At 72.0% G+C, this 224853-nt stretch carries 207 protein-coding genes and 4 pseudogenes (2 of these 211 only partly in view); 99 read left to right on the top strand and 112 right to left on the bottom strand.

Annotated features, from left to right (window positions below; genetic code table 11):
• From AC5L3C_RS00365 to AC5L3C_RS00380, 4 genes and pseudogenes are all read right to left on the bottom strand, one after another.
• A protein-coding gene (locus AC5L3C_RS00365; RefSeq protein WP_493646235.1) for a TetR/AcrR family transcriptional regulator crosses the window boundary here: on the bottom strand, nt 1-405 show its 5' portion. It extends 159 nt beyond the left edge of the window; only the first 405 of its 564 coding nucleotides appear in the window; its start codon is at nt 403-405; its stop codon lies beyond the left edge, outside the window.
• Nucleotides 406-614: 209 nt separating this feature from the next.
• Nucleotides 615-713: pseudogene (locus tag AC5L3C_RS00370) on the bottom strand (NADP-dependent oxidoreductase); the annotation flags it as partial.
• Between the two features lie 13 nt (nt 714-726).
• A complete protein-coding gene (locus tag AC5L3C_RS00375) occupies nt 727-2316 on the bottom strand; it encodes an alpha/beta hydrolase (RefSeq protein ID WP_493646236.1) in 1590 nt (529 codons plus the stop codon).
• Nucleotides 2317-2467: 151 nt separating this feature from the next.
• Entirely contained in the window at nt 2468-3031 is a 564-nt protein-coding gene (locus AC5L3C_RS00380) for a hypothetical protein (protein ID WP_493646237.1), read from the bottom strand.
• Nucleotides 3032-3276: 245 nt separating this feature from the next.
• Between AC5L3C_RS00380 and AC5L3C_RS00385 the strand changes: the two genes are divergently transcribed.
• Nucleotides 3277-3543: a hypothetical protein gene (locus tag AC5L3C_RS00385; RefSeq protein ID WP_493646238.1), complete on the top strand. Its 267-nt coding sequence runs from the start codon at nt 3277-3279 to the stop codon at nt 3541-3543.
• Between the two features lie 89 nt (nt 3544-3632).
• Here AC5L3C_RS00385 and AC5L3C_RS00390 read toward each other — a convergent pair whose 3' ends face one another.
• Nucleotides 3633-4193 carry a peptidoglycan-binding domain-containing protein gene (locus AC5L3C_RS00390; protein ID WP_493646239.1) on the bottom strand — a complete coding sequence of 187 codons (561 nt, stop codon included), beginning with the start codon at nt 4191-4193 and terminating at the stop codon, nt 3633-3635.
• Between the two features lie 47 nt (nt 4194-4240).
• A complete protein-coding gene (locus tag AC5L3C_RS00395; protein ID WP_493646240.1) occupies nt 4241-4687 on the bottom strand; it encodes a hypothetical protein in 447 nt (148 codons plus the stop codon).
• Between the two features lie 235 nt (nt 4688-4922).
• Here AC5L3C_RS00395 and AC5L3C_RS00400 point away from each other — a divergent pair, with 235 nt between their 5' ends.
• Nucleotides 4923-5462, top strand: coding sequence for a hypothetical protein (locus AC5L3C_RS00400; RefSeq protein WP_493646241.1), 540 nt, complete (start codon nt 4923-4925; stop codon nt 5460-5462).
• Between the two features lie 28 nt (nt 5463-5490).
• Here the strand turns inward: AC5L3C_RS00400 and AC5L3C_RS00405 are convergent, their stop codons facing one another.
• On the bottom strand, nt 5491-6387 hold the full coding sequence (locus tag AC5L3C_RS00405; protein ID WP_493646242.1) for an aminoglycoside phosphotransferase family protein: 897 nt from the start codon (nt 6385-6387) through the stop codon (nt 5491-5493).
• A 175-nt stretch (nt 6388-6562) separates the two neighbouring features.
• Between AC5L3C_RS00405 and AC5L3C_RS00410 the strand changes: the two genes are divergently transcribed.
• A complete protein-coding gene (locus tag AC5L3C_RS00410; RefSeq protein WP_493646243.1) occupies nt 6563-7168 on the top strand; it encodes a dihydrofolate reductase family protein in 606 nt (201 codons plus the stop codon).
• 69 nt (nt 7169-7237) lie between these two features.
• Here AC5L3C_RS00410 and AC5L3C_RS00415 read toward each other — a convergent pair whose 3' ends face one another.
• Nucleotides 7238-7789 (bottom strand): CGNR zinc finger domain-containing protein, encoded by a 552-nt coding sequence (locus AC5L3C_RS00415; RefSeq protein ID WP_493646244.1) that lies wholly within the window; start codon nt 7787-7789, stop codon nt 7238-7240.
• 140 nt (nt 7790-7929) lie between these two features.
• Here AC5L3C_RS00415 and AC5L3C_RS00420 point away from each other — a divergent pair, with 140 nt between their 5' ends.
• Nucleotides 7930-9195, top strand: coding sequence for an MFS transporter (locus tag AC5L3C_RS00420; protein ID WP_493646245.1), 1266 nt, complete (start codon nt 7930-7932; stop codon nt 9193-9195).
• 110 nt (nt 9196-9305) lie between these two features.
• Here the strand turns inward: AC5L3C_RS00420 and AC5L3C_RS00425 are convergent, their stop codons facing one another.
• Complete coding sequence (locus tag AC5L3C_RS00425; RefSeq protein ID WP_493646246.1) at nt 9306-9515, bottom strand: WHG domain-containing protein; 210 nt, start codon at nt 9513-9515, stop codon at nt 9306-9308.
• Here AC5L3C_RS00425 and AC5L3C_RS00430 point away from each other — a divergent pair.
• Both AC5L3C_RS00430 and AC5L3C_RS00435 read left to right on the top strand, forming a co-directional pair.
• The gene (locus AC5L3C_RS00430; protein WP_493646247.1) at nt 9514-9717 is read left to right on the top strand and encodes a DoxX family protein; all 204 of its coding nucleotides are present in this window, start codon (nt 9514-9516) and stop codon (nt 9715-9717) included. The genes AC5L3C_RS00425 and AC5L3C_RS00430 overlap by 2 nt on opposite strands.
• A 457-nt stretch (nt 9718-10174) precedes the next feature.
• Nucleotides 10175-10849: a DJ-1/PfpI family protein gene (locus tag AC5L3C_RS00435; protein WP_493646248.1), complete on the top strand. Its 675-nt coding sequence runs from the start codon at nt 10175-10177 to the stop codon at nt 10847-10849.
• Nucleotides 10850-10861: 12 nt separating this feature from the next.
• Here the strand turns inward: AC5L3C_RS00435 and AC5L3C_RS00440 are convergent, their stop codons facing one another.
• The 8 genes from AC5L3C_RS00440 to AC5L3C_RS00475 form a co-directional block, all read right to left on the bottom strand.
• Nucleotides 10862-11626 (bottom strand): SDR family oxidoreductase, encoded by a 765-nt coding sequence (locus AC5L3C_RS00440; protein ID WP_125501342.1) that lies wholly within the window; start codon nt 11624-11626, stop codon nt 10862-10864.
• A gap of 31 nt (nt 11627-11657) precedes the next feature.
• Nucleotides 11658-12641 (bottom strand): cyclase family protein, encoded by a 984-nt coding sequence (locus AC5L3C_RS00445; protein WP_125501344.1) that lies wholly within the window; start codon nt 12639-12641, stop codon nt 11658-11660.
• Entirely contained in the window at nt 12638-13393 is a 756-nt protein-coding gene (locus AC5L3C_RS00450) for an IclR family transcriptional regulator (protein WP_164555530.1), read from the bottom strand. The genes AC5L3C_RS00445 and AC5L3C_RS00450 overlap by 4 nt, the downstream gene beginning before the upstream one ends.
• A 62-nt stretch (nt 13394-13455) precedes the next feature.
• Nucleotides 13456-14520: an extracellular solute-binding protein gene (locus AC5L3C_RS00455; protein WP_125501349.1), complete on the bottom strand. Its 1065-nt coding sequence runs from the start codon at nt 14518-14520 to the stop codon at nt 13456-13458.
• Between the two features lie 156 nt (nt 14521-14676).
• Entirely contained in the window at nt 14677-15831 is a 1155-nt protein-coding gene (locus AC5L3C_RS00460; protein WP_493646249.1) for an ABC transporter ATP-binding protein, read from the bottom strand.
• Between the two features lie 8 nt (nt 15832-15839).
• On the bottom strand, nt 15840-16730 hold the full coding sequence (locus tag AC5L3C_RS00465) for an ABC transporter permease (RefSeq protein WP_493646250.1): 891 nt from the start codon (nt 16728-16730) through the stop codon (nt 15840-15842).
• The gene (locus tag AC5L3C_RS00470) at nt 16727-17578 is read right to left on the bottom strand and encodes an ABC transporter permease (RefSeq protein ID WP_493646251.1); all 852 of its coding nucleotides are present in this window, start codon (nt 17576-17578) and stop codon (nt 16727-16729) included. The genes AC5L3C_RS00465 and AC5L3C_RS00470 overlap by 4 nt, the downstream gene beginning before the upstream one ends.
• Nucleotides 17579-17598: 20 nt before the next feature.
• Complete coding sequence (locus tag AC5L3C_RS00475; protein ID WP_493646252.1) at nt 17599-18381, bottom strand: IclR family transcriptional regulator; 783 nt, start codon at nt 18379-18381, stop codon at nt 17599-17601.
• Nucleotides 18382-18570: 189 nt separating this feature from the next.
• On the opposite strand from AC5L3C_RS00475, the gene AC5L3C_RS00480 reads away from it, so the two are divergent.
• Genes AC5L3C_RS00480 through AC5L3C_RS00505 form a run of 6 tightly spaced genes read left to right on the top strand, consistent with a single transcriptional unit; the run spans nt 18571 to nt 24846 of the window.
• Nucleotides 18571-19482 (top strand): DUF6282 family protein, encoded by a 912-nt coding sequence (locus AC5L3C_RS00480; RefSeq protein WP_493646253.1) that lies wholly within the window; start codon nt 18571-18573, stop codon nt 19480-19482.
• Nucleotides 19482-20426, top strand: a complete 945-nt coding sequence (kce, locus tag AC5L3C_RS00485; RefSeq protein WP_493646254.1) for a 3,5-dioxohexanoate:acetyl-CoA acetone transferase — start codon at nt 19482-19484, stop codon at nt 20424-20426. The genes AC5L3C_RS00480 and kce overlap by 1 nt, the downstream gene beginning before the upstream one ends.
• Nucleotides 20423-21334 carry a cupin domain-containing protein gene (locus AC5L3C_RS00490; RefSeq protein WP_493646255.1) on the top strand — a complete coding sequence of 304 codons (912 nt, stop codon included), beginning with the start codon at nt 20423-20425 and terminating at the stop codon, nt 21332-21334. Before kce ends, AC5L3C_RS00490 begins: the two co-directional genes overlap by 4 nt.
• Nucleotides 21331-22167, top strand: coding sequence for an HpcH/HpaI aldolase family protein (locus AC5L3C_RS00495; protein ID WP_493646256.1), 837 nt, complete (start codon nt 21331-21333; stop codon nt 22165-22167). Before AC5L3C_RS00490 ends, AC5L3C_RS00495 begins: the two co-directional genes overlap by 4 nt.
• Nucleotides 22160-23386: an iron-containing alcohol dehydrogenase gene (locus AC5L3C_RS00500; protein WP_493646257.1), complete on the top strand. Its 1227-nt coding sequence runs from the start codon at nt 22160-22162 to the stop codon at nt 23384-23386. The genes AC5L3C_RS00495 and AC5L3C_RS00500 overlap by 8 nt, the downstream gene beginning before the upstream one ends.
• Nucleotides 23383-24846, top strand: coding sequence for an NAD-dependent succinate-semialdehyde dehydrogenase (locus tag AC5L3C_RS00505; RefSeq protein WP_125501368.1), 1464 nt, complete (start codon nt 23383-23385; stop codon nt 24844-24846). The genes AC5L3C_RS00500 and AC5L3C_RS00505 overlap by 4 nt, the downstream gene beginning before the upstream one ends.
• A 68-nt stretch (nt 24847-24914) precedes the next feature.
• Here AC5L3C_RS00505 and AC5L3C_RS00510 read toward each other — a convergent pair whose 3' ends face one another.
• The 12 genes from AC5L3C_RS00510 to AC5L3C_RS00565 all read right to left on the bottom strand — a co-directional run bounded on the left by AC5L3C_RS00510 (nt 24915) and on the right by AC5L3C_RS00565 (nt 38449).
• Nucleotides 24915-25745: a PaaX family transcriptional regulator gene (locus AC5L3C_RS00510; RefSeq protein ID WP_125501370.1), complete on the bottom strand. Its 831-nt coding sequence runs from the start codon at nt 25743-25745 to the stop codon at nt 24915-24917.
• 6 nt (nt 25746-25751) lie between these two features.
• Complete coding sequence (locus AC5L3C_RS00515; RefSeq protein ID WP_493646258.1) at nt 25752-27002, bottom strand: kynureninase; 1251 nt, start codon at nt 27000-27002, stop codon at nt 25752-25754.
• A gap of 53 nt (nt 27003-27055) precedes the next feature.
• Entirely contained in the window at nt 27056-27910 is an 855-nt protein-coding gene (locus AC5L3C_RS00520; protein WP_493646259.1) for a tryptophan 2,3-dioxygenase, read from the bottom strand.
• Nucleotides 27911-27913: 3 nt separating this feature from the next.
• Nucleotides 27914-29032 carry a pyridoxal phosphate-dependent aminotransferase gene (locus AC5L3C_RS00525; protein ID WP_493646260.1) on the bottom strand — a complete coding sequence of 373 codons (1119 nt, stop codon included), beginning with the start codon at nt 29030-29032 and terminating at the stop codon, nt 27914-27916.
• A gap of 4 nt (nt 29033-29036) precedes the next feature.
• Nucleotides 29037-30500: an amino acid permease gene (locus AC5L3C_RS00530; protein WP_493646261.1), complete on the bottom strand. Its 1464-nt coding sequence runs from the start codon at nt 30498-30500 to the stop codon at nt 29037-29039.
• Nucleotides 30501-30743: 243 nt separating this feature from the next.
• Nucleotides 30744-31613 carry a PaaX family transcriptional regulator gene (locus AC5L3C_RS00535; RefSeq protein ID WP_493646262.1) on the bottom strand — a complete coding sequence of 290 codons (870 nt, stop codon included), beginning with the start codon at nt 31611-31613 and terminating at the stop codon, nt 30744-30746.
• Nucleotides 31614-31635: 22 nt separating this feature from the next.
• Nucleotides 31636-32073: an acyl-CoA thioesterase gene (locus tag AC5L3C_RS00540; RefSeq protein WP_493646263.1), complete on the bottom strand. Its 438-nt coding sequence runs from the start codon at nt 32071-32073 to the stop codon at nt 31636-31638.
• Nucleotides 32070-34478 carry a bifunctional salicylyl-CoA 5-hydroxylase/oxidoreductase gene (locus AC5L3C_RS00545; protein ID WP_493646264.1) on the bottom strand — a complete coding sequence of 803 codons (2409 nt, stop codon included), beginning with the start codon at nt 34476-34478 and terminating at the stop codon, nt 32070-32072. Before AC5L3C_RS00545 ends, AC5L3C_RS00540 begins: the two co-directional genes overlap by 4 nt.
• Complete coding sequence (locus tag AC5L3C_RS00550; RefSeq protein ID WP_493646265.1) at nt 34475-36154, bottom strand: AMP-binding protein; 1680 nt, start codon at nt 36152-36154, stop codon at nt 34475-34477. The genes AC5L3C_RS00545 and AC5L3C_RS00550 overlap by 4 nt, the downstream gene beginning before the upstream one ends.
• A complete protein-coding gene (locus AC5L3C_RS00555; RefSeq protein WP_493646266.1) occupies nt 36151-37101 on the bottom strand; it encodes an acyl-CoA thioesterase in 951 nt (316 codons plus the stop codon). The genes AC5L3C_RS00550 and AC5L3C_RS00555 overlap by 4 nt, the downstream gene beginning before the upstream one ends.
• Complete coding sequence (locus AC5L3C_RS00560; RefSeq protein WP_493646267.1) at nt 37098-37598, bottom strand: cupin domain-containing protein; 501 nt, start codon at nt 37596-37598, stop codon at nt 37098-37100. The genes AC5L3C_RS00555 and AC5L3C_RS00560 overlap by 4 nt, the downstream gene beginning before the upstream one ends.
• Nucleotides 37595-38449, bottom strand: coding sequence for a fumarylacetoacetate hydrolase family protein (locus AC5L3C_RS00565; protein ID WP_493646268.1), 855 nt, complete (start codon nt 38447-38449; stop codon nt 37595-37597). The genes AC5L3C_RS00560 and AC5L3C_RS00565 overlap by 4 nt, the downstream gene beginning before the upstream one ends.
• 88 nt (nt 38450-38537) lie before the next feature.
• Here AC5L3C_RS00565 and AC5L3C_RS00570 point away from each other — a divergent pair, with 88 nt between their 5' ends.
• The 5 genes from AC5L3C_RS00570 to tpg all read left to right on the top strand — a co-directional run bounded on the left by AC5L3C_RS00570 (nt 38538) and on the right by tpg (nt 43055).
• Nucleotides 38538-38969: a RidA family protein gene (locus AC5L3C_RS00570; protein WP_125501388.1), complete on the top strand. Its 432-nt coding sequence runs from the start codon at nt 38538-38540 to the stop codon at nt 38967-38969.
• Between the two features lie 69 nt (nt 38970-39038).
• On the top strand, nt 39039-39728 hold the full coding sequence (locus AC5L3C_RS00575; RefSeq protein WP_125501390.1) for an alanyl-tRNA editing protein: 690 nt from the start codon (nt 39039-39041) through the stop codon (nt 39726-39728).
• Nucleotides 39728-40303 (top strand): helix-turn-helix domain-containing protein, encoded by a 576-nt coding sequence (locus AC5L3C_RS00580; protein ID WP_493646269.1) that lies wholly within the window; start codon nt 39728-39730, stop codon nt 40301-40303. Before AC5L3C_RS00575 ends, AC5L3C_RS00580 begins: the two co-directional genes overlap by 1 nt.
• A gap of 91 nt (nt 40304-40394) precedes the next feature.
• Nucleotides 40395-42485: a telomere-associated protein Tap gene (gene tap / locus AC5L3C_RS00585; RefSeq protein WP_493646270.1), complete on the top strand. Its 2091-nt coding sequence runs from the start codon at nt 40395-40397 to the stop codon at nt 42483-42485.
• A gap of 12 nt (nt 42486-42497) precedes the next feature.
• Nucleotides 42498-43055, top strand: a complete 558-nt coding sequence (gene tpg / locus AC5L3C_RS00590) for a telomere-protecting terminal protein Tpg (RefSeq protein WP_493646271.1) — start codon at nt 42498-42500, stop codon at nt 43053-43055.
• Nucleotides 43056-43077: 22 nt separating this feature from the next.
• Here the strand turns inward: tpg and AC5L3C_RS00595 are convergent, their stop codons facing one another.
• On the bottom strand, nt 43078-43821 hold the full coding sequence (locus AC5L3C_RS00595; protein ID WP_493646272.1) for an SDR family oxidoreductase: 744 nt from the start codon (nt 43819-43821) through the stop codon (nt 43078-43080).
• 148 nt (nt 43822-43969) lie between these two features.
• Here AC5L3C_RS00595 and AC5L3C_RS00600 point away from each other — a divergent pair, with 148 nt between their 5' ends.
• Complete coding sequence (locus tag AC5L3C_RS00600; protein ID WP_493646273.1) at nt 43970-44836, top strand: helix-turn-helix transcriptional regulator; 867 nt, start codon at nt 43970-43972, stop codon at nt 44834-44836.
• A gap of 46 nt (nt 44837-44882) precedes the next feature.
• Here the strand turns inward: AC5L3C_RS00600 and AC5L3C_RS00605 are convergent, their stop codons facing one another.
• On the bottom strand, nt 44883-45800 hold the full coding sequence (locus AC5L3C_RS00605; protein ID WP_493646274.1) for a helix-turn-helix transcriptional regulator: 918 nt from the start codon (nt 45798-45800) through the stop codon (nt 44883-44885).
• Nucleotides 45801-45944: 144 nt separating this feature from the next.
• On the opposite strand from AC5L3C_RS00605, the gene AC5L3C_RS00610 reads away from it, so the two are divergent.
• Complete coding sequence (locus tag AC5L3C_RS00610; RefSeq protein WP_493646275.1) at nt 45945-46634, top strand: SDR family oxidoreductase; 690 nt, start codon at nt 45945-45947, stop codon at nt 46632-46634.
• 65 nt (nt 46635-46699) lie between these two features.
• Here AC5L3C_RS00610 and AC5L3C_RS00615 read toward each other — a convergent pair whose 3' ends face one another.
• The 4 genes from AC5L3C_RS00615 to AC5L3C_RS00630 all read right to left on the bottom strand — a co-directional run bounded on the left by AC5L3C_RS00615 (nt 46700) and on the right by AC5L3C_RS00630 (nt 50486).
• Nucleotides 46700-47497: an SAM-dependent methyltransferase gene (locus tag AC5L3C_RS00615; protein ID WP_493646276.1), complete on the bottom strand. Its 798-nt coding sequence runs from the start codon at nt 47495-47497 to the stop codon at nt 46700-46702.
• Between the two features lie 155 nt (nt 47498-47652).
• A complete protein-coding gene (locus AC5L3C_RS00620; protein WP_493646277.1) occupies nt 47653-48834 on the bottom strand; it encodes a PQQ-dependent sugar dehydrogenase in 1182 nt (393 codons plus the stop codon).
• A complete protein-coding gene (locus AC5L3C_RS00625; RefSeq protein WP_493646278.1) occupies nt 48831-49718 on the bottom strand; it encodes an SDR family NAD(P)-dependent oxidoreductase in 888 nt (295 codons plus the stop codon). Before AC5L3C_RS00625 ends, AC5L3C_RS00620 begins: the two co-directional genes overlap by 4 nt.
• 30 nt (nt 49719-49748) lie before the next feature.
• On the bottom strand, nt 49749-50486 hold the full coding sequence (locus AC5L3C_RS00630) for an SDR family oxidoreductase (protein WP_493646279.1): 738 nt from the start codon (nt 50484-50486) through the stop codon (nt 49749-49751).
• An 85-nt stretch (nt 50487-50571) separates the two neighbouring features.
• On the opposite strand from AC5L3C_RS00630, the gene AC5L3C_RS00635 reads away from it, so the two are divergent.
• Complete coding sequence (locus AC5L3C_RS00635) at nt 50572-51168, top strand: TetR/AcrR family transcriptional regulator (RefSeq protein ID WP_125501413.1); 597 nt, start codon at nt 50572-50574, stop codon at nt 51166-51168.
• 74 nt (nt 51169-51242) lie between these two features.
• On the opposite strand, the gene AC5L3C_RS00640 is transcribed toward AC5L3C_RS00635, so the two are convergent.
• Complete coding sequence (locus tag AC5L3C_RS00640; RefSeq protein ID WP_493646280.1) at nt 51243-52019, bottom strand: SDR family NAD(P)-dependent oxidoreductase; 777 nt, start codon at nt 52017-52019, stop codon at nt 51243-51245.
• A 309-nt stretch (nt 52020-52328) separates the two neighbouring features.
• On the opposite strand from AC5L3C_RS00640, the gene AC5L3C_RS00645 reads away from it, so the two are divergent.
• Both AC5L3C_RS00645 and AC5L3C_RS00650 read left to right on the top strand, forming a co-directional pair.
• Nucleotides 52329-53159 carry a helix-turn-helix transcriptional regulator gene (locus AC5L3C_RS00645; RefSeq protein ID WP_493646281.1) on the top strand — a complete coding sequence of 277 codons (831 nt, stop codon included), beginning with the start codon at nt 52329-52331 and terminating at the stop codon, nt 53157-53159.
• Between the two features lie 137 nt (nt 53160-53296).
• Nucleotides 53297-54076, top strand: coding sequence for a TIGR03084 family metal-binding protein (locus tag AC5L3C_RS00650; RefSeq protein ID WP_493646282.1), 780 nt, complete (start codon nt 53297-53299; stop codon nt 54074-54076).
• A 112-nt stretch (nt 54077-54188) separates the two neighbouring features.
• Here AC5L3C_RS00650 and AC5L3C_RS00655 read toward each other — a convergent pair whose 3' ends face one another.
• The 3 genes from AC5L3C_RS00655 to AC5L3C_RS00665 all read right to left on the bottom strand — a co-directional run bounded on the left by AC5L3C_RS00655 (nt 54189) and on the right by AC5L3C_RS00665 (nt 56112).
• Nucleotides 54189-55058: an AraC family transcriptional regulator gene (locus tag AC5L3C_RS00655; protein ID WP_493646283.1), complete on the bottom strand. Its 870-nt coding sequence runs from the start codon at nt 55056-55058 to the stop codon at nt 54189-54191.
• Nucleotides 55059-55129: 71 nt separating this feature from the next.
• Nucleotides 55130-55576: a DUF6069 family protein gene (locus tag AC5L3C_RS00660; protein WP_493646284.1), complete on the bottom strand. Its 447-nt coding sequence runs from the start codon at nt 55574-55576 to the stop codon at nt 55130-55132.
• Nucleotides 55573-56112 carry a TetR/AcrR family transcriptional regulator gene (locus tag AC5L3C_RS00665; protein WP_493653706.1) on the bottom strand — a complete coding sequence of 180 codons (540 nt, stop codon included), beginning with the start codon at nt 56110-56112 and terminating at the stop codon, nt 55573-55575. Before AC5L3C_RS00665 ends, AC5L3C_RS00660 begins: the two co-directional genes overlap by 4 nt.
• Before the next feature lie 285 nt (nt 56113-56397).
• Here AC5L3C_RS00665 and AC5L3C_RS00670 point away from each other — a divergent pair, with 285 nt between their 5' ends.
• Complete coding sequence (locus AC5L3C_RS00670) at nt 56398-57093, top strand: glycerophosphodiester phosphodiesterase (RefSeq protein ID WP_493646285.1); 696 nt, start codon at nt 56398-56400, stop codon at nt 57091-57093.
• Between the two features lie 43 nt (nt 57094-57136).
• Here the strand turns inward: AC5L3C_RS00670 and AC5L3C_RS00675 are convergent, their stop codons facing one another.
• On the bottom strand, nt 57137-57715 hold the full coding sequence (locus AC5L3C_RS00675) for a TetR/AcrR family transcriptional regulator (RefSeq protein ID WP_493646286.1): 579 nt from the start codon (nt 57713-57715) through the stop codon (nt 57137-57139).
• A gap of 93 nt (nt 57716-57808) precedes the next feature.
• Here AC5L3C_RS00675 and AC5L3C_RS00680 point away from each other — a divergent pair, with 93 nt between their 5' ends.
• The gene (locus tag AC5L3C_RS00680) at nt 57809-58258 is read left to right on the top strand and encodes an anthrone oxygenase family protein (protein ID WP_493646287.1); all 450 of its coding nucleotides are present in this window, start codon (nt 57809-57811) and stop codon (nt 58256-58258) included.
• Nucleotides 58259-58273: 15 nt separating this feature from the next.
• On the opposite strand, the gene AC5L3C_RS00685 is transcribed toward AC5L3C_RS00680, so the two are convergent.
• Nucleotides 58274-59110 (bottom strand): universal stress protein, encoded by an 837-nt coding sequence (locus AC5L3C_RS00685; RefSeq protein WP_125501430.1) that lies wholly within the window; start codon nt 59108-59110, stop codon nt 58274-58276.
• Between the two features lie 95 nt (nt 59111-59205).
• Complete coding sequence (locus AC5L3C_RS00690) at nt 59206-60177, bottom strand: helix-turn-helix domain-containing protein (protein ID WP_493646288.1); 972 nt, start codon at nt 60175-60177, stop codon at nt 59206-59208.
• A 116-nt stretch (nt 60178-60293) separates the two neighbouring features.
• Here AC5L3C_RS00690 and AC5L3C_RS00695 point away from each other — a divergent pair, with 116 nt between their 5' ends.
• The 3 genes and pseudogenes from AC5L3C_RS00695 to AC5L3C_RS00705 all read left to right on the top strand — a co-directional run bounded on the left by AC5L3C_RS00695 (nt 60294) and on the right by AC5L3C_RS00705 (nt 62105).
• Nucleotides 60294-61328: a saccharopine dehydrogenase family protein gene (locus AC5L3C_RS00695; protein ID WP_125501434.1), complete on the top strand. Its 1035-nt coding sequence runs from the start codon at nt 60294-60296 to the stop codon at nt 61326-61328.
• 160 nt (nt 61329-61488) lie between these two features.
• Nucleotides 61489-61836, top strand: a pseudogene (locus tag AC5L3C_RS00700) (DUF7019 family protein); the annotation flags it as partial.
• A gap of 146 nt (nt 61837-61982) precedes the next feature.
• A complete protein-coding gene (locus tag AC5L3C_RS00705; RefSeq protein WP_493646289.1) occupies nt 61983-62105 on the top strand; it encodes a DUF7019 family protein in 123 nt (40 codons plus the stop codon).
• Nucleotides 62106-62266: 161 nt separating this feature from the next.
• Here AC5L3C_RS00705 and AC5L3C_RS00710 read toward each other — a convergent pair whose 3' ends face one another.
• Nucleotides 62267-63220, bottom strand: coding sequence for an IS481 family transposase (locus AC5L3C_RS00710; RefSeq protein ID WP_493646290.1), 954 nt, complete (start codon nt 63218-63220; stop codon nt 62267-62269).
• 313 nt (nt 63221-63533) lie between these two features.
• Here AC5L3C_RS00710 and cseB point away from each other — a divergent pair, with 313 nt between their 5' ends.
• The 4 genes and pseudogenes from cseB to AC5L3C_RS00730 form a co-directional block, all read left to right on the top strand.
• Nucleotides 63534-64214, top strand: coding sequence for a two-component system response regulator CseB (cseB, locus tag AC5L3C_RS00715; RefSeq protein ID WP_493646291.1), 681 nt, complete (start codon nt 63534-63536; stop codon nt 64212-64214).
• 14 nt (nt 64215-64228) lie between these two features.
• Nucleotides 64229-65482, top strand: coding sequence for an ATP-binding protein (locus AC5L3C_RS00720; RefSeq protein WP_493646292.1), 1254 nt, complete (start codon nt 64229-64231; stop codon nt 65480-65482).
• Nucleotides 65483-65662: 180 nt separating this feature from the next.
• Nucleotides 65663-66643 carry a D-alanyl-D-alanine carboxypeptidase family protein gene (locus AC5L3C_RS00725; protein WP_493646293.1) on the top strand — a complete coding sequence of 327 codons (981 nt, stop codon included), beginning with the start codon at nt 65663-65665 and terminating at the stop codon, nt 66641-66643.
• A 6-nt stretch (nt 66644-66649) separates the two neighbouring features.
• Nucleotides 66650-67573 (top strand): annotated as a pseudogene (locus AC5L3C_RS00730) (endonuclease/exonuclease/phosphatase family protein); the annotation flags it as partial.
• Nucleotides 67574-67659: 86 nt separating this feature from the next.
• On the opposite strand, the gene AC5L3C_RS00735 reads toward AC5L3C_RS00730, so the two are convergent.
• The 6 genes from AC5L3C_RS00735 to AC5L3C_RS00760 all read right to left on the bottom strand — a co-directional run bounded on the left by AC5L3C_RS00735 (nt 67660) and on the right by AC5L3C_RS00760 (nt 74110).
• On the bottom strand, nt 67660-68406 hold the full coding sequence (locus AC5L3C_RS00735; RefSeq protein ID WP_125501450.1) for a DJ-1/PfpI family protein: 747 nt from the start codon (nt 68404-68406) through the stop codon (nt 67660-67662).
• Between the two features lie 73 nt (nt 68407-68479).
• Nucleotides 68480-69181 carry an ABC transporter ATP-binding protein gene (locus tag AC5L3C_RS00740; protein WP_493646294.1) on the bottom strand — a complete coding sequence of 234 codons (702 nt, stop codon included), beginning with the start codon at nt 69179-69181 and terminating at the stop codon, nt 68480-68482.
• Nucleotides 69182-69185: 4 nt separating this feature from the next.
• Nucleotides 69186-70559: an ABC transporter permease gene (locus tag AC5L3C_RS00745; RefSeq protein ID WP_493646295.1), complete on the bottom strand. Its 1374-nt coding sequence runs from the start codon at nt 70557-70559 to the stop codon at nt 69186-69188.
• A 35-nt stretch (nt 70560-70594) separates the two neighbouring features.
• Complete coding sequence (locus AC5L3C_RS00750) at nt 70595-71866, bottom strand: ABC transporter permease (RefSeq protein ID WP_493646296.1); 1272 nt, start codon at nt 71864-71866, stop codon at nt 70595-70597.
• A gap of 107 nt (nt 71867-71973) precedes the next feature.
• Nucleotides 71974-72663: an ABC transporter ATP-binding protein gene (locus AC5L3C_RS00755; protein ID WP_493646297.1), complete on the bottom strand. Its 690-nt coding sequence runs from the start codon at nt 72661-72663 to the stop codon at nt 71974-71976.
• Between the two features lies 1 nt (nt 72664).
• Nucleotides 72665-74110 (bottom strand): ABC transporter permease, encoded by a 1446-nt coding sequence (locus AC5L3C_RS00760; protein WP_125501458.1) that lies wholly within the window; start codon nt 74108-74110, stop codon nt 72665-72667.
• A gap of 198 nt (nt 74111-74308) precedes the next feature.
• On the opposite strand from AC5L3C_RS00760, the gene AC5L3C_RS00765 reads away from it, so the two are divergent.
• Entirely contained in the window at nt 74309-74971 is a 663-nt protein-coding gene (locus tag AC5L3C_RS00765) for a response regulator transcription factor (RefSeq protein WP_125501460.1), read from the top strand.
• Nucleotides 74968-76197 (top strand): sensor histidine kinase, encoded by a 1230-nt coding sequence (locus AC5L3C_RS00770; RefSeq protein WP_493646298.1) that lies wholly within the window; start codon nt 74968-74970, stop codon nt 76195-76197. Before AC5L3C_RS00765 ends, AC5L3C_RS00770 begins: the two co-directional genes overlap by 4 nt.
• A 259-nt stretch (nt 76198-76456) precedes the next feature.
• On the opposite strand, the gene AC5L3C_RS00775 is transcribed toward AC5L3C_RS00770, so the two are convergent.
• Nucleotides 76457-77434, bottom strand: a complete 978-nt coding sequence (locus AC5L3C_RS00775) for a LysR family transcriptional regulator (RefSeq protein WP_164555533.1) — start codon at nt 77432-77434, stop codon at nt 76457-76459.
• 170 nt (nt 77435-77604) lie between these two features.
• Here AC5L3C_RS00775 and AC5L3C_RS00780 point away from each other — a divergent pair, with 170 nt between their 5' ends.
• The 5 genes from AC5L3C_RS00780 to AC5L3C_RS00800 all read left to right on the top strand — a co-directional run bounded on the left by AC5L3C_RS00780 (nt 77605) and on the right by AC5L3C_RS00800 (nt 84214).
• Complete coding sequence (locus AC5L3C_RS00780; protein WP_493646299.1) at nt 77605-78210, top strand: (2Fe-2S)-binding protein; 606 nt, start codon at nt 77605-77607, stop codon at nt 78208-78210.
• Nucleotides 78207-79193 carry an FAD binding domain-containing protein gene (locus AC5L3C_RS00785; protein ID WP_493646300.1) on the top strand — a complete coding sequence of 329 codons (987 nt, stop codon included), beginning with the start codon at nt 78207-78209 and terminating at the stop codon, nt 79191-79193. Before AC5L3C_RS00780 ends, AC5L3C_RS00785 begins: the two co-directional genes overlap by 4 nt.
• Nucleotides 79190-81370 carry a xanthine dehydrogenase family protein molybdopterin-binding subunit gene (locus AC5L3C_RS00790; protein WP_493646301.1) on the top strand — a complete coding sequence of 727 codons (2181 nt, stop codon included), beginning with the start codon at nt 79190-79192 and terminating at the stop codon, nt 81368-81370. Before AC5L3C_RS00785 ends, AC5L3C_RS00790 begins: the two co-directional genes overlap by 4 nt.
• Nucleotides 81367-82494, top strand: coding sequence for an XdhC family protein (locus tag AC5L3C_RS00795; protein WP_125501469.1), 1128 nt, complete (start codon nt 81367-81369; stop codon nt 82492-82494). The genes AC5L3C_RS00790 and AC5L3C_RS00795 overlap by 4 nt, the downstream gene beginning before the upstream one ends.
• 277 nt (nt 82495-82771) lie before the next feature.
• The gene (locus AC5L3C_RS00800) at nt 82772-84214 is read left to right on the top strand and encodes an NAD(P)/FAD-dependent oxidoreductase (protein ID WP_125501471.1); all 1443 of its coding nucleotides are present in this window, start codon (nt 82772-82774) and stop codon (nt 84212-84214) included.
• A 21-nt stretch (nt 84215-84235) separates the two neighbouring features.
• On the opposite strand, the gene AC5L3C_RS00805 is transcribed toward AC5L3C_RS00800, so the two are convergent.
• Nucleotides 84236-85036: a helix-turn-helix transcriptional regulator gene (locus AC5L3C_RS00805; RefSeq protein WP_493646302.1), complete on the bottom strand. Its 801-nt coding sequence runs from the start codon at nt 85034-85036 to the stop codon at nt 84236-84238.
• Nucleotides 85037-85189: 153 nt separating this feature from the next.
• On the opposite strand from AC5L3C_RS00805, the gene AC5L3C_RS00810 reads away from it, so the two are divergent.
• Nucleotides 85190-85600, top strand: a complete 411-nt coding sequence (locus AC5L3C_RS00810) for an isomerase (protein WP_125501475.1) — start codon at nt 85190-85192, stop codon at nt 85598-85600.
• Nucleotides 85601-85634: 34 nt separating this feature from the next.
• On the opposite strand, the gene AC5L3C_RS00815 is transcribed toward AC5L3C_RS00810, so the two are convergent.
• On the bottom strand, nt 85635-86066 hold the full coding sequence (locus tag AC5L3C_RS00815) for a VOC family protein (protein WP_125501477.1): 432 nt from the start codon (nt 86064-86066) through the stop codon (nt 85635-85637).
• A gap of 175 nt (nt 86067-86241) precedes the next feature.
• On the opposite strand from AC5L3C_RS00815, the gene AC5L3C_RS00820 reads away from it, so the two are divergent.
• Nucleotides 86242-89526 carry a GH92 family glycosyl hydrolase gene (locus tag AC5L3C_RS00820; RefSeq protein ID WP_493646303.1) on the top strand — a complete coding sequence of 1095 codons (3285 nt, stop codon included), beginning with the start codon at nt 86242-86244 and terminating at the stop codon, nt 89524-89526.
• A gap of 102 nt (nt 89527-89628) precedes the next feature.
• Nucleotides 89629-90015, top strand: a complete 387-nt coding sequence (locus AC5L3C_RS00825) for a cupin domain-containing protein (protein ID WP_493646304.1) — start codon at nt 89629-89631, stop codon at nt 90013-90015.
• A gap of 64 nt (nt 90016-90079) precedes the next feature.
• On the opposite strand, the gene AC5L3C_RS00830 is transcribed toward AC5L3C_RS00825, so the two are convergent.
• Nucleotides 90080-90553: an SRPBCC family protein gene (locus AC5L3C_RS00830; RefSeq protein WP_493646305.1), complete on the bottom strand. Its 474-nt coding sequence runs from the start codon at nt 90551-90553 to the stop codon at nt 90080-90082.
• A gap of 226 nt (nt 90554-90779) precedes the next feature.
• On the opposite strand from AC5L3C_RS00830, the gene AC5L3C_RS00835 reads away from it, so the two are divergent.
• The 3 genes from AC5L3C_RS00835 (at nt 90780) to AC5L3C_RS00845 (ending at nt 94606) form a co-directional block, all read left to right on the top strand.
• Nucleotides 90780-92315, top strand: coding sequence for a fused MFS/spermidine synthase (locus tag AC5L3C_RS00835; protein ID WP_493646306.1), 1536 nt, complete (start codon nt 90780-90782; stop codon nt 92313-92315).
• Between the two features lie 121 nt (nt 92316-92436).
• The gene (locus tag AC5L3C_RS00840; RefSeq protein ID WP_493646307.1) at nt 92437-93015 is read left to right on the top strand and encodes a dihydrofolate reductase family protein; all 579 of its coding nucleotides are present in this window, start codon (nt 92437-92439) and stop codon (nt 93013-93015) included.
• Nucleotides 93016-93091: 76 nt separating this feature from the next.
• Nucleotides 93092-94606, top strand: a complete 1515-nt coding sequence (locus tag AC5L3C_RS00845; RefSeq protein WP_493646308.1) for an MFS transporter — start codon at nt 93092-93094, stop codon at nt 94604-94606.
• A gap of 53 nt (nt 94607-94659) precedes the next feature.
• Here the strand turns inward: AC5L3C_RS00845 and AC5L3C_RS00850 are convergent, their stop codons facing one another.
• The 6 genes from AC5L3C_RS00850 to AC5L3C_RS00875 all read right to left on the bottom strand — a co-directional run bounded on the left by AC5L3C_RS00850 (nt 94660) and on the right by AC5L3C_RS00875 (nt 98642).
• Nucleotides 94660-95208: a DUF1062 domain-containing protein gene (locus AC5L3C_RS00850; protein WP_493646309.1), complete on the bottom strand. Its 549-nt coding sequence runs from the start codon at nt 95206-95208 to the stop codon at nt 94660-94662.
• Between the two features lie 205 nt (nt 95209-95413).
• On the bottom strand, nt 95414-95761 hold the full coding sequence (locus AC5L3C_RS00855) for an alpha/beta fold hydrolase (protein ID WP_493646310.1): 348 nt from the start codon (nt 95759-95761) through the stop codon (nt 95414-95416).
• A gap of 94 nt (nt 95762-95855) precedes the next feature.
• Nucleotides 95856-96269 (bottom strand): cytidine/deoxycytidylate deaminase family protein, encoded by a 414-nt coding sequence (locus AC5L3C_RS00860; protein ID WP_493646311.1) that lies wholly within the window; start codon nt 96267-96269, stop codon nt 95856-95858.
• Nucleotides 96270-96387: 118 nt separating this feature from the next.
• The gene (locus AC5L3C_RS00865) at nt 96388-96702 is read right to left on the bottom strand and encodes a transglycosylase family protein (RefSeq protein WP_411573135.1); all 315 of its coding nucleotides are present in this window, start codon (nt 96700-96702) and stop codon (nt 96388-96390) included.
• A 364-nt stretch (nt 96703-97066) separates the two neighbouring features.
• A complete protein-coding gene (locus tag AC5L3C_RS00870) occupies nt 97067-97645 on the bottom strand; it encodes an ester cyclase (RefSeq protein WP_240661075.1) in 579 nt (192 codons plus the stop codon).
• Nucleotides 97646-97655: 10 nt separating this feature from the next.
• Nucleotides 97656-98642, bottom strand: coding sequence for a helix-turn-helix transcriptional regulator (locus AC5L3C_RS00875; protein ID WP_493646312.1), 987 nt, complete (start codon nt 98640-98642; stop codon nt 97656-97658).
• 92 nt (nt 98643-98734) lie between these two features.
• Here AC5L3C_RS00875 and AC5L3C_RS00880 point away from each other — a divergent pair, with 92 nt between their 5' ends.
• From AC5L3C_RS00880 to AC5L3C_RS00890, 3 genes are all read left to right on the top strand, one after another.
• Nucleotides 98735-99130: a RidA family protein gene (locus AC5L3C_RS00880; RefSeq protein ID WP_493653708.1), complete on the top strand. Its 396-nt coding sequence runs from the start codon at nt 98735-98737 to the stop codon at nt 99128-99130.
• A 114-nt stretch (nt 99131-99244) separates the two neighbouring features.
• Nucleotides 99245-100288 (top strand): helix-turn-helix domain-containing protein, encoded by a 1044-nt coding sequence (locus AC5L3C_RS00885; RefSeq protein WP_493646313.1) that lies wholly within the window; start codon nt 99245-99247, stop codon nt 100286-100288.
• Between the two features lie 54 nt (nt 100289-100342).
• A complete protein-coding gene (locus tag AC5L3C_RS00890) occupies nt 100343-101254 on the top strand; it encodes a MerR family transcriptional regulator (RefSeq protein ID WP_493646314.1) in 912 nt (303 codons plus the stop codon).
• A gap of 37 nt (nt 101255-101291) precedes the next feature.
• Here the strand turns inward: AC5L3C_RS00890 and pntB are convergent, their stop codons facing one another.
• From pntB to AC5L3C_RS00915, 5 genes are all read right to left on the bottom strand, one after another.
• On the bottom strand, nt 101292-102743 hold the full coding sequence (gene pntB, locus AC5L3C_RS00895; protein WP_493646315.1) for a Re/Si-specific NAD(P)(+) transhydrogenase subunit beta: 1452 nt from the start codon (nt 102741-102743) through the stop codon (nt 101292-101294).
• Nucleotides 102744-102746: 3 nt separating this feature from the next.
• Complete coding sequence (locus AC5L3C_RS00900) at nt 102747-104315, bottom strand: Re/Si-specific NAD(P)(+) transhydrogenase subunit alpha (RefSeq protein WP_493646316.1); 1569 nt, start codon at nt 104313-104315, stop codon at nt 102747-102749.
• A 143-nt stretch (nt 104316-104458) separates the two neighbouring features.
• Complete coding sequence (locus AC5L3C_RS00905; protein ID WP_493646317.1) at nt 104459-105031, bottom strand: TetR/AcrR family transcriptional regulator; 573 nt, start codon at nt 105029-105031, stop codon at nt 104459-104461.
• Between the two features lie 61 nt (nt 105032-105092).
• Nucleotides 105093-105800 carry an iron-dependent transcriptional repressor DtxR gene (locus AC5L3C_RS00910; RefSeq protein ID WP_493646318.1) on the bottom strand — a complete coding sequence of 236 codons (708 nt, stop codon included), beginning with the start codon at nt 105798-105800 and terminating at the stop codon, nt 105093-105095.
• Nucleotides 105801-105808: 8 nt separating this feature from the next.
• A complete protein-coding gene (locus tag AC5L3C_RS00915) occupies nt 105809-106345 on the bottom strand; it encodes a YbhB/YbcL family Raf kinase inhibitor-like protein (RefSeq protein ID WP_493646319.1) in 537 nt (178 codons plus the stop codon).
• A 170-nt stretch (nt 106346-106515) separates the two neighbouring features.
• Here AC5L3C_RS00915 and AC5L3C_RS00920 point away from each other — a divergent pair, with 170 nt between their 5' ends.
• Together AC5L3C_RS00920 and AC5L3C_RS00925 are read left to right on the top strand one after the other, a co-directional pair.
• A complete protein-coding gene (locus tag AC5L3C_RS00920; protein ID WP_493646320.1) occupies nt 106516-107190 on the top strand; it encodes a GntR family transcriptional regulator in 675 nt (224 codons plus the stop codon).
• A gap of 1013 nt (nt 107191-108203) precedes the next feature.
• Nucleotides 108204-110081 (top strand): LamG-like jellyroll fold domain-containing protein, encoded by a 1878-nt coding sequence (locus tag AC5L3C_RS00925; protein ID WP_493646321.1) that lies wholly within the window; start codon nt 108204-108206, stop codon nt 110079-110081.
• Nucleotides 110082-110115: 34 nt separating this feature from the next.
• Here AC5L3C_RS00925 and AC5L3C_RS00930 read toward each other — a convergent pair whose 3' ends face one another.
• Nucleotides 110116-110352 (bottom strand): hypothetical protein, encoded by a 237-nt coding sequence (locus AC5L3C_RS00930; RefSeq protein WP_493646322.1) that lies wholly within the window; start codon nt 110350-110352, stop codon nt 110116-110118.
• 241 nt (nt 110353-110593) lie between these two features.
• Here AC5L3C_RS00930 and AC5L3C_RS00935 point away from each other — a divergent pair, with 241 nt between their 5' ends.
• The 4 genes from AC5L3C_RS00935 to AC5L3C_RS00950 all read left to right on the top strand — a co-directional run bounded on the left by AC5L3C_RS00935 (nt 110594) and on the right by AC5L3C_RS00950 (nt 114040).
• Nucleotides 110594-111886 (top strand): sensor histidine kinase, encoded by a 1293-nt coding sequence (locus AC5L3C_RS00935; RefSeq protein WP_493646323.1) that lies wholly within the window; start codon nt 110594-110596, stop codon nt 111884-111886.
• On the top strand, nt 111874-112530 hold the full coding sequence (locus tag AC5L3C_RS00940) for a response regulator (protein WP_493646324.1): 657 nt from the start codon (nt 111874-111876) through the stop codon (nt 112528-112530). The genes AC5L3C_RS00935 and AC5L3C_RS00940 overlap by 13 nt, the downstream gene beginning before the upstream one ends.
• Nucleotides 112531-112636: 106 nt before the next feature.
• Nucleotides 112637-113845, top strand: coding sequence for a T6SS phospholipase effector Tle1-like catalytic domain-containing protein (locus AC5L3C_RS00945; RefSeq protein WP_493646325.1), 1209 nt, complete (start codon nt 112637-112639; stop codon nt 113843-113845).
• Between the two features lie 117 nt (nt 113846-113962).
• Nucleotides 113963-114040 carry a 50S ribosomal protein bL37 gene (locus tag AC5L3C_RS00950; protein ID WP_375256634.1) on the top strand — a complete coding sequence of 26 codons (78 nt, stop codon included), beginning with the start codon at nt 113963-113965 and terminating at the stop codon, nt 114038-114040.
• 24 nt (nt 114041-114064) lie between these two features.
• Here AC5L3C_RS00950 and AC5L3C_RS00955 read toward each other — a convergent pair whose 3' ends face one another.
• Entirely contained in the window at nt 114065-114931 is an 867-nt protein-coding gene (locus tag AC5L3C_RS00955) for an endonuclease/exonuclease/phosphatase family protein (RefSeq protein WP_493646326.1), read from the bottom strand.
• A 243-nt stretch (nt 114932-115174) separates the two neighbouring features.
• On the opposite strand from AC5L3C_RS00955, the gene AC5L3C_RS00960 reads away from it, so the two are divergent.
• Both AC5L3C_RS00960 and AC5L3C_RS00965 read left to right on the top strand, forming a co-directional pair.
• A complete protein-coding gene (locus AC5L3C_RS00960) occupies nt 115175-116149 on the top strand; it encodes an alpha/beta fold hydrolase (RefSeq protein WP_493646327.1) in 975 nt (324 codons plus the stop codon).
• A gap of 37 nt (nt 116150-116186) precedes the next feature.
• Nucleotides 116187-116564, top strand: coding sequence for a nuclear transport factor 2 family protein (locus AC5L3C_RS00965; RefSeq protein WP_493646328.1), 378 nt, complete (start codon nt 116187-116189; stop codon nt 116562-116564).
• A gap of 15 nt (nt 116565-116579) precedes the next feature.
• Here the strand turns inward: AC5L3C_RS00965 and AC5L3C_RS00970 are convergent, their stop codons facing one another.
• Nucleotides 116580-117197 (bottom strand): NUDIX domain-containing protein, encoded by a 618-nt coding sequence (locus AC5L3C_RS00970; protein ID WP_125501527.1) that lies wholly within the window; start codon nt 117195-117197, stop codon nt 116580-116582.
• A 113-nt stretch (nt 117198-117310) separates the two neighbouring features.
• Between AC5L3C_RS00970 and AC5L3C_RS00975 the strand changes: the two genes are divergently transcribed.
• From AC5L3C_RS00975 to AC5L3C_RS00985, 3 genes are all read left to right on the top strand, one after another.
• Nucleotides 117311-118210, top strand: a complete 900-nt coding sequence (locus AC5L3C_RS00975; protein ID WP_125501529.1) for an NAD-dependent protein deacetylase — start codon at nt 117311-117313, stop codon at nt 118208-118210.
• A gap of 618 nt (nt 118211-118828) precedes the next feature.
• A complete protein-coding gene (locus AC5L3C_RS00980; RefSeq protein ID WP_493646329.1) occupies nt 118829-120250 on the top strand; it encodes an NAD(P)/FAD-dependent oxidoreductase in 1422 nt (473 codons plus the stop codon).
• Nucleotides 120251-120390: 140 nt separating this feature from the next.
• The gene (locus tag AC5L3C_RS00985) at nt 120391-121470 is read left to right on the top strand and encodes an alkene reductase (RefSeq protein WP_493646330.1); all 1080 of its coding nucleotides are present in this window, start codon (nt 120391-120393) and stop codon (nt 121468-121470) included.
• 14 nt (nt 121471-121484) lie between these two features.
• Here the strand turns inward: AC5L3C_RS00985 and AC5L3C_RS00990 are convergent, their stop codons facing one another.
• Entirely contained in the window at nt 121485-121856 is a 372-nt protein-coding gene (locus tag AC5L3C_RS00990; RefSeq protein ID WP_493646331.1) for a winged helix-turn-helix transcriptional regulator, read from the bottom strand.
• 79 nt (nt 121857-121935) lie between these two features.
• On the opposite strand from AC5L3C_RS00990, the gene AC5L3C_RS00995 reads away from it, so the two are divergent.
• The 5 genes from AC5L3C_RS00995 to AC5L3C_RS01015 all read left to right on the top strand — a co-directional run bounded on the left by AC5L3C_RS00995 (nt 121936) and on the right by AC5L3C_RS01015 (nt 124496).
• The gene (locus AC5L3C_RS00995; protein WP_493646332.1) at nt 121936-122346 is read left to right on the top strand and encodes a RidA family protein; all 411 of its coding nucleotides are present in this window, start codon (nt 121936-121938) and stop codon (nt 122344-122346) included.
• 122 nt (nt 122347-122468) lie between these two features.
• Nucleotides 122469-122825, top strand: a complete 357-nt coding sequence (locus AC5L3C_RS01000; RefSeq protein WP_493646333.1) for a sortase-dependent protein — start codon at nt 122469-122471, stop codon at nt 122823-122825.
• A complete protein-coding gene (locus tag AC5L3C_RS01005; protein ID WP_493646334.1) occupies nt 122822-123436 on the top strand; it encodes a class F sortase in 615 nt (204 codons plus the stop codon). The genes AC5L3C_RS01000 and AC5L3C_RS01005 overlap by 4 nt, the downstream gene beginning before the upstream one ends.
• Before the next feature lie 102 nt (nt 123437-123538).
• Nucleotides 123539-124030, top strand: a complete 492-nt coding sequence (locus tag AC5L3C_RS01010) for an RNA polymerase sigma factor (protein WP_493646335.1) — start codon at nt 123539-123541, stop codon at nt 124028-124030.
• Nucleotides 124014-124496, top strand: coding sequence for a hypothetical protein (locus AC5L3C_RS01015; RefSeq protein ID WP_493646336.1), 483 nt, complete (start codon nt 124014-124016; stop codon nt 124494-124496). The genes AC5L3C_RS01010 and AC5L3C_RS01015 overlap by 17 nt, the downstream gene beginning before the upstream one ends.
• Before the next feature lie 50 nt (nt 124497-124546).
• On the opposite strand, the gene AC5L3C_RS01020 is transcribed toward AC5L3C_RS01015, so the two are convergent.
• From AC5L3C_RS01020 to AC5L3C_RS01035, 4 genes are all read right to left on the bottom strand, one after another.
• Nucleotides 124547-125983 carry a GH1 family beta-glucosidase gene (locus AC5L3C_RS01020; RefSeq protein ID WP_493646337.1) on the bottom strand — a complete coding sequence of 479 codons (1437 nt, stop codon included), beginning with the start codon at nt 125981-125983 and terminating at the stop codon, nt 124547-124549.
• A gap of 71 nt (nt 125984-126054) precedes the next feature.
• Nucleotides 126055-126978 carry a carbohydrate ABC transporter permease gene (locus tag AC5L3C_RS01025; protein WP_125501547.1) on the bottom strand — a complete coding sequence of 308 codons (924 nt, stop codon included), beginning with the start codon at nt 126976-126978 and terminating at the stop codon, nt 126055-126057.
• Nucleotides 126979-126990: 12 nt separating this feature from the next.
• Nucleotides 126991-127986, bottom strand: a complete 996-nt coding sequence (locus AC5L3C_RS01030; protein WP_493646338.1) for a carbohydrate ABC transporter permease — start codon at nt 127984-127986, stop codon at nt 126991-126993.
• A gap of 91 nt (nt 127987-128077) precedes the next feature.
• The gene (locus AC5L3C_RS01035; RefSeq protein ID WP_493646339.1) at nt 128078-129385 is read right to left on the bottom strand and encodes an ABC transporter substrate-binding protein; all 1308 of its coding nucleotides are present in this window, start codon (nt 129383-129385) and stop codon (nt 128078-128080) included.
• A gap of 302 nt (nt 129386-129687) precedes the next feature.
• On the opposite strand from AC5L3C_RS01035, the gene AC5L3C_RS01040 reads away from it, so the two are divergent.
• The 14 genes from AC5L3C_RS01040 (at nt 129688) to AC5L3C_RS01105 (ending at nt 145308) form a co-directional block, all read left to right on the top strand.
• Complete coding sequence (locus AC5L3C_RS01040; protein ID WP_125501553.1) at nt 129688-130701, top strand: LacI family DNA-binding transcriptional regulator; 1014 nt, start codon at nt 129688-129690, stop codon at nt 130699-130701.
• Between the two features lie 325 nt (nt 130702-131026).
• Complete coding sequence (gene rgt, locus AC5L3C_RS01045) at nt 131027-132262, top strand: rifamycin-inactivating glycosyltransferase Rgt (RefSeq protein ID WP_493646340.1); 1236 nt, start codon at nt 131027-131029, stop codon at nt 132260-132262.
• Nucleotides 132263-133597: 1335 nt separating this feature from the next.
• On the top strand, nt 133598-133804 hold the full coding sequence (locus AC5L3C_RS01050; protein ID WP_493646341.1) for a hypothetical protein: 207 nt from the start codon (nt 133598-133600) through the stop codon (nt 133802-133804).
• A 100-nt stretch (nt 133805-133904) separates the two neighbouring features.
• Nucleotides 133905-135146 (top strand): PP2C family protein-serine/threonine phosphatase, encoded by a 1242-nt coding sequence (locus AC5L3C_RS01055; RefSeq protein WP_493646342.1) that lies wholly within the window; start codon nt 133905-133907, stop codon nt 135144-135146.
• Between the two features lie 106 nt (nt 135147-135252).
• The gene (locus AC5L3C_RS01060) at nt 135253-135420 is read left to right on the top strand and encodes an aromatic-ring hydroxylase C-terminal domain-containing protein (RefSeq protein WP_493646343.1); all 168 of its coding nucleotides are present in this window, start codon (nt 135253-135255) and stop codon (nt 135418-135420) included.
• A 195-nt stretch (nt 135421-135615) separates the two neighbouring features.
• Nucleotides 135616-136338 carry a S1 family peptidase gene (locus tag AC5L3C_RS01065; RefSeq protein WP_493646344.1) on the top strand — a complete coding sequence of 241 codons (723 nt, stop codon included), beginning with the start codon at nt 135616-135618 and terminating at the stop codon, nt 136336-136338.
• A 117-nt stretch (nt 136339-136455) separates the two neighbouring features.
• Nucleotides 136456-136758, top strand: a complete 303-nt coding sequence (locus AC5L3C_RS01070) for an ArsR/SmtB family transcription factor (protein ID WP_493646345.1) — start codon at nt 136456-136458, stop codon at nt 136756-136758.
• Nucleotides 136755-137147: a VOC family protein gene (locus tag AC5L3C_RS01075; RefSeq protein WP_493646346.1), complete on the top strand. Its 393-nt coding sequence runs from the start codon at nt 136755-136757 to the stop codon at nt 137145-137147. Before AC5L3C_RS01070 ends, AC5L3C_RS01075 begins: the two co-directional genes overlap by 4 nt.
• Nucleotides 137148-137284: 137 nt before the next feature.
• Nucleotides 137285-137482 (top strand): terpene synthase family protein, encoded by a 198-nt coding sequence (locus tag AC5L3C_RS01080; protein WP_493646347.1) that lies wholly within the window; start codon nt 137285-137287, stop codon nt 137480-137482.
• Between the two features lie 271 nt (nt 137483-137753).
• The gene (locus AC5L3C_RS01085; protein WP_493646348.1) at nt 137754-138776 is read left to right on the top strand and encodes a LacI family DNA-binding transcriptional regulator; all 1023 of its coding nucleotides are present in this window, start codon (nt 137754-137756) and stop codon (nt 138774-138776) included.
• A gap of 284 nt (nt 138777-139060) precedes the next feature.
• Nucleotides 139061-140197 (top strand): glycoside hydrolase family 12 protein, encoded by a 1137-nt coding sequence (locus tag AC5L3C_RS01090; RefSeq protein WP_493646349.1) that lies wholly within the window; start codon nt 139061-139063, stop codon nt 140195-140197.
• Nucleotides 140198-140383: 186 nt separating this feature from the next.
• The gene (locus AC5L3C_RS01095; RefSeq protein WP_493646350.1) at nt 140384-141457 is read left to right on the top strand and encodes a lytic polysaccharide monooxygenase auxiliary activity family 9 protein; all 1074 of its coding nucleotides are present in this window, start codon (nt 140384-140386) and stop codon (nt 141455-141457) included.
• Between the two features lie 274 nt (nt 141458-141731).
• Entirely contained in the window at nt 141732-143291 is a 1560-nt protein-coding gene (locus tag AC5L3C_RS01100; protein ID WP_493646351.1) for a vWA domain-containing protein, read from the top strand.
• A gap of 100 nt (nt 143292-143391) precedes the next feature.
• Complete coding sequence (locus AC5L3C_RS01105; protein WP_493646352.1) at nt 143392-145308, top strand: AMP-dependent synthetase/ligase; 1917 nt, start codon at nt 143392-143394, stop codon at nt 145306-145308.
• An 18-nt stretch (nt 145309-145326) separates the two neighbouring features.
• Here AC5L3C_RS01105 and AC5L3C_RS01110 read toward each other — a convergent pair whose 3' ends face one another.
• From AC5L3C_RS01110 to AC5L3C_RS01130, 5 genes are all read right to left on the bottom strand, one after another.
• On the bottom strand, nt 145327-145899 hold the full coding sequence (locus AC5L3C_RS01110) for a GNAT family N-acetyltransferase (RefSeq protein WP_493646353.1): 573 nt from the start codon (nt 145897-145899) through the stop codon (nt 145327-145329).
• 456 nt (nt 145900-146355) lie between these two features.
• The gene (locus tag AC5L3C_RS01115; RefSeq protein ID WP_493646354.1) at nt 146356-147588 is read right to left on the bottom strand and encodes a cysteine desulfurase-like protein; all 1233 of its coding nucleotides are present in this window, start codon (nt 147586-147588) and stop codon (nt 146356-146358) included.
• Between the two features lie 44 nt (nt 147589-147632).
• A complete protein-coding gene (locus tag AC5L3C_RS01120; protein ID WP_493646355.1) occupies nt 147633-148730 on the bottom strand; it encodes an AI-2E family transporter in 1098 nt (365 codons plus the stop codon).
• Nucleotides 148731-148904: 174 nt separating this feature from the next.
• Complete coding sequence (locus AC5L3C_RS01125; protein WP_493646356.1) at nt 148905-150110, bottom strand: glycoside hydrolase family 64 protein; 1206 nt, start codon at nt 150108-150110, stop codon at nt 148905-148907.
• 176 nt (nt 150111-150286) lie between these two features.
• The gene (locus tag AC5L3C_RS01130; protein WP_493646357.1) at nt 150287-151135 is read right to left on the bottom strand and encodes a GntR family transcriptional regulator; all 849 of its coding nucleotides are present in this window, start codon (nt 151133-151135) and stop codon (nt 150287-150289) included.
• A 304-nt stretch (nt 151136-151439) separates the two neighbouring features.
• Between AC5L3C_RS01130 and AC5L3C_RS01135 the strand changes: the two genes are divergently transcribed.
• The 4 genes from AC5L3C_RS01135 (at nt 151440) to AC5L3C_RS01150 (ending at nt 159553) form a co-directional block, all read left to right on the top strand.
• A complete protein-coding gene (locus AC5L3C_RS01135) occupies nt 151440-152867 on the top strand; it encodes a cellulose binding domain-containing protein (RefSeq protein ID WP_493646358.1) in 1428 nt (475 codons plus the stop codon).
• Between the two features lie 222 nt (nt 152868-153089).
• On the top strand, nt 153090-157397 hold the full coding sequence (locus AC5L3C_RS01140) for a GH92 family glycosyl hydrolase (RefSeq protein ID WP_493646359.1): 4308 nt from the start codon (nt 153090-153092) through the stop codon (nt 157395-157397).
• 83 nt (nt 157398-157480) lie between these two features.
• Nucleotides 157481-158233: an IclR family transcriptional regulator gene (locus AC5L3C_RS01145; RefSeq protein WP_493646360.1), complete on the top strand. Its 753-nt coding sequence runs from the start codon at nt 157481-157483 to the stop codon at nt 158231-158233.
• A 102-nt stretch (nt 158234-158335) separates the two neighbouring features.
• The gene (locus AC5L3C_RS01150; protein WP_493646361.1) at nt 158336-159553 is read left to right on the top strand and encodes a PP2C family protein-serine/threonine phosphatase; all 1218 of its coding nucleotides are present in this window, start codon (nt 158336-158338) and stop codon (nt 159551-159553) included.
• 33 nt (nt 159554-159586) lie between these two features.
• Here AC5L3C_RS01150 and ppk2 read toward each other — a convergent pair whose 3' ends face one another.
• A complete protein-coding gene (ppk2, locus tag AC5L3C_RS01155) occupies nt 159587-160594 on the bottom strand; it encodes a polyphosphate kinase 2 (RefSeq protein WP_493646362.1) in 1008 nt (335 codons plus the stop codon).
• Between the two features lie 159 nt (nt 160595-160753).
• On the opposite strand from ppk2, the gene AC5L3C_RS01160 reads away from it, so the two are divergent.
• A complete protein-coding gene (locus tag AC5L3C_RS01160) occupies nt 160754-161323 on the top strand; it encodes an SDR family NAD(P)-dependent oxidoreductase (protein WP_493646363.1) in 570 nt (189 codons plus the stop codon).
• A gap of 77 nt (nt 161324-161400) precedes the next feature.
• Here AC5L3C_RS01160 and AC5L3C_RS01165 read toward each other — a convergent pair whose 3' ends face one another.
• The 6 genes from AC5L3C_RS01165 to AC5L3C_RS01190 all read right to left on the bottom strand — a co-directional run bounded on the left by AC5L3C_RS01165 (nt 161401) and on the right by AC5L3C_RS01190 (nt 169510).
• Nucleotides 161401-162153, bottom strand: a complete 753-nt coding sequence (locus tag AC5L3C_RS01165; protein ID WP_493653710.1) for a sulfite exporter TauE/SafE family protein — start codon at nt 162151-162153, stop codon at nt 161401-161403.
• Nucleotides 162154-162366: 213 nt separating this feature from the next.
• Complete coding sequence (locus AC5L3C_RS01170; RefSeq protein WP_493646364.1) at nt 162367-163917, bottom strand: DEAD/DEAH box helicase; 1551 nt, start codon at nt 163915-163917, stop codon at nt 162367-162369.
• A 411-nt stretch (nt 163918-164328) separates the two neighbouring features.
• Complete coding sequence (locus AC5L3C_RS01175) at nt 164329-165117, bottom strand: SAM-dependent methyltransferase (RefSeq protein WP_493646365.1); 789 nt, start codon at nt 165115-165117, stop codon at nt 164329-164331.
• 130 nt (nt 165118-165247) lie between these two features.
• On the bottom strand, nt 165248-166525 hold the full coding sequence (locus AC5L3C_RS01180; protein WP_493646366.1) for a vWA domain-containing protein: 1278 nt from the start codon (nt 166523-166525) through the stop codon (nt 165248-165250).
• A 257-nt stretch (nt 166526-166782) separates the two neighbouring features.
• Nucleotides 166783-168006: an AAA family ATPase gene (locus AC5L3C_RS01185; protein WP_493646367.1), complete on the bottom strand. Its 1224-nt coding sequence runs from the start codon at nt 168004-168006 to the stop codon at nt 166783-166785.
• Between the two features lie 64 nt (nt 168007-168070).
• The gene (locus AC5L3C_RS01190; protein ID WP_493646368.1) at nt 168071-169510 is read right to left on the bottom strand and encodes a hypothetical protein; all 1440 of its coding nucleotides are present in this window, start codon (nt 169508-169510) and stop codon (nt 168071-168073) included.
• Between the two features lie 151 nt (nt 169511-169661).
• Here AC5L3C_RS01190 and AC5L3C_RS01195 point away from each other — a divergent pair, with 151 nt between their 5' ends.
• Complete coding sequence (locus AC5L3C_RS01195; RefSeq protein ID WP_493646369.1) at nt 169662-169799, top strand: hypothetical protein; 138 nt, start codon at nt 169662-169664, stop codon at nt 169797-169799.
• Between the two features lie 24 nt (nt 169800-169823).
• Here the strand turns inward: AC5L3C_RS01195 and AC5L3C_RS01200 are convergent, their stop codons facing one another.
• From AC5L3C_RS01200 to AC5L3C_RS01230, 7 genes are all read right to left on the bottom strand, one after another.
• Entirely contained in the window at nt 169824-171890 is a 2067-nt protein-coding gene (locus AC5L3C_RS01200) for an iron ABC transporter permease (RefSeq protein WP_493646370.1), read from the bottom strand.
• Between the two features lie 4 nt (nt 171891-171894).
• Entirely contained in the window at nt 171895-172872 is a 978-nt protein-coding gene (locus tag AC5L3C_RS01205) for an ABC transporter substrate-binding protein (RefSeq protein ID WP_493646371.1), read from the bottom strand.
• A complete protein-coding gene (locus tag AC5L3C_RS01210) occupies nt 172869-173723 on the bottom strand; it encodes an ABC transporter ATP-binding protein (protein ID WP_493646372.1) in 855 nt (284 codons plus the stop codon). The genes AC5L3C_RS01205 and AC5L3C_RS01210 overlap by 4 nt, the downstream gene beginning before the upstream one ends.
• Before the next feature lie 78 nt (nt 173724-173801).
• Nucleotides 173802-174986 (bottom strand): spore photoproduct lyase family protein, encoded by a 1185-nt coding sequence (locus AC5L3C_RS01215; protein ID WP_493646373.1) that lies wholly within the window; start codon nt 174984-174986, stop codon nt 173802-173804.
• A 421-nt stretch (nt 174987-175407) separates the two neighbouring features.
• Nucleotides 175408-176463 (bottom strand): LacI family DNA-binding transcriptional regulator, encoded by a 1056-nt coding sequence (locus AC5L3C_RS01220; protein ID WP_493646374.1) that lies wholly within the window; start codon nt 176461-176463, stop codon nt 175408-175410.
• Nucleotides 176464-176506: 43 nt separating this feature from the next.
• On the bottom strand, nt 176507-177445 hold the full coding sequence (locus tag AC5L3C_RS01225; protein WP_493646375.1) for an ROK family protein: 939 nt from the start codon (nt 177443-177445) through the stop codon (nt 176507-176509).
• Entirely contained in the window at nt 177442-179160 is a 1719-nt protein-coding gene (locus tag AC5L3C_RS01230) for a class I mannose-6-phosphate isomerase (RefSeq protein ID WP_493646376.1), read from the bottom strand. Before AC5L3C_RS01230 ends, AC5L3C_RS01225 begins: the two co-directional genes overlap by 4 nt.
• Nucleotides 179161-179453: 293 nt before the next feature.
• On the opposite strand from AC5L3C_RS01230, the gene AC5L3C_RS01235 reads away from it, so the two are divergent.
• The 5 genes from AC5L3C_RS01235 to AC5L3C_RS01255 are packed head-to-tail and all read left to right on the top strand — an operon-like array spanning nt 179454 to nt 186979.
• On the top strand, nt 179454-180767 hold the full coding sequence (locus AC5L3C_RS01235; RefSeq protein ID WP_493646377.1) for an ABC transporter substrate-binding protein: 1314 nt from the start codon (nt 179454-179456) through the stop codon (nt 180765-180767).
• Nucleotides 180764-181723 (top strand): carbohydrate ABC transporter permease, encoded by a 960-nt coding sequence (locus AC5L3C_RS01240; RefSeq protein WP_493646378.1) that lies wholly within the window; start codon nt 180764-180766, stop codon nt 181721-181723. Before AC5L3C_RS01235 ends, AC5L3C_RS01240 begins: the two co-directional genes overlap by 4 nt.
• A complete protein-coding gene (locus tag AC5L3C_RS01245; protein WP_493646379.1) occupies nt 181720-182541 on the top strand; it encodes a carbohydrate ABC transporter permease in 822 nt (273 codons plus the stop codon). Before AC5L3C_RS01240 ends, AC5L3C_RS01245 begins: the two co-directional genes overlap by 4 nt.
• A 29-nt stretch (nt 182542-182570) precedes the next feature.
• Nucleotides 182571-183785: a glycoside hydrolase family 76 protein gene (locus tag AC5L3C_RS01250; RefSeq protein ID WP_493646380.1), complete on the top strand. Its 1215-nt coding sequence runs from the start codon at nt 182571-182573 to the stop codon at nt 183783-183785.
• A gap of 47 nt (nt 183786-183832) precedes the next feature.
• Nucleotides 183833-186979, top strand: coding sequence for a glycoside hydrolase family 38 N-terminal domain-containing protein (locus AC5L3C_RS01255; RefSeq protein ID WP_493646381.1), 3147 nt, complete (start codon nt 183833-183835; stop codon nt 186977-186979).
• A gap of 23 nt (nt 186980-187002) precedes the next feature.
• On the opposite strand, the gene AC5L3C_RS01260 is transcribed toward AC5L3C_RS01255, so the two are convergent.
• Nucleotides 187003-189279: a catalase gene (locus AC5L3C_RS01260; RefSeq protein ID WP_493646382.1), complete on the bottom strand. Its 2277-nt coding sequence runs from the start codon at nt 189277-189279 to the stop codon at nt 187003-187005.
• Between the two features lie 272 nt (nt 189280-189551).
• Nucleotides 189552-189776, bottom strand: a complete 225-nt coding sequence (locus tag AC5L3C_RS01265; RefSeq protein WP_493646383.1) for a hypothetical protein — start codon at nt 189774-189776, stop codon at nt 189552-189554.
• Nucleotides 189777-189953: 177 nt separating this feature from the next.
• Between AC5L3C_RS01265 and AC5L3C_RS01270 the strand changes: the two genes are divergently transcribed.
• Nucleotides 189954-190427, top strand: a complete 474-nt coding sequence (locus AC5L3C_RS01270) for a carboxymuconolactone decarboxylase family protein (RefSeq protein WP_493646384.1) — start codon at nt 189954-189956, stop codon at nt 190425-190427.
• Nucleotides 190428-190476: 49 nt separating this feature from the next.
• Here the strand turns inward: AC5L3C_RS01270 and msrA are convergent, their stop codons facing one another.
• Complete coding sequence (msrA, locus tag AC5L3C_RS01275; RefSeq protein ID WP_493646385.1) at nt 190477-190989, bottom strand: peptide-methionine (S)-S-oxide reductase MsrA; 513 nt, start codon at nt 190987-190989, stop codon at nt 190477-190479.
• A 117-nt stretch (nt 190990-191106) separates the two neighbouring features.
• Here msrA and AC5L3C_RS01280 point away from each other — a divergent pair, with 117 nt between their 5' ends.
• Both AC5L3C_RS01280 and AC5L3C_RS01285 read left to right on the top strand, forming a co-directional pair.
• On the top strand, nt 191107-192063 hold the full coding sequence (locus AC5L3C_RS01280; RefSeq protein WP_493646386.1) for a phosphotransferase family protein: 957 nt from the start codon (nt 191107-191109) through the stop codon (nt 192061-192063).
• 111 nt (nt 192064-192174) lie between these two features.
• Nucleotides 192175-193563 (top strand): annotated as a pseudogene (locus AC5L3C_RS01285) (PAS domain-containing protein); the annotation flags it as partial.
• A 119-nt stretch (nt 193564-193682) separates the two neighbouring features.
• Here AC5L3C_RS01285 and AC5L3C_RS01290 read toward each other — a convergent pair.
• From AC5L3C_RS01290 to AC5L3C_RS01310, 5 genes are all read right to left on the bottom strand, one after another.
• Complete coding sequence (locus AC5L3C_RS01290) at nt 193683-194126, bottom strand: ATP-binding protein (protein ID WP_493646387.1); 444 nt, start codon at nt 194124-194126, stop codon at nt 193683-193685.
• A gap of 90 nt (nt 194127-194216) precedes the next feature.
• Nucleotides 194217-196316, bottom strand: a complete 2100-nt coding sequence (locus AC5L3C_RS01295) for a prolyl oligopeptidase family serine peptidase (RefSeq protein ID WP_493653711.1) — start codon at nt 196314-196316, stop codon at nt 194217-194219.
• A gap of 5 nt (nt 196317-196321) precedes the next feature.
• Entirely contained in the window at nt 196322-198106 is a 1785-nt protein-coding gene (locus tag AC5L3C_RS01300; RefSeq protein WP_493646388.1) for an N-acetylglutaminylglutamine amidotransferase, read from the bottom strand.
• Nucleotides 198107-198363: 257 nt separating this feature from the next.
• Entirely contained in the window at nt 198364-199557 is a 1194-nt protein-coding gene (locus AC5L3C_RS01305; protein ID WP_493646389.1) for a carboxylate-amine ligase, read from the bottom strand.
• 112 nt (nt 199558-199669) lie between these two features.
• Nucleotides 199670-200563 (bottom strand): NAD(P)-dependent oxidoreductase, encoded by an 894-nt coding sequence (locus AC5L3C_RS01310; protein WP_493646390.1) that lies wholly within the window; start codon nt 200561-200563, stop codon nt 199670-199672.
• 140 nt (nt 200564-200703) lie between these two features.
• Here AC5L3C_RS01310 and AC5L3C_RS01315 point away from each other — a divergent pair, with 140 nt between their 5' ends.
• Nucleotides 200704-201345 (top strand): TetR/AcrR family transcriptional regulator, encoded by a 642-nt coding sequence (locus AC5L3C_RS01315; RefSeq protein WP_493646391.1) that lies wholly within the window; start codon nt 200704-200706, stop codon nt 201343-201345.
• Nucleotides 201346-201410: 65 nt separating this feature from the next.
• Entirely contained in the window at nt 201411-203300 is a 1890-nt protein-coding gene (gene htpG, locus AC5L3C_RS01320; RefSeq protein WP_493646392.1) for a molecular chaperone HtpG, read from the top strand.
• Nucleotides 203301-203336: 36 nt separating this feature from the next.
• Here htpG and AC5L3C_RS01325 read toward each other — a convergent pair whose 3' ends face one another.
• Nucleotides 203337-203903 carry a DUF2269 family protein gene (locus AC5L3C_RS01325; RefSeq protein WP_493653712.1) on the bottom strand — a complete coding sequence of 189 codons (567 nt, stop codon included), beginning with the start codon at nt 203901-203903 and terminating at the stop codon, nt 203337-203339.
• A gap of 111 nt (nt 203904-204014) precedes the next feature.
• On the opposite strand from AC5L3C_RS01325, the gene AC5L3C_RS01330 reads away from it, so the two are divergent.
• Nucleotides 204015-205328, top strand: a complete 1314-nt coding sequence (locus tag AC5L3C_RS01330) for a cation:proton antiporter (protein ID WP_493646393.1) — start codon at nt 204015-204017, stop codon at nt 205326-205328.
• Nucleotides 205329-205348: 20 nt separating this feature from the next.
• On the opposite strand, the gene AC5L3C_RS01335 is transcribed toward AC5L3C_RS01330, so the two are convergent.
• Entirely contained in the window at nt 205349-206434 is a 1086-nt protein-coding gene (locus AC5L3C_RS01335) for a hypothetical protein (protein WP_493646394.1), read from the bottom strand.
• Nucleotides 206431-206850, bottom strand: coding sequence for a hypothetical protein (locus AC5L3C_RS01340; RefSeq protein WP_493646395.1), 420 nt, complete (start codon nt 206848-206850; stop codon nt 206431-206433). The genes AC5L3C_RS01335 and AC5L3C_RS01340 overlap by 4 nt, the downstream gene beginning before the upstream one ends.
• 144 nt (nt 206851-206994) lie before the next feature.
• Here AC5L3C_RS01340 and AC5L3C_RS01345 point away from each other — a divergent pair, with 144 nt between their 5' ends.
• The 3 genes from AC5L3C_RS01345 (at nt 206995) to AC5L3C_RS01355 (ending at nt 210820) form a co-directional block, all read left to right on the top strand.
• Nucleotides 206995-207963, top strand: a complete 969-nt coding sequence (locus tag AC5L3C_RS01345) for a hypothetical protein (RefSeq protein ID WP_493646396.1) — start codon at nt 206995-206997, stop codon at nt 207961-207963.
• 183 nt (nt 207964-208146) lie between these two features.
• Nucleotides 208147-209322: an alpha-lytic protease prodomain-containing protein gene (locus tag AC5L3C_RS01350; RefSeq protein WP_493646397.1), complete on the top strand. Its 1176-nt coding sequence runs from the start codon at nt 208147-208149 to the stop codon at nt 209320-209322.
• Nucleotides 209323-209497: 175 nt separating this feature from the next.
• Complete coding sequence (locus AC5L3C_RS01355; RefSeq protein ID WP_493646398.1) at nt 209498-210820, top strand: lipase family protein; 1323 nt, start codon at nt 209498-209500, stop codon at nt 210818-210820.
• Between the two features lie 202 nt (nt 210821-211022).
• Here AC5L3C_RS01355 and AC5L3C_RS01360 read toward each other — a convergent pair whose 3' ends face one another.
• Nucleotides 211023-211583: a snapalysin family zinc-dependent metalloprotease gene (locus AC5L3C_RS01360; protein WP_493646399.1), complete on the bottom strand. Its 561-nt coding sequence runs from the start codon at nt 211581-211583 to the stop codon at nt 211023-211025.
• Nucleotides 211584-211729: 146 nt separating this feature from the next.
• On the opposite strand from AC5L3C_RS01360, the gene mgrA reads away from it, so the two are divergent.
• Nucleotides 211730-212773 (top strand): L-glyceraldehyde 3-phosphate reductase, encoded by a 1044-nt coding sequence (mgrA, locus tag AC5L3C_RS01365; protein WP_493646400.1) that lies wholly within the window; start codon nt 211730-211732, stop codon nt 212771-212773.
• A gap of 105 nt (nt 212774-212878) precedes the next feature.
• Nucleotides 212879-213361 (top strand): MSMEG_6728 family protein, encoded by a 483-nt coding sequence (locus tag AC5L3C_RS01370; RefSeq protein WP_493646401.1) that lies wholly within the window; start codon nt 212879-212881, stop codon nt 213359-213361.
• A 24-nt stretch (nt 213362-213385) separates the two neighbouring features.
• Here AC5L3C_RS01370 and AC5L3C_RS01375 read toward each other — a convergent pair whose 3' ends face one another.
• From AC5L3C_RS01375 to AC5L3C_RS01415, 9 genes are all read right to left on the bottom strand, one after another.
• The gene (locus tag AC5L3C_RS01375; RefSeq protein WP_493646402.1) at nt 213386-214663 is read right to left on the bottom strand and encodes an ABC transporter substrate-binding protein; all 1278 of its coding nucleotides are present in this window, start codon (nt 214661-214663) and stop codon (nt 213386-213388) included.
• On the bottom strand, nt 214660-215805 hold the full coding sequence (locus tag AC5L3C_RS01380) for a branched-chain amino acid ABC transporter permease (protein ID WP_493646403.1): 1146 nt from the start codon (nt 215803-215805) through the stop codon (nt 214660-214662). The genes AC5L3C_RS01375 and AC5L3C_RS01380 overlap by 4 nt, the downstream gene beginning before the upstream one ends.
• Nucleotides 215798-216694, bottom strand: a complete 897-nt coding sequence (locus AC5L3C_RS01385; RefSeq protein WP_493646404.1) for a branched-chain amino acid ABC transporter permease — start codon at nt 216692-216694, stop codon at nt 215798-215800. Before AC5L3C_RS01385 ends, AC5L3C_RS01380 begins: the two co-directional genes overlap by 8 nt.
• On the bottom strand, nt 216691-217494 hold the full coding sequence (locus AC5L3C_RS01390; RefSeq protein ID WP_493646405.1) for an ABC transporter ATP-binding protein: 804 nt from the start codon (nt 217492-217494) through the stop codon (nt 216691-216693). Before AC5L3C_RS01390 ends, AC5L3C_RS01385 begins: the two co-directional genes overlap by 4 nt.
• A complete protein-coding gene (locus AC5L3C_RS01395) occupies nt 217491-218273 on the bottom strand; it encodes an ABC transporter ATP-binding protein (protein WP_493646406.1) in 783 nt (260 codons plus the stop codon). Before AC5L3C_RS01395 ends, AC5L3C_RS01390 begins: the two co-directional genes overlap by 4 nt.
• Nucleotides 218274-218596: 323 nt before the next feature.
• Nucleotides 218597-219886, bottom strand: a complete 1290-nt coding sequence (locus AC5L3C_RS01400) for an RsbRD N-terminal domain-containing protein (RefSeq protein WP_493646407.1) — start codon at nt 219884-219886, stop codon at nt 218597-218599.
• A 142-nt stretch (nt 219887-220028) separates the two neighbouring features.
• Nucleotides 220029-223397: a LuxR C-terminal-related transcriptional regulator gene (locus AC5L3C_RS01405; protein ID WP_493646408.1), complete on the bottom strand. Its 3369-nt coding sequence runs from the start codon at nt 223395-223397 to the stop codon at nt 220029-220031.
• Between the two features lie 224 nt (nt 223398-223621).
• Nucleotides 223622-224524, bottom strand: a complete 903-nt coding sequence (gene bdeA, locus AC5L3C_RS01410; RefSeq protein ID WP_493646409.1) for a bis(hydroxyethyl) terephthalate hydrolase — start codon at nt 224522-224524, stop codon at nt 223622-223624.
• A gap of 309 nt (nt 224525-224833) precedes the next feature.
• On the bottom strand, nt 224834-224853 hold the 3' end of the coding sequence (locus tag AC5L3C_RS01415) for a hypothetical protein (RefSeq protein WP_185931116.1). The gene runs 193 nt beyond the window's last position; the window shows 20 of its 213 coding nt (coding positions 194-213); its start codon lies beyond the right edge, outside the window; its stop codon occupies nt 224834-224836.

Consider the following 224853-nt stretch of genomic DNA (forward strand, 5'->3'; position numbering starts at 1 on the left):
GAGGGGCTGGGCCGCCGCGATCACGCGCGACCGGCTCTCACTGAGCACCTGGCTGTCGCCACCGGAGTCCTGGAGCAGCAGCGCGGCCAGCGGCCCCTTCCGGGCTCCGGCGGCATGGAAACTCCACAGCCAGGAGAACAGCGCCTCGCCCGGCGTCCTCCCTCCGATCGTGCCCGCCGACGCGCAGATGTCGTCGACCTGGGCGCGGTACAGCTCCTCGACCAGTTCCGTCCTGCCCGGGAAATTCCGGTACAGGGTCGCCATGCCGACTCCGGCACGGCGGGAGATCTCCGCCATCGACGGGAGATCACCGGTCTCCGCGAGCGCCTGGCGTGCCGCCTCGATGATCTTGGAGCGGTTGCGCCTGGCGTCGGCCCTCTTGCCGGGCCCCGGCTCGTCGGCCATGAACACACCTCTTCTGAAGCCTCCGGTACAGACCACCCAGCTTAGTGGACAGGGTGTTCGTTTCAGTCCGGGCGCGGAGGTGCGGGCCCGCGATGGTGGTCAGGGCGGGGTCGTCCGGCTCCACCAGGAGGGGGCTGGAGTCCGCCGGGTCGTGTCACCGACACCGAGGGCACGGTCTTGTCGGCGTGGCAGGCGTGCCGGGGTTCGCGCGCGGTGTCCGCCAGGGCCTGCCAGGCGGTGAGTGCCGCGAGGGGCAGGGCCGCGGCCTCGACGTGACCGACCGAGGCCGGCTTGCGGGCGGGTGCACGGTGTTCCGATCGCTCAGCCGGCCGGCCGGCCGCAGGTGATGTCCCGGGCGGGCAGACGGCCGGTGGCCAGGTAGGTGTTGACCGCCCCGTCGACGCAGGGGCTGCCGAAGACTCCGTACACGGCGTGCTGGTCGGCGCCGCGGAGGGTGAGCAGGCGGGAGGAGGGCCACATGCGTCGCAGTGTCCGTGCGCTGTGGTAGGTCGTCCGCGGGTCGCCCGTCGCGTTGACCAGGAGGGCCGGGAGGTCGTCGCGGATGGTGGTCGGGTGCTCCCGCGGCGGGTCCCAGAAGGCGCAGGGGCTGATGTTGTTGGTCACGGGGCCGAACAGGGGGTACGGGCCGCGGGAGCGCTGGATGTCGCGCCAATAGGTCTCGGGAGTACGGGGCGCGGGTACGTCGCCGCACAGAATCGCCGTCTGGACGCTGCCGTACGCGGATTCGGCCCCGCTCAGCAGGAAACCGAGCGTGCCGGCCAGCCACGGTGAGGGGGTGACCGGCCGGCCCCGGGCGGCGCGGTGCATGTCCCGTACGGCGTGGGCGAGGTCGGCGTAGGCGGCGTCGTTGTCCTGCGAGAGGCCGGTGAGGATGATGACGGGCACCATCCGGTCGTCCACCCGGTGGCTGCCCAGCGGCAGGGGTGTGCGTCCGGCGGCGGTCTGGATGCGGTGCACGGTGGCGAGGATCCGGCCGGGGTCGCGGCCCAGGCCGTAGGTGGTGTGGCGGGCGGCCGCCCAGGTGGCCCAGCCGGTGAGGGCGTGCCGGTTGGCCGCCTCCGTGCCGCGCAGCAGACGGGGGCCGTAGCGGTCGGGGGCGATGACGCCGTCGAGGACGACCCGGTCGGTGCGGTGGGGGAACAGAGTGGCGTACACCTGGCCGAGGTAGGTGCCGTAGGAGTATCCGAGGTAGGAGATCTTCCGCTCGCCGAGTGCGGCTCGGACGATGTCCAGGTCGCGGGCGGTGTTCCGGGTGGTGACATACGGCAGGACGTCGCCGGCGGAGGTCCTGCAGCGGTCGGCGAGAGCGCGGGCCAGGGTCGTGGAGTGATCGAAGCCCGCGCGGTCGTTGCCCGCGCCGCGTAGGAAGGAGCCGGTGGGCCAGCGGCAGTCCAGAGGGGCGCTGCGGCCGACGAAGCGGGGGTCGACGCCGACGATGTCGTAGCGCCGGCCGGTGTGTTGCATCGCCGTGCGTATCCAGGGCGGGTCGCCGATGGTCTGTCCGCCGGGGCCGCCGCCGTTGAGCACCAGTGTTCCGGTGCGGTGGGCGGGGTCGGATGCCTTGATGCGTGAGATGGCGACGGTGAGGGTGCGCCCGTCCGGTTCGTCGTAGTTCAGGGGAACGGTGACGTCGGCACAGCGGGCTCCGGCCTGCTGGAGTTCTCTGCCCGTTTCGTCGTCGGGTGAGCGCAGGCAGCTGGTCCAGTGGAGGGGCTGGTGGTGGTAGCGGGCGAGGGGATGGGGGGTCTTGGGTGCGGGCCCGGCCGCCGCGGCGGGCGGTGCGGGTGAGGCGATGGTGGTGAGGAGGCCGGCGAGGCAGGAGGCGAGTGCGGTGGCGGTACGGGTGCCGGGACGCCTGCCGGTCCGTGAGGCCGATAAGAAGGTGGGCATGCCACGCCACCGTAGGCGCGGGCGACTGCGTGGTCGCTCCGGCAGGCAGGTGCTTCGCGGGTGGGGCCTGCCCGAGCACGGACGAGGGAAGCGCCCCATGGACAGCCGGCGGCTTGTGCTGGTAGCGGGGTCTTCTCGCGGTGCTTGGAGATCAGGCGGTCTGCTCCGAGGGGTCGCGCGTGATGCGCAACTGGTGATGGGCGAGCTGAGCCGTGAGAAGTTGAGCCAGGACGGCGGCCTGGTCATCCGGACGCAGCAGACGTCCGGCCTCCGGGTCCTCCGAGGAGAACGGGAACGGGTGACGTCCGGGGGCGACGACGGCTCGGGTGAAGAAGTCGCACAGAATCTCGAAGGTCTCGTCGTCCGAGCGGTCCGCGCGGTCCGGAGCGGGCTTCCCGAGGGCTGACAGGCCCGTCTCGATGATGGTGTTGAGGTGGCGACGGCGCGCGTTCTTCTGGTGCAGGGCTTCGGCCGCGGGACTCACCTCGGAGACCTCCACCACACGGAACGTGCTGAAGTCGGTGTTCGGTCCGTTGCTCGGCCATGTGTCCCTTCCCCGGGACTTCTCCAGGGCTTCGTCCACGGACGCCGCGTGGACGACGTCCGCCCACCGGATCCCTTCCTGCGCGCCCTCCCACTCGACCCGGTAGCGCAGCCCGGGCTCTTCCGGGGCCCTGTGCCCGTTCGTCCGGTCGGATGCTGATGAGTCGGCCATGCGTTCTCCTCGGCTGTGAACCGTGTGTCGTCCCTTTCTCTTCTGACAGACGGCGTCCGCCGTTGTGACGTTGCAGTCGGGCGGTGGGCCCCCGCGGGACGTCAACGTCACGTGGGACGGCGGCGGTCACACGCCTGCGGATTCACGCCGACCACGGCCGGCCTCCTCGCCCTCTGACTCCGCGGCCGGCCCGTCCCCGGCCGTACCATACGGCCCTACCTACAGGGAGGTGTCGTGAAGCGACGATGGAAAAGGATGCTGGTCTGCAGCGTTCCCGCGCTCGGTTCTCGGGGCTCGCCGTCGCGGCGCTCGTGGCGTTCGTCGCCGACGGCCCGACGGCCGAGTTCTGGTTCCCCGCCAAGGGCTCGGACAGCATGGTGAGCGCCCGGGGCGCGTCCCTCTCCTATGCTCTCGTGGCGGCCCTCGGCTTCGCGATCGCGTGGTCCTTGTCGAAGGGCGCCGACCGGACCGGGCCGGTGGACGGCGAGGACCCGCCCACCGACGCCCGCTGACACCGCCGACGTCGGCTCCGCTCACTGGCAGGCCGCGCGCGAGCGGGCCCCGGACCGGGTCGGTCCGGGGCCCGTGGCGCGTGCGTGGATCAGGGACATACGTTGAAGGTGGCGCGGTTGTAGTACAGGGCCCGGCCGTCGCTGCCGATCCACATGCCCCAGCGTCCGTCGTCCTGGCGGGTCATGGTGATGTAGCAGTCGTCGTAACGGCCGTTGTAGTAGATGCGGTTGCCGGTGCCTGCCGTCCCGCTCAGGTGCAGTGCGGCGCGGTTCAGGGTGTTCGGGCCCACGATTCCGTCCGCGCCGCCCGGGACGTCGTACTTGGTCTGCCAGGCCTTGGTGGCGGCCGTGGTGATGGGCCCGAACTCGCAGTCGATGTCGGACCAGGACAACAGGCCGTCGGCCCACAGGATCTGCTGCCACATCGCGGTCACGTTGCTGGTGGCGTAGGACGTGGAGGAGATCGGGCCTTCGTCGCCCCAGTCGTCCCACGGAATGTCGACGCCCGAAATGACCCCCTGGCTCGGGCTCGCGGAGGCGGGCGTGCCGGAGAGCACGAGTCCGCTGAAGAGTCCCGCCGTCATGACGAGCACAGCGGCCTTCTTGCGGAGACCCGCTCTGGACGTGCGTTCTGTCGGCTTGTCCGTCACCTCGGTTTTCCCTTCACAGTCGTCCGCTACGGGCATGGGTGAGCCTCTCAGTGGGCGCTCCCCTCGCAGATCGTCTCCGCGGAGTTCCACATGCAGGTGCGCAGCCAGACGTTGCGAACCTTGACCGTGGCGTGCTTGCCGTAGTTCCAGCTCTCGGTGCCCTTGCCGCCGCTGGTCTTCGCCAGGGTCCTCGTCGTGTGCACCCATCGCGACCCGTTCCAGTAGTCGTACATCACCTGCGCCAGGGCGCCGTATCCGTCGCCCTTGGTGTCCCGCGCATAGCCGTACACCGACGCCTTGCCGCTGGAGTTCCAGGAGACCTCCAAGTAGCTCCGTGCTCCCTTCCAGTCGGAAGAGGTGTACCGGTAGCTCGCATAGGCCTTCCACGGGCTCTCCCAGTGACCCGCGGCCGAGGCCTGGGGGGTCACTCCCACCACCATGGCCGCCGTCGCCGCGAAAACCCCGCACAACGTGGACACACGTGCGATCCGCACAGGACTCCCCCGTCCTCTCATGGCCCCCCATGGGAGGGCGCTGATGTCAGCCGCAATGCTGGCGTGAGCATGCCCCTGAGGTCGTCAAACCGGTGGTTGAGCCGGAGTCAACCTGTGACGTACCGCGAAAGGATGACGAGCGGTCATCAGTAGCCGCGGACGCCCGGATCCTGGTGTTCCGCGGCCGGTTGGGCTCACCATCGTTGAGGCAGCCTTCGAACGGAAGTGGGGACCCTTGAGCGACGAGGCACAGGCGAAGGTACCGGCGCGTGATCCGAGCACGTGGACGTTCGGCGAGTTGCAGACGTTCGTCGACGGCGCCCGCGGCCAGGACCTCGAGGCCGCACGTCTCGTCGCACAGCAGCGGGCACTCCATGACTGCCATGCGCCGGAACTCCGTCGTCAGTGGGCGAAACTGTCGCTGCTGGCGAACCGCCGTATGCTCGACGACACGCCGTCGTCCGCTGCGCGCGTGGCCTCTCAGGACTTCATGCTGCGCACCTGGGTGATCGACCGTCTTGGCCCCGGCGGAACGGACCCCGACTGGAGTCCGGAAGCGTTGGCGTCCGACACCCTCGCCGCGCTGAGCCTCACGCCCACGCAGGCCGCCGGTCTCGCCGCGCATTGGCGCGGTCTCCCTCTCGAGCGGATCCGCGAGCTGCGGCGCCACAAGAACCTGACAGCCCATCTGGTGAGCCTGGTCCGCCACCTGGCTCCCGGCCCCGTCCGTGAGCGGCTGGTCACCTGGACCGAGACACGGACGCTCCTGCCGTGACCGTCCTCGGCGCTCCGCCGGGTTCGTGTCAGACGCCCTTCAGGACCCGGGCGAGTGCCGCCCGCCCCGCCGGCCCCCAGTGCGGCTTGCCGCCGGGGAGGCCGCGGTCTCCGTTCTGCCCCATGAGCATCAGGAAGAGGCTCTTCAAGGCCGCCAGCCCACGGGCGCGCCGGATCGCCGCGTCGTCCGCGCGGGCGTAGGTGTCGAAGAACCGTGGGGCCGTGCCCTCGGGCAGCAGGACCCATGCGGCGGCGAGGTCCCACGCCGGGTCCCCGGCACACATGTCGCCGAAATCGACGATGCCCGAGAGGGTTCCGTGCGAGACGACGACGTTGGCGGGATGGAGGTCGCCGTGCACCCACACCGGCGGGCCGTCCCACTCAGGTGCTGCCACCGCGTCCTCCCAGACGGCCCGGACCTCGTCGGCGATGTCGCTGGGGGCCACGGCTCGGAAGAGGTCGGCGAAGCCGTCCGTGCAGTTCCTGGGATGAGTTCCGCGGTCCGAAGCGGTCGGCGCCTCGGCGGGAGCCTCCTCGTGGAGCGCCCGGAGGAAACCCGCCAACGCGTCGGCCGCGTGGCAGCCCCGGCTGATCGAGCCGTGGTCCAGCGGTTCGCCGGGCACCCACGTCATCACGGTCCAGTGCTTGGGGAAGCGCTCGGAGGGGGCGCCGAACCGCACCGGAGTCGGCACGGGAAGCGGCAGGCGCGGCGCCAGCACGGGCAGCCACCGCCGTTCCTTGAGCTGGAGTCCCGGTGTGGGGTCCATGCGCTGCATCCGTACGGCCAACTCGTCTCCGAGCCGCCACATTTGATTGCCCCAGCCGCCCTCCACCTCACGAATGGCCAGCCCCGCGAGGTCGGGGTGCTGCTCCTGCAGCAGGTCGCGCACCAGGTCCGCGGTGATCTCGATGCCGGTGTCCGTCATGCGACGTCACAGTACCCAGGCGGCCGCGGCCAGGTCCCACGTTGCCGTCGTCGTCGAAGGCCAGGAGCAAGGCTTCGCTGCCGATGCCGACCATCATGGCCGTTCGCGGCGCGGCCGATGAGTCTGCGGCTCCCGGGCTGTCCAAGCTTGTGACACCCAAGGAAAGGACAGCGCCATGTCGGAGCTTCTCGTCGACTTCATCACCTCGCTCGACGGCTACGCGTCGGGAGAGGGATGGCCCGGGTTCTGGGGGCTGGAGGGGCCGGAGTACCTCGCATGGCTGGGAGAGCAGCCCGAGGTCACCTACCTGATGGGGGCGAAGACCTACCGCCTGATGTCGGGCTTCGCCGCGGGCGAGGTCCCGGCGGGGCAGGACGAGTTCAGGCCCGAGGAGGAGGAGTCCGTCGACGGGCTCACGCGAGCGTCCAAGGTGGTGTTCTCCTCCTCGCTCGAGGAGCCACTGACGTGGGCCAACTCCACGCTCGTCCGTGACGACGCCGTCGAGACCGTCCGCGCCATGAAGGCGAACGGCTCACAGCTGCTCAGTACGATCGGCAGCCTCAGCCTGTGCCGGTCCCTGCTGCGAGCCGGGCTCGTCGACCGCTTCCGGGTCGTGATGTTCCCGGTGATCACCGGGGCCACGGGTGCGGAGCGCATCTACGACGGCTATCCGGACGTTGCCCTCGAGATGATCGAAAGCCGCACCTTCGACGGACGCACTCAGCTGGTCGAGTACAAGCCCCGCGTGCTCGAGCACCCACCGCTCGCCCGCCCCGCGTGACGCCCGCCCTCGCGGCAGACGGTCCTTACGGCCGTTGCGTCATGCCGGTGTACCCGCGGGGCCGGACGGTCACTGGTCCGCGGGGCGCCGGCGGCGCTGCCGGGCGGCGTATGCGCGCGACTTGTTCCGGTTGCCGCACACGCGCATGGAGCACCAGCGGCGGCTGCGGTTCTTGGAGACGTCCCAGAAGACCCAGCCGCAGGTGTGCTCGGCGCATCGTTTGAGACGGTCCGCGCTGCCGCTCATGACCAGTTCGTTCCAGGCGATGGCCAGGGCCACCAGCGGTCGGCGCGTGGCGGGGACGTCCGGCGCCGCGGTCAGGGTGCCGCCGATGGTGACGTGGACCGCGTGCGAGCTCAGCACGTCGCCGGCGGCTGCCGTCAGCTCCGGCTGCGGTGCGTCCCCCACGTGCGTGCCGAGCTGCTCACGGATGCCGGACCGAAGAGCCAGGTACATGGCGTGCACCGCCGGGGTGATGGGGCAGTCGCTGCCAGGCATCCCCTGGTCGGCCAGCCAGCGGGCCAGGCCCTGCGGGGTGGCGATCTCATCGGACTGTTCCTCGACGTCCACCGTGTTGGCGAACGCCTCCACCAGGCGGGCCGAGGGGGGTGGTTCCAGCATGCGCACTGCCTCCAGCGGTACCGGTCGGTCCCGGCTAGTCTCACCGTCTATCCATTTTACCGGTTGCCGCGGCACGCGACTCCGTGCCATCATCCCTCTAACCAGTAAACGGCTTAGCCGGTTAGAGATGCGTGGGGCGGATGACTGCGACTCCAGTACGGGACGACACCGGCGGCGCAACGGGCCACCGGACCTCGCCGGGCGGCAGGAACACCGCCGTGCTGGTGGTCTTCACCGCCGCCTCCAACCTCGCCGACGGCGTCATCAAGATGACGCTGCCGCTGCTGGCCACGCAGCTGACCCGCTCCCCCGCCCAGGTCACCGCGGTCTCGCTGGCGCTGATGCTGCCCTGGCTGCTCACGGCCCTGCACATCGGAGTGCTGGTCGACCGCCTGGACCGGCGCCGACTGCTGTGGGCCGCGAGTGCCCTGCGTCTGGCGGCGGTGGCCTGGCTGACCTCCGGCGGACGGCTGAGCCTCACCGGTCTGATCGCCGCCGGAGTGGTCCTCGGCGTGGCCGATGTGCTCGCCGGCACCGCCGGGTCCGCTCTCGTCGTGGCCGCCGTCCCGCCGGCCGGCCGGGAGCAGGCCAACACCTGGATGGCGGGAGCGGAAACGGTGTGCCAGGAGTTCACCGGGCCGTTCCTCGGCGGCCTGCTGCTCGCCGCCGGTACCGGCTTCGCCCTGGGGGCCACCTGGGTCACCTATGCCCTGAGTGCCCTGTGCCTGCTCCTGCTCGCCGGCCGCTTCAAAGCCGCACACCCTGAACCTGCGGCGGCCGGGGCCGCCTCGGTCCACGCACAGATCGCCGAAGGTCTGCGGCACCTCTGGCAGCAGACCCTGCTGCGCACGATGGCTCTGATCCTCACGGTGCTGTGCACCGTATGGGGCGGCTGGCTGGCCCTGATCCCGCTCCACGCGCAGCAGGACATGGGCCTGGACGCACGGGGCTACGGCATCCTGCTGAGCGCACTGGGCGTCGGCGGCCTCGTCGGCGCGCTCACCGTGACCTGGATCAACCGGCTGATCGGTGTCCGCTGGGCGCTGCTGCTCGACCTCGTCGGCACGGCCGCGATGGCCGGAGCGCCCGCGCTCACCGTGAACGTGTGGGCCGTCGCCGCCGGGGCGTTCCTCGGCGGCATGGGCGGCACCCTGTGGACCGTCAACGCCCGCACGCTCGCCCAGCGGCTGGTCCCCGACCGCCTGCAGGGCCGCTACAACGCGGCCGGCCGGCTGCTGAGCTGGGGTGCGATGCCGCTCGGTGCGGCACTGGTGGGGCTGCTCGCACAGGTCGCGGGGTCGCGCACGGCATTCGGTGTCCTGGCCGTGGCGACGCTGGTGTCACTCATCCCCTTCCTGCGCGTCGTCACACCGGCGGCGCTGCGCAACCCGTCGACCCAATCCTGAGGGTTTCTTCAGGCGGACCGGGTGTGGTGGTGCGTCGCCGTCCGTCACTCGTCGCCCGGCGAGGCGGACGTGGGGCGGAAGAGGAGCCGCGCCACGGAGCGGGCGGATCCCTACAGGTCCTCGCTGAGCTCCTCGGGCAGGGCCCCGGCGAGCCCCAGGGTGGCGAAACCGTGCACCGGTGACCACGCTGCGACGGAGGCCACTTCCGTCCGGGGGCCCGGAGCGGGGTGGGCGGCAGCGACGACGGCACGGGTGAGCAGGTCCCCGGCACGGTCACGCGCGGCCGTGAGGGCCCGGTCGTCCGGGTTGTGCTTCGGCATGCGCGACGTGATCATCGAGATGGTCCCGCCCGACATACCCGCGCCCGGACTGCGGGTCACCGTCACCGGAGTGCTGGAACTGGCCGGCGCGGCGGGACTGCTGTGGAAGCGCACGGCGCCGTGGGCCGCCGGCTGCCTGAGTCTCATGCTGGTTGCGATGTTCCCGGCCAACGTCCACGCCGCCCGTGCGGGGGGGTGCTGACGGCATGGGACGACCAGCTTCTGCCCGGAAGCATCCTGCAAGTCGTCTTCCTGGCTGCCTCCCTCAGTGTCCTGGTGCACCACGTCAGGTCCGGGCGTGCGGCGAGGGGGCAGCCTGACCGCGTGAGCGGATCATGACGGAAACATATGCCGACTGCGCGTGACCTGGCTGGTGCCGTCTCGTTGGGCCGGGCAGCACGCAATACCTCCTCCGTACCCCCTCGGAGGGCGTCATCGCGTGCGAGGGCCCGGGATCCCAGCCGCAAGCACCCGGGCCCTCACCTCTTGCATCCGGCTGTCCGAACGGCCTTGCCCTCACGTGTAGTTGAGGAACTTTTCCGCGGCTCCGCACGACAACGTAGGGGAACGGACAGAACCGTGTCGTGAAGAGATCACCGACTGACCCGGGAGATGGACCAGTGCGGAGAAGGAATCTGCTGCAGGCATCGGCTGCCGGCGTGGCGGCCACGGCGGTGGGGGCGGCGGCCTCCCCGGCCGCCGCGCACGGCGCTTCGACGAAGAACCGACCGACGCGCGTCCACATTCTCGTGTACGACGGTGCCGAGGAACAGGACTTCATCGGCCCACGGGACGTGTTCGGGCATGCCGCGCACGCCGGGGGTGCCCTGGAGACCTCCTTGGTGCGCCCCGGAGGGCCGGGTGAGGTGACCGGCGCCTTCGGCACGAGGATCCTCGTGGACCAGGGGTGGGAGCCCACGGAAGCCGACATCCTCGTTGTTCCGGGCGGCGGCTGGGGAAATCCGGACGGGCCCGGCATACACCGTTTACGTGAGGACCCGTCGGTGCTGCGGGGTCTTCGGCGTGCACGCCGGTCGGGTGTGGTGCTGGCCGGTGTCTGCACGGGCGTGCTGGCGCTGTCGGCGGCCGGTCTGGTCAAGGGACGGCCCTGCACGACCCACCACCTCACCAAGGACGTCCTGGAGCAGGAGGGCGGTGACGTGGTGGCCGCGCGGGTGGTCGACGACAGAGACCTGGTCACGGCCGGCGGCGTCACCAGTGGCCTGGACCTGGCCCTGTGGATGGTCACCAGGGAGTGCGGATCCGCCGTCGCGGCCAGGGTCGAGGCCGTGATGGAGTACGAGCGGCGCGGAGTGGTCTGGCGCCAGGACTGACGGGCCGGGCCGTCAGCGTTGCGCGCCCATGACGTCCAGTGCCGCGCCGGTCACGAGCGAGGACTTCTCGGAGAGCAGCCACACGATGGCTTCGGCGACTTCCTCCGGGAGACCGGCGCGGCCCAGGGGGTTCTGGGCGGCGAACTTCGCGACCCGGTCGGCCTGGCCGGTCTTGGCGTGGATGGGGGTGTCGACCATCCCGGGCCGGACCGAGTTGATCCGGATGCCGTCGCGGGCGACCTCGACGGCGAGTCCCTTGGTCATGGTGTCGACGGCGGCCTTCGAGCCGGCGTAGTGGATGAACCGGCCGGGCGAGCCGGTCAGGGCGCCGATGGAGGAGACGTTGACGATGGTGCCGCCCTTGCCGCCGCGCTTGGTCGACATCCGCTTGATGGCCTCCCGGCAGGCGATCAGCACACCCACCGTGTTGACCGCCAGCAGGTCCATCGTCTCCTGCCACTCGTACTCGTGGGCGGCGCGGTGCTGCGGCCCGTTCACGCCCGCGTTGTTGACCAGGCCGGTGACCGGACCGAATGCCTCGTCGGTGGTCTCGAAGAGCCGGAGGATGTCGGCCTCCGAGCCCATGTCGGCCTGGACGGCGATGGCGTCGCCGCCGGCCTCCCTGACCTCCCTGACCACGTCCTCGGCGTGGTCCTTCGAACGGTTGTAGTTCACCACCACCCGCGCTCCGGAGGAGCCCAGCAGCCGGGCGGTCGCGGCGCCTATCCCGGTGCTCGCGCCGGTGACGATGACGATGTCGTTCTCGTGCTCGTTCATATCTCTCTCTCGACTGCGTTCGACGGGTGATTCAGGCGATCGCCAGTGCGTTGGGCGGGGACCCGACCCCGCCGATGATGTTGAGCGGCTTGCAGGTCAGGAAGAACTCGTAGCGCCGCTCGCGGGAGCAGTACTCGGCGAGCTCGTCGAGCTTCCACAACTCCCCCATCGCCATGCCCAGCAGGGCGATGAGCGGCCGGTGCAGCATCCCGCTGTGGTCCACGCCGCGCTCCGGCGGACGCTCTCCGGGCACCCGGAAGTCGGACTCGACGACCGGGTCCGCCTCGACCGCGGGGGTGTCGCTCGCGACGAGCGCGATCTCGTGGTCCCACAGCCAGCGCAGCGTCGCTTCGCGCTGGGCCAGACCGGGGGACCTGTTGCGGGCGTTGAACTCGACGCGTTCCTCGGCCGACTTCGCGACGTAGTTCTCCGCCCAGCCGGTGCGCAGCAGCAACAGGTCGCCGCCGCGCCACTCGACGCCCTGGTACGCCGCGATGGCGTCGAGGGTGCCGGCGTCGATCAGCACGGTCGACTCGACGTCGTACTCCAGGCCCTCGGCGGCGAAGTAGCGCGGCACGTCCAGCAGCACGCCCCGGCCCGCGATACCGGCCTGTGCCCAGCGGTGGATGCCCAGCCGGGCGCTGTCCCCGGTGTTCTCCTGCGCCGGCAGTCCGTTGTAGAAGCCGTGCTGCGGGTGCCCGATGTGGCGCAGCGCGTCGATCTGCGAGGTGGACTGCAGATAGAAGGAGTCCAGCCAGTCGTCGCGGTGGAACTCGTTGTTGGCGAACACGTGGTGCCGGGTGGCGGGCCGCGTGCCGGTGGGGTACGGCTCGAAGGCGTTCACGGGGTGGTCGAGGCTGAACCTCTCCCCGGTGCGGACCAGCCGGGCCGCCGCGGCGACGCGGTCGGGGGTCAGCCAGTTGACGGTGCCCAGTTCGTCGTCCGGTCCGAAGACCTCCCAGGCCGAGTACGGCGGCCGGGCGCCGGCGAGTTCGTCGTACGTCGGCTTGTTCATGGGCCGGCCTCCGCCTGTGCTCCGAGCGCCCCGCCGATCTCGCCGGCCGTCCTGCGCAGCTCCTCGATCGCGGGAGCCAGGTCGGCGTCGCCCACTCCGAGGAACGCCACCGTGGCCCGCAGCCGGGTCTCGTCGAAGACCGGCGCCGCCGCGACGAACGGCAGGTTCTTCGGCCGTACGACGCTGTAGCCGTGGCGGCGCACCTTGGCCACATCGGCGTCGAGGCGGGCCCGGTCCGCGGGTGACAGGCCCTCGGTCAGCACCCGCAGGGACGGGTCGTCGCCGAAGGCCAGGAACACCCTGCTCTGGGCCGCACTCGCGTCGAGCGTGGTACCGACCCGCACGGTCACCAGGACCTGCCGGTCGGTCTCCTCCGCGACCAGGGCGACGACCGGGCCGTGCGTGCCCGGGATGCTGAGCACTGCGGTCATGCCGACCGCGGTGCTCAGCTCGCGCAGGTACGGCCGGGCGACCTCGAGGACGCGTTCCCGGCCCAGTGCGCCGAGCCCCAGTTCGAGCATCAGCGCACCGAGAGCGAAGGTTCCCCGGCGGCTCCCCGGCTGGAGGATGCCGGCCGCTACCATCGAGGCGCAGTAGCGATAGGCCGTGGTCCGGTTCAGACCGGTGCGCTCCGCGACCTCGGCCGCGGTGAGCTCGACCACCCGCGGCCCGAAGAGCGCACAGATCTGACCCACGCGGGCGACGGAACGGATGTCCGAGGCAGACGCCCTCTCCTGATCATTGTTCACCATGTAGGGATTGTAGTTCGCATGGAGAACACTGGGACCGGGCGCCTGCTGCGCGACGAGGAATGTCATCCGGCCAGCCAGTTCTGGAGTTCCGTGGTCACCTCATTGAAATTCTTGGCGTACCAGTCAATGTTCTGCAGGACTGTCTCGCCGGTGTTCACGGGGCCGTAGACCTCTACCTTCTTCGCCTCTTCGGAAAGGTTCGGCTTTGCGACCTTACTGATCGGCGCGGTGCCGTGCGCTTCGGAAATGTTGGCCGACGCCTCCGGGCCGAGTACCCATGCCATGAATTCCTCGGCGTTCTTCTTTTCCGGTGAACCCTTCGGCACGGCGAATCCGTTGATGGAGGTGACCGTCACGTCCCAGACCACGGTGATGTCGACACCGTCCTCCAGGAGCGGTTTGATGCGGGAGTCGGACAGCGTGAAGATGTCGACCTGGCCGGACCCGACCGCCTGCTGGAGGGCGCCGACGTTGGGCGCGAAGGTGGTCACGTCGCGAATGGTCTCGAGCTTTTCCAGCGTCCGGTCCATGTCGAGCGGGTAGAGGTCGTCGGGTGCCACCCCGTCGGCCAGCAGGGGGTATTCGAGGATGCCGTTCTGCAGGTTGGTGATCATCCCGCGGTTGCCGGGGAACTTCTCCAGGTCGAAGAAGTCCTCGATGGTCTTGGGCGCCTTGTCGGGGTCGGGGAAGGCCTCGGTGCGGTACGCCATCGGCGTGGCGTTGATGAAGTTGCCGGTGTAGCACTTGCCGATCGCCTGGTCGACGACGTCCTCGGGGTCGACGCCGGTGATCTCGAGCGGCTCGAACAGCGTCCCGCAGTTCTGCTCGGCGGCGGCCGGCGCGGTGGCGATGATGTCCCACTTCACCTGGCCGGCTTCGACCTGCGCCTTGACCTGTGCGACGTCGGTCGGCGAGGTGTTGACGAAGCTGATGTCGGAGTTCTTCTCCATGTAAGGCTTCTGCCATACCTCTTCCATCGTCTTCTGGCCGTCACCGCCGTATGCGACGAAGGTGAGCTGTCCGTCGGCCTTGGTGTTGTCGGAGCCCCCGGATCCGCCGCCACAGGCGGCCAGCAATGAGGCGGAGACGATTGTGCTGATAATCCCGAGCGTTCTCTTGGTTGCCATCGGGGGCACTTCCTTCTGTTTGCGGCTCGCACGGCTCAGAATGCGTATTCTGGCTTGTGGACATTAGGGCTGTGACAGCGGTTGCGACAAGAGGTTGAAAGGCCTTTTTTTGCGTCATGCGCACGGCCGGTTCGGATCGTGAACGTACGGGGGCCGTCAGACGGCCACGACGCGCTGCCGGCCGACATGCCACCAGGCCGTCACCGCCTGACCCACCCGCAGGTCGTCCTCCTGGGGCGCGAGGCGGGCGCGCCCCACCGTCCCGCCGCCTCCCAGGGCCAGTACGGCGGTGCGGTAGGAACCCAGGTAGTCGAGCTGGCGCACGGTCGCTGAGACATGGTTGGCGCCGGCCGGCACCGCGTCCGGCGTGGTGGCGATCCGCACGTCCTCCGGGCGCACCACGAGCGCGGCCGACGCCCCGGCGGCGACCCGCGGCGAGACCGTGCCGGCCTCGACCGCCAGGGTGCGGTCCTCCCAGGCCACCGCGCTCCCCGACGTGGCGCCGCCGGAGTCCGCGATGTCGAAGACGTTGGAGTCGCCCAGGAACCGGGCGGTGAACAGCGTCTCGGGTGCCGCGTAGAGCGCCTCGGGGGTTCCCACCTGTTCGAGCCGCCCCTTGTTGAACAGGGCGATCCGATCGGAGAGGTGCATCGCCTCCTCCTGGTCGTGCGTGACGAACACGAACGTCGACCCGAGTTCACGGTGGATGCGCTGGATCTCCTGCTGCAGGGTGCCGCGCAGGTTGCGGTCCAGCGCGCCGAGCGGTTCGTCGAGGAGCAGCGCGTTGGGGTCGAAGACGATCGCGCGGGCGAGCGCCACACGCTGCTGCTGTCCGCCGGAGAGCTGGGAGGGGTAGTGGCTGTCGCGCCCGGTGAGCTGCACCAGTTCGAGCACCTGGCCGACCTTCTTGGCGATCTCCGCCTTGGGCAGCTTGCGTTCGCGCAGGGGGTAGGCGACGTTCTGCGCCACGGTCAGGTGGGGGAAGAGCGCGTAGTTCTGGAACAGCATGCCCAGATTGCGCTTGTGGGGCGGCAGTGAGCTCACGTCGCCGCCGTTGAACAGGATCGACCCCGTGGTGAGGGTCTCGAACCCCGCGATGAGGTTGAGCGTGGTCGTCTTGCCGGAGCCGCTGGGCCCCAGCAGTGTCATGAACTCGCCCGGCTCGATCGTCAGCGAGATGTTGTCGACCGCGGGCTCGGGGAGTCCGAAGTCCTTGCTGACGTCGGTGAGCCGGATCTGGGTTCCCGACCGGGTACTGACCGCGCCGGCGGCTGCCTTGGCGGCCGGCGTGGTGGCGTGGGTGGTGGGCATGTGACCTCCTATCGCTTCTTGGTTCGGCTGCCCAGCAGCTGCAGGCCGAGGCAGACGACGGTCACCACGACCACCACGAGGCTGGATGCCGCGGCCATGGTGGGGTCGATCTCATAGGTGACGCTGTTGTACATCTGCACCGGCATGGTCTGGAATGTCGGATCACGCAGGAACAGGGCGATGACGACCTCGTCGAAGGACGTCACGAAGGCGAAGACGGCGCCGCTGAGGATGCCTTTGCCGATCAGTGGCATCGTGACCCGCCGGAACGTCCTGGACGGAGAGGCCCCCAGCGAGGCGGAGGCGCGCAGGAGGTTGGAGTCGAAGTTGCTGAGGGCACTGGTCACCGCCACCAGGACGAAGGGGACGGCGATGGCGGCGTGGGCGAGCACATAGCCCTGCAGGGTTCCGACGAGGTGCCACTTGAGGAACGAGATGTAGACCGCGACCGCGATGACGATGGCGGGTGCCACCAGGGGGACCATGAGCAACGCCCGGATGATCTGCGCCGGCTTGCCCCTGAGATGGTGCAGGCCCACGGCCGCGGCGGTGCCGACGACGGTCGCGATGAGAGCGGCCAGCAGTCCGACCACCACGGAGTTCTGCAGGGAGGTCAGCCAGCGCTCGTCGGAGAAGAAGTTGCGGTAGAGATCGAAGGTGAGGTTCTTCGGCGGGAACGCGAACGAACGGGTCGAGCCGAAGCTCATCGGGATGACGAACACCGTCGGCAGGATCAGGTACACCGCGACGAGGGCGACGAAGAGCTTGAGCCACCAGGGGATCGGGTCGACCCCCCGGGTACGCCTGCGGATGCGCCGTGTCACCGGCGGGGACTTCGACGGCGGAGCGGTCACCGGCCTTTCGCCGACCGGAGAGGACTGGGTGGGATGCAGTGTCATTCCTCCTCCTTGGCGGAGGTGGTCGGGACGATGCCGAGGGACGAGACCTTGCCCCCGACCCGGTTGGCCCAGGCCACGAGCACGAGGGTGACCACGAGGACGATCATCCCCAGCGCACCGGCACCGGCGAAGTCGAGGAGCTGGGTCGTGCGCTGCGCGAGCAGCTGGGCGACCAGCGACTGCTGGGGCGAGCCGAGCAGCGCCGGGGTGACGTAGAAGCCGAGGGCCAGGGTGAACACCAGGATCACGCCGGCCACCACGCCGCCGCGTGACAGCGGCCAGTACACCTTCCAGAACGCCTTGACCGGGTGCGAGCCGAGTCCGCGGGCGGCCAGCAGCAGCCGCCGGTCGATCCCGCTCAGGGCGCTGTAGAGGGGCAGCACCATGAACGGCAGCAGGACCTGGCTCATCGCGATGGTGACGCCGGTGGCCGTTCCGTAGAAGACGACGCCGAAGAAGTCGTCCACCGGCCCGTCGCGCTGAAGGATGAGAATCCACGCGAAGTTGCGGGCCATCACGGAGGTCCAGAACGGGATCAGCACCAGGACCAGCAACAGCCCGCGCATCCGGGGGCCGACGCGGGTCATCAGGTAGGCATAGGGGTAGCCGCAGGCCAGCGTCACCACCGTCACCACCGCGGAGATCCATGCCGTACGCCAGAGCACGGTCAGGGTGACACCGTCGGTGAACAGGTTCTCGTAGTGCTGAGAGGTCCAGGCGGATTCGCCGATACTACGGACGAAGCTCTGCGCCAGAGGAATCAGCAGGATGGCCGTGAGCAGGCCGAGGGCCGGCAGCAGCAGGAGCCAGAGCGGGCTCAGGCGTTGTCGTTTTATCCACGCAGTCATCGGCTGGTCGTCTCCTGTTCCTAGCCCGAAACCATGGCTCCGAGCGTCTGCGCTGCTTCTTCGAGTTGCTGCACGCGCGGCGCGGACCGCTCCAGAGGCTGGAGCATGGTGCTCGTCCCTATCAGTGCCATCGCGGCGGACGCGTTGTTGCCCACGAACACCGGCACCGCCACGGAGGCCAGCCCGTCGTGGTGGAGGTCGGCCCAGGCGATGCGGTGCCGGCGTACCGCCGTCAGCGCCTCGCGCTCCTTGGCCGCCTCGGCCGGACTGAGTCCGGCGTGCGCGCGGGTCACGGCCGTCGGGTCGGTCGCGAACGCGAGCAGCACCCGGGTCTGGGCCGCCTTCGCCTCGAGCACGGTGCCCACCCGCACGGTGAGGATGATCGTGCCGCGGTGTGCCTCCTCGACCAGCGTCACCACCGCCCCGGTGCGTCCGAGGAAGCTGAGCACCGTCGTCAGGTCGGTGTCGTCGGAGAGCTCACGCAGGACCGTGGGCGCGAGGGTCAGAATCTGCTGGCGCTCCGACACCAGCGACGACAGCTGGTCGAGCAGCGGTCCCGGACCGTAGCTCGCGCTGAGGAAGCCGGCGCTCTGGAGCGACTGCAGGTAGCGGTGCGCCGTGGTCCGGTTGAGCCCGAGCCGTTCGGCCACCAGCGTCGGAGTGAGGCTGCGGGTGTCCTGGTCGAGCAGCGCGAGCACGTTCGCCGCGCGGTCGATCGACTGGATCCCGCCTCGCTCCGTCTCACCGGTCGGCGCCTCTTTTGACTGACGCACCTCGATGCTCACCTTGTCCTTTCCGGTCATGGGGGCCGCGCTCGGCGCCCCCCGGCCCACTACGCGTTCGCAATGCAAGCACACCACTCGCAATGTGAACAGACCTTGGTTGCAAACGATCTGATGACCCTCTCTTGCAGCGAAGTCATGTCGTTGACACCCGGATCAGCGCGTGCGTAATCTGAACATCGATTACGCATGCTGAACAAAGGAGAGGGAATGACCGTCACGGTGGAGCCGACTCCCGCACTGCTCAAGGTCCTGGACGGGGTGGTGGACCTGCACTGTCACTCCGGCCCGAGCCCCTTCCCGCGCCGCTTCGACCACGTGGAGGCGTCCCACGACGCGGCGCGCATCAACGCCCGGGCGATCCTGTGCAAGTCCCATCACCACAACACGGTGATGGACCTGCTGGCGATGCGGAACCAGCTGGCCGAAGCGCCCACGCCGATGTACGGCGGGGTGGCGCTCAACTCCGAGGTCGGAGGGATCAACCCTTCCGCGGTGGCCGTCGCCATCAACATGGGCGGCCGCTGCGTGTGGGGGCCGACGGTCTCCGCGGCCCAGCACATCGACGCCCACAGCCACGACGACGGATTCCCCTCCGCGGCGGGCAACCTCTACGAGGAGGAGGTCTCGGTCTTCGACGACTCCGGTGAGGTGTCGCAGCAGACCCGCCTCGTCACCCAGCTGGTCGCGGAGGCCGGCATCATGCTCACCGGCGGACATCTGGACGCCACGTCGATGAAGGCCTTCTTCAGGACCGCCCGCGACAGCGGGGTGCGCCGGATCCTGCTGCACCACCCCGACTTCATCGTCAACGCCTCGGACGCCGACATCGAGGAGATGGTGGGGTACGGCGCCTACGTGGAGCACGAGCTCTCGATGTACCACCCGGACGTCCCGGCCCCCGACTTCAAGATCCAGCAGCTCGTCAACTGGATCGAGAAGGTCGGCCCCGAGCACACGGTCATCAACTCCGACCTCGGCCAGAAGGGCAACCCGCTGCCCGTGGACGCCTATCTGTACATCGTCCAGCAGCTGCTCGACCACGGTGTCTCCGCGGCAGACGTGCGGCAGATGATCTGCCGCAACACCGCCTTCCTGCTGGGCCTGGAAGAGACCCCCTGATGAAGGCCGCCGAGAAGGTCATCATCACGACGGCGGTCACCGGCTCCGTGAACGTGCCCTCGCAGAGCCCCCATCTCCCGCTGTCCGCGAAGGAGGTGGCGGACAGCGCGATCGGTGCGGTCGAGGCCGGCTCGGCCATCGTGCACCTGCACGCACGCCACCCCGACGGCCGCCCGGCGTACGAGCCCGAGATCTTCGAGGAGATCGTCGGGCGCATCACCGACCGGACCGACGCGGTCATCAACATCACCACCGGCGGCTCGTCGGCGATGACGATGGAGCAGCGCCTGGCCGGCGCCCGCCGGGTCCGGCCCGAGCTCGCCTCGATGAACATGGGCTCGATGAACTTCGTCTACTCCGGGATCGCCGACCGGGTCACGCAGTGGCGGCACGACTGGGAGAAGCCCTACGTCCTGAACACCTACAGCCTGCCGTTCGTGAACACCTTCGACAAGATCGAGGAGACGCTGCGCACCCTCGGCGAACTCGGCACCCGCTTCGAGTACGAGTGCTACGACATCGGGCACCTCTACTCGCTCGCCCACTTCGTCGACAAGGGGCTGGCCAGGCCGCCCCTGCTGATCCAGGGAGTGTTCGGCATCCTCGGCGGGATCGGCGCCGACCACGACAACCTCGAGCACATGGTGCGGGTGGCCGACCGGCTGTTCGGCGACGACTACTCGTTCTCCGCGTTCGCCGCCGGACGGGAACAGATCCAGTTCGCCACCCACAGCGCCTGGCTGGGCGGTCATGTCCGGGTCGGTCTCGAGGACAGCCTGTGGATCGGCAAGGGCCGGCTCGCCAAGAGCAACGCCCAGCAGGTCGAGAAGATCCGCGCCGTGATCGAGGACCTCGGCAAACAGGTGGCCACCCCGGCCGAGGCGCGCGCCCTGCTCGCGCTCCGCGGCCACGGAGCCTCCACCGAAAGGAGCACCCACATATGAGTACGTACGCCGCCGACGACATCCGGTCCCAGCTGTCCACGGCCACCCCGGCCAGAACGGTGGAACCGAACACGCCGATCCGGCCCGCGCAGCGGGTCGAGTTCCGGTCCCACCCGCCCGTCGAGACCGGTCCGAACGGCAGCCGGACCTGGGTCGCCCGGGCGGCGAACCTCGTCATCGCCTGGACGGACGCCCGGGCCGGCGACGTCTTCACCCGGTCCGGTCAGCCCGACGAGTACGCCGTACTGATGTACTCCGACAGCGCCCCGGTCACCGTGACCGGCGGGGGGACGTCCGCGACGGTCGACGAGGAGGCCTTCGTGGTGGTGCCCCCCGGCGACAGCGAGATCCGGGTCGAGGGCGACGGCGCGCTCATCCGGCTGTTCTCCCACCGGGCCGAGGACCTCGCCGGACAGGCGGTGAACGCCGAGGCCTACACCGAGCCCGATCCCCGGGTCACTCCCCTCTCCCCCTGGCCCGACCCGGTCGGCGGGTTCGCACTGCGCGTCTACCGGCTGGCCGAGACGCCGATCGCCGAGGGCCGGTTCGGCCGGATCTTCCGTACCACGAACATGATGGTCAACTTCCTCGCCGAGGAACCGCAGCCACGCAACGTGCGGAAGCTGTCGCCGCACCACCACGACGACTTCGAGCAGATCTCACTGGCGGTCAAGGGCCGGTTCGTCCATCACATCCGCTACCCGTGGGGACCGGACTCGACCCAGTGGCGGGCCGACGAGAGCCATGAGGTCGGCAACCCGTCGATCTGCGTGATCCCGCCGCCGACCGTCCACACCACCCAGGGGGTAGGTTCCCACCAGCAGCTCATCGACATCTTCTCGCCACCCCGTGAGGACTTCTCCGCCTCGGGCTGGGTGCTCAACGCCGACGACTATCCGATGCAATGAGCGCATCCCAGCAGCGAAGGAGCCTGTTCCGCGCGGCCCTCGCCGAACGCCGCACACCGGCGCTCGGGACGTGGGTCAAGCTGCCCGCGACGGAGGTCGTGGAGATCCTCGCCCACGCCGGCTTCGACTTCGTCGTGATCGACCTGGAGCACTCCCCCCTCGACCTGGAGTCGGTGTTCCGGCTCATCGGGACGGGGTTGCACACGGGCGTCTCCCCCATCGTGCGGGTGCCGGGCCTCGACCCGGGGCTGATCGCCCGGGTGCTCGACGCGGGCGCGGAGGGCGTCATGGTGCCCCACGTCGACACCGTGGCGGAGGCCCGCACGGCGGTCGCCGCGGCCCGCTTCTCCCCGCTCGGGAGCCGGGGCGTGGGGGCGACCTCCCGCGCGGGGCTCTGGGGAGCGCTCCCCCGCGAGGAGTATCTCCGCTTCGGCCAGGACGAGGTCGTGGTCATCGCCCAGATCGAGAGCGCGGCCGGCGTGGCGAACTCCGGTGCCGTCGCGGCCGTCGAGGGCGTCGACGCCCTCCTCGTCGGCACCGCCGACCTGTCGGTCGGCGAGCAGCTGGCCGAGGACGACCCGGCCCTCGCCGAGCTGGTCGGCCGGGTCGTACGCGAGGCCAAAGCGGCCGGAAGACCGGTCGGCAACGCCGGCGGCGCGAGCGCGGAGGCCGTCCGTTCGGCCGTCGCCGCCGGCTTCGACTTCACCTTGATGAGCAACGACGCAGGCCTGCTCAGCGGCGCCGCCCGGTCGGCGGTGGCAGCGGCGGCCGACGGTTCGGCCGCCGCGGCATCCGGTGCAGGCGGCGCAGAAGGAGGGCGGGTCCATGCCTGAACCAACCGGAACTCTCCGCCTCCCCGCACGCGTGCACTTCGGTTACGGCACCCGTGCCCAGCTGCCCGAGGTCGTCGCCGTCCACGGCCGACGGGTGCTCGCCGTCGTCGACCCCTTCCTCCAGGGGTCGCCGCACCTGGCCGAGGTCGTCACCGGGCTGGAGCGCGCGGGCCTCGACGTGCGGGTGTACTCCGACATCACCCCCGAGCTCCCGGTCGCCACGCTCGACGGCGCGGCCGGGCTCGCCCGTACGTACGGCGCGGACGTCGTCCTCGCGATCGGCGGCGGCAGTGCCCTGGACGCCGCCAAGCTGGTGGCGCTTCTCGCCACCCACGGCGGCCCGTTGAGCCGCTACTACGGGGAGAACATCGTCCCCGGTCCCGTCCTGCCGATCGTGGCGGTCCCGACCACGGCGGGCACCGGATCGGAGGTGACGCCCGTCGCCGTCGTGTCCGACCCGGAACGCGAACTCAAGGTGGGCGTCTCCAGCCCGTTCCTGGTGCCGGCCGCGGCCGTCGTCGACCCCGAGTTCACCCTCGGGGCGCCCGCCACCGTGACGGCGTACTCGGGTATCGACGCCCTGGTGCACGCGGTGGAGTCGTTCACCGCCCGCTCCCTCGACCTCGACTGGACGTCCACGGCACCGGTGTTCACCGGCCGCAACGCCCTGGCGGGACCGGTGGCCCTGGAGGCCGCGGCGCACCTGGGGCCGTGGCTGCCGTCCGCGGTGCACGCGCCCTCGGACCGTCGGGCGCGCGAACAGGTCGCCCGCGGCGCGCTCCTCGCCGGCATCGCCTTCGGCTCGACCGGCACCCACCTGTGCCATGCCCTGCAGTACCCGATCGGGGCCATGACCGGCACCCCGCACGGCCTCGGCACCGGGCTGCTCCTCCCCTACGCCCTGGACGTGATGCGGACCGAGCCGGACATCGCCGGCCGGATCGCCCGCCTCGGCACCGCGCTGGAAGGGCTGACGGCCCAGGAGGCGTCCGCCGAGCGGACCATCCACCGGATCGTCGAGATCAACCACGCCATCGGGGTGCCCGGTTCACTCGCCGAGATCGGCATCGCGCGCGACCAGCTGCCGCAGATCGCCCGGCTCGCCCAGAAGTCGCAGCGGCTGCTGGCGATCGCTCCGGTCGAGCCGACCCACGAGCTGCTGCTCGATCTCCTCGAACGCGCCCTGGCCGGAACCCTGAAGAAGGAGACCGTCGCATGACCGTGCCCAGCCCCTCTCCACCCGGTCTCACCCCGGAGGTGCATCCCGACCTGTTCATCGACGGTACCTGGCGGGCCGGCTCCGGCGGCGAACGGTTCGACGTCGTCGACCCCTCCGACCTCTCCCCGATCGCCGCGTTCGCCGTCGCGACCGAGCGGGACTGCCACGACGCCGTCGACGCGGCGGCCGCCGCGCTGGACGACTGGGCGGCGACCGCACCGCGGGAGCGCGGTGAGATCCTCCGCACGGCATACGAGCTGCTCACCGCGGAGGAGGAGCACCTCGCGACCCTGATCGTGCGGGAGAACGGCAAGGCCTGGGCCGACGCCGTCGGCGAGGCGCGCTACGCCACCGAGTTCTTCCGGTGGTTCGCGGAGGAGGCGGTACGCGTCCCGGGCGACTACCGGCGCTCGCCGTCCGGCGACAAGCGGATCGTCGTCGACCGGCAGCCGGTCGGGGTCTCGCTGCTGATCACCCCGTGGAACTTCCCCGCCGCGATGGCGACGCGCAAGCTCGGTCCGGCCCTGGCCGCCGGCTGCACGACGATCCTCAAACCCGCCCGCGAAACACCCCTGACGGCGGCGTACGTCGTCGAGGTGCTGCGCCGCGCGGGGGTCCCGCGCGGGGTGGTCAACCTGGTCACCCCGATGCCGACGGGGCCGCTGGTGAAGCAGATGATCGACCGTGAAGAGGTGCGGAAGGTCTCGTTCACCGGGTCGACGGAAGTGGGCCGGACCCTGCTGCACGCCTGCGCCGACTCCGTCGTCAGCACGTCGATGGAGCTCGGCGGCAACGCCCCGGTCATCGTCCTGCCCGGCGCGGACCTCGACCTCACGGTCGCCGGGGCCCTGCAGGCGAAGATGCGCAACGGCGGCTCGGCCTGTACGGCCGCCAACCGGTTCTACGTCCACGGCTCGCTCCACGACGAGTTCGTCGCGCGGATGGACGCGGCCCTGGCCGAGATGCCGGTCGGTCCGGGTCTGGACCGGTCCAACCAGCTCGGCGCCCTGGTCTCGGTCGCCGAGCGCGACAAGGTCGCCGTCCTCGTCGACGACGCGGTCGCGGGCGGCGCCACCCTCGTACGCGGCGGAAAGCCCTCCGCCACGGGCGCCTTCTACGACGCGACCCTCCTCACCGATGTCGAGCACGGGTCACAGATCAACGTCACCGAGATCTTCGGGCCGGTCACGGCGGTGGTCCGCTATGACGACATCGACGACGCCGTACGCATGGCCAACGACACGATCTACGGCCTGATGGCGTACGTCTTCGGCGAGGAGCGGGCCGCCATGACGGTCGCCCGGCGGCTCGAGGCCGGTATGGTCGCCGTCAACCGGGGCGTGGTGAGCGACCCGGCCGCGCCGTTCGGAGGTGTCAAGCAGAGCGGCATCGGCCGCGAGGGCAGCTCCGAGGGGATCCTGGAGTTCCTCGAGGAGAAGTACATCGCGCTGACCGAGTGAGAGCGGCATTCCCGACCGCCCGGCGTTCCGGCCGCCGGGCGGTCGCTCCCGGCGCGGCAGCGGGGGGCTCAGCCGATCGATGAGGCGATGAATTCAGCGACCGGTCGCTGGACGCTGTCGCGGAAGTCGAGGAAGAGCGGGATGCTCCGGCGGCCGGGCCAGTCCTGCGGGAGTACCGAGTAGGGCAGGCCCGGATCGAGGTACGGGATGGGGCGCCAAGCGTCGAGGAGGGTGACCCACGCCCGGAACGCGGCTCGTGGCGTGGGATCGGCGCGGTAGGCGTCGACCGCTTGCGTACCGTGGGTGAGGAACGCGTCGTGCAGCGCCCTGATCGAGTCGATGTCCCACCATTCCTGGACCGCCGCGCTCAGGTCGCTCACCCCGCGGACCTCGTCGGAGATGAAGAGGGGCACACGGTCCGTCAGCCCCAGGTCGGCGACGATCTCCTCGACTTCGCCGCAGAGGTAGGCCGGACAGATCCACAGGGCGTTCGCCACGGTTCCGCAGCCGATCCAGGTGAGCCGACGCCTCAGCTGATGGCGTGTCTCCCGGTTGTTCTCAGGAATGGAGAAGGAGATCAGGCACCAGGGGTCGCCCTCCTCCATGAACCGTGGATGGTAGATGCGCCGGTCGCCCCGGGCGAGCATCGGCCACGCCTCGGGTGCCAGGGCGTAGCCGGGGAGCCCGTTGTGCTTCCGGGAGAGCAGCAGGCCGCGGGCCTTCACCCGCGCGAGGGCGTTGCGGGTCCGGGCCGGCGGCGAGTCGACCACCTTCATGAGTTCGACCAGGTCGGCCGACGAAAGCCAGCCGCCCTGGTCCCGCATCGTGCAGCCGATGACCGTGCGCAGGAGGGAGGTGGCGCTCCCCGGGCGTGAATCGAGGTCATCCAGCGTGGTCATGTTCTCTCAATCGTTGACGGCCTCGGCGAGCAGCCGGCGAACGTGGGCCAGGCCGGTGGCGAGTTCGGTGAAGCCGGTGCTCAGGGGGGAGAGTCCGACGCGCAGACCGTGCGGCGGGCGGAAGTCGGGGATGACGCCCCGCTTCCAGAGTCCGGCGGTGATCTCCTCGAATCGGGGGTGTTCCAGGGTCACATGACCGCCCCGTACGGCCGCGTCCCGCGGGGACACGACCCGTACTCCGTGCGGGGCGAGTGCCTCGTCGGCGATCTCGAGCGCGAACTCGGTGAGTTGAACGGACTTGGCCCGCACGGCGGCGATGCCGGCTTCCTCGATCAGTGCGATCATGTCCCGCAGGGCCAGCATTCCGGCGATCGGCGGGGTGCCGCTGATGAAGCGCCGCATGCCGGGTGCTGGCTGGTAGCCCGCCGCCATGGCGAACGGGTCGGCGTGTCCCATCCAGCCCTGGACGGGCTGGCGCAGTTCGCTCTGCAGAGCGCTCGCGACGTAACCGAATGCCGGAGAGCCCGGACCGCCGTTGAGGTACTTGTAGGTGCAGCCGACGGCGAGGTCCGCGCCCGCCCGGTCCAGGGCCACCTCGACCGAGCCGGCCGAGTGGCATACGTCCCAGAGCACCAGCGCGCCCGCCCGGTGGGCGGCGGCCGTGATCGCGGACATGTCGGCAGTGTAGCCGGACTTGTAGGCCACATGGCTGAGCAGCGTGAGAGCCGTACGGTCGCAGAGACGGGCCTCGACCTGGTCGAGCGTGACGCCCGCAGCGGGGTCCGGTGTGATCCACCGGATCGTCAGACCCCGTTCGGCGGCGATGCCTTCCAGGACGAAGCGGTCGGTCGGGAAGTTGTCGGTGTCGGCCACCACCTCGTCGCGCCCGGGGCGGGCATCGACCGCGGCGCGGGCCAGCTTGTAGAGCATCACCGTCGTCGAGTCCGCCACCACGGTCTGTCCGGGGGCGGCGCCGAGTACGGCACGGCCGATACGGTCGCCCAGTTCGGTCGGCGCGTCCATCCACTGTTCGTCCCAGGCCCGGATCAGGCGTGTGCCCCAGGCGCCGTCCACGAAGGTGACAAGGCTCTCCCGGGTGGCCTTCAGCGGACGCCCGAGGGAGTTGCCGTCCAGGTAGGCGACGAGTCCGTCGGCCTCGACGAACCTCGACCGGTAGGAGGCGAGCGGGTCGGCGAGGTCCAGGGAGTGGGCCTTGGTGATCAGATGGCCGGGGAGGGCTGCGAGTGTGTCGTTCATGAGTGCTTTCGCTTCTCGGTGCCGTCTTCGGCAGCGGGACGGGGAAGGGAGGTTCAGTCGCCGATCGATGTGCGCACGGTGTAGAGCTCGGGGAAGAACGTCAGGCCGAGGGCCCGTTCCAGGAAGGCGACTCCCGACGAGCCACCGGTGCCCGTCTTGTATCCGATCGTGCGCTGGACCGTCCGCAGGTGCCGGAAGCGCCAGAACTGGAAGGCATCCTCGAGGTCGACCAGGTCCTCGCTGATGGCGTAGGCGCTCCAGTGGGCGTTCACGTCTCCGTAGACCCTTTCGAAGGCCGGGATCAGCTCGGGCCGTGCGACCCACGGCTGTGTCACGTCGCGTTCGAGCACCTCCTTCGGGATGTCGTGGCCGTACCGGGCCAGGTGGTGCAGGAATGCGTCGTAGACGGTCGGGGTTTCGAGCAGTTCGCGGAGCATGGCCTGTTCGTCGGGACGTGAGGCGAAGACGGCGAGCATGTCCGCGTTCTTGTTGCCGAGGATGAATTCCACCGCTCGGTACTGGTAGCTCTGGAACCCCGAGGAGGAGCCGAGTTCCCCTCGGAATTCGGCGTACTCGCTCGGAGTCAGCGTCGCCAGCACCGACCACTGCTCGGTGAGCGTGCGGAAGATGTGCTTGACCCGGGCCAGCCCCTTGCGGGCCCGGGCCACGTCGTCGGCTGCGAAGTGCTGCCGCACACCGCGCAGCTCGTGCAGAACCAGCTTGAACCACAATTCGGTGGTCTGGTGCTGGATGATGAACAGCAGTTCGTCGGGGTGCGGGCCCTTGCTGACCGGATGCTGCGAGGAGAGCAGCGTGTCCAGGGAAAGGTAGCTCCCGTAGTCCATCGTGGAGCTGAAGTCTGTCCGTACGCCCTCTTCAAGGGGGCGGATTCCCTTGTTTTCCGACATGGGCTACCGTACTCCGTTTTCTGTGTTCTCGATGTCCTGTATCGCTTCCGTGAGCGCGTCCGTCTCCCGGGGCAGGCGGATGCGTACGGCGTTCGGACCCAGGCCGGCGAAATGGTGTCCTGGTGTGGTGAGGACGTTCCGGTGCAGGAACTCTTTCCGCAGATCCAGCTTCTCGTCGGGATGTATCAGCGTGAGGATGGGAACGGTGTCCGCTGTCGCGGGCACGCTCATGCGGCGGCAGGCGCCGAGGACGTGCCGCTTGCCGATACGGACCCGGCGCACGCACGTCTGGAGGAAGTCGGTGAAGCCGAGGGCCTGGCGGGCCAGGTCCAGGCCGAGGGCGCCGACCGGGAACGGATGGGAGATCTTCTGCCAGGCCGGAAGCAGCGCGGGAGACATCACCGCGTACCCGACGCGCAGCCCGGCCAGGCCCCAGCCCTTGCTGAAAGACCTGGCCACGAACAGGTTGTCGTAGTGGGGGACGAGGGTGACGGCGGAGTTCCGCGGTGGCATGAAGTCGCCGTAGGCCTCGTCGACCAGAACGGCCACGCGCAGTTCCCGGGCCGCGGCCACCACCTTCTCGATCTCGGGCAACGGGATGATCTGGCCCGTCGGGTTGTTCGGGTTGTCGAGGTAGACGAGGCGGTGATGCCCGCAGAGGCGGTCGATGAGGTCCGGGGCGGAGAAGCGGTGGGTGTCCTCCGCGCGGAGTGGCACGGCGTCGAACGTTGCGCCACGCTGGATGACGTCCTGTGCGAAGTCGGAGAACTGGGGCACGTAACCGAGCACCTGGGTGCCGGGCTGGACCAGCAGTTTGTTCAGCCGCTCGATGACCCCGAAGGTGCCGGCCTCGACCTGGATGTTCTCCCGTGTCAGCGCGGCCGATTCGGCCCAGTGGGCCACGATCGCGTCACGGAACGCCGCGTCGGGCGCCGGGTAGGCGCTGAGTCCGGCGCCGTGCCCGGGGAGGTGCGGCGCCACGGGTGGCGCTCCGTAGGGGTTGGTTCCGAGGGCGCAGTCGAGGAGGGGCCGCGCCCCGCCGGGCAGGGGCCGCCCGGGGGTCGTGTAGGTGTCACGTCGGTAGTCGACCAGGTGAGTGTTCACCTGTACGGGTGTCGCCATGGACTCAGACCATCCATTCTCTGGACGGTGCGCTGTCCTTCGGCGGGGCCGGCTCGGGGACGACGGCCTGCCGGCGCCGTTTCACGGCGTACGCGATCAGCAATCCGGCCAGCCATGCGGGTCCCGCGACGACTGCCGTGCGGTAGGTGTCCGACATCGCCATCTGGACGATCACCAGGGCCATGAACAGCAGAACGCCCCATGCGCTGAACCTGCCGCCCGGCAGCCGGAAGGGGGACGCGGCGGTCTCCTCGGCGCCGAGACGCCGACGGAACTTGCCGTGCGTCACCACGATCATCGTCCAGTTGACGATGCCCGCGATCAGGGCGATCGACAGCAGGTAGTTGAACGCGAACTCCGGCCAGAGGAACACGACCAGGACCGCGAGCGAGGTGACCCCGGTGGAGGTCAGCACACCGGCCAGCGGAATGCCGTTGCCACTGATCCGGGAGAGGTATTTCGGGGCGTTCCCCTGCTCGGACAGCGAGTGCAGCATGCGGGCGTTGGAGTAGAGCGCCGAGTTGTACGCGGACATCGCGGCCGTGAGGACGACGAAATTGAGGACGTGCGGAGCTCCGGAGAGCCCGATGCCCTGGAAAATCTGTACGAACGGGCTCAGTTGGCCGTCGATCCGGTCCCAGGGGATGACCGCCAGGATCACCGTCATGGAGCCGATGTAGAAGATCAGGAAGCGGATGATGAGCTGGTTGATGGCCTGTGGAATCGTGCGGTGCGGATTCTCCGCCTCGCCGGCCGTGATGCCGATCAGTTCGGTGCCGCCGTATGAAAAGAGCACGACGACCAGGACCATCAGGAACCCGGACATGCCTCCTGGCATGAATCCGCCGAGATCCCACAGGTGCGCGAGGCTCGGATCGGGGAGTGTGCCGGGGCTCTTGTTGATCCCGAGTGCGATGATGACGGCGCCGAGAACGATCATCCCGACGATCGCGGCGACCTTGATCATCGCGAACCAGTACTCGAACTCGCCGAATGCCTTGACGCCGAGAAGGTTGACGGCGGTGATCGCCGCCACGAAGAAGGCGGCGGACAGCCAGGGCGGGACGCCGGGCAGCCAGTAGTTCACATAGGCGCCGACCACCGCCAGTTCGACCATCGACACCGCGATGTAGTTGAACCAGTAGTTCCATCCGGAGACGAAGCCCGCGCGCGGACTCCAGTACTTGTATGCGAAGTGGCTGAACGCGCCGGCCACCGGCTCTCGCACCGTCATCTCGCCGAGGGCACGCACGATCAGGAACATCACCACGCCACAGAGGGCATATCCAAGGACGATCGCCGGTCCGCTCAGTGCTATCCCCTGTGCGGACCCGTAGAAGAGCCCGGTACCGATGGAGCCGCCGATGGCGATCATCTGCACGTGCCGGCTCTTGAGCCCTCGTTTGAAGACCTGGGGGTCTTCCGCTGATCCGGCAGGCTCGGCCGAATGATGTTGCGACGTAGGCATGGAGGGGGTGCTCCTCGTCAGATGTCGCCGGCGGCGGGACTCCCGATCGATACCTCGGGGACGGTCCGTGCGATGCGCGCCGGCTGAGGAAGGAATGCCTCAAGGGTGTATCACTTTCGGTACGGTCGTCAAGAGTCAGCGATATCCGATGTGGAGAACGACCGAACACGAGGATCATCCGCGCATGCGGAACGGGCGCTGCTCGCCAGGAGAGGCGAACAGCGCCAGGCAGCGCCGCCGGTGTCAGCGGTGCTTGGGGGAAAGGGGAAAGCCGACGCCGAGGGCGCGGTAGACGTCGGCCGCGTGGGCGAGAGCGGGATCCTCCAGCGTGGCGACGAGCCGCTCGAACAGTGTCTTCGCCGCCGCTCCGCTCCAGTGGCCGGGAAGGACCTCCACGGGCAGTCCGGGGTCCCGGTAGGGCAGCTTGCGCCAGTGATCGACCATGTGCAGATACCGGACGAACGCGGCCCGGCCGCTCGGGGGCTCGCCGGGGAGGTGCTCCGCCCGGTCGGCGTAGGAGTCCAGGAACTGGCGGTACCTGCCGTCGATCTCCTCGAGGTCCCAGGCATCGCCGACGAGCACCTTCAGGTCCTTGCCGCCGGCGTAGTCACCGACGAACATGGCGCACTGGTCGGTGAGCCCCTGCTGGGCGATGGTCCGCGCGGCCTCGTCCCGCATGCGGGCCGGCGCGATCCACACGGCGGCGCCGATGTTGCCGAAGCCGAGGGCTGTGAGGTCCTGGCGGAGCTGGTGCCGCTTGTCGCGCCGGGACTCAGGGACCGAGAAGTTCACCACGCACCAGCCCTCGGCGAGGTCGGCCGGTGGGCGGGAGTGCCAGATGATCCTGTCGCCGGCGGCCAGTTCGGCGATCGCCGTCCCGGTGAGGGCGTAGCCGCGTACGCCCTCACGGGTCTCGGAGTCGAGCCAGCCGCGCTTCTTGAGCCGGGACACCGCCGTACGGACGCTGGCCGGGTCGAGTCCCGCCTCGCCGAGCAGCTCCACCGCGCCCCCGATGGGCATCCAGTCGCCGGTTCGGTGCACCACGGAACCCAGATAGGTGACCAGCAGGGTGCGCAGACGTTGTGCTGAGGGGCGGGCTTCGTCGGTCGTCATGAAGGAGTCGTGTGCCTGGGCTCTACCGGGGACTGGGCGGAGCCAGTCTACCCACCCAGTCGGCAGGCCAGGGTGTGCCGCGTGCCCCCTCCCGGTGATCGCGGTCGATGTGCACGGTGACGTAGCGGCCGCGGGCGGCACACGTGCGGGGCCGGCCCTGGAAGGCCTCGCCCCAGACCTCGAAGTCGAACGTCATCGAGGTGGTCCCCACATGGACGAGCTCCACCGTGGCGGTGACCCGCTGCCCGAAGAAGAGCGGTGCGGCGAAGTCCACCTCGTAGCGCACGCGCGGCGCCGCCGCGAAGTAGTCGTGGAGGCCGTGCCCGGCCATGAGCCGCGCCTCGGCGGCCTCGACGAACCGCACGACGGTGCTGTTGTGGTAGATCCCCGCCGCGTCGGTGTCGATCCATTCGACCTGCGTACGGAAGACACCGACGCGGCGCCGAGGGGTGCCGCTCACTCGGCCGCGGTGAACGGCGCCGGGGCGGTGCCGCCACGGCCGGGTGTCCAGCGCAGGTGCGTGCTCTCGGCTCCTGCTTCCCGCAGCAGGCTCAGCCGCGGAGGGATCCTGTCGGTCCGCGTGGCCGGGGGTTTGCGCCTGCCCGCCCGGAAGGGGGCCGGCCAGTCGGCGCCGGCTCCGCCGTAGTCCTGTTCGGCCGCGGCCTGGAGGGTCCACTGCGGGTTGTACAGGTGCGTGCGGCCCAGGGCGCAGAGGTCCGAACGCCCCGCGAGGAGGATGGAGTTGACGTCGTCGTAGGAGGAGATGGCGCCGACGGCGATCACCTTGGCGGCGGTCCTCCCGGTCACCTTGGCGCGGATCTTGTCCGCGAACGGGGTCTGGTAGGAGCGGCCGAACGCCGGCCGTTCCTCCTGGGCGACCTGGCCGGAGGAGACGTGCACGGCTTGGGCGCCGTGTGCCACGAATGCCTCGGCGATCAGGACGGCGTCGTCGTCGGTGTTGCCGTCGTCGGTCCAGTCGTGCGCGGAGATGCGCACCGTGACGGGGAAGCCGTCGGGAACCGCGGTGCGTACCGCGTCGAAGACCTCCAGGGGGAGGCGCAGGCGGTTCTCGAGCGGTCCGCCGTAGTCGTCGGTGCGCCGGTTGGCCGTCGGTGAGAGGAAGGAGCTGAGCAGGTAGCCGTGGGCGGCGTGGACCTCGATCAGGTCGAAGCCGGCGGCCACCGCCCGGCGGGCGGCGGCGGTGAAGTCGGCGACGACCTTGTCCAGGTCGTCGCGGGTGGCCTGCCGGGGGATGTGGCATCCGGGGCCGTACGGCACGGGTGAGGGCCCGATGACCTCCCAGTTGCCCGTGTCCAGCGGACGGTCCATGCCTTCCCACATGACCTTGGTGGAGCCCTTGCGGCCGGAGTGGCCGAGCTGGGCACCGATCTTCGCGGTGGAGTGCGCGTGGACGAAGTCGACGACCGCGCGGTAAGCCTCGCCCTGTGCGTCGGTCCAGAGCCCGGTGCAGCCGGGGGTGATCCTGCCCTCGGGCGAGACACAGATCATCTCGGTCAGGACGAGTCCGGCCCCGCCGAGCGCCTTGGAGCCGAGATGGACGAGATGGAACCGGTCCGCCAGACCGTCGACGGCGCTGTACATGTCCATCGGCGCGACCACGATCCGGTTCTTGATCTCCAGGTCGCCGATCCTGACGGGCTGGAACATGGCCGGGCGCCGCGTCGTGCCGTTGCGGGCGGCGAACCCGGCCTCGATCCGGCCGGCGAACTCCGGGTCGCGCTCGGCGAGGCCGGCGTAGGTGATCCGCCGGGACCGGGTCAGGAGGTTGAAGCAGAACTCGTCGGGGTCCTGGTCGGCGTACATGCCGATGTTCTCGAACCACTCCAGCGATGCCTGGGCGGCGCGCTGGGTGGACTCGACCACCGGTCTGCGCTCGCTCTGGTACGCCTCGAGGGCGGCGCCGACATCGGTGTGCTCGTGCAGACAGGCGGCCAGCGCGAGGGCGTCCTCCATGGCGAGCTTGGTGCCCGACCCGATGGAGAAGTGAGCCGTGTGAGCGGCGTCGCCGAGCAGCACCACGTTGCCGTGGTGCCAGCGTTCGTTGCGCACGGTGTGGAAGGTGAGCCACTTGGAGTTGTTGCCGAGGATCCGGTGTCCGCGCAGCTCATCGGCCCAGATCTCCCGCATCCGCTCGACGGCGTACGCGTCGGAGACACCGGGCGGCAGGTCCTCGGCCTTCGTCCGGTCCAGGCCGGCGGCGCGCCATACGTCCTCGTGCATCTCGACGATGAAGGTGGAACCCTGGTCGGAGTAGGGGTACCCGTGGATCTGCATGGTGCCCCACCGGGTCTGCTTCACGAAGAACTGGAAGGCCTCGAAGACCAGGTCGGTACCGAACCAGATGTACTTGTTCCGGCGCCGGTCGAGGTCCGGCCGGAAGACATCGGCGTACTTGGTGCGGATGGCGGAGCTGACGCCGTCGGCGGCGATCACCAGGTCGTGGGTGGCGCGGAGTTCGTCGGCGTCGGGCGCCGGTGTGCGGTAGTGGACGGTGACGCCCAGGTCACCGGCCCGCTGTTGCAGGACGGACAGCAGTTCCCTGCGGCTCATCGCGGCGAAGCCCTGGCCGCCGACGGTGCGGGTATGGCGGCCGTCGCGCCGGCCGGACAGGGTGATGTCGATGTCGGTCCAGCGCGCGAACCGGCTTTCCATCGCGTCGTGGACGACCGGGTCGGCCCGCTCGATCCCGCCGAGGGTCTCGTCGGAGAAGACCACCCCGAAGCCGAAGGTGTCGTCGGGAGCGTTGCGCTCCCAGACGGTGACCTCGTGTGCCGGGTCCAGCCCCTTCATGAGCGCGGCGAAGTACAGACCACCGGGGCCCGCACCGGCAATGGCGATCCTCATCGTCCCGTCCCGTCCTTGGTTTCCTGGGCTTCCTCGGCCGACCTGGCCGCTTCTTCCTCCACCAGCCTGCGCAGCACGTAGTGCTGCAGCTTGCCGCTGGCGTTGCGGGGCAGCGAGTCCGTGAAGCGCACCTCCCGCGGGTACTTGTACGGCGCCAGGGTGCTCTTGACGAAGTCCTGGAGTTCCTCGGCCTTCGCCTCGCCGCCGGCCACGCCGTCGCGCAGGACCACGAACGCGCACACCAGCGCCCCGCGCAGCGGATCGGGCTTGCCGACGACGAGCGACGCCTGCACGTCCGGGTGGTCGTCGAGGGCGGCCTCCACTTCCGGTGCGGCGATGTTGTAGCCAGAAGAAACGATCATGCTGTCGGCGCGGGCAGTGAAGTGGAAGTAGCCGTCCTCGTCCCGGGTGAAGGTGTCGCCGGTGAGGTTCCATCCACCCTGGACGTAGTCGCCTTGACGTTCGTCCGCCAGGTAGCGGCAGCCGACGGGCCCGCGCACGGCCAGCCTGCCCGCGACACCGGGCCCGGCCTCGTTGCCGTCCGCGTCGAGGATCGTGGCGCGGTAGCCGGGCAGCGGCTTGCCCGTGGCCCCGGGGCGTATGTCCTCGCCGGCGGCCGAGAGGTAGATGTGCAGCATCTCGGTACCGCCGATGCCGTCGACGATGCTCAGTCCGGTCGCCTCGTTGATCTGGCGCCAGACCTGGACGGGGAGGTGTTCGCCCGCGCTGACGGCGGTGCGCAGTCCCGCGAGCCGGTGGGCCTTGCCGGCGTCGAGTATCTGCTTGTACCCGGTCGGCGCGGTGGCCAGCACCGTCACACCGTGGTCGGGGAGCAGATCCGCGAGCCGGGCCGGTGCGGCGGACTCGGTCAGGAAGCCGCACGCCCCGGCGCGCAGCGGGAAGACCACCAGCATGCCGAGGCCGAAGGTGAAGGCCAGGGGCGCGGTGCAGGAGACGACGTCGTCGGGCCGGAGCTTGAGGACATGCTTCCCGAAGGTGTTGTCGACCGACAGGATGTCACGGTGGAAGTGGGTGCAGATCTTCGGCGTGCCCGTGCTTCCCGAGGTGGGACAGAACAGGGCGACGTCGTCGGCGGCGGTGTCGACGGCGGTGAACCTGCCGCTCTTCGCCTCCGCCCGGCGGATCAGGTCGCCGTCGTCCGGACCGCCGGTCACGACGACGCGCAGCGACGGTGCGACCGTGGCCCGGAGCGTCTCGACGTCCTCGACGTGCCGGTGGTCGACCAGCGCGAAGCCCGGCTGAGTCTTCCGCACGATCGGGGCCAGCTCATGGGCGCGCAGAGCCGAGAAGGCCACGACGGCCACACCGCCGGCCTTGAGCACACCGAGCCAGGCGGCCACGGCCCAGGGGGTGTTGGGTGAGCGCAGCAGCACACGGTTGCCCGGTACGAGCCCCAGGTCCTCGGTGAGCACCTGCGCCACCTGGTTGGCCCTGACGAGGAGTTCGGAGTAGGTCCAGGGCGGTCCGTCGGGGGTGCTCAGGGCGACGCGGTCGGGGAAGCGGGCTGCCGGTACGTCGATCAGTTCCGTCGCCGCGTTCAGCCGCTCGGGATAGCGCAGCAGGTCGGTCCCGAACTCCAGGGCCGGCCACTGCTCGAAGGGCGGCAGGTTGTCGCGGGCGAAGGTGTCGGTGTGTCCGGAGGGTGAGAGCTTCACCGGTTCCCTCCCGTCGCCGGGCGGATGAGCCCCTCCTGGACCACGGTGGCCAGATGGGTGCCGTCGGGGGCGTGGAAGCGCCCGGTACTGGTCCCCCGTCCGCCGGCGGCGGCGACCGCGTGCTGGGAGTACAGCAGCCAGCCGTTCATCACCCCGGGTGCGGGCGGCCGGTGGAACCACATCGCGTGGTCGAGGCTGGCGGTCATCAGTCCCGGCTGTGTCCAGGGCAGGCCGAGCACGCGCAGGAGCGGTTCGAGGATGGTGAAGTCGCAGACGTAGGCGAGCGCCGCCAGGTCGCGTTGTGCGGCGGTCGTCCCGGGGACGGGGCGCAGCGGATCGAAGGGCCGTACCCAGACCGCCTGATGGGATTCCGTTGCGCCCTCCACGGTGAGGTAGACCGGGCCGGGGACATGACGCATGTCGAAGGAGCGCCCACCGGACCAGTACACCCGTGTGCGTTCGTCGATCCGGCCCGTGAGGTCGGCTCGCGGGTCGGCAAGGTACTGCGCGGAGCTCGGCAGTTCATCAGGTCCGGGCACGGCGTCGACCTCTCCCCCGCCGTCGGCGTACTCGCCCCCCGCCTCGCCCGCGGCGAAGTCGGCCAGGCACACGAAGACGGGCTTGCCGCTTTGGAAGGCGCGGACCTGCCGGGTGCTGTAGCCGCGGCCGTCCCGGAGCACTTCCACTTCGTAGCGGATCTCGGAACCGATCTCGGCGGGACGCATGAAGTACGAGTGCGTCGAGTGCAGCGTCTTGCCGTCGGTGACGGAGCGCATCGCGGCGGTGGCGGCCTGGGCCACCAGGTCACCGCCGTACGCCTTCGGCCAGGGGCAGGGCTGGGTGGTCGCGGTGTACGCCAGGTCGAAGTGCTGTGGTTCCGCGGGCTTCAGCGTCACCGTGTCGGTGAAGGGCCGGGAGGTGGGAGTGCCGCTCACAATGCCGCTCACGGGCGCGTGCTCCAATCGCGCAGTTCACCGTCGTCCACGTCGGGGAGGTTGACGACGAGGTTGTCGGGCGTGCGGCAGGTCATCCAGGTCAGGGGGTTGTTGCGATCGAGGTTGCATTCGATGTGCGGCATGTACGGCGGCACGAAGACCCAGTCGCCCTCGGCCAGGTCGTAGTAGTCCTCGAACTTCTCGCCGAAGTAGATCCGGGCGCGGCCGGCCAGCACGAAGCCGCCGGTCTCGGCCTCCGCGTGGTGGTGGGGCTGGGACCGGTATCCGGCGAGGTTCTTCACCTGGCCGAACCAGAGCCTGGTGGCCGGGGTGTGCTGAGGGCTCACTCCGGAGACCCGGGTCGCGCCGGCGCTCTGGCCCGTGTCGCCGGGTTCGTGGCCGCTGCGGGTGACGACCGGGACGAGCAGCCCGTGGTCGTGCGCCGGGGCGTGATGGCCACCCTCGACGGGGTGGCCGCTGGAGTTGGGGTCCACAAGAGCTCCTGTCATGACGTTGACGGGGAAGGGGTGGGGGTGCCGGAGGGCCGGCCCAGACGGACGGGGTTGCGCAGGGTGCCGATGCCGGGAATCTCCGTCTCGACGACGTCTTGGTCGCGGAGGAAGCGCTGGGGTGTGCGCGCGACGCCGACTCCGCCGGGTGTCCCGGTCAGCACGAGGTCGCCCGGGCGGAGCGTGGTGAAGGCGGAGATGTAGGCCAGCAGGCCGGCGGCGTCGAAGACGAGCGTGCGGGTGTTGTCCCGCTGGGTCTGTTCACCGTTGACCCGGCAGATCACCTCGACGCCGTCGAACGGGTCGATCTCGTCGGGGGTGACGACGACGGGCCCGATCGGAGTGGAGCGGTCCCATGCCTTGCCCTGGAACCATTCCGCCGTGCGGTACTGCCAGTCGCGCAGCGAGATGTCGTTCGCCACGGTGTAACCGGCGATCGCGGTACGGGCGGTGTCCGCGTCGGCCGAGCGCAGGGGTGCGCCCACGACGACGGCGAGTTCGGCCTCCCAGTCCGCCTGGACCTGGTCCGGCAGCTCGATCTGCTCGTACGGGCCGAGCAGGGTGTCGGCGTGTTTCGGGAACAGCGTGGGATACGCGGGCAGGTCCCGGCCGGTCTCCTTGATGTGGTCGGCGTAGTTCAGACCGCAGCAGATCACCTTGCCGGGGGCCGGAAGGGGCAGGACGTGGCGCGGGTCCGCCACCGCCTCCCCGGCCAGGTCCGCAGCGGCCTCCCGGGAGAAGCCCGAGGCCAGGAGGGTCGAGAGGTCGGGGGCGGGCAGGGTTCGCCAGCTTCCGTCGAGCTGGACGGCTGCCGTGGTGCCGCGGTCGGTCATGAGAGTGGCCAGACGCATCGAGGACTCCTTCGGGGTTCCCTCCGCACGATGTATGCGATTATCGTGACGACCGTCAGGCAAATGTCAATACTCGTGGAGGCACCCCGTGACTCACCTCGCCCTGGCCGCCGTCAACCCCGTCCAGCTGCCGGCCCCCAGGGGCTACTCGCACGGCACGCTCAGCGGCAACACACTCCACCTCGGCGGACAGACCGCCCTCGACCAGGACATGCGCATCGTCGCGGGGGGCATCGTCGAGCAGTTCCGTCAGGCGTTCTCGAACGTGCTGACCACACTGCGCGCGGCGGGTGGACTTCCGGAGGATCTGGTGAGCATCACGCTCTACCTCACCGACATCCCCGACTACCAGGCGCACGGCAAGGAGATCGGCGCCGTGTGGCGCGAGTTGGCCGGACCCGTGTACCCGGCCATGGCGGGCATCGGCACGACCGGCCTGTGGCAGCCCGAGGCGCTGATCGAGATCGTCGGTGTCGCCGTCATCCCCGAGCACCGGCTCAGGCACCCCACCGCGGGCTGAACCCGGACTCTCACCGCACGGCATCGTTCGTTATAGTGAACGCAGAGTTCATCATTTCGGGAGGGTGTCATGCAGGTCGCCGCCTATCACGCGGACACGTACGAGGAGTGGGCCCGGACCCGGGTCGCGGCCGTGGGCGAGCGTGACGGCGCGCCCTGGGTGGCGGTCGAGCACTGTCTGTTCCACCCCCAGGGCGGTGGCCAGCCGGCCGACCGCGGCTGGGTGGACGGCCATGAGATCGTCCCGGTGCGGGACCGTGAATCCGGGCTCGTCGTGGCGGTGGCCGGCGGGGGGACCGCGCTGCCGGGCTTCTCGGTCGGGCAGCCGGTCGAGGTCCGTGTCGACCTGCCCACGCGGCTCGCGCACGCCGCTCTGCACACCGCCGGCCACCTGATCGAGGCGGCCGGAAGGGCGCAGGGCTGGGTGCTGGCCGCCAACAACCACTTCCCCGGCCAGGCCAGGATCGAGTTCACCGCGCCGGAGCCCGACGCCCGCCTGGCCACTCCGGAGGGCAGGGAGGAGGCCACCGAGGCCCTGCGGATGATGGTCGCCCGGGCCATCGCCGAGGATCTGCCCGTGACCTGGGCGAACGACGCAGAGGGACGGCGCATCGTCCACCTGGCCCACGTGCACGCGGCTCCGTGCGGGGGCACCCATGTGCGCAGCCTCGGTGACCTCGAGGACGTCGTACTGCCGACGCTGAAGGTCAAGAGGGGCCGCGTCCGCGTCTCCTACGACGCCGCCCACCGGGAGCGGTGATGACGCCGCCGCCGGCGGAGCGCCGGCCCGCCAGCAGCACCGCGATCGCGGTGGGTGCGCAGATCCGCCAACGCCGCGAGCAGCGGGGGATGAGCAGTGCCGAGCTGGCCCGCAGGGCCGGGCTGGGCAAGGCCACACTGTCGAAGCTGGAGGCCGGGCGGGGAAACCCGACGATCGAGACCCTCGACGCGCTCGCGATCGCCCTGCGGATCCCCCTGACGGACCTTCTGGCCCGCGACACCGACCCGGGACCGGTGTTCATCCCCGGCACCGAACTGGCCGACGGCGAAGTGGGACGCGAACTGCTGCGCCGTATCAGCAGCGGCAACAGCCTGGAGATCTGGCGACTGCGCATGCCGCCCGGAACGCATCTGGACGGCGTGCCGCACGCGACCGGCACCATCGAGCACCTGCTCGTCTCCTCCGGCCACCTCACCGCCGGGCCCGCCGGTTCCCCCGCCGAGCTGCGTCCCGGCGATCTGCTCGCCTTCGCGGGAGACGCCCCGCACGTCTACCGCACCGGCTCCGAGGGGGCGGACGTCACCGTCGTCATCGCCTCCCCGATCATCACCTAGCCCCGTCGAAATCGCTTGCGTACGCGATGCGTACGGTGGCCGTACGGCATCCTTACGGTCCGTGGATAAGGTGTCGGCCGGGAGGTGTTCCATGTCCGAGTTGTTCGACGCGGTCGACGCGCTGGTCGCGTCCCGTTCCCCGCTGCCGTCGGCGGAGGAGCGCAAGCGGCTGCGCACCGCGCACGGTCTCACGCTGGACGAGGTCGCCGCCGCGCTGAAGGTGCGGCGGGCCACGGTGTCCGGCTGGGAGTCGGTGAAGAGGACGACCGAACCGCGCGGCCCGGAGCGTGAGGCCTACGCCCGGTTGCTGCGGCAGCTCGCGGAGCTCTACCCCGCCGACCCCCAGGCGCAGGCGGCGGCGTCCTCGGAGGACACGGCCGTTGCCGAGACGCTCGAGAGCGAGCCCGTCCCGGAGCCCGCCGCCATGGAGCCCGCTCCGGCGGGCGGCGCCGAACCGCGTTTCGAGAACGGGCCGTTGGCCGTCGTCGACGTCGAGGACGGCCAGGTGCTGGCGTACTGCGCCGGCGGTGTGGTCCTGGACGTGCCGGCCACCAGCCTCCCGGCCCTGGTGGACTGGACGCTGCGCGAGGCAGGGCTGGGACAGCCGCGGCTCACCGGGCCCGGCAAGGACGGCGATCCCCTGCTCGTGCTCACCGGGGGCGCGCTGAAGCGCTACGGCCTGCCGACAGCGCTCACGGACGAGGAGCGGCTCGCGGGCCGGCTACCGGCCGGCCACAAGGTCGTCAAGCAGCTGACGCGCGCGAAGTGGCAGCTGACCAAGCGCGGCTTCGGACCGTGGGCGCGGATCTACCGCCCCGCGACCGGTTCGGAACGGGCCTGCGTGCAACTGTGCATCCCCTCCTGGCACGCCCTTGACGCCCGCCACTGGGGCCACGCCGCACAGCTTCCGCCGGCCGAACTCGCCCGCGTGCTGGGGGTGTACGCCTCGAGGGTGTTGACGCCGCGCGGCTCGACCGCCGTGACCGGCCTGGAGCTGATGACCGCGCTGCACCCGCCGACCCGCGCGTCCGTGCGCGACGCCGACGGCAAGCGGCACCCGGAGCACAATCCCGGCAGCCTGGGCAGGGACCCGGTGGACTGCGCGCCGTGCGAGGCGCCGGACGGCCACCCGCTGCTCAAGGACGTGCCCCGCTTCCATGTCCGGGGGCCGGCGGAGAAGCTGTTCGAGGAGGCGTACGACTGGGCGCGGCCGATGACCGACGCCGAGTGCACCGTGCGCCACCTCGTCGGCATCGACGTGAACATGGCCTTCGCGGCGGGGGCCAACGGCCTGGTCGTCGGCCTCGGAGCGCCCACGCACGTCAGGAACCCCGCGTTCGACCCCAAGCTGCCGGGCTCCTGGCTGGTGGACCTGTCCCACGTCGACCTGTCGAGGGTGAAGGTGGGCAAGGACCGGTGGGTGCGGCTCGACGCGAATCTGCTGCCCTCTCCGTTCACGCCGAAGGGCGAGCGTCCACAGGGGACGGCCTGGTACGCGACGCCCACCGTCGCCTATGCGGTGGAGCTCGGCTACGAGGTGCGCCCGGCCGAGGCGTACGTCCGGTACGAGAACGGGCGCTACCTGGACGCCTGGTACCAGCGGCTGCGCGACGCCTACCTCGCCACGATGGCCGACCTCGGCGTCCATGCCGACCTCTCCCCGCCCGACTTCCTCGCCGCGATGGACGGCTACCGGGACCGGGACCCGGAGCTGGGCCTCGTCGTCTCGGCGATCAAGGCGACGGTCAAGGGCGGTCTGGGCAAGCTCCGCGAGCGGCCCAGGGGCGAGGGCTGGAGGCCCGGGCAGCCGTGGCGTGCCCTGGCCCGTCCCACGTGGCGGCCGGACATCCGCGCGGCGGTCATCTCCCGCACCCGCGTCAACCTGCACCGCAAGATCGTCAAGCATGCGGCGTTCACCGGGCAGTACCCCGTGGCCATTCTGTCCGACTGCGTCGTCTACGCGGCCGGCGGGCCCTCGCCGCTGGACTTCCTCCCCTACCGGGACGGCAAGCCGCTGCCCGGCGGCTTCAAGCTGGGCGTCAACCCCGGACTGGTCAAGCACGAGGGCACGCAGAGCGTGCTGTGGGGCGAGGAGGTCCGCGAGCGGTTCGACGCGCCGGACCTCAACCTCGCCCGGTACATCAAGGACGGCACCGTCACCGACGTCGACGGCGGAGAGTAGGGGAAGGCGACGATGAGCCTGTTCGGGGACGGCCTGGACGCCGCGGTGCAGAAGGCGTTCACCCGCCCGGCGCCCAAGAGCGCGCCCGCGCAGATGCGGTACCTGGTCCGGCAGATGAAGGGCACCCGCGCGGTCGCCCAGATGCTGCGGATCTCCCAGCGCACGGTCGAACGGTATGTGAAGAACCAGATCAGGAAGCCCCGCCCGGACCTCGCCGCCCGCCTGGAGCGTGAGGTGAAGAAGCGGTGGCAGCCGCAGATCCGGGCCCGTGCCCGGCAGCGGGCGGCCACCACCGACGGCATCGTCATCGACACCCGCGCCCGCCTGGGTTACACCGCCCCGATCGGATCGACGGACGAGGCCCGCGTCCGGCACCTGACCGTCGCCCTGCCCCCGCAGCACGCCGCCCGCCTGTTCGACGCCCAGGAGGCCGGCGCGGGCGACCAGCAGCTCCGGCAGATCGCGGCCGACGCGCTGCGCGAGGTGTACTTCCAGGACGGCGGCCGCCGCGCGGGGCAGCTGGAGGAGGTCCGCCTCACGGACATCGAGCACGTCGAGTTCGAGCTGTAGCAGCCGTAAGGGGGGTGGCGGGTCAGTACGCGCTGAGCGTGGCGAGGACGTCGTCGTAGGTGCCCTCGGCCGTGGCGTGGCGCAGGAACTTGACGTTGTCGACGAGGATCTCCGTGGCGTCGGGCTGGGTGCGCAGGAGGGACATGGTCTGGGTGAGGAAGTCGTCCACCGGCATGGCGTGCTCGCTGTCCTGCTGTCCCATCAGGGTGGTGCGCACGGCGGGCGGGACCAGCTCGATCACCTGGACGGATGTGCCGGCGAGCTGGACCCGCAGGCTTTCGGTGAACGAGTGGACGGCGGCCTTGGTGGCGTTGTAGGTGGGCGTGATCGGCAGGGGCACGAAGGCCAGACCGGAGCTGACATTGATGACGGCCGCGTCCTCCCGCGCCGTCAGATGCGGCAGGAAGGCGTGGAGCATCCGGACCGGGCCGAGCAGGTTCGTGGTGACCGTGTCCTCGGCGACGCGCAGCCAGTCCTCGTCGAGGAGGTTCTCGCGCAGCATGATGCCCGCGTTGTTGACCAGGACGTTCAGGCCGGGGTGGGTGCGGGTCACCGTCTCGCGGGCCCGGTCGACCGACGCGGGGTCGGCGACGTCGAGGACGAGCGTGTCGATGCCCGGGTGATCGGCCCGGATCCGGTCGAGCAGTTCCTTGCGCCGGCCCGCGACGATCACGCTGTTGCCGCTCTCGAGGAACCGCAGAGCCAGCCCGAGACCGATGCCCGACGTACCGCCCGTGATCAGAATCGTGTTTCCCGTGGTCCTCATGGGAGGGTCTCCTTCGTTCTTCGGCGCGGAAGCGGGATTGCCCCGCGCCTCCACAGTGGGGTCGTGGGCGGGCGGCGGAAAAGCGGAGCGTTCATCCATGGATCGGCGGTCCCTGGATGGCCGGGCGGGCGGCGGCCATCATGGGAGCATGGACAGAGCGGAACTGGCGGACTTCCTGCGGCGGCGGCGTGAAACTTTGCGCCCCGAGGACGTCGGTCTGGCCGGCGGTCCACGCCGGCGCACCCCGGGACTGCGCCGCGAAGAGGTCGCCGGGCTCGCCGGCATGTCCACCGACTACTACGCGCGCCTTGAACAACGGCGCAGCCCTCAGCCCTCCGAGCAGATGACCGCCGCGCTCGCCCGCGCGCTGCGTCTCACCCTGGACGAGCGGGACCATCTCTTCCGTCTGGCGGGCCACAGCACTCCGGCCCGCTTCCAACGGTCCGACCACGTCAGCCCGGCCTTGATGCGTGTGCTGGACAGTGTGGACTCCCCGGCTCTGGTGGTGTCCGACGTCGGTGACACCTTGGCCCAGAACGCGCTCGCGGTGGCCCTGCTCGGCGACCAGACCCGCTACGAGGGTCTGGCGCGGAGCGCCTACTACCGCTGGTTCACCGACCCGACGGAGCGGACGCACTACCCGGAAGAGGACCATCCGAAGCAGAGCCGGATCCAGGCAGCCGCGCTCAGGGCCGCGCTGACCGCCGACGGCAGTCAGCGCAGGGCGGCGCGCATCGTCGCCGAACTGCGCGAACACAGCCCGGAGTTCGTGCGCGTGTGGGCGCGGCACGAGGTCACCCAGCGCTTCGAGGACCGCAAGACGCTGCTCCACCCGGCGCTCGGCCGCATCGAGGTCGACTGTCAGGTCCTGTTCTCCGACAACCGCGCACAGGCCCTGCTGGTGATGACCACGCGCCCCGGTACGGAGAGCCACGGCAAGCTCGACCTGCTGTCGGTCATAGGGCACCAGCGGTTCGCCGCCGACTCGGGATCCGGCCGGCCCACATCGACGTGATCCCCGCGCATGTGTCCGCCCGTGCCGGCCCGCGTCCGCGGCGTGCCTAGCGGGGCTGCCCGGTGTGCTCCGTGGCGGGCGTGCGGGTGGCCGCCCAGCTGGCGAGGAGCTTGAGCCGCTCCTCCGAGGTGGTGCCCGGCTCGGCGGTGTAGACGATCACGTCGTGCACCACCCGGTCGGAGACGGGCAGACTCAGCGAGCGGTAGGTGAACTCCAGGTCACCGGCCTCGGGGTGCCGCAGCCGCTTGACGCCGTCGTGGCGCACGCGGACGTCGTGCTGAGCCCACAGCGTGCGGAACATGGGGCTGAGCGTGGACAATTCACCGATCAGCTCGCGCAGGGCCCGGTCGTGGGGCGCACGCCCCGCCTCGGCGCGCAGCAGCGCGACGGAGGTCTTCGCGCCGGCCTCCCAGTCGACGAAGAAGTCCGGCGCGGCCGGGTCGAGGAAGAAGTAGCGGGGGAAGTTGGGCCGGCCCCGCTCACCGCAGGTGGGACTGTCGAACATCGGCGCACACACGACCCGGAACAGCGCGTTACTGGCGATGATGTCCGAGCGGCCGTTGCGCACGAAGGCGGCGGACATCGTCATGGAGTCGAGCATCCACTGGACGGAGGGCTGGACCTCGGCGTCCTTGCGGCGGGGCGGACCACTGCGGGCGGGACGGGCCGCCCTGGCAAGATCGAACAGGTAGGTGCGTTCGTCCTCATCGAGGTCCAGTGCCTGGGCGACCGCGTCCAGCACCTCCTCGGAAACCCCGCCGATATGGCCCTTCTCCAGCCGCGTGTACCACTCGGTGCTCACGCCGGCGAGAACGGCGACCTCCTCACGCCGCAGCCCCGGAACCCGGCGCCGACCGCTGCTGGGCAGCCCGACCCGCTCAGGAGTGAGCCGGGCACGCCGGCTCACCAGGAAGTCCCGGATGTCGAAACGGTTGCCGGCGCGGTCACCGGATCGGGAGGTCATGCCTCCCCATGCTAGCCAGCAGCCGCCACGGAGGGAGGTCGAGCTTGTACCCCCCACAGACGCGGGCTTCCTCACCCGCGGCGCCGGCGGTTCGGTGGAGTCGACCACTCAACCCATCGTTCACAGAACCCGGGAAAGACAACCATGACCAGCAAGACCGTAATGATCACCGGCGGGACCAGCGGCGTCGGCGCCCACACCGCGCGCTCGCTCCTCGGCCGCGGCCACCGCGTGGCGGTCACCGGACGCGACGAGACGAAGCTGAAGACCTTTCTCGACGCGTCCGGCCCCTCCGACCGGCTGCTGGGTCTCGTCGCGGACGCGGCGGACTGGCAGGCCACCCAGTCGGCGGTGTCCCGCACCGTGGAGCACTTCGGTGGGCTCGACGCGGCGGTGGCCAATGCCGGATTCGCCTCCGGCGGCCTCGTCGGGGCGGGCGACCCGGCGCAGTGGCCGTCCATGGTCCTCACCAACGTCCTCGGCCCCGCCCTGCTGGCCCACGCGGCGCTGCCCCACCTCGAGTCCTCCGGCGGGCGACTGGTCCTCATCGGCAGCGTCGTCGGGCTGAAGAACCCTCCGGCCAACCTCTACTCGGCCACCAAGTGGGCCGTCACCGGACTCGCCGAGAACCTGCGGGCCCACGCCACGACCCGCGGTGTCGGTGTCACGCTCGTCAATCCGGGCGTGGTCGACACCGCCTTCTGGCAGGGCGACGTGCCCCCCACCGCCCTGTCGCCCCAGCCCGTCGCCGAGGCCGTCTGCTTCGCCCTCGACCAGCCGGCGGGCGTCGACCTCAACACGCTGACCATCCGCCCCGTCGGTCAGGCCATCTGACCAGCGGTACGGCGATGTCACATCACGGCCGAGCCGGGGTCCTCCCGGCTCGGCCGGTCGTGCGCTCAGCCGTTCCGGCGGGCCACTCCCCCGTAGAAGCCGATCTCGGCCGATCCCTCCGGCGGTGTGCCGTCCGGGCGCCAGAACGGGACCTGGACCAGGCCGGGTTCGACCAGTTCGAAGCCGCCGAAGAACTGCTCGACCTGGGCACGGGAACGCAGGTTCAACGACGCGGTGGCTCTGTTGTAGACGGCCTCGGCCTCACTGCGGACGGCGAAGTCCCCCGTGGCGTGCGAGAGCACCAGGAAGCTGCCCGGGGGCAAGGCCTCACGCAGGTCGGCCACCAGCTGCCCGGGCTTCTCCGCGTCGGTGAGGAAGTGCAGGACGGCGACCAGCAGAAGCGCGACCGGCCGGTTCAAGTCGATGACCTGGCGGACGTCCGGGTGGTCGACGACGCTCCGCGGGTCGCGCAGATCGGCGAGCGCCACACTGGTCTCGCCGGAGCCGGTCAGCAGCGCGTCGGCGTGCACCTTCACGATCGGGTCGTTGTCGACATACGCGACGCGCACGTCCGGTGCCGCCTCGTGGGCGGTCTCGTGCACGTTCGGTGAGGTGGGCAGGCCGGTGCCGATGTCCAGGATCTGGCGGACGCCGCTGCCGACGACGTACCGCACGGCGCGCTGCAGGAAGGCCCGGTTGGCCCGTACGCCGATGCGTGCCTCGGGGGCGACCGCGACGAGGGCGTCGCCCGCCTGCTGGTCCACCTCGTAGTTGTCCTTGCCGCCCAGCAGGTAGTCGTAGATCCGCGCGGGGTGGGGCCTGGTGGTGTCGATACCGCCGACGCCGATGTCGTTCTGTGCCATCGCTTGCTCCTCCTCGGCGACCGCCGCCTCCGCCCGGCGCCCTCGACCGGCTGATCACAGCTTGCCACACCAACTCCCCCGAAACCGAACACAGTTGCACGCGCAGGCGGGCGCGGCCGCCCGCCGCTCCGGCGGGCGGCCGGGCCCCGGCCTGCTCAGCGGCCTTCGATCTCGACGCGGAGGATGCGGTCGTCGCCGGCGCGTGGCTCGGTGCCGCCCCAGGTGGCACGGTCGGTGTTGGACGTGACGAGCCACAGGGCCCCGTCCGGGGCGACCTCGACCGTGCGGATACGGCCGTAGTCGCCCTCGAAGTGGGCGATCGGGTCGGCGGTGGCGGACCCGCCGTCGACGGGGAGCTGCCAGAGCCGCTGTCCGCCGAGGGCGCCGATCCACAGCGATCCCCCGGCGTGGGCGACGCCGGAAGGGCTGGCGTCGTCCGGGTGGATCACCGCGATGGGTTCCTCGCCGGTGGACCCGGAGGTGCCCTCGGTCTCCGGCCACCCGTAGTCGGCACCGGCCCGCAGGACGTTCACCTCGTCCCAGGTGCGGTGCCCCAGTTCGGAGGCGTACGCGGTGCCGTCCGGCCCGAACGCGATGCCCTGCACATTGCGGTGCCCGCTGGAGTAGACCGGCGAGTCCCCCGGATTGTCCTCGGGTACGGAGCCGTCCACCGCGATGCGCAGGATCTTGCCGTTGAGGGAGGTGTCGTCCGCGGCGTTCTCGGGCTCGAAGGCGTCGCCGGTGCCGATCCAGAGGTGGCCGTCCGGCCCGATCTCGATCCGTCCGCCGTGATGACGGTCGGCGGTCCGGATGCCGTCGAGCAGGACCCGGTCGACGGTGAGGGAGTCGTACTCCTGAGCGATCGTCAGCGCGACGATGCGGTTCTCCCGCGCACCGGACACCGAGGCGTAGACGGTGCGGTCGTCGGCGAAGCCGGGTGAGGCGACGATGCCGAGCAGTCCGCCCTCCGAGGTGGCGTTGACGTCCGGGACGACGCCGACCGCCTGCGCCTGCCCTCCGCCGGCGGGTATGCGCAGGATCTCGCCGGTGATCCGTTCCGACACCAGGGCCGAGCCGTCGGGCAGGAAGGTCAGTCCCCACGGCGCGTCGAGTCCCGTGGTCAGCTCGGTGGGAGTGCCGAGCGTGGCGACGTCGCCGCCCGACCGCGGGGTCGCGGTCGTGGGCAGCTGTGCCCTCGGCCGGTCCGGCTCCCCGGACGAGCCGGAGCAGCCGCTCAGCAGCAGCCCGAGGGACAGAACACCGCCCGACAGCGCGCCAACCGCCGCGCGCAGTGGCCGTCGGGGGTGTCCGGTGCGGTTGCGCGACCCGGCGTTCATCGCTTGACCTCCAGTGTCCCGGCGAAGCCGAGGCGTCGTACGTAGGCCTCGCGGGTCAGATCGCTGAAGGCCATGACATGGTCCACGCCGGCCTCGGCCGCATCCACCACGGAACGGAAGGGCCTGGTGCCGGCCGGGAGGGCGAGGATGCGCTCGATCTCGTCGGCGACGCCCTGCGGGTGGGGTTCCCTGCCCGGCGCGAAGAGCTTCTCGTGCGCGTCGTGGGTGCGGGCGACGAGCGGGTCCAGTTCGGTGTACCGGGCGGTCACCTGCTCGTCGCTCGCTCGGCCGGCTCCCGGGAAGTGGTTCGTCCCGCGGGGGATGGCTCCGGGCATCACGATCGCTGTCTCGATGCCGAACTGCGACACCTCGTAGGAGGTGACCACGGCGAGCGCGTCGAACGCGGCCTTCGATGCCACATAGGGGCCGAGGAACGGCGGGGCGGTCACCAGGATGGTGCTGCCGACGTAGAGCAGCGTGCCGGACCCGCGCTCCCGCAGGTGGGGCAGCACCGCGCGGTTCACCCGGTGTGCGCCGACGGTGTTGATGTCGAGCAGATGACTCACGTCGTCGTCGGTGAACGCCTCGACATATCCGATGAGGAGGTGTCCCGCGTTGTGCACGACGGTGTCGAGCCCGTCGGTCGTGTCGAGTACGCGGCGGACCGCGGCGTCCGCCGACGCCTGCGACGTCACGTCCAGTTCGGTGACCCGCAGCTTCCAGCCGTGGTGGCGGGCCAGGGACTCGAGTTCGGACGCGGCGTCGGCATCGCGGCGGCCGGGGTCGCGCATCGTCGCGTACACGGTGTGTCCGGCGGCGGCGAGCGTCTCCGCGGTCCGGCGGCCGATGCCGGTGGAAGATCCCGTGATCAGTACGGTCGACATGGTCGTCCCCCTCTTCTCCGCGGCCGCCCCTCAGGCCATTCCGCCGTTGGTGTGGATCACCTGGCCGTTCACCCAGCGGGCGGGGCCGGCGAGGAAGGCCACCGTCTCGGCGATGTCCTCGGGAGAGCCCAACCGCTCCATCGGGTTCGCGCCGGCGATCTGATTGACCTGCTCCTCGCTCTTGCCCTCGAGGAACAGGGGCGTCGCGGTCGGGCCGGGGGCCACGGCGTTGACCGTGATGTCCCTGCCCCTCAGCTCCCGGGCGAGGATGAGGGTCATCGCCTCGACCGCGCCCTTGGACGCCGCGTAGGCTCCGTAGCCGGGGAACTGAAGGCGGGTCACGGACGTGGAGAAGTTGATGATCGCTCCGCCTTCGCGCAGGCGCTGCGCGGCGAGCTGGTCGACGACGAACGTGCCTCGCACGTTGGTGCGCTGGACCCGGTCGAAGGTGTCCAGGTCCATCTGCGCCAGAGGGGCGAGGGGCATGATGCCCGCCGTGTGGACGACCACGTCGACTCCGCCGAACTCGCGTTCCGCGATGTCGAAGAGTTCCGTCATCGCCTCCTTGTCCGCGACGTCGCCGCCCGCGGCGACGGCTCGCACACCGGCGCGGGTCAGGGCGTTCACCGTCTCCTCCGCGCGCTCCTTGGAGCCCGCGTAGTGCACGACGACGGAGAACCCGTCGGCGGCCAGGCGCTCGACGCTCGCCCTGCCGATACCGCCGGATCCACCGGTGACGATCGCGACGCGTCCCGTGTTGCTTGTCATGATCCGAACCTCCGTATGATATGGACTAACTGTCCACTAATTACGGTACACGGAAATGTACAAGCAGTCCACAAAGGAGTCGCCCATGTCCGAGAAGCCGACCGCGCGCCGGGGACGAGGCCGTCGGCCCGCGGCGGAGGTGCGGGCCGGGGTGCTGGAGGCCGCCGGGCGCATCCTGCTGAACGAGGGGCTGCGAGCCGTCACGTTCGACCGCGTCGCCACGGAGGCCGGATCGAGCAAGATGACCCTCTACAAGTGGTGGCCGTCGCCGGGCGCCCTCGCCGCCGAGGCCTACTTCGCGACGAGCAGCCCGGTGCTGGGCTTTCCCGACACCGGTGATCTGCGCGCGGATCTGATCACCCAGCTCGGATCGTTCATCCGCTATCTGACGGACGAGGGTGCGGGCAAGCCCGTGCTCGAGCTCATCGGCGCCGCCCAGATGGATCCCGACCTCGCCCGCGCCTGGTCGGAGAGCTATTCGCTGCCCCGCCGCGAACTCGCCCGGGTACGCCTGCGCACCGCTCAGCGGCAGGGCCAGCTGCGCGAGGACGCCGACCTCGACATCATCGTCGACCAGCTGTGGGGGGCCTGTTACCACCGGTTGCTCGTGCTGAAGGTGCCGCTCGACGCGTCGCTCGCCGAGCGCCTGGTCGACCAGGCGCTGCGCGGCGTGGCGATATGACACACCGGCCGCCCGGCCCCGGGGCAGGCCGTACCGCCACGGGCCCGCGGCCGGCCCGCTCGGCGGCCGGGCGGTCAGCCGCGGTAGCGGGAGGCGAGTTCGGGGCTCTGGCCGCCGAAGGCCGCCAGATCGGCCTCGAAGACCGCGTCGAGCAGTCCCCGGTCCTCGACACCCGGCGCACAGACCACTTCGCCCAGTTCGAGGCCCCGCAGGCCCGCGGTGACGACGTCCGCGGCCGTCATGCGGGGTACGGCGCTGAGGTCCATGCCCTGACGCTCGTGGAACTCGGTGGCGACGACGCCCGGGCACAGCACCTCGACCTGCACTCCGGTCCCCTCCAGCTCGGCGCTGAGCGTCTGCGACATGGCGACGAGGTGGGCCAGGGTGCCGGCGTAGACGGCGCGGCGCGGCATCACCGACGCGGGGGCGGGACCGCTGAACGCGATCATGCCGGCCACGTTGACGATCTGTCCGTGGCCGCGCTCCTGCATACCGGCGACGGCGGCGCGGGTCAGCAGGGTCGGGGCGACGACCTTCACATGCAGGAGTTCGCGGGCCTTGTCCGCCGGCAGGTCGGCGAGCGGCATGTAGTGGGCCACGCCCGCGTTGTTGACCAGCATGGTCAGCGGTTCGGCGGCACAGAGGCCGGCGACGGTGTCGACGCCCTCGCCGGTGGCCAGATCGGCGGCGACCGTGCGCACCGCCACATCGGGGTGGCTCTCGGCGAACTCCTTCAGACGGTCCTCACGGCGGCCGACGAGTATCAGGTCGTAGCCGTCCGCGGCGAGACGTTCGGCGAACGCCTTGCCGATGCCCGAGGTGGCACCGGTGACCAGAGCGAGCTTGCGCATGCGTGATGTTCCTTTCGGCTGACCCGGACGCGGGGTTCCCGCACGGCCGGTCTGCGGATGCGGTGTGCGCCGCGGCGACGTGACGGATGCGGAGGGGCCGGCGCGCCCCGGCCGTCACGACGGGCGGCGCAGGCGGGACGGTGCGGCGGAGCGCCGGCCCACGGGCACGGGCCCGCGGCCGGCCCCGGTGGGCGGGCTCCGTCCCGTCCCGTGTTCCAGCATCGGCGCGACGCGCGTCGTCAGCCAGCACAAGCAGTTTCCTAGGACCGTCGGTACCAGGGAAAACCGGCTCGTGCCAGACTCGTCGCCATGGCGACCACAGCACTCGGCACCGCTCTGCGCCACTGGCGGGACCGTGTCTCCCCGCAGGCCGTCGGGCTGCCGTCGGGCGGACGACGACGAGCGGCGGGGCTGCGGCGCGAGGAACTGTCCCAGCTGGCCGGTGTCTCCGCCGACTACATCACCCGCCTGGAACAGGGGCGCGCCGCGCACCCCTCGCCGCACATCGTCGAAGCCCTGGCCCGGGCGCTGCGGCTCACCCCGGACGAACGCGCCCACCTCTTCGACCTCGCCGGGCTGGCCGACCGGGGGCCAGGCCGAGTGCCGGGAGACATCCCGCCGAGCGTGCACCGCATGCTGGACCGCCTCACCGGCACACCCGTCGCCGTCTTCGACGCGGCGTGGACCCAGTTGCTGGCCAATCCGCTCTACGTGGCACTGATGGGGGATTGGGAGGGGCAGGACCTCAACGCCGTGTGGCGCGGCTTCCTCAACCCCCACCACCGCGTGCGTCACACACCCGAATCCAGCAGGTCGCTGCAGGAGTCCCTGGTCGCCGACCTACGACGCACAGCGGGGCGGTATCCCGACGACACGCACCTGCACTCCCTCATCGCCGAGCTGCGCCGCCGCAGCCGGCTCTTCGACGAGCTGTGGGTGTCGGGCCCCCCGGGCACCCATCAGGCCGGCCGCAAGATCATCGACCACCCCGGGGTCGGCGCCCTGACGCTCGACTGCGACGTCCTCAGCGTCGCCGGCAGCGATCTGCGCCTCATGGTCTACACCGCCGAACCCGGCAGCGAGGACGCCGACCGGCTCGCCCTGCTGGCCATGGAAGGCGCCCCCGCACTGGCGAACTGAAAGTCCGACGCGCCGGCCGCCCGTGGAGCACTCGGGGGGCGTCCTCGTGCCCGGAGGGCAGACGCGTGGGCAGACTCCGGCGGCATCGGGGCCCACCTGCACGTCTGCCGCCCCCGACGCTCGCGGAAGAGCGCAGCATGGCGCACATGGTGAACTACAACCTCGCCGTCCCCGATACGGACGACGGCGTCCTGGACGCGCTGCTGGCCGAGGGCGACGATCTCGACGCCCTGGTCACGGCACTGGACGACTGGTCTCTCCCCACGCCGGCACCGGGGTGGACGGTCGCCCACCAGATGGCCCACCTCGCATGGTCGGACGCCAACGCGCTCAGGGCCTTGCGCACTCCGGACGCGTTCGGCGCCGAACTCGTACGCGCGGAAGCCGAAGGCAGCCGGTACGCCGACAAGGCCGCCGCCGAGGGAGCGGCCAAACCCCGCTCGGCCCTCCTGGACGAATGGCGGACCGGCCGAGCGGAGCTCGCCGCGGCACTGCGTGACACGCCGTGGGACCACGCATCCCCCTGGTACATGTCGGAGATCACCCCGGCCCTCATGGCACCCCTGCGTCTGATGGAGACCTGGGCCCACGGACAGGATGTCTTCGATGCCATGGGCGCGGCGCGCCCCCCGACCGACCGGCTGCGGCACGTCGCCCTCCTGGGGGTGCTGGGACGGGCGCTGTCGTTCGCCGCCGTCGGCCTGCCCGAGCCGTCGGCCCCCTTCCGCGTCGAGCTGACAGCACCTGACGGGCAGATCTGGGCGTGGGGTCCCGAGGCCGCCGCCCAACGGGTACGGGGCAGTGCCATGGACTTCTGCCTCTGTGTCACCCGGCGCCGCCCTTGGTTCGAGACCGATCTGACGGCGACGGGCGAGGACGCGCAGAAGTGGCTGGAGCTGGCGCGCGTCTTCCTCTGAGCGCGTGGCGGACGGCTGCTCACGCGATGCGCCGTCCGCCTCCTCGAGGCTCTCCCCCACGGCTCTTCCTCAAGGCTCTGCCTCAAAAGAACTTCTCAAGGACCGCCGTGCGTCACGCCGGTTCCACGGGCAGCCAGAGTTCGCACGTCGCGGTGCTGAAGTCGTCCGCGTGCTCGAGGACGGCGACCATCGAAGGGCCCGGCCGCAGGCGCCACGGGTTGGACGGGAACCACTCGCTCGCGGTCGCGGCCCAGGTCGACTGCAAGGCCTGGGGATGCGGTCCGGAGGTGCGGAAGACCGCCCACTTGCCGGCCGTCACCTCGATGGCGTCGAGGCCGTCGGCGGCGGGCGTGTCCCCGGAGACGGCGACCCCGTGCAGGTAGGTCAGTTCGCTGCCCTCGGTGCCGTCGGGGTCGACGTCGTCGCTCACCTGCAGCAGTCCCGCCGGTTCGGTGTCGCAGAGGGCCTTGAGCCGGGCATGCTCCTCATGCGGCAGTGCGGCGATGTGCTGCTGGATGTGCGGGTTGACGCCCCGGTGGATGAGCGGAACCCGGGTCGCGTGTCCGACGAGCCGGAACGCGGGGCGCTCGATGAGGCGGGTGTCCATGGGGATGCTCCCTTCGACGGTCAGGTGGAACCTGAGCTGTGGCTGTGTACGCAGGGGGCCTCCGTCGCGGCGCACGTCACCGGGGCCGGCGCCGTGGACGGCACGGAACGCGCGCCCGAACGCCTCGGCCGAGCCGTATCCGTGCCGGACGGCGGTGCTCAGCAGATCGTCCTCGCCCCGGACCACGTCGGCGGCGGCGACGGTCATACGGCGCCGCCGCACGTACTCCGACAGCGGCATGCCCGCCAGCGAGGAGAACATCCGGCGCAGGTGGTACTCGGTCGTACCGACGTCCGCGGCCAGCCTGCGGATGTCGGGCTCCTCGGCGAGGTGCTTCTCGACGAGATCGACGAGCCGGTTCAGTGCCGAGATCATGAGGCCTCCTTTCGACGACAACCCTGCCGGGCCGGACCCCTTCCCGACCCGACCGCAGCGATCCGGTTCGATCACCCGGCGGGAGCGCTGTCCGACGTCACGGGGCGGCCGGCGCGCAGACCGGGGATCAGTACCGCCGCCACCGCCAGGTGCATCAGGGCGAGGGCGACCCGGGTGCCGGCGTCCATGTCGTCGCCGGTGAGCGGCAGAAAGGACGCGGCCAGTACGGCACCGGCCGTCACGGCCCAGACCGCTCGGGCGTGGCGCGGACCGAAGCGTTCCAGTGCCGCCAGCAGGGCCCAGCCGGCCAGCGACGCCAGCAGCGCGACGACCGCCACGGGCACGGCGGTGATGTCGAGCGTCTCCTCGCCGTCGTCGATGGTGAGCCGGTGTCCCAGCAGGGGGTCCGTGACCAGCCACACCAGGACGGGGGCCAGGACGGACAGGACGGTGACCCGCAGGCGCCGGGTGCACGTGCTCAGCCGTGCGGGCGTGCTCGTCCGTGTGGGCGTGCTCATGCGGCGCCTCCCGAGAGTGCCCCGTGAAGGAAGACCTCCACCAGCTCCTGTGAGGTGAGGTCGGGCTCGTCGTCCGTACGCGGCTGGACGAAGAGCAGCCCGAAGAAGAGGGCCGCGATCTGCTCCGGCGGCCGGCGCAGGGCCGCCTTGTCGGGTTCCAGCAGTTCCACGAGGGCGCCGCGGATCCGGGTCGTCGACTCGTGGCGGCCGGCGCCGCGCACCGTGCCGGGGTGCTTGCCGCCGCGGTGCCCAAGGGCACCGACGATCGCGCCCATCCGCGCCATGTGCGCCTGCAGTGCCTCGGCTGCTTCCGTCAGCCGGCCGGCCAGCGGCTGGGACACGTCGATGGCGTCCAGCTCGCGGACCGCGTCGTCCGGGGAGAGCGCCTTGGCCACGCAGGCCTGCAGCAGCTCGTCCTTGTCGGCGAAGACCCGGAAGATCGTTCCCTCGCCGATACCGGCGGCGCGGGCGATCTTCGCCGTCGTCACCGCGGCACCGTACTCGGCGATCAGGGGAATCGCGGTCTGGATGATCATTTCGCGGCGCCGCTCCGGTGACATGCCGGGGGCGCGGCGGCGGATGGCCCGGCTCTCCCGGGGCTCTGTCGTGGGCTCTGCCGTCGGTTGTGCCTTGGGATCCGTCATGCGATGCAGGGTACGGAGTGAGTACTCACTCCGTCAATGAGTGAGTACTCACTCCGTTCGTTGGTCCGGTGGGCCGAGGGCGCGGGCGTGCGGGCCCGTTAGGCTTGATCGCTTCAGCGACGGGGCACGGCCCTCGTGGGGCCGCCCCGGACCACCCCACTCAAGGACGGCAACCGAGTGTCTTTCTTCACCATCGGCCACCGCGGTGTCATGGCCGCCGAGCCGGAGAACACGCTGCGCTCCTTCCTGCGGGCCGAGCGCGAAGGGCTGGACGGCATCGAACTGGACCTGCACCTGAGCAGGGACGGCGAGCTGGTCGTCATGCACGACGACACCCTGGACCGTACGACGGACGGCTCCGGCCCGATCGCGGACCAGGAGCTGAAGCAGCTCAAGGAGCTCGACGCCGGCCTCGGCGAGCGCATCCCCACGTTCGGGGAGGTGCTGGACGCGATCGGGCCGGCCCTGCCGATCCAGGCCGAGATCAAGGACGTGGCGGCCGCACGGTCGCTCGCCAAGGTCCTCACCGAGCGCGACCTGCTGGGCCGCGTGTCCGTACTGTCCTTCCACGAGTCGGCGCTCATCGAGATCCGCGCCCTGCTGCCGCAGGCCCGCACCGTGCTGGTCGCCGGCGCCTCCGCGCACCGCGACACGTTCGTCGACCGTGCGCAGCAGTCCGGTGCGCGCCTCGTCAGCGTGGACCTGCGGCAGCTGAACCGCGCCATCGTGGACAAATGCACCGCGGCCGGCATCGAGGTCATGGCCTGGACCGTCAACGACGACCGCGACCTGGCGCTCGCCCGGGCCCTCGGCCTGGTGGGCTGTGTGACCGACGAGCCCGGCATAAAGCGGCTGGTCGAAGCCACCGCCTGAGGCCGCGACGCACCCGAGTGAAGTGCGCCCCGAGTGCGGTGCGTCAGACCGTGGTGAGGCGGTCCACCAGTAGTTCCACCCTGCGCTCGGTGTGTTCCGGCGGCAGTCGCCGCGCCCGGGTGAGGGTGGCCAGTCCGTGCAGCGCCGCCCAGAAGGTCTCGGTGAACAGACCCAGGTCCACGCCGTCCCCGGCGACCTCGCCGAGGCTGTCCAGCAGGGCCGCGAAGCCCTCCTTCAGCGGCTCCGGGGTGGCCTCGTCCGCGAACGCCAGACCGCCGTCGAGCCGGAACAGGGCGTCGTAGACCGCCGGGTTGCGTTCGGCGAAGTCGAGGTAGGTGCGGGCGAGGGCGGTGACCCGCTCGCGCGGGCCGTCCGCGGCGCCGGCCGCCGCCCGCAGCGCCGCGGCCATCTCGGCGGCACCCTCGAGGGCGACGGCTCCGATGATCTCGCGTTTGCCGCGGAAATGACTGTAGAGCACGGGCTGGCTGTATTCGATGCGCTCGGCGAGCCGGCGGGTGGTGACCGCCTCCCAGCCGTGCCGCTCCGCGAGTTCACGTGCCGTCGCCACGATGAGGCGTTCACGTTCCGCCCGTTCGCGCTGCTTGCGCTCCTGTACCGACATGGCGCGATTCTAGCACTGCTAGACAATCGAGCGGCAGCAGTACTAGCGTTGCCTCATCTGCTAGCAGCGCTAGATTCCAGGAGGGGGATCATCATGCTCAACACGCTCCAGGTGTTCACCACCGTGGTCGTCGGGGTGATGGTGGGGGTGGAGTTCTCCGTCGCCTTCGTCATGAACCGCATCCTCGGCGCACTCCCCGAGGACAGTGGCCAGCTCGGCCGCGCCCACGGGGGCCGGATGCTCGGCGCCGTGATGCCGGTCTGGTACATCACCTCGGTCGTCCTCGTCGCGGTCTGGGCCGTCGTCGGAGGCAGCGACGAGCAGGGCACCGGTCTCGTCGTCACCGCCGGCGCGCTGCTGGTCCTCAGCGTGATCATGTCGCTGGTGCTGCTCGTCCCGATCAACAACCGCGGCAGGACATGGACCCCGGAGAACCGGCCCGCCGACTGGAAGGAGCAGATGCGGCGCTGGGACCGCTATCACTACGTCCGTGTCGCCGTCATCGTCGCGGCCTTCGCCGTACTGGTCGCCGCGCTGGTCTGAGCCGGGGCGCCGGCGTCAGGAACCGGCGTGGGCGCCCCTGACCACCGCGACGGGGCAGTGCGCGTGATGCAGCATGGCCTGGCTGACCGAGCCGAGCAGCATGCCGGTGAACCCGCCGCGTCCCCGGGCACCCACCACCAGCAACCGGGCCTCGCGGCTCGCCTCGATCAGCGTCTCGCGGGCCCCGCCCCGGACGACCTCGCGCCGCACCCGCACGCCCGGGTACTGCTCCTGCCGGCCGGCGACGGCCTCCGCCGGCAGGCTCTCCTCGTGCGGCGCGGGCGGCGGCGCGTCCCGCACGGACCGGCAGTGCACGGCGACGATGTCGGCGCCCCGCAGCGCCGCCTCGGCGAAGGCGAAGCCGACCGCCCCGGCACTCGCCGAGGAGCCGTCGACGCCCAGCAGCACCGGTCCCGTGGCCTCCTCCCGGCCCCGCACGACGAGTACGGGGCACCGGGCGTGCGCCGACAGGTGCACCCCCGTCGAGCCCACCAGCAGCCCGACGAAGCCGCCCCGGCCCCGCGATCCGACGACCACGAGTGCCGCGTCGTGCGACTGGGCCTCCAGCACGGCCATGGGATCTCCCGTCACCACGGTGCGCGAGACGTCCACGCCCGGGACCGCCGCTTTCGCCCGCTCCTCCGCCTCGGTCAGCAAGGGCTCGCCCACGTCGCGCAGCGCCCTCTCGGTCGGGCCGAGCGACAGCGGGCCGAGGGGGTGCAGCTCGCTCCAGGCGATGGCGTGCACCAGCCGCAACCGCGTCCCGCGCCAGTGCGCCTCCCAGGCGGCCGCCCGCACCGCGGCAAGGCTCGACGCCGAGCCGTCCACTCCCACCACGACCGGACCGCCCATCGCACCTCCCGTTGCGCTCCCTCCCACCTTCTCCCCCGCGCCCGTGACCCGCCACGAGAGAAGCCGAGTCCCGCCGCCCGTGGTCCTGCGGACGTCTACGCGCGGACGCCGGCGTCGCGGCGCGAGCCGTTCCGGGTGCGGAAGGTGCGGCGGTAGGTGTGCGGGGGCAGACCGACCACGCGGTTGAAGTGCCGGCGCAGCGTGGTGGCGGTGCCCATGCCGGTGGCGGCGGCGACGGCGTCCACGCTCGCATCGGTGGTTTCCAGCAACTCCTGGGCACGCCGGATGCGTTGGGTGAGCAGCCACTGCAGCGGGGTGGTTCCGGTGGCGGCCTTGAAGTGGCGGCCCAGCTGGCGCGAGCTCATCCGTGCGCGGCGGGCCAGGTCCTCCACCGTCAGCGGCTGGTCGAGCCGTTCGAGCGCCCAGGGCAGCAGTTCGGCGAGGGGGTGACGGTCCGGGGCGGGCATGGGGGCCGTGATGAACTGGGCCTGGCCGCCGTCCCGGTGCGGTGGCACGACCAGGCGACGGGCGGCGGCGTTGGCGGTGACCGAGCCCCGGTCGAGGCGGATGAGGTGCAGGCACAGGTCCATGGCGGCGGCCTTGCCCGCGGAGGTGAGCACGCTGCCGTTGTCCACGTAGAGGACGTCCGGGTCCACCTCGACCGTCGGATGGCGGTCGGCCAGGGCCCGCGCATGGGCCCAGTGCGTCGTCGCGCGCAGCCCGTCCAGCAGACCGGCGGCGGCCAGCACGAAGGCGCCGGTGCACAGGGAGACGAGGCGTGCGCCCGCCTCGTGGGCCGCGCGCACCGCCTCGAGCAGCTCGGCGGACGGGACCTCGTCGATGTCGGCCCAGCCCGGGATGATCACGGTGTCGGCACGGGCGAGCCCGTCGAGTCCCTGGTCGGGTTCGAGCAGGAACCGGCCGGCTCGCACCGGGCCCGGCCCGCAGACCGTGAGCCGGTACCAAGGACCCGCCACGCCGTCCGGGGCGGAGCCGAAGACCTCGTACGCCATGCCCAGCTCGAAGTGCAGCATCCCGTCCGTGACGGCCAGCGCGACAGTGTCCACGTCCGGAAGTGTACGGGGCATGTCGTTCCGGACACTCGTACGGGGCGGCGGCACCCGGCCACGATGGTCGCGACAGGGCGGAACGGATCACGAGAGCGACGGCGAGGGAAGCACCTATGACATCGGGGACCAGGATCGCGGTGTACGGAGCGTACGGACACACCGGACGGTTCGTCGTGGCGGAGCTGCACAAGCGGGGGTACCTCCCGGTGCTGTCGGGTCGCGATGCCGACAAGTTGAAGGCGTCGGCCGGCGCGACCGGGCCGGCCGCCCGCCCCGCCTCGGTCGACGACCCCGCCGCGCTCGACGAGGCGGTGGCCGGTGCGGCGGCCGTGATCAACTGTGCCGGGCCCTTCGCCGCGACGGCCGCCCCGCTGATCGAGACGGCCCTGCGGGCCGGGATCCCGTATGTGGACGTGGCGGCGGAGATCGAGGCGGTCGCCGACACCTTCACCCGCTTCGCCGACCGGGCGCGGGAGGCCGGAGCGTTGATCGTTCCGGCGATGGCCTTCTTCGGCGGCCTCGGCGACCTGCTGATCACCACGGCGATGGGTGACTGGACGGCAGCCGACTCGGCGCACATCGCCTACGGGCTGAGCAGGTGGCACCCCACCGCCGGGACGCGCGCGGCGGGCGCGGTCTCCCGGGAGCGTCGGGAGGGCCGCAACGTCCGGTTCAGGGACGGGCGGCTGGAGTACCACCAGGACGATCTGCCCACGCTGGACTGGCCGTTCCCCGCACCGACGGGTCCCCGGACCGTCATCGGGGAGTTCACGATGGCCGATGTCGTCACCGTCCCCAGCCATCTGTCCATCCCCGACGTGCGCACCTACATGGCGGCCGAGGCGGCCCGGGACATCGCGGCCCCCGACACCCCGGCACCGGTCGCGGCCGACGCGTCCGGACGGTCCGCGCAGACCTTCCTCGTCGACGCGGTCGTCCGTGCGGGCACGCGGGAACGGCGTGCGGTGGCGAGCGGCCGGGACATCTACGCCGTCACGGCACCGCTCGCGGTGGAGGCAGTCGACCGCATACTGACGGGCCGCACCCGTGCGATGGGTGTCGCCTCCGCCGGTGACATCTTCGACGCACCCGACTTCCTCCGCGCGCTGTCCCCGCACATCACCGAGGTGATCACCCAAGGGTTCTGAACCCGCGTCAGGGCCGCCGCCGCGCCGGGTGCTGATCGCACGGTTGTCGGTAAGCCGGGGTCGTGCCGCGATAATGGGCGCGTCGTGCAGGGCCGTGGGGAGGCGGGAGCAGTCGGTGTCGTTGCGCTACTACCTGTATGTGAGTGACAGCAAGGTCGACATGCTGCTGGCGCAGATCGATCCGGCCCCCCGCCGGAAGCGCACCACCGAGGTGAACGTCAGCCTCAAGGTCGTGGGCGGCAAGCGCGTCGTCGAGGATGCCGGGGAGGAGGAGCGCGGCCCGCGGCTCGAGCGGCTGGTGCGCTTCCTCGAGGAGCAGGAGGAACTCGGGACGGTGGACGATCCCAAGCGGTTCTTCCGCGGGGTGCTGCGGCTGCGGTGGGGCCCGTTCCCCGCGGACGCGAGCCTGGTGTGGTTCGGCGGGTCGAGCGTCCGTACGGTGGTGGGGCTGGGCGGTTCCTCCCATCACGTACTGGGAGCACCGCCGGCGTCGGAGAGGGGGCCGTCCCGCTCCCTGACTCCCTCGCTGCTCGCCGGACTCGCCCGTGACCCGCAGATCCAGGCGCTGGTCGGGATGATCTCCGCCGAGGAGGACGGCCCGCCCGGACGGGAACGCCGGCGGCCGCGCGGGCCGTGCACCGGGCCCACGAGCTCATGCCCGGCCCCGCCCAGCGGGTGGAGTTCGTCGCGAAGCGCCTGTGGCACGTGCCCGGTGCCCCGGACGCCGGGCCCGCCGTCCTGCTCGGCACGCCCCTGTACGCCGCCCTGGTGGACTAGTGCCGCGGCAGGCAACGTTTGCCCGTCAAGGAGCGGCGTCCGGTGCGTGCTCTCGGCGTGTCGGCCGGAAGTCCTCGTACTGGACGTACTTGGGCTTTCGGCCGGTGCGGCGAGAGTGCGTGCCGGGCGTCGCGACGGGGCGAACGTTGCCTGTCGGGGCACTAGCTGTATTGCCCTGTGAGGTTGGGGACGCGGCTGGCGGGTGGTTGGCCCTTCAGCGCGGTGTGTCCGCGATGATGATTGTAGGTGTGCAGCCAGCCGGGGAACGCTTCGCGTCGTTCGGTCTCCGACCGGTAGGGACGGGCGTAGGCCCATTCGTCGAGGAGGGTGCGGTTGAAGCGTTCGACCTTGCCGTTGGTCTGCGGCCGGTAGGGACGGGTGCGCTTGTGGGCGATCCCGGCCGCGGTAAGCAGGTCGCGCCAGTCGCGTGAGCGGTAGCAGGAGCCGTTGTCGGTCAGGACACGTTCGACGGTAATGCCGGCTCGGGTGAAGAACGCCTGGGCACGGGTCCAGAAGCCGGTGGCGGTCTCCTTCTTCTCATCTGCGTGGATCTCGCTGTAGGCGAGGCGGGAGTGGTCGTCGACGGCGGTGTGCAGGTAGCTGTAGCCGGCGCCTGCGCGGGTCTTGCGCCCGGCCTGGCGGCCCAGCACCTTGTGTCCGCCGCCGTCGGGGATGTTGCCGAGCTTCTTGATGTCCACGTGGACCAGCTCGCCGGGGCGTTCACGTTCGTAGCGGCGTATGACGCGGCCGGTGGCCCGGTCCAGGTGCGTGAGGCGGGCCAGGCCGAAGCGGGTCAGCACCCGGTGCACGGTCGAGGGCACCAGGTGCAGCAGGTGTGCGATGCGGGCCGGTCCCCAGCGGCGCAGGACGCGGACCTTGATGATCCGGCGTTCGGTGCGGGTCGGGGTGCGGCGAGGACTGGTACGCGGGCGGGAGGAGCGGTCGCTCATGCCGGCCTCGCCGAACTGCCGGTAGCGGTCGGCCCAGCGCTGGGCGGTGGTCGGCGAGACCTGGAAGCGTTCCGCGGCGCGGCGCAGGGGCCAGTTGTCCTCGACCACGCAGCGGGCCAGGCGCAGCCGTCCGGTCTCGGTCAGGGGTGCATTACGGTGGGGCACGAGGGCCTTTCGGTCAGGTGTAGACGTCGCAATCCACACCGAACCTGAAGGCCCTCACCCGTTCAAGATCCCTCAGCCGAGACCTGACTCACCCGTCCACAACCTCCCAGGACAGAACAACTAGCGCACCGGGCCCGGCCGTGTGTCCGGGGGCGCTCAGTTGTGTATCGGCCCTGTATCGGACCAGCTCGGACGTGCGGACGCGGTCGTGCCGAGGGCTTCCGGGGCCCACGAGCGGTGCGCGGGACAGGCATGATGGGAGGCCGACCGGTACCACGTTCCATGGATGCACATGTCTGACTCCGCTCCTGTCATGATCCTTTTCGTCGAGGACGACGAGGTGATCCGCACGTCCGTGGCGATGGCCCTGGAGCGCTACGGCTATCGGGTGGACGTGGCGGAGGACGGGCTGACGGGACTCGAACGGTTCCGGCGGGGCGGCTACGACCTGCTGCTGCTCGACGTGATGCTGCCCGGTCTGGACGGCATCGGCCTGTGCCGCCGGATCAGGGAGACCAGCCTGGACCCGATCCTGATGATGTCGGCACGCGGCGACTCCCTCGACGTGGTGTCCGGCCTCGAGGCGGGGGCCGACGACTACGTGACCAAGCCCGTCGACACCCCCGTCCTGGTCGCGCGGATCCGCTCGCTGCTGCGCCGGGCCACCTTCGCGTCGGCCGCCCGGGCCGACGACCCTCCGCAGACGGGCGACCGGCTGGTCTTCGGCGACGTGACCATCGACCCGGCGGCCCTCGAGGTCCAGCGGGGCGGCGTGCACGTGTCCCTGGCGCCGACCGAACTGCGGCTGCTGCTGGAGTTCGCCGCGCACCCCGGTGTCGTTCTGAACCGCCGGACGCTGCTGCGCAACGTGTGGGACTACGGCTGGGACGGCGATTCCCGGGTGGTGGATCTGTGTGTGCAGCGACTGCGCAAGAAGATCGGCAGCGAGCGCATCGAGACCGTCCGCGGTTTCGGCTACAAGCTGCGGCGCTGAACGGAGCACGTGCGATGGCGATCGTCCGCGCCCTGCTGAACCTGCGCTCGATGCACTGGAAGGTCATCTGCGTGGTGGCCTCGGCCTGCGTTGCCATGGCGCTCACCGTCGGCCTGCTGGTGCACGAGTCGACGCTCGAGCGGTCGATGAACGAAGGCGCGGGCAAGGCCGTCGTCGCGCTGGACGAGGCGGTCCGCAGCGCCCGGAGCTCCGGCGTGGAACCGCCGCGGGCCGTCCCCGGGGAAACACCGGAGCCGTTGCTGCAAGAGGCCGAACGGCACGGCGAGGCGACGTTCTACGAGGACAGGACTCCGGCACCCCGCTTCTGGGCGGCCCGCGAGGAGAACGGGCAGGTGTACGCGGTCTGGGTCGACATGACGTCCGACCACCTCACCAGGCGGGCCCTGGACCGCCATCTGTGGCAGTACTCCCTGCTCACCCTCGCCGTCGTGGTCCCGCTCACCGCTCTGGTGACCGAACTGCCGACGAGGAGGCTGCGCCGGGTGGCCCGTACGGCGCGCCGCATCACTGCCGGTGACCTGGGCGCGCGGACCGGGATGGGACGGTCGGGCGGTGACGAGATCACCGAGATCTCGGCCACGGTCGATTCGATGGCCGACAGTCTGCGGGAACGGATCACCCGCGAGCAGCGCTTCACCGCGGACGTCGCACACGAGCTGCGCACTCCGCTGATGGGGCTGGTCACCTCGGCCGGTCTGCTCCCCGAGGGAGAGGCGACGGATCTGGTGCGGGACCGGGTCCGCGTACTGCGCGACCTGGTCGAGGACCTGCTGGAGATCTCCCGTCTCGACGCCGGCGCCGAACAGTCCCGGCCCCAGGAGGTGCCCTTGGCCGAACTGGTCGAGGAGTCGGTGGCCAGGAGCGGTCTGCCCGCCACGGTCACGGCCGACGCCGCCCCGGTGGTGGAGACCGACCCGCGCCGGCTGGACCGTATCGTCTCCAACCTCGTCGTCAACGCCCACCGGCACGGTGCCGGGCCCGTGGAGGTCACCGTGTCGGGCCGGAACGTGCGGGTGCGTGATCACGGGCCGGGGTTCCCGCCCGGGCTGCTCGCGCACGGTCCGCAGCGCTTCCACACGGGCGCGGCGGAACGGGGCCGTGGGCACGGGCTGGGGCTGACGATCGCTCTGGGCCAGGCCCGGGTGATCGGAGCGGCCCTGCAGTTCGGCAACGACGCCGTGGACGGCGGCGCCGTGGCGGTGCTGCGCCTGCCGCCGTCGCAACCGCCGGCCGGGCCGGGCCACTAGCGGGCTCGTGCACGGTGATCGGTGAGGATCGCCTCCCGTCCGCGTGAGTGACACGCACCTGATACACGGCGGAGGCGGTATCGCGGGCCTGCGGCGTCCCGGGCTCCGCGGGCCGGACACATCGGGACCGCAGCCTGGTCGGCGTATCCGTCGTTCACGCCGATCCCGGAGGCATGTGCCGTGCCCCTCTCCCCCACACACCGCAGGCGCCCCGCGGTCACCGCACTCGTTCTGCTCACCCTCGCGATCCTGGCCGCCGCCGTGGCCCTGACCCTGGGCGGCCCCGGCTCCGTCCGTGATCAGGGCGGTCGCGGTACGTCGTCCGCCGAGGACGGCAGTCTCGCGGAGGACCTGGCGGATGCCGCCGTCCCCTGGCCGGAGGAAGGCCAGACGGCCGTGGCCCTGGGAGGCGAGGGGACCCTGGGGGTGCGGGGCGACCGGCGGCCGGTTCCGATCGCGAGCCTGACCAAGGTGATGACCGCGCACGTCATCCTCAGCGAGCACCCGCTGCGGCCGGGCGAGCCGGGGCCGCTGATCGAGGTGGACCGGCAGACCGCGTACGAGGTGGGCGTCGGTGGTGAGTCGACCGTCGCGGTGCGGGCCGGTGACACGTACTCCGAACGGCAGCTGCTGGAGATGCTGTTGATCCCGTCCGGCAACAACATCGCCCGTCTGCTGGCCCGTTGGGACTCGGGGAGCCAGGAGGCGTTCGTCCGAAAGATGCAGCGCGCCGCCGGGGAACTGGGGATGGACGACACGGCCTACACCGGGGCCAGCGGTATCGAGGACACGACGACGAGCACGGCGGTGGACCAACTGAGGCTGGCCCACGCGGTGATGAGGAACCCCGTGTTCCGTGACATCGTGGCGAGCCGGACGGTGTCGGTCCCCGGCGTGGGTGAGCTGGACAACACCAACGGCCTGCTGGGCACCGCGGGCGTCGTCGGTCTCAAGACCGGCTCGAGCACCCCGGCGGGCGGCAACCTGCTGTGGGCCTCCGAGGTGCGCGTCGGTGACAGGAGCCGCCTGATGCTCGGCGCCGTCCTGCACCAGCGCGCGAACACGACGGCCCCCGAGGGGATGCGGGCCGCACTGGACAACAGCCGGGCATTGATCGAGGGGCTCCGCAGCCGGCTCGCCAGCTCCGCAACGGAGGCCTGAGCGAGGATGACGAGGACACCCGCCGGCCACGGCAGGACCGCGCTGAGGACCGTTTGCACCGCCCTGCTGCCCCTGGTCATCCTGGCCCCGCGTCTCGTTCCCAACGGCCCCGGACGGGTGGGCAGCCTGGTCGACACCATGCCCTGGACGGCACTCGCGGTCCTGGCATGGGGCGCCGTCGCGGTGCTGCGCGGCTCCCGGACGGCGGCACTGCTGACGGTCCTTCCCGTGACCGCGTGGCTCGTGGTCTTCGGCGGCACGCTCGCCGACAAGTCGTCACCCGGGGGAGACCTCACCTTGGTGACCCACAACGTCAACCAGCACAACCCCGACCCCGAGCGCACGATACGAGGCCTGCTGGCCGCCGAGGCGGACGTCCTGGCGCTGGAGGAGTTGAGCCCCGACACGGCGCGGACCTACGAGCGGGCGCTGGCAGGGTTCTACCCCCACCACTTCTACGCGGGCACGGTCGGCCTCTGGAGCGTCCACCCCCTGCGTGACGCGCGGGTGGTGCCCGTCATGCCGTGGACCCGCGCCGTGCGCGCCACGGTGGAGAGTCCCTCAGGCCCGTTGGCCGTCCACGCCGTTCACCTGCCGTCGGTCCGGGTCACCCCGTCCGGGTTCACCACGCGCGCACGCGATGAGGCGCTCGGCCGGCTGATGCGGGAGGTGCGGGCCGAGAGGAGCCACGACGTGGTGGTCCTGGGCGACTTCAACGGCTCCGCCGACGACCGCGCGCTGCGTCCGCTCACCCGGCGCTTCGCCTCCGCCCAGTCCGCGGCCGGGGAGGGTTTCGGTTTCACCTGGCCGTCGCGTTTCCCCGTGGTGCGGCTCGACCAGATCTTCGTGGCGGGCGCGAAGGCCACCTCGGCGTGGACCTTGCCGGCCACGCCGAGTGACCACCTTCCCGTGGCGGCCCGTATCGCCCTCGGCCCGCACCCGCGTCCCGACGGGCAGCGGGCCACGGCGAACGCCGGCGCCATGACCGCGAAGCGGTACGGCGCCGCCCCTGGCCGCTACGACGGTGCGGACGCCTGCCAGACGGTTCCGCGGGCTTCGTATTCCAGCATGGTCTCCATTCCCACGGCCGTGTCCGCGCCGAGTTCGCGGCGGACCAGCCACAGGCTCAGGTCCAGGCCCGAGGTGATGCCTCCCGCCGTGACGAGGTCGCCGTCGTCGACGACGCGGGCGTTCTTGACGAGCCCGCCCTGTTCCTCGAGGTCCGGCTTGGCGACGTGATGCGTGGTGCACGGACGGCCCCGGGTCAGGCCGGCCGCGGCCAGCAGCATCGTTCCGGTGCACACCGCGCTGATGGTCAGCCCGGGGCGGGGGGCGGCGGCGAGGGCCCGTGGGAGGACGCCGCTGTGGATCTCGTCCCAGATGCCGGGGCCCTCGCGACGTGTGTAGGCGCCGCCCCCGGGCACCACGATCAGGTCCGCTTCCTCCGGGGCCCAGCGGTGTTTGACGTGGATCAGGCTGCCGAAGGCGGCGCGTACCGGCCGGGGGCGCCCGGTGGTGACGTAGCGGACCTCGGTCCCGCGGCTGCTGTGCACCCCGGCCATGGAGAGGGCCTCGTAGGGAGCGACGCAGTCCAGCTCCTCGACTCCGTCGAACATCACGATGTCGACGCGCAGCGGCCCGGTGCGCCGCCGGGGTGCGGCACCCGCCGTCTGCGTTCCCAAGGTTGTCGCCGTCACCGTCCCCGCGCCCAGGGTGGCCGCGCCCGCTGCTGTCGTCCGGCGTAGAAACTGCCTGCGTTCCACTGGTGTTGTCTCCCCTGTCCGAGAACTGCCGATGCACCAGTAGTCGTTGGCGGTGCCGGTCGAGTTCCCGGGCTCAGTGGGGCGTGTGGTGCAGCTTGCCCTTGCGGAGGGTGAGGATGCGGTCGGACTGGGTGGCCAGTTGCTGGGAGTGGGTGACGACCACCACGCACTTGTTCTGTTCGTGGGCGAGGCCGCGGAAGGTGTCGATGATGCCCTGGGCCGTGTCCTCGTCGAGGTTTCCGGTGGGTTCGTCGGCGAAGAGGATGTCGACGTCGCAGGCCAGGGCGCGGGCGATGGCGACGCGCTGCTGCTGGCCGCCGGACAGTTGCAGGACGCCGCGGGTGGCCGTCTGGTTGTCCAGGCCGAGGTCTTCCAGCACCTGAAGGGCGTGGGCCCGGCGGCTGCCCCGGGCGGGCCTGGCTCCGGTGATCTCCATGGCGCAGACGACGTTCTGCAGGGCGGTCATGTAGGTGAGGAGGTTGTAGTGCTGGAAGATCGTGGCGGCGTGCTTGTTGCGATAGCGGCCCAGGCCCAGGTCCTTGAGGTCGCGGCCCTCGAAGCTGACGGTGCCGGTGGTCGGGGTGTCGAGGCCGCTGGCGAGGCTGAGCAGGGTGGTCTTGCCGCTGCCGGAGGGGCCGAGGATCGTGTAGAACGTGCCGCGTTCGAAGGTGTGGTCGATGTCCCGGAGGACGATGGTCTTGCGGCGCCCGCCCCAGTAGGTGTGGCTGACGCGGTGGAGTCGGAGGACGGGCGCGGGTTCGGTGGCGTGGGTCATGGGGTCACTTGCCGTTCGTGAGGATCGAGCGGGGGCTGAGGCGCAGGACGGAGACTGCCGGGATGGCGGTGGCGAGCAGGCCGATGCCGAGTCCGATGCCTCCGACGGCGGCGAGGTCGGCGGGTTCGAGTGCGACGGTGATGGTGTCGATGGGGTCGGCGTTCCCGGCCGGCCGGTCGTCGGGGTCGATGCCCTCGCCGATGCCGGTGCTGCCGGGGGCGGGCGGCTCCCAGGCGTCGATCTTCCGCTGGGCCGCGGTGGCTTCCCTGCCGAGCAGTGACTGGCCCGTGGTCTGCGTCAGCCGGGGGGTGAAGAGCGACGCGAGCACGATGGCCAGCGCGGCGATCGCGGTGATCTCCAGCGCCTGCTGGGTGATGATCTTCCACTTCTTCTCGCCCATGGACAGCAGCACGCCGTACTCGGTGCGGCGCTGTTTGACGGCGAGGTTGACGAGCAGGGCGAGCACGGCGGCGCCCGCGAGGCCGGTCAGCCACATGGCGAGGGTCGCGGTGGAGCTGATGCTCTTCAGCGGTCCGGTCATCTGCTGTACGGCCTTGTCGTTGACGTCGAGCGTGAAGCCGTCGAGCGCGGAGCCCGCTGTCGCCTCGGCCCGGTCCCTGAACTCCCGCTGGTCATCGGGGTCCGTGAGGAGGAAGGTGGCCCGGGTGATGCCCGGGGCACCGCCGCCGGGGGCGCTGAGGGCGGCGAGGCCGCCGACGGTGCCGTAGATCATGTTGGCGGGGCTGACGTAGTACTCGGGTTCCGGCTCGGTGGCCGGGCGGGGGTCGCGGAAGATGCCGGCCACGGTGAACTTCCCCGTGGTCTTCTCGTCGTTGCCGGTGAGGGTCACCGTGTCGCCGGTCCGGAGGCGGTTCTTCCTGGCCAGGCGCTCCTCGATGAGGATCCGCTTCTTGTCCCGGTCGGCGGCGGTCAGGTGCCGGCCGGAGACGAGCGTGAACCTGCCGCTGCGGAAGTCGGTGAGGAGCGAGGAGTCGAGGAGGCCGATGGCCGCGGTGCCGCCGGGTCCCATGGTGTCCTCCATGCCCGCGTCGACGAGTTCGGCGTCCTTCTTGAGGATCACCCGGTCCCACAGCGAGTACGTGTACTTCTGTACCTGGGGCAGCTCGCCGATCCTCTCCACGGTCGCGGGGTCGATCACCGGCGCCTGTCCGACGCCGCCCATGGCCCCCAGGTCGACGTCGAGACCGACCTCCGCCCCCACCGACCGCCTGGCGTCCCGTTCGGCCCGGGCGGTCGCGGCGTTGATCAGGACACCGGCCATCACCATGAGGGAGATGACCAGGAAGGTGGTGAAGGTGATCAGTGTGCGGCCCTTGCGGGCCCACAGGCTGAGGGCTGCGCGTTTGACGAAATTCATGAACGGTGGCTTTCTGAGTTGGTCCCGGCGGCCGGTCAGTCGCCGTCGGTCAGGATCGAGCGGGGGTGCAGGCGGAGGATTCCGATGCCCGGGACGACGGTGGAGACCAGGCAGATGCCGAGTCCGAGGGCGGCGACCCTTCCCACGTCGGCCGGCCGGACCCGCACCGTGGGAGGGGCGCTCTCCGCGTCGCGCACCCCCGCCGCCACGGTGTGGTGCCGCGGGCGGTCCAGCAGGGCATCGCCCACGGACGGTCCGGCGAGGTGTCCCGCCACCGCGGCGCAGGCGACCGCGGGCAGGCACACCGCCGCGGCCTCCACGACGTGCTGGGAGACGAGCTTCCACTTCTTCTCGCCCATGGACAGCAGTACTCCGAGTTCGTGCCGCCGCTCCCGGATCTGCAGCGTCACGACGAGGCAGAGGATCAGTGCGCCGGCCAGGGCGATGACCCAAACGATCAGGCCGGCGAAGGTGCCCACGCGCTGAATGGGACGGACCTGGTCGCGGTACGCCTTGTCGTTGACGCGGAAGTCGAAGTCCTCGGTGCCGAGCAACCGCCGGGCCGCGTCGTGCAGTTGCCCGGCCTGTTCGGGCGAACCGATTTTGAGGACCACTTCGTCGAGACGGCCGGTACCACCGCCGAGCCGCTCCGCGACGGGCATCGGAACATAGAGGGTGTTGCCGGGAAGCTCGTTCGGTGGCTTCCACTGGGACGGATCCTGCCGAGGGTCCCGGAACACGCCGACGACCTCGAGCGAGACGTCGCGTTCACCGTCGGCGGACCGCAGCCGGACCGTGCCGCCGGTCCTGAGGCCGTTCCGCGCGGCGAGGCGTTCCTCGATCACCGCGACACGGCGGCCGGTGTCCGCCGGGGTGATCCCCCGTCCGGAGGTGATCTTCGTCGATCCGTACGAGAAGGGCAGCAGCATGCCCAGGTCCCGCACGCCGTGCACCGCCAGCGGCCCCTCCTCCCTCGCGGTGTCCCGCGTCCCGGCCGGCTTCGGCACCAACGGGACGAGCGGGTCGAACCCGTGCGGGCCGGCGGCCAGCGGGAGCAGCGGGTTGTACCGCGTCACCGGCGGCTCGGAGCCGAGCCGGTGCGCCAGGGCCGGGGTCAGCCGCCCGCCGCGCACCGTCACATCGACGCCGATCGTGCGCTGGGCCTCGGCCTCCTGGCGCGCGGCGGCCGCCTTCAGCAGAAATCCGCCGAGGAGCAGAGAACAGATCACGGCGAAAATACCGAAGAGGGCGGCGGTGCGGGATTTCCTGACGCACAGGCTCGTCCCGGCCCGCTTGACGAAGTTCATGCGGGCAGTAGAGCAAACCCTGCTTTGCAGCAGGATAAACGTGTTACGCCGGCATAAAAGCGGTGCGGCGATTCAAAGGCGGTGCACGGCCGTGCGGGTTTTCCGGGTCAGGTGCGGGAGACCAGCCGGCCGCGTCGCAGGTGCAGTACCTCGTCGCTCGCCTCCGCCACCTCCTTGGAGTGGGTCACCACGATCACGCACTTGCCGTCGTCGTGGGCCAGCTTCTGGAACACCTCGATGATCCCGGCCGCCGTGACCTGGTCGAGGGCGCCGGTGGGCTCGTCCGCGAAGAGGACGTCGACCTCGCAGGCGAGGGCGCGGGCGATGGCGACGCGCTGCTGCTGTCCGCCGGAGAGCCTGAGGGTGCGCCGGTTCCGGTCGGCGGCCTCGATGCCCAGCAGGTCGAGGAGTTCGGCCGCGCGTCGCCTGCGCCGGGGGCCCTTCACGCCGGTGATCTCCATGGCCGAGGTGACGTTCTGGAGGGCGGTCATGTAGGTGAGCAGGTTCAGGGACTGGAAGACGGTCGCCGCGTGACGGTTGCGGTACCTGCCGCGGCCCAGCTCCGCCATGTCGCGGCCGCGGAAGCGCACGGTGCCGCCGGTGGGTGCGTCCAGGCCGCTGGCCAGGGAGAGCAGGGTGGTCTTGCCGGAGCCGGACGGGCCGACGACGGCGTACATGCGGCCCGCTTCGAAGCGGTGCGACACGTCCTTGAGGACGACCCGGCGACGGCTGCCGCTCTGGTAGGTGCGGGTGAGCCCGCTGAGTTCGAGAAGGGGCTCGGCGGGGTGCTCGGACATGTCAGTCTCCCTTGGTGAGGAGGTCACGGGGGTTGAGGCGCAGGATGCGGCTGCCGGGAACCAGGGTGGCGAGGGCGGCGATGCCGAGGCCGGTGGCACCGACCTTGCCGATATCGGCGGGACCGAGCCGGATGGCGAGGGAGTCGATGGGGTCGACGTCCTCCTCTTCCTTCATGCCCCCGAGGGGATCGGAGGGGTCCCGTTCGGGGCCCCGGCCGGCCGCCTCCTCCTGGGCCGAGGAGACTTCACCGGCCAGCAGCCGGTCGCCGACGGCCTGGGAGAGCAGCGGGCCGCAGGCGCCCGCCAGACCGATCGCGACGACGGAGCAGGCGGTGATCTCGACCAGGTGCTGGCCGAGCAGCCTCGGCTTCTTCTCCCCCAGGGAGAGCAGGATGCCCAGCTCCTTGCGGCGTTCGCGCAGTGACGAGGCGACGAGCAGGGCGAGGATGGCGGTGCCCGCCACGGCCACCAGCCACACGGTGACGGTGGCGAAGCCTGCGGTCTCGTTGATCGGCCCGACCAGGGTCCTGTACTGCTTGTCGTTGACCGACAGCGGGAAGATCTCCAGATCCGCCCCGGCCTCGGTGGCGTCCTTGCGGAGCCGTTCCAGGTCGGCGGGGTCCTTCAGGGTGAAGGTGGCCTGGTTGACCACGCCGTCGCCGCCCTTGCCGTCCTTGCTTCCCTTGCCCTTGCCGAGGAGGAGGCTCGCGCCGTCCGGAGTCAGGTAGAGCTGGTTGGCCGGGTGGGTCAGGGCCGGCACGTAGGTGCCGGTGTCGGCGGTGTTGTTCCGGTAGATGCCGACGACCTCGAAGGTGTACTCCGTCTCGTCGGGCTTCTCGCCGGGCGGGGGGATCTGACCCACCTTCAGCTCGACCCTGTCGCCGACCTCCAGCTTGTTCTCCTTGGCCAGGCGCTCCTCGACGACGATCTCGTCGCTCGCGCTGTCCGCGGTGATGCCGCGGCCGGTGATCAGTGCGGAGTCGCCGGCCTTGAACTCACCGACCGCGTTCAGATCGCGCACCCCGTCGGCACTGAACAGATCGGCGCCCGGGGCGTCCCCGGGCGGGGGGACCGGCTGATACAGCCGGGTGGAGCGGGTGGGGAACGCGCCCGAGTCGGTGGTGTAGTTGCACTGGGCCACCACGGACGACGTGCAGATCTCGTCCACCAGGGAGCGGTGCAGGTCGGCGTTCTCGCCGAGCCGCCCCGCGACGGGGCCGCTTGACGCCTCTTCCTTGCCCGAGCTGATCAGCGCGTTGAGGTCGAGCTGCATGGTCACCACCGCGCCGACGCGCTGCTTGGCATCGTCGGCGGCGCGGGCCGCGGCGGACCGGATCAGGAAGCCGGACAGCACCAGGGTGCAGATGACGAAGAAGAGGCCGATCAGCATCAGCGTCTTCCCGAGGTGGCCGGTCAGCCGCCACCACGCCCGTTTGAAGAGATTCATGACGCCGACGTTAGGCAGCACCTGTTGTCGACCGCGTTTGACGCCGGCCGCCCCTTCCCGTCCTCTCATACACGGTTCACATCTCACCCGTGATAAATGTGATCGAGAACAAGCGGACAATGGCAGGGAAAGTCGACGCGGGGGCTGCCGACTTCCTCATTGAATTCTCAGATTCGAATGGGCAAGGGGTGCGGGGCAATGCGTGTTCTGGTGGTCGAGGACGAGGAGTTCATGGCACGCATCCTCGACATCGGGCTGCGCAGGGAGGCGATCGCGGTCGATGTCGTGCACGACGGCGACGCCGCCCTGGAGCGGGTCACCGTCTACGACTACGACGCGGTGGTCCTCGACCGTGATCTGCCCGGGGTGCACGGTGACGAGGTGTGCCGCCGGATGGTCTCGATGGGGCTGGACTGCCGCATTCTGATGCTCACCGCGGCGGGCCGCCTCGGTGACAAGGTCGAAGGACTCGGGCTCGGCGCCGACGACTATCTGGCGAAGCCCTTCGACTTCCCCGAACTCGTCGCCCGGCTCCGGGCGTTGTACCGCCGCAGTCCGACGGCCCACCCTCCCGTACTCACCTACGCCGACCTCCGCTTCGACACCCACCGCCGGACCGTCACCCGCTCCGGTGCGCCGATCCGCCTCACCCCCAAGGAACTGGCGGTTCTGGAACTGCTGATGCGGGCGGACGGCGGAGTGGTCAGCGTCGAGTACCTCCTGGACAAGGCGTGGGACGCCCACGCCGACCCGCTCACCAACGCGGTGCGTCTGGTCGTGCACACCCTGCGCAAGAAGCTCGGCCACCCTCAGCTGGTGCACACCGCGATCAGCGCCGGTTACTACCTGGGGACCCGTTGATCCACCGTCGGCGGCGCCCCGGCGGCAGGCCCCGGACCCTGAGCATCCAAGGGCGTCTCTTCCTCGGCTTCGGCGGGGCGCTGGCCCTGTGCTCGGCCCTGATGGTCACGATCATCTACGTCGGCATCAGGTACCTGCCGACGTACGACTTCACCGCGCCGTACGCCCTGCCCACCGCCCCGCCTGACGGGCCCGTCAGAGGGCAGCCGGTGCAGCCCGAACCGCCGGTCGCGGGCGAACCGACGCGGGAGTCCGAGGCGGTGGACGTCGCGGGGCTCATCCGCGACAAGGAGGACGTCTGGCACACGGTGCTCGCCGTGTCCGTCGGCGGCGTCACCCTCGTGATGCTCGTCGGGCTCGGCGTGGGCCGGCACCTGGCGCGCAGGCTGCTCGCTCCCCTCGCGGACATCGGCAAGGCGGCGGCCAAGGCGGGTGAGGGCGATCTGGCGTACCGCATCAACGCCACCGGTCCGCGCGACGAGTTGAGGCAACTCGCCGACACCTTCGACACGACGTTGCACCGTCTTCAGGAGTCCTTCGAGGCGCACCAGCGGTTCGCCGCCAACGCCTCCCACGAACTCCTCACCCCGCTCGCCACGAACCGGGCCATCCTCCAGGTCGCGGCGGCCGATCCCGACGGGGAGGAGTTCGCGGAGCTGGTTCCGATGCTGGTGCAGACGAACGAGCGCAACATCACGATCGTCAACGAGCTGTTGCAACTGGCCGCCGCGGGTCAGGTCCGGTACGACGCCGAGCCTGTCGATCTCGCCGGTGTGACCGCGGAGGCGGTGGAGGAGGCGCGGGCGGGCGCACCGGCGTCCGGGGTCGAGATCACCGCGGACCCGCCGGACCGGCGGGGGGCGGGGTTCGAGGTGGCCGGCAACGAGGCGCTGATGCGCCGGGTCGTCGCGAACCTGTTGGACAACGCGTGCGTGCACAACGTTCCGGAGGGGTGGGTGCATGTGCGGGTACGCACCGAGGGGGTCGCGGGGGCGGTGGTGCTGGAGGTGGACAACACGGGTCCGGGGGTGGATCCGGACACCGTGGACCATCTCTTCGAGCCCTTCTTCCGGGCCAGGCCCCGCATCGCCAGTGACCGCGGCCATGGCCTCGGGCTCGCGATCGTGCGGTCCGTGGTGCAGGCGCATCGCGGCACGGTCGACGCGGAGGCGAATGCCTCCGGCGGTCTGCGGGTGCGGGTGACGCTGCCGGCGGCCGGGGGCTGAACGGGGGCGGGCGACTGGTCGGGGCCGGGGGCTGGGCACACGCGGGGTTCTTCGCCCCCGCCGCCCCTTCCGTCCCAACCCCGGGGGCCGCGCCCCCAGACCCCCTCCGGGCCCGCGCAGGGCGCGAGCCCGGGCACGCGTAGGTGTGCTCGCCCCCTCCCCACCCCCGCCAGAGGGCTGTGCTCCAGGGCCGGGCGGGTCGGCCGGGAGCGTGCTGGGGGCTGCGCCCCCTGGCTCCCGGACCGGGCGGTGGAACGGTTCAGGTGTGCTCGTGCTCGATGGTGACCGTGGGTGGGGCGGGGCGGGAGGGATCGGAGGTGGGGTCCGCTTGCTGGCCGGTTACCTGTTCGGTGGCGTCGCGTACGGCCTGGCGCAGCCAGCGGTGGGCCGGGTCGTCGTCGACACGGGGGTGCCAGGCCATGCCGTAGGGGAAGGGCGGAAGTTCCTCGGGGGCCTCGGCGATGCGGTAGTCGGGGTGGTCGGCGTAGGGCAGTGCGCCGCGGCGCGGGAGGGCGGCGATGAGCTCCGTGCCGGGGAGGGCGGCGGCCGCGGCGGAGAAGTAGGGCACCCGCAGGCCGGTGGGGCGGCGCAGCCCGTGCTCGTCCAGCCGGCGTTCGACCATGGTCTGGCTGTCGGCGAGGACGGTGATGACCACGTGCGGATGGGCGAGGAAGTCCCCGATGCTCAACCGCTCCGCGGTGCACGGGTGTTCCCGCGCCAGGAGGCAGACGAACTCCTCCTCGAAGAGCGTCTGCCAGCGCAGCGAGGGCGGTGCGATGACACCGGCGATGACCAGGTCCGCGCGGCCCTGTTCGACGTCGGTGAAGGACTGGTCGGTCAGCGGGGAGACGCTGAAGGAGATGCCCGGTGCCTCGCGGACCAGGCGGGGCAGCAGCCCGGGGCCGAGCACCGAGGTGGCGTAGTCGGTGCAGTGGATGCGCAGGTTGCCGGTCGCCTTCGCCGGGTCGAAGACCTCACCGCGCAGCAGCATCTCCAGGCGCGGCAGGATGACGGCGAGTTCCGACTGGATCTGCCGGCCGCGCCGGGTCGGCTCGTACCCGTTGGGCGTGCGCACCAGGAGTTCGTCGCCGAAGGTCTCCCTGAGGCGTTGCAGCACGCGGCTCATGGCCGACTGGCTCAGGTGGTAGCGGTCGGCGGCGCGCGTCACATGCCTCTCCTCGAGGAGCACCGCCAGCGCTTCGAGAAGGTTGAGGTCGACATTCCGCAGGAGTGTCACAGGCCCACCGTAACGCCTGCATGCAGGTAACGCATGTGTCGTGCACATACAGGGCACCATCATGCGCCGAGCGCATGATGAGCATTCCGATTTGGCGTTGGACGAATGCCCCGCCGAGGCCCAGGCTCAATCCCATCCCACCGAAACCTTAGACGAGGAGTCGCTCGCCCATGCCCGAGCACAGCAGGCGCAACGTCCTGAAATCGGGGGGTGCCGCAGCAGCTGCCGTGATGGCCCCGCTCCCGGACAGTCCGCGGCCCGCGACCGCACCCCATCAGGTCCAGCAGGCGGCACGGCCCGAGCCGGTCACCGACCTCACGCTGGAAGTCAACGGAAAACGGCACCGCCTGGAGGGAGTCGAGGCCCGGGTCACCCTGCTCGACGCGCTGCGCGAGCGGGCCGGGCTCACCGGCGCCAAGAAGGGCTGCGACCGGGGTGAGTGCGGCGCCTGCACCGTGCTCGTCGACGGGCAGCGCATCAAGTCGTGCCTGACGCTGGCCGTGATGCAGGAAGGCCGCTCCATCACCACCGTCGAGGGACTGGCCCGCGGGGAGCGGCTGCACCCGGTGCAGGAGGCGTTCATCCGGCGCGACGCCTTCCAGTGCGGCATCTGCACGCCGGGGCAGATCATGTCGGCGGTGGCCTGCATCGAGGAGGGCCACACCGGTTCGGAGGACGAGATCCGCGAGTGGATGAGCGGCAACCTGTGCCGTTGCAGCTGTTACCCGAACATCGTCGACGCGGTCGCCGACGCCGCCAAGGCGGTGCGGCGATGAGGGACTTCTCCTACGTCCGCCCGGAGGGCGCGGCCGAGGCCGTGCGCCTGGTCGCCCGCGACGCGGACGCGACGTTCGTCGCCGGTGGCACGGACCTGCTGAACCTGATGAAGGACGGCGCCGAGGACCACTCCCTGGTGGTCGACGTCAGCCGTCTCCCCCTGGCCGGCATCGAGGAGTCGCGCGGGCGGCTGCGCATCGGCGCCATGGCCCGGATGGCCGACGTCGCCCTGCACCCGGTGGTCCGCAAGCGGCTGCCGGTGCTCTCCCAGGCGTTGCTCGCCAGCGCCTCGCCGCAGGTGCGCACGATGGCGACGATCGGCGGCAATCTGCTCCAGCGCACCCGCTGCTGGTACTTCCGGGGCACGGACTTCGCCTGCAACAAGCGCGAGCCGGGCTCGGGTTGTGCCGCTCTGGAGGGCCGCAGCCGCTGGCACGCCGTGCTCGGCGGCGGCGACCACTGCATCGCCGTCCACCCCTCCGATCTCGCGGTGTCCCTGCGCGCCCTGGACGCCACCGTGCACACGCTCGGGCCGGACGGCGCCCGCACCGTCTCCCTCGCCGACTTCTACCGGGAGCCCGGCGACACGCCCCACATCGACAACGCCCTGCGGCACGGTGAGCTGATCACCGCGGTCGAGGTCCCGCTGCCCCCGGCCGGAAGCCACCAGCGCTATCTGAAACTGCGCGACCGTGCCACGTTCGAGTTCGCCGTCGTGTCCGTCGCCGCCGTGCTGCGCACGCGCGGCCGGGTCGTCGAAGAGGCACGCCTGGCCTTCGGCGGCATCGCCACCCGCCCCTGGCGCTCCGCCGAGGCCGAGGACGCGCTGCGGGGCAAGCCGCTGACGGAGCGGAACATCGCGGCTGCCGGGCGCGTCCTGGTCAAGGACGCCCAGCCCCGCGAGGACAACGAGTTCAAGGTCGAGCTGGTGCAGCGCGCACTCCAGGACGTGCTCGGCCGCTACACCGGAGGTTCCCGATGAACACCGACGTCGTCGGCCGGCCGCTCTCCCGCGTGGAGTCCCGGCTGAAGGTGACCGGTGCGGCCGAGTACACCGCGGACGTCCGTGTCCCCCGGCTGCTGCACGGGTACATGGCGATGAGCACCATCGCCCGCGGGCGCGTCACCCGGATCGACACCCGCGCCGCCGAGGCCGCCCGCGGAGTCGTCGCCGTCTACACCCACGAGACCATGCCGCGGCTGAAGCAGCCCACCTACCGGCCGTTCTTCAAGCCCTTCATCCCCATCCAGTCGCCCGAGATCCACCACGCCGGACAGCCGGTCGCCTTCGTCGTCGCGCAGACGCTGGAGCAGGCGCAGCGGGCCGCCGAGCTGGTCGAGGTCGAGTACGAGGAAACCGGGCGCCCGTTGGGCGACTTGGCGATGGGCGAGCCGTTCGTGGAGCCCAGTGGACCGGACGGCCCCAACACCTTCGAGCGCGGCGACGTCGCCAAGGGCATGGCCCAGGCCGACGTCCGCGTCGAGGCCGAGTACACGATCCCCATGCACCACCACAACCCGATCGAACCCCACGCCACCACCGCCGTGTGGAAGGGGTCGAAGGTGACGGTGTACGAGACCACACAGGCCCTGGGCAACACCCAGCACGTCGTCAGCGAGGCGCTGGACGTACCGCTCGAGGACGTCCGGGTGATCTCGCGCTACCTCGGCGGCGGGTTCGGCTCGAAGGGACCGGTCTGGGCGCACACCGTCCTGGCCTGCGCCGCCGCCCGTGCCGTGGGCAGGCCGGTCAAGCTCGTGCTGTCCCGGGCGCACATGTACACCTCCAACGGGCACCGCGCGCAGACGCATCAGAAGATCAGCATCGGTGCCACCCGCGACGGCCGGATCACCGCGCTCGACCATGTGAGCACCCAGCAGGTCACCCGGGGCGACGTCGCCCTGTTCAACAGCAGCGAGCCGATCCGCATGCTGTACGACATCCCCCATCTGTCCAACGTGCAGCGCACCGTACGCCTGGACCTGCCCACCCAGAGCTTCATCCGGTCCCCGGAGGCGTGCTCCAGCCACGCCCAGGAAGCGGCGCTGGACGAACTCGCGCACGCCCTGAAGCTCGACCCGGTCGAGCTGCGCAGGCGCAACTGGAGCAGCCGCAACATGGCGGACGGCGAGGAGTGGGGCAGCAACTACCTGCGGGAGTGCTACGACCGTGCCGCGGCGAAGTTCGGCTGGTCCCGGCGCAACCCGCGCCCCGGTTCCATGCGCGACGGCGGCGAACTGATCGGCTGGGGCATGGCCACCTCCGCCCACACCGCCGGCGGCCGGCCGGGTTCCGGCGCCCGTATGACGCTCGACGTGCGCGGCAGGGCGCACATCCAGGTGGGCACCCACGACATCGGCACCGGCACGTACACCATCATGACGCAGATCGCCGGCGAGGTGCTCGGGATCCCCGTCGACGACGTGACGTTCGAACTCGGGGACAGCGCCTTCCCCCTGAGTTACGCCTCGGGTGCCTCCACGACGGCCCCCGGTGTCGGCACCGCCGTCAACCGCGTGTGCAGCGCCGCCCGCAAGGCCGTCATCGAGATGGCCGTGTCCCAGCCCGGCTCGCCGCTGCGCGGTGTCCCCGCCGACCGGGTGGACACCGGGGACGGCCATCTCTTCGACACCGCCGACCGCAGGACCCGGGTCAGCTACCGGTCGGTGATCGGGCACGGCGGCAAGCCCCTGCACTTCGAGGTCGAACCCGTCGACACCCCGCTCGGCTACTCGACCGGAGCGGTCTTCGTGGAGGTGCGCGTCGACCCGCTGCTCGGCCGGATCCGGGTGAGCCGTGTGGTGGGCTGCTACGACCCGGGCACCGTCCTCAACCGCAAGACGGCGCGCAGCCAGGTCCTCGGGGGCATCATCTGGGGCATCGGATTCACCCTCTTCGAGCACACCCTCGTCGACCCCGCCACGGCCCGGATCGTCAACCCGAACCTGTCCGGCTATCTGATCCCCGTCAACGCCGATGTCCCCGACATCGAGGTGCAGTTCATCGACCGGCCCGACCCGGCCAGTGACGCCCTGGGCGCCCGCGGCTTCGGCGAGACACCGATGACCGGGGTCACCGCCGCCATCGCCAACGCCGTGTTCCACGCCACGGGCAAGCGCGTACGCGACCTGCCCCTCACGCAGGACAAGCTGCTGTGACCGGCCGCCACGCCCTCTGGGACACCCTGTACGACGCCTGGTCGTCCGGGCGGACCTCCGCGCTGGCCACCGTCGTGGACACCTTCGGATCGGCTCCGCGGCCGATCGGGTCGTCCATGCTGCTCACGCCGGCGGGCCAGGTGGTGGGGTCGGTGTCGGGCGGCTGTGTGGAGGGCGACGTCCTCGAACGGGCCCGGGAGTCGGTGCTGGACGGCACGCCGCAGCGGGCGACGTACGGCATCAGTGACGACGACGCCTTCGCCGTGGGCCTGACCTGCGGCGGCACCCTGGAGGTGTACGTCGAGCCCGTCGACCGGGACACCTTCCCCGGTCTGGGCGAGGTGATGGAGTCGGTGCGGGCCGGTGTCCCCGTCGCCGTCGTCACGGTGCTGGAACACCGCGGGTCCCCGCCGGCGGGCAGGCATGCGGTGATCCACGCCGACGGCCGTGACGACGGCCCGTGCCCGCCGGGCCTGCCGGCCGGTGTCCTGGACGACGCACGCGCGCTGTTGCGCACCGGCGACAGCGGGCTGCTCCACTACGCGTCCGAGGACCTCAGCGTCTTCGTGCGCTCCTTGTCACCGCCGCCCCGGATGCTGTTGTTCGGGGCCGGTGACTTCGCCGCGGCCCTCGCCTCGGTCGGCCGCACCCTGGGCTACGAGGTGACCGTCTGCGACGCACGGCCGCTGTTCACCACCGCGGACCGGCTGCCGGACGCCGACGAGGTCGTCGTGGCGCGACCGGACGAGTACCTGGCCGGGGAGGTGGCGCGGGGACGGGTCGACGCACGGACCGTGGTCGTGTCCTTCACCCACGATCCCAAGTTCGACATCCCCCTGCTGGAGCGGGCGTTGGGACTCGATGTCGCGTTCGTGGGGGCTCTGGGCTCGCGCCGTACGCACGAGCGCCGCGCCCGCGCGCTCGCCGGGGCGGGCGTGTCCGCGCGGGCCCTGGCCCGGCTGTCCTCGCCGGTCGGTCTGGACCTGGGCGGCCGCTCCCCCGGGGAGACGGCCGTCTCGATCGCCGCGGAGATCATCGCGGCCCGGCACGGGGGCGGAGGCGAACGGCTCTCCCTGCGCGCCGGGCCGGTCCACCTCCGGCCGACCGCGGTAAGCCGCGGCTGAACGGACCACCCGGTCCCCTCGACGACCGGGCCGGGGCGCTCGGCTTCCTCCACCCCCGGCCCGGTCTCCACCTGCACGCGGTGAGCGCACCCCCTTCACAACTGCCCTGTCGGGCAACGGAGTCGACCCGTGCGACGCCGAGGTCGGCACAGCGACCGAAGTTAGGATCGCAACCGATTCCTGAGCCGTGCCGAACGTGCGGAGTCAGCGCGTTCAGTCCTTGGAGGTTGTCCGTGAGCATGCGCATCCCGTACCGCTTCGGGCGGGGGCAGGCCCTATGACCGAGTCCGTGGTCTCCCTTTTTGAGCAGCTTGTTGACGCCGCCCCGCCCGGTGACGTACCCGTGTTGTTCGACACGGCATGTGTGCTCGGCGGCAGCGTCGCGGGGCTTCTGGCGGCGCGTGTGCTGTCCGACCGCGCACACCGGGTCGTCGTCATCGAGCCCGACGACATCTCCGCGCGGCACGCGCCGCGTCCCGGAGTACCCCAGGACCAGCACCTCCACGTGCTCCTCCCGGCAGGCCACGCGTGGGCGGAGAGGTGGTTCCCGGGGATCACGGCGGAAGCCCGGAACCACGGCGCGACCCTGCCGTCGGCCGAGGGGTTCGCCTACCTCAACGGCGCACCTCAGGCGCTGGACGGCTCGGGCCGCCACATGCTCTCGATCGGGCGCCCCCTGCTGGAGTCCCTGCTCCGCGAACGCGTCACGTCCCTGCCCAACGTGACCGTTCTCCGCGGCCGGGCCACCGGACTGCGGTACCACGACGACGCCGTGAGCGCCGTCCGCTACCTCGGCGGTGACGAGGGCGACGGTGACACGGAGACACTGGACGCGGATTTCGTCGTGGACGCCATGGGACGCTCCAGCAGACTGTCGGCCTGGCTCGAGGAGAGCGGTTACGACCGGCCGGGGCTCGAACGGCTGCGGGCCCCGCTCAACTATGCGACGGCCCTGTTCGAGCGGCCGGAGGACGCCGCCGACCTGGAGAAGACCCTCGGTCAGGCGCTCTTCACGCCGCAGTACCCCTCGGACGGCGTATCCGTCGCGGCGGCGCAGGCGATCGAGGGCATGCGGTGGATCGTGACGCTGATCGGGTACGACGACAACCGGCCAGGCCGGACCGTCGCCGAGTTCCGTGCGGCGTGCGACAAGCTGCCCCCCGTCTTCGCCAAGGCCACCGCCGGCGCCGTGGTGGGGGACGTGGTGACCTACCACCAGGCCGAGAGCCGGCGGCGCCACTTCGCCGAGGTGAGCCGCTTCCCCGCACGCCTGGTCGCCGTGGGGGACGCCGTGGCATCGTTCAACCCCGTCTACGGCCAGGGCATGACCTCCGCCGTGCTGCACGCCTCCTGCCTGGCCTCCTATCTCGGCTCCGGCCCCGATCTCGGCACGGCCGCCCGGGAGTTCTTCCGTCTCCAGCAGACGGTCGTGGACGCCGCGTGGGCCGTCTCCGCCGGGGGTGACAGCGCCCGCCTCGACGCGCAGAACGGCACCGAGGTGCCGGAGGACCTCCGGCGGCAGCGATGGGCCATGGAGCAGATCACGCTGGCCGCGCTCCACGACGGGGACGTCGCCCTCGCGTTCAACGAAGTCGCCCGCATGCTGCGCCACCCCGAGCGGCTGGCCGATCCGGACCTGGTGGCGAGGGCGGTCGCCGTGAACGAAAGGGCAGCCATGGCAGCGGGACAGGGGCAGACCGGCACCCCCGCCACGGCGTGAGTGCCGAGGAGGGCGGGTACCTCAGAGCGACCTCGCCCTCCTCCGCACCGGTGCCATGGACTCGAGCACACCGGCCGTCGTGTCGTCGGCGGGGAAGAAGGTCTCCACGGCGATCTCGTCCAGGGTGACGTCCCTCGGCGAGCCGAAGACGGTGGTCGTGTAGAGGAACGCGAGGTCGCCCTGGTCGGAGGTCAGGAGCAAGGGGACGGCGAGGTCGTCCAGACTCTCCTCCTCCGGGAGAGCGGAGGGGGCGGGGTAGGACTCGAGGTCCGCCAGCAGCTCCGCGAGACCTTCGGCCGCGGTCCGGGCGAGCTGACGGCGCAGTCGGCGCAGCACGTGCGCGCGCCACTGGGTGAGGTTGCGGATCCGCGGGGCCAGTCCCTCCGGATGCAGTGTGGCGCGCAGGACGTTCACCGGCGGGGTGAGGAGCGTGGCGGGGAGGCCGGCGAAGAACGCCGTCGCCGCCCGGTTGGCGGCCAGCAGCTCCCAGCGCACGTTGACCGCGAGCGCCGGGCTGGGCTCGTGGCCGGCGAGTACGGCCTCCACGGCGGTCCGGGCCGCGCCGAGGTCCGCGAGCGGCCGCTCGGGATGGGCCGGCGCGAAGCCCGCCGCCAGGTGGAGGGCGTTGCGCTCCCGCAGCGGCACGTCGAGTTCGTCGCAGAGCCGTTCGATCATGTTCCGGCTCGGGGTGGCACGTCCGGTCTCGATGCAGCTCAGGTGCCGGGTGGACAGGTTCGCCGCGAGTGCCACGTCCAACTGTGACCGGTTGCGGCGCTGCCGCCAGCGCCGTACGAGCAGTCCGACCGGTTCCGAGGTGACCATGCTCCGAGCGTGGCCCACCTCAGGTGCGCCCGGCAATGACCTCGGAGGTCATCGACACCGTGCCGTGCCGCGCCGCACAGTCGGGGACAGGGACCGCGCCCACCTCGCAGGGCCCCGCTCAGTGACCGACGACGCAGAGAGAAGGAGCCCGCCATGGCCAGCACCAGCGAACCGGCCACCGCGCCGTACCGGGAGAGCCTCGACCGGTATCTGCGGTTCTGGAACACCCCGGCCGCCGACGGAGGAAGCGACGACCTGGCGACCGGCGTGTTCACGGAGGAGGTCCGTTACTGCGCTCCGGTCGGTGTCCTCACCGGACGGCAGGCGCTGATCGACTTCCGGGAGCAGTTCCTGCGGCACATGGAGACCGTCGCGTTCCGGGCGCGGCGGGAGCCGGAGATCCACCACGGCCACGCCCGGCTGCGATGGCGGCTCGACGTCCGCGGTGAGGAGTTCGCCACCGGAACCGATGTCCTCGCCTTCGACCGCGACGGCCGCATCGACACCGTCACCGCCTTCCTGGACCGGGCACCGGAGGGCTTCGACCCTCACTCCCACGACTGAGCCGCACCGCAGGGGGCCGTGCGCGCGTCGCGGGTCAGTCGAGGCAGAACTCGTTGCCCTCGATGTCCTGCATCACGATGCACGCGTCGTCGCCGCCGTCGTACAGCAGCCGTACGCGGACGGCGCCGAGCGGGACCAGGCGCGCGCACTCGGCCTCGAGCGCGGCCAGCCGCTCCTCGCCCAGGAGCCCGGTGCCGACCCGCACGTCGAGGTGCACCCGGTTCTTGACGACCTTGCCCTCCGGGACGCGCTGGAAGAACAGCCGCGGCCCCACGCCCGTCGGGTCCGCGCACGCGAACCACGCTCCCCGGTCCTCGGGGGGCCGGGAGCGGTCGAACTCCTCCCAGGTGGCGAAGCCCGCCGGCGGCGGAGCCACCACATAGCCGAGCACCTCGCACCAGAAGCGGGCGAGGCGCTCGGGTTCCGCGCAGTCGAAGGTCACCTGGACCTGCCTGATCGAAGTCACGCGCGCACCCTAACAGGGGCGTTGCGCACCGCCCGTGACAACTGCCGCCCCGAGTATTGACAACGATGTCACGCGCGTGATCCAGTTCCCTTCCATCCAGCCAGGTGCCGTTGGACTCTTCGCCCGCAGATCACCCGCACAGCGCATGACGGATGAGGAACAGGAGACCGCCTCCATGCACAGACCCCTCCATCGATGGCGCAACCGCGCGTCGGCCCTCCTCGTCGCCCTGGTCGTGGCCGGCGGCGCCCAGGCCCCGGTGCCGGCCGTCGCCCAGGCTCCCGCGGCCGCTCCCGAACTCACCTCGCTGGTGAACCCGTTCATCGGCACGCAGAACTTCGGCAACACCTTCCCCGGCGCGAGTGCTCCCTTCGGCATGGTCCAGGTCAGCCCGGACACCGGCGGCCAGGGAGGCTACGACTACGAGCAGGACAGGATCCACGGGTTCAGCCAGACCCATCTCTCCGGCGTCGGCTGCTCCGTGATGGGCGAACTGCCGCTCATGCCGACGACCGGAGCCGTCGAGAGCGTCGACCCCGACGACTACCGCTCCACCTACTCGCATGACGACGAGAAGGCCGAACCGGGTTACTACCGCGTCGGGTTGAAGACGTACGACATCGACGCCGAGCTGACCGCGACCCCCCGCACGGGCTGGCAGCGCTACACCTTCCCCGCCACCGACCGGGCCAACGTCCTGTTCAACACGGGCAAGGCCAACCAGCGGGTGTACGACTCGGAGGTGCACGTCGTCGGCGACCGGACGGTCGAGGGCCGGGTCGAGGCGGGCAACTTCTGCGCGGGCAAGGACCGGCACACCGTCTACTTCACCGCGACCTTCGACCGGCCCTTCACCGAGCACGGCACCTGGCGCGGCGACACCCCCTCCCCCGGTGAGCGGGACGCCGCCGGCGAGGGCGGCAACGGCGCCTGGGTGACCTTCGACGCGGAGTCCGACCGCGACGTCGTCGTCAAGGTGGGACTCTCCTACACCGGAATCGAAGGCGCGCGGAAGAACCTCGAGGCGGAGACGGAGGACTCCTACGACTTCGACGCCACGCGCGCGGCGCTGAAGGCGAGTTGGGAGCGGCAGCTGTCCGCCGTCAGGATCGGCGGCGGTTCTGCCGAGCGGCAGCGCGCCTTCTACACGGCCCTGTACCACGCGCACCTGCACCCGAACCTCGCCGGGGACGTCGACGGCCGGTACGCGGGCTTCGACGGCAGGACCCACACCGCGTCCGGGTTCACGCCGTACCAGAACCTGTCGCTGTGGGACACCCACCGGCCGCAGAACCAGCTGCTCCAGGTCCTGGAGCCGAAGGTCGCCCGCGACGTCGCGCTGTCGGTCGTCGCGATCGGGCGGGACGGCGGCTGGCTGCCGCGCTGGTCGCTCGCCAACAGCGAGACCAACATCATGACCGGCGACCCGGTGACTCCGTTCCTGGTCGACGCCTGGGCCAAGGGCCTGCTCGCGGGCCACGAGCAGGAGGCGTACGCGCTCCTGAAGAAGAACGCCACGCGTACGCCGCCGGACGACTCCCCCTACAACGGGCGTGCGGGCATCGCCGATTACCAGGAGCGCGGCTACATACCCAGCGGGCTGGAGCCGGGCGAGGACTGTCCGGACAAGGGCGGCGACAACGACTGCCGGCACCCCGCCTCGGCGACCCTCGAGTACGCGGCGGCGGACGCGTCGCTGGCCCTGATGGCCAAGGGGCTGGGGCACCGCGCGGACGCCCGGATGTTCGCGGCCCGCGGCCAGTGGTACCGGAACCTGTGGGACTCCTCGATCCAGCAGTTCCGGCCGCGCACGACCGACGGCACCTGGGTGACGCCCTACGACCCCGTCGAGGCGGGCCACCAGTTCCATGAGGGCGGCGCCCACCAGTACCAGTGGCTGGTGCCCCAGGACCCGGCCGGACTGGTGTCCCTGATGGGCGGCAAGCGGGCGACCGAGAAGCGTCTCGACGCCTTCTTCGCCTACGACAAGCTCCTCGAGGACCCGGCCGGGACCGCGCGCGAGGAGTGGATCTCGGCTCCGTACGACTACTACGGGAAGCCGACGTACAACCCGAACAACGAGCCCGATCTGCACTCCCCGTACATGTACTTGTGGGCCGGCGCCCCCGCCAAGACCGCCACCGTGGTCCGCGCGGCGATGACGCTCTTCACGGACGGGCCCGACGGGATGACCGGAAACGACGACCTGGGCACCATGTCCGCCTGGTACGTCTTCTCGTCCCTGGGCCTGTACCCGACGACGAACGGCGCCGACTTCCTCGCCGTCTCCAGCCCGCAGTTCCCCTCGGCGGTCGTGCGCATCGGCTCCTACGGGAAGCGGCAGGGCGGCACCCTGACGGTCAAGGCACCGGGGGCGAGCGACACCCGGCGCTATGTGAAGCGGGCGCAGTTCGGCGGGAAGAACCTGCGCACCACCTGGCTGGACTGGGACGCCGTCGCCAGGGGCGGGAAGCTCTCCTACGAGATGAGCGACAAGCCGTCGGCGTGGGGCACCGGCAGGGGCGCCGAGCCGCCGTCCGTGAACCGCGCGCAGGCCGACGGGCGCCGGCACCTCGACGCCTCGCTGCGCACCGTGACCGATGTGGTGCCCACGGCCGACAGCGCGCAGAACGTCCGGCTCCGGCTGGATGTGCTGGGCCAGTCCCCCGGCACGCTGCGGGTGAATGTGACGGCCAAGGCTCCCCGCGGCTGGAAGGTGAAGACGTCCCGGCCGTTCTCCCTCACGTCCCACCGGCTGCCGGTCCAGCGGACCGCCGCGGTCGACGTGACCGTGCCCGCCGGCACCGCGCCGGGTTCGTACACCGTGCGGATCACCGCGGACGCGAAGGGCGTGAAGGGCGTGGAGCACACCGCGACCATCGAGGTGCGCGACGCGGCACACTGCGCGGCGGACATCGACGCGGGGTGCGCCGTGGATCTCGGCAAGGAGGTGAACCACGACGGCACCGCGACCGTCGAGGCGTCCGGCGAGGGCGACTTCGACGGAGGGGGCTGGAGCTACGACGCCGCGCTGCTGCCCGCGGCCGGTCCCGTCGAGTGGGGCGGCGTCACCTACCAGGCCCCCGACCCGTCCGGTACGGCCGCGAACTTCGTCGAGACCCGCGGCCAGGCCATGCTGCTCCCCGAAGGGTCGTACGGCGCGCTGCACCTGGTCGCCGCGTCCCACCACGGCCCGGTGAGCACCACGCTCACCGTCCGCTACACCGACGGCACCACCGCCGAGGTGCCCGTCACGGTGGGCGACTGGGCGGGCTCGACGCCCGAGGGCAGCTCCGTGGTGCTGGAGATGCCGCACCGGATCAAGAGCGGGCAGGGCCTGGACGGCCCGCCGGTGCGCCTGTTCGGCTCGTCGGCCGGCCTCGACGGCTCGAAGACGGTCCGTTCCCTCGGCCTGCGCGACGATCCTCGCGTGCAGATCTACGCGATCACGCTCAAGTAGGCCCTGTGCAGGGGTGATCCCGCGCCTCACCGGGAGGCGGGGGCGCCCGGGACGCGGGCCGCGTGACCCTCACGCGGCCCGCGTCCTGCTAGTTTTCGGCCCATGACGGACGGTGTGTACGTAGGCAACGCGGGCAAGGACGCGGCGCTGGACCGGGGGTGGCTGCTCGGGCACTTCAAGGACGTCTCCGATCCCCGGCACAGCGAGGAGGTGGAGATCAAGTGGGGTGTCCACCCGCGGGGCGACACGCGGGCGCGGTGGGTTACGGGTGAGGAGCGAACCGCCCTTCAGGTCCTCATCAGCGGCCGTTTCCGGGTCGAACTGCCGGGGCGCAGCGTGGTCCTGGCGGAACAGGGCGACTACGTCGTGTGGGGGCGCGGAGTCGACCACTCCTGGTTCGCGGAGGAGGAGTCGGTGGTGCTGACGGTCCGCTGGCCCTCGGTGCCCGGTTACCGCGTCGACGAGGACGGATCCGACGGCGCCGCGTGACGCGTCGGGGAGGGGCCCGGTCGCCCGGCCGGGCCCCTCCCCGCGTGTGCGTCGGTTCGCGACGTCAGTGGCCGGTGCCCGGGTCCTCCGGCCGGATCCGTCCCCGCCAGCCGCCGGTGCTGCCGCCGTTCTCCACATAGTCCTTGAACCGGCGCAGGTCCTCCTTGACCCGCCGGTCGATCACTCCCAGGGCGTCCGCGCCCTTCTCCGCGACGCCGGTGGGCTCGACGTCCATCGTCAGCTCCACGCGGGTGCGCGCGTCGTCCAGCGGCTCGAACCGCACCGAGCCGCGCTGACGGACCTCCCCGCCGATGGACCGCCAGGTGACGCGGTCGTCCACGAGCTGGTCGACGATCTCCGTGTCGAACTCGCGCCGTACGCCGCCGATGCTGGTGGTCCAGTGGTTGTGCCGGTCGTCGAGCTGGGTGACCTCCTCGACCCCTTCCATGAAACGCGGGAAGTCCTCGAACTGCGTCCACTGGTCGTACGCCCTGCGCAGCGGGACCTCCACGTCGACCGATTCCTTGACCGTGCTCATCGATCCCTCCTGGTCCGTTCGTCCCCGGGGCGGCCGTGTGCGTCGCGCCGCCCTCGGTTTCCGTGCACAGCGGCGAGTACCCGGGAAAGGCGAGGTCATGGATCACCGGTCGGATCCGCGGCCCGGGATACGTGAAGTGGCGGACGCGCGGGGGCGGTTGCCGGGCCGATTTCGGGCATGTGAGCGATGTCGCCCGGCCCGCGCGCGGCGTGCGAGGATGTCACGCGTGACCGGATCGTCGTCCCCGCCCCTCACCGAGGACACCCCTCGCGCGCACGGCCCGGGACCCCGCGTCGCCGCCGTCCTCGTGTTCGGGGCCTCGGCCGCGGTCCTGGTGGTCGAGATCGTCGCCCTGCGGCTGCTGGCGCCGTACCTCGGCCTCACCCTCGAGACCAGCACCATGGTGATCAGCATCGCGCTCACGGCGATCGCGCTGGGTTCCTGGCTGGGCGGCCGCATCGCGGACCAGGTGGATCCGCGCCGGCTCCTGGGCCCCGCCCTCGGGTTGTCGGGAGCGGTCGTCGCGCTGACCCCGGCCGTGCTCCGCTCCACGGCGGAGTGGGCACCGGCCGCCCTGCTGCTGATCGCGTCGCTGACGATCCTGGTGCCGGGCGCGCTGCTGTCCGCCGTGACGCCGATCGTGACGAAGCTGCGTCTCACGAGCCTCGCGGAGACCGGGACCGTCGTCGGGCGGCTGTCCGGCGTCGGCACCGTCGGGGCGATCTTCGGCACCGTCTTCACCGGTTTCGTCCTGGTGTCGCGGCTGTCGGTCAGCGGCATCCTGGTCGGTCTGGGATCCCTGCTGCTGGCCGGCTCGGCGCTGGTGGAGTGGCGGGCCCGTGGCTGGAGCGGCACTCCCGCACTGGCCCTCGTGGTGGTGGCCGGCGGGCTCGCCACCGCGGCCGCTCCCGGTGGCTGCGACGTGGAGACCAAGTACCACTGCGCACGGGTCGTCGCCGACCCCGACCGGGCCGGCGGCCGCACCCTCGTGCTGGACGGCGTGCGGCACTCGTATGTCGACATCGACGACCCCACCTTCCTCGAATTCACCTACGTCCGTGCCGTCGCGGCGGTGGTCGACGCCGCCTTCCCCGGGAGCGAGCCGCTGGCCGCCCACCACCTGGGCGGCGGCGGGCTCACCTTCCCCCGCTATCTCGCGGCCACCCGGCCCGGAACGCGCAGTGTCGTGTCGGAGATCGACGGCGGGGTGGTGCGCATCGACCGCGAGCGGCTCGGCCTGGGGTCGGACTCCGGTATCGACGTACGGACCGAGGACGGCCGGCTGGGGCTGCGGCGGCTGGACACCGCGAGCCGCGACCTCGTCGTCGGCGACGCGTTCGGCGGTGTCAGCGTCCCGTGGCACCTGACCACGGCGGAAGCGATGTCCGACGTACGCCGGGTGCTCGACGAGGACGGCCTGTACGTCGCCAACCTCATCGATCACGGCGACCTCGGCTTCGCGCGCGCCGAGGCGGCCACCCTGGGCGAGACGTTCGACCATGTCGCCGTTCTCGGCGATCCCGCCGACCTCGGCCTGGAGCCGGGCGCCGAGCCCGAGGGCGGCAACCTGGTGGTGATCGCGTCCGACCGGCCGGTGGACCTGGCCGCGCTCCAGAAGGCCCTGGACGTCCGGCGGACCGGCTGGCGGATCGCCGCCGGCGGCGCCCTCGCGTCATGGACCGGGGACGCCCCGGTGCTCACCGACGACTACGCGCCCGTCGACCAGCTCCTCCAGCCGTACAGCCCGCGGAGCGGCCGCTGACCGCCGTCCTCCGACGGGTCCTGCCGCTCCGGTGGCGATGACTTCCGCCGTGGTGTGCAGTCTCTCTTCATGTACTCGATCGACCGACCTCGATCGACCGACCGCACGCGAGGAGAGCACCGTGACCGTCACCTACACCTTCGATGTCTTTTCCAGCCTCGACGGCTACGGCGCCGCCGGTGGCGACTGGACCGGCTACTGGGGCAAGCAGGGGCCCGAACTGCTCGACCACCGTCTCGCGGTGTACAGCGAGGAGCAGCGGATGGTCTTCGGCGCCCACACGTATCAGGCCTTCACCCGGATGCTGGCCGAGAGCACCGAGGATTCCGATGTCCGCGATGCCTGGGTCACCCGGATGCGGAACATGCCGGCGACGGTGGTGTCGACCACGCTGGACACCTCCCCCGTGTGGCCGACCGCGCAGGTGGTGAGCGGCGACGCCGTCGATGTCGTCGCCCGGCTCAAGGAGGAGTCCGCGGTGCCGTTGCGTTCGCACGGCAGCCTGTCGATGAACCGGGCGCTGATGGCCGTCGGCCTCGTCGACCGCGTCCAGGTGACCCTCTTCCCCGTGATCACCGGCCGTACGGGACTGGACCGGATCTTCGAGGGGGCGGAGGACTTCGACCTCGAGCTGATCGGCCACCGGACGCTCGACGGCCGCACTCAGGAGCTCACCTACCGGCCCACCCGGCACGGCTGATCCCGCGCCGTGTGTGCACGGCCTCCGGGCGGGGAACGTGTTGGCCCGGGCGTGACGGCCTGCGAGAGGAATCCCTGTGACTGCATCGGCGTCGGGCGACCGGGGACCCGGTGCGGCCCGGGAGGACGAGTACCGGCCGGATCCGCACCGGTGGCGGGCCCTGTGGGTCACCCTGGTGGCCGGTTTCATGAGCCTGCTGGACGTCACCATCGTGGCGGTCGCGCTGCCCACCATCCAGCAGGACCTGCACGCCTCTCCCGCGCAGGTGCAGTGGGTGGTGTCCGGCTACACCCTCACCTTCGCCCTCGCCCTCGTCACCGCCGGCCGGCTCGGCGACGCCCTGGACCGGCGCCGCATCTTCCTGCTGGCCCTCGGCGGCTTCGTGCTCTTCAGCGCCGCCTGCGGGGCCGCGCCCGACATCACCCTGCTGGTGGTGGCCCGCCTCGCCCAGGGGCTGGCGGCGGGCTTCATGGCGCCGCAGAACTCCGCGTTGATCCAGCAGCTGTTCCGCGGCGCCGAACGCGGCCGTGCGTTCGGCTACTTCGGCGCGACCGTCGGCATCTCCTCCGCCTCGGGGCCCATCGCCGGGGGCCTGATCCTGGCCCTGGCCGACCATCCGGGCGGCTGGCGCTGGATCTTCTACGTCAACGTCCCCATCGGTCTGCTCGCCGTGCTGCTCGGGCTCCGTCTGCTGCCGCGCACCCGCAGGTCGGGCCGGGGACACGTGGACGTGCCGGGGGTCGTGCTCCTCGGCCTCGGTGTGCTCGCGTTCATGTATCCGCTGGTCCAGGCGGAGGCCGGCGGGCTGACCCGCCTGTGGTGGATGTTCCCCGTCGGGGCCGCCGTGCTCACCGTCTTCGTCCGCCGGCAGTACCGGCTGGTGGCCCGGGGCACTCGGCCGTTGCTGGACCCCAGGCTCTTCACCACGGTGCGCGGCTACGCCGTCGGCGCCGGTGTCGGCACCCTGTACTTCATCGGCTTCAGCGGCGTCTGGCTCGTCTTCGCCCTCTTCTACCAGCAGGGTCTCGGCTTCTCGCCGCTCCGGTCGGGCCTCGCCGTCACCCCGTTCGCTCTGGGCTCGGCGGGGGCCGCCGTGGTCGCGGGCCGGCTGGTGGACCGGTTCGGCCGGGTGCTCACCGTGTGCGGGCTCGCCGGTGTGATCGTCGGTCTGGGCGTCACGGCTGTGCTGCTGCGTTACGCGCCCCTGGACATCGCTCCGTGGATCGCCGCCCCCGCCCTGTTTCTCGGCGGCGTCGGCGGGGGTTTCGTGGTCTCCCCCAACATCACCATGACGCTGCGCGACGTACCGGTGCGGATGGCGGGGGCGGCGGGCGGTGCCCTGCAGACGGGGCAGCGGCTCGGCGCCGCGGTGGGCACCGCGGCGCTGCCGGGTCTCTACTATCTGGTCCTCGGAAGCGGCGACGACTTCCAGGGCTCCCTGGTCGTCGCGCTGGGCGCCGCCCTCGTGATGATGCTGACGTCGCTGGCCCTGGCCGGGTTCGACTGGCGGCGCGACCGGCGGACGCGCGCACCGCACCGCACCTGCCCGCAGGAGGTCGCGAACAACCCGGTGCACTCCCGGCAGAGCTGACGGCCCTCCGGGCGTGAGCGCATTCGGGTGGGCGCGGCCAGGGGCCGGCGGGTTCAGCGTGTGAGCAGGAATGTGAAGTCGCCGGAGAGCTTGCTCCCCAGCCGGACCGCCGACACGAGTTTTCCTTCCGCGAGCAGCCGCCCGACCTCGGCCCGCGTCAGGCCGCGGCCTTCGGCGATGAGCCGCACCGGCCGCACGGGTATGCGGGCCGCGAAGCGGACCGAGACGTCGAGCACCTCGTGGTCCGGATGATCCGGTCCGCCGGTGTCGAGGCGCCATGCGCCGTCCCAGTCGAGGGCGATGCGGTTGCGGCGCCGCACGACAGGGTCCTGCAGCAGTTCCGAGGCCAGGGCCGGGTCGTTGGTGTGCAGCCGGTCGAGCAGTCCGGGCCGCACCGAGCGCACGTTCAGCCGTTCCAGGACCGTGAGTTCGGTGGTCTCCCCGCAGGTGGTGCAGAGCGCGAGGGGCCAGGCGTCGAGCCGTTTGTGGTGGGCGTTGACGCGGAATCTTCCGCCGGTCCGGAAACGGCCGGACGCGCACGCGGGGCAGCGGCGCCGGACGAGCGGCAGGCAGGTGGGCATGACCACCCAGGTGGTGAGCACAGGGATACACCGGTTTCAGTGAGAAGTCCGCAGCAGGAAGCAGCGCGGCGCACAAGCGCGACGCGCGACGGTTCAACTCTCGGGAGGTCTCACACGGTGTACAACGGCACGTCCTTGATCGGGCGGCTGGGGCTCCCGGCACGGTAGTCACGCGTCCTGGCGCGGTTCCACCGGTTTTCCGGCGCCCCGCTCGGCCCGGACGCTCTCAGCGGACGGTGGCGAGGAAGGCCCTGATCTCGTCGGCGACGCGTTCGGGGGCGTCCTCCATGACGAAGTGGCCGGCCCCGGGGACGGTGACCAGGTCGGCGTGCGGGATGGCGCCGGCCAGCCGCTCGGCGTACTTCAGGGGCTGCCACCGGTCGCCCGGCCGGCGTGGTTGACCTGCCCGGCCCGTGCGAAGACCACCTGTGCTTCCGACCGGGACTCCACGCGCCACCCCTGCGCCACGTACTGGGCGACGGCCCAGTCCAGGATGCGCTCGCGCCGCTCCGCGTCGACGCGCTCGCCCGGCGGCGGGCGAAGGGCCGGCGGTGTCCGGGGCGGGCCGCCCCACCCGGGTCCGACGGCGTACATATCGGCCATGGCATCAGGGTGCGGCCTCATCCGCGCGACCGCACGCGGATGGTCCGCACGCGGCGGCCGGTGCGCTACTCGGCGTCCAGTCGGTGGTCCGCCCAGATGTAGGTCTCCGGCAGGAGGTCGGCGACGGGGACGCTGTGGGGGCGGCCGGTGGGGCCCACGATGACCTCGAGGGCGGGGAAGTAGTCGAGGAGGACCTGCCGGCAACGGCCGCACGGGGGAACGACGCCCCGGTCGCGGTCGCCCACGGCGACGATCGTGTCCAGCTCATAGGCGCCCTGTGCCGCCGCGGCTCCGATGAGGACGAGTTCGGCGCAGGGTCCTCCGGTGAAGTGGTAGGCGTTCACCGCCGTGATGATCCGGCCGTCCCTCGCGCGGGCCGCCGCCGCCATGGTGTGGTTGTCACCCCGGCAGCGGGTGCGGGCGACCTCGGTGGCGGCCTCGATGAGTTCCCCGTCCACGGGGTGGGTCCGTGTGGTCATACGCCGTCGCTCCCGCCTTCGCCGGATGTCCGACGACGGTGCCCCGGGCGGTGGAGGCACGCAAGCGATTATCGAGGGGTACGGCGCGGCCCGGGAGCCGCTCGGCGAGGGAGTGGGCTCAGGCGCAGGACCAGGCCGACATCCCCTGGAGGCGGGCCAGGCGTTCGGCGACGGCGATCTGTTCCTCACGGGTGGCCAGGTCGGCGCGCGGCGCGTAGGTCAGGCCGCCCGCCGCCTCCCAGCTGGACTGCGTGAACTGCAGACCGCCGTAGTGGCCGTTCCCGGTGTTCGCCTGCCAGTCGCCCCCGGATTCGCACTCGGCGATGGCGTCCCAGTCGGTGGCCGAGGCGACCGAGGGCGAGGCCACCGCTTGCGTGGCCGTGCCCGCGGCGAGGGCACCCGCCGCGACCAGGACCAGCAGGGCGGCCCGCATCCGGCCGGCGTGCGCGCCACGTCCGGTGACCTTATGAGCGGTTCGTGTGCTTGTCATAAGGAGACTGTTACGTCATGCGACGGGGCGATGCCTCGCCGGAAGCCGTCTTCTTGGGCCGGGCGGGGGATACCGAGCCCCCCGGCCCCTCGTTCGGGCCCGTGTGGAGCGTCGGGCAGGGCTTGCACCTGCATTTCCCCGCGGGAAGCGGGACGTCTTGCCTTAGACGACCAACGCCGGGGCGGGAAACCGCCGTAGCGGCCCGCGCCTTCGCCCCTCACTATGGCGCGGGCCGCCCGGCCGCGCACGCCGGGGACCGCCGTCCGGGTGCGCGGTGGGCCGTCGGGCCGTGTCAGCGCGGCGAGGACTACCGGTCCGGGTCGTGCTCGAGGTCTTCCGGTGTCTTCGTGGCGAGCAGACGGCCGTCCGGCTCGGCGGAGAGGGCGGCGACGCCGCGCAGTGCCTTCAGCGCGCGCAGCCAGGTCCGGGGGTTCTTCCAGTTCAGCCCGGCCATCAGCTGCTTGAGCATGCTCAGCTGGTCGAAGTAGATCCGCTCACAGACGAGGTTCTCGTCCTCGTCGAAGAGGAAGTACGCCGTCATGCGGACGCGGAAGCGGCCGTTGGTGGGCGGTATGGGACCCAGGGGTCCCCGGTGGGTGCCCAGGAGCCAGAATTCGACGACCACCGCGTCGGCGCTGTGGCGCAGCTCGATGATCTCGTGGTGCTGGTCGGGAAAGGCCACGCGGGTCTCGTGGTAGTAGCCCCGGACCGCGCCGCCGCCGTCATGGACCGTGAGCGTCGGGATGATCTCGTAGTGCGGATGCGGGAACGTGGACAGGGTGGCGTCCCAGTCCTGGACCACCTCGTCGTGGAAGTGGTCCAGGACGAGGCGTTGACGTGCCATCAGGACGTCACGGGAGGGGATGTCGAGTCGGTTACGGGCCACGGTGTCTTCCTTACGACGGGGGGTGGGCATCGGTGAGGGCATACTGGCGGGCCATCGCGGCGGCGCGGTCGCGCAGGGAGGCGCGCAGTGACTCGGGGGCCAGGGCCTCGGCGTCCGCGCCGAGCTGCCACAGCGCCCACTCGGCGTGCCGGGCGTCCTGGTACGTCGCCTCCAGCCGCAGCCAGCCGTCCGGGTCCGGTGCGGCGGCGCGGACGGCCACCGCGGTGCTCAGCAGCTCCTCCCGCCGCTGGGGCTTCACCCGTAGGGGCACGGCGATGTGACCGCCGGCCAGAAAGCGCGCGCAGCGCTCGCGCCAGGCGCGGTCGAGGTCGACGTCGTCCGGTCGCCGTGCCGGTTCGGGCAGTTCCACGGCGGCCAGCACCCGGGACAGCCGGTAGGTGCGGTCCGCGCCGGACCGCGTGGCCAGCAGGTAGCCGCGGTCGCGCACGGTGACCAGGCCGATCGGGTCCACGGTGCGCCACCGGGGCGCCTGGTCCGTGGCGGCGTAGTGGATGCGCAGTCTGTGGCCCGCGAGCACCGCCCGCCGGATGTGGACCATGGTCGTGGCGGGAACCTCGTCGGCGGCCCGCCGACGTGGCAGCAGGTCGGTTTCCGGTTCGACGAGAAGGCGCCGGACCGCGTCTCCCGCGGTGGCCCGATGGCCTTCCGGCAGCGCGTCGACCACCTTGCGCAGGGCCGAGGCGAGCGCCGGGCCGAGGCCGAACACCTGCTCACCGCGCCGCGATCCGGCGGCTAGCAGGGCGAGCGTCTCGTCGTGGTTCAGTCCGGTGAGCTCGGTCCGGAAGCCGGGCAGCAGCGCGAACCCGCCGTGCCGGCCGCGTTCGGCATAGACCGGGACGCCGGCCGCGGACAGTGCCTCGATGTCGCGCAGCACGGTGCGGGTGGACACTTCCAGTTCGCGGGCCAGGCTGTCTGCGGTCATCCGCCCGCGCTGACGCAGCAGCAGCACCAGTGAGACCAGGCGATCGGCGCGCATGCGCGAGACCTTATCGAATACATGACCGAGGATGTCATGTTTCACCGGCAGGCTCATCGGCACCGACGTCAACGAACGGAGCTGATGTGGCAGTGGAACGAACGGCGGTCAACCCGGTGACCTGGTCGGCGGAAATGGGGTTCAACCAGGGGGAGTTGGTTTCCGGGCACACCCGGACACTGTACTGCTCGGGACAGACCGCGATGAGCGCCGACGGCACACCCCTGCACGAAGGGGACATGGCCGCGCAGTTGGCGCTGAGCCTCGACAACCTCGAGGCCGTGCTCGGCGAGGCCGGCATGTCCCTCGCGCACCTTGTGCGGCTGAACGTCCACACCACCGACGTGGACCTGCTGCTCCCCCACTACGGTGGGCTGGCGTCGCGGCTGGGCGCCGCCGGGGTGGCACCGGCCACCACCATGCTCGGGGTGACCAGGCTTGCGGTCCCCGGCCAGATGGTCGAGCTGGAGGGGACCGCCGTCGCGTGATGTGACGCCGCCGTCCCCGCGCTGCTCGTGCCGCACCGGCACGAGCAGCGCGCTTCCCTTGCCTCGCGCGTACGGACTTGCGCCTCAAGCTGCTTGAGGCGGCACAGTGGCGGCATGAGCGACCACGAGCTGTACCCCATCGGAGATGCCGCGCGCCGCAGCGGCCTGAGTGTGAGTGCCGTGCGGTTCTACTCCGACACCGGCCTCGTCGCGCACACGGCAGTCAACGGGACGGGGCACCGCATGTACGACATCGACGCCATCGCCCGGCTGGAGCTGGTGCGAACACTGCGGGAGCTGGGCACCGACCTGCGGGAGATCCGCCGCCTGCTCGACGGCGGCACGACCTTGCACGAGCTGCTCACCACGCACCTGGAGGTCGTCGAGCGCCAGGAACGCACGCTGCGGGCCCGGCGTGCGGTGCTGCGGATCCTGATCAGGCAGGGCGACACCGCCGAGCGGGCCGGCCTGATGCACAAGCTCGTCTCGATGACCGACGAGGAACGTGAGGAGGTCGTCGACGCGTTCTGGAACGACGTGGGCGAGGGCCTGGACGTTCCCGACGGGTTCGTCGACCGGTTGCGGGCGATGCGCCCGGTGCTTCCCGAGGACCCCACGGCCGCGCAGCTCGAGGCCTGGATCGAGCTGGCCGACCTGGTACGGGACCCGGAGTTCCGTGACAGGGTCCGCGCCTACCTCAAGGACGCCTATGCCGCGCCGGAGGCCCGGCCCCTGGCGACCGAGCCCTTCCAGGAGTTCATCCACGACACCGGTGCGCCGCTGATGGAGGAGCTTCTCGCCGCGCACCGTGCCGGGGAGTCCCCGCGGTCCGCGCGGGTACAGGAGGCCGTGGTCCGCTTCATGGAAGCGGCCACCGCCCTGTCCGGCACCCCGCTCACGCCGGAGATGCGCGACCGGATGGCCGACGGCTACCGGCAGGTGCCGGACCTCCTGCGCCGGATCGCCGAGGAGGAAGCCGCCTCCGGCGCCCCCGTGTACGACGACACCCACGGCCGGTACGTGTCCCTGGTGTCCCGCATCAACGGCACCGAGGCGGACACGGACCACGACCCGGTCCCCTACGCCTGGATCGCCGACGCGATGAGCGCGACGGATCCGCCCCAGGACCCCCAGGCCGTGGGGTTGCACCTTCCGTAGCGGAATGTGGTCTCGTGGACTCACGTTCCGATGCCCTGAGGAAAGGTCCTGCTCGTGCACTCGTCCTTCGTGCCGCCCCGTCAGGTCAAGATCGGTGACGCGGCGGCCTTCGTCGGCAGCACGCCGCGGGCGATCCGCCACTACCACGAGATCGGCCTGCTCCCCGAGCCCGAGCGGGGCGGTGACGGCCGCCGCCGCTACGGGTACGAGGACATGATCCGCCTGCTGTGGATCCGCAGGATGGCCGACGCCGGAATCGCCCTGGACGACATCCGTGACGCCTTCACCACCGGCACGGCGTCCGCCGGTGCGGACAGCGGCGAGGATGTCGCGGGCATCCTGGAGCGGTTGGAGGAAACCCTCGCCGAGCGGGAGGCGGAACTGCGGCGGCAACGCACCGCCGTGCAGCGGATGCGCACCGAGGGCAGCCGGATGGGCCTGCTCTCCGACATCGTCACTGCCCGCCTCAGGGATCTGCCGGAGGGCTCCCTGCGTCCGGCGGACCTGGACGGTCTGCTGGTCACCGAGCGGATCTTCGGCCCGCTCGGCGCGGCCGTCCAGGCCACCCGCTTCGTCGCCCTGGCCGCGCATCCCGCTCTGCGGGAGGAGTCCGACCGCGTCGACGCCGCCGAGGAGGCACTCGACGACGGTGTCGCCGTCGACGATCCGCGGGTGGCGCGGGTGGCCGCCGAGCGGCACGCCTTCGAGAACAGACTGCAGGCCGTCATCGAAGAGTCCGGCCTGGACCAGGACGACGACGCCCTCTTCGACGCCTGGGACACCGTGCACCCCTCCCCCTCCGATGACGGCGCGGGAGGCTCCGCCCCGCGGGAGCCCGGCTCCATGAGCGCGGTGGAAGCCATCGGCAAGATGCCCTACGACTTCTCCCCGGCCCGCCTGCGCTGCATGGAACTGACGGCGGAACTGTTCGCCCAGGACTCACCCGCCGCCCCGGCAGGGTCGTGAGGACCTGCCGGGAGGCTCGCCACGAGAGGTGCGGTGGTCAGTGCGCCGCCGTGGTCTGCCGGGGGGTCGTTGTGGGGGCGTGGGAGCCGAGGGCGTGCAGGATGTTCTCGACGCTCTGGCGGGCGTCACCGAAGAGCATGCTGCTGTTGTCGCGGAAGAACAGCGGGTTCTGCACACCGGCGTAGCCGGAGGCCATCGAGCGTTTGAAGACGACGACCTCTTCGGCCTCCCACACGCGGAGCACGGGCATGCCCGCGATCGGGCTCGCGGGGTCGTCCATCGCCGCCGGGTTGACCGTGTCGTTGGCGCCGATGACCAGGACGACGGACGTGTCCGCGAAGTCGTCGTTGATCTCGTCCATTTCCAGGACGATGTCGTACGGCACCTTCGCCTCGGCCAGGAGCACGTTCATGTGCCCGGGCAGACGGCCGGCGACGGGATGGACGCCGAAGCGGACCTCGACGCCGCGTTCGCGCAGCCGACGGGTCAGCTCCGCCACCGGATGCTGCGCCTGGGCCACGGCCATGCCGTAGCCGGGGGTGATCACCACGGACCGGGCCGCGGCGAGGAGTCCGGCCACCTCCTCGGCCCGTGTCTCACGGTGCCCGCGCTGCTCCTCGCCGCCGGACGGCGGGGCCTCGATGCCGAAGCCGCCCGCGATGACCGAGAGGAAGGAACGGTTCATCGCCTTGCACATGATGTAGCTCAGATAGGCACCGGAGGATCCGACGAGCGCGCCGGTGACGATCAGCAGGTTGTTGTCGAGCAGGAATCCGGCCGCCGCCGCGGCCCAGCCGGAGTAGCTGTTGAGCATGGAGACGACGACGGGCATGTCGCCGCCGCCGATGGAAGCGACCAGGTGCCAGCCGAGGGCGAGCGCCAGGACCGTGACCGCGATCATCATCGGGAGGTTCGGGCTGACGGTGAACCAGACCGTCAGCGCGGCGAAGGCGGCCAGCGCGCCCAGGTTCAGGGCGTTCTTGCCGGGCAGGACCAGCGGCCGGGACTTGATCCGCTCGGACAGCTTCAGATAGGCGACGAGGGAGCCGGTGAAGGTGACCGCGCCGATGAAGATGCCGATGAACACCTCGGCGTGGTGGATGCGCAGCAGTTCGGCGGGTACGGCGGTCTGCGCGTCGTCGGCCTCGACCTCCAGGTAGCTGTTCCAGCCCACCAGGACGGCCGCGAGGCCGACGAAACTGTGCAGCACGGCGATGAGCTCGGGCATCTGCGTCATCTCCACGCGCCTGGCCCGCCACAGACCCGCCACGGCTCCGGCCGCGGTCGCGAGGAGGATCGCCGCGATCGCACCGCCGGAGACGCTGTCCGTCGCGGCCACGATCGTGGCGATGAGGGCGAGCGCCATCCCCGCGATGCCGTAGACGACGCCGGCGCGCGAGGTCCGGTGCTGGGACAGGCCGGCGAGGCTGAGGATGAACAGCAGGGCGGCGACCAGGTCGGCCGCGCGGGAAGCCGTTGTGAATGTCATCGGTCAGCCCTTCGAGAACATGGACAGCATGCGGCGGGTGACGGCGAAGCCTCCGAAGATGTTCACGCTCGTCAGCAGGATCGCCACGAAGGAGAGCACAGTGACGAGCCGGTTGCCGTGTCCGATCTGCACCAGCGCACCGATCACCACGATCCCGGAGATGGCATTGGTCACCGACATCAGCGGCGTGTGCAGGGCGTGGTGGACCTTGCCGATGACGTAGAAGCCGATGACGACGGCCAGCGCGAACACGGTGAAGTTCTCCGCCAGTTGGGCGGGAGCGTAGGCGACCAGCAGGAAGGTCGCCAGCATGCCGGCTCCGATGAGGCCGTAGCGCGCAGCGGGGGTGAGCCGGGGCCGCTCGGGGTCCGCCAGCGCGGCGGCGGGTTCCTCGGGTGCGGTGTCCTGGGGGGCGGCCGAGACGGCGACGGGTGGGGGCGGCCAGGTGACCTGGCCGGAGCGGACCACGGTGACGGCCCGCTGGACCACGTCGTCGAAGTCGAGGACGGGCCGGCCGTCCTTGCCGGGGGTGATCAGCGCGAGCAGGTTGACCACGTTGGTGCCGAACATCTGCGAGGCCTGGTCGGGCAGCCGGGAGGCCAGGTCGGTGTAGCCGATGATGGTCACGCCGTTGTCGGTCACCACAGTCCGGCCGGCGATGGTGCCCTCGACGTTGCCGCCCTGGGCGGCAGCCATGTCGACGACGACGCTGCCGGGCTTCATCGCCGCCACGTCCGCGGCGGTCAGCAGGCGCGGTGCGGGGCGGCCGGGGATCAGGGCCGTGGTGATGACGATGTCCACGTCCTGGGCCTGCTCGTGGTAGAGCGCGGCGGCGGCCCGGTCGTAGTCGGCGGAGGTCTGTCTGGCGTAACCGTCGGTGCTCGCCTCGTGAGGCGTGTCGTCCACCGCGAGGTACTCGCCGCCCAGCGACTTGACCTGGTCGGCGACCTCGGGCCGCGGGTCGGTGGCGCGGACGACGGCACCGAGGCTGGACGCGGCCCCGATGGCGGCGAGTCCGGCGACGCCCGCACCGGCGACGAGGACCTTCGCCGGCGGGACCTTGCCCGCGGCGGTGACCTGCCCGGTGAAGAAGCGTCCGAAGACGTGGGCGGCCTCGATCACCGCGCGGTACCCCGCGATGTTCGCCATCGAGCTGAGGACGTCCATCGACTGCGCCCGCGAGATCCGGGGCACCGCGTCGAGGGCGAGCACCGTCACCCCGCGCGCGGCGAGCTGCTCCAGCAGGTCCGGCCGCTGGGCCGGGGAGATCAGGGCCACCAGTGTCGCGCCGCTGCGCAGCCTGGCGATCTCCTCGGTGGACGGCGCGTTGACCTTCAGCACGATCTCCGCGTCCCAGGCGTCGCCGATGTCCGCCCCCGCCCGCGCGTAGGCTTCGTCGCCGTACCCGGCGGCGGCTCCGGCGCCCATCTCGACGACGGTCTCGTAACCGAGGCCGCGCAGGCCGCGTACGGTCGCGGGGGTCGCGGCGACGCGCGTCTCGCCGGGGGTGGACTCGGTGACGACACCGATGCGTCGGGGCGGATGCGGATGCGCCGGGTGTTGCGCAGACATATGTGGTCCCCTCGTAAAGGCGTTGATGGACACGGTGATACGGGATATGGCGAGCCCTGGGAAGGGTGGGGCGGCGGGAAGGCCGCCCGCACCCATGCCGTACCCGGCCACCACGGCGCCATGCTTCGGCGGCGCCCTGCCGGTCAGGACGGGGCCGGCCAGGTGCGCAGCAGGGTGTCCAGCGCGTTGAGGATCTCGGTCCAGCTCTCCTGCGGCTCGGGGGAACTGTGGCTGAATCCCCCGGCACCCTCCAGGCCGACGAAGCCGCTGAACACGCTGCCCAGGAGGCGTACGGCGTGGGTCTGCTGCGGCTCGGCCAGGTCGTATCCGCGCAGGATCGCCCGTGACATCCGGGCGTGCCGCACCCCGGCGCTGGAGGCGGCCGTCTCCGGGTCGAGCGGGAACCGGGTGGCGGCGAAGCGGCCGGGGTGCTCGCGGGCGTAGTCGCGGTAGGCGTCGGCGAACGCGGTCAGGGCGTCCTTGCCGGCGCGTCCGGCCACCGCGACGGACACCCGGTCGGCCAGTTCCTCCAGGGCGAGCAGGGCGATCCTGGTCTTCAGGTCGTGGGCGTTCCTGACGTGCGAGTACAGGCTCGCGGTCCGGACGCCGAAGCGCCGGGCCAGCTCCGAGGGGGTGGTGTGCTCGAACCCTATCTCGTCGGCCAGGTCGGCTCCCGCCTCGACCAGGCGTTCCGTGGTCAGCCCCGCGCGCGCCACACCCGTTTCCTCCGTGTCGTTCCCAGCCGTCCTGGGGACATTATCCTCTTGCCTAAACCATTTAGGCAATGGCCGGAGGTGCTCCCGCCACGAAGACGTGGGCCGCGGTCCTGGCGGTGAGGTCGGCGGGTTGTCCACCGCCGCCGACCCGCACGCCGTCCGGGGTCCGTGCCACGATCACGGCCGCCCCGGGCCGTACTCCGGCGCGCCACAGGGTACGCAGCAGCCCCGGGTCGGTCTGGATCGGCTCCCCGATGCGCCGTACGACCGCGCTCGCTCCGTCCGGTCCCGGGTCCAGCCGGCCGAGGCTGACGGTGTGCTCGCCGGCCGGCGGTTCCTCGGCGGCCCGTCCGCCGAGTTCCTCCAGGGCGGGGATCGGGTTGCCGTAGGGCGACCGGGTCGGGTGCCGGAGGAGTTCCAGCACACGGCGCTCGGCGGCCTCGCTCATCACGTGCTCCCAGCGGCAGGCCTCGGCGTGGACCTGCTCCCACTCCAGGCCGATCACGTCGACCAGCAGGCACTCCGCGAGCCGGTGCTTGCGCATCACGCGCGCGGCCGTCAGACGCCCCTCACGGGTCAGTTCGAGGTGCCGGTCGGCGGCGACCCGCAGCAGACCGTCGCGCTCCATGCGCGCGACGGTCTGGCTGACGGTGGGGCCGCTCTGGTCCAGGCTCTCGGCGATACGGGCCCGCAGGGGAGCCACGCCCTCCTCCTCCAGCTCGAGGATGGTGCGGAGATACATCTCCGTGGTGTCGATCAGGCGTGACATGGCGTGTCTCAGGCCGGCGTCTCGGCCGTGGCAGTGAGGACCGCGCGGCCGAGGACGTGGCCGGTCATGGTGAAGCCGAGGACGGCGGGGGTGGTGTCGGCGGGTATGCCCACGCTCGCGACGTCGAGGGCGTGCACGACGACGAAGTAGCGGTGGCGGCCGTGACCCGCCGGCGGGGCGGCGCCGAGGTAGCGGGCGGCACGGGCGTCGTTGGGCAGCTGGAAGGCGCCCTCGGGCAGCCCGGAGCCGGTGTCGTCACCGGCGCCCTCGGGGAGCGAGGTGACGTGGGCGGGGATGTCGGCGACCGCCCAGTGCCAGAACCCGGAGCCGGTGGGGGCGTCGGGGTCGTAGACGGTGACGGCGTAGCTCTTGGTGCCCTCCGGGGCGCCGCTCCATGCGAGCTGCGGGGAGACGTCCCCGCCGCCGGGGACGCCGGAGGACCACTGTGTGGACGGCCAGGGGGCGCCGTCCTCGACCGTGGCGCTCGTGACGGTGAAGGAGGCCGCCTCGGGGAGGCGGGCGAAGGGGTCGTTGGCGGTGGTCATCGTGTCGTTCGTTCCTTTCGTGACGGTGCGCCACGCGGGACGGCATGCGCGGGCCGGTTCAACCGGCGGAGCGATCGCAGCGTTCTGCCGGACGATCGGTCGATCGGTCGATCTACAATCGACCATAACACTAATAATCGATTATCCAAGGGATCGTCTATGCTGAGCTCATGACTGATACGGCCTCCACCGCGGCCCCGACGGGCAAGCGCATGCTCTCCGAGCAGGTCCACACGCGTCTGCGGGACGCGATCATGCAGGGGGAGCACTCCCCCGGCGACGCCCTGAAACCGCAGGACCTCGCCAAGGAGCAGGGCGTGAGCCTGGCCGTCGTGCGCGAGGCGCTGGTGCGGCTGGTCGGCGAGGGGCTCGCCGACCGGCTGCCCAACCGCGGCTTCGCCGTTCCGGACTTCTCCGACCGGCGCTGGCAGGAGATCGCGGAGGCCCGCCGCACGATCGAACCCGTCGTGCTGCGGATGTCGGTCGAGCGCGGTGACGTCGATTGGGAGGCCCGGGTACGGGCGGCTCATCACCGTCTGGCCCGGACCCCCGCATACGCACCGGGAGAGGGCGAGTTCTACAGCGAGGCCTGGGCCGAGGCCCACCGGGTCTTCCACCGGACGCTGCTGGAAGGGTGCGGGAACCCGGTGCTGCTGGAGACCTTCGACCGGTTGTGGACCGCCAGTGAACTGGCGCGCCGCTGGTCGGCGCAGCGCACCCCCGGACGGGACGGGATCGACGAGCACCGCCGCCTGGAGGAAGCGGCGCTGGCCCGCGACGCGGACGCCGCGGCCGACCTGCTGATCCGACACCTCACCCAGACCGCAGCCGGCCTGACCGACTGACCCCGCCGCGCACAGGGCGGCTCCCACCGGCTGCGGAGCCACTCCGCAGGCGAACGCCCGGCGGCCGGACGGCAGAACACCCCCGTCACCCGACGGCGGACACCGGGCCGCCCGCCGACGGACACCGAACCGCCCTAGGAGTGTCCTGAAGATCTTGAAATCGCGCCCGGCTTGCACCAGTTCATACAGATTGATATTTACCGGCAATCCGGGATGAGTCGGGCGGGCGGAGCAAGATCTTCAGCGGTCTTCTAGAGGCGGGCGTCAAACCCCCTTGGCGCGCGTCAGGCCGCTCTGCCGAGGGGCGTCGGGCCGCCCCCGATGGACGCGAGCCACCCCGACGGCGGACGCCGTGCCTCTTCGGCGGCCCGAGACCGCGCCGTCGACGGCCTGCGGAGCCGAGCCACCCGCGTCCGCCAGGCCGCCCCGGCGGACGCGCGCCATTCCGACGGCGGGCGCCCATGTTCCCGCCTCTTGGCGCCGGGACAGACTCCCCGATGGACGAGAAAGCCCCCAACACCCAGCAGACGCTCCCCTGCGGACACATGAGCACTCCGCCGACAGACACCGGGCACTCTCGGACGGAGCCAAGCCGCACCCCGGCTGACACAGGCCGATCTCCCGCAGCACACCAGGCAACTCCGCCGGCGGGCACCAGGCACCTCGGCCGCCATGAAGCCACGCTTCGACAGCCCCGGCCCGAGCCGCCCGCGGACACCGAGCCACATCCCGGGCGGGCGCCGAGCCATTCCGCCAGCGGACACCGGGCGGTCCTCGGCGGACGCCATGCCCCCACCAGGGGGCACCGGGCCGTGCCCCGACGGGCGGCAAGCCACCCCACCGGCGGGCGCCTGGCCGCACCCCGGGTCGGCACCGTGCCGCCCGTTCCGGCGGGGGCCGTCGGAAAAGGGTGGGGCGCATGCAGGTGTTGTTCAGGTCCGGGCCACCGGACGGCCAGGGCGGGTGCGCATCATGCGGGTGATCGCTTTCGTCGTCCGGCAGGTGGAGTCCCGTTGAGTACAGAGAAGCAGAGCAGTCGTCAGCCGTCCCCGCACAGACGTACAGTGCTGCGCGCCGCGGTGGCCGCGCCTGCGGCAGGCGCCGTGGGCGTGGGCGTCGGCCCGGACACCGCGTCCGCCGCGGCGCACGGTGGCCGGTTCGATGCCGACAGTCCGCGGTTCGCGCTGGCGGTGCTGCCCGACACCCAGTACCTTTTCGACGCCGACAGCGCCGACCCCACGCCGCTGCGGGCGACGTTCCGCCATCTCGTGACCGAGCGGTCGGCGGCCAACATCGCGTTCATGACCCACCTCGGCGACGTCACCGAGCACGGCACCGAGGACGAGATCGAGCTCGCGGCCGACACCTTCCGTGTCCTGCACGGACGCGTGCCGTACAGCGTGCTGGCGGGAAACCACGACATCGAGTCGTCCACCGACGACCAGCGCGGCCGCTCCGCGTACCTCTCCGCGTTCGGGCCGCACCGCTACCGGTCCATGCCGACCTTCGGCGGCGCCTCACCCGACGGCTACAACAGCTACCACGTCCTGCGGGCCGGCGGCAGGCGGTGGCTCGTCCTCGCCCTGGACTGGCGGATCTCCGACAAGGGAATGGCGTGGGCGCAGCGCGTCCTCGACACCCACCCCACCCTGCCCGCGGTGCTGACCACGCACGACCTCGCCGCGTCCGGGGAGGACGGCGAGGCCCGGCTGTCCGGTCACGGACAGCGCCTGTGGGACGGGCTGATCAAGAGCAACGACCAGATCTTCCTGGCCCTGGGCGGCCACTACTGGCCGCCCGGCCGCACCGTGCTGGCCAACGACGCCGACAACGATGTCCACATCCACGTCACCAACTATCAGGACCGGTACTACGGTGGCGCCGGGATGATCCGCACGTACGGCTTCGACCTGGTGCGCGGGGTCATCGACGTGGAGACGTTCTCGCCGTGGCTGCTCGCCCCGGACCCCGACCGGCGCTCCCCGCTGGCCGCCGAGACCCTCGAACTCACCGGCCCGGCCGACCGTTTCACGCTCTCCGTCGACTTCGACCAGCGCTTCGCCGGCTTCGCCCCCGTGACCCCGCCGAAGCCCCGGCCCGCCCGGTCCGTGATGCCCCGCGGCACCCTCGCCTACTGGCGCTTCGACTCCTCCGGCACCGACGCGGCGGGCACCCCTGGTGCCTCCGTCGCCGACGGCGCCGTGGTCAAGGACCTCACCGGCAACGGCAACGACTTGACCGTGCGCCGGCTGCACTCCAGCGGCCCCCGGGCGCTGACCTGGTCGGCGGACCACCATGACGGGCAGCCCGCACACGCCAGCCTCCGCTTCGACGGGGGCCGCGACCCCGACCGCGGTGCCATCCTCACCACCGCGCGGCGGGCCGCCCTGAACAGCGAGAAGTTCCTCCGCGGCTACACCATCGAGACCTTCGTGCGGCTGCCCGAGCCGTTCGAGGGCAACCACGACTGGATGGGCCTGCTCAGTTGGGAGGGCCGCAACGGCGACGCGGGCAAGACGACGGGATGGTCCCCGCTGGAGCCCACGTGCAGTCTCAACCTCTCCCCCGAGCGGTTCCTGCAGTTCGTCGTGTATCCGCACCGGCAGGACGCCGACCCCACGTCGTGGAGCCACTCCGTGCCCGTCGGGCGCTGGATGCACATCGCCGTCGTCAACGACGGCCGCCGCACGGTGATGTACGTCGACGGGTCGAGGATCGCCCGCAATCCGGCCCAGCCGTCGACCGGCATCACCACCCTCGGCAAGCCCTTCGTCCTCGGCGCCACGCAGTTCGACGAGAAGTACGGACAGGGCTTCTACGGCTGGATGGGCGACACGCGGATCGTCGGACGCCCCCTGCCGGTGCGGGAGTTCCTCACCTCGTTCCGCTGAACCGGTCGGTGCGCGGTCACGGCGGCCTCCCTCCTCACCGGCGGCCGCGCACGCGCCGTACCAGGAGCAGGGTGGCGCACAGCGCGGTGACCGCGCCGGCGGCCAGGTGCACGCCGATGCCGGCGCCGGTGTACGAGGCGACGGTGTTGCCGAGGACGCTGACGACGAGGACCGACCAGAGCAGCGTGTGGGCCACTCCCCCGTCGCCGCCCGCGGGTGCCGTGCGGCGGCCGGGGGCCGGGGCGAGGTGAGAGGGGTTCGTGTGCGTCATGGCTGCTCCTTCGGTGTCGCAGGCGGCCCTGCGAGGGCGTACGGGACGGTGCGGCACGTCCGCGGTCGTGCGGCGTGTGCGATGTCCCCGACGCTACGGACGGGGCGTGCGCATGCCGATCCCCCGAGCCGCCGGACCGGCGGTACAGCAGGCTGTACTCTTCCCGGCCCGCCCTCGGGCACGGCGCCGCCGGGCATAGGGTGATGCGTGTAACGGCAGGTCGGCGAAGGAAGGGTGAGAGGTGACCACCCGGCACAACGACGGTTTTGGCGGCCGGTCCGGGTCCGGTGCGAAGAAGGAGTCCTTCCGGGAGACCGTCGCCGGGGCCGTGTCCGCCGCCCTGGCCGCGCTGGGACAGCTCGTGGGAGGGCTCGGCACTGCTCTGCTCGCCCTGGCCCTCCTCGGCATCGCCCTGATGACGGCGGCGGCCTGTCTGGTGGGCGCGGGACTGCTGCTCGCCCCCACCGTGCTGCGCGCCCTGCACGCACTCGCCGGCCAGGAGCGCGCCCGGCTCGCCCGCCACGGTGTGGAGGTCATCGCCCCGGAGCCGTCGCCCACGCGGTTGCGTGCGGCCCTGGCCGACCCCGCCACCCGCCGTGCGGCGGGCTGGCTGGCGGTGCACGCCACGTTCGGCCTGATCCTCGGCCTGTGCGGACTGCTGCTGCCCGTCGCCGCGGTCCGCGACGCCGCCTTCCCGCTGCTGTGGCCGCTCGTCCCCGACGACGCCACCAGCACCTCGCTGGGTTTCGGCACCGCCGACTCCCGGGCTGAGGCGTCGGTGGTGTCCCTGCTCGGGGTGGGCTGGATCGCCATCATCCTCGGTCTGACGCCCGGCATGGCCCGCCTCCAGGCACGGCCCGCGCTGCGCCTGCTGTCGGCCGGTCCGCAGGCCGATCTCTCCCTGCGCATCGCCGAGTTGACCGCGACCCGGGCCGCCGCGCTGGACGCCCACGCCGTCGAACTGCGCCGGATCGAGCGCTCCCTGCACGACGGCACCCAGAACCGCCTCGTCACCGTCACCGTGCTGCTCGGCGCGGCCCGCCGCATGGTGGCCCGCGATCCCGCCGGCGCCGACGAGATCCTCGAACGCGCCCAGTCCGCGGCCGAGCAGGCGCTGGCCGAACTGAGAGCCGTGGCGCGGGGCATCCTGCCGCCCGTGCTCGCGGACCGCGGGCTGGCCGGCGCGCTGTCCGGACTCGCCGCCCACTGCGCGGTCCCGTGCCGTACCGATGTCGAGCTGCCCGAGCGGTGCGCTGCGTCGGTCGAGGCGACCGTCTACTTCGTGGTGGCCGAGGCCCTCACCAACATCGCCAAGCACAGCGGCGCCACCCGGGCCACCGTCACCGTGCGCAGCCGGGGCGGCCGGCTCCTGCTGCGCGTCGAGGACGACGGCCGGGGCGGCGCCGACGAGGCGGGGGGTTCCGGTCTGGCCGGCATCCGCCGCCGTATCGCGGCACACGACGGTGTGCTGCGCCTGACCAGTCCGGTCGGCGGACCGACAATCCTCGAGGTGGATGTTCCATGCGGATCGTGATGGCGGAGGACGACCCCTTGCTGCGGGAGGGGCTGGCCCTGCTGCTGCGGGCCGAGTCGCTGGACGTGGTCGCCAAGGTGGGTACGGCCGAGGCGGTCCTCGACGCCATCGACAGCCACCGGCCCGACGTCGCCATCCTGGATGTACGGATGCCGCCCACCCACACCGACGAGGGCATCCGCGCCGCAGTCGAGGCCCGCCGCCGCCACCCCCGGCTCGCCGTCCTGGTGCTGTCCGCCTACGTCGAGCAGAGCTTCGCCACCGACCTGCTCACCGGCGGGGTCGGCGGGCTCGGCTATCTGCTCAAGGAGCGGGTCGGCCGGGTGGAGGAGTTCCTCGACGCCCTGCGGCGCGTGGCGGACGGGGGCACGGCCATCGACCCCGAGGTCGTCGCCCAGCTGTTCACCCGCTCGCGTCAGGACACCCGGCTGGAACGCCTCAGTCCGCGTGAGCGGGACGTCCTGGCCCTGATGGCCGAGGGGCTGGGCAACACGGCCATCGCCGAACGGCTCGTCGTCACCGACGGCGCCGTCCACAAACACATCCGCAACATCTTCGCCAAGCTGGACCTGGCCCCCACCCAGCAGGTCGACCGCAGGGTCGCGGCGGTCCTGCACTACCTGGAGAACTCCCGCCGCACCTGACGGTGCAGGGCGTCGCAGGCCCGCCGCGCTGGCGCGGCGGGGCGGGCGGTGCGACGCTGGAAGTGGTGCTGTGAGCCGCTCCGCTCTCGCCAGGAGGCGATGGGTCATGGCCAAGCGTCTGGTCGTCTGCTGCGACGGTACCTGGAACTTCGCGGACCAGCCGAGCAAGACCAACGTCGCGAAGATCGCCCTGTCCGTGCGTCCCGGAACCGTCGCCGGGAAGGAACAGCGCGTCTACTACCACGGCGGCGTCGGTACCCACCGGTGGGAGCGCCTGCGCGGCGGGGCGTTCGGCGTGGGGCTGTCCCGGAACGTCCTGGACGCCTACCGGTTCCTCGTCGAGACGTACGAGCCCGACGACGACCTGTTCCTCTTCGGTTTCAGCCGCGGCGCCTTCACCGCGCGCAGCCTGGCGGGGCTGGTGCGCAACAGCGGCATTCTGCGCAGGGACCACGCCGACCGGATCCCGGAGGCATGGGCCCTCTACCGCGACCGCGTCGAGCAGCCGAACGGCGCCGCCGCCACGCTGTTCCGCCGCTCCTACGCACGCGAGTCGGAGATCGCGTTCATCGGGGTGTGGGACACGGTCGGTGCCCTGGGCATCCCCGCTCCCGGTACCGTCCCGCTGCAACCCGCCGCGCGGCGGTTCAACCGCCGCTGGGGGTTCCACGACACCGAGCTGAGCAACTGGGTCCGCGCCGCCTTCCACGCCCTGGCCCTGGACGAGCAGCGCTCGGCGTTCCGCCCCACCCTGTGGCACCAGCAGCCGGGGTCGGCCGAGGAGGGTCAGGAGCTGAAGCAGGTGTGGTTCGCCGGGGTCCACTGCGATGCCGGCGGGGGCTACGCGGAGACGGGGCTGTCCGACGTCACCCTGCTGTGGATGGTCGACCAGGCCCGCCGGCACGGGCTGAAGTTCGGCGCCGATGTGCTGGGACCCGAAGGACCCCGGGTGATGACGCCTCACCACCGCGTCGGCTTCCGGGTACGGCCGGACGGTTCGGGTCCGCTCCATGCCTCGCGGACGGGGCTGTACCGGCTGTCCCCGCCGCTGCACCGGTCCCTCGGTGAGGCGGTGAACGACCGGGGGGAACCCGACGGGAACGAGTACCTGGCCGTCCCCGCCAAGGAGCGCCACGACCGGGACCCCGGTTACCGGCCGCCGGGGCTGGCGCGCTACCTGGACCGGCAGGACCGCATCCGGCTGGAGCCCGTGCTGCTGCCGGGCCTCTCCGCGACCCTGCCGCCGCTGCCCCCGGCCGCGTCCGGCCCGGGAACGACGGCCGAGGGCCACGAGGGGCTCCACCGGGCCACATGAGGCCGCCCCATGGAGTCGCGAACCGTCGCACGGTCTGCGGACGGACGCGAGTCGCGGCGTGCCCGGCCCGGGGGAACAATGGGCCGTGGTCGCATCACCGAGGCAAGGGAGCCACGCATGTCGTCGAAGAGGCGCCGGAAGAAGAAGGCCCGCCGCAAGCACGCGGCCAACCACGGGAAGCGCCCGCAGTCCTGAGCATCCTCCGTCGTGTCCGACGCCTCACATGGCTTCCTGCTGCCGCTCCGGAACCCGCTTCATGTCGAGGTCGGTGTGCAGGGGATGGTGGTCGGAGTACGGCGTGGGCTGCACGTGGTGCTCGAGCGGGCTGATGCCCCGCAGGAACACGTAGTCGAACTTGCTCTGCCAGTCGGTGGTCGGCAGGCAGGTGCCGGAGGGTGAGGGCCGGCACTCGGGGTCCACGTCCCCGGCCAGCGCCCACATCGGTTCGAGTTCGGCCGCGTCCGGCACGGCGTTGAAGTCGCCGAAAACGATGGCCCGGTCGTGCCGGACGACCTGCGCGGCGAGGGCGGCGATCTGGTCCGTGCGGTACTCCTCCTGACGGCGCTCCGCGAGATGCGTGTTGAACACCCGGATCTTCCGGCCGCCGACGGTGGTGGTGACCGCCATGTAGCCCCGGTCCTCGGAACCCCCGTCCCGGTACTCCACGTTGACGGTCTCCGTCATCGGTGCCGCCGAGAGGATCGCCTGACCGTAGCCTCCGGGGTTCCACGGCAGTCCGCCGCAGCGGCCCCAGTTCTTGAGCACCGTCCCGTACTCGACGTGGTAGACCAGCCCGTAGAGGTTCTCCAAGTGGTTGCGGATCCGCGCGACATCACGCGCGCACGCCTCCTGCAGGCCGATGACCTGGGGCGCGTAGGTGGCGATCTCGGCCGCCCGGTCGGCGTTGCTCGTCTCGCAGGGGTTGCAGAGGTTCCACGTCATGACCCGGTTCGGTACGACGTCCCTGACGGCGTCGGCGGGCAGTGACCGGGCGAACGGGACGCCGCCCGGTGCGCTGGGGCCCAGGAGCATCATGCAGGTCACGATCACCGCGCCCGCGAGCAGCCGTGGGCCCCTTCCGAACACCGCGGCCTCCCCATGGTCGACACCTGTGGCGGTTGACGCCTCTGGGCACGAGGTTATGTGACAGCCGTCCGCGACGACACGTGCCCCCCGTCAGGGACCGCGCGGCGCCGGACCCTGCGAGCGGCATACCACCACCGGCACCTGCCGCCGCGACGTTCACTCCCCCGGCCCAACTACTGGTGCCGGAACGGTCGGTGACGTGCAGATTCGTCTCAGTGACTCCCCTCCACCGAAAGAGTGGTCATGAAGCGAATACCGCACATCGCCGCCCGGCGGGCACTCCCCCTCGCGGTCCTCCTCCCCGCCACCGCCCTGATGGCCGCGGGGCCGTCACCGGCGTCCGAGAACGGGGGCGGAGCCGAGCCCGGCGAGGGCGCCAAGCCCACCGTCGTGCTGGTGCACGGGTACTGGGCCGACGGCTCCGGGTGGCACGAGGTCGTACGGAGCCTCCAGGCCGAGGGGTATCCGGTGGTCGCCACCGCGAACCCGCTGCGCAGCCTCTCCGGCGACGCCGACTACCTCGCCGCGCGGCTCAGGACCATCGAGGGGCCCGTCGTCCTCGTGGGCCACTCCTACGGCGGCGCCGTCATCACCAACGCCGCGGCCGGCAACCCGAACGTCGAGTCGCTCGTCTACATCGCCGGGTTCGCCCCCGACAAGGGCGAGACCGCCTTCGAGCTGGCGGCGAAGTACCCGGGCAGCCGTGTGACGGACGATCCCAGCGCCCCCGTGCCCACCGCCCTCAACGCCGTTCCGCTCGGCGGCGGCCCCACGGATGTCGATCTGTACCTCAAGCCGGACAAGTTCAGCGACGTCTTCCTCAGCGACCGCCTGGAGGCGAGCCGCGCGCGGGTACTGGCCGCCTCGCAGCGGCCCGCGACCGCCGCCTCCGGGAACGAACCGAGCGCCGCCGCCGCGTGGCGGGACATTCCGTCCTGGTACCTCATCCCCACCGACGACCGCACGATCGGCACCGACAACCTGCGCTTCATGGCCGAACGGGCCGGGTCGACCACGGTGGAGATCGACGCCCCGCACGCCGTTCTGGAGACGAACCCGGACGACGTCACCAACCTCATCCTGAAGGCGGCGCACGACGACGCGCGCCCCGCCCTCGCCGCGACGGGCACGACCGTGCGGACCGCGGTCCTCGGCGGCGCGGCGGTCGTCGCCGTCGCCGCGGGCGCGACCTTCATGAACCGCTCCCGCCGGCCCTGAGCCGGGGGCTGTCGGTGGCGCGGTGCAGGATGGGGGCATGGAACCTTCGGAGACTGTGCGCACGCTGTGGGACCGGATGCAGCAGCGGGACTGGGCGGGCGTCGGGGAACTGCTGGCCGACGATGTCGTCGTGGAGTGGCCGGTCAGCGGGGAACGGATCGTCGGCCGCGAGAACTATGTGCGCATCAACGCGGAGTACCCGGAGGGCTGGTCGATCGACGTCCTTCGCGTCGTGCCGTCCGGGGAGGTCGTCGTCTCCGAGGTCGAGGTGCCCCACGTGTCGATGGGGATCCACCGGGTGGCGTCCTTCTGGACGGTTCGCGACGCTGTGATCACCAGCGGCCGCGAGTACTGGACCGAGCTCGGCGCCGATCCTTCTCCGGCCTGGCGGGCGCCGTTCGTCCAGCGCCTCTGACGCTCCGCGGGCCGCTCATCGGCGCCCGCCGGTCCGGGCGTGGATCAGCTTCCTGGTGAAGCGGTGCAGGTGCGGGTCGAGCGACTCGGCGGGCTCGTCGAGCACCTCCTCGGCGGTCAGCCGGCGAATGGCGGCGAACTCACCCTCGTCGTAGTCGGTGACGGCGTCCGCGTCCAGGTCAAGGAGGTACCAGAGCGAGACGTCGGTGTGCCGGCCCTCGCCCCTGGTCCGGGTGACGGTGAGGAAGAACGGGTGCGGGCCGGTGAGCGGTGACGCCACGGCCTCGACGCCCAGCTCCTCACGGCATTCGCGGACCACGGCGGCCCAGGGGTGCTCGCCGGGCTCGACATGTCCGCCGGGCGGCAGCCACAGTCCCGCCTTGCGGTGCGCGACCAGGAGCAGCAGTCCGCGCTCGTGATCGAGGACCACGAAGTAGCTCACCAGGTGTGTCGGCGGTACGTCCGGCTTGCGGACGCGGTGGAGCGGGGCGCCGCCGGTGATCCATTGCCGGGTGGTGTCCAGGTGGTCGCGTTCCAGGGCGTCCCAGGGTTCGATGGCTCCGATCGTCTCCAGGAGGCGCGCACGCGGTGACGCGGAGTCAGAAGCGAGGTGGGGGCGGGTGGTCGAGGTCATCCGTGCATCCTGGCAGGGGTTCCCGGACCCCGCCCCCCTGTCACTCCACTTTGACGCGATCATGCTTACCGTTGGTGAAGACGTCCACGTCAGCGGTTTCGTACCCTTGCGCTATGCGCATGCGCCCCACCTTGAGCTGGACCCCCGCCGAGGACCTGCCGCCCGGTACCACCGACACGGCGCCGGTCGCCGACGCGCTGCGCGCCGGGGGTGTGCTGGTGCTCAGCGGCGCGGGGATCTCCACGGAGTCGGGCATCCCCGACTACCGCGGCGAGGGCGGGAGCCTCAGCCGGCACACCCCGATGACCTACCAGGACTTCACCGCGAGCGCCGCCGCCCGGCGCCGTTACTGGGCGCGCAGCCACCTCGGATGGCGCACCTTCGGCCGCGCCCTGCCGAACGCCGGGCACCGGGCCGTGGCGGCGTTCGGACGGCACGGGCTGCTCTCGGGCGTGATCACCCAGAACGTGGACGGTCTGCATCAGGCCGCCGGCAGCGAGGGCGTCGTGGAACTGCACGGAGGGCTGGACCGGGTGGTCTGTCTGTCCTGCGGCAGATTCAGCCCGCGCGGTGAACTCGCGGCCCGGCTGGAGGAGGCCAATCCGGGCTTCGCGCCGGTGGCCGCGGGCATCAACCCCGACGGCGACGCCGATCTCACCGACGCGCAGGTGGCGGACTTCCGCGTGGTGCCCTGCACGGTGTGCGGCGGCGTCCTCAAACCCGACGTGGTGTTCTTCGGCGAGAACGTGCCGCCCGGGCGGGTCGCGCACTGCCGCGCGCTGGTCCGCGAGGCGTCCTCGCTGCTGGTCCTCGGCTCCTCACTGACGGTGATGTCCGGGCTGCGCTTCGTCCGCCAGGCCGCGGAGGCGGGCATCCCGGTGCTGATCGTCAACCGGGACCCCACCCGTGGCGACCGGCACGCGCTCACCCGGGTCGCGCTGCCGCTGGGCGCGGCCCTGACCGGCGTGGCCGAGATGCTGGGGATGTCCGTCGACGGCAGGACGGCGGCCTGAAAGAGCCGGCCCCCCGTGCGACGATCCTCACGGGAGACAGTCGGTCGTGCCGATGATCTCCCCGGGGGAGGGCCGAGTGGACGCGGACGAGATGCGCGCATGTTTCGACGGCCGGACGCGCGTCGTGCTCCGGCCGGGGCAGGACTTCACTGACGTGCGGCACCTGGCCGACCAGGTGGCCCGTGCGCTCGGATACCGGTACGTCGAGGCAGTTGGGTCCGCTGTGGCGGGCGCTCGAACACATCCCCACGCCCGGCGCCGTCCGCGCCCCGCTGCCCTGGTGGCGCACTCCCCCGGCGGTGCTGCTGACCGGACGGAAGACGGCCCTCTACGATGCCGTCCTCGCGCCGGCCCCCTGCTTCGACCCCGCCGTGCGGGAGGCGGCCCTGTGCGCCGCGCCGGCCGACGGGGAGGACGAGGCCCGGGCCGCCGTCACGGCGGACGCGGCGATGATCCTCGTGGCCCGGGAGAGGCAGCGCGCAGCGCCCGGCCGGCCCGTGCCGGCGGAGAGTCCGGTGCCCCTGGCCCGGGACCTGGTGTCGCTGTCCCGGTCGCTCGCCTCCCCCGTCGTCCATGACCTGCGTGCCCATCACACACCGTTGCGGAAGGCAGCCCATCATGAGTGCATCCCCGCGTCGTGCTCCCGTCCGTGCCGTCGTCATCGGGGGGAGCATCGCCGGAATGCTGGCCGCGGCCGCCCTCAAGGGGCATGTCGACTCCGTCGAGATCATCGAGGCGCACGAGCTGCCGGAGGGCCCCGCGCCGCGCACCGGAGTGCCGCAGGCGGTGCACATCCACTTCCTGCAGACCGGTGGTGCCGAGGCCGTCGAGGCGCTGCTGCCCGGCACGATCGATCTGCTGCTGGCGGCGGGCGCCCATCGCATACCGGTGACCACCAGCATGGTCATCCACGCGCCGGAGGGCTGGTACCGCCGCTGGAAGCGCACCACCCACTTTGTGATCACCGCCAGCCGGGACCTGACCGACTCGGTCGTGCGGGCCCAGGTGCTCAAGGACCCCCGGGTCGGCGTGCGCACGCACAGCAGGGCCGTCGCGCTGCTCGGCGGGCGCGGCCGCGTCACGGGCGTGCGGGTGCGCGATACCGACGGCACGGAGCGCGAAGTCGGCGCCGACCTGGTCATCGACGCGTCCGGCAGGGCCTCCCGCATGCCGCAGTGGCTGACGCGGCTGGGGATCACCGGTCTCGCGGAGGACCAAGTCGACTCGGGGCTCGCCTACGCCAGCCGCTTCTACCGCGCGCCCGTGCCCACCGCCGGCTGGCCCGTGATCGGGATCCAGGCCGACCCGCGCCTGCCGCGGCCGGCCAACGCGGGCGGCATCCTGCCGGTCGAGGGAAACCGCTGGCACGTCAGCCTGATGGGCGCTCCGGGCGCGCACCCCACCGCCGACCCCGACGCCTTCGAGGCGTATGCGCGCACGCTGCGCCACCCGGTGATGGCCGATCTCCTCCAGCACGCCGAACCGCTCACCGATGTCAGCGTCACGCACGGCACCGCCAACCGGCGCCACTACTACGAGCGGCTCACCCCGTGGCCGGAGGGACTGGTCGTTCTGGGGGACGCCGTCGCGTCCTTCAACCCGCTGTACGGGCAGGGCATGTCGGCGGCCGCGCAGGGTGCCGTCGCCCTGCGCGAGCTGTGCGCGGCGGGCCCGGCTCCCGGATTCGCGCGCCGCGCCCAGCGCGCCATCGCCAAGCCCGTCGACGCCGCGTGGGCACTCGCCGTGGGAACGGACATCCACTTCGCGACGACCACGGGCAGGACGGCGAACGTCGCCGATCGTCTGCTGCACCGCTACGTCAGCCGGCTCTCGCGCACCGCGACGGGCTCGTTCCACGCCGCCACCGCCCTGACCGACGTCCTGGCCCTGCGGGCCGCGCCCACCTCCCTGGTCCGGCCCGGCGTGCTGCTGACGGCGCTCGTCGGGCCGCTGCGTCCGCAGCTCGACGGCCCCCAGTTCACTCCCGCCGAACGCAAGCTCCTGCGGGAACTGCAGGAGGCTGCCGCGGCCGGCGAGTAGCCGGCCCGGGTGGTGCCGGCCGCTGCTGCCCGCGTCCCGGCTGTGAGCTGGGACACACCGCTTGCATCTCACATCGATGTGAGGTTTTAGCGTGAGGGCGTGTCCGTTCCAGGACCGAAGCCCACCAAGGGAGTTCCGACATGACGAACCTGTTCGACAGCTGCCGGCTCGGTGACCTGAGCCTGCCCAATCGTGTGGTGATGGCCCCGATGACGCGGGTCAGGGCCGCCGCCGGCGGTCTGGCGACGCCGTCGATGGCGACCTACTACGCCCAGCGCGCGACGGCCGGCCTCATCGTGAGCGAGGGGGTGCAGCCGAGCCTGGTGGGGCAGTCCAATCCGGGCACACCGGGGCTGCACGACGACCGGCAGGCCGCCTCGTGGCGTCAGGTGACCGGCGCCGTGCACGCCAATGGCGGCCGGATCTTCGCCCAGATCATGCACGGCGGGCGCGTGTCGCATCCCGACACCATCGGCATGCTGCCCGTCGGGCCGTCGGCCGTGCCCGCCGTCGGTGAGGTGTTCACCCCGTCCGGCCCGCAGACCCCGCCGACGCCGCGCGCCCTGGAGACCGCCGAAGTGCCCGAGCACGCCCGGTCGTTCGCCGACGCCGCGCGGCGCGCCGTGGACGCCGGCTTCGACGGGGTGGAACTGCACGGCGCCAACGGCTACCTCATCTCGCAGTTCCTCTCGTCCAACGCCAATCTGCGCACGGACCGCTACGGCGGCTCCGTGACGGGACGGATCCGGTTCGCCGTCGAGGCGGTGTCGGCCACGGTCGAGGCCGTGGGCGCGGACAGGACCGGCATCCGCCTGTCCCCCGGCGCAACCTTCTGGGGCGTGCGGGAGGACGACGTGCCCGAGCTCTACGCCGCGCTGCTGGCCGAGCTGGCCCGCCTGGAGCCGGCCTACATCCATCTCGAGGCGACCGCGGACGAGGACGTGCTGCTCGGCCTGCGCCGCGCCTGGCCGGGCACGCTCATCATGAACCCGGTGCTGCCGATGGGCCCCAAGTTCACCGACCGCGCCTCGGCCGACCACTGGCTCGGGCTGGGGGCCGAACTCATCAGCTTCGGGCGGGGCTTCATCGCCAATCCCGACCTGGTGGAACGGCTGCGCCTCGGTCTGCCGATGGCCCCGGCCGACGAGGCCACGTACTACCAGGGCGGCGACGCGGGCTATCTGACGTACCCCGCCTACCAGCACACCGCCGCGGCCTGACGGGTCCGCGCGCTTCATTCGAGGTCGAAGGCGCGCCGCGCGCGCTCGACCTCGGGCAGGTGGGCCGCGACCCACTCCAGGAGCACCTCGACCGGGTGGCGCATGGTCTTGCCCAGGGGTGTGATGCGGTACTCGACGGCGACCGGGCGGGAGCTGAGGAGCACGCGCTCGACGATGCCGTTGCGCTCCAGCCGGCGCAGCGTCGCGGTGAGCGACTTCTGGGTCACCGCGGGGATGGCGCGGCGCAGGTCGTTGAACCGGCAGGGCCGTTCGCAGAGTTCGTTGAGGACGCTCAGCGACCACTTGTCCAGCACCTGGTCGAGGAACTCGCGGTGCGGATGGTCGATCGTGAGCGCGCCGTCGTGGCTGTCCGTGGTATCCGGCACGATACGTGGTCTCCTTGAAGTGTCCTTCGTCCACCAGGTAGCAAAGGTATACCTGTTGGTCCGATGTGAGGAGACCCCGATGTCCGTCCGCCGTTTCACGCCCGAGGGCATGCTGCAGCCCACCCCGTACGAGCATGTCTCCGTCGGCACCGGCACACGTCACGTGCATGTCAGCGGCCAGGTCGCCCGGTCGGCGGACGGGGCTCCCGTCGCGCCGGGCGACCTCGCCGGGCAGGTCGCCCATGCCCTGCGGAACACCGCGCGGGGGCTGGCCGGCGCGGGCGCCTCGTTCGACGACGTGCTGCGGCTGACGTTCTACGTCACGGACTGGGCACCGGAGAAGATCGGCGCGTTCATGGCCGGGGTCGAGCAGGTGGCGGGCGAGATCGGGCTGGCGGTGCCGCTGCCGCCCGCCTCACTGATCGGCGTCGACCACCTCTTCGAGCCCGATGTTCTGGTCGAGGTGGAGGCGACCGCCATCCTGGACTGAGCCCAACTCCGGGGCTTTACCTTCTCTTTGCAACCCGGGCCGGTGCTGTCTCGTCTCTCCGCACGATCCATGACCCAGCCCGCCGGTCACCGTGCCGGCGGACCGAGGAAAGAGAGCGTTTCATGCGCCGAACCGTCCTGAGCGCCGCGGCACTCGCCTGCACCGCCGTGCTGGCCAGTGCCGTGCCCGCGTTCGCCGACGACCCCTCCCCCGTGCCGGACAGGGCGAACCCCAGCGCGTCGCCCGCCGACGTCGCGGAGAAGGACCCGTCGCCGGTCGCGGCCGAGACCGACACGCCCGCCCCCGCCGAGGACACCGACGGGGTCACCGTCGTGCCCAGCGGCGCGCCCGACACCGGTGCCGCCACGGCCCCGTCCGACGGCAACGGCACGCTCATCGGCGCGGGCGCCGCCGCGGCCCTCGCCGCCGGGGGCGCGGGATTCCTCGTCGTACGGCGTCGGCGGGCCGCCGCCGAATGACCTCGCTCTCCAGGCGTGCTTTCGCCGTCGCCGCGGCGGCGACCCTCCTCGCCGCCTGCGGCGGCGGTGAAGGGACCGACCGGCCCGCCGCCGGACGCACGGAGGGCACGGCACCGGCCACGCGGCCGTCGGCCGAGTCGGTGCGGACCCTCGCACGTTCGGTTCCGGTGGGACTCGAGATCCCCGCCATCGGTGTCGACACCCCGGTCATCCCACTGGGGCTGGCACCGGACCGCACGGTCGAGGTGCCTCCGATCCAGGCGGACGACCCCGCCGGCTGGTACCGGCACTCGCCGACACCGGGCCGGAAGGGCCCGTCGGTGATCCTCGGCCATGTCACGGTGGGCCGCCACGGGGACGGAGTCTTCCGTCATCTCGCGCGGCTGCGCCGGGGCGAGAGGATCGTGGCACGCCTGGAGAACGGCACCGCGGCGGAGTTCACCGTCGACTCGGTGCGTACGGTCCCCAAGGCCGACTTCCCGACGGACGCGGTCTACGGGGACGTCGACCGTCCCGAACTGCGGCTCATCACCTGTGGCGGTCCTCGCAAGGGGGACGAGTACCGCGACAACGTCATCGTGTTCGCCACCCTGAGCGGCACGATCGACTGACCCGCCCCGGGGTCCCGGGCCGGCGGACGACGTGCCGCCGGCCCGGGGCCCCGTCCGCGGGCACGCAGCACGACACCGGTACCGCCACGACCATGGAGAGCATTGAAACGGTCCCGCGAGCAGGCAGCGTCCGAGCTCTTCGCTGCCCTCTATCCGCGCCTCGCCGGCTGGTGCCGCCGTCTCGTCGACGACGACGAGACGGCTCATGAGATCGCCTCGGAGGCGTTCACCCGGCTGTGGGCCCGCTGGACCTCCGTGGCGGAGCCCCGGGGCTTTCTCTATGTCACCGCCGCCAATCTGGTCCGCGACCACTGGCGCAAAATCGAACGCGAGCGCCGGGCCGTGCACCGCGTCGGTGCCGAGACCGCCGTCCGGCCCTACAGCGAACAGTCCGACCCGTCCGTACGTCTGCTCGTGCAGTCGCTGCCGGAACGGCTGCGCGTGCCGATCCTGCTGCACTACTACGCTGACATGCCGATCCGGGAGGTGTCCGCGGTGACCGGACGCAAGGAAGGAACGGTCAAGGCCGATCTGCACGCGGCCCGGGAACTGCTCCGTGCCCATCTGAGGAGAAGCCTTGATCACACCCGCTGACGAGGGTCCGGAGTTCGAGCCCGACGACCCGCTCGCCGTCATCCTGCGGCCCACGGCCGACCCCCTCGGCCCGCCTTCCGGCCGGTTCGAGGCGATCCGCCGCTCGGCGGCGCGCCGCCGCATGGTGCGCACCCTGGCCGGTGTCGGAGTGACGTGCGCCGTCGCCGCTCTCGTCGCCGTGCCCCTCCAGCAGGCAGCGACCGGCGACAAGCCCGCCTCGCCCACGGTTCCGCTCGCGCCGCCTCCCGTGAGCGACTCCCCTTCCGCCACCGGGCGGCCGTCTCCGGCACCGTCGGCGTCACCCGCCGAGTCCCTCCCCACGCCGTCGGTGGAGACGGACCGCCCCGACGACGCGGCGGCGGACGTCCCCGACGACCCGGCGGCGGAAGCCGCCCCCACTCCCCGCTCCCCGGTGACGGACGCCCCCGGGACCGGGGCCGCGGTCGCCCCCTCGGTCATCCCATGAGCGGGGCCCGGGGGCACAGCCCCCGGGCCCGGACGACACGGTGCGGCCGGTCAGGCGCCGGGCAGCACCCCGGTGCGGGCGACCTCGGAGTACCAGCGCGCGCTGGCCTTGGGGATGCGGGTCCCGGTCGGGTAGTCGACGTAGACGGTGCCGAACCGCTTGCTGTACCCGTGCGCCCACTCGAAGTTGTCCAGCAGGGACCACAGGAAGTAGCCGCGCACGTCCGCGCCGTCCAGGATCGCCTGGTGGACCGCGGCCAGGTGGTCGCGCACATAGGCGATCCGGGCGGGGTCGTTGACCTGGCCCTCGGGGTCGGCGTAGTCGTCGAACGCCGCGCCGTTCTCGGTGATGACCAGCGGCAGCTTCGGGAAGTCGGCGGACAGCCGGTTCAGCAGGTCACGCAGACCGGTGGCGTCGACCGCCCAGCCCATGGCGGTGGTCTCGCCGGGCGGCTGGTGGAATGCGACCTGGTCCGCGCCCGGCCACGGGCTGTGGGTGCTCTTGCCGTGCCCGTCCGAGGTGTGCGTGCCACTGCCGTCCGCCTCGGAGACGACGGTGGGCGTGTAGTAGTTGACGCCCAGGAAGTCCAGCGGCTGGTTGATCTGTGCGAGGTCTCCGTCGCGCACGAAGGACCAGTCGGTCAGCGTGGCGGTGTCCTTGAGCAGATCCTCGGGGTAGGCGCCCTGCAGCATCGGGCCGGTGAAGACCCGGTTGGCCAGGGCGTCGATCCGGCGGGCCGCGTCGACGTCGGCGTCGCTGCCGGTGAGCGGGCGGACGTGGTGGATGTTGAGGGTGACCGAGCACTGGGCGCCGGCCGGGAGGCGGTCGCGCAGCGCCTGGACGGCGAGGCCGTGACCCAGGTTGAGGTGGTGGGCGGCGCGCAGGGCGGCGACCGGGTCGGTGCGGCCGGGCGCGTGCACACCGGAGCCGTAGCCGAGGAAGGCGCTGCACCAGGGCTCGTTGAGGGTGGTCCAGGTCTTCACCCGGTCGCCGAGGGCGTCGGCGGCGAGCGCCGCGTACTCGGCGAACCGCTCGGCGGTCACCCGCTCGGGCCAGCCCCCGGCGTCCTCCAGCTCCTGGGGCAGGTCCCAGTGGTAGAGGGTGGCGACCGGCTGAATGCCCTTCTCCAGCAGCTCGTCGACCAGGCGCCGGTAGAAGTCCAGGCCCTTCTGGACGGCGGGACCCCGGCCGGTGGGCTGGATCCGGGGCCAGGCCAGCGAGAAGCGGTAGGCGCCCAGACCGAGTTCGGCCATCAGGGCGACGTCCTCGCGCCAGCGGTGGTAGTGGTCGGTGGCGATGTCTCCGGTGTCGCCGTTGCGGACCCGGCCCGGGGTGCGGGCGTAGGTGTCCCAGATGGACGGGGTACGGCCGTCCTCGGAGGCAGCGCCTTCGATCTGGTAGGAGGCGGTGGCGGAACCCCAGAGGAAGCCCTTGGGGAAGGTACGGGCGGCGTCCGGGGCGGACGCGGTCTGCTGTGCGGTGACCACGTAAGTCCTTTCGGAGTTGGGGGGGGTTCCAGGCAGGCGCCTGGTGGGGGTCGGGGGCCCGGGGGGGTGCGTCAGCCCTTGACGGCGCCGGCCATGATGCCGCTGACGATCTGACGGCCGAAGACGACGAACATCACCAGCAGCGGCAGGGTGCCGAGCAGTGCGCCCGCCATGATCAGCGACTGGTCGCGGACGTAGCCCGCGCTCAGCTGGGTGAGGGCGACCGGGACGGTCGGGTTGGTCATGTCGAGCACCACGAACGGCCAGAAGAAGTCGTTCCAGGCGTGCACGAAGGTGATCATGAACAGGACCGCCATGGCGGGCCGCGCGATGGGCAGCACGATGCTCCAGAAGATGCGCAGCGAGTGCGCACCGTCCACGCGTCCGGCCTCGACGAGTTCGTCCGGCAGCGCCTCGGACAGGTACTGCCGCATGAAGAACACGCCGACCGCGCTGACCAGCGTCGGGAAGATGACGGCGGGCAGCTGCTGGGACCAGCCCAGCTCCGACATCATCATGAACAGCGGGACGACGCCGAGCTGCGGCGGCACCATCATGGTGCCGATCACCAGCATCATCAGGACGTTGCGGCCCTTGAACCGGAGCTTGGCGAAGGCGAACCCGGCGAGGGTCGCGAACAGCACCGTGGACAGGGCGATCACCCCGGCCACGATCAGGCTGTTGATCATGGCCTTGCCCATCGCCGCCTCGTCCCATGCCCGGGCGAGGTTGCTGAAGAGGTTCGGGCCGGGCAGGAACGGCGGCGGGGTCTGGCTGACCCGGGTGTTGTCGGTGGAGGCCGCCACCATCGTCCAGTACAGCGGGAAGATGGACAGCACCGCCATGATGACGAGCAGGACGTAGGCGAGCGGGCCGGCGTGGTGCTGGCGGCCCGCGCGCTGGCGCAGCAGCCGGCGGCCGCCGCGGCCGGCCGGCTTGCGAGCGGGGGTGCGGTCCGGGGCGTCCGTCCGGACCGGGAGGCTTTGAGTGGTCATGACGACTCCAGGTCAGGACGTGCGGGAGCGCAGCCGCTTGATCAGGCGCTGTGCCACGAAGGCGAGGACGAGCAGCAGGAACATCGCCCAGGCGACGGTGGCCGAGCGGCCCATCTGGTAGTTCTTCCAGCCCTCCTCGTACAGCAGCAGACCCAGCGTCTGGTACTGGTTGTCCGCGCCGCCGGTGATGCCGTTGGGCCCCTGCCCGAAGATCAGGGGTTCACCGAACAGCTGAGTGGCGCCGATCGTGGAGAGCACGATGGTGAAGACGATGGTGGAACGGATCCCCGGCACGGTGACATGGGTGAACTGCTTCCACCGGGAGGCCCCGTCGAGGGAGGCGGCCTCGTACCGCTCGGCAGGGATGGCCTGCATGGCGGCCAGGTAGAGCAGGGCGTTGTACCCGGTCCAGCGCCAGATGACGATGGTGGAAATGGCGACCTGGGCGGGCCACTTGTCGGCCTCCCAGTTCACCGGGTCGATACCCACCGAGCCGAGCGCCCAGTTGATCATGCCGAAGTCACGCTCGAAGATCATGGTGAAGACGAGCGCGGCGGCGGCCACCGACGTGGCGTACGGGACCAGCGAGGCGACGCGGAAGAACAGCGAGGCGCGCATGCGGTAGTTGAGCAGATGCGCCAGGCCGAGGGCCATCATCAGCTGCGGCACCGTGGAGATGACACCGATGGTGATGGTGTTCTGCAGCGCGTTCCAGAAGCGTGCGTCGCCCCAGAGCTCGACGTAGTTGTCGAACGCCACGAACTCCATCACGTCGAGCGTGGCCAGTTCCACGTCGTGCAGGGAGATCCACGAGGTGTAGACGAGGGGATAGAAACTGAACGCGAGGAAGATGATGAAGAACGGCGCGATGAACGCGAACGGCGCTCCCTTGACGTCCAGTCGGTGCAGCAGCGCGCCGTGACGTCGGGCTGCTCCCTTTCCTCCCGTTGTGCGGGGCGGGCCTGGAGGCTCCTCGCCTGCCAGGGCCTTGGTGGTGGAGGTGGCCACCGGATTTCCTTCCTGAGTGCGGATGGGTGAGCCGGGGTCCGGGCCCGCCTGCGACGGCGGGCGGGCCCGGACGACCGCGGGGACCTACCGGTCAGCCGACCGCCTTCTCGATGCGCTCCATCGTGGTGCTCCAGGCCTCGTCACGTGCCGTGCCCTGCTCGACCAGCGCCAGACCCTGCGAGAACGTGTCCTTGATCGTGCCGTCCTTGCGGCCGAGGACCTGCTTGTCCGGGATCTCCTGCGCGGCCGCACCGAAGATCTCGCCGATCGGCGCGTCGCTGAAGTACTCCGACTTGGCGTTCTTCACATCGGCCATCTCCAGCGCCTTCTGCGAGGACGGGATGTTGCCGATCTCCGTGAAGATGTGGGCCTGCTGCTCGGGCGCCGTCAGCCAGGCGACGAGCTTCTGGGCCTCCTCCTTCACCGGGCTCTCCTCGACCACGCCGAGGAAGGCACCGCCCCAGTTGGCACCCTTGGGCGCCGGGGCGACGTCCCACTTGCCCTTGTTCGCGTCGCCGGCCTTCTCACTGATGTGGCTCAGCATCCACGCCGGGCACACGGCGGTCGCGAACGTTCCATTGGCCAGGCCCGGGTCCCAACCGGGCTGGAACTGGCGCAGCTTCGCCGTCAGGTCCTCCTCGCCGGCATCCGCGGACAGCTCCCAGGCGTCCTTGACGACCGGGTTCTTGTCGTGGATCAGGTCGCCCTTTTCGTTGTAGTACTGCTCGGAGTGGCCGTAGACCATGGCGTTGAACAGGCCACTCGCCGAGTCCATGTACGCGACGTCGTCGCCCTTGAAGCCCTTCTTGAAGTCGCGGCCGACCTCGACGTACTTGTTCCAGTCGCCTTCCCACAGCTTGCCGACCTCTTCGCGGTCGGTGGGCAGGCCCGCCTGCTCGAAGTAGTCCTTGCGGTAACAGACGGCCATCGGGCCGATGTCGGTGCCCAGTCCCAGCACCTTGCCGTCGGCGGTGGAGATCTGGGACTGCTTCCAGGGCAGGAAGTGGTCGGTGCCCGACATGCCGGCGAAGTCCGCGAACTTGTCGGCCTGGGTCTCGGTGATCTCCTTGGCCCGGCCGATCTCGATGCCCTGGATGTCCTTCAGACCGTTGCCGGCGGCCAGCCTGGTCTGCAGAGCGGTGTAGTAGGTCTGCTCGTCACCGGCGATCTCAGCCTTGATCGTCACATTGGGGTTCTCCTTCTCGTACTGCTCGAGAAGCCCCGTCTCCTTGATGCCCATCACGCCGAACAGGCCCATCGTGATGGTGACCTTGTCGCCGTCCTTGCTGCCTCCGGTGACGGAGTCACCACCGTCGCTGCACGCGGCGACGAGTGCCAGCGCGCCGACGGCCGCGACTGTCGCCACGGCCTTTCTGCGCAACGAACCGAGAGTGCCCATGGATCTCCTCCTAGCGACGGCGCTGACACATCGGAGTGACGAGTTCTGCGATGACTACAGCGGCTCTGATAGAAGTGGGAACGTGCCCAATTTCGGGTGGGCACGTTCCCACCGGTCCTGGAAGACTCCTTGCTCATGGATGGATCTGTCAATAACTTGAAAGCAAGAAGACATCACGAACCGGACACGGCCCCCCGGGGCCGGTGTGGGAACGGCGCCATGCCCGCGGCGGCGTCTGCAAGAATTGCCGCTGGTCACCTCCGCGGCAGTCATCACCGCCGCGGCTGCCGAGGGGGGAGTACATGACCGCCAACCGCCGTCCCACGATCAAAACCGTCGCGGCCCGCGCCGGCGTGGGCCGCACCACGGTCTCCCGTGTCGTCAACGGTTCGGATCTCGTCAGCGACGAGGCGCGGGCCCGCGTCCTGGCCGCGATCAAGGAGCTGAACTACGTTCCCAACTCCGTCGCCCGCGGTCTGGTGACCAACCGGACCAACGCCGTGGCGCTGGTGATCCCGGAGTCGGAGAGCAGGCTGGGTTCCGAACCGTTCTTCGCCGCGCTGATCCGGGGCGTGAGCGGCGCCCTCGCCGAGAGCCGCACGCAGCTCCAGCTCATGCTGGTGCGGGACCAGGCCGAGCGGGACCAGCTCACGGAGTCGGTGGCGACGCGGCGCGTGGACGGTGTCCTGCTGGTGTCCGTCCACTCCGAGGACCGGCTGCCCGGGATGCTGGAGGAGATGGGCCTGCCCACCGTGCTCGCCGGCCGCCGTCACGCGGGCGAGCAGCTGAGCTACGTCGACTCCGACAACGCCGGCGGTGCCACCGAGGCCGTCCGGCACCTGCTGGGCAGCGGCCGGAGGCGGGTCGCCACGATCACCGGCCCCCAGGACATGGACGTCGGCCGCAGCCGCCTCGCCGGGTGGCGCGCCGCTCACGAGGAGGCGGGCATTCCGGCCGACGAACTGCTGGTGGAGGCGGGCGACTTCACCGAGGAGAGCGGCAGCCGCGCGATCCGTTCGCTTCTTGAACGCGCCCCGGACCTGGATGCCGTGTTCGCCGCTTCCGACCTCATGGCGCTCGGCGCCCTGGCCGAATTGCGCCGTCAGCGGCGGCAGGTGCCCGGTGATGTCGCGGTGGTGGGCTTCGAGGACTCCGTCCTCGCCCGGCACACCAATCCGCCGTTGACGACGGTGCGTCAGCCGGTGGAGGAACTGGGCCGCACGATGGCCCGGATCCTCACGGACATAACGCTGCACGGCGCGCCCCGCCGACAGCTGACCCTGCCCACGGAGCTGGTGGTACGCGACTCGTCGTGACGTCGGGCCGGGAACCGGACCGGGCACACGCGGAAGGGCGTTGGCGGGTCTTCGGACCGCCTGCGTTCACCGGTCGGCAGGGCGGCCGCCCGGACGGCGTCTCCTGCGCGTGCCGCTGCCGCGCTCCCGGGACCGGACGGGGGCCTCTCCTGAGGGTTCCTCTGCGCCCCGCGCCCCGCACCCCGCACCCCGCACGAAAAAAGGCAAGGAGACCTGGCTCCTCGCCACTCTCAACGTATAGCGCACGGGGGGCCTTGCGGCAAGGCCCCGTCGGTGCCGCAGAATCGGCGGCCGAATGCCCGGACCTGCACTTGGAGGGTGCGCAGTGCGCGTGCTGTTGACCACGTACGGATCGCGCGGGGACGTCGAGCCACTGGCCGGACTCGCGCTGCGATTGCGGGAGTTGGGCGTGGAGGCGCGGGTGTGTGCGCCGCCGGACGAGGAGTTCGCGGCGTTGCTGGCGCGCGCGGACGTTCCGCTGATTCCGCTCGGCCCGCCGGTGCGTCCGGTGGTGACCGGTGAGCGGCCGCCGACACCTCAGGACGCCTTCCGGCTCGCCGCCGAGCTGGTCACCGCCCGCTTCGACACGCTCACCCAGGCGGCCGAGGGATGTCAGGCGGTACTGGCCACGGGGTTGATGCCGGCCGGTGTCCGGGACGTGGCGGAGAAGCTGGGGATTCCCTACGTCTTCGCCTGCTTCCACATCTACGGGCTGCCGTCGCGGCACTTCCCGCCGGGCGCGCGCCCGGGCACCCCGCCCGCGCCGGCCGGGACCGGGCTCAGGGAGTTGTGGGAACAGGATGCCCGGAGCGTGAACGCGCTGTACGGCGACGCCCTCAACCGTCATCGCACCGGGATCGGCCTGCCACCCGTGCGGAACGTCCGTGACCACGTCCTCACCGACCGGCCGTGGCTTGCGGCGGACCCGGCGCTGTGTCCCGCGGAGGGGATGACGGAGTTCGACCTCGTGCAGACCGGACCGTGGCTCCTGCCGGACGAACGTCCGCTGCCCGCCGGGCTGGAGGAGTTCCTCGGCGCCGGGGCACCACCGGTGTACGTGGGCTTCGGCAGCATGGGCGCCTACGCTCCGGAGGGCATCGCCCGGGTGGCCGTCGAAACCTGCCGCGCGCAGGGGCGCCGCCTGGTCCTCGCCGGCGGGTGGGCCGGGCTGGCTCCGGACCCGGGCAGTGACGACTGCTTCGTGGTCGGCGAGGTCAACCAGCAGGCGCTGTTCCGCCGGGTGGCCGCAGTGGTGCACCACGGCGGGGCGGGGACCACGACGACGGCCGCCCGCGCAGGGGCGCCCCAAGTGGTGGTTCCGAGGATCGCGGACCAGCCGTACTGGGCCGGCAGGGTGAGCGACCTGGGCATCGGCTCGGCTCATCCCGGCCCGGCGGTGACCTTCGGCTCCCTGTCCGCCGCGCTGACGACGGCCCTGACACCCGAAGTCCGGGCGCGGGCACGGACGGTGGCGGACACCATCCGCACGGACGGTGCCGCGGTGGCCGCGCGACTCCTCGCCGAAACCGCCGACCGGGCGGGGCGACCGGTGCCCCCGTGACGTCCGGGAACCGGCCGGCCGCGACGGGCCCCACCGGTCCGGGGCCGCGGGCGGGCCGCTCGCCCTGTCCAGCCCCTTCGGTGCCGTGCGCCCTGCACCAACACGACGTCCGTCCCGCCTGACAACAGCCGCTCCCCACGGCGGCGGACCTCCCCGCCGGCAGTGACACCGCTGTGTCGGCCACTGCACACGCGCAGCGCGAGCAGCCGGCCTGGCCGCAGATGCTCGGCGATCGTCACACTCGCCGCCACCCGCGGCGCGAGTCCCCCGCGTTGCCGGCCGTGCCGGCGCCTCCGCCGGGCTGCACAGCCGTCCGGAGGCGCTGCGCTCGGCGCGCGGCAGCGTCTGCGCGCCCACGTCGAAGGCTTCGGCCGCCCCCACGATCCGCCGCTCCCGGCCCGTGACCAGCTCCCCGCGTCCGTGAGTCGCGCGGCGGAGGGTCGGTCGGCCAGGGCCACGCCCGGCTGCCGTTCCATCGACCCCACGCAGCTGCTCGCGCGGCGGGCCGGGTGATGCCACCCCACGGCGAGCGGCCGCGCCACCGCCGGCATCGGCTCCAGCGCCCTGGCACACATCCGGTCCGGCGACAGCAGACGCACGCGCGCGGAGCCGCGTCGGCCCCGCCACCCGGTCCCGGCCTCCCGAGGCCCGTCGGTAACCCTCGACAGCCTCCCCGGCGCCGGTCCGCAGGGGCATCGGCCACTCCCCACGGGTCTCACCGCCTCTCCACACCAACCCACTGCCGCCGGAAGCCCGCCCCGCCCCCGACAACACGCCTCCCCGCGCGGGACGGCCGGTCGTCCACGTGGCGGGCGGCCTCGCCGGACCACGACCGCCCTGGTCACGGGCCTCTCGGTGTCCCACCGGCATGCGTCGCCTGCCCGGGCGGGGCCCACCGGCCGTCAATCGACGTCGCGACCGACCGCCCCACTCCCCCAGGGGCGGCACCGCGCCACTGGCATGGAGCCCTCCATGTCCTCCGACCTCCACCCCACCGTCGGCAGACAATCGCACCCCCGCGCCACACCAACGCCACGCCTCGGCGGGCGGTGGTCCCCGGCGCCCCGGGCCGGAGTGGTCCGGGCAGGGCGCCCGGGGCACCCTGCCAGCTCCCGGCAACGTGGCGGCCCGCAATGCTGCCGACCTGCTGACCGGTCCCGGCCGGGGGAACTGCCTATGGTCGCGTCTGTGTGCCGGGAATTCCGGGTGACGTCCGGTTCGTCCGTCCGGGGACTTGGTGACCCCGTGCGGACCGGTCGCACGGCGAGTACGCCGCGCCGTGCGTCTTCGCGGCACACGCCGCCCTGCTCTCCTGCCCTCCCGGATGCCCGAACCATGCCGCACCAGCCCGAATCCCGTGAGCCCTCTCCTGCGACCCAGGAGCTGATCGACGAGGTGGTCCTCCGCTTCGACGCCTACGCCCGTGCCCGGGTGGCGCGCGACAGCCTCTTCCCGACGGTGCGGGCGACCCCGCGCCAGGAGCAGCAGGCTTTCGACGCCCTTCAGGCCGCCGTCGTACGCCTGCGCGGCAGGCTCGGCTGAAACCGCACCCTGCCCGTCACCGGACGGTCCGCCGCCCGGAACCCGGCTCGTGGTCGAATACTGGGAGCAGGAGGGTCTGCGGACGGACTAGGGAGCGCACGTGAGCACACCACGGGTCGACTACCGGACGTTGTTCACCGCGACGCCCACCCCCTATTTGGTGCTGGCGCCGGATCTGGTGATCGTCGAGGTCAACGACGCGTACCTGAAGGTCACCGGGCGGACCAGGGACGAGCTCGTCGGCCGGTTTCTCTTCGAGGCCCAGCCGGGCAATCCGGCGGATCCGACCGACGACGGTGTGAGTAATCTGACCGCCTCCTTGGAGCGCGTGCTGCGCTCCAAGGAGCCGGACACGATGGCCGTGCAGAGGTACGACCTTCCCGTCGCCGGGCGGCCCGAAGTGTTCCAGGCGAGGTGGTGGTCCCCCGTGAACACACCCGTCCTGGGACACGACGGCGAGGTCCAGTGGATCATCCACCGCGTGGAGGATCTGACGGAATTCATGCAGTCCCGACCGCTGCGCGGCGAACCGGGAGCCGTGGACGGCGTCGAGGAAGGATTGGAGACGGAGCTGTTCACCCGGGCGCAGGACCTCCAGATCCTCAACGAGGAACTGCGCGGCGCCCACGCATGGGAACGCCGTACCGCGCTGGTCCTCCAGGAGGCCATGCTGCACTCGCCCGACCTCGCCGGCCACCCGGAGATCGCTCTGCGTTACATGCCCGCCACCCGGTCGCTCAACGTGTGCGGCGACTGGTACGACGTGGTCGATCTTCCGGACGAGAAGTTCACCATCGCGGTCGGTGACGTGGTGGGCCACGGCCTGGAAGCCGCCGCGGTGATGGGCATGCTCCGCAGCGCCCTGTCCGCGGCCATCCGTGCCATTCCCGAACCCGGCAAGGCCATGGACGTCCTGAGCGGCTACGCCCGCACGTTCGAGGGGGCGCTGGCAACGACGGCGGCCAAGGCCGTGGTCGACCGCCGCGACCGCAGCATCACCTACACGTGCGCCGGCCATCCCCCGCCCGTCCTGGCCCGGGCCGACGGCACTGCCGTGCTGCTCGACCAGGCCACCGACCCGCCCCTGGGGGTCCTGTCCGACCAGACGCCGCGGCCCCAGGCCACGGTGCCGTTCGCGCCGGGCGACACCCTGGTGCTGTACACCGACGGTCTCATCGAACGCCGTGGCGAGGACATCGACGCGGGGCTGCTCCGGCTCACCGAGTCGGTGGCCCACCACGCCCGGCTGAACTCCGACGACTTGGCCGACACCCTGCTCGAGCGTCTCGGTGTGTCCGACGGCGGCACCGACGACATCGCCCTGATCGTCGTCCGGCTCTGACGAGAAGCCCCCCGTCCGCCCGTCCGTAGCACCCGCGGCCGGTTGCGCGGTCACGCCTCGATAGCCGATCCCTTAGGGTCGGTTCCGACTACTGGGGATCGGTGACATGGACGGCGAAGCGGAAGATCTCCTTCTGCTGCGGCCGGACGGGCACACCGCCCGGCTGAGCACCGCCGGTCACGACGACGCCGCCGGACTCCCCCACGCACTGCGGCACTGGTACGGCCCGGCGGCCCCGTCCGACGCCGTGTTCGCGGCGCCCTTCCCCTTGTAGGCACCCGCCCCCCCGGGGATAGCACCGCGTTATCGCCAGGTGTGAGTACCGCCGTTCCACGACCCTCCGGAATCCTGAGGGCTGCCCGCTGTGAACTCGCCTGTCACGGGGACGAGTTCGGGCGGGCGCGGCCCATCGGGCCGTTCACCCCCACACCCGCACGCCCCTGCGGCGTGTCCGAGGAATCGAGGAACCTTGCGCATATCACGGCTCTTCCCCGCTCTCACCGCGGCAGCGGTGACCGTCCTCGCGCTGCTCTCCCCCACCGCCGCCGCGGCCGAGGCCCCGGCTGTTCCCGCCACCAAGGCCGTGCGGCCCATCATCGGCGGCGGGTACGCCAACAGCGGCCCGTGGGCGGCGCGGCTGTTCTCCAACGGCAGCGAGACCTGCTCGGCGACCATCATCGCCCCGACCTGGATCCTCACCGCCAAGCACTGCGTCACCGGCGGCGGTCTTTCGTTCCGTATCGGCAGCCTGGACCAGCACAGCGGCGGGACACTCGCCAACGGCGTCCAGACCTACACCCACAGCGCGGACCTGGCGCTGGTGCGTCTCGACCGGTCGGTGCCGGCGACCTACGCCACGCTCGGCCGGTCCGGCTCGGTGCGGGTCGGCCAGAGCGTGCAGGTGTACGGCTGGGGGGCCACCTCGCGGTGCGGGTCCGAGGCCACGTGCCAGTCGCGCCATCTGAAGGTCGCCAACGTCACGGTGACCGGCGGGTGCGGCGACGCGTACGGCGGTTCGGCGATCTGTGCACGGCGCGGCGACGGCATCACCGCCGGCGGTGACTCGGGCGGCCCGATGATGGCGGGCGGCGTCCAGGTCGGTGTCGCCTCCACCAGCGACCGGCAGACGACCACCGCGTACACCAATGTGACGGCGTACCGCTCCTGGATCCAGTCGGTCGCCGGCGTCTGAGCCGCGCGCTCCGGCCGATTCCGTCCCTCGGTCATCGGGCCCCGTACCACGACGGTGCGGGGCCCTTCGCCGTGCCGGAACTTGATAGGCAAGCATTCACTTGCCTATGGTGGGGGCGTGGCCGACGAACTGTACAAGGCACTGGCCGACCCCACCCGTCGCACGATCCTCGACGAGCTCACGGAGAAGTCCGGACAGACCCTGTTCGAAATTTGCTCGCGGCTCGCCATGAAGCACCGGCTCGACATCTCACGCCAGGGGGTGTCCCAGCACCTCGCGGTGCTGGAGGCCGCCGGGCTCGTGGAGACTCGACGGGAGGGCCGCTACAAGTTTCACGACCTCAATACGGCCCCGCTGCGGCAGATCACCGAGCGGTGGCTCGGCACCGAACCTTCCGGACCGGACAAGGAGAACCCATGAGGATTCACCTCACCAGCGTTTTCGTCGACGACCAGGCCGAAGCCCTGCGCTTCTACACCGAAGTTCTCGGCTTCGTGAAGAAGCACGACGTCCCGGTGGGCGAGAAGGACCGGTGGCTGACCGTGATCTCGCCCGAGGACCCCGACGGCACGGAGCTCCTGCTGGAACCGGCCGGCCATCCGGCCGTCAAGCCCTACCGTGACGCACTCGCCGCGGACGGCATCCCGCTCGCCCAGTTCGCCGTCGACGACGTCACGGCGGAGTACGAGCGGCTGCGCGGCCTCGGCGTCCGCTTCGTCCAGGAACCCATGGAGATGGGCCCGGTCACCACCGCCGTCCTTGACGACACATGCGGCAACCTCATCCAGATCGCGTCCCAGGCCGGGTAGGCGGCTGCACGGGAGCCGGCGCGGAGGGGCACCATGCGCCCCGGGGGCCATGCTGTGGCCGACCCACGAGGGAGCAGCATTGCCCGTGAGGTCCGCGCGCGGGGACGTTGGTGCTCCCGCCGGGGCCCGGGCCGGCCGTGGACGACCTCGCCTCCCTGGAAGAGGAGGAGACCGACGGGGACGGACACAACCTCGTCAAGGTCCTGATCCGGGCCCACGGCCTCAGCCGGGACGAGGTCATCGCCAGAGCGATCTCGTCGGGGAACGAGCAGGCCGAGATGATGCACCGCTGTGTGGCACGCTCCAGGAACACGGGAAACAGCGGGACGGCCTGAAGCGGCACCGACCTCGACCAATGCCCGACCGCCACCGAAGCGGTCCTCTCCTGCGCACGCGGCCGGCACGACTGGGCCCTGATCTCGCCCCGCTGCGCGGCCGGCGGAATCGAGGCCCGCGGCGAGAACCTCGAACACCCATTGCTCACGACGCCGTCGAACGCCCCGTCGCCGGGTCCTGGCCCGGCTTCCCGGGGAGTTGCCCCCTGCACGACAGGCGGTCCCGGGCGCCCCGGGGCCGTAAGATCTATTGATCTCGTGGGGGGTGGTCATGGGCAGGCAGCGTCCCGGCACACCGACGCTCGAGGAGGTGGCCGCGCTCGCCGGTGTCGGGCGGGGCACTGTCTCCCGGGTCATCAACAACGCGGCGGGCGTGAAGGATTCGACCCGCCGTGCCGTGCAGCGGGCCATCGCCGAACTGGGGTACGTCCCCAATCTGGCGGCCCGTTCGCTGGCCGGCCGGCGTGCCGACGCCGTGGCGCTGGTGATGACGGAGCCGGACTGGCGGCAGTTCGGCGAGCCGTTCTTCTCCGAGATCGTCCGGTCCGTCGGTGACGCACTCACCGACACCGAGATGCAGTTGCTGCTCACCCTCGTCCGCACGGACGCCGAGCGGCGGCGTCTCGTGGAGTACGCGCGCGGCGGCCGGGTGGACGGCGTCATGCTGATGTCCGTGCACGCCGAGGACGCACTGCCGGACATGCTCGCCGAAGTGGGGCTGCCCACCGTCCTGCTGGGCCGGCGCTCCGGCGACGAGGCGGTGACCTACGTCGACGCGGACAACACCGGCGGAGCCCGCAGTGCGGTGGCGCACCTGCTCGAGACAGGCCGTCGCTCGATCGGGACCATCACCGGGCCGCCCGACATGTACGTGGCCCAGTGCCGGCTGCGCGGCTACCGTGAGGCGCTGGAGCGCGCGGGCGTCGAGGCCAGGCCCTCCTGGACCGCGGAGGGCGACTTCTCGGCGGACAGCGGACACCGGGCGATGGCCGAACTCATCGAGCGTGCACCGGAGATCGACGGCGTGTTCGCCGCGTCGGACACCATGGCCGCGGGCGCGCTCGGCGCCCTGCGCGCGGCGGGGCGCCGGGTGCCCGAGGACGTGTCGGTGATCGGCTTCGACGACTTCCCGCTCGCCCAGCACACCGCTCCCAAGCTGACAACGGTGCGTCAGCCGCTGGAGGAGATCGGCCGCACGATGGTTCGGCTGCTCCTGGAGGAGATGGAGGCACCGGCGGTGGCCTGGCGGCACGTCATCCTCCGTACGGAACTGGTGCTCCGCGACTCGACCTGACATCCCCCACCCCCGTCGCACCCGCATCGCATCACGGTCCCGGCATGCCCCGGCACCGCAACATTTCGGGAGCGCTCCCGAAGCGCGGCACCCCTTCTTCCCCATCTCGCTGACCTGCGGTTCTCAAATCGATTCGACGCTTCCGTACCCACACCCTTGTCAGGAACATGTGAACCTTCTACAGTCCCGTTCCGAAACACCAATGGGAGCGCTCCCATCAAATGGGGAGACGGGAGCGCTCCCTCCGTCCGGCCACCCGCACCCTCTTGGAGAGGTCCCCCCAGATGCGACGGTTACGGCACCAACACCACGCCCTGCGCGGCCTGTTCGCGACGTTGCTCACCGCACTCGCCGTGGTCGCGGCGCTGGTGACCGCGACGGCGCCGGCCCAGGCCGACACCACGATCTGCGAGCGGTACGGATCGACCACCATCCAGGGCCGCTACGTCGTCCAGAACAACCGCTGGGGCACCAGCGACACCCAGTGCGTCACCGCGACGGACACCGGCTTCCGCCTCACCCAGGCCGACGGTTCCGTGCCCACCGACGGCGCGCCTAAGTCGTACCCGTCGGTCTTCAACGGCTGCCACTACACCAACTGCTCGCCGGGCACGCTGCTCCCGGCCCAGCTCAGCAACATCTCCGGCGCGCCCAGCAGCATCTCCTACCGCTTCGTCGGCGACGCCGTCTACAACGCCTCGTACGACATCTGGCTGGACCCGACGCCCCGCACCGACGGCGTGAACCGGACCGAGATCATGATCTGGTTCAACAAGGTGGGCCCGATCCAGCCGATCGGCTCCCCGGTCGGCACCGCCACCGTGGGCGGGCGCAGCTGGCAGGTGTGGTCCGGCGGCAACGGCACCAACGACGTCCTGTCGTTCGTCGCGCCGTCGGCGATCAGCGGCTGGAGCTTCGACGTCATGGACTTCGTCCGGGAGACCGTCGCGCGCGGTATGGCACGCAACGACTGGTATCTGACGAGTGTCCAGGCGGGGTTCGAGCCGTGGCAGAACGGTGCGGGGCTCGCGGTGAACTCCTTCTCCTCCACCGTCAGCCTGGGGGACGGCGGGTCCGGTGAGCCGGGTGAGCCCGGTGAGCCCGCCGCGTGCACCGTGTCGTACGAGACCAACGTCTGGCCCGGCGGCTTCACCGCCAACGTCACCGTACGCAACACCGGTTCGTCCGTCATCGACGACTGGGAGCTCGCCTTCGAGCTGCCCTCGGGCCAGCGTGTCACCAACGCCTGGAACGCCTCCGTGACGCCCTCCTCGGGCGCCGTCACGGCCCGCCCGACGGACGGCAACGCATCGATCGCGCCCGGTGCCGGCCAGAGCTTCGGTTTCCAGGGGGCCTACAGCGGCTCCTTCGCCCAGCCGGACGGCTTCCTCCTCAACGGCGCCACCTGCACCGGCGCTTAGCACACCCGGCGGGTACGCCATCGCGACTCCGGGGCCCGTTCTTCCTCCCTGCGCCGACAGGCGGGCCCCGGCTCCCGCCCCCGATCCCCCTGCCCTTCCGGTCGACACCCCCTCCGGACGGGCAGGGTTTCCACCCCTCCCGCCTCTCACCCCCTCACCAACCGACTACCGGCACAGGAGATCCCCATGGCCTTAAGGAGCAGATTCATCACCCTGGCGGCGGTTCTGGCCACCCTCCTCGGAGGACTCGGCCTGAGCTTCCTGTGGCAGAAGAACGCCGAGGCGCACGGCGTGGCGATGATGCCCGGCTCGCGCACCTACCTCTGTCAGCTGGACGCCCTCACCGGAACCGGCGGCCTCGACCCGAGCAACCCGGCGTGCCAGGACGCGCTGAACCAGAGCGGCTCCACCGCGCTGTACAACTGGTTCGCCGTGCTCGACTCCAACGCGGGCGGGCGCGGCGCCGGTTACGTTCCGGACGGCACGCTCTGCAGCGCCGGCGACCGGTCGCCGTACGACTTCTCCGCCTACAACATGGCCCGCGACGACTGGCCCCGGACCCATCTGACGTCCGGCGCGACGATCAAGGTCCAGTACAGCAACTGGGCCGCCCACCCCGGTGACTTCCGGGTCTATCTCACCAAGCCCGGCTGGTCGCCCACCTCCGAGCTGGGCTGGGACGACCTGGAGCTCATCCAGACCGTCACCGACCCGCCCCAGCAGGGTTCCGCGGGCACCAACGGCGGTCACTACTACTGGAATCTGAACCTGCCCTCCGGACGCTCCGGTGACGCGCTGATCTTCATGCAGTGGGTGCGTTCGGACAGCCAGGAGAACTTCTTCTCCTGCTCCGACGTCGTCTTCGACGGCGGCAACGGCGAGGTCACCGGCATCGGCGACTCCGGCAGCACGCCCGACCCGGACCCGACCCCCACGGACCCGGATCACGAGGGTTCCTGCATGGCCGTCTACGAGGTGGTCAACTCCTGGGACGGTGGCTTCCAGGGCTCGGTCGAGGTGATGAACCACGGCACGTCGTCGCTCAACGGCTGGGCCGTGCAGTGGAAGCCCGGTGACGGGACCCGTATCGGCAGCGCGTGGAACGGCTCATTGTCCACCGGCTCGGACGGCACGGTGACGGTCACCAACGTCGACCACAACCGGGTGATCGCGCCGGACGGCAGCGTGACGTTCGGCTTCACCGCCACCTCGTCGGGCAACAACCTCCCGGCGGGCACGATCGGCTGCGTGGCGCCGTAACCGGCCACGCCGGCACGGACCGTGCGGGCCGGGGCGTCGTCCCCGGCCCGCACGGCTGCGCATAACACCCCTCGGCCGGGCCGTCCGCCCTGGCCCGGCGCGGTTTCGGCCGCGCGGGCGGGGCGGCACAGGTCAACGGAAGATCACCTACCGGTCTCGGTGGACCCGCTCCGTGGCCTCTTCGAGACGCACCTGCAACCCTTCGTACCGCACGTTCCGGGCCGCCCCGCCGTCACAGTCACAGAAGTCGGCGACAACCGAGGGGGAACGGACGATGAAGTGGCATGGAGCACGACGGCCGGTGGGGGTGCTGCTCGCGCTCACGGCGGCGAGCGGTCTGCTGCTCAGCGGATGCAGCGGGGGCGGCGACAGCGGCACCAAGGCGACGGACACCTCGCACGACCGCGGGGGCGGTGACCGCTCCGCACCGCTGCCGGCCCCCGACCGGGGCACGGGCGGGCAGTACGGCGACGACCGGCGCGAGGGCGAGCAGGACTCCGGCGAGTTCGCGCCCGCGCCGGACTACCTGTCGACCTTCGCCCTGGACGTCGACACGGCCTCCTACGGCTACGCCCGGCGCGTGCTCTCCGAGGGCAGGCTGCCCGATCCGTCGGCCGTCCGCCCCGAGGAGTTCGTCAACAGCTTCCGGCAGGACTACCCGCGTCCCGACGGCGACGGGTTCTCGGTGACCGTGGACGGCGCCCGCACCGAGGACGGGGACTGGTCCCTGGTCCGCGTGGGCCTGGCCACCAGGGCCGCGGAGTCCGTCGACGAACGGCCGCCCGCCGCCCTCACCTTCGTCATCGACATCTCCGGCTCGATGGCCGAGCCGGGCCGTCTCGACCTGGCCCAGGAGTCCCTGGGCACGATGACGGACCAGCTCCGCGACGACGACTCGGTCGCCCTCGTCACCTTCAGCGACGAGGCGGAGACCGTGCTGCCGATGACCCGGCTCGGCGGCAACCGGGGCGAGATCCACGACGCCATCGACGGCCTGCGGCCGGCCCAGTCCACCAACCTCGGTGCCGGTGTGGAGGACGGGTACGAGACCGCCGTCGACGGGCTGCGCGAGGGCGCCACCAACCGGGTCGTGCTGGTCTCGGACGCCCTCGCCAACACCGGGGAGACCCAGGCCGACGCGATCCTGGAGCGCATCGAGACCTCCCGCCGCGAGCACGGCATCACCCTGTTCGGCGTGGGCGTCGGCAGCGACTACGGCGACGCGCTGATGGAGCGGCTCGCGGACAAGGGCGACGGGCACACGGTGTATGTGTCCGACCAGGAGGACGCCCGCGAGGTGTTCTGCGAGCAGCTCCCCCGCAACATCGAGCTGACGGCCCGTGACGCGAAGGCGCAGGTCGCCTTCGATCCGGAGACGGTCTCCGAGTTCCGCCTCGTCGGCTACGACAACCGGCGGGTCGCCGACGAGGACTTCCGTGACGACAGTGTCGACGGCGGGGAGGTCGGCCCGGGCCACACCGTGACCGCGCTGTACGCCGTGCGCACCCGCCCGGGCGCCGAGGGGCACCTCGCGACGGCGACCGTGCGCTGGCTGGACCCCGACAGCCGCACCCCGCACGAGGAGACCGGCGACGTGGAGACCGACGGGCTGGCCGGCTCCGTCTGGCGGGCACGGCGCGGTCTGACGGTGGCCGCTACGGCCGCCTACTTCGCCGACGCGCTGCGCTCCACCGACCACCGCTACAGCGCCCTGCCCGGTGCGCCGGGTCTCGGCGAGCTCTCCGAGCGGGCCGGATCCCTCGCACGCCGGACCGAGGACGAGGACGTCCGCGAGCTGGCCCGGGCGATCCGCACGGCGGACCGTCTGGACTGACCCGCCCCATTGACTGATCCTTACGCACCGGTAAGTTGACTCTCGAGTAAGTAGGCACGGCAGCACCAGCACGAGAGCCTCAGCCGCACCGGGAGCCGTCATGGGCGTACGCAAGGATCTGAAACGGGCGAAACGACGCACCGATCTGGCGCAGCGGACCGGCGTCGAAACGGTCCGCGACGAACAGGGCGTCGTCCGCGAGGTGCGGACGGCGCCCCTCGCCCCGCGGCCGGCCGCCGGCAGCATCGCCGACATCCCGTTCAGCAACGCGGCCGAGGCGCCCGGCGCGGTGGTCGTGCGCCGCGAACGGCACGGCGCCTGGCGCCCGGTCACCGCGGCGGAGTTCGCCCAGGAGGTCACCGCCGTGGCCAAGGGACTGATCGCCGCCGGTCTCGAGTCGGGCGACCGGGTCGCGGTGATGTCCCGCACCCGGTACGAGTGGTCGGTCCTGGACTTCGCCATCTGGTCCGCGGGCGGGCAGAGCGTGCCGGTCTACGCCACCTCCTCCGCGGACCAGGTGGAGTGGATCGTCCGTGACTCCGGCGCCCGGTACGCCGTCACGGAGACCGCGCAGAACACCGACACCGTCCGCGAGGGCACCGCCGGTCTCGCCGCGCCGCCGCGCCTGTGGGAACTGGACGCGGGTGCCCTCGCCGACCTCACGGCGCTCGGCATGGGCGTCGCCGACGAGGAGGTCACCAAGCGGCGTACCGCTCTGACCCCCGACGCCGTCGCGACCGTCTGCTACACCTCCGGCACCACCGGACGCCCCAAGGGCTGCGTCCTGACCCATGCCAACCTGCACGCCGAGGCCGCCAACACCGTCGAGCTGCTGCACCCGATCTTCAAGGAGGTGACGGACCAGGTCGCCTCCACCCTGCTGTTCCTCCCGCTGGCCCACATCCTCGGCCGGACCCTGCAGATCTCGTGTCTGATGGCCCGCATCGAGATCGGTCACTGCCCGAGCATCAAGCCCGACGAACTGCGGCCCAAGCTCAAGGCGTTCCGTCCCACGTTCCTGGTGGGCGTGCCCTATCTGTTCGAGAAGATCCACGACACCGGCCGGGCCACCGCCGAGAAGATCGGCCGAGGTGCCTCCTTCGAACGCGCCCACCGCGTCGCGGTCCGTTTCGGCGAGGCCCATCTCAACCGCTTCCTGGGCCGCGGCAAGGGACCCGGCCCCGGCCTGTACGCCGCGTGGGCACTGTACGACCTGCTGGTCTACCGCCGGGTCCGCAGGGAACTCGGCGGGCGCGTGCGGTACGCCATCAGCGGCGGCTCCCCGCTGGAGCGCGACCTGAGCCTCTTCTTCTACGCGGCCGGGATCATGATCTACGAGGGCTACGGGCTGACGGAGACCACGGCCGCCGCGACCATCGTCCCGCCGCTGGGCCCGCGCCCCGGCACCGTCGGACTCCCGGTGCCCGGCACCGCGGTGCGGATCGCCGACGACGGGGAGGTGTGTGTCAAGGGCGGCATCGTCTTCGGGGCGTACCGCGGCAACCGGGCCGCCACGGACGAGGTGCTCGACGACGGCTGGTTCACCACCGGCGACCTCGGCTCCCTCGACGAGGACGGCTATCTCACCATCACCGGCCGCAAGAAGGACATCATCGTCACCTCCGGCGGCAAGAACGTCTCCCCGGCCGTCCTGGAGGACCGGCTGCGCAGCCGTCCGCCCGTCGGCCAGTGCCTCGTCGTCGGCGACAACCGGCCCTTCGTGGCCGCGCTGATCACCCTCGACCCGGAGACGGTCGCCCACTGGCTGGCGGTGCGCAGGCTGCCCGCCGACACGCCGATGTCCGAGGTGGTGCGCGATGCGACGATGCGCGCCGATGTGCAGAAGGCCGTGGACTACGCCAACGAGGCCGTCTCCCGCGCGGAGTCCATCCGCGCCTTCACCCTGGTGGAGGGCGAGTTCACCGAGGAGAACGGGCTGCTGACCCCCTCGCTCAAGGTCAAGCGGCGGGCCGCGCAGGAGGCGTACGCGGCGGAGATCGCGGCGCTGTACCCGTGACGTGCCTCCCCGGCCCGGTCAGCGCAGGTCGAGGCGCATCAGGACGCGGGGGTGGCCGGCCAGGACCGAGGTCGTGTCGGCGGCATGGGTGAAACCGGCCCGCTCGAAGTTCTTCCGGAGCCCGGGGTAGGCCATCGTCTGGTCGACGCGGGCGTCGCCGTTGTCGAGGGGGTACGCCTCGACGGCCGGCGCGCCCTGGGCGCGGGCGAACTCGACCGCGCCCGCGATGAGGGCGTGCGAGATGCCCTGCTTGCGGTGACCGGGGCGCACCCGGATGCACCACAGCGACCAGACCGGCAGGTCGTCGACGTGCGGGATCTTGCGGTTGCGTGCGAAGGAGGTGTCCGCGCGGGGTGCGACGGCGGCCCATCCGGCCGGCTCGTCGCCGTCGTAGGCGAGGACGCCGATGGGCGTGCCGGAACGGATCAGTCCGGCGACGTACTCGCCCCTGGCCGGTCCGCGCAGTTCCCGGTTGAGCTTCGACGGGATCCGGTAGCTCAGGCACCAGCAGACGTTCGCTTCGGGCGACTTCGGTCCGATCACGGCGCGGACGTCCTCGAAAACGGCGGCGGGGCGGACTTCGACGGTCATACGCCCACGATGCCACGCCGCACGGGGCGCTGCCGCGCGGGTGCGGGTGTGACGGCGACGCGCGCAGGCCGCGCGCGCCCCGCGCCGGACGGCGCGGCCCGGTCGGTGAGCGGAGGGCCGGCAGGCCCCCCGTCACGATGTCCCGGTGCACGGCGAGGGCCCCTGCCCACTCACCGGGTGCCGCAGCGGGTGCGGGTGGGCGGAGTTCCCGACGACGGGCGGGCGGCAGCCCGCCATGACGGCGTACCGGCCTCGCTCGCGCACCCCGGGGCCGCCCCTCGGCCGGGACGACGGTGAAGCCGCCGCGCCGTTCGGCCTCCCACCGGAGCCTGGCGTCCCCGGCGGCCGCCCGACGGTCACCGTTGTCCGGACCGGCGGAACCCCGGCGGGGCCGCCGGCCGGCACAGAGGCTCCGGGGCGGTCGCGCCGCGCACGGGGCAGCTCAGGGCGCCGGCGTCACCCGTCGGCCCGCGGCGTCCGGTCCAGGAACTCCGCCAGGCCCGCCAGGAGGCGGTCGACGTCCTGGCCGTCGGTGTACGGGGCCGTGCCGATGCGCAGGCCGCCGGTGTCCCCGAGACCGAGGTGGCGGGACGCCTCCAGGGCGTAGAAGCTGCCGGAGGGCGCGTGGACGCCCCGGTCGGCGAGGAAGCGGTGGGCGTCCTCGGTGCGGCGGCCCTCGAGGGTGACCAGCAGGGTCGGGGTGCGCCGGGCGGCCCGGGAGCGGAGGGTGACCCCGTCGAGGGCGGCCAGGCCCTTCTCCAGCCGGTCCCGCAGCTGCTTCTCGTGCGCCTCGATCAGCTCGAACGCCCTGCCGAGCCGTGCCCGGCGGCTGCCACCCTCCTCCCCCGAAGGTCCGGCCAGTCCGGCCAGGAAGTCGACGGCCGCGCGGGTGCCCGCGAGAACCTCGTAGGGCAGCGTGCCGAGTTCGAACCGCTCGGGCACGGCGTCCGTGGAGGGCAGCAGCTTGTCCGGGCGCAGCGTCTCCAGCAGCTCCGGGCGGGCGGCCAGCACGCCGTGGTGCGGACCGAGGAACTTGTACGGGGAGCAGACGAAGAAGTCCGCGCCGAGCGCCTCGACGTCGACCGGGGCGTGCGCGGTGTAGTGCACGCCGTCGACGTACAGCAGGGCGCCGGCCTCGTGCACGATCCGTGCGATCTCGGCGATCGGCGGGATGGTGCCGATCAGGTTCGAGGCGGCGGTGACCGCGACCAGGCGGGTGCGCGCGGACAGCCGCGCGCGGATGTGGCCGACGGTGAGTTCAGCGGTGCGCGGGTCGAAGTCCGCGCGGCGGACGGTGGCGCCGGCCCGTGCGGCCGCCTGCACCCAGGGGCGGATGTTGGCGTCGTGGTCCAGGCGGGTCACGACCACCTCGTCGCCGGGTGACCAGCCGGCGGCGAGCGTGCGGGCGAAATCGTAGGTGAGCTGGGTGGCGCTGCGGCCGAGGACGATGCCCTCCGGGCGGGCGCCCAGGAGGTCCGCCATGGCGCGGCGCGCCTCGACGACGAGCGTGTCGGCGTTGCGCTCCCCGGGCAGTGCGTCGCCCCGGTTGGACAGCGGACGGGACAGCGCCGCGGCGATCGCCTCGATGACGGGCAGCGGGGTCTGGGTGCCGCCGGGACCGTCGAAGTGGGCGGTGCCGGCGGCCAGGGCGGGCACCTGGGCGCGCAGTGCGGCGAGGTCGTAGGTCACGGAAGGCCTTCTGTCGGAGCGGGCCCGGGGGCGCGGTGTGCCGGTCAGGTGGGCGAGCCCTCGGCCTCGGGTTCCCGGGGCAGGTCGGTGAGCTGCTCACGCAGATAGTTCCAGACGACCGCGATCATGGCGGCGACGGGGACGGCGAGCAGGCTGCCGACGATGCCGGCCAGGCTGCCGCCCAGGGTCACCGCCAGCAGCACGACGGCCGCGTGCAGTCCGAGACCGCGGCTCTGGATCATGGGCTGGAACACATTGCCCTCGAGTTGCTGCACCACGACGATGACGGCCAGCACGAGCAGCGCGTCCATCAGCCCGTTGGACACCAGCGCGATCAGCACCGCGACCAGTCCGGCGAACAGGGCGCCGATGATGGGCACGAACGCGGACACGAAGGTCAGCACGGCGAGCGGGAGCACCAGCGGGACGTCCAGTATCCACAGGCCCAGGCCGATCAGTACGGCGTCGATCAGTCCGACGAGGGCCTGCGACCGTACGAACGAGCCCAGGGTGAGCCAGCACCGCTCGGCCACCGCAGGGATGTCGGTGGCGAGCCGGCCGGGGAGCTGACGGCGCAGCCAGGGCAGGAAGCGCGGACCGTCCTTGAGGAAGAAGAACATCAGGAAGAGCGCCAGTACGGCGGTGACCACACCGCTGAAGATGGTGCTCACGCCGGTGACGGCGGTGGTGGCGATGGCTCCGGCGCTGTCCTGCACCCGTGCGGTCGCGGCGTCGAAGGCCTCCGCGATCTGGGCGTCGTCGATGTTCAGCGGCGGCCCGGCGGCCCACTCGCGCAGCCGCTCGACGCCTTCGACGACACCGTCGCCCAGCTCGCCGGACTCGGACGCCACGGGCACCGCGATCAGCGCCACCGTGCCCGCGGCCGCCAGCAGGAACAGCACGGTCACCAGGGACGCGGCGAGCGCCGGCGGCATGCCGCGCCGGCGCAGGAAGCGGGCCGGGGGCCAGGTGAGGGTGGTGAGGAGCAGCCCGACCACGAGGGGCCAGACCACCGACCACATCCGGCCCAGTGCCCACACGACCACCGCGGCGGCCACCGCGACCAGCAGCAGTTCGGCGGAGACGCGCGCCGAAGTGCGCAGCGCGGCACGGGTTCTTCCCGTATTCAACGTGGGAGGCATGGAGGCACTTTACGGGGCGTGCCCGCCGGGGTGATCACCCGGGACCGGGACCCGGGGCGGTCGTCGCCCGCCGGGGCCCGGATCGGCGCGCGGGTCCGCCGCCGTCCGCCGGGCCGGAAGGGCCCGGCGGACGGCGGCGGAGTGTCACCGGTGTGTCCCGCCGTGCGGGGGCGGTCAGTTGAACGGCTCGAGCGTCATGGACGCCTGCCGCGGGTTGCCGTCGTGGACGAGCGACTCGTGGTGGCCGACGTCGTCGAAGGCGAAGCCGTACGCCTTCCCGTCGGCCATGTGCGCGTGGATGATCCGCGAGTAGTGGTTGGTGACGGGCTCCTGGTAGAAGCCGGCCGCGCTGGAGTCGGGCTGGTTGGGGTTGGACAGCAGGGTCGTGCGGTGGAATCCCGCGCACAGGGTGCGCGAGATCGGGCCCCGCACCTGGTCGTTCGGCGCGTCGAGTTTGCGGTGACAGCCGAAGACCGACGAGGAGTCCGGCTTCTCGAAGCTGGTGACGACGGCGCCCGAGGTGTTGGTGAAGTGCATCATCCCGCCGGAGACCCGTCCGGAGTACTTGATGTCGGGCCGGTCCGCGAAGGGCGTGACGGTCAGGGTCGAGCCGGAGTACTTCTGCCAGACCCGGTTGATGTAGTCATCCATGATCGACGCCGGCAGGGCGCCCGTCTCCACCCCGTACAGCGGGGACAGGGCGCGCAGCACGGTCCCGTCGGACCGGGTCTGGATCAGGTTGCCCCAGCCCCCCGGCTGTGCCCGCAGGGCGTTGAAGACCCCGTTGTAGCCACCGGGCTTGAGCTTGCCGGCGGTCACCGTGCCGCCGTCGCCTCGCTGCACCGCCACCGAGTAGGGCGCGGAGAACATGTCGACCTGGGTGCTGTTGATCCACAGGCCGTCGTCGTTGAGCGTGTACTCGGACCAGTTGAACAGGATGTTCCGGTTGGGGTCGGTGGGGTTCTGCACGGCGGGCTGCACCAGTCCGCCGGTGGTCAGCTTGAACACCATCTTCTGGCCGTAGGAGAAGTAGATGCGGCCGGAGAACTTCGGGACGCGGATGGTCTTGGTCTGTCCCGCCGCCGGGCCCGCTATCGAGGCGTCGGGGGCAGGTGTCGGCGGGTTGCCGCCCGCGGGCCAGGGGTGGAACGTACCGTTCGCGTCGGCCCAGCCCTGCCGGCCGGACGACAGCTGGGTGCCGAGGTTGTAGACGTACACCTGCTCGCCGCGGCCCGAGTTGTTGGTGATCGTCAGCGGGATGGTGTCGGGGACCGCGGCCTGGGCGGGGGACGGCACTCCGGCGGCGAGCAGCGAGCCGCCGAGCACCGTGACGATGCTCAACCCCGCCGCCGTCAACCGGCGTTTGAGTGTGCGCAGCATGCTCCTTCTCCGTTCAGCTGTGGGGGGAGTCGTTTGTGCCCGGGGAGTCGATGCTGTGAGCGCTCTCGGACGCGATGCGCACTCTGAGAGCGCTCTCATAAAGAGGGTCCCGCCCTGGTATGGACCTGTCAACAGTTTGGGAGCTCAAGGTTCCGGATTCACCCGACGCGGCGCCCTCAGGCCTCGTTCGGCTGCACCACCCCGCGCGTCGAGAAGATGACGGGCGCGCCGGAGGTGAAGTCGCCCGGGGGGATGCCCGGATGGTGCTCCTCGGAACGGCTCGGCCGGTCGACCCCCGGTCCGAGCGTCAGCCGCGAGACGATGCGGTAGCGGTCACCCCGGTAGACGGAGTGCACGTACTCGACCGGGCGTCCCCCGGTGTCAGTGGTGAGACGCTCGAACAGCAGGGCGGGCGACAGCTCGGGGACGTCGAGCAGATCCGCCTCCGCGCGGGTCACCACGGTGGGCTCGATGGACTGCACCGCCTCACTGACCTGGACCCCGTGCCGGGCCCGGAAGTGCTCGTAGAGATCGCCCTGTTCCAGTTCCTCGCCGGTCAGGTCCGGCACCAGACCGGCCGGAACGTGCAGATGCTCGATGGCCATCGGCGCGCCGTCGACGAGCCGGAGGCGGGCGGCGTAACGGATGCGCGCCGCGGGCGACATCCGGAGCCTGCGGCCCACCCGGGCACCGGCCGGCAGGACGCGGGACTCCAGGATCCTGCTGGTCCACACACCGTCCGCCCGGGGCACGGTGAAGGAACTGCGTTCCGGGACCAGTTCCTGAGTGATCTTCTCGGCGGCCACGAACATGCCGCGGCCGTGCTCGCGCACCAGCAGTCCCGCGACGACGAGTTCGTCCACGGCGGCCCGCAGCGTGGGGCGCGACACGCCGAGCTGGGCGCAGAGACTGCGCTCGGAGGGGATGGCGTCGCCGGGGCGGCGGGCCTCGATGAGTTCGAGAATCGCGTCACGGACGCGTTCCCGCTTGAGCACGGCGCCTGAGGCGGCGGGATCGATCTCCATGGAGGACTCTCGTTCGTCGTCGGGTGTGAGCGGGACACCGGGCAACTGGTATGGCCTCGACCATAACTGGTCTGCCCCGGCGGGCAGGCCGGGTTGCCCCATCCCAATGCCCTTATGTGCAAGGAGGGTTGACGCACACATTGGTCTATGCCACCTTCTCCGACACCAACTGGTAAAGCTCGGCGGGCAACTGGTCAATCCGGAGGACCGGGTCGCCCCCGTGAGCTCCCCGCCGTTGCGGCACCCCCACGCACGCCGCACCGGCCGTCATCCGCGTGCCACCCCCACCGCGAAAGGATCACGGATGAACACTCGTCCCACCGGCCGCCGCACCCGCGCGGCGCTCGCACTGACCGCCCTGCTGGGCAGCGCCGCCCTGGCCGGCCTCTCCGGCCCGTCCGCCGCCGCAGCGGACGGCTCCGTCAGCGTGCAGTACCGCACCAGTGCCGCCGGCGCCACCGCCGATCAGAGCGAGCCCTGGTTCAAGGTCCGCAACACGGGCTCCTCCCCGGTGCAGCTGAGCCAGGTGAAGATCCGCTACTACTTCAAGGCCGACTCCCCCGGTGCCACATACCGCTTCGCCTGCTCCTGGGCGGTGCGGGGCTGCTCCGGCATCACCGGCACGTTCGGGACGCTCACCAACCCCACCGCGACGGCCGACCGCTACCTGGAGATCGGATTCACCCCGGCCGCCGGCTCGCTGGCCCCGGGCGCCGACACGGGGGACATGCAGCTCCGCTTCCACCGGTCCGACTGGCAGACGCTGCGGCAGAGCGACGACTACTCCTTCAGCGGCTCCCGGATCTCGTACGCCGACTGGAACAAGGTCACCGCCCTCCTCGCCGGCGCCACGGTGTGGGGCACCGCCCCCGAGGGCAACGACCCGACCGACCCCACGGATCCGACCGACCCGCCCGGCGAGGGCGGCCAGACCCTGTTCGACGACTTCGACTACACCTCGCACACCGACCCCGCGCTCGCCGCGCACGGCTGGAGCGTGCGCGGCAACTCCGGCGGCCCGGGCGTGCCCGGCGCCACCTGGGACCCGTCCAAGGTCACCTTCAGCTCCTCGGGCGGCAACTCGCTGATGAACCTGGAGAGCGCCACCGCCGGCACCGGCGCCTCCACCACCCACACCGAAGTGCTCACCCGGAGCATGAAGTTCAAGAACGGCACCTACGCCGCCCGCGTCAAGTTCTCCGACACGCCCGTGTACGGGCCCGACGGCGACCACGTCGTCCAGACCTTCTTCACCATCAACGACCTCAAGGCCCCGATGGCCGACGACTACGCCGAGTACGACTTCGAGTACCTGCCCAACGGTGGCTGGGGCGAGCCGTCCAACATCCTGTACACGACCTCCTGGGAGACCTACAACCCCGACCCCTGGCAGGCCGTCAACCAGCACAGCGAGAGCCGGCGGAGCTTCAACGGCTGGCACGATCTGGTCGTCACCATCGACAACAACGCCATCACCTACTACGTCGACGGGCAGCGCTTCGGCACCCACGACGCCGCGTATCTGCCCGAGCGCCCCATGTCGATCAACTTCAACCAGTGGCTGATCGACCTCGACGGCCAGACGTCCACCACTCCCCGGGCGTACCACCAGCAGGTCGACTACGTGCTCCACGTCAAGGACGAGGTCCTGACACCCGCACAGGTCACGGCGAAGGTCGGCGAACTCCGCGGGGCCGGCACCTCGTTCGTGGACGAGGTGCCCGCTCCCTGACCGCCCGCGCGCCGGCGCGCCACCCGATTGACCCGCCGGGGGCCTCATTCGGGCCCCCGGCCGCGTCGCCGGGTGGCACCCGGCGTCGCACGGAATTCATCCGGTCTTCTCCCAGGCCTTCCCCCCGCGGGCCCGAGACGCTCAAATATAGGCCCGCGCCCTCTCGGAGGGCCGCCGACTGACAACGTTGTCAACATCAGGGAAGGCAGGAACACCGCCGTCATGTGGACCGCCGCAGAGCCGCCCCCGCCGACGCCCCCGCCGGGCCGGCGCAGACTTCTCACCACCGCCCTGGTCCTGGGCGCGCTGGTCGCCGGGCTGACGCCCGCCGCCGGCGCGGCCGCCGACCGGGGCCACCGCGACATCGCGGCGTTCGACGCCGTCGACCCGTTCATCGGCACGCGCCTGGACACGTCCCAGAACAAGGGCAACAGCGCGTACGGCAACACCTGGCCGGGGGCCACGGTGCCGTTCGGCATGGTGCAGTCCTCCCCCACCACGTACCGCTCCTCCGACGGGGACCAGAAGGGCGGTTACGAGTACACGGCCGACAAGATCCGCGGCTTCGGCATGACCCGGCTCTCCGGGACCGGCTGCGAGGGGCGGTTCAGCGGCTTCGACTTCCCGGTGCTGCCCTACACCGGCGAGCTCACCGACGGTGCCCTGCCGGTCAGCCCGGCCGAGCGGATCACCGACTACTACGTGGGCTTCGACCACGACGACGAGAAGGCCGACCCCGGCTACTACTCCGTGGACCTGGCCAACGGCGTGGAGACGGAGCTGACCGCGACCACCCGCACCGCGGTGAGCCGCTTCGACTTCCCCTCGAAGGGCGGCTCGGCCCTGCTGTTCGACGTGGCGGGCTCCAACAACCGGGTGTTCGACAGCGAGGTGAAGGTCGACGGCGACACCGTCAGCGGCTGGGTGGAGGCCGCCTCGGTGTGCGACGAGGGGGGACGCTACCGGGCGTACTTCTCGACCACCTTCGACCGGCCGGTCAGGTCCCACGGCACCTGGCAGGGTTCCGGCGTACGTCCCGGCTCCGACGGCGCCTCCGGCGGCGACACCAAGCACGGGGCCGGCGCCTACCTCGTCTTCGACCGGGGTGCGAAGGTCACCGCGAAGACCGGTCTGAGCTATGTGAGCGTCGCGGGCGCCGCGCGCAACGCGGCCGCCGAGACCCGCGGCCGGTCCTTCGACCGGGTCCGCGCGGAGTCCGCCCGGGTGTGGCGGGACGCGCTCGGGACCCTGAAGGTGGACGGCGGCACGCGGGAGGAGCGGGTGAAGTTCCACACCGCGCTCTATCACTCGCTGCTGCACCCGAACGTCTTCGACGACGTGAGCGGCGAGTACCGGGGCTACGACGGGAAGGTCCACCGCGTCGCCAAGGGCCGCCACCACTACGTCACCTACGCGGGCTGGGACACCTACCGCAGTCAGGCCCAGCTGGTCGCGCTGCTCTTCCCCGAGGTCGGCAGCGACATCAACCAGTCGATCACGGACATGGTGCGCCAGACCGGCAGGTGGCCCAACTGGCCGCATCTCAACCAGCCGCAACAGAAGATGAGCGGCGACTCGCTGCAGTCGGTGGTCGCCTCGATCGACGCGTTCGGCAGCACGGACTACGACCGGCGCGCCGCGCTGGAGTCGATGAAGGCGACGCAGGGGCTGCCCGCCGACGCGACGCTGCGGCGGCACGCCTACCAGTACGCGACGGTCGGCTTCATCGAGAACCGCAAGGGCGACTCGGCCACGTCCAAGACGCTCGAGTACGCCGTCGACGACTTCGGCATCGCCCAGCTCGCCCGGCGCCTTGGCGACAAGAAGACGTACGACCGCTACATGGTGCGGGCGCAGAACTGGCAGAACGTGTTCGACGACGCCAGTGACCACATCCGGCCCCGCGAGCGCAACGGCTTCGACCGGTCGTTCAACCTGGGTGAGCGGGGCAACCAGTTCGAACAGGCCACCGGGTACCAGTACGGCTGGATGGTGCCGCACAACGTGGGCGCCCTGATCGAGAAGCGGGGCGGGCTCGAGGCCACCACCAAGGCGCTGGACGAGCACACCCGTGAGCTCGACGCCGGTGTCTACGACACCACCGGCGCGTATCTGAGCAACCAGCCCAGTTTCACCATGCCGTTCGTCTACAACTGGCTGCGGCAGCCGCACCGGACGGCGGACGTGCTGCGCCGTGCCGTGGACGAGATGTACGGCACCTCGCCCTCGGGGCTGCCGGGCAACGACGACCTCGGTTCGCTCAGCAGCTGGTACGTCTGGGCGGGCATCGGGCTCTTCCCGGCCGTTCCCGGCACCGCCGACCTGGTGGTGAGCGGGCCGATGTTCGACCGGGTCGTGGTGGACAGCGCCGACAGCCGGCGGAGGATCACCCTCGACGCGCCCCGCGCGGACAAGGCGCCCTATGTGAAGACGCTGAAGGTCGACGGGCGCGCCACCACTCGTTCCTGGCTCCCCGCCGAGTTCACCCGCAAGGGTGGCAGGCTGAGCTTCCGGATGGCGTCGGAGCCGGGCACCTGGGGCACCGGCGCGCGGGACGTGCCCCCGTCGCACACGGACGGCACGAACGCCCGGAACAACGTCGGCGTCACCCCGGACGGCCGGGGGAACCTCGGCTCTCTCGACCTCAGCGACAACTCCCTGTCACGGGAGCGGCTGGCGCAGGAGGGAGCGGCGCCCGGCGCGAAGCTGCGGCTGGGCGACACGGGCGTGGAATTCACCTGGCCGGACACCGGACCGGGCGAGCCCGACAACTGGATTCCGCACGGTCAGCGCATCCCCCTGGGCGGGAAGCGGGCCACCGGGATCTCCTTCCTGGGCCTGGCCACCAACGGCCCGTCGCAGGGCACCGCGGTGGTGGAGTACACCGACGGCTCCACCCAGAACGTGCCCGTGGGCCTCACCGACTGGACGCCCGGGACCGACTACCGGTTCGGCAACGAGCCGCTGGTGACGACGACGGGCCGGAACCGGGCCTCGGGCGGCGCCGACACCGTGCAGACCAAGGTCTTCGCCACGCGTCCCCAGCTGCTGGATCCGGACAAGCGGGTGGCGGCCGTCGTCCTGCCTCAGGGCACCGACCGCGGTGTCATGCACGTCTTCGACGTGGCGCTCACGACCAAGCCGGATCTGGAGGTTCCCGGTGCGGTGCCCTCGCGCATCGTGCTGACGCCGACCGAGAAGCCGGAGTCGTCCCAGGCCGTCACCTGGAGCACCGCGGCGGCCCTCACGGGCGGGGAGGCGCGCGTCCGCAAGGCGGGCACCGAGAAGTGGCGCACGGTGGCCGCCCGCGCCAACGAGGAGCTGAACACGGGCGGCGAGCTGGTGCGCACCCACTCCGCGGTGCTCGACCGGCTCTCCCCGGGCACCGAGTACGAGTACCGGGTGGGCACCGACGGCCGGTTCAGTCCCACATACCGGTTCACCACCGCCCGGCCCGCGGGCGAGGAGTTCACGTTCCTCTACTTCGGCGACGCGCAGAACGAGCTGTCGGCGAAGTGGGCGCCGGTGGTGAAGCAGGCCTACGCGCGCTATCCCGACGCCGTCGGCAGCGTCAACGCGGGCGATCTGGTCAACTCCTCGGGGAATGACAGCGAGTGGCGCGACTGGTTCGGGGCGATGGACGGCTACAGCCAGACGACCAATGTCATCGCCGCGCCCGGGAACCACGAGTACTCGGGAGACACCTTCCTCAAGAAGTGGAAGTCGACCTTCGAGTACCCGGCCAACGGCCCCCGTGCCGAGCGAGCGGGCGGTGACACCCCGGCCGAGCGGCAGCGTGCCGCCTACGAGGCGCACATGGCGAAGGCGCTCACCGAGACCGCGTACTACACCGACTACCAGGGGGTGCGGTTCATCACCCTGAACGCCAGCACGCACGACGCCCGGTCGCTGATGACGCCGGACGATCTCCCGGCGTGCAGCGAGGACTGCCCCGACCCCGAGAAGCTCTGGCTGGGCATGCAGGGGCGCTGGCTGGACCACATCCTGGAGCACAACCCGAACAAGTGGGCGGTGGCCGTGTTCCACCAGCCGGTGTTCTCCGGCGCCGAGGGGCGCGACGAGAAGCCGGTGCGTGAGGCCTGGCTTCCGGTGTTCCAGCGCAACGACATCGACCTGGTGCTGATGGGACACGACCATGTGTACGCCCGGGGGTACGTCGGCTCCGACGCCACGTCGACACCCGGCGTGACCACCGGGCCGGTGTACACGGTCGCGGTCTCGGGGCCGAAGTACTACGAGCTCGCTCCCGGGGACGACAACGTGTGGACCCGCAACGGGGCGACGCAGGTGGTCCGCGCGGGGCACACCTCCACGTTCCAGGGGATCAGGGTCACCGAGAACACGATCCGCTACGAGGCGGTCGTCGCCGCGAAGTGGGACGACCGCTCCACCACGGACAAGGAGGTGGGTGAGGTCCTGGACGCGTTCACGATCACCAAGTACGACGACGGCACGAAGTATGTGACGGAGGACGGGGTGCCGGTGCCGTCCGGCCCCTCCGCCGACTGACCAGCCCCCTCCGTCAGGCCCCCGTCCGGTTCCGGGCGGGGGCCTGTCTTGCCTGTGGCGCACGACGGGCGCAGTCTTGTCCCATGGGTGCGAGCCCGACGCTCATCTCCTCCGTGCAGCGGGCCTTCCGGCTGCTGGAGGCGGCGAGCGCCCATCCGAACGGCGCTCCGGCGAAACAGCTGGCGCGGGAGACGGGACTGCCCCCGGCCACCGCGTACCACCTGCTGCGCACGCTCGTGCACGACGGGTATCTGCGCAAGATGGACGACGGCACGTTCGTCCTGGGCGACCGGTTGCAGACGCTGCACGTGGCGAGCGGCGGGCAGGCGCTGCTCAGCCGGGTCCGGCCGGTCCTCGCCGCGCTGCGGGACGAGTTCTCCAGCGCCGCCTACCTCACCTTCTACGAGGACGGTGAGATCCGGGTCGCCGAGATCGTCGACGGGCCGCGCGCGCCGCGCACGGACCTCTGGGTGGGCTTCGAGGACGCGGGGCACGCCACCGCGCTGGGCAAGGCGGTGCTGCGGGAGCTCGACGACGAGGCGCGCAGCGAGTACCTCTCGCGGCATCCCCTGAACGACCTCACCCCGCGGACGATCACGACGGCTGCGACGCTGATCCGCCGGCTCGAGACCACGGACCTGGCTCCGGCCGTCACGGACCTGGAGGAGTACGCCGTCGGCACCGTCTGTGTCGCGGTGCCGGTCCGCAGCGGCGACACGCTGGGGTCGCTCGGTGTGTCGATGCCCCGGGAGCGGCTCTCCCGGCTCGGTGAGGTCCGCGCCCGGCTGCTGCCCACGGCGGACAGGGTGACCCGGACCCTGTCGCTCACTATTTGAAAAGCACATCCTTGTGACCCAGCTGACGATCACCTTTCCTGATTAAGCAGACATTTCCGGTACGCGCGCTCGTCGCGCAAAGGTGAGGACAGCGGACGACACATGAGTCAAGGCCGTCAGCATGGACGCGACCTCTGGACGAAACGGCCGTTCCAGCCGGGCATCAAGCGCACCTGGTCGCCTCCCGTCCGAGCGGTGGCGCACTGGGCCGCCGGTACGCCGGCCCTGTCGATCCTGATCATCTTCATCATCGTCTCCATCGACCTCTTCGCCGGGACGGGCAAGATCTGGCTGCCGCTCCTCGCCGTGGGACCGGCGCTGGCGGCCGCCACCAGCCGGCCGCTCGGGGTCCTGGGGGTCGGTCTCCTGGCCCTGGTGCTGGGCGCAGGGATCGGCGCCCGCCACGACGTGCCGACCACGCATCTGCTCGTCGTGCTCGCCGCGCAGGCCACCGTCACCCTGGCCGGCGCGCTCGCCAGTGCGCTGCGCGCGCACCGCGAGCGGGTGCTCGCCGCCGTCCGCTCGGTGGCGGAGACCGCGCAGCACGCGCTGCTCAGGCCGGTTCCGGAGACCGTGGGCCCGTTCCAGGTGGCGGTCCGCTACAGCGCCGCCGCGGCCGAGGCCCGGATCGGCGGCGACCTCTACGCCCTCGTACCGACCCCGTACGGGGTCAGGATGATCGTCGGCGATGTGCGCGGCAAGGGACTGCCGGCTGTGGGCACGGCGGCCCTCGTGCTCGGTGTCTTCCGCGAGGCGGCCTACGACGAGCCGGATCTGCTGGACGTCGTCGGCCGGGTCGAGCGGAGCCTGGCCCGCAATCTCGCCTGCGACGACTTCGTCACCGCCGTGGTCGCCGGGTATCCGGAGCCCGGGCGCCTGGAGATGGTCAACTGCGGGCACGCGCCCCCGTTGCTGATCCGAGGCGATGAGGTGGTGCCGGTGGATCCCGTCCGTCCCGCGCCGCCGCTCGGCCTGCGCGCCCTGTCCGAGGACCGTCCCGGCCTCCAGGTGGTGCCGTTCGGCGAGGGCGACCAGCTGCTGCTCTACACCGACGGCGTCACGGAGGCGCGCGACGCCGGCCGCGAGTTCTACCCCCTGGCCGAGGGCCTGGCCCGCCATCTGTGCGACGAGCCCTCCCGGACCCTCGCCGCGCTGCACCAGGAGCTGCTGGACCACGTGGGCGGACGGCTGCACGACGACGCGGCGCTGGTCCTGCTGCGCAAGCCCGCCACCGCCGTCACGGAACCCGAGGATGCCCCGGCCGACGGCAGCCCCGTCGTGCGGTCGCTCACGAAGCGACGGGAACAGGGCGCGGCGTAGCTCCGGGGTGCGGGTGCCGGAGCGAGGGCCGGATCAGGTGCCCGGGTGGCTGCCGGGGCCGTGGCCGGGGCCCGCCAGGGGGGTCGGTGAGAGGACCTCGGGTTCCTCACCGGCCTCGAGCAGGGTGTCCGCGGCGCCGACGATCAGCGGGTCCGGCTTGCCCAGCGCGCCGTGGTCCTTGGCCGGGTAGTCGCAGCGGTCGAGGAGGCTGCGCATGGCCTCGAGCCGGCCCCGGCGCTTGTCGTTGTTCTTCACGACCGTCCAGGGCGCGTGGGGGGTGTCCGTGGCCCGGAACATCTCGACCTTGGCCTGGGTGTACTGGTCCCAGAGGTCGAGGGAGGCCAGGTCCATCGGCGACAGCTTCCAGCGCCGCACCGGATCGACCTGCCGGATCGCGAACCGGGTCCGCTGCTCGGCCCGGGAGACGGAGAACCAGAATTTCACCAGCAGGATGCCGTCGTCGGTGAGCAGTTGCTCGAACATGGGGGTCTGGTCGAGGAACTTGCGGTACTCCTCGTCGGTGCAGAACCCCATGACCCGCTCGACCCCGGCACGGTTGTACCAGGAGCGGTCGAAGAAGACGATCTCGCCGCGGCCCGGCAGATGGGCCACATAACGCTGGAAGTACCACTGCCCGGCCTCCCGCTCGGTGGGCTTCTCCAGGGCCACGACGCGGGCACCGCGGGGGTTCAGCCGTTCGGTGAACCGCTGGATGGTGCCGCCCTTGCCCGCCGCGTCCCGTCCCTCGCAGACGACCACGATCCGCTGGCCGGTGTCCTTCACCCACCGTTGCATCTTCAGCAGTTCGATCTGAAGGACGCGCTTGGTGCGCTCGTACTCCTTGCGGCGGATCCTCCGGTCGTACGGGTGGTTCTCCCGCCATGTCTCGATCGGGTTGCCGTCCCCGTCGAGGAGCACGGGCCGCTCCGGACGCCGGTCGTCCACCTCCAGGCCGTCGAGCAGATCCTTTTCGGTCGTGCCCGAGGGCGGCGCCCCGTCCTCCGTACGGCCTTCCGGCGTGTCCGAGTGCTCGGCCGTCACGTGGTCTCCCGTCGTCCAGGTGTGCTGCGCTCTGCCGTCGGAATGCCGTCTTCCCCGCGCAGCGGTGCCCTAGCAGCAGCGTATGCCTCCTGGGGGATTTGCGGTGGTTCGAGCGGGAAGTACTCCGTCCGACGCATCCACGCAGAGGGGACGCACGACGTGCAGATCGATCTGAAGGGCCGTACGGCACTGGTCACCGGTTCCACCCAGGGCATCGGGGCGGCGATCGCCACCGGACTCGCCCGCTCGGGCGCCCGGGTCGCCGTCAACGGGCGTTCCGCCGAGCGCGTACGGGAAGGCGCGGCCGCCGTCGAGCGGGAGGTGCCCGGCGCCGAGGTGGTGCCGGTGGCCGCGGACGTGACCACCGAGGAGGGCGCCGGGAAGGTGGTGGAGGCGCTGCCGCGGGTGGACATCCTCGTCAACAACCTCGGTGTCTTCGGTGCCGCCGACCCGCTGGAGCCGTCGTTGGCGATCGCCACATCGGCGCCGTATCCCGTCTCCCACGCCGACGTGCGGGTGATCCGTGCCGTGAGCCGGTCGGCCGCCGCGGTAGTGCGCGCGGCGGTGTCCGCGGCCGTGGGGGCGGGCGCGGCGGGGGCCTCGGTGGCGGTGGTCAGGGCGAGGAGGAGGGCACTGGCGAGGACCACGGCGGCCGCGGCGGGGCGTGACGGGAGACGCACCGGTGTCGTGTGGGGGGCTCCGTCCTGGATGGTTAGGAAAGTTTCCTAACCTGACGGAACCAGAACCGGCCTTCCTTTGCAGGGTGCACGACAACAAGTCACCGGGAGGTGCGAACGACGGCCCGCTCAGCGCAGCAGCAGCTGGACGAGGGCGACGGACCCGATCACGACGATGAGGGCGCGCAGCACCGCCGGGCTGAATCTGCGGCCCGTCGCCGCCCCGAGCTGGCCGCCCAGCGTGGAGCCGGCCGCGATGAGTGCCACGGCCGTCCAGTCGAAGTCGGCGACGAAGAGGAAGAAGGTCGCGGCGACCGCGTTGACGATCGCCACGAGCACGTTCTTGACGGCGTTGAGGCGTTGCAGGGGCTCGTCGAGGACCAGGCCCATCAGCGACATGTAGATGATGCCCTGGGCCGCGGCGAAGTAGCCGCCGTAGACACTGGCGAGGGTGAGTCCGGTGAACAGCGGCCATCCGCCGTCGCGCCGGACGGGACGCTCCTGGGGGCGGCGGCGCTCGCGCACCCGCCTGCCGATCAGCGGCTGCAGGGCGACGAGGACCAGGGCGAGCCCCACCAGGACCGGCACGATGGTTTCGAACGCCTCGGCGGGCAGGGTCAGCAGGAGCGTGGCGCCCGCGAGCCCGCCCAGGGCCGAGCCGGCGCCGAGCCTGCGGACGCGGCGGCCCTGGCCCGCCAGCTCGCGCCGGTAGCCGACGGCTCCGCTGACGGCGCCGGGGACCAGGCCGAGGGCGTTGGAGACGGTGGCGGTGACGGGGGACAGTCCCGCCGCCAGCAGCACGGGGAAGGTGACCAGCGTCCCCGAACCGACGACCGCGTTGAGGGCGCCCGCGCCGACGCCCGCCGCGAAGACGCCGAGCATCTCCACCGGCGTCACGCCGCTGCTCCGGTCGTGTCGTCGCCGCCCGGGGAGGCGGGAGGCCGGCCGGGAACCGAGGGAACGTTCATGGCAGGACGCTAGCCCGTGGCCCCTTCGGCACGCGTCGAAGGGTCCACGTCCCGGCACTCGCCGCAGGGTCCGCGTCCGGCCCGTGGCCGTCGCGCGGGTCCGCGGTCGCGGCGGCGCCGTGGGCTCTCAGGCCGCGCGGTCCGTGGCGGTCCCGGTCCGTGGCCTGCGGCGGCGCTGTGTCTCGCCGGTGCGCCGTGCCTGGGCGGTGCGGTCCTGCGCGGGCCGCTCCCCGGTGGTGCGGCCGCGCCGTGCGGTACCGCCCTCGGCGACCGGGGCGGCGTCGCCCGGGCGACGCCGCGCGGCCGGGAGGTTCTGCGCGTCGCGCCCCTGCCTCGTACGGCCCCGGGCGCCACGACCGCGGCCACGGGAGGCGGAGGCGGTGCGGCGCGGGGGCTGCTCGGCCGGTGTCGCGATGACGACCGGCACGCCCGAGGGGGTGCGGGCCCCTGTGAGGCGGCTGAGCTCCGCGTCGCCCGACCGTACCTGTGTGATGCGCGGGGTGATGCCCGCCTGGGCCATCAGCCGGCCGATGTCGCGCCGCTGGCCGGGCGTCACGAGCGTGATGACGCTGCCGGACTCGCCGGCGCGGGCCGTGCGTCCGCCGCGGTGCAGATAGTCCTTGGGGTCGCCGGGGGGATCGACGTTGACGACCAGGTCGAGGTGGTCCACGTGGATGCCGCGCGCCGCGACGTTCGTCGCCACCAGCACCGTCACCTGCCCGTCCTTGAACTGGGTGAGGGTCCGGGTGCGCTGGGGCTGCGACTTGCCGCCGTGCAGGGCCGCCGCGCGCACACCGCTGTTCAGCAGGTGCTTGGTCAGCCGGTCCACCGCGCGCTTGGTGTCCAGGAACATGATCACTCGGCCGTCCCGGGCCGCGATCTCGGTCGTCGTGCGGCGCTTGTCCGTGTCGTCGATGTGGAGCACGTGGTGCTCCATCGTCGTGACCGCGCCCGCGGACGGGTCGACGGAGTGGACCACGGGGTCGCTGAGGTAGCGCCGTACGAGCCGGTCGATGTTGCGGTCGAGCGTGGCCGAGAAGAGCAGCCGCTGACCGTCGGACCGCACCTGGTCGAGCAGCCTGGTGACCTGCGGCAGGAAGCCCATGTCGGCCATCTGGTCGGCCTCGTCGAGGACGGTGACGGCGACGTCGTCCAGCACGCAGTCCCCGCGGTCGATGAGGTCCTTCAGCCGCCCGGGCGTCGCGACGACGACCTCCGCGCCGGCCCGCAGGGCACCGGCCTGCTTGCCGATGGACAGCCCGCCGACCACGGTGGCGAGCCGCAGCCGCACCGAGCGGGCGTACGGCGTGAGCGCGTCGGTGACCTGGCCGGCCAGTTCGCGGGTGGGGACGAGGACGAGGGCGAGCGGACGCCGGGGCTCGGCGCGACGGCCCGCGGTGCGCGCCAGCAGCGCCAGCCCGAAGGCGAGGGTCTTGCCCGAACCGGTACGGCCCCGGCCGAGCACATCACGGCCGGCCAGGGAGTTCGGCAGGGTGGCCGCCTGGATGGGGAAGGGCACGGTGACGCCTTCCCGGCCGAGGGTGGCCAGCAGATCCCCGGGCAGGGCGAGTTCACCGAAGGTGTCCACGGCGGGAAGCGCGGGGGTGGTGGTGACCGGGAGGGCGAACTCCCCGGAGCGGGCGCGGGCCGTTCGCTTGTTCGCGCGTGCCTGTGTCAAGTGGAACCTTCCTTGATGTGGCACGTATCAAGGAATGCCCGCCGCAGTGGTACAACGCAGGGAATTGCAAGAACGAGCCGGAGTACTGGGGGGTCACGTCGGCCGTTCCGCCCCGTTCATGAGACGGGACCACGGCGTAGGGACGGTGTTGCCACCCCTGCGGTTTGCCGACGACCACGGCTACAACTGAGATCGACAGTAACACGACGCGACCGGGCCTGTATCAGGGAGCCGTGCGGGTGACCCGGCCACCCGGATGGCGCAGGGCGCACAGGACGGCCCGGCCCACGGCGGCCGCGTAGGTGCGGACGGTCCGGGTGATGCCGGTCACTCCGCCGTAGGAGGCGCCGATGGCCCGGTTGACGGCGTCCGTGGAGGCCGGGGCGAGCGGGCGGGGGCGAGCGGGCGATCTCAGCGCAGGCGGGCCACGCCCGCGTAGATGCCGCTGCCCTCGGACTCCGGTGCGGGAGAGGACCGGAACCACTCCGGTGCCGTCACCAGACCGGGCTCGAGGAGGTCGAGGCCGTCGAAGAAGCGGGCGACCTCGGTACGGGTACGGAATCCGAGGCGGATGCCCGCCCGGGCGTACTCGGCGGTGACCTGCTCGGCCAGCTCCGGGAAGAGGTCGGACGCGGCGTGGGACATCACCAGGTAACTGCCGGACGGCAGCGGGGCGAGCAGCTCACGGACGATGCCGTAGGGGTCCTGGTCGTCGGGAAGGAAGTGCATGAGCGCTATCAGGGACAGAGCGACCGGGCGTTCGAAGTCGAGCACCCTGCGCGCGTGCTCGACGATCTCGCCCGGGCGGCGCACATCCGCCTGGATGTAGTCGGTGGTGCCCTCCCGGCTGCTGATGAGCAGCGCCTCCGCGTGCCGCAGCACGATCGGGTCGTTGTCCGTGTAGACGACCTTCGCGCCGGGGACCACGCCCTGCACGATCTGGTGCAGGTTGGGCTCGGTGGGGATGCCCGTGCCGACGTCGAGGAACTGGTCCACGCCCTGGCTCGCGAGCCAGGCCGCCGCCCGGTTCATGAACTGCCGGTTCTGCCGGGCCGCGGCACGCGCCTCGGGCGGCAGCTTCTCCCCCACGGCCTCGTCCACCGGGTAGTTGTCCTTGCCGCCCAGCAGCCAGTCGTAGACCCGCGCGGGGTGCGCCTTGCTGGTGTCGATGCGCGGGGGTTCGGGGGTGTTCACCGACATGAGGGGCTCCGTCCCACGGGTGGATCACGATCGCTGGTGATCATCAGTTTCGCACAACGGCTCGGGTTTGGCGGAGAGTCATGTACGTGGTGCCGAGGAGGAGTTGGGCATGGGCGCACGTGCCGCTCGCTCACCCGGCACCCGGTCCTCCGCCGATGGTCACCACGCGCGCCCAGTCGGGCGGGCTGTGCGGTACGTACTCCGGGTTCTCCTCGCTCCAGGAACGGCGCGCGGTCCGCCGGGGGAAGAGGCCGACCACCGTCCGGCACGGCGGCCGTGAACCCGGCCAGCGCGTCTGGCCGTCGGTGAGGACGACGACGACGTCCGGCCGGGGCCGTGAGGAGAGCGCCCGGGCGAAGCCGGTGCGCAGGTCCGTGCCGCCCCCGCCCACGAGGGGGATCCCCTCGGCACGGCACAGCCGGTGCACGTCGTGCGCCGCCGCGTCGCACGGCACCACGGAAACCAGGTCACGGCGTCCGCCCACGGCACGGGAGATCGCCGCGACCTCCAGCAGCGCGCTGCCCAGTTCGGCGTCGCTGACCGAGCCCGAGGTGTCGATGACGACCGACACCCGGGGCGGCGTACGCCGCAGACTCGGCAGTACGGCGCCGGGCACCCCGGCCGACCGCCGCGCCGGCCGGCCGTAGCTGTAGTCGTCGCCCGCGCCGGAGCAGGCGACCGCCGAGCGCAGTGCGGCGCCGAGCAACTCCCGCCAGGGCTGCGGCGGGTGGAACGCCTCCTCCGCCCACCGCCGCCACCGCCGGGGAGCGCTGCCGGGCCGGGCGGTGATGCCCTGCGCCACCCGGAAGCGGACCGCGTCCCGCTCCTGGTCGGTGAGGCCGTGCGCACCGTCCGGGCCCAGGTCCCATTCGCGTTCCAGCCCGTCGGCGCCGCTTCCGCAGTCCAGCCAGACCATGCCCTGGGTGTACGGGCCGAGCCGGAACTGACGCAGGTAGTCCTCCATCAACTCCCCTGGTTCCAGGCCCAGCGTCTGCGGGCGGACCACGTCGTCGGGCGGCCGCAGCCCGTCCCCGTACACGTCGTCGTTGATCTCGCAGTCGGCGGCGATGTTCATCCGCAGCCGCTCCCCCGGTCCGTGCAGTCCCCGCTCACGGGCCACCCGGTCGCTGCGCCCGTGGTGGTCGCGCAGCAGATGGGACACCTCGTGCACCCAGACACCGGCCAGTTCCTCCACGGGCGTGGCGTCGACGAACACCGGTGAGACATAACACCGCCAATGCCGGTCGACGGCCATGGTGTTGACGCGCCGCGACTCGACGGGGTGCAGCGCGAACAGCGCCGTGGCGAGATAGGGCCGCGCCCGGGCGGCTTGCAGGCGGGCGGCCAGGAGCTTGTCGAGGTCCAGTGCGCAGGCCGCGGCGGCGGCCACGCTCCGCGCCGGGGGCACGCTCGTGACCGTGGTGGTCGTGCTCGTCGCCGAAGCCGCAGCCGTGACCGTGACCGGGATCGCACTGCGCGTTGGGGCCGTGCTCGTCGCCGAGGTCGGGGTCGCAACCGGGATCGGGGCCGGGGCCATGGTCGCGCTCACGGCCGAGGTCGGGCACGTGTCCGAGGTCGGGGTCGCGGACGAGATCGTCGTCGGGGCCGGGCCCGGGGTCGCGGTCGCGGTCGCGGTCGCGGTCGCGGAGGTTGGGCGGTGGTTCGTCATCGGTTTGCCTTGGTTCGGGTCGCGGCGTGGTCGGCGCGCTGGGAGAGGGACACAGCAGAGGTGAGGCGTTCGATGGTCGGCGGTACGTCCCAGTCCTGTCGGCGCAGGGCGGCGAGGGTGGTCGCGGGGACGACGACGAGGTCGGGCGGGCCGGCCTCGACGGCGCGGGCCAGGAGCGCCCAGGCGGCGTCCCAGCGGGGCTTCTCAGGGCGGGCGCGGACGGCGGCCACCACCGCGTCCAGCGCGGCCTGGCGCAGATCCCCCCGCTCGGGCAGCAGCTCCGCGCCCGCCGGGTCGGCGAGCAGCGCCTCGGGGTCGGGCAGGTCCATCCGGTCCAGGCTCGCCAGCAGCTCGAGGCCCGGACCGTCACCGACGGTGCCGCGGACCAGGAGGGAGAGGACGTCGCGGGAGGACCCGGCGGCGGTCGCGAAGGCGATCAGACTCAGCGTCATCTCCCAGCTGCGCGGCGAGGGCCAGGGGCCGCCCCGCCGCGTCTCGCTGTTGGGCAGCCGGTGCACCAGCGGCGGCCGGGCGGTGAGGAACTGACACACCGCGCGGCGGGCGAACGACACCGCCTCGGGCAGTTTGTCCGGGTCGAGCCGGGGCAGGGTGGCGACAGGCCAGGTCCCGCCGAGGCCGCGGACGACGACCTCGGGGTCGTGGGTCCAGTTCAGATGCACGAACCGGTTGGCCAGCGGCGGGCTGAGCTCCCAGCCGTCGGCCGCGGAGGCACGCGGGTTGGCGGCGGCGACGATCCGTACGCCGGGCGGCAGACGGAGCGCGCCGATGCGCCGTTCGAGCACCAGCCGCAGCAGGGCGGCCTGCACCGCGGGCGGGGCGGTGGACAGTTCGTCGAGGAACAGCAGCCCCCGGCCGGCCCGTACCAGGCGTACGGCCCAGTCCGGCGGCGCCATGGGGACGCCCTGTTCGGCGGGGTCGTCGCCGACGATGGGCAGTCCGGAGAAGTCGGACGGCTCGTGCACGCTGGCGATCACGGTGGTCAGGGGCAGGTCGAGGGCGGTCGCCAGCTGGGTGAGCGCGGCGGTCTTGCCGATCCCCGGCTCGCCCCGGAGCAGGACGGGCAGGTCGGCGGCGACGGCGAGGGTGAGCGCCTCCAGCTGGATGTCGGGGCGCGGTTCGGTGGTGGTGTCGCGCAGAAGGGCGAGCAGGTCGCCGGCGACGTGGAGCCGGGAGCCGGCGGTGAGGGCGGGTGCGGGCACGGGGCATCACCTGTGGGTGTGTGGAGTGGGCGAAGGGTGGGCGGGGAGCGCGTTTCCCCGGGAGTCAGCGGGTGGTCGCGTGGCGGGGGTGGGTACGGCCGTCGCCGGGCCGGGCGCGCGCGGGAACGATCCGGTGGTCCGCGCGGCCCGCGAGCCCCGACCGGTACAGCCCGTGGTCGAGACGGCGCCGCGCCGCCTCGTCCAGTTCGTCCCGCAGGGGCCCGCCGCGCAGCCGCGCGTTGGGGCCGAGCAGGTTCTCCACGACGGCCAGCGCGCCGGTGACGTCGCCGTGGTCCAGCCGTTCGCGAACGCCGGTGAGGCAGTCCGGTCGCCGGTGCGCGCGGTCGATGACCTGCAGGCAGGGCAGCGGTGTGCCGGTCAGTGCGGCCAGCAGTTGCTCCCGCCGGATCTCGTCCTCGGCATGGTCCAGAGGGACCAGCACGCCGTCGACGAGGCCGATCCGGTGCCGTGCGCCGCGGCAGTCCACGATGTGCGGCTGCCCGCGGTCCGGTACTGGCGGGGGTCCGGACGCCGGGTGGCCGGGGACGAGTGCGGAGGCGACCAGGGGATGAAGCCGCCCGGGCTCGACGGCGCCGGTACGGAGCAGTTCGAGGTCGGGAAGGACGTGCGTCGCCGCGTCCGGCAGTACGGGCAGCGGGGACCGTCCTCGGGTGGTGTCCGGCGGCCCGATGTGCATCGTGGGTGCGGTTGTCGCGTCGTCGTCACCTGCGCCGTCGCCTTCGCCGTCACCGGACAGGGTGAGGACCAGCCGGCGCCCGTCCCCGGTCCGTACGGCCACGGAACCGGCCGTACGGCCCGCGTCGCGGAGTACGGTACGGGCCTCGTCCGCCCAGCGGTCCACGGCACAACGGTGCCCGGGCGGAAGCAGCCCGGACGCCACGGCGTCCCACGCCTCGGGGCCGTCGGCGCTCGGCCGGTCCGCCCCGGAGCGGTGCCGGAGTTCGGGCGCCTGGCGGGCGTCCCACAGGTGGCGGTGGAGGTCGAACCGGAAGCGTGGGCCGGGCCGTGGGTGCGGATGCCGGCGCGCGCCGTCCCGCAGCCGCGCGCCGTCCCACAGCGCGAGGCTCATGCGCTGGCCGCCGCCCGCCCACGCGGGCGGTGTCCGGACCACCAGGTGGACCGGGCGCGGCCGTGACCCGCCGGGCTCCTCCGCGTGGTAGCGGGCCAGGGCGACGGTCAGGCCGGGGCGCAGCAGTCCGTCCGGGGCGATCCTCGGCATGTGCCAGCGCAGCAGGTCGGGTGCCAAGTGGCGTAGGTCGGTGCGGACTTGTGCCGCGAGTTCCCTGCCATGGGTGCGGGCCAGCCCGCGCAGGCGCAGGGCGACGTCGACGCCCGCGGCGGCACATGCGCCCGCCCAGTCGCCGACGCGTCGGCGGGCGGTCGCGGTCTCGATCATCGCGGCCGGCACGGCGTAGGCGCGCACGCGCGGCCAGAAGGAGCAGAAGGAAGGGCGGGAGTTCCCGTCCGGTGCGGGTGTGCGCATCAGCACTCACCTTGCGCGGACGGGACCCCCAATCTGTGCACGGAGTGAGTGGTCATCGCGGCGAGCATAGCTGTCGCGTCACGCGGTGTCAGGCGGGTTTTTCCCGCCCTGGTGCGTGAGTTCGGCGGTCCGCCCGCCACGACACCGGGGTGTGCACCGGGCGTGGCGCGGCACCCTGCTGCGGATGTACTGGGAGGGCGAGGAGACCCCGGCCGTCGAGGTCCCGCTCGGCGAGTTCGACGACGCCGAGCGGCTGGCCGCCGAGGTGTGCGGCGGCCTCGGCGGGTGACCGCACACCCCGACTGCGCGCCCGCTAGCGGCGGTTGCGTACCAGTATGTACAGGAAGTACGGCGTGCCGATCACGGCCGTCATCAGGCCCGCGCCCAGCTGGGCCGGTGCGATCACGGTGCGGCCCAGCAGGTCCGCCGTGCACACCAGGACGGCGCCCAGGAGGACGGCGACCGGGAGGACGCGGGTGTGCCGGCGCCCGACCAGCGCGCGGGCCGCGTGCGGCGCGACCAGGCCGACGAAACCGATGGTGCCCGCGGCCGACACGGCGGTGGCCGTGAGCAGCACGCTCAGGACGAGGAAGCCCAGCCGGACCCGCGCCGGGTCGAGTCCGAGCAGCCGGGGCGTGTCCTCGTCCAGGGAGATCAGGTCGAGTTCCCTGTGGCGTACGCCGGCCGCGGCGACCCCGGCGGCGAGGACCGCCGCGAGGGGCAGCACGTCGGGCAGGGTCCGGCCGTAGGTGGATCCTGACAGCCAGGTGAGAGCCTTGGTCGCGTTGAACGGGTCGGTCAGCACGATCAGCAGGCTGATCAGGGCCGTCGCGCCGGTGGCGGCCCCGATGCCGACGAGGACCAGCCGGTTCTGCTGGAAGCCCCCGCGCGCGGCGAGGCCGAACACCACGACGGCGGTGACCGCGGAGCCCGCGAAGGCGGCTGTGGCCACGCTCCACGCGGCGGCGGCCGGGACGGTGGTCACCAGGATCACCGCGCCGAGCGCGCCGCCGCCGGAGACGCCCAGCACGGCGGGTTCGGCCAGCGGGTTGCGGGTGACGGCCTGCACCAGGGTTCCGGCCAGCGCGAGCGCCGCGCCCGCGAGGAGGGCGGCGAACACCCGGGGTGTCCGGGTGTCGAGGACGAAGGAGACGGTACGGCCCGCCCTGCCCTGCGCCCAGTTGAACACGTCGCCCAGGAGCAGCTTGGCGTCGCCCAGGAGGACGGCGGTGACCGTGATACCGACCAGGGCGAGGGCGAGCACGGTGACCGTGGCGAGGAAGGCGGCCCTGCTGCGGATGCGCAGCCTGTCCGGCGCGGCGGCGCCGGCGGTGTCGCGGAGCCGGGCCGCCATCACGACCAGGAAGACCGCGCCGGTGAGGCTGGTGACCACACCGGTGGGGACGGCGACGGCGGTGTCGGAGTCGACGAACAGCCGCAGCAGGACGTCCGCCCCGAGGACCAGCGCGGCGCCGACGAGGCCCGCGAGCGGCGCGCCCGTGCGGAGCCGGGTGACGCCGCGGAACCAGCGGGCGAGCGGGCGGACGAGGGCCGGGGCGCACAGGCCGACGAAGCCGATCGGGCCGGCGAGGGTGACGGCGGCCGCGGAGAGCAGCGTCGCCAGGACGACGGCCGTGACCCGGGTGGCGCGTACCGGGACGCCGAGTCCGCGGGCGGCGTCGTCGCCGAGGGCGAGGGTGTCGACGCGGCGGGCGATGAGCAGCAGACCGGCGAGGCCGATGACGGCGACGGGCAGCATCTGGAGGACGCCGTCGAAGCCGTTCTGGGCGATGCTGCCCTGGTTCCACTGGTAGAGGCCCTGGGTCTCCTGCGGGAAGAGCAGGAGCAGTCCTTCGGTGACGGCGGTGAGTCCGAGGGCGAGCGCGGTACCGGCGAGCACGAGCCGTACGGTCCCCGTGCCGAGCCCCGACAGGCCGAGGACGACGGCCGCCGCCGCGAGTCCGCCGGCGAAGGCGACGCCCGAGGAGGCCAGGAGCGGGAGCGACACCCCGGTGACGGCGACGACGCCGAGGGCGAGGTACGACCCGGCGTTGACGGCGAGGGTGTCCGGGGAGGCAAGGACGTTGCGGCTGACGGCCTGCAGGGCCGTGCCGGCCATGCCGAGGGCCGCGCCGACGAGGAGTCCGGCGGTCATCCGGGGCAGCCGTGAGGCGATGACGACGGACGCGTCGGCCGCGTCGGCCCGTCCGGTGAGGGCCTTGAGGACCTCGGCCGGGCCGACCGCGGCCGTGCCCTGGGTGATGTCGACGACGGCGAGGGCCGCGACCAGGAGCACGAGCGCGGTCGTCACCGCGGCCGCGCCCGTCCGGGACGACGCCGTCGCCGGACGGGCGGTGGGAGGGGTGGCGGTGACGGCCATCGCGCTACTTCGTCAGCGCGGCGACGAGGGCGTCGGTGTACGCCTCCATCGAGCCGGTGCCGCCGAACATCCAGATGCCGTCGTCCAGCCGGTGCACGTCACCGGACTTCACGAAGGGCAGGGACTTCCACACGGAGTTGTCGGCGAGCTCCTTGCCGAAGGGGTCGCTGCTCGCGTCGCCGTCGTTGCCGATGTAGACGAACTGCACCTCCCCGAGGTCGGTCAGCCCCTCGACGTCGGTGGCGGCCAGGCCGTAGGCCTCGTCGCCCTCGAGCTTCCAGGCGTTCTTCAGTCCGAGCCGCTCGTTGACGCCGCCGATGAGGGAGCCGGAGGTGTAGGGGCGGACGGAGACCTGGTTGGCGTTGACGTAGCCGTCGGCGAAGGCGATCTCCGCGCCGTCGAGACCGGCGTCGGCGAGGGCCTTCTTGCCCTCGGCGAGGGTGGCGTCGAAGTCCTTCTTCAGGGTCGTGGCGCGCTCGGTGGTGCCGGTGGCCTCGGCGATGAGGTCGAGGTTCTCCAGCATCCGGCCCACCGGGTCGGCGGCGTCGGCGGACTTCACCTCGAGGACGGGGGCGACCTTGCGCAGCTGCTTGACGGCGTTCGGCTGGAGGTCGGTGGTGGCGACGATGAGGTCGGGCTTGAGCGCGGCGATGGTGTCCATGCTGGGCTCGCCGCGGGTACCGATGTCCTTGGGCTCGTTCTTGAGCGGGACGGCGGAGTCCCAGGTCTGGTAGCCCTTGACGTCGGCCACGCCGACCGGGTCGACGCCGAGCGAGATCAGCTGCTCGACGACGTTCCACTCGGTGCCGACGACCTTCTTGGCGGGGCCGTCGAGTTCGACCTTTGCGCCGGAGGCGTCGGTGAGGGTGATCGCCTCGGCGGACTCCTTGGCGTCGTCGGCGGCGGGTTCGGTGGTGCCGCAGGCGGCCAGCAGGAGTGCGGCGGCGGTGACCAGGGGCGCGGTGAGCGGGAGGCGTCTCATGAGGGTGTGCTGAGCCTTTCGTTTCGCGTGTGGTGGCGGCCTATCGCGCGGGTGCGCAGCCGGCCGGTGAGGGGGTCGGTGTCGACCTCGATGCGGATGCCGTAGACCTCGGTCAGCCGCTCCGGTGTGAGGACGTCGTCGGGCGGTCCCTCGGCGACGACGCGTCCGGCCGCGAGGAGCACGACGCGGTCGGCGACGGCCGCCGCCTGGTCGAGGTCGTGCAGGACGACTCCGACCGCGATGCCGTGGTCGTCGGCCAGATCGCGCATGAGGTCGAGAAGTTCGACCTGGTAGCGCAGGTCGAGGTAGGTGGTGGGTTCGTCGAGGAGGAGGACGCCGGTCTCCTGGGCGAGGCAGCCGGCGAGCCAGACGCGCTGGAGCTGTCCGCCGGAGAGGTGTTCGGCTCCGCGGTCGGCGAGTTCGGTGACGCCGGTCAGGGCGAGCGCGCGGTCGACGGCCTCGCGTCCGCCGGGGTCCGTGCCGCCCCAGCGGCCGCGGTGCGGGTAGCGGCCGAACTCGACGACGTCCCGCACGCTCAGTCCGCTGGGCGTGGGGCGCCCTTGGAGCAGCAGGGCGACGCGGCGGGAGAACTCCCGGGGGCCGAGCGCCAGGGCGTCGGTGCCGGCGTCGAGGGTGAGCGTCGCGTGCCGCGGCCGCTGCAACCGGGCGACGGTGCGCAGCAGGGTCGACTTGCCGCTGCCGTTCGGGCCGACCAGGGCGGTCACTTCGCCGGGCCGCAGGGTCAGCGCGGCGTCGTGCACGACGTCGGTGCCGTCGTACGCGACGGTCACATCGGTGGCCGACAGTTCGTGACCGCGTCGGCCCGGGGCAGCCTCTTCACCAGGAATCACAAGGCAAGGTTAGCCTACCCTTAATTCGCGTTATCAGGGGGTGACCTGCGGCGAAGCGGGACGGTCTCTGTCGATCCGTCAGAAGGCGTATCGCACACCCAGCCACGGTGCGTGACGGGCGAGCAGTCCGCGCAGGTCCTCGAGGGCGCGCCGCTTGACTCCGGCGCGGTAGCGGAGGTTGAGGGCGCCGTTCTGGGAACGCTTGGTCTCCTGGACGTCGGGCCGCCACAGTACGTCCTCACCGCGCGGGTGCCAGCGCAGGTTGACCTCGTGCAGGTCCGCGTTGTGGGTGAGCATGATGACCTCGGCCGATGCCTGCCGCTTGACGCGCTCCGGCAGGACGTCGTCCATGTGCCGCAGCAGTTCGGTCCAGGCGTCCCGCCAGCCGGGGCGGACGACGACGGGTGAGAGGTTGAAGTGCACCTCGTACCCGGCGTCGAGGAAGTCGGCGGCGGCGCCGATCCGCCGGTCGACCGGGCTGGTGCGCAGGTCGAGCAGGCGGGAGTCCTCGGGCGGCATCACCGAGAACCGGACGCGGGTGCGCCCGCGCGGGTCGAGCGCCAGCAGGTCGGGGTTGACGAACTTGGTGGCGAACGACGCCTTCGCCGTGGGCCAGTCACGGAAGGCGCGGACCAGGTCGGCGGTGTTGTCGCAGACGAGGGCGTCCACGGAGCAGTCGCCGTTCTCCCCGATGTCGTACACCCATGCCTCGGGGTCGCACTGGTTGGGTTCCGGTTTGCGGCCCTGCGCGGTGACGTGGCGGGCGAGGTGGCCGATGATCGCGTCGATGTTGGTGAAGAGGGTGATCGGGTTGGCGAAGCCCTTGCGCCGGGGGACGTAGCAGTACACGCAGGACATGGCGCAGCCGTTGGAGGGGCCGGGGGCAATCCAGTCGGCGGAGCGGCCGTTGGGGCGGGTGGTGAGGGTCTTCTTCACGCCCAGGACGAGGGTCTCGCGCTTGATCCGCATCCAGCGGTCGGCGCTGCCCTCGTTGCCGTGCAGGTCGGGGATGCGCCAGTGGGAGTCGACCTCGATGAGGCGGGCGTCGGGGAAGCGGGCGCGGATCTGCCGGCCGCGGGAGGAGAGGGCGGCGGCGGGTTCGGCGTGGATCTCGCGGATGGCGAGGAGGCGGTGGGCTTGGGGGGAGTCGCGGAAGGGGGTGGCGGAGGGGGTCGGCTCGGCCGGCGGGTCCTGCGGCAGTTCGTCGAGGCCGAAGAGGGGGTCCTGGGGGCCACCGTGGGGGGATGGGGGGTGGTGGGGCATGTGGTGACCGGCTGCGTCGGGGGCGGGGAGATGTGGATCCTTACGGAACCAAGGGTTCCACTTCACTGTACGGCGGGGTGCGGCGCGGTGCCGTGCCGTACGGGGCCGCAGGTCACGCGGGTTCTTGGCGCACGGTGTCGGTGCGGACCCGGGGGGTGTCTGCGCGGCCCGGCGCGTGCGGGGTGCCTCCCCCACTCTCGGCTTCGCTCGAGCGGGAGGTACCCCCATGAGCGGGAGGTACCCCCATCGCCCACCCTCCCGCGCGTGCGGGGTGCCTCCCCCACTCTCGGCTTCGCTCGAGCGGGAGGTACCCCCATGAGCGGGGGGGACCCCCATCGCCCTGGGGGTACCTCCCAGGCCCTTGAGGCACTGGGGGAGGCACGACTGCCCGCAGCGGGCGGCAGACGCGGCGCCGGAGGCGTCACGTGCCGGGCGGCGTCAGGGCATGGGTCCGCTCCGGTCCGTCCTCGGAGGGCGCGCCGTAGCGGAGGACTCGGGTGGGGACGGTGACGCGGCGGGGAGCCGGGGGCGCCGCGGCGTCGCGGTGTTCGAGACGGTCGATCAGCAGACGTGCGGCCTGGCGGCCGATCTCGTCGGCGTCGTAGGAGACGAGGGTGAGCGGCAGACCGAGGACGTCGGACAGGTCGAAGTCGTCGAAACCGGCGATGGGCAGGGTGATGCCCGCCTTGTACAGGGCCCGGATCGCGCCCTGGCTGATCCGGTTGTTGGCGCAGAACAGCGCGGTGGGGCGCTCGGCCGACTCCAGCAAGTCGAAGGTCGCCCGCTCCGCTGTCGCGGCGTCGACCAGGCCCTGACGGATGAGAGCGTTGTCCGGCTCGACGCCGGCTTCCTCGTGGGCCGCCCAGAATCCGCGCAGACGTTCGGCACCGGTGTAGAGCGCCGGAGGGTTGCCGAGGAAGGCGACGCGGGTGTGTCCTTCGGCCAGGAGGCAGGCGGTGGCTTCGCGCGCGCCGTGGAAGTCCTCGACCAGGACGCAGTCGGTGTCGAGTCCGGCGGGCGGCCGTGCGGCGAGGACGACCGGGACGTGCCGCATGGCGTCTGCCAGGTGTCGCTGCCGACTGCCCGCCGGGACGACGATGAGCCCTTCGACCTGGTGAGCGACGAGCCCGTCGATGAGTCCGGGTTCCCGGTCGGGCTGCTCGCCGGAGTTGCTGAGCAGCATGCGGAAGCCGTACTCCGTCGCGACTTCCTGGACACCGAGCGCGAGGCGCGAGTAGAAGGGGTTGGCGAGGTTGGTGACGACGAGGCCGATCATCCCGCTGCCCCCGAGGCGGAGACTGCGAGCGGTCTGGTTCCGGCGGTATCCCAGTCGGTCGACCGCTGCGAAGACCCGCTCACGTGTCGCTTCCGACACGCCGGGGTCGTTCTTGAGCACGCGCGAGACGGTCATGGCGCTGACCTGCGCGAGCTTGCCGACGTCGTGCATGGTCGGCCCGCTGCCCCGGCGAGCGGTCATGCCCCTGCCCCTTCCTCTGCCTGTCTGCACGGCGCCACGGGCTTCATGGCGCGTCCGGCGGTACGCCCTGTGCCCAGTGGGCGGCCCCGAGCAAGGGGGCCTCCTCGGGCTGCCGGGCCGGCAGCACGGGGACGTCCGGTCTCCCGGCCGAAGCCAGCCCCGTGGTGAGCGCAGGGTGGACCAAGTCCCACGACCGGGCCATGGAGCCACCGATGACCACCACGGTGGCTTCGAAGCGCCCGATCCATGGAGCCAGGGCCCGGCCGAGTGCGTCGAAAGCGTATCGGAAGGCCTCCGCCGCGGCGGCGTCACCCTTCCCGGCGCGTGCGGCTATGTCACGGACATCGGGACGACGCTCATCATCCGCCGCGGGGGAGAGACGGGCGTAGTGGGTGCGGATGCCACGGCGCGAGACGGTCTCCTCCAGCGGCCGGCCGTGCACCGCCAGGCGGTGCACGTGCCCGCTGGGCGGGACCAGGGGGCCTGTGTGGACGGGGCGGCCGGAGGACAGGAACGAGGACCCGACCCCCGTGCCCAGCGTCAGGCAGACGACACGGTCGTGCCCCTGCGCGGCGCCGGAGCTGTACTCGCCGATGGCGAACGCATCGGCGTCGTTGAGGAAGCACAAGTGCTCGGACCGGGCGGTCAGCCGCTCGCGCAGGCCGGCCCCGACGTCGACGCCGGACAGGGATTCGAACTTTCCCACGTCGGCGAAGCGGCCGATGCCGGTGGCGTAGTCGAAGGGGCCGGGCATCGCCACTCCCCAGCGCAGGCTGTGCCCGGCGGGCAGCGCCAGGGCGGTCAGGGCGATGGTGTCGAGGATGTGGCCGGCCTCCGCGTGCGCGCTCAGCGCCTTGCGGATGACCGTGGAGGGGACGGGGCGGCTCGCGGTGAGGTCCACGAGCGCGGCGGTGACATGCGTGCCGCCGATGTCGAGCACCGGGACCGGCACCGGGGCACGCCCCGTGGGGGCCGCCGTCACGGCTCTACCACCAGTGCCTTGACGATCCGCACCTCGTCGCCGCCCAGCGCGCGGACGCGGTACGGGCCGACCGCGGCGGGGATCGTGAGGGTCTCCGCGAAGGCCAGAGCGTGCGTGCGGCCGTCGCGGGTCTCGATGACGACGCCTTCGCCCGCGGCCACGTTGAGGACGTGGAAGCGGCCCGCGGTGTCGTCCCGGATGTCGCAGCCCGGCGCCACGACGAGACGGTGCACCGCGTAGAACATCTCGGGCAGCGCGCCCAGGACCTCCTCGCGCCAGCCCTCTCCGGCGCGCAGCATGCGCGGTTGCTGGAGGAGGTCCTTCGTGACGTCCTCCCCGCGCCGGGTCGTGTCCAGGTTGGCGAAGCCGTGCTCGTAGGGCAGGGGCCGGGACGCGCCGGCGGCGTCCTTGCGCAGCCAGTCGTACAGCCGCAGGGAGTACAGGTACGGGGTCGCGCTCACCTCCAGCACCAGGTTGCCCGCGCCGGAGGCGTGCGGTGTGCCCGCCGGGATCATGAAGAGCCGGCCCACGGTCGCGGGGTGCGACTGGACGTGGTCCTCGACGGGAATCGGGGTGCCGTGGTCGATGGCGTCCTCGACCTGGCGCCGCAGGGTTTCGAGGTCCGCGTCCTCGGTGAGGCCGAGCAGCACCTGTGCGCCGTCCTCGCTCGCGGTGACGTAGTACGTCTCGTGCTGGGTGTAGGGCCAGCCGAACACCTCCCGCATGTACCGCTGCTGCGGGTGGAGGTGCAGGGACAGGTTGCCGCCGCCCATGGTGTCCAGGTAGTCGAACCGGATCGGGAACGAGGTACCGAACCGGCGGTGCACGTCTTCACCGAGCATGTCCTCGGGGTGGGCGACGCACAGCAACTGGAAGGGAACCTCGACCTGGGCCCCGCCCTTCTCGCCGACCAGGATCCCCGCTTCGGGCGCGATCAGCTCGTAGCCGAGTGCCGTGTTGCCGGCCCGCGGGGTGAAGCCGAGTTCGCTCGCCGCCCACTGGCCGCCCCACGGCGTGGAGTTGAAGTACGGGCGGGTGCGTACCGGGCCCCGGGCCAGGTGCGCCAGGGTGGCACGCAGCGCGGCACCGTCCAGTGCGGCCGGGGTGGTCGTGTCCTGCACGTCGATCCATCGGTCGACACGTCCCGCGATCTCGTCGCGGTGCCGGTCCAGCACGGGCCAGTCGGTGTAGAACAGGCGCACCAGATCGCCGGGCTCGGCGGGGCACCCCAGATTGACGCCGACCGGCAGTTCGCCCTTCGCCACGGCCGACTCTGCGTACCGCTTGGGCAGGTCCGCGTACCACAGCAGATCCGGCTCGCACAGCGCGGCGCCCGGCCCGTACATCACCACCACTCCATCCTGCACGGGGCGCCCGGGCCGCGCAGGAGAGTCGAACAGGTCCGCGACCCGCGCCCGGGACAGCGGGGTGAAGAACGGATCGTCGGCGGGGACGGGCCGGGCCGCGATCCGCTCGCCGGCCCCCGCCACGTAGTGGCCGCGGACATCGATCAGCTCCACGTCGCGGCCCCCGGAGCGCACGGCACCGGCGAGGCCGTCGGCCAGCGCGGCCCAGTCGAGGGCCGCGGGACCGTCGACGGCCAGGACGAGCGGGCCCGGCGGCAGATCCGCGGCCAGGGCCGGCCAGCCGGCGGCCACCTGGCCGGCGACCGGCGCGTAGCTGGGAAGAGGGTCGTACGAAGGGGACGCGGGCACTTCTGCTCCTTACTCGGTTCCACGATGAAGTTAACGATAACAACACTTGGCTCGGGGTGTCCACGGTCGCCTCGATCACCCTTGAGCGCATGACGCCCTCGCTTGACCAGCCATTTCTTGAGAAATTCCCTCGAAGGCAGATTCTTTTCGCCCCGAAGCCTTGCTGTGGCCGGAATGGTGTCGTTAACCTCCCCGCCATACGCATCGGGCAACTCCGGGACTCCCCCGGCGTCTGGCGTTCTCCGTGATGCACATCCGGCCATGCAGGTGGCCCGATTCCGTGAAGGTGATCAATGTCAGCAGCGGGCAGGACCAGCAGGGCGGCCGTGCCGCTCGCTCGGCGCCGCCTCCTGGCCGGGGTGGCCGCCGGTGCGGCCGCCATGGCGGCGGGAGGCTGTGTGCGGGGAGCGAGTACGTCCGCCCAGCCGGGCACCACGAGCCTTTCCAACGACAACGCAACCTGGGACGACGGCTACCGCGCGGCCGGCCGCGAGCTGAAGAGGATCACCGGCTACGCGCTCAGACCCCTGTCGAATCCGTCGGTCACCTCGTACCAGCAGGTCGTGCAGATGAGCCTGCAGACCTCGAAGGCATCCGACCTCGTCAAGTGGGCATCCGGCTACCAGCTCAAGCGCCTGGCGCGCGCCGGCGGGCTCACCGACCTGACGCGTCTGTGGGAGGGGTACGAGACCAGGAAGTGGGTGCGCGGCACGGCGCGGGAGGCCGTCTCCTACCGGGGCAGGGTGTACGGCATCCCGCTGTACGAGTCGTACTACGTGCTCTTCTACAGCAAGCCGGTGTTCAGGAAGCTGCGTCTGTCCGCCCCGGGCAGCTGGGACGAGCTCCTGCACTGCGCCGAAGTCCTCAAGCGCAACAGGATCACACCCTTTCTCGCCAGCCAGGTGGGCGGCTGGCCCGCGATCGAGTGGTTCCAGGAACTGGTCACCAAGGTCGACCCCCGCTTCTACCAGCAGCTGGTGGCCGGCAAGGCCTCCTACACCGATGCTCCGGCTCGCCGGGCGATGGACATCTGGCACGACTTCATGCGCCGAGGCTGGATGACATCCCCCGACTTCGACCAGGCGCGCGGTCCCGGTGCGCTGAAGGAGGGCACGGTGGGCATGTTCCTGCACGGCACCTGGCAGGCGTCGGGCATGTCGGCGGCCGGTATGAAACCCGGCACCGACTACGGCGCCTTCATTCTTCCGGCGGTGCGTCCCGCCACGCCGAAGAGCGTGATCGCCGAGTCAGGGGTCTTCGTGGTGCCCGGCCGCGCCTCTTCGCACGACGCGGCGATGGCGAACGCCGGGGCCTGGCTCGCCCCGTCCGTCCAACGGGTGTGGAGCGACTTCCTCCAGGACAGCTCCGCCAATCCGAAGGTGCGCGCCGGCAACCCGGTGGTGGCCGGGCTCCAGCGGGACATCGCCCGCAATCGCCGGCTGGCGCTGGTCCGCTACTGGGAGTCCGGCCCGCCCAGCCTCATCCAGGGCAACACCGACGATCTCGGCGGATTCATGGCCGGGCAGACCTCTCCGGCCACCACGCTGCGCCGGATGCAGGAGCGCGCACACGACGAATGGGCGGCCTGGAAGCGAGACGAAGCATGAGCACCTCTGTGACCGACCCACGCCCGCCCACCGCGGCCGGCGGACCGGCAGCGCCCCGGCGCACAATGCGGCGTTCCCCCCTGGCGCGCCCCTGGGCCACCACACGTGAGCGTCTGGCAGCCGGCGGGTTCATGGCTCCGGCCGTCCTCCTGGTCACGCTGTTGCTGCTGGCCCCGTTCGTGTGGACCATCCACCGCAGCTTCTTCAGCGACACGCGGACCTCACCGTTCAGCTGGTTCGACAACTACGTGCTGTTCGCCTCCGACCCGGCCCTGACCCGCTCCGTCCAGAACACCCTGATGTGGGTGGCGGGCACGGTGGTGCTCCCGTTCGTGCTCGGGCTCGCCATCGCCTGCATGACCGACGCCAGTCGCCTCTCCCGCCTGGCACGGCTGTGCGTCGTCCTGCCCTACGCGCTGTCCGGCTCCGCGGTGGCGGTCGTGTGGAACTTCATGCTCACCACCGACGGCGCCGTCAACCAGGTCCTGACCGGCCTGGGGCTCGACTCGCTGGCCCAGGGCTGGCTGCTGACCTGGCCCGGCAACACCGTCGTGATGATCCTCGCCAACGCCTGGCAGGCCACCGGCGTGGCCGTCATCCTCTTCCTGGTCGGACTGCAGTCCATCCCGCCCGAGACCCTGGAGGCCGGCTCCCTGGACGGCGCGAACGGCCGGCAGCAGTTCCGCCACATCGTCCTGCCGCAGCTCCGCCCCGTGTCGATCATCGTGATCGGTATGAGCCTGGTCAACGGCCTCAAGTCGTTCGACCTCATCTGGGTGCTCACCCAGGGCGGCCCCGGACGGGCCACCGAGACTCTCGCGGTGTCCATGTACAACGAGACCTTCCTCGAACTGCGGCCCGGCGCGGGAGCGGCGATCGCGGTCGTCCTCACCGTGATCGTGCTGGCGGCCTCCTGGCTCTACCTGCGCCGCCAGCTCGACGTGAAAGGCGTATGACCATGTCCCTCGGCCGCGTTCTGCGCCACGCCGTCATCGCGGTACTCGCCGTGCTCTGGCTGGTTCCCACCTGGCTTCTCCTCGTCAACGCGCTGGTTCCCGCGGAGAGTTACTCCGGCAGTCCGCACTGGCTGCCCCAGCACTTCGGGTTGTTCGGCAACATGTCCCAGGCCTGGGACCAGGCCAACCTGGGCCCCGCTCTCGGCAACAGCCTCCTGTACTCCGTGGTCAGTGCCATGGCCGCCGCGATGCTCGCCGCCTTCGCCGCCTTCGCCACGATCATCATGCCCGTCCGACGGCAGGCCCTGTGGTTCTGGGTGATCTACTCCGGCACGCTGCTGCCCCTTCAGGTCTTCATCAGGCCCCTGTTCCTGTCCTACGCGCGCACCTCGCTCTACGACACCCAGATCGGTCTCGTGCTGATCTACACGGCGATCGCGGTCCCGTTCGCGTTCTTCGTCATGCGCAACTACACCCTGACCCTGCCGCGGGAGATCGTGGAAGCCGCGCGCGTGGACGGCGCGTCGTGGTGGCGGGTGTTCTGGCAGATCCACCTCCCGCTGACCCGGTCCGCCATGATCGCCGTGTTCGTGTTCCAGTTCGTGGCCGTCTGGAACGACCTGATGTTCGGCATCACCCTGGTCACCAGCCGCAACATCCGGCCCGTCATGGCCGCGCTCGCCGACCTGCAGGGCAACTACTCCAACGTCGGGCCGCCCGTCGTGCTGGCCGGCGCCCTCCTGGTCTCGCTGCCCACCCTGGTGCTGTTCTTCTCCGCCCAGCGCTTCTTCGTCAGCAGCCTCAAGCTCCACCGCTGAGTCCGCATGCCTTCCGCTCCCTCTTCTCCATGAAGGGAAACACCATGCTGCGCCCGCTGTTCATCCGTGCCACCGCACCCGTCGTATGCGCCGGCCTGCTCTGGACCGCCGCCCCCGCACACGCCCAGAGCCCCGAACGGGCCCGCCCGGTCTCCTCCGACGTGTGGGCCCACCGTGCCTCGGGCACCTACCGCGCTCTGCAGGCCCACCTGTACGAGGGCCGCGGCCACCACGGGCTGTACCTGGAGCACACCCCCCGCCGGCCCACCGACCCGGAGCACTCCTACCTGTGGCCGTTCCGCGAGGCCGCGCAGGCGGCCGTCGACATGCAGGAACTGCCACGCACCGGAGCCTCCTACCGGCGGGACGCGGCCGAACGGTTCCGCACCTTCGAGCTCTACTTCACCCCCGGGGACCGACCGGGCTACGAGTCGTACCTGCCTGCCCCCCTGGGTGCGGGCGGCGACGTGTACTACGACGACAACGCCGTGGTGGCCCTCACTCAGCTCGATCAGTACGAGGCGACCGGCGACAGGCGCCTGCTGAAGCGGGCGGAGCGGGTCGTCCCCGTCGTCTCCCGGGCCTGGGACGGCGACACCACCAAGAGCTGTCCGGGCGGCATGGACTGGTACGACTCACCCGCCAACAACATCCGGGCCACCAACGTCACCGCCCTGTCGGCCCAACTCGCCGCCCGGCTCTACGAGCACACCCGCAACCGCGCCTACCTGCGCAAGGCGGAGCAGTGGTACGGCTGGGTGTACGCGTGCATGCGCAAGGCGCCCGGCCTGTACCTCAACGACCGCGGCGACGACGGCAGCGTCAACGAGACGCTGTGGACCTACAACTCGGGTGCCATGATCGGCACCGCCACCGCGCTCTACCGCGGCACCGGCAGGACCGCGTACCTGAAGAAGGCGGTGGCGGACGCCCGCGGCTCCCTGGCGTACTGGACCGAGGGCAGCCGACTGCACGACCAGCCGGCCATCTTCAACTCCTTCTACTTCAAGGACCTGCTCGACCTGGACGCCGTCCGCCCCAACCCCGCCTGTCTGAAGGCCATGAGCAGGTACGCGGACAGCACGTACAAGTCCAACCGGGACACCTCCACCGGCCTGTTCCGCTTCCAGCCCTCCAACGGCGGCGACTACGACCCCACCGCACCGGCCGCGACCCTCAACCAGTCGGCCATGGTCCAGATCTTCGCCACCCTCGCCGACGCAACCCACAAGCGTCGCCGGTAGTCCTGGCGCCGCGGACCGCCCCCTCGACCCGAAGGATTTCACGCACCATGCCCAAACCACCGCTGACCCGGCCGTCCTGGTGGGACGCCGACATCGCACGCGACATCCTCAAGGAGCGTGTGTCCACCACCGCCGGCCTCGGCGAGTTGCGGGTGGAGCTGTCGGGAGAGCCACTGCTGCGCCGCGACGCGACCGGAGGACTGCTGCAGTCCATCCGGCTGCGGGTTCGCCGGCCGGACGGCACACTCTCGCGACGGCCCGTCACGAGAGCCCGTGTCACCACCGGCGGTGGCACCCCGGTTCACTGCGAGACCGTGCCGGGGCCGGGAGGCGACCTACGCATCCTGGTCCCGGAAGTGCACGCACCCACTTCCTTGCTGATCGAGCTTCCGGAACTCGCAGGGGACGCCCGGCTCGCCTTCGAGGCACGACCGCAGCGTCACTGGACGCTGCATCTCGTGCAGCACTCCCACCTGGACATCGGTTACACCGACCCGCAGGGCCGGGTGATGGCCGAGAGCCGCGCCTACCTCGACTCGCTCCTCGAGCTGTGCCGCGACACCGACGCATGGCCGGAGCCCGCCCGGTTCCGCTGGGCCGTCGAAGGGCTCCACTCCTTCCAGGACTGGCAGGACAACCGGCCCCGGCGCCAGGTGGAGAGCTTTCTGGACCGCGTGCGCGAGGGGCGTGTCGAACTCACGGCCATGCCGTTCAATCTGCACACCGAGACCTGCTCCACCGATGAGCTCCACGAACTGCTGCGCCCCATGACCGAGCTGCGCGACCGGCACGGTCTCGACATCACGACGGCCATGCAGACGGACGTTCCCGGTCAGGTGGTCGGTCTGCCCGATGTCCTCGCGGACAACGGCATCCGGTACCTGTCCGTGGCGCACAACTGGGCGGGCCGCGCGGTGCCCCACCTGGTCGGCGGGGAGCACCTGCCCCGCCTGTTCCGCTGGCAGACGCCGAGCGGCAACAGCGTCCTGGTCTGGCGGACGGACACCCCGCACGGCCTGGCCTACATGGAGGGCTCGATCCTCGGCTTCGACGAGTCGTACGACCACGTCGACGACCTGCTGCCCGCCTACCTCAGCGCCCTGGCCGGCTTCCCCTACCCCCACCAGGGACGCGGGATTCCCGGCTTTCCCGCCCTCGACCTGCCCGGCACCGCCGACCCCTACCCGTGGGACGTACTGCATCTGCGGGTCCTGGGCAAGTTCGCGGACAACGGCCCGCCGCGCCGCATCATCTCCGACACGGTGCGCCGCTGGAACGAGCAGTGGGCGTACCCGCGGCTGCGCGCCTCCCGCAACCAGGACTTCTTCGAGGACGCCGAGAAGCGCGTCGGCGACCGGCTGGAGACCTACCGGGGGGACTGGAGCGACTGGTGGGTCGACGGCGTCGGCGCCGGTGCCGTCCCGCTGGCCGCCACCCGGCGCGGGCAGGCGGCCCTCGCCGAGGCCCAGACCGTGGCCGGGTACGCCCATCTGATGGGCGTACCAGGCAGCACGGCCGTCACCACGGGCGCACCGGCCGTCTACCGGTCCGCCTCACTGTTCAACGAACACACCTGGGGGGCCGGCGATCCCTGGACCCACGGAGACCACGGTCACGGGTCCGGCGAGACGCAGTGGCACTGGAAGTACTCCCAGGCCCTGCGCGCCCACGACGACGCCGGGACCCTCCTGGACGCCGCCTCCGCCCTGCTCGGCGAAGCCTTCGCGCCCGGCGACGACGCGTCGGCGTCCTTCTACGCCGTGAACACCTGCAGCTGGGCGCGGAGCGAAACCGTCCGGCTCTTCCTTCCGGAGAGCACCGTCGCGCTGAGCGACACCGTCCAGGTCCTCGACGCGCGCACCGGCGGACGGCTGCCCTTCGCGGAGGAGGCCCAGAGCAACGACCGTCACCGCGCGGCAGGCCGATTCCTGCTCGTGCCCGTCACCGATGTGCCGGCGTGCGGAGCGGTGCGCCTGGACGTCGTCCCCGGCGCCACTGTCCCGGCACGGGGCGACGAGGCGGCGAACCCGCCCGCCGACGCCACCGTCCTGGAGAACGACCACCTGTGTGTGACGGTCGACCTGCGCGAGGCCTGCGTCTCCTCCATCGTCGACAAGGCCACCGGTCGCGAGATGGTGCGCCAGGACGCCGTCGTCGGCTTCAACGCGTATGTCTACGACGAGTACGCCACGGCCGGGGCGTTCAACCACCAGTCCAGCAAGACCGTGGCCGACGACTCGATGCACCTGCTCGCGTCCCGCCGTACGGCCCCGCCCGCGGCACTCGTCGACCGCACCACGGACGCCACCGGGCAGACCCTCGTCTACGAATGCGCCCCGGCCGGAACCCGACGGCTCCGGGTGCGGGTGCACCTGCCGCACCACGCCGCACGCATCGACATCGAGAACCGCATCGGCAAGAACGCGACGCTCACGAAGGAGAGTGCCTTCTTCGCCTTCCCGTTCGCCCTGGACAGTCCGGTGGTGCGGACGGAGGCGACCGGCGGCGTCCTGGGCAGCGACCGGGAGACCGTGCCGGGCTCGGCGGCCCACATGCGTGCCGTGCGGCGCTGGATCAGCCTGAGCGACGGCACCAGCCACGCCGCCCTGGCGACGGCCGACGCCCCGCTGGTCCAGCTCGGCGGGATCGCCATCCCCTACGTCCCCTATCCCCCGTCACTGCCGCAGGAGGAGCCGGCGACCGTCTTCTCCTGGGTGCACAACAACATCTGGGACACGAACTTCCCCGCCCAGCAGGCGTTCGACCACGTCTTCCGCTACAGCGTGGGCTTCGCCACGACCGCGGAGCACGGCGCGGCCCACGCCGACGAACTCGCCGTTCGCGTCGCCGCGGTCACCAGTCATCCCCTGGTGCCGGTACGTGCCCGCGCCGGAGCCGGGACCGGATCCCCGGCGTGGACGCGGTTCCTGACCGTGGACGATTCCCGGGTACGACTCGTCGGGGTGACCGTCCCCGACGACGGCGCACTCCTGGTGCGTCTGCAGTCACTGGCCGACACTCCCGTCACCTGCCGCCTGAGCACGCCCTTCACCGTCGCCCGCGCCGCCCGCACCACCTACCTGGGCCTGAATCCGCGCGCCATCGGCCCGGAGCCGGACGGCGCCGTGCCGGTCGACGTTGCGGCGCTCGGCACGGCAGCCGTCGTCCTGTACCTGGGTTCCTCCGCGGCCTGACGCGCGGTGGCGCGGGCGGGGTGTCACGTCCGGGCGGTGAAGCGGTCCCAGACTCGGTGGGAGGTGAGGAGGGTGCGGATCCGGTCGAGGGCTGTCGGGCCGGAGTCGGTGATGACGATGCCGGGGGCGTCCGTGGGGATGCCGGCCGCTTCGAGGGCCGTCTCGCCGCCCGCCCACGCGCCGATCGCCTTGCCGTGGCGGAAGGCCTCCGCCAGCAGCTGGTCCACCCGCGGGTCCGTCGCGGGACGCGGCAGCGAGGGCGCGCCCTTGCCGTCGCGCGCGCCGGACGCGTCGCCGCCCACAGCCGGCGGGCCCGCCAGCAGGACGGCGTCGAACTCGATGGAGCGCGCGGTCACGTAGCTGCGCTGGGCCGTCAGCGCGCCCGCGCCCGTGCCGAGGGTGCCGCCGACCGGTGTGACGATCAGCGGGACCATGCCCGCCTCGAGCACCGCGTCGCGTACCGCGTGCATCGCGTCGAGGTCGCCGTCCGGGGCGGTGAGGACGCCGATGACGCGTCCGTCCACCGGCCAGGTCCCGCCGACCTGGGAGAGCGCCGGGCTGGGTTCGACGTCGGCGAGCGCAACGGTGGGCTCCGGTGCCGGCAGGCCGAGCCCTTCCGCGACACCGGCGCACAGCTCGGGGTCGATGTTGGCCAGGACCTGGAGGGTGCGTTCGCGGATGGCCTCCTCGTAGCACTTGCCCAGTTCGAAGGTGTACGCGCCGATGATGTGCTCGCGCTCCACCGGGCTCATGCTCAGCCAGAAGCGCCGGGGCTGGCTGAAGTGGTCCGCGAACGACTCCGGGGCCTCGCGCACCTTGGACGCCTCAGGAATGCGCACGGGCGTCTCGACGAACGCGCCGGCGTCCGCTCCCGCGGTGAACGGGCAGCCGCCGTCGAGGGAGTTGGGCCGGTACGGTGCCACGCCCCGGTGCACGGCGGTCTGGTGCATGCCGTCGCGCAGCATGTCGTTGACCGGCGCGTGCGGGCGGTTGATGGGCAGCTGCGGGAAGTTGGGCCCGCCGAGGCGGGTGATCTGGGTGTCCAGATAGGAGAAGAGCCGCCCCGCGAGCAGGGGGTCGTCGGTGATGTCGATGCCGGGCACGAGGTGGCCGACGTGGAAGGCGACCTGTTCGGTCTCGGCGAAGAAGTTCGACGGGTTCCGGTCGAGGGTCATCAGCCCGATCGGCTGCACCGGCGCGAGCTCCTCGGGGACGATGTTCGTCGGGTCGAGCAGGTCGATGCCCTCGAAGGTCTGCTCCGGGGTGTCGGGGAAGGTCTGGATGCCCAGTTCCCACTGCGGGTACGCACCCGACTCGATCGCGTCGGCCAGGTCCCGGCGGTGGAAGTCCGGGTCCATGCCGTTGATGAGCTGCGCCTCGTCCCACACCAGGGAGTGCACGCCCAGCTTGGGCTTCCAGTGGAACTTCACCAGGGCCGTGCCGCCCTCGGCGTTCACCAGGCGGAAGGTGTGGACGCCGAAGCCCTCCATCATCCGGTAGGAGCGGGGGATGCCGCGGTCGCCCATGAAGAAGATCGTGTGGTGGGTCGCCTCGGTGTGCAGCGAGACGAAGTCCCAGAAGGTGTCGTGGGCGCTCTGCGCCTGCGGGATCTCCCTGTCCGGGTGCGGCTTCGCGGCGTGCACGACGTCGGGGAACTTGATGGCGTCCTGGATGAAGAAGACCGGGATGTTGTTGCCGACCAGGTCGAAGACGCCCTCGCTGGTGTAGAACTTCGTCGCGAAGCCGCGGGTGTCGCGCACGGTGTCGGCGGAGCCGCGTGAGCCGACCACCGTGGAGAACCGTACGAACACCGGTGTCTCGACATCCGGGGCGAGGAACCCGGCCTTCGTCACGGAGGCCGCCGTGCCGTAACTCCGGAAGACCCCGTGCGCGCCCGCGCCGCGGGCGTGGACCACGCGCTCCGGGATGCGCTCGTGGTCGAAGTGCATGACCTTCTCGCGCAGATGGTGGTCCTGGAGCAGTACGGGGCCGCGCGGGCCGGCCTTGAGCGAGTGGTCGGTGTCGTACAGCCGGGTGCCCTGGGCGTTGGTCAGATGGCTCCCGGACTGCGCCATCCGCGCCTGGTCGGCGCCGGTGGGCTGCCCGGTGGGCGACACGACGGCCGGGCCGCTCTGGTCCGGCTTGGGCGGCAGCGGTTCACGGGGTTCGGTCGGCTCGGCCACGGTGGGCGGCTGCGGGCCCGGACGGCCGGGGATCCCGTCGGCCGGGGCCGAGGCGTCGCCCTGCAGGCTTTCCGTGATCTTCTTGGCTGCCCGCTTGACGGGGTTGGCCTCGCTCATGGGGGGTGACACTCCTCCGCTTCGGACCGGCCACGGACGGGGTGGCCGTGCGTTCAGTTGCCGGCTGCGGGCGACCCGGGGGGCAAAGGGCATGAAAAGGGCGCCGGGCACCGTCAACGTCTCATGGCGGCAACGCCCTCGCAGCAGGCGCGGCCCGATGGAGTGAACTCCCCTTCCCTCGCGCTCCCCTCCGGATGCGACCGCTCCGCCCGCGTACCCGCCACCGGCGGGTCAAGGCATGGGAATTCGGCACGCGGGTGCGGAACGGAGGTTCAGAACAGCTGCCCCTGCTCGGCGGGGGCGGTCCGGGGGGCAGCGCGGCGCGGGGCAGGACGTCGGGCGGGGGTCTCCTCGCCGAACAGCGGCTCGGTGCCGTACTCGTCCGGCTCGGCGGGGACGACGACCGGGCCGGTGCCCACGTTGAGGCACAGCGGGGCCTCGCTGTCGAAGTCCCCCGGCGTCATGTCCGTCCAGTCGCGTTCCCGACGCTCACTCACCGGCGCTCCGCTCCCCGTCCATCCGGGCCAGGTTATCGGCCTGGGACGTCCGGCGGACGACGCGCGGCACCGCACCGCCTCGGACGCGTGACGCAGGTCACGCTCGCGCCACGGTCACACGGGACCGAGCCGGTCCGTCACCGAGGTGCAACCGCGAAACCGACCAAGGAGACCCTCATGGACGCGCGTGTCGACTTCTTCGGCAACCCCCTCGCCGGCAAGGTGCTGCGCCACATCAACGCGGCGGGCCGGGCGGTGACGGATTCCGGGCTGCCGCACGCCACCCAGGAACTGGTGAAGATCCGTGCCAGCCAGATCAACGGCTGCGCCTACTGCACCGACATGCACACCAAGGACGCCGCGGCGGCCGGCGAGACCCCGGTCCGCCTCCAACTGGTCGCCGCCTGGCGCGAGGCCACGGTCTTCACCGAGGCGGAGCGCGCGGCGCTGGAGCTGACGGAGCAGGGAACCCGGATCGCCGACGCGGCCGGCGGTGTCGGCGACGCGGCCTGGGCGAACGCCGCCCGGCACTACAACGAGGATCAGCTCGTCGCCCTGATCTCGCTGATCGCCGTGATCAACACCTACAACCGCATCAACGTCATCAACCGGCAGCCCGCCGGCGACTACCGGCCCGGACAGTTCGGGTGACCCCGGGCCGGCCACCCGCCGGCCCGGGTCCCACCTGATCGAGCGATGGTCAGGCCTCCGCGCGCTTCGGCAGCCGCCAGCCAGGGCGGACGAAGTGGCAGGTGTAGCCGCCCGGGTAGCGCCGAAGGTAGTCCTGGTGCTCCGGCTCCGCCTCCCAGAAGGGACCGGCCGGCGCGACCTCGGTCACCACCTCGCCCGGCCACAGCCCCGACGCGTTGACGTCGGCGATCGTGTCCTCGGCGACGCGCTTCTGCTCGTCGTCGTAGTAGAAGATCGCGGAGCGGTAGCTCGTGCCGATGTCGTTGCCCTGCCGGTTCTTCGTGGTCGGGTCGTGGATCTGGAAGAAGTACTCCAGGATCGTGCGGTAGTCGGTGACGGCCGGGTCGTAGGTGATCTCGATCGACTCGGCGTGCGTGCCGTGGTTGCGGTAGGTGGCGTTGGGCACGTCACCGCCGCTGTACCCGACCCGCGTCGACAGTACGCCCGGGAACGTGCGGATGAGCTCCTGCATGCCCCAGAAACAGCCGCCCGCGAGCAGCGCCTTCTCCTCGGTCCTCGTCATCTCGTCTCGCCCTTCTCCCGAGTGTCCTGCGGCATTCCTCAGTGAGAACCCCGCAGCTCACACCATTGTTCCGGCCGCCCCCTCAGCGGCGGACGGCGGGCTGGATAATCTGCCCGCATGCTGATCAACACGCGTGCCTGGGTGGAGAAGCAGGTGGCGGCGGGCGAGCGCGTCGAGGGAGTGGTACGGCTGCGCGGGGGCTGGTCGTCGGAGATGCGCCGGCTGGACGTCCGCGGGCCCGAAGGGCGGCGTTCGCTGGTGCTGAGGTCGTTCGTGAAGCCGTTCTTCGTGCGGCACGCGGAGGGACTGCTGGGCCGTGAGGCGGCCGTGCTGTCCCTGTTGCGGGACACGGATGTGCCCGCCGCGCGCCTGGTCGCGGTGGACGCGACGGCGCGGCACTGCGACCACCCCTCCCTGCTGATGTCCCTGCTGCCCGGGATGGTGCGGGTGGACGACGAGGGTGCCGGGGAGCGCGCCGGACTGCTCGCCCGCCAGTTGGTGGCCGTCCACCGCGTGGAGGTCACCGAGCGGACCCGGCCCCGGACGTACCAGGCCTGGACCGCTCCCGAGCGGGTGCGCCCGCCCGAGGACACCCGGCGGCCGGAGCTGTGGCGGCGCGCCGTCGACGTCATCCGCCGGGAGCCGCCGGACCACCGGGGGTGCTTCCTGCACCGGGACTTCCACCCCGGCAACGTGCTCTTCGCCGACGATGACGACGGCGGGGGCGGAGGCGCCGGCACGGGGCCGCGCATCAGCGGGGTCGTCGACTGGGTGGAGACGTCCTGGGGGCCGGCCGACCTGGACGTGGCCCACTGCGCCACGGCCCTCGCCCTGCTGCACGGGGCCGCCGAGGGGATGGCCTTCGCCGACCGCTATGCCGCGGCGGGCGGGCGTACGGCCGAGGATCCCGGCGCGCACCTGTACTGGCGGCTGCTCGACGCGCTGGGCTACGCCCCCGACGCGGAGAAGCTCGCCGGCCCCTGGCGGGAGCTGGGCCGCACCGATCTGACGCCCCGGGTCCTGGCCGACCGGCTGGAGGAATACGTCGAGGCCCTTCTCGAGCGGTACGGCTGAGCGCGCGGACGCGGACGACGCCGTCGAGGAGGGCGTCCGCCGGGTGCGGGCCCCCGGCGCGCCTCGGGCAATCGTTCGCGCCGTCCCGAGCGGCGGTGCCAGAAAAGGCTCATGGTCGGTTTCCTCGGCCGCCTCCGCCCGGTGGTGACCGCGCGCCCCGTCGCCCACCAGGTGCTCGCCCTGCAAGTGGTGATCCTGCTTCTCCTCGCCCTCGCCGCGGCGGCGGCCCTCGTGCTCCAGGCGCGCGCCGACAGCGAGCGCGAGGCCCGCGACCGGGCCCTCGCGGTGGCGCGGACCTTCTCCGAGGCGCCGGGCGTCCGGCAGGCGCTGGCCACCTAGGAGTGTCCTGAAGATCTTGAAATCGCGCCCGGCTTGCACCAGTTCATACAGATTGACATTTACCGGCAATCCGGGATGAGTCGGGCGGGCGGAGCAAGATCTTCAGCGGTCTTCTAGGACCCCAGCGCGCTGCTGCAACCGCGCGCCGAGGCGGCGCGCGAGGCGTCCGGTGTGGACTTCATCGTGGTGATGACGCCGGAGGGCATCCGCTACACCCATCCCAACCCGGCGCAGATCGGTTGGCACTACATCGGCACGATCGGCCCCGCGGCCGAGGGCGGCACCGTGCGGGAGACCGTCACGGGCACGCTGCGGCCATCCACCCGGGCCGTCGTTCCGGTCACCGGTCCCGACGGGAGGGTGGTCGGGCTGGTCTCCGCCGGTATCACCCTGGAACGCGTCAGCGAGACCGCGAACGGCCAGGTTCCCCTGCTGCTCGGCGCCACGGGTGCCGCACTCGGCCTGTCCGTGCTGGGGACGGGACTGGTCAGCCGGCGGCTGCGGCAGCAGACGCACGGGCTGGAACCGGCCGAGATGACACGGATGTACGAGCACCACGACGCGGTGCTGCACGCGGTCCGCGAGGGCGTGCTGATCCTCGACGGCGACGGCCGGCTGGTCCTCGCCAACGACGAGGCCCGCAGGCTGCTCGGCCTGCCCCCGGACGCGGAGGGACGCCCGGTGTCCGCCACGGGCATCGGCCCCGACCTGGCCGCACTGCTCACCCGGGGCCGCAGCGCCACCGACGAGGTGTACGCCGCCCGGGGCCGGCTGCTCGCCGTCAGCCAGCGGCCCACCGACCGCGACGGCGGGCCCTCCGGCGCCGTGGTGACCCTGCGGGACACCACCGAGCTCCAGACGCTGGAGGGGCGGGCCGACACGGCCCGGCAGCGGCTGCGGCTGCGGCTGCTGTACGACGCGGGGCTGCGCATCGGCAGCCGCCTCGATGTCGAGCACACCTCGCAGGAACTGGCGGACTTCGCGGTGCCGCGGTTCGCGGACTACGCCGCCGTGGACCTCGCGGAGCCCGTACTGCGCGGCGAGGAACCGGCGGAGGGGGACGAGCGGCTGCGGCGGGTCGCGTTCCGCGGGGTCCGGGAGGACATCCCGTTCCTGCCGCTCGGTCAGCTGATCCGCTTCTCCCCCGCCACGCCCCAGGGCGAACGCTGGGGGACGCGGTACACGGCGCACGGCAAGGTCATCTGGACGGAACGGCCCCTGCGGGGCGACGCGCCCTGATCGCCGCCGGACCCGGGCGCGGGTTCAAGAGAAGCGCGGGTTCAAGAGGAGAGCGAGATGCGGGCCGTGATGCTCTTGCCGGCCGGCTCCTGCTGTACGTCCAGGGTCTGGGCGACGGCCATCACGATCTCCAGACCGTGCTGGCCCACCCGGCCGGGATCCGCGTCCCGGGGCGACGGCGCCGCGGGATTGCCGTCGTGGACGATCACCTCGACGGCGTCGTCGGCCAGCCGCAGGTCGAGGCCGACGGGGCCCGGCGCGTACTTGCGGGCGTTGGTGACCAGTTCGCTGACCACGAGCTGGGTGACCTCCACCGCGCGCGTCGACACCGGCAGGCCGTCCTCCGCACGCACCCGGCTCAGAAAGGCGGCCGCCAGGTGGCGTGCCTGCGCTATCCAGGCGCCTTCGTCGTCCAGGGCGTAGGACGCCCGCCGCACAGGTGCCCCGGGCACCCCTTCCCCTCCGCCGACAGGTCCTGGTTCCATCCGGTCCGCCTTCACTCACCGATCACACCGCGCGACTACCCGAATCGCTGCCCCGCACGCCCCCGAAGTGTGACAGGTGCCTGTGACACCTCAGCCGGCCAGGTGCCGCTCCATCCAGTCGGCGGCGGTCCGGCGGAACCGACGGCGGTTGTCGGCGCGGCGGAAGTCGTGGCCCTCGTGACGCAGCAGCAGGAGTTCGGCCTCCAGCCCGCGTTCCCTGGCGGCCCGCACGAACTGCTCGGACTCGCCCGGGGGCACGTTGGTGTCGTGCTCGCCGTGCACGGCGAGGACCGGGGCCCGCAGCGCGTCGATGCGGCTCATCGGGGACAGCGCCCGCAGCAATTCCCGGTCGTGTTCCGGATGTCCGTACTTGTGGGCGGCGGACTGCGCGATCCAGGGTTCGGTCCCGGCGAAGAAGGAGGCGAAGTCCGACATGCCGCACACCGCCACCCCGGTGCGGAACAGGTCCGGGTGCCACACCAGCGACGCCATCACCAGGTAGCCGCCGTAGGAGCGGCCCATCACGGCCATCCGCCAGGGGTCCGCGAGGCCGCGCACCATCACGTGCGCGGCGCAGTCCGCGACGTCGTTGATCGCGTCGAAGCGGCCCGCGCCCAGGTCCGCGTCGACGAAGGTGCGTCCGTACCCGGACGATCCGCGTACGTCGGGCGCGAAGACGTCCAGTCCCCTGCCGAGGAGCTCGAGGTAGAGCGGTTCGAGCACCGGGCGTTCCTGTTCCTCCGGGCCGCCGTGCAGGTGCAGGACGCACGGTGCCGGTTCGCCGGGCGAGCGGCCGGGGGCCCGGTAGTACCAGCCGCCGAGGGTGAGTCCGTCGCGGGCGACGGGGCTCATCGGCGTGGGGCGCACGGGTGTGCGGCCGGGCGGGAAGGCGTCCTCGTCGCGCGAGGACCAGGGGGTGCGCAGGGGCTGTCCGTGCGGCAGCCACCACACGCCGGGGTGGCGGCGCGATCCGGACAGCGCGACGAGGGGGGCGTCGGGGTCGGCGGTGGGGGCGATGCGGGTGACCACTTCGTGGGGGAGGTCGACGGTGCGGGCGACGCCGGCCGAGGCGGGCCGGAACGACGCGAGGCCGGCCGGCCCCTCGGCGTGCCGGGCGGGTGTCAGCCCGGCGGTCTCCAGCTCGCTGACCCCGCGCACGTTCCACGCGAGGACCGCGCGCCGACCGTCCCGGCCCAGGGCCAGCAGCTCCAGGCCGCAGTCGGGGCGCTGGGCGGCGACCGTGGTGCCGAGCAGATGTCCCCGCGGGTCGAGGTGCGCGGCGACGAGGGCGGCGTGCTCCCGCCCGCCGTCGCTGCGCAGCCACACGGTGCCGGCGTCGGGCGAGAAGCCGCCGATCCACGGGTCGCCGTCGGCGACCGGCAGGGCGCAGGCGACCGTCCGGTCGCCGGTGCGCAGTACGAGGGCCTCCCTGCGGCCACGGGGGCCGCGGTAGACCAGGGCGAGCCGGCCGTCCCGGCTGAGGTCGCACACCCGCTGGTTGGCGGCGCCGCGTTCGCTGGCCAGCAGCACGGGGGCGGCCGCGCCCTCGGGGTCGACGAGATACGCCGACAGGGCGCGCGGTTCCGGCTCCTCCTGGGACACGCCGCGGTCGCCGTCGGCCCAGGGGGGCTCGTGCCGCGGCGCGCCGGGGTCCAGCAGGACGCCGCGGCCGTCGCGGTGCGCCCGCAGGGGCGTGGAGACGCCCGCGGCGCCGGGGTGCGCGGCGAACGGCAGCCCGGCCGGGGCGGAGTCGGTGACGGTCACGGCGAGGGCCGAGCCGTCGTGCTGCCAGCATCCCAGGCGTGCGGAGGTGCCGGGTTCGCCGCCGGCCAGCAGGTGCCGTCCGGTGCCGTCGGGGCGCACGCACAGCACGCGGGTGAGTTCGCCGCCGTCCGGTGCCACCGTGTAGGCGATCCAGCGTCCGTCGGGGGACCAGGACACCTCCGTGACGGGGTCCGGGTCGGCGTCGAGCCGGCGCACCTCCTCGCCGTCGACCGGGCCGGTCCACAGCTGCGGCACCCCGGCCCGGTCGCAGATGAAGGCGACGTACCGGCCGCCCGGGTCCGCCGAGGGGTACCAGCAGCCGTGGACGGCCGGGGGCGGCACGTCGTACGGGGTGGCGGTGTCGGCGAGCAGCCGTTGTTCCGGGGAGGGCAGCTCCCGGGTGGCGGCGTCGGTGCGGGTCTCCATGCCGGTCAGCGGATTCCGTGGGTCTGCAGCCATGTCTCCAGCAGTGCCATCTGCCACAGGGTGTTCGCCCCTCGCCTGGTGCGGTGCGCGTTGGGTGCGGCGAGCAGGGCGCTGACGCGGTCCTCGCGGAAGACGCCGCGGGCCCTGGCCTCGGGGGCGGTGAGGGTCTCGCGGACGCGCTGGAGGACGGGCCCGGCCATGTGCTTGATGGCCGGTACGGGGAAGTAGCCCTTGGGCCGGTCGACGACCTGGCGCGGCAGGACCCGGCGGGCGGCGGCCTTGAGGACGCCCTTGCCGCCGTCCGCGAGCTTGAGCTCGGGCGGGCAGGCGGCGGCCAGTTCGACCAGTTCGTGGTCGAGGAACGGCACCCTGGCCTCCAGGCCCCAGTCCATCGTCATGTTGTCGACGCGCTTGACGGGGTCGTCGACCATCATCACGAGCGTGTCGAGGCGCAGGTCGGCGTCGAGGGCCGTCTCGGCGCCCTCGGCGGCCATGTGGGCGCGGACGAACGCGGCGGAGGTGTCGGCGGCGGGCAGGAAGCCGGGGTGGAGCAGGGAGGCGAGCTCGGTGTGCGAGCGGTCGAAGTAGGTGTCGATGTACGCCTCGGCGGCCTGCGGCCGCGGCACGTCCGCCATCCGCCGGTACCAGTGGTAGCCGGCGAAGACCTCGTCGGCCCCCTGACCGCTCTGGACGACCTTGACCTCCTTGGCCACCTGCTCCGACAGCAGGTGGAAGGCGACCACGTCGTGGCTCATCATGGGCTCGCTCATGGCGCGGACCGCACCGTCGAGGGCGCCGGCGACCCGGTCGGAGGGGACCATCAGCTGGTGGTGGCGGGTGTCGAAGTGCCGGGCCACGAGGTCGGAGTAGTGGAACTCGTCGCCGTCCTCGTCGCCCTCGGACTCGAAGCCGACGCTGAAGGTGGCGAGGTCCGGCTGGCCCTCGTCGGCCAGCAGCGCCACGATCAGGCTGGAGTCCAGGCCGCCCGAGAGCAGCACCCCGACCGGCACGTCGGCGACCATGCGGCGCCGTACGGCGGTGCGCAGGGCGTCCAGCACGGCGTCCGTCCAGTCGTCGGCGGACAGGCCGGCGTACTCGGGGCGGCGGGTGTGGACGGGGTTCCAGTAGATGTGGTCGCGGTGGCTGCCGTCGGGCCGCACGACCCGTACCGTGGCCGGGGGGAGTTTGCGCACGCCGTGCAGCACGGTGCGGGGCGCGGCGACGGTGGCGTGCCAGCTGAAGTACTGGTGCAGGGCGACGGGGTCCAGCGAGGTGTCGACGCCGCCGGCCGCGAGCAGAGCGGGCAGGGAGGAGGCGAACCTCAGGCGTTCGGCGGTGCCGGAGAGGTAGAGCGGCTTGATGCCGAGCCGGTCGCGGGCCAGGACCACCCGTCCGGTGTCCTGTTCGACGATCACGAAGGCGAACATGCCGAGGAAGCGCCGGACGCAGTCGGTGCCCCACTGCTGGTACGCCTTGAGCACGACCTCGGTGTCGGAGTGCGAGAAGAAGCGGTGGCCGAGGGCGTGCAGTTCGTCGCGGAGTTCGCGGTAGTTGTAGACGCAGCCGTTGAAGACGCCGGCGAGCCGCGCGGCGGGGTCGGTCATGGGCTGTGCGCCGCTGTCCGACAGGTCGATGATCTTCAGTCTGCGGTGGCCGAAGGCCACCGGTCCCTGGGACCACAGTCCGCGTCCGTCGGGGCCGCGCGGCGCGAGCCGGTCGGTCATGCGCTGCACGGCCGCGATGTCCGGCTGCCCGCCGTCGAAGCGGACCTCTCCGCTGAGACCGCACATCAGTGGGCCCTCCTTTCCCTCGGGTCCGCTCGGTGGTCCGGGACCTCGGGCGGCAGCGGGGAGGCGTGCGTGGTACTGGACATGGCGGGGAGACTCCTTGGTCAGGGGTGGTCCGGTCTGAGGCGCACCGGCCTGAGGTGCACCGGCTTGAGGTGCACCGGCTTGAGGTGCACCGGCTTGAGGTGCACCGGTCAGGTTCGGTCCGGTCGGGGGTGGTCCGGGAATCGCGCATGGGGCCGGCCTGTGGCGGGTCGGGATCAGCCGGGCGTGCCCGGCGCCGGGGCCGAGTGGACGTGGGCCCGGGCGGCCCTGCCCGCACCGGGCGCGCGGGCCGGGCGCCGGCGGCGGGCGGCGCGGGAGGCGAGGCGATCGCCGCGGGTCTCGGCGGCCAGCAGGTCGGTGACGGCGAGCAGGTCCTCCTCCCGGGCGGCCCGCCGCAGCCGCCGCGCGGCGCTGCCGGCCGCGAGCGCCTCACCGAGGAGCGTACGCACGGCGGTGAAGTCGCCGGAGGCCTCCAGGGCGGGGCGCAGCCGTCGCAGCATCCCGCGCAGCACCACCGGGGCCGGGGCCCCGCGGCGGGTGGCCGGATCGACGAGGCGGCCCTCGATGCCGGAGCGCGCGGCGCGCCAGGCGGCGGCGCGCAGCCACTCGTGGTGTCCGTCGCATCCGGGTTCCGCGCCGTGCTCCAGACGGCCGAGGGCGTCGCGCACCAGTGCCCGGAACAGTCCGGCGACCAGCACCACGGTCTCGGTGCGCGGGCAGGCGTCGCAGATGCGCAGTTCGAGTGTGCGCTGGTGGGCCGACGGCCGTACGTCGTGGTAGAGCATCCCGGTGTCGCTGATGACGCCGGAATCGATCAGCTCCGCCATGGCCGCGTCGTACTCGGCGGCGCTCCCGTAGCAGCCGGCGGGACCCGCGGTCGGCCACCGCTGCCAGAGCATGGTGCGCCAGCTCGCGTATCCGGTGTCGGCCCCGAGCCAGAAGGGGGAACTGGCCGTCAGGGCCAGCAGGGGCGGCAGCCAGGGCGAGACCAGACACATGGCCCGCACCGCGCTGTCCCGGTCGGGTACGTCGACGTGTATCTGGGCGCTGCAGATGAGCTGCTCGTCGGCGACCCGGCGGTAGTCGTCGGCCATCCGCCGGAAGCGGGGGTCCGCGGTGACCGCGCGGGTAGTGACGCTGGCCAGCGGGACGGTTCCGGCGGCCACGACGGCCAGGCCGAGGCGGGCGGCGGCCGCGTCCAGCCGGCGCCGGGTGGCGGACAGGTCCGCGAAGAGACCCTCCAGCGTGTCGTGGACGCGGCTGTTGCTCTCCACGGCCGTCTGCTGCAGTTCACGGCCGAAGCCCGGTTCGCCGAGCCCGTCCAGCAGCGTCCCGGCGCGTGGCACGAGCCGTCCGCTTTCCACGTCCACGACATGGAACTCTTCCTCTGCTCCGATACGCACCGTCACCGCTGGTCCCCTTGCCGTCGTCCTGTGCCGTACCGGGGGCCCGGAGGCCACCGGCGGCGAATCGGCACATTCCGGGTGCCCAGGATGCGGGGCGGGCAATCGGAACCGGAGGTCACTCCGGCCGGGCTGCGGGTGCGCCGCCGGTCCTGGCCTCCAGGGCGTGCAGGACGGCCACCATGTCCTCGCCGCCATGGCCGCCCGCCACGGTCTCCTCGAACAGGGCGTGGCAGACGTCGAGGAGCGGGGATGCCGTGCCGGACGTGCGGGCGGCCTCCGCGATCAGGCGGTTGTTCTTCAGTACGTCGGTGGCCGCGGCCTGGACCGTGAAGTCGCGGGAGAGCAGCTTGGGCGCCTTCATGCGGGAGACGGCGCTGGCCATCGGGCCGGCGTCCAGGACGTCGAGGAAGCGGCGGCGGTCGAGTCCGTGCCGGCCGGCGAAGTGGAACGCCTCGGTGAGGCCGGTGACCTGGGTGATCAGGAACAGGTTCACGGCGAGCTTCATCAGCAGGGCGCCCGGGACCGGGCCGCAGTCGAACGTCTCGCGGCACATCGGGGCGAGCAGCGGCCGCACCTCCGCCACGGCACCGTCGTCGCCGGCCAGCATCGCGACGAGTCGGCCCTGTTCGGCGGGGACGCGGGAACCGGACACCGGGGCCTCGACGTAGGCCCCGCCCGCGGCGCGGACCGCGTCGGCCAGGGCGGCCGAGTACTCCGGCGAGACCGTGCCCATGTGGACGACGGTGCGCCCGGCGACGCGGGCGGCGAAGTCCGGGGTGCCGCGGGCGAGGATCGCGTCGACGGCCGCCTCGTCGGCGGGCATGAGGATCACGACGCGGGCCCGGCCGAAGACCTCCGCCGCGCCGGCGGCCACCTCGGCCCCGGCGTCCCGCAGGGGTGCGCACCGGTCGGGGGTGCGGTTCCACACGACGAGGGGGGTGCCGGCGCGGGCGAGGTTGAGCGCCATGGGCCGGCCCATGACTCCGAGTCCGATGAATCCCACGTGCACGACGCACCGCCGTTTCCGGGCGCTCGGCTCACCCCGCCGCCCATGCCCCCCGCCGCCTATGACCGCTGTCATAGTAGCGGCCGTCATGACGACGGTCATAGGGTGAGGGCGGCAGGAACCACGCGGACGGGAGGCCGGGGATGACGGTGTCCGGACGGGGACCCCGGGAGCGGATGGTCTTCAGTGCGGCCCAGCTGATCCGGCGCGGCGGCGTGGGCGCCACGGGGATGCGGGACGTGGCCGACCACGCGCGGGCGCCGCGCGGGTCGCTCCAGCACTACTTCCCGGGCGGCAAGGAACAGCTCGTCGACGAGGCGGTGGGCTGGGCGGGCCGGTACGCCGCCGGCCGCGTCGCCCGCTTCATGGCCGCGCTGCCCGAGCCGACGCCCGGCGCGCTGTTCGACCGGATGGTCCGCCAGTGGACCGACGAGTACGAGCACGACGGCTTCGGCGGCGGCTGCCCGGTGGCCGCCGCCACGGTGGACCGCGCGGCGTCCGGCGAGTCGACGCGCGGGGCCGCGTCCGCCGCCTTCGCCGAGTGGACCGGCGCGGTGGCCCGGGCCCTGGCGGACATGGGCGTTCCCGCGGCCCGCTGCGAGGCCCTCGCCACCCTCATGATCGGCTCCCTCGAAGGAGCGATCCTCATCGCCCGCGCCGAGCGGAGCGTGCGCGCCCTGACGACGGTGTCCCGGGAGCTGGGCCCCGTCCTGGACGCGGCCGCCACGGCCCCCGCCCGCGAACGCGGATCGGGGGCGCACAACGGGGGCGCCACCGCCGAGTGACGCCCCTTCATTAGAGTGAGCGACCAGTATCCGGCCTTTCACGGACAGTGAGGTAACCACACACTATGCCGACCGAAACGTTTGAGTTCCAGGTAGAGGCGCGTCAGCTGCTCCAGCTGATGATCCACTCCGTCTACTCGAACAAGGACGTCTTCCTCCGCGAGCTCGTCTCCAACGCCTCCGACGCGCTCGACAAGCTGCGGCTGGCCGCGCTGCGGGACGACACGCTCGACGCCGACGTCTCCGATCTGCACATCGAGCTGGAGACCGACAAGGACGCCCGGACCCTCACCGTGCGGGACAACGGCATCGGCATGTCGTACGACGAGGTGGGGCAGCTCATCGGCACCATCGCCAACTCGGGCACCGCGGAGTTCCTGCGGGAACTGAAGGAGGCGCAGGACGGCGCCGGGGCCGAGGGTCTGATCGGCCAGTTCGGCGTCGGCTTCTACTCGGGCTTCATGGTCGCCGACGAGGTCACCCTGGTCACCCGGCGCGCGGGAGAGTCCCAGGGCACCCGCTGGTCGTCGCGCGGCGAGGGCACGTACACGCTGGAGAAGGCCGACGACGCGCCGCAGGGCACCTCGGTCACACTGCACCTCAAGCCGGCCGACCCCGACAACCAGCTCCACGACTACACCTCGGTGTGGAAGATCAAGGAGATCGTCAAGCGCTACTCGGACTTCATCACCTGGCCGATCCGGCTGGTCGGCGAGGACGGCGAGGCCGCCGAGCCGGAGACGCTGAACTCGATGAAGGCGCTGTGGGCGCGCTCCCGCGACGAGGTGTCGGAGGAGGAGTACCACGAGCTGTACAAGCACATCGGCCACGACTGGCGCGAACCGCTGGAGACCATCCAGCTCCAGGCCGAGGGCACCTTCGAGTACCAGGCCCTGCTGTTCCTGCCGTCGCACGCCCCGCACGACCTGTTCCAGCGCGACTTCAGGCACGGGCTGCAGCTCTATGTGAAGCGCGTCTTCATCATGGACGACTGCGAGGCGCTGCTGCCGTCGTACCTGCGCTTCGTCAAGGGTGTGGTCGACGCGCAGGACCTCTCGCTGAACGTCTCGCGCGAGATCCTCCAGCAGGACCGGCACATCCGGATGATGCAGCGCCGGCTGACCAAGAAGGTGCTGTCGTCGGTCAAGAGCATGATGGCCGACGACGCCGAGCGGTATGCCACGTTCTGGCGGGAGTTCGGCGCCGTGCTGAAGGAGGGGCTGGTCACCGACGCCGACAACCGTGACGCCCTGCTGGCGGTGGCGTCGTTCGCGAGCACGGCCGAGGAGGACAGAACGGTCACCCTGGCGCAGTACGTGGAGCGGATGCGGGAGGGCCAGGAGGACATCTATTACATCACCGGCGAGTCCCGCGCGAGCATCGACAGCTCCCCGCACATGGAGGCGTTCCGGGAGCGGGGCATCGAGGTGCTGCTGCTCACCGACCCCGTCGACGAGGTGTGGGTCGACGCCGTGGGCGAGTACGAGGGCAAGCGGCTGCGGTCGATCGCCAAGGGCGAGATCGACCTCGACGCCCGCGCGGACGAGAAGAGCGAGGACGACCGGGAGGCGCAGGCCGAGGCGTACGCGGGGCTGCTGGGCTGGATGCGGGAGCGCCTGGAGGAGGACGTCAAGGAGGTGCGTCTGTCGACGCGGCTGACGGTGTCCCCGGCGTGTCTGGTGGCTGACGCGAACGATCTCACGCCGGCGCTGGAGAACATGTACCGGGCCATGGGCCAGGAGGTGCCGCGCACCAAGCGGATCCTCGAGCTCAACCCGGATCACGCGCTGGTGAAGGGCCTCAACGAGGCGTACGGGGAGCGCGAGGACCGCTCGGAGCTCACCGACACCGCGGAACTGCTGTACTCACTGGCCGTGCTGGCGGAGGGCGGCCGGCCCAAGGACCCGGCGCGCTTCGTGCAGCTGATGGCGGACCGGCTGGAGCGCACCCTGTGAGGTGACGGCGCGAGGTGGCGGCGAGCCCGCCCGGGGTCAGACCCGGGCGGGCTCGGCGGGAGCCGGCCTGCGGGCGGTCTCCCGCAGGCGGCGGCCCCGGCGGGTGAGACCCCAGGGCTTGAGGACCGAGATCACCGTCATGAAGACATAGGCGGTGAGGGAGACGATCGGTCCCATGAGGACGTCGGCGCCGTCGGGCAGGGGGTGCCCGGCGGACACTGCCTCCGCGGCCTCGCCCACTCCCGGCCGCAGCGCGAAGGCCGTGGCGGTGACCGTGGCGAGGGTCAGCCAGAACTTCGTCCACACCCAGCGGTGCCTGGCCAGTCCCCAGACCGTGCCCAGGGACAGGACGAGGCCGCTGAGGAGCGTCAGGAAGGCGATCGGCAGCAGGAGCCAGTCGGCGAAGAGCTTCATGGCCCGGACGGACGCCTCCACCATGGCCGGGTCCCCGGTGGTGTTCGCGGTGAGGCCCAGTGCGAGCAGCCCGACGGTGAGTCCGAGCCAGCCGGCGGAGGCGGTGACATGGATGACGAGGAAAGCCCGGCGTGCGGGTCGGCTGAGTTTCACGCGACCCACGGTGCCGGGCCCGGGCGGTGCGGACATCTGACGGCGGGAGTAACCCCGTGTACTCATGTCGGCGTACGCGGCGGGGGCCGGTGGGCTTCCGGCCACATGGGGTGCGTGCCGACGGCCGGGGGCGGGCACATGTGAGCGGTGACTTCTCCTGACGTTCTGTTCACCCTGCTCGGTGCCGGCGCGCTGCTCGCGGCCGTGCTGCCCCGCCTGGTGGCCCGCGTACCGCTGTCGCTGCCGTTGGTGTTCCTGGTCTGCGGAGTGGCCCTGCAACTGCTGCCGTTGCCGGTCCCGGAGCTGGATCCCGTGGCGGACCGGGTCTGGGTGGAGCATGCCACGGAGATCTGCGTGGTCGTCTCCCTCATGGGTGCCGGACTCGCCCTGAACCGGCCCTTCGGCTGGCGGAGCTGGCGGGCCACCTGGCGGCAGCTGGGCGTCACCATGCCGCTGACGATGGCGGCGGTGGGCGCGCTCGCCTGGGGTGTGCTGGGCTGGGCGCCGGCCGCCGCACTGCTGCTGGCGGCGGTGCTGGCGCCGACGGATCCGGTGCTCGCCTCGGAGGTGCGGGTAGGCGCGCCCACGGATTCCGAGCACGACGAGGACGAGGTGCGCTTCGCGCTGACCAGCGAGGCCGGGCTGAACGACGGGCTGGCCTTTCCCTTCGTCCTGGCCGCCGTCGCACTCGCGGCCGCCGCGGGCGGGGTGACGGCCGGAGGGATCGCCCGCTGGGCCCTGGTCGACCTGCTGTTCAAGTGCGCGGTGGGTGTGGGCGCGGGGCTCGCGGTCGGCGCTCTGCTGGGCTGGCTGTTCTTCCGGGCGGAGTGGCGGGCGATGCGGCTGTCGGAGCACCGCGAGGGGTTCGTCGCCATCGGCGCCACGCTCCTCGCCTACGGGGTGACGGAACTACTGCACGGCTACGGTTTCGTCGCGGTGTTCGTCACCGCCTGCCGCATCCGCGCGGCGGAGCGGGCGCACGGCTTCCACGGGGTGCTGCACGACTTCGTGGAGCAGGTGGAACGGCTGCTGACCGCCGTCCTGCTGTTCCTGCTCGGGGCGTTCGTCGCCCAGGGCGGACTGGGGCCGCTGACCTGGCAGGGGGCGCTGGTGGGGGTGCTGCTGCTGGTGGCGATCCGGCCGCTGGCGGGGTGGGTGGCCCAGGTCGGTACGCCCGCCGGCCCGCGGGAGCGCCTGGTGATCGCCTTCTTCGGGATCCGCGGCATCGGCTCGCTGTTCTATCTGGCCCACGCGCTCGGCTCCCGCTCCCCCGGTTTCGACGTCCCGGCCGAACAGGCGTGGGCGGTGGTGACGTTCACGGTGCTGGCGTCCGTCATCCTGCACGGCGTGACCGCCACTCCCGTCATCTCCCGCCTCGACCTCCTCCGGCTGCGCAGAGCGAGGTCGGGCGGCCGGGGAACGGCCCCGGACGAGGCCACGGTGGCGGGCGAACGGCTCTGATCACGGACGTCGTCGTACGGTCATGGCCGCGACCAGAAGTCCGCGAAGCCCTGCGCCCAGGTCCGCGCCTTCTGGATCTGGTCGTCGGTGATCCCGACTCCCGGCCCGGGGTCGTTCATGACGTTGTCCGGCAGGGTGCTGTGCGTCTGGGAGCCGGTGATCAGATGGCCGATCTCATGGGCGATGGTGGCGAACTTGTCCGACGCGCCGGCGGCCACGCCGATGGCACCGGTGCCGATGAGGGCCTGGCCGACCTGCGGCGCGTCCGGCGGTGCGATGCGGTGCATGAAGATCACCTTCATCACCGGCTTGTCGGAGATGTGCTGCGGATGGCCGGACAGGGCGTCGCTGTTCTCCCGCAGGCGCCTGTCGTCCTTCCCCTCTCCGGGCACGGGGGCGGCATGCACGTTGTCCGTTTTGATGTCGAGGTAATTGACCAGCCGGAACCTGATGCGGGCCTTGCCCCACACACTGTCGGGCGAGACCCAGCCGAGGTGGGTGTAGAGACCTTCGTTGTCGAGAGTGGGCCAGTACTCCCATGCGCGCTCGGCCGATTTGAGCTCGCCGGTACTCCCGTCGACGCTCCGGAAGTTGGCGGTCGGGCTGACGACGGGGACCTGGTCCCACAGTGCCATCTGACCGGCCGCCGAAATGTTCGCCACGGGTATCCGGTCGGAGAAGAAGCGCGCGACCTCCACGGGGACGAGGAGCACGTCCGGGTCGAGTGCGATGCGCGCCGTCTCACGCCGGTTGGCGGCGAACCCGTTCTTGGGGGCCTCGACCAGCAACGTGACGTCGACCGGGCGGTATCCGACGCGGATGCGGGACAACAGGGTGACCTCGGCACCGGTCGTGCTGCTGAACGTGCCCGGTGCGGCGGGCCAGGCATGGGCGCCCTCGCTCAGGGAACCGGCCCGGACGGGCATCGAACCGGCATCCGCTTCGCCGCCGCTGACGGAGAGCCGGGCATCCCCGTTGGTGAACCGCCAGTTGTTCTCCTTCCGGAACACTTCTTGCGGCACCGTGCCGTTCGCCCACTCCGCCCGCACGTCGACCAGGTTGCTCCTGACCTCGACCTGAGGATTGTCCGTGTCGACCAGGGTCACCCGTCCTGGACTTTCACGGTGCCTTCCACCATCAGCGCGAGCGTGCGCAGCGGGGGCGGTTGCGGGACGTCCAGCGGCTTCAGCAGGGACGCGAAGGCCTTCTCCTCCCGCGCGTAACGGTTGTTGAAGCCCTCGAGGACCGCGGCCTCCAGAACGGCGGGATCGACGTCCTCCGGACGGCGGGGCGACGGATTCCCGGGCGAGTGCTCGTAATTGAAGACGATGACGTCCAGGAAGACCGGGCGCTCGAGCTTGTGACCGTCGAGCCGCTTGAGCAAGGCCGCCGCGATGTGCGGGTACGGCGTGAACTCCGCGTTGCCCAGGAAATCGACCATCACGGATTCCGGGATGCTGAAGTCCACCCCTGCCTTGCCGAGGGCGAGGAGCGTGGCTCCGGGATCGGTGTCGTTGGGCATGACGGTCACCCTTGATATCCGGGTTACTCCGGATATCGATCGTCTCATGGAGTGAAAGGGGGTGCGAGCCGGCAGGGGGTGGTGGGAGGGGCAGCGGATGCCCTCGAAGTGCGCCGACGTCAGGTGCGGTGGAGTGTGGGGATCATGCCGCGGAAGGACACGCGCAAGGCGCCGAAGGATGCGCAAGGCGGCGGGTACGACGAGGTGGAGGCCGTGCTCGACGAGCTCTACGCGCTGCCGCCGTCCGAGTTCGTCGCCCGGCGCGAGGAGCGGGCCGCGGCCGCGCGGACGGCGCGGCGGGCCGGTGACGCGCGCCGGATTCACGCCGCCCGCCGGCCCACCCTCGCGGCCTGGGCGGTGAATCTGCTCCGGCGCTCCCTGCCCGACGAGGCGGAGCGGTTCCTGGAGCTGGGACGGGCGCTGCGCGAGGCTCAGGCCACCCTGGACGCGAGCGGGCTGAGGGAGCTGTCGGTCCAGCGGCGGCGTATCGTCTCCGAGCTCTCCCGGCAGGCGGCCGGTCTGGCCCGGGAGGCGGGGCATCCACTGTCGGACGCGGTCCAGCGGGACGTGGAGACGACCCTGCGGGCCGTGCTCGCCGATCCGGAGGCGGCAGAAGTCTGGGCCACCGGGCGGGTGGAGAGCGCGCTCGCCCCGCCGTCGGGGTTTCCCGCGGGCGGGGACACCGCGCCGGCAACGGCGCGGAAGACGGCACCGGCGCGTGAGAAGGAGCGCACGCCGGCTGGTACGCCGTCGGCGTCGGCGCGGCGGAAGGACGAACTGGCGCAACGGCGCGCGGAGCGCCAGGAGCGGCTGGCCAGGGCGCGGGAGGCGGCGCGGACGGCCGAGGAACGGCTGCGCGACCGGAGCGCTGAGCAGGAGGAGGCCGATGTCTCGCTCCGGCGCGCGCGGGAGCGGCGCGAGGGGGCCGAGGAGCGGGTGTCCGCACTGGAGGAGCAACTGCGTCAGGAGCGCGCCGAGATGGAGCAGGCGCGGCGCGAGGAGCGGGAGGCGGAGAAGCGGCAGCGGTCCGCCGCCGGTGCCGTCGACCGTGCCCGGCGGGCGGCGGACGACGCCGCGAAGGAGGTGGAGCGGGCGGGAAAGGGCGTGCGCTGACCCTGGGTCACGCGGGCGGGGCGGGGTGACGGACACCTCTGCGGCCGGGAGAAATTGAGACGGTCATTGGCATAGACCTGACACTCACGGCTCGCTAAGCTCTGCTCGACTCGCCTTCGAGAGCGCTCTCACAGTGCGGTTGTTCCACCCCCACCTTGCTGGAACGACGAAGGGCAACCTTCCATGAGACGCACCGGACTCGCGCGTGCCTGCGTGGCCGCCCTGTTCATGATCGGCAGCTGGACCGCGGCCGGCGCCCTGCCCGCCTCGGCACAGGACGCCCCCGACTCCCCCACCGCCCGCGGCGCCGACTCCGCCCCCGCCTCCTCCGCCCTGCTGGACGCCATGCAGCGGGACTTCGGCCTCACCCGCGCCGAGGCCGAGGACCGGCTGGCCGCAGAACGCGCCGCGACCGACCTCGCGCCCGAGGCGCGCAGAACGGCCGGATCCGCCTACGGCGGCGCCTGGTTCGACGCCAGGAGCGAGAAACTGACCGTCGCCGTCACCGACGGCGCCGACGCCTCCACGGTCCGCGCCCTGCGCGCGTCCGGCGCCACCGTCCGCACCGTCGAGCACACCGCCAAGCAGCTCGACGCGGCCAAGTCCCGCATCGACCGCCTCGACGCGCCCTCCGGCGTCAACAGCTGGTCCGTGGACCCGGCCACCAACTCGGTCGTGGTGAACGTCGTCGACGCCCAGCGGGCTGACAACGATGTCCGCAGCTTCGTCACCAAGGCCCGCGAGGCCGGCCCCGTCACCGTGCGCACCGTGGCGGACCAGGCGCAGACCTTCGCCGCCGGAACCGTCGGCGGCGACCCCTACTACACCGGCAACGTCCGCTGCTCCATAGGCTTCTCGGTGCACGGCGGCTTCGTCACCGCCGGGCACTGCGGCGGGGTCGGACAGCAGGTCAGGGGCTGGGACGGCTCGTACATCGGCAACTTCCAGGGCTCCTCGTTCCCGGGCAACGACTACGCCTGGGTCAACGTGGGCAGCGGCTGGTGGACCGTGCCGGTGGTGCTCGGCTGGGGCACCGTGTCGGACCAGCTCGTGCGCGGCTCCGCCGAGGCGCCGATCGGTGCGTCGATCTGCCGTTCCGGGTCCACGACCCACTGGCACTGCGGCAGGGTCCTGGCCAAGAACGAGACCGTCAACTACCGCGAGGGCTCGGTGCACCAGATGACGAAGACCAGCGTCTGCGCCGAGGGGGGTGACTCGGGCGGCTCGTACATCAGCGGCGACCAGGCCCAGGGCGTCACCTCCGGAGGCTGGGGCAACTGCTCCAGCGGAGGCGAGACCTGGTTCCAGCCGGTCAACGAGATCCTCAACCGCTACGGACTGACCCTGCACACGGCCTGACGGTCCGACACTCCCCCAGCGGGCCCCGCCGGACGACCGGCGGGGCCCGTTCCCGTGCGCACGGCCCTCACGCGAGCAAGAGTTACCGGTCCGTAACTTACTCACGGGTTACCGGCGGTAAACAAGCGCTGTTAGTTTCACGTTTCATCTTCCGGAGCAGAGCGAGGAGTGAGCCGTGAGCCGTATCAGCAGCGTGCTGACCACCGTGGTCGCCACGACCGCCTGTGTGTGCGTGTCCGCGCCGCCCGCCGCCGCGAGCGGCCCCGTGGTCTCACGGGGCGTCACCATCCCCGTCTTCTACACACCGCCCGCCGAACTGCCCGCGGGCAACGGCGTACTGGTCCGGCACGAGCCGCTGCGTCTCGGGCTGAGCCTGCCCGGCCCGGGCGGCCGCTCCCTGCCGGGAACCGCGACCCGCCTGATGTACACCTCCACGGACTCCGACGGACGGCCGGTGGCCGTCACCGGCGCCTACATCGAGCCCTCCGCCCGATGGAAGGGCGCCGGCCCCCGCCCCCTGGTGGTGGTCGGCTCCGGCACCATGGGCCAGGGCGACCAGTGCGCCCCCTCGCTCGCCCTGGAGCACCCCCTGACCCTCAACGGCCGCACGGTGTCCCTCGGATACGAGGCACTGGCCGTCCACCGGCTGCTCGCCACCGGAGCGGCCGTCGTCGTCACCGACTACGTCGGCCTCGGCGCGACCGACCGGCTCCACACGTACGTCAACCGCCTCGACCAGGGGCACGCCATGCTGGACGCCGCCCGCGTCGCGCGCTCGGTCCCGGGAGCCTCCGTCACGGACGCCTCCCGCGTGGCCATGTACGGATACAGCCAGGGCGGTGGGGCCAGCGCGTCGGCGGCCGAGCTCCACCGCGTCTACGCCCCCGAGGTCCCGCTCGTCGGCACCTACAGCGGGGCGCCGCCGGCCGATCTGACGGCGGTCATGAAGGGCATCGACGGCAGCGCCCTGGCCGGCGCGCTGGCCTGGTCGATCAACGGCTTCGCCCAGTCCGAGCCCGAACTGCGCCGGGTCGTCGACGCGAACATCAACGCCGCCGGACGTGCCGCGCTGAAGGACATCTCCACCGCCTGCGTCGGGGACGCGATTCTCGGTCACGGCTTCACAAAGAGCACCAAGTGGACCATGAGCGGCAAGTCCGTCGCCGCGATCATCGCCGGCGAGCCCGCCGCCCAGGCCGTCCTCGACAAGCAGCGCCTCGGCACGATGAAGCCCACCGGACCGGTCCGGCTGGCCACCGGCGTCCAGGACGACATCGTCCCGCACCGGCAGGCGCGCCAACTCGCCGTGGACTGGTGCGCCAAGGGCGGCGACGTCACCTACAAGGCCGTACGGCTGCCCAATCTGGGCGACAAGCTCCTCACCAACCACCTGGCGCCCCTGCTGACCGACCAGGGCGACGCGGTGCGCTGGCTGGCCGACCGGCTCAAGGGCGAACCGGCGCGCTCCAACTGCCGCTCCGTGCCCGCCGGGAGCTGACCCACGGGCCATGCGACGAGCCCCGTCCCGACGGATCGGGACGGGGCTCGCGAAAGAGCGCCGGGCAGGCCTTGCACCTGCATCTCCCCGCAGGAAGCGGGGCGTCTTTCCTTGGACCACCAACGCACGGCCCGGCTCGGGGAGTTCCCCTCGCCTCAACGTGGAACAACCGTAGCGGTGATCGACTCACTTGTCACATCGGTCATACGGGCGCGCCGCTGAGCGCGCCCTCCGACGCTCCCGCGAAGTTCTTCTCCACCTGCGCCTTCTCCGCCGCGCCGGGGTTCGCGTCGGTGCACGAGGTTCCGGCGCTGGCGCCCGACATCAGGCTGGAGCAGGGGCCGGGCTTGCGGTCCGGCAGACCGAGCATGTGACCGAGTTCGTGGGCCGCGATGCGGACCGTGGAGTGGCCCTGGGCGACCGCCTGGCGGCCGATGTAGACCGTGCCTCTGCCCAGGGATTCGGGGAGGGAACGCGGCCAGCCGTCGTCCGCCACGACCTGGATGTCGGCGCGCTCGCCCGAGGCGGCCGGGCGCAGCTCGACACCGTCCACGCTCGCGTTCCAGATCGCCGCTCCCCGGTCCACCGCGGAGCGGAACTCCGCCGCCGCCCTGGCGTCGTAGGTGAGCACCCGGGCGGCCGTCACCTGGGGCTGGACGGCGCGGGCGGAGGGGACGGCCGCGGCCGGGACGGGTCCGGTCAGGGCGGGGACGGACAGCACCAGGGCCGCGGCCAGGCCCCCGGTCAGCGTACGGATGCGCATGGTCGACCTCCTGCGGGATTCAGAAGCGGTGCTGCTGAATTCCATGGAAGGGATCGGTTGGACTTCGCGATCGGCCGGAGGCACTGTGGGCAAGGATCAACACCATCCCACGGGACACCCCCGCTCGCATCACCGGAGACCACCCGATGAACCACATCGCCCATCCCGAGCGCTACGACGGCACCATGCGCTACCGGCGCACCGGCCGCTCGGGGCTCGACCTCCCCCTGCTGTCCCTGGGGTACTGGCACAACTTCGGCGACGACCGGTCCTTCGAGACACAGCGCGAGATCGCCCTGCGCGCCTTCGACCTGGGCATCACCCACCACGACCTGGCCAACAACTACGGCCCGCCCTACGGTGCGGCGGAGATCAACTTCGGCCGGCTGATGAAGCAGGACCTGGCACCGTACCGAGACGAGCTGGTGATCTCCACCAAGGCCGGCTGGGACATGTGGCCCGGCCCCTACGGCCAGGGCGGCGGCTCCCGCAAGTACATGCTGGCCTCACTGGACCAGTCCCTGAAGCGCATGGGGCTGGAGTACGTCGACATCTTCTACTCGCACCGGCTCGACACCACCACGCCGCTCGAGGAGACCATGGGCGCCCTGGACACCGCCGTCCGCCAGGGCAAGGCGCTCTACGTCGGCATCTCCTCCTACGACGCCGAGCGCACCCGGCAGGCCGCGGCCATCCTGCGTGACCTCGGCACCCCGCTGCTCATCCACCAGCCGTCGTACAACATGCTGAACCGCTGGATCGAGACGGACGGCCTGCTGGACGTGGCCCAGGAGGAGGGCTTCGGGGTCATCGGGTTCACGGCGCTCGCGCAGGGGCTGCTGACCGGGCGCTATCTGGACGGCGTTCCGCAGGGCTCCCGGGCCGCGGCCGGCACGTCCTTCGACCCCGCCTGGCTGACGGACGACATGCGGCACCGGCTGCGCGCACTGAACGACATCGCGGCCCGGCGCGGGCAGAGCCTCGCCCAGATGGCGCTGGCCTGGGCGCTGCGCGACCCGCGGGTCACCTCGCTGGTCATGGGCGCCTCCCGCGTCGAACAACTGGAGCAGAACGTGGCCGCCCTCGAGAACCTCGGCTTCACCGCCGAGGAGCTGGCCGAGATCGACAAGTACGCCACGGAGGGCGGCGTCGACCTGTGGCGCGAGGCCCGGATGGGCACGATGGGCTGAGCCCGCGGCGGCCGCCACGAGGTGTGCGCGGCCGCGGAAGGGGAACTGCGGTGCGGTGAGCCGCGCCGGCGAGGCGCGGAGGACCCCGGCCCCTCGGACGGTCGTATGCAGACCTTCATGCCGTACCCCGACTTCCACGCGTCGGCGCTGGTGCTCGACCGGCGCCGGCTCGGCAAGCAGCGGGTGGAGGCGCTCCAGGTGCTGCGCGGGCTGATCGTGCCGGGCTACGGATGGCGCCGTCATCCGGCGGTGCGCATGTGGACCGGCTACGAGGAGGCCCTGGTGCGGTATGGCCTCGAGGTCTGCCGGGTCTGGCGCGAGAGGGGCCATCAGGACAGCTGTGCGGCCACCCTCGTCGCCGACCTGGCCGGTGTCCGGCCGGGGGCTCCGGTGCGCGGCCAGCGGGCGCTGGCCGAGGCGGGCGAGCTGCCGCCCTGGCTCGGGGACGAGGCCCTGCACCGCAGCCACCGCTCGGCGCTGGTCCGCAAGGACCCGGCCGTCTACGCGGAGCTCTTCCCCGGGGAGCCGGACGACCTGCCGTACGTGTGGCCGTCGTCCGACCGGGACCCGGAGGCCGTCGCCGACTGACGGCACGCGGCCGGGGGCCGTCCGTCACCGTGCGGACAGGTACTCCTCCACTCCCTCTGCCGCGTGCGCGTCCTCCGCGTTCACCACGCCGCCGACCGCCTTGGCGTCGGGCTTGAGCACATACGTCTCGACGCTCGCGGGGCGGTCGACGTCGGAGAAGTTCTGCGGGGTGCCGAGGCCGGTGTCGGCGTTCGTCTGCGCGCGGTGTGCTTTGACGACGTCCTCGCGGGTGAGGCCGCCCGCCTCGCAGGCCGCCTTCAGATCGGCGCCCATGAGCTGGGCGGCGTTGTACCCCGACAGCACGCCGGAGTCGACCGGCGACTTGGGGTACTTCTTCTGGTACGACGCCACCATGCGCCGCACACCGGGCAGGTCGGAGCTGACCGCCGGCGCGGCGCTCACGATGTTCAGCATGGCCGCGAGCGCCGGCGCCGCGGGGGTCTTCATCAGCTGGGGTGCGAAGCCAGGGGCGCTGCTGACGACGGGGACCTTGAGGCCGCGGGAGGCCGCGACGCCGACCAGGGAGGCCGTCTGCGCGGGTCCGGCGCTGATCAGAACGGCCTTCACGCCCTCCTTGCGCAGGGCCGAGACCTGGGCCGACAGGTCGGTGTCCGTGGCCTGGATCTTCTGTCCGGCCACCTTCAGACCGGCCTGCCCGGCCGCCCACTCGGAGCCTTCCAGCGCGTTGGCCCCGTAGTCGCCCTCGAAGTAGACGTGGCCGATGGTGTCGCCCTTCTTCAGGCCCTTGGTGCGGGTGAGGAACTCGACCGCGGCGATCATGTCGACGTCATAGGTGGTGCCGAGCACCTGGATGGCGTCCTTGCCGAGCAGGGAGGCCGCCCAGGCCTGCGGGAAGGTGAGCACCGTGTCGCGTTCGATGTCGTCGAGCAGAGCCGCGACCACGGGTGAGCCGATGACCTGGGGCAACGCCACGACGTCGGGGGTGATGTCGGCGTAGGCGGTGACCGCCTTCTGTACGTCGTAGCCGTGGTCCTTGACGACGATCTCGACCGTGCGGTCGCAGATGCCGCCGTCGGCGTTGACCTCGTCGGCCCACATCTGCTGGGCCTGAACGATGCTCTTGCCGAGCGTGGCGTAGGGGCCGGTGAGGTCGGTGAGCGCGCCGAGTCTGATGGTGTCGGCATCGACGCCGGGCCCGGTGCGCAGGCCGTCGGCAGCCTTGCCGCTGTCGTCGCCGCCCTCCGCCTTGGAGCTGCATCCGGTGGCCGCGAGCAGCAGGGCGAGGGCGCCGGCGAGAACGGCCTGGGCGGTGCGGTGCCGGTTGCGGTGCGTGGTGTTCACGGGGTGTGCTCCTTGGGTCGTGCGGGTGCGGCGGGCTGCGAAGACGCGGGGACGGCGGTGTCCGGGGCGGAGGTGCGGGTGCGGTGGCGCCGTACGCGGTCCCGGGTCCGGCGGGCCAGGCCGTGCAGGCCGTCGGGCGCGTACAGCAGGACGAGGACGATCGCCGCGCCGTAGAGGTAGCGGGCCGCCTCAGTGGGTCCCACGGTGCCCTCGGCGGAGCCGGGGGCGGTGACCAGGGGGAGCTGGTCGGCGTAGCGGGTCATCAGCAGGGGCAGCGCGGTGACGAACACGGCGCCGGCGACGGCTCCGGAGACGGAACCGAGGCCGCCGATGACGATCATGGCGAGGTAGTCCACGGACAGGGCGAGGGAGAAGTAGTCCGGTACGACGCGGCGGAAGGCGAGCGCCAGCAGCACTCCCGCGAGACCGGCGTACATCGACGACACCACGAAGGCCGCGGAACGGTGCCTGGCGACGTCGACGCCCATCACGGCGGCTGCCGTCTCGCTGTCCCGCAGGGCGGCGAGCGCCCGTCCGGGGCGTCCGCGCAGCAGGCCGCGGGCGGTGAACCAGGTGAAGGCGAACAGGGCCAGACCCAGGAACCACAGCCGTTCCTCCGCGCCGAACGGCACGCCGAGGACGGTCAGTTCGGGGTCGCTCTCCGCGAAGGTGAATCCGCCGAGGGTCAGCGGGGGCACGGAACGGCCGTTGAAGCCGCCCGTGACGGAGTCGGCGGTCAGCAGGACGTGGTGGCCGAGGAAGACCAGGGCGAGGGTCGCGATGCCAAGGTAGATGCCTTTGACCCGGGCGGCGACGGGGCTGAACAGTCCGCCCGCCGTCCCGGCGAGCAGCACCGCGAGCAGGGCCGCGAGGGCCGGGGGGAGTCCCGGTCCGGGTTCGCCCGCGAGCCAGGCGTAGCCGTAGGCGCCGACGGCGAGGAAGAAGGCGTGGCCGAGGGAGAGCTGGCCGGCGGTGCCGCTGAGCAGGGCCAGGCCGACGGCGCCGATGGCCGCGGCCATGGAGAACAGGCCGATGCGCAGCCAGAAGGCGTCCAGGTAGAACGGCGGCAGGCACAGGACGACGGCGAGCAGCAGCAGTGAGGCGCGCCGGCGGGTGAGCGCCGGGAGGGGCCGGTCAGACACGGGCCGCTCCCTTCGCGCCGAACAGCCCGGTGGGCCGGACGAGCAGCACCAGCAGCATGACCGCGTACGGGGCGACGTCGCCGAACCCCTCGCCCAGGACGTGCAGTTCGGACTGGTAGCCGACGACGAGCGCCTCGGTCAGGCCGATGACGAGGCTGCCCGCGAGGGCCCCGGCCGGGGAGGCCAGCCCGCCGAGGATGGCGGCCGGGAAGGCGTTGAGCGCGATCTGGCCGGTGGTGCGCTCCAGGCCCGGCGCGGGGAACGCGGCGAGGAAGACCGCTGCCAGTGCGGCGAGCGCGCCCGCCAGGCACCAGGCGCCCGCGCGGACCCGGCCCAGCCGTACGCCCATGAGCGCGGCGGCCTCCAGGTCCTCGGCCGCCGCCCGCAGGGACAGTCCCCAGGAGGTGAACCGGAACAGTGCGAAGACAGCGGCGATGACCACCGTCGACACCACGATCGCGGCGAGCCGGCTGTCGGCGACGGTCACCGGCCCCAGCTCGGTCACGGAGTCGCCCCACGGGTCGCCGAGCGACAGCAGGTCGCCGCCGATGCGCCGGGCCAGATCGGTGAGCAGGACGATGTCGATGCCGATGGTGACGATGGTCTGGACGTGGGCCGACTGGGCGTCGTGGCCGCCGCGTTGCAGCAGGAAGCGGTCGAGCGCGCCCGCGAGGGCGGCCGTGGTGAGGACCGCCAGGGCGAGCGCCGCGGCGAACCCGAGGTCGTCGTGGAGGACGGCGACGAGGTAGCCGCCGAACAGGAGCAGGGAGCCGTGGGCGAAGTTGAGCACGCCCGAGGCCTTGAAGATCACGACGAAGCCGAGCGCGACGAGCGCGTAGACCGCCCCGAGCGCCAGTCCGCCGAGGACGTTGTCGAGGAATCCGGTCATGCCGCCTCCTCCCCTGCCTCGCCGGTCCCGAGGTAGGCGCGCAGCACCTCGGGGTCCCGGCGGACCTCGTCGGGGGTGCCGTGGGCGATGGGCCGCCCGAAGTCGAGCACGGTGACGTCGTCGGCGAGGCGCATGACGAGGCCCATGTCGTGCTCGACGAGGACGACGGACAGGCCGAGTCCGGCCCGCAGTTCGCCCACGGCCTCGGCGGTGCGGGCGCGTTCGGCGGCGTTCATTCCGGCCACCGGTTCGTCGAGGAGCAGCACCCGCGGCTCCAGGCAGAGGGCGCGGGCGAGTTCGACGCGCTTGCGGTCGCCGTAGGACAGCAGGGCGACGGGGGTGTCGAAGTGCGCGTCCAGCCCGGTGAGTTCGGCGATCTCCCGGGCCCGGGCGAGATGGCCGCGCTGTTCCCGGACGGCGCTCGGCAGGCGCAGGGCGCTGGCGGCGAATCCGGCGCGGGACAGGGCGTGCCGGCCGAGCATGAGGTTGTCGGCGACCGTGCCGTGGGTGGTGACGATGTTCTGGAAGGTGCGGGCCACGCCGAGGGCGGCGATGCGGTGCGGGGCGAGCCGGGTCAGCTCGGTGCCGCCGAGCGTCACCGTGCCCGCGGCCGGGCGGCACAGACCGGACAGCACATTGAAGCAGGTCGACTTGCCGGCTCCGTTGGGTCCGATGAGCGCGTGCACCGAGCCGGGGGCGACGGTGAAGGAGACGCCGTCGAGGGCGGTGAGGCCGGCGAAGCGCACGGTGACGTCCCGTACCTCGAGCACGGGCGGTGCGGTGGTGGTGCGGTCCTTCACGCCGCCCCCTGGTCCTCGGCGGCCTCGCCCAGGTAGAGGCGGCGTACGGCGTCGGTGCGGGCGAGTTCGCCGGCGGGGCCGGACAGGCGGGTCTCGCCGACCTCGAGGACGTACGCGTGGTCGGCGAGGGAGAGCGCCATGCCGGCGTTCTGCTCGACGAGGAGTACGGCGGTGCCCTGGGCGTTGATCTCTTGGATCACGCCGGCGATCCGGGACACCATCCGCGGGGCGAGGCCGAGGGAGGGCTCGTCGAGGAGCAGCAGGCGGGGGGCGGCCATCAGGGCGCGGCCGATGGCGAGCATCTGCTGCTCGCCGCCGGAGAGCAGACCGGCGGCCTGATGGGTGCGTTCGGCCAGGCGCGGGAAGAGCGCGAAGACCCGGTCGCGGGCCTCCTGCACCTGGGCGCGTCCGCGCCGGCCGAGACCGAGTCCGCCGGAGCGGAGGTTCTCGTCGACCGAGAGTCCGGCGAACACTCGTCGTCCCTCAGGGACCTGGACGACTCCGGCGCGTACCGCCGCGACGGGGTCCTTGCCGTCGAGCGCCGTCCCGCCGTAGCGGATGCGGCCGGCCGTGAGCGCGCCGCGGTGCAGGCGCAGGGTGCCGGAGACGGCCCGCAGGAGGGTCGTCTTGCCGGCGCCGTTGGCGCCGAGCAGTGCCACGACGCCGCCGGGCGGCACGGTCAGGGACACGGAACGCAGGGCGGACAGCGCGCGGCCATAGGTGACGTCGACGTTCTCGACGTACAGCGCGGGCGGGCCGTCCGGTGGTGCTTCGGGCATCACGGCTCCTCGGGGCCGGGCGCCGCCGCTCGGGGCGGCGTCGGCTTCGGGGGAAGGGGTGCTCACGACAGCACGGGGGTGGAGGGGCGGTACAGGTTTCGGCATCCGTACGCTGCGGCGTACCAACGGGGGTGGGTGGGGGTTGTGCGTGTGCCCAGGCGCTTGCCGCTGGGGGTGCGGGTGGGGTGGCTGGGCGCCGGAGCCTTCGCTCGAGCGGGGGGACCCCATCGCCCTGGGGGCACCTCCCAGGCCCTTGAGGCACTGGGGGAGGCACGGCTGGGCGCGGCTGCGCGAGGGAGGGGTGCGGGCGTGGGTGTCGGCGGCTACTGGTGGGGCTGGTGCCCGCTCGGCCGGCTGTGGCTTCGGAGGGTGTGGGCCGTCAGGGCGAGGGTTACTTCCACCAGGTCGGAGGGGCGGGAGAGGGAGCGGGCGGTGAGTTGTTCGTAGCGGCGCAGGCGGTTGAGGACGGTGTTGCGGTGGCAGTACAGGCGCCGGGCCGCCCGCTGGGCCGAGCCGTCACAGGCCAGCCACGTGGCCAGGGTGTCCAGCAGGACCTCCGCGTCGCCGGGTTCGAGATGGGCGAGCGGGCCGAGGAGCCGCTCGGTCAGCGCGGCGCCGAGTTCCGGGCTCGACGCGACCAGCGCCGCCGGGAGGTGCTCGGTGAGCCGGACCGTACCGCCCGACTCGGGGGTGAGTTCCAGCGCGGTGTCCGCGAGGCGCCGGGCCTCCCCCACGGCGGCCATTCCGTCGACCGCGCTGCTGACGCCCACCCGGGCCCCGGGTGCCTGCTCCTCCGGCACGATCGGCTCCTCGTCGTCCTCGATCAGGACGATGCCGTAATCGGCGTCCACCCCGCTGTGCCAGTGCACGCGCACACCCGGGGCCAGGGCCGCCTGTGCGCCCGGACAACCGGCGAGCCGGCCGCCGGCGGCCGCGACGACCACGTACCGCCCGTGCTCGGGCAGGCCCAGCGCCTGCGCCGCCTCGGGCAGGTCGGCGATCCTGCTCGTGCCGTCCAGCAGCGCCGCGGCCAGCAGACGCACCCTGTTCTCCCTTCGCCACGCCAGCTGCCGCTCGGTCTGCCGGTAGGCGTCCGCGACGAGGGTGCAGTGCTCGTCGACGAAGTCCCACACGTCGGACGCGACGTGCACCAGCAGCCGTACGTCCTCGGGCGCCGTCCGGGACGTCTCGTCGACCAGGCCCTGCCACACCAGTGAGCCGCCCAGCCGGAAGGCGTGCAGCAGCGCGTCCAGCGGGAGTCCCTGTTCGGCGCGGGTGGCGCCGATCCTCCAGGAGCAGCGGCGCGCCGCGTCCCGGGCGCCGCGCGGGTCGAGCAGGGAGGTGATGCTGTACCGCAGCGACCGGTGCGCCTCCTGCCAGGTGGCCGTGGCATCGCCGTCCGTCGCGGACCGGTAGGCGGGTTCCCGCTCCTGGAGCGCGGCGACCAGCCGGTCGGTGAGCTGGGGCAGGTCGTCCAGCAGGACACGGGCGGCCCGGTGCAGCACGCGGAGCGCGTCGGCGTCGATCAGCGACCGCCCCCGCGGTGTCCGCGGACGGGGAGCGGGCGTGGGCCCGGGGCGCAGCAGGGTTCGGGGCCGTACGGCGTGTTGCATCGCGATCTCCCCCAGGGTCGGGCTTCCCGGCGGTGCCCGCGCGGCGGTCCCCGTGGCGGCGCCGGGCCGGCCGGGGAGCCCGTGGGCCGACCGCCACCGGACTCGTCCTGCCCCGAAGGATGACATACCGTCCGGTCGGTCCCTAGAGCCGTGCACCGGTCTTTTCCTCCTGCTCGACCAGACGGGCCAGCTCGACGCGGGAACGGACGCCCAGCGTGGCGAACACGTTCCGCAGGTGATAGTCGACGGTGCGGGTGCTGACGGACAGGCTCAGCGCCACCTCCCGGTTGGTGGCGCCCTCGGCGACATACCGTGCGATACGCAGTTGCTGCGGGGTCAGCCGGGACAGTCCCCCGGCGCCGGAACCCGCCGGGGCCGCGCCGCCCGCCCGCAGTTCGGCGGCCGTCTGCTGCGCCCACGGGTGCGCGCCGCAGCGTTCGAAGCCGATCAGCGCCTCGCCGAGCCGGGCCCGTGCCTCGCGCAGCCGGCGCCGGCGCCGCAGCCACTTGCCGTGGAGCAGTTGTGTACGGGCTCGTTCGAAGTCACCGGCCGTGCCCTCATGACGGTCCAGGGCACGCAGGTACAAGGGCTCGGCCGTCTCCGGGGCGGCCAGCAGCGCGCGGCAGCGCAGGAGTTGGGCGGGGGCGTGCGGGTCGGCTCCGCACGCGGCCCACAGGGCGAAGTCCTCGACCACCGCCGTCGCGTGCTCGGGCCGGCCGGCGAGTGCGGCCGCCTCGACGAAGCAGGGGACGGCGAGCATCCACACCGCGAAGTGGCCGCGTCGCGCACCGGGGCGGACGAGCGGGGCGAGCCGGTCGGCGGCCTCGCGCGGGCGGCCGGCGCCCAGGTCGGCGCGGGCCGCGGCCCAGTGGGCGAGCGTCGCGGCCTGCGCCAGTCCGTGCCGGCGGGCGGTGCGCAGGGCGGCATCGGCGTGCCCGGTGACGAGTTCCTTCTCCCCTTCGATCGAGGCGGCGAGGGCCAGTACGGCGTGGTGGTGGGCGGCGGTGTTCCGCCGGCCGGTGCGGGCGGCGGTGCGCAGGCCCTCCTCGGCGTGGGTACGGGCCAGCTGGTGGTGTCCGGCGCGCAGTTCGGCGTACGCCAGGTACTCCAGCGCCCGCGGTTCGAGGGCGGCGGAGCCGCTGGTCCGGGCCGCCGCGAGCGCCCGTGCGCCGGCCCGGCGGGCGGCGGTCAGGTCCCCGAGCATGAGCGCGGCGGCGGCCGAACGCAGCAGCCGTTCGGGCTCGTCGCCGCGCAGGCCTTGTTCGACCACCCGCCGCAACGGCCCGGCGGCCAGGTCGAACCGCCCGAGCAGCACGGCCCGCATCCCGTCCCGGTGATCCCGGAGCACGGCCTCGCGGGAGGGGTCGGCGCCGGCGACCATGCGCCCCTCGCCCCGTCGGTCCGCGCCGGCCACGCTGCCGTTGCCCGCGCTCCCCGTGGCGGACACGCCGTGAGCCTGCCCCCGACCGGCGCTCGGCACGGCCGCCGGAGATGCGCCGGTGACCCCCCGGCCCGGGCCGGACGATTGCGCCGACTCGGCGGCACCCGAGGCACCCGCGCCCGACGGGGGGACGCGGCACTCCGCCGCATCGGACACCCGACCGGCGGCTGGTGGCGACGGGGCGGGGCTGTGGACCTCCACGCAGGAGGCCGCGGCCGCGCCGAGGGCGCCCCGCACGGCAGCCTCGTGCCCGGCGACCGGTGACGACGAAGCAGGGCCACCCCCCACAACCGGGGAGACAGCGTCCGCGCACGACACCCCGTCACCCGCCCCACTCAAGGCCGCCCGCACGGCAGTCTCATGGCCGGCCACCGACGACGAGGCGGGGCCACCCGCCACAGCCGAGGCGACGGTCTCCGCGCACGACACCCCGTCACCCGCATCCACCGCGCCGAGGGCGCCCCGCACGGCAGCCTCGTGCCCGGCGACCGGTGACGACGAAGCAGGGCCACCCCCCACAACCGGGGAGACAGCGTCCGCGCACGACACCCCGTCACCCGCCCCGCTCAAGGCCGCCCGCACGGCAGTCTCATGGCCGACGACTGGTGGCGACGACGCGGGGCGACCCGCCGTGGAGAGGGTGAGGGCCTCCAGGCACGCGGCCGGGTCGCCCGCCGACCAGGCCGCGTCCGCCGCCCCCAGGGTGGCCCGGACGGCGGTCTCGTGGCCGGCGGTGGCCAGGAGGGCGGCCGCGAGCAGGAAGGACTCGCGGGCGTCGGTCACCGGCCCGTCGGCCAGGAGCACCTCGCCCCGCAGGAGTTCCGCCCCGCCGCGTGCGGAGGCCGGTGCCGGGCGGCTCCGGGCGGCGTCGAGCAGGCGCAGGGCCTCGGGCGGGCGGCCGGCCAGGACGGCCTGCTCGGCGGCCGCGGTGTACCGGTGGGCCCGTTCGGCGGGGTCGGCGGTGAGATCGGCGGCCCGGGTGAGCACCCGGCGGCGTAGATCCGGCGGCCCGTCCTTCGCCGCCGCCAGCGCGGCCGCGAGGACGGGGGCGTGCCCCGTGACGGTCCAGGACCGGTGCAGCAGGGCGAGCGCGCCGTGCGGGCCGGTCAGGGCCTCGGCGAGTGCCCGGTGGGCGGCGCGGCGCCGCTCGGGCGGGGCAGCGGCGTACACCGCCCTCCCCAGGAGTGCGCTGTGGAACCGGAGCCGCCCCCCGGCCAGGGCCAGCACGTCGGGCAGTGGCCCCGGGGCAGGTGTTCCGGCCGCTCGCCGGACGAGGTCCGCGTCGGCGTCGGGCTCCCCCGTCGCCCGTACGGCCGCCGCCGTCGTCAGCAGCAGGCCGGTGTGCCGCTGCGGCAGCCCGGTCAGGATGCCGCCGAGCACCTCGGCCAAGGTCTCCGCGTCGACCCGTGGCCGGGGCAGCGCCCGTCGGCCGCCCAACTGGTCGGGTGACAGCCGGTGGATCACCGCCAGCAGCAGTGCGGGGTTGCCCTCCGCCGCCGTCATCAACTCCTCGCGGACGGCGGGGTGGACGGCACCGTCCGTCGCCTCGTCGGCCAGACGTGCCGCGTCCGCGGGCGCGAGCGGGCCGAGCCGCAGCACGGGCAGCCCCGCCAGTTCCCGGTCGACGGGCCGGTGTCCCGGGACCGTGAGGAGGAGCGCCGCCGGGACTCCCGCCGTGTGCACCCGCGCGGCCGCGTGCCCCAGCGCGGCGCGCGACGCGGCGTCCCACCGGTGCACGTCGTCCACGCACACCAGGAGCGGCGCCGCGCCGGCCGCCGTGCGCAGGGCGCCGAACAGCGCCTCCCCCGCCGGACCGACCCCGGGCCGGGGCACGGGACGGCCGGCCGCGCCGAGCAGGGTGTGCAGACCGCCCGGGCGCCGCGCGGAAGGGTCCCGGCCGGCGGGTACGTACCACACCGGCCCGGCCCGGAAGGTGCGCGCGGCCTGTTCGAGGAACGCCGTGCGGCCGCAACCGGGTTCGCCGGTCACGACGCGGACACCGCCGTCGGTGCGCAGCGTGTCCAGCAGCGTGGCGATCACCTGACTCCGGGGGGTCGTCTGTCCGGTCATCCCCCGGACCTTACTCACGCGTAACGTGGCGCGGAAGGAACCCGTCCATCCCGCGGTGAACGCTCAACTACTGCCTCACCAGGGCTTCTTCCTGTTCCGACCGAGGAGCGGAGTGTGCCGTGGCCCAAGCGGGCCGGCGCTCGGCGGTGCGCCGGCACAACGCCGGTGGCGGCCCGCACCGTGTGCGGACCGCCACCGGGTGGCCGTGCGGCGGAGCCGAAGGCTCAGGAGGTGTGCGGGCAGTTGCCCCGTGACTCCTCGATCGTCAGGCTCGGCCGGGGCAGCGGGCACAGGAACTGCTCGTAGCGGGTGTCGTTGTCGATGAACCGCTTCAGCCAGGAAATGCTGTACTTCGCGATCGTCGTGTTCGACGTGTTGGGCGTGAAGTGGGTGGCCCCGTTCAGCTCCAGGTAGGCCCGGTCCAGGGACGAGGGCAGGCCGGTGTACAGGGGCTGGGCGTGGCTGTAGACCGGGGCGATCGTGTCGCCGTCGGCGCCGAAGATCAGGGTGGGGGTCCTGACCTCGGGCCAGGTCTTGTCGAGGTTCCAGGGGGTCAGCGGGATGGCCGCCTGGAGCGAGGGCCGGTCCTTGGCGGCCTCGAGGGTTCCGCCGCCGCCCATCGAGTGGCCCATCACGCCGAGCCGGCTGCTGTCGACGCGGCCGCGGACCGCGCTGCGCTGCGTGAGGTAGTCCAGCGCGGCCAGCAGCTGGTCGCCGCGGGAGTCGGGCTGGTCGAGGGTGGTCCTGGTGTCGATGGTGAACACCACGAACCCCTGGGACGCCAGACGCGGCCCCAGCCAGGCGATGGAGGATTCGTAGGCGGTGAAGCCGGGCGACACGGCGATCGCGCCGAAGGTGCCGTCGGCGGTGCTGGTCGGGTAGTGGATCGTGCCTCCGCCGAAGCCGGAGACGGAGAGCGAGGAGACGGAGACGCTCGACACGGCGTAGGGGCCGCGCAGTGCCTCGATGCTCGCTTCGGTGGGTGCCGGGCCGCGCTCGTAGGGGTTGTCCGCCGCGTGGGCGCCGGGGCCGCTGAGGGTGGTGAGGGCGACGACGGCGGCCAGCGCCGCGGTCAGTCCGGCGAGCCGGCCGCCCTTGCGCCTGCCCGTGTGGGGGTGCTGCTGCACGACGAGTGGTCCTCTCTGTCGCGGCGGACCACCCGGCCGGCCGGGTCACGGGATGAAGGCATGGGTGGGAAGCCGTGCCCCGGCCGGGGGCGCCGCCGATTGACTGGCGGTGCCACTGTCGGAGAGAAGGGGGCCGGTACGGACCGGCAATCTCACCGGTCTCGTGGTGCCGTGCAGGATGCGCGCGACAGAGCTGAACCCCCGCACCGCATGCCGGAGAGAAGCGGGGGTACACGGACAGGCGCGGTCACCGTCGGAGTCGGCGCCGACGGTGACCGCGCCGCGTTCCGGCGGGGCCGGACGCCCCCGTCACGCCGCGTCGTAGACGT

The sequence above is a fragment of the Streptomyces speibonae genome, assembly GCF_984686075.1.

Coding starts and splice junctions, on each gene's coding strand:
- AC5L3C_RS00630 (WP_493646279.1), bottom strand. CDS start 50,486: ATGACAAGCAACACGGGACGCGTCGCGATCGTCACCGGTGGATCCGGC.
- AC5L3C_RS00810 (WP_125501475.1), top strand. CDS start 85,190: ATGGCCAGCACCAGCGAACCGGCCACCGCGCCGTACCGGGAGAGCCTC.
- AC5L3C_RS00475 (WP_493646252.1), bottom strand. CDS start 18,381: ATGACCGGAAAGGACAAGGTGAGCATCGAGGTGCGTCAGTCAAAAGAG.
- cseB (WP_493646291.1), top strand. CDS start 63,534: ATGATCCTTTTCGTCGAGGACGACGAGGTGATCCGCACGTCCGTGGCG.
- AC5L3C_RS00875 (WP_493646312.1), bottom strand. CDS start 98,642: ATGCGCGCCGATCGCCTGGTCTCACTGGTGCTGCTGCTGCGTCAGCGC.
- AC5L3C_RS00425 (WP_493646246.1), bottom strand. CDS start 9,515: ATGCCGAAGCACAACCCGGACGACCGGGCCCTCACGGCCGCGCGTGAC.
- AC5L3C_RS01090 (WP_493646349.1), top strand. CDS start 139,061: ATGCGACGGTTACGGCACCAACACCACGCCCTGCGCGGCCTGTTCGCG.
- AC5L3C_RS00665 (WP_493653706.1), bottom strand. CDS start 56,112: ATGATCATCCAGACCGCGATTCCCCTGATCGCCGAGTACGGTGCCGCG.
- AC5L3C_RS00430 (WP_493646247.1), top strand. CDS start 9,514: ATGCGCGACGTGATCATCGAGATGGTCCCGCCCGACATACCCGCGCCC.
- AC5L3C_RS01395 (WP_493646406.1), bottom strand. CDS start 218,273: ATGCCCGAAGCACCACCGGACGGCCCGCCCGCGCTGTACGTCGAGAAC.
- AC5L3C_RS00505 (WP_125501368.1), top strand. CDS start 23,383: ATGACCGTGCCCAGCCCCTCTCCACCCGGTCTCACCCCGGAGGTGCAT.
- AC5L3C_RS00655 (WP_493646283.1), bottom strand. CDS start 55,058: ATGATCTCGGCACTGAACCGGCTCGTCGATCTCGTCGAGAAGCACCTC.
- AC5L3C_RS01110 (WP_493646353.1), bottom strand. CDS start 145,899: ATGACCGTCGAAGTCCGCCCCGCCGCCGTTTTCGAGGACGTCCGCGCC.
- AC5L3C_RS01100 (WP_493646351.1), top strand. CDS start 141,732: ATGAAGTGGCATGGAGCACGACGGCCGGTGGGGGTGCTGCTCGCGCTC.
- AC5L3C_RS01000 (WP_493646333.1), top strand. CDS start 122,469: ATGCGCCGAACCGTCCTGAGCGCCGCGGCACTCGCCTGCACCGCCGTG.
- AC5L3C_RS01340 (WP_493646395.1), bottom strand. CDS start 206,850: ATGCCCAACGACACCGATCCCGGAGCCACGCTCCTCGCCCTCGGCAAG.
- AC5L3C_RS00490 (WP_493646255.1), top strand. CDS start 20,423: ATGAGTACGTACGCCGCCGACGACATCCGGTCCCAGCTGTCCACGGCC.
- AC5L3C_RS01220 (WP_493646374.1), bottom strand. CDS start 176,463: ATGACCGCTCGCCGGGGCAGCGGGCCGACCATGCACGACGTCGGCAAG.
- AC5L3C_RS00685 (WP_125501430.1), bottom strand. CDS start 59,110: ATGGGCGGTCCGGTCGTGGTGGGAGTGGACGGCTCGGCGTCGAGCCTT.
- AC5L3C_RS01325 (WP_493653712.1), bottom strand. CDS start 203,903: ATGTCCGCACCGCCCGGGCCCGGCACCGTGGGTCGCGTGAAACTCAGC.
- AC5L3C_RS00410 (WP_493646243.1), top strand. CDS start 6,563: ATGTCGGAGCTTCTCGTCGACTTCATCACCTCGCTCGACGGCTACGCG.
- AC5L3C_RS00530 (WP_493646261.1), bottom strand. CDS start 30,500: ATGCCTACGTCGCAACATCATTCGGCCGAGCCTGCCGGATCAGCGGAA.
- msrA (WP_493646385.1), bottom strand. CDS start 190,989: ATGACGAGGACCGAGGAGAAGGCGCTGCTCGCGGGCGGCTGTTTCTGG.
- AC5L3C_RS00885 (WP_493646313.1), top strand. CDS start 99,245: ATGAGCGACCACGAGCTGTACCCCATCGGAGATGCCGCGCGCCGCAGC.
- AC5L3C_RS00650 (WP_493646282.1), top strand. CDS start 53,297: ATGGCGCACATGGTGAACTACAACCTCGCCGTCCCCGATACGGACGAC.
- AC5L3C_RS00610 (WP_493646275.1), top strand. CDS start 45,945: ATGACCAGCAAGACCGTAATGATCACCGGCGGGACCAGCGGCGTCGGC.
- AC5L3C_RS00760 (WP_125501458.1), bottom strand. CDS start 74,110: ATGAATCTCTTCAAACGGGCGTGGTGGCGGCTGACCGGCCACCTCGGG.
- AC5L3C_RS01165 (WP_493653710.1), bottom strand. CDS start 162,153: ATGCTCGGCGTCTTCGCGGCGGGCGTCGGCGCGGGCGCCCTCAACGCG.
- AC5L3C_RS00820 (WP_493646303.1), top strand. CDS start 86,242: ATGCACAGACCCCTCCATCGATGGCGCAACCGCGCGTCGGCCCTCCTC.
- AC5L3C_RS01175 (WP_493646365.1), bottom strand. CDS start 165,117: ATGTCGGTGAACACCCCCGAACCCCCGCGCATCGACACCAGCAAGGCG.
- AC5L3C_RS00470 (WP_493646251.1), bottom strand. CDS start 17,578: ATGACTGCGTGGATAAAACGACAACGCCTGAGCCCGCTCTGGCTCCTG.
- AC5L3C_RS00600 (WP_493646273.1), top strand. CDS start 43,970: ATGGACAGAGCGGAACTGGCGGACTTCCTGCGGCGGCGGCGTGAAACT.
- AC5L3C_RS01200 (WP_493646370.1), bottom strand. CDS start 171,890: ATGGCCGTCACCGCCACCCCTCCCACCGCCCGTCCGGCGACGGCGTCG.
- AC5L3C_RS00480 (WP_493646253.1), top strand. CDS start 18,571: ATGACCGTCACGGTGGAGCCGACTCCCGCACTGCTCAAGGTCCTGGAC.
- AC5L3C_RS01095 (WP_493646350.1), top strand. CDS start 140,384: ATGGCCTTAAGGAGCAGATTCATCACCCTGGCGGCGGTTCTGGCCACC.
- AC5L3C_RS00515 (WP_493646258.1), bottom strand. CDS start 27,002: ATGAACGACACACTCGCAGCCCTCCCCGGCCATCTGATCACCAAGGCC.
- AC5L3C_RS01360 (WP_493646399.1), bottom strand. CDS start 211,583: ATGCGCATCCGTACGCTGACCGGGGGCCTGGCCGCGGCCCTGGTGCTG.
- AC5L3C_RS01280 (WP_493646386.1), top strand. CDS start 191,107: ATGCTGATCAACACGCGTGCCTGGGTGGAGAAGCAGGTGGCGGCGGGC.
- AC5L3C_RS00375 (WP_493646236.1), bottom strand. CDS start 2,316: ATGCCCACCTTCTTATCGGCCTCACGGACCGGCAGGCGTCCCGGCACC.
- AC5L3C_RS00920 (WP_493646320.1), top strand. CDS start 106,516: ATGACTGATACGGCCTCCACCGCGGCCCCGACGGGCAAGCGCATGCTC.
- AC5L3C_RS00595 (WP_493646272.1), bottom strand. CDS start 43,821: ATGAGGACCACGGGAAACACGATTCTGATCACGGGCGGTACGTCGGGC.
- AC5L3C_RS00980 (WP_493646329.1), top strand. CDS start 118,829: ATGAGTGCATCCCCGCGTCGTGCTCCCGTCCGTGCCGTCGTCATCGGG.
- AC5L3C_RS00440 (WP_125501342.1), bottom strand. CDS start 11,626: ATGAACGAGCACGAGAACGACATCGTCATCGTCACCGGCGCGAGCACC.
- AC5L3C_RS00675 (WP_493646286.1), bottom strand. CDS start 57,715: ATGTCGGTACAGGAGCGCAAGCAGCGCGAACGGGCGGAACGTGAACGC.
- AC5L3C_RS01130 (WP_493646357.1), bottom strand. CDS start 151,135: ATGGAGATCGATCCCGCCGCCTCAGGCGCCGTGCTCAAGCGGGAACGC.
- AC5L3C_RS01050 (WP_493646341.1), top strand. CDS start 133,598: ATGCCGCACCAGCCCGAATCCCGTGAGCCCTCTCCTGCGACCCAGGAG.
- AC5L3C_RS01370 (WP_493646401.1), top strand. CDS start 212,879: ATGCAGACCTTCATGCCGTACCCCGACTTCCACGCGTCGGCGCTGGTG.
- AC5L3C_RS00380 (WP_493646237.1), bottom strand. CDS start 3,031: ATGGCCGACTCATCAGCATCCGACCGGACGAACGGGCACAGGGCCCCG.
- AC5L3C_RS00705 (WP_493646289.1), top strand. CDS start 61,983: ATGCCCGGCCCCGCCCAGCGGGTGGAGTTCGTCGCGAAGCGCCTGTGG.
- AC5L3C_RS00560 (WP_493646267.1), bottom strand. CDS start 37,598: ATGACAGGAGCTCTTGTGGACCCCAACTCCAGCGGCCACCCCGTCGAG.
- htpG (WP_493646392.1), top strand. CDS start 201,411: ATGCCGACCGAAACGTTTGAGTTCCAGGTAGAGGCGCGTCAGCTGCTC.
- AC5L3C_RS01350 (WP_493646397.1), top strand. CDS start 208,147: ATGAGACGCACCGGACTCGCGCGTGCCTGCGTGGCCGCCCTGTTCATG.
- AC5L3C_RS00420 (WP_493646245.1), top strand. CDS start 7,930: ATGACTGCGACTCCAGTACGGGACGACACCGGCGGCGCAACGGGCCAC.
- AC5L3C_RS00945 (WP_493646325.1), top strand. CDS start 112,637: ATGGCCAAGCGTCTGGTCGTCTGCTGCGACGGTACCTGGAACTTCGCG.
- AC5L3C_RS00865 (WP_411573135.1), bottom strand. CDS start 96,702: ATGCGGGCCGCCCTGCTGGTCCTGGTCGCGGCGGGTGCCCTCGCCGCG.
- AC5L3C_RS00860 (WP_493646311.1), bottom strand. CDS start 96,269: ATGACCACACGGACCCACCCCGTGGACGGGGAACTCATCGAGGCCGCC.
- AC5L3C_RS00755 (WP_493646297.1), bottom strand. CDS start 72,663: ATGTCCGAGCACCCCGCCGAGCCCCTTCTCGAACTCAGCGGGCTCACC.
- AC5L3C_RS01255 (WP_493646381.1), top strand. CDS start 183,833: ATGCCCAAACCACCGCTGACCCGGCCGTCCTGGTGGGACGCCGACATC.
- AC5L3C_RS00525 (WP_493646260.1), bottom strand. CDS start 29,032: ATGGCGACACCCGTACAGGTGAACACTCACCTGGTCGACTACCGACGT.
- AC5L3C_RS00415 (WP_493646244.1), bottom strand. CDS start 7,789: ATGCTGGAACCACCCCCCTCGGCCCGCCTGGTGGAGGCGTTCGCCAAC.
- AC5L3C_RS01190 (WP_493646368.1), bottom strand. CDS start 169,510: ATGCGCACACCCGCACCGGACGGGAACTCCCGCCCTTCCTTCTGCTCC.
- AC5L3C_RS00680 (WP_493646287.1), top strand. CDS start 57,809: ATGCTCAACACGCTCCAGGTGTTCACCACCGTGGTCGTCGGGGTGATG.
- AC5L3C_RS00545 (WP_493646264.1), bottom strand. CDS start 34,478: ATGAGGATCGCCATTGCCGGTGCGGGCCCCGGTGGTCTGTACTTCGCC.
- AC5L3C_RS01250 (WP_493646380.1), top strand. CDS start 182,571: ATGAAGGGAAACACCATGCTGCGCCCGCTGTTCATCCGTGCCACCGCA.
- AC5L3C_RS00510 (WP_125501370.1), bottom strand. CDS start 25,745: ATGACCACGCTGGATGACCTCGATTCACGCCCGGGGAGCGCCACCTCC.
- mgrA (WP_493646400.1), top strand. CDS start 211,730: ATGAACCACATCGCCCATCCCGAGCGCTACGACGGCACCATGCGCTAC.
- AC5L3C_RS00615 (WP_493646276.1), bottom strand. CDS start 47,497: ATGGCACAGAACGACATCGGCGTCGGCGGTATCGACACCACCAGGCCC.
- AC5L3C_RS00995 (WP_493646332.1), top strand. CDS start 121,936: ATGTCCGTCCGCCGTTTCACGCCCGAGGGCATGCTGCAGCCCACCCCG.
- AC5L3C_RS01215 (WP_493646373.1), bottom strand. CDS start 174,986: ATGCCCCACCACCCCCCATCCCCCCACGGTGGCCCCCAGGACCCCCTC.
- AC5L3C_RS01205 (WP_493646371.1), bottom strand. CDS start 172,872: ATGAGACGCCTCCCGCTCACCGCGCCCCTGGTCACCGCCGCCGCACTC.
- AC5L3C_RS00645 (WP_493646281.1), top strand. CDS start 52,329: ATGGCGACCACAGCACTCGGCACCGCTCTGCGCCACTGGCGGGACCGT.
- AC5L3C_RS01025 (WP_125501547.1), bottom strand. CDS start 126,978: ATGACCACTCAAAGCCTCCCGGTCCGGACGGACGCCCCGGACCGCACC.
- AC5L3C_RS00985 (WP_493646330.1), top strand. CDS start 120,391: ATGACGAACCTGTTCGACAGCTGCCGGCTCGGTGACCTGAGCCTGCCC.
- AC5L3C_RS01345 (WP_493646396.1), top strand. CDS start 206,995: ATGCCGCGGAAGGACACGCGCAAGGCGCCGAAGGATGCGCAAGGCGGC.
- AC5L3C_RS00930 (WP_493646322.1), bottom strand. CDS start 110,352: ATGACGCACACGAACCCCTCTCACCTCGCCCCGGCCCCCGGCCGCCGC.
- AC5L3C_RS00750 (WP_493646296.1), bottom strand. CDS start 71,866: ATGAACTTCGTCAAGCGGGCCGGGACGAGCCTGTGCGTCAGGAAATCC.
- AC5L3C_RS00720 (WP_493646292.1), top strand. CDS start 64,229: ATGGCGATCGTCCGCGCCCTGCTGAACCTGCGCTCGATGCACTGGAAG.
- AC5L3C_RS00535 (WP_493646262.1), bottom strand. CDS start 31,613: ATGACGACCGACGAAGCCCGCCCCTCAGCACAACGTCTGCGCACCCTG.
- AC5L3C_RS00830 (WP_493646305.1), bottom strand. CDS start 90,553: ATGAGCACGGTCAAGGAATCGGTCGACGTGGAGGTCCCGCTGCGCAGG.
- AC5L3C_RS01135 (WP_493646358.1), top strand. CDS start 151,440: ATGAACACTCGTCCCACCGGCCGCCGCACCCGCGCGGCGCTCGCACTG.
- AC5L3C_RS00790 (WP_493646301.1), top strand. CDS start 79,190: ATGAACACCGACGTCGTCGGCCGGCCGCTCTCCCGCGTGGAGTCCCGG.
- AC5L3C_RS01315 (WP_493646391.1), top strand. CDS start 200,704: ATGACGGTGTCCGGACGGGGACCCCGGGAGCGGATGGTCTTCAGTGCG.
- AC5L3C_RS01105 (WP_493646352.1), top strand. CDS start 143,392: ATGGGCGTACGCAAGGATCTGAAACGGGCGAAACGACGCACCGATCTG.
- AC5L3C_RS01240 (WP_493646378.1), top strand. CDS start 180,764: ATGAGCACCTCTGTGACCGACCCACGCCCGCCCACCGCGGCCGGCGGA.
- AC5L3C_RS01260 (WP_493646382.1), bottom strand. CDS start 189,279: ATGAGCGAGGCCAACCCCGTCAAGCGGGCAGCCAAGAAGATCACGGAA.
- AC5L3C_RS00405 (WP_493646242.1), bottom strand. CDS start 6,387: ATGACGGACACCGGCATCGAGATCACCGCGGACCTGGTGCGCGACCTG.
- AC5L3C_RS00660 (WP_493646284.1), bottom strand. CDS start 55,576: ATGAGCACGCCCACACGGACGAGCACGCCCGCACGGCTGAGCACGTGC.
- AC5L3C_RS00605 (WP_493646274.1), bottom strand. CDS start 45,800: ATGACCTCCCGATCCGGTGACCGCGCCGGCAACCGTTTCGACATCCGG.
- kce (WP_493646254.1), top strand. CDS start 19,482: ATGAAGGCCGCCGAGAAGGTCATCATCACGACGGCGGTCACCGGCTCC.
- AC5L3C_RS01400 (WP_493646407.1), bottom strand. CDS start 219,886: ATGCAACACGCCGTACGGCCCCGAACCCTGCTGCGCCCCGGGCCCACG.
- AC5L3C_RS00460 (WP_493646249.1), bottom strand. CDS start 15,831: ATGCCCACCACCCACGCCACCACGCCGGCCGCCAAGGCAGCCGCCGGC.
- AC5L3C_RS01300 (WP_493646388.1), bottom strand. CDS start 198,106: ATGTGCGGTCTCAGCGGAGAGGTCCGCTTCGACGGCGGGCAGCCGGAC.
- AC5L3C_RS00805 (WP_493646302.1), bottom strand. CDS start 85,036: ATGGTCACCTCGGAACCGGTCGGACTGCTCGTACGGCGCTGGCGGCAG.
- AC5L3C_RS00465 (WP_493646250.1), bottom strand. CDS start 16,730: ATGACACTGCATCCCACCCAGTCCTCTCCGGTCGGCGAAAGGCCGGTG.
- AC5L3C_RS00965 (WP_493646328.1), top strand. CDS start 116,187: ATGGAACCTTCGGAGACTGTGCGCACGCTGTGGGACCGGATGCAGCAG.
- AC5L3C_RS00620 (WP_493646277.1), bottom strand. CDS start 48,834: ATGAACGCCGGGTCGCGCAACCGCACCGGACACCCCCGACGGCCACTG.
- AC5L3C_RS00565 (WP_493646268.1), bottom strand. CDS start 38,449: ATGCGTCTGGCCACTCTCATGACCGACCGCGGCACCACGGCAGCCGTC.
- AC5L3C_RS01150 (WP_493646361.1), top strand. CDS start 158,336: ATGAGTCAAGGCCGTCAGCATGGACGCGACCTCTGGACGAAACGGCCG.
- pntB (WP_493646315.1), bottom strand. CDS start 102,743: ATGACATTCACAACGGCTTCCCGCGCGGCCGACCTGGTCGCCGCCCTG.
- AC5L3C_RS00580 (WP_493646269.1), top strand. CDS start 39,728: ATGACGCCGCCGCCGGCGGAGCGCCGGCCCGCCAGCAGCACCGCGATC.
- AC5L3C_RS00970 (WP_125501527.1), bottom strand. CDS start 117,197: ATGACCTCGACCACCCGCCCCCACCTCGCTTCTGACTCCGCGTCACCG.
- AC5L3C_RS00575 (WP_125501390.1), top strand. CDS start 39,039: ATGCAGGTCGCCGCCTATCACGCGGACACGTACGAGGAGTGGGCCCGG.
- AC5L3C_RS00910 (WP_493646318.1), bottom strand. CDS start 105,800: ATGTCACGCCTGATCGACACCACGGAGATGTATCTCCGCACCATCCTC.
- AC5L3C_RS00940 (WP_493646324.1), top strand. CDS start 111,874: ATGCGGATCGTGATGGCGGAGGACGACCCCTTGCTGCGGGAGGGGCTG.
- AC5L3C_RS00900 (WP_493646316.1), bottom strand. CDS start 104,315: ATGTCTGCGCAACACCCGGCGCATCCGCATCCGCCCCGACGCATCGGT.
- AC5L3C_RS00785 (WP_493646300.1), top strand. CDS start 78,207: ATGAGGGACTTCTCCTACGTCCGCCCGGAGGGCGCGGCCGAGGCCGTG.
- AC5L3C_RS01385 (WP_493646404.1), bottom strand. CDS start 216,694: ATGACCGGATTCCTCGACAACGTCCTCGGCGGACTGGCGCTCGGGGCG.
- tap (WP_493646270.1), top strand. CDS start 40,395: ATGTCCGAGTTGTTCGACGCGGTCGACGCGCTGGTCGCGTCCCGTTCC.
- AC5L3C_RS00800 (WP_125501471.1), top strand. CDS start 82,772: ATGACCGAGTCCGTGGTCTCCCTTTTTGAGCAGCTTGTTGACGCCGCC.
- AC5L3C_RS00950 (WP_375256634.1), top strand. CDS start 113,963: ATGTCGTCGAAGAGGCGCCGGAAGAAGAAGGCCCGCCGCAAGCACGCG.
- AC5L3C_RS00740 (WP_493646294.1), bottom strand. CDS start 69,181: ATGACCCACGCCACCGAACCCGCGCCCGTCCTCCGACTCCACCGCGTC.
- AC5L3C_RS00520 (WP_493646259.1), bottom strand. CDS start 27,910: ATGTCGGAAAACAAGGGAATCCGCCCCCTTGAAGAGGGCGTACGGACA.
- AC5L3C_RS00500 (WP_493646257.1), top strand. CDS start 22,160: ATGCCTGAACCAACCGGAACTCTCCGCCTCCCCGCACGCGTGCACTTC.
- AC5L3C_RS00635 (WP_125501413.1), top strand. CDS start 50,572: ATGTCCGAGAAGCCGACCGCGCGCCGGGGACGAGGCCGTCGGCCCGCG.
- AC5L3C_RS01075 (WP_493646346.1), top strand. CDS start 136,755: ATGAGGATTCACCTCACCAGCGTTTTCGTCGACGACCAGGCCGAAGCC.
- AC5L3C_RS01035 (WP_493646339.1), bottom strand. CDS start 129,385: ATGGGCACTCTCGGTTCGTTGCGCAGAAAGGCCGTGGCGACAGTCGCG.
- AC5L3C_RS00445 (WP_125501344.1), bottom strand. CDS start 12,641: ATGAACAAGCCGACGTACGACGAACTCGCCGGCGCCCGGCCGCCGTAC.
- AC5L3C_RS01145 (WP_493646360.1), top strand. CDS start 157,481: ATGGGTGCGAGCCCGACGCTCATCTCCTCCGTGCAGCGGGCCTTCCGG.
- AC5L3C_RS01295 (WP_493653711.1), bottom strand. CDS start 196,316: ATGGAGACCCGCACCGACGCCGCCACCCGGGAGCTGCCCTCCCCGGAA.
- AC5L3C_RS01060 (WP_493646343.1), top strand. CDS start 135,253: ATGGACGGCGAAGCGGAAGATCTCCTTCTGCTGCGGCCGGACGGGCAC.
- AC5L3C_RS01290 (WP_493646387.1), bottom strand. CDS start 194,126: ATGGAACCAGGACCTGTCGGCGGAGGGGAAGGGGTGCCCGGGGCACCT.
- AC5L3C_RS00915 (WP_493646319.1), bottom strand. CDS start 106,345: ATGACCACCGCCAACGACCCCTTCGCCCGCCTCCCCGAGGCGGCCTCC.
- AC5L3C_RS01085 (WP_493646348.1), top strand. CDS start 137,754: ATGGGCAGGCAGCGTCCCGGCACACCGACGCTCGAGGAGGTGGCCGCG.
- AC5L3C_RS01270 (WP_493646384.1), top strand. CDS start 189,954: ATGGACGCGCGTGTCGACTTCTTCGGCAACCCCCTCGCCGGCAAGGTG.
- AC5L3C_RS00625 (WP_493646278.1), bottom strand. CDS start 49,718: ATGTCGACCGTACTGATCACGGGATCTTCCACCGGCATCGGCCGCCGG.
- AC5L3C_RS00960 (WP_493646327.1), top strand. CDS start 115,175: ATGAAGCGAATACCGCACATCGCCGCCCGGCGGGCACTCCCCCTCGCG.
- AC5L3C_RS00640 (WP_493646280.1), bottom strand. CDS start 52,019: ATGCGCAAGCTCGCTCTGGTCACCGGTGCCACCTCGGGCATCGGCAAG.
- AC5L3C_RS01140 (WP_493646359.1), top strand. CDS start 153,090: ATGTGGACCGCCGCAGAGCCGCCCCCGCCGACGCCCCCGCCGGGCCGG.
- AC5L3C_RS00385 (WP_493646238.1), top strand. CDS start 3,277: ATGGAAAAGGATGCTGGTCTGCAGCGTTCCCGCGCTCGGTTCTCGGGG.
- AC5L3C_RS01235 (WP_493646377.1), top strand. CDS start 179,454: ATGTCAGCAGCGGGCAGGACCAGCAGGGCGGCCGTGCCGCTCGCTCGG.
- AC5L3C_RS01005 (WP_493646334.1), top strand. CDS start 122,822: ATGACCTCGCTCTCCAGGCGTGCTTTCGCCGTCGCCGCGGCGGCGACC.
- AC5L3C_RS01120 (WP_493646355.1), bottom strand. CDS start 148,730: ATGCCTCCCACGTTGAATACGGGAAGAACCCGTGCCGCGCTGCGCACT.
- AC5L3C_RS00975 (WP_125501529.1), top strand. CDS start 117,311: ATGCGCATGCGCCCCACCTTGAGCTGGACCCCCGCCGAGGACCTGCCG.
- AC5L3C_RS00450 (WP_164555530.1), bottom strand. CDS start 13,393: ATGGTGAACAATGATCAGGAGAGGGCGTCTGCCTCGGACATCCGTTCC.
- AC5L3C_RS01125 (WP_493646356.1), bottom strand. CDS start 150,110: ATGCTGCGCACACTCAAACGCCGGTTGACGGCGGCGGGGTTGAGCATC.
- tpg (WP_493646271.1), top strand. CDS start 42,498: ATGAGCCTGTTCGGGGACGGCCTGGACGCCGCGGTGCAGAAGGCGTTC.
- AC5L3C_RS00745 (WP_493646295.1), bottom strand. CDS start 70,559: ATGAATTTCGTCAAACGCGCAGCCCTCAGCCTGTGGGCCCGCAAGGGC.
- AC5L3C_RS00825 (WP_493646304.1), top strand. CDS start 89,629: ATGACGGACGGTGTGTACGTAGGCAACGCGGGCAAGGACGCGGCGCTG.
- AC5L3C_RS00780 (WP_493646299.1), top strand. CDS start 77,605: ATGCCCGAGCACAGCAGGCGCAACGTCCTGAAATCGGGGGGTGCCGCA.
- AC5L3C_RS01405 (WP_493646408.1), bottom strand. CDS start 223,397: ATGACCGGACAGACGACCCCCCGGAGTCAGGTGATCGCCACGCTGCTG.
- AC5L3C_RS01040 (WP_125501553.1), top strand. CDS start 129,688: ATGACCGCCAACCGCCGTCCCACGATCAAAACCGTCGCGGCCCGCGCC.
- AC5L3C_RS00765 (WP_125501460.1), top strand. CDS start 74,309: ATGCGTGTTCTGGTGGTCGAGGACGAGGAGTTCATGGCACGCATCCTC.
- AC5L3C_RS00455 (WP_125501349.1), bottom strand. CDS start 14,520: ATGGCAACCAAGAGAACGCTCGGGATTATCAGCACAATCGTCTCCGCC.
- AC5L3C_RS01245 (WP_493646379.1), top strand. CDS start 181,720: ATGACCATGTCCCTCGGCCGCGTTCTGCGCCACGCCGTCATCGCGGTA.
- AC5L3C_RS00695 (WP_125501434.1), top strand. CDS start 60,294: ATGACATCGGGGACCAGGATCGCGGTGTACGGAGCGTACGGACACACC.
- AC5L3C_RS00495 (WP_493646256.1), top strand. CDS start 21,331: ATGAGCGCATCCCAGCAGCGAAGGAGCCTGTTCCGCGCGGCCCTCGCC.